Origin of the sequence: Streptomyces sp. NBC_00829 (genome assembly GCF_045161795.1) — a bacterium.
GTDB lineage: Bacteria > Actinomycetota > Actinomycetes > Streptomycetales > Streptomycetaceae > Streptomyces.
The window spans coordinates 8,593,809-8,824,494 of sequence record NZ_CP108867.1; the positions used below are offsets into that span (position 1 = coordinate 8,593,809).

Here is a 230,686-nt window from a genome sequence, read left to right on the forward strand (position 1 = left end):
GTGAGCTAGTGCCGCATCAACCAACGTTCGCCCTGTCGTGACGCGCCGTCCGGAGTACGAGCCCGGGCGGCGAGTGTCCGCCATGCTGTCCTCGTGGCTGAGCGTGTACGGGTGCGTGAGATCGATGGCGAGGAGGGGCAGCGGCTGCTGCGGATCGTGCGCCCGGCCCCGGTTCGGTGGTGACCTGGCGGCGGGCCCAGATGGTGCTGCTGTCCGCGCAAAGTATGGACGTGAACAAGATCGCTGAGGTGACGTTCACCAGCCCGGACCGGGTCCGTGATGTCATCCACAACTTCAACGCCGACGGCTTCGAGGCGCTCTACCCCAAGTACAAGGGCGGGCGCCCGAAGACCTTCACCCTGCCGGAACGGCGGGAGGTCAAGAAGATCGCAAAGTCGAAGCCGGCCGAGCACGGCCTGCCGTTCTCGACCTGGAGCCTGGTCAAGCTGGCCGACTTCCTGGTCGCTGAGGGGGTGGTCGACGACATCAGCCACGAGGGCCTGCGCATCCTGCTCCACGAGGAAGGCGTCACCTTTCAATGCCTGAAGACCTGGAAGACCTCGAAGGACCCGGACTACGAGGCGAAGAAGGCCCGGGTCGAGCACCTCTACGCCATCGCCGACGGCGAGGTCTTACCCGAGGACGGCGAGCCCGAAGTCATCTACTGCATGGACGAGTTCGGCCCGCTCAACCTCCAACCCCACCCCGGACGCCAGTGGGCCGAACGCGGAGGCAAAGGGAAGGATCCCGAGCGTGAGCCCAGGTCGCGCCGCCGGGCCACCTACACCCGCCCGCACGGCGTTCGGCACCTGTTCGCCGCCTACGACCTGGGCAAAGACCAGCTCTACGGCCACATCAAGAAGACCAAGACCCGGTCGAAGTTTCTGGAGTTCTGCCGCTACCTGCGCTCCCTGCACCCTGCTGAGAGGCGCATTGCGATCGTCTGTGACAACTACTCGCCTCACCTGACCACCAAGCGGTGCAGCCGGGTCGCGGACTGGGCCGACGCGAACAACGTCGAGATCGCCTACACCCCGACGAACAGCTCCTGGCTGAACCGGATCGAGGCCCAGTTCACGGCCCTGCGTTACTTCGCGCTCGATGGCACTGACCACCCCACGCACAAGGCCCAGGGCAGCATGATCCGCCGCTACATCATCTGGCGGAACAAGCACGCCGCCGACGAACGCCTCCGGAAGGTCGTCACCAGGGCGAACGTGGCCTGAAGGAGCTACTCGCCTTCGTCGCGGCGCAAGTAGGAACGGATGTCGTCAAGTCCGTCGAGGGCTCGTCCGTCAACGTCCGACGGGTCGAGCTCGGCCCGGGTCGCCAGTGCCTCGGCCAGCACAACCGCTCGATCACTGAGTTGTCCGAACCTGCGGGCCGTGTGTCCCAGGCACAGGCCGGCCAGCCCAAGCAGTTGGCTCCCAGCCGCCGCCCTGGTTCCCACCTCGATACAGCAGTGCTCGATGAACGCTCGATCGTCGTCGTTCAAAGCGATGCCGACCAGCGCGGCTGCTGCCGGGGCTTCCAGCGCGCTGTCGTGGAGTGCCCCTTCCACTGCCTCAGCGACGACATCATGGGGCAGCGCGGGGGGATTCTCGAACGTGCGGTGGGAGTGCGTCACGCAGGGAGGCTACGCGGTACACCTGGACCCGCAGCGCGAAGCCTAACCCCCGACGTCAGGGTGAATGGGGCGAAGGTTGTCTGATGCGGCACTAGGTACGACGACGCCCCCGCCTCCCGGAAAGTCCTCAGATCGTGCAATGGTGGCGCCAAGAAGGAGGCGAGGCCATCACCTTCGGCAGTGACGCGCACGATCCGGCTGCCCTCGCCAACGGTTTCACGGACGCCGCCGCGATGGCGGAAGCCAGTGGATTCCGACCCGGACGACACCCACACGACTTCTGGAGACGAGGCTGACGCGAGCCCACCTGACCGGCCAATCCCGACCTACTGGCGGGTGCTCTAAGCTTGAAATTAAAGGTTTCCCCTCGGTTCTTCGGGTCGAGGGGTGTCCTTTTTGTGCTGGTGTTTGCCGACGGGGTGTCGGGGGGCGGGGCTGGTGGTGGTGCCCCGTGGGCGGCCTGGGCCGGGGTGGGTGGCTTTCGGCGGTTTCGCGGGAGTGCCCAGGATCTTGCGGATGCGGGGATAGCCGCGGCGGACCCGGCCGGGAGTGAGCTGATCCGATGTGAGTGGCTTCTCCCAGGGCCGGCGCAGATCGCCGGTGAGGGTGCGGGCGAGTCGGAGCTGGGTGTAGGCGGCGAGGATCAGCCAGACCCAGCGGTCGGCCTGAGCGGGGTGACGCAGGCGGGGGCGGGTCATGCCCAGGGCCTGCTTCCAGAACCGGAATGTGTGTTCGATGTCGAATCTTCTCAGGAAGATCCGCCACAGGCGGTCGACGTCGTGAGTGTCGGCGTCGGGGGCCGAGTGCCATAGCCATAGCGGCTTGGGATCGCGGTTGCCGGGCAGGCGCTCGACCGCGAGGTGTACCAGCGTTCCCTCCACGTTGGGCAGGTCACCCGGGTGATCGGCCCAACCGCCCTGGCGGCGTTCGAGTTTGGGGTGCAGGCGTCCCCAGCAGCGGGCGGTCACGGCACCGAACCGGTCATGACGGGTGGTGGACTCCTGGACGGGTGCGGGGTGGGTGGCCGGGTCGGCCAGCCGGAAGGGTGCGCCATGACGCGGTTGGCGGCCTTTGGTGGGTCCCCTGCGGCGCCCTGGCGGGTGGTGCATGACGCGGTCGGCGCGGATCCGCCCGAGCAGCCGGACCGGCTCGTTGCGCAGCAACCACGTCAGCCGCACGATGTCGTAGCCGGCGTCCAGCACGAACAGCACCTCGGGGTCGCCCTCGCGACACTGACCAGCCTCGCGCAGGCGCGTGAGCAGGTTCCGGACCTGGGCGGCGGTGACCTCGGTCAGGTCATCGTCCGGGCCGAGGCGGACCGCGTCCAGCGGCCCGGTCCACGAGGTCCGTCCGCCGCCCAGCGCGGCGGCGACCTGGTAGGGCCAGCCCGGAATCGTCTGCCGCACCCCGTCGCAGCGGCACGGGCGGTGGCAGTGCAGCCGGTCCGGCGAGCACTCCGCGTCCGGGCGCGGCCACGGTGTCACGTCCAGCGCGATCGAGATCTGCCGGTCCGTCCCGCGCGGAAGCTCCAGCCCGGCCAGCGCCAACCGCAGCCGCGACACATCCAGGCGGCCTCGGGCGAGCGCGTCGTACATCGCCCCGTGCCCACGCCGGTGAACTGTCTCAAGCGACAACTCCGGCAGCGACACCACCGGGCCGCCCGCGCACAGCACCGCGTCCGTCAACTCGAACAACGCATCGGCACGGCGGGGCATTGCCGCGTACAACTCCATTCGAAAGGAGGACAGTTCGGCAAGTGCCTGCCGATGAGCGGCTCCAGGGACGACACTCGACACTGACGACCTCCCGGCCCGTTGTGCGACTCGACATCACACAGCGTGAAAGGGAGGTCGTCGCCATGTCCGGCAGATCCCCATGTGAGTGAACGATCCGAACCTCAAACGATCACTGAAGGTTAAATTTCAAGCTAAGCGATGTAGTAGGAGATCGCCGCGCATGCCGCCGACCGCTTCAGGTCGGCTGAGACCGTGTCAGGACGACACGTCTTTGAGCGTCCACCGGAAGACAGCGTCGTCACCCTGCGGCTCGGAGAGGTAACCGACGAACCCCGGGACGGCGGTGTTGCCCCGAACGACGGCGCCCTCCGCCGCATCCTCGCTGGTCAGCATCACGGTTCCGGAATCGGACGGCAGCGTCTTCCAGTGCTGCGACGAATCGTCGGCGGACGCGCATTTCATCAGCAGTACGTAGTTCCCTACGCCGTCGAGGCAGTACCCGCTCTCGGCATTGCGGATCTGAGACCAACCCCCGCCGGCGTCTGTGAGCACCCATTGCTGGCTTGCCGTACCCGCTGGCTTCGTCTGCCTCAGCTGGGATTGGCCCCCTGGGACCGGGGTCGCGTCGAGCACAGCGTCCGCTGCGGCACTGTGGATCGTCACCTTGCGCTCGGGATCCCCTGCGCTGGCGGACGGTATCAGTGTCACACTGAGCAGTACCGAAAGGCCGCTCACCGACACGGCAACGTGGACTTTCTTCATCAAGTTCTCCTCTTCGCCTTGTGTGTTGCGCTTCTCCCGGCATTCACTGCCCGGCGCGAAAGCGGCCCGGTGCGGCTGGTGTCGCACCGGACCAAACGCGCGGCGGTCCGGCCGGTCCTCTGTGCGGATCAGCCAACTCACCGCAGACCCGAGGTAGTCGCGGCGGGCCTCGCCGAAGGTGCCTTACTGCGCTGCGGCGGCACCCGCCCCGATTCCCCACACCGTTTATACAGCCCAGCAACGCCCCCAGGAACAGGCGGTGAGATACTAGAGAGGCTTTTACAGATCCCTTAAGAATTGGTTAAGAGGGTGTCTCATGTGGTGGCTGTGTGAGGTGCGGCATGATTGCTCTTCGTGAGTGCTGATCTGTCGCAGCGGCTGGTTCCTGACGGGTTGTGGGATCTGGTCGTTCCGTTGTTGCCGTCGTTCACGCCGAGTCCGCAGGGTGGCGGAACCGCGCCCGTGGACGAGCGTTCGGCCGTTCGGATTGCCCGTCCGGGCATCGAGTCCTCCGAACGGCTCGGGTGGCACCGCTGGAAGATCGAGAGGTCCATCGCCTGGTTGTTCGGCTACCGCCGCCTCGGCATCCGCTACGACGCAAGGGAAGTCATTTCCTCGCCATTCTCGGCCTCGCCGCCACGCTGAACTGCTACAAAAAAACCACCCAACTCACCACGTGAGACATCCTCTTAATCCTCACCGGATCCGGAGCAGGGTGACAAGCCAAAACCGTTGATCTCGTGAAATGTATCGGTGCCCACGCCAAAACGCTTCGGTCCAACGAAACGGATCCTTGGGTTGTGAACCATTCCGGGGTCGGATGGAGGCTCGATTCTCTGAGAGCGTGTCTGAGATCGGGCCTATTGGGCGGTTTTCCGTAGAGGTCGGGGTCCTTGGCGTGTGGCGGGGCGGCCCCGGGTGAGTCGGCGCAATATCACGTCGGTCATGGCCCAGCGGATCATGGTTTCGGAGTCTGCCGGGTCACGTTCGTAGTCGCAAGCCAGGCGGCGGCGCATGGTGATCCAGACGAGAGTGTGCTCTACCGCCCAACGCTTCGGCTGGACCTTGAAGCCCCGTAGGCCGGGGTCCTTGCGGACGATCTCCAAAGTGCGGTGCAGGACGGTGGCGGACCGGTCGACGAGTCGGCCGGCGAAGCCCTGGTCGGCCGTGCGGCCGGAGGAACAGGTCTTCACGGCGATGCTGACCGGGTTCGCCAATCAGCAGCTGTCGCGGAACTAGTCGGGTGGGTGGGGGTGGAAGCCGTTCTCGGTGTGGAAGGACAGCGGCACTGATCCGGCGTTGCCGTGGAAGCTCTCCTGCCCGGACACGGGCACGACGTCCTGCACGAGGGCACCGGATTTCTCAGCCTGGTAGGCGAGAGGCTCGCCGAGCCCGCAGGCCACCATGGTGAGCACCGCGGCCGAGACGGTGGCTCGGTGCTGGACCGAGCCGGGTACGGACGGTGTCGCGGGCAGGGCCACCTGATCGACGGGCAGGCTGCCGATCATCAATGTGCCGTGCGGGCCGGAGTGGCTTCGAAATCGGCGCACCCCACGGCGCAGCGGGAACGGAAGGTCCTCCCAGGCGTCCCGGGCTCGGGCCACCCACTCGGGGTTGTCGACCTGGTCGTGCCCGCCCGTGCACAGGGTGCGGGCCAGCCGCTCGCACGCGCCGGCATCGGCAGGGTCAAGTGCCCAGTCGGCGGCGACAGCAGGGCTTTTGGTGGTGCCGGCGTCGTCTCGGGCATCAGGGTCTCCTGCCGGAGGTGTGGGCGGCGGACACGCGGACTCACGAGTGGCGCAGGCCGGCCACGGCGTCGGCGAGACCCGGGCCTGCGGAACCGGGGCCTGCGCAGCCGTCGCCGCAGCTGTCCAGCGCCACGGCATCCCCTCGGCCGCCGCGTCCTACACCGTGGACGTTCCCGGCGGCCAGCTGCGCGTGGACCGGATCGCCGACGGCTCCATGGAACTCACCGGCCCCGCCCAGATCGTCGCTCAGGGCACGACCGTGCTTGCCTCTTCTGCTGCCTCGGCCGGTGCCGCAACGGTGCACTGAGCGGAGCGTGAGCTTCGCAGCGAGCACGCTGCCGAGATCCGGGAGCTGAAGGACACCGTGGCCGCCTACGCCACCCAGATCCAGGTTCTGGCCTTGCGCAACGCCGAACTGGAGACACAGAACGCCCGTCTCTTCGAACGGCTCCGGCAGTTCGGGGACGACGTCGCGGTCCTGCCGGCCCAAAGCTCTCCTATGTCCTGAGCGGACGAGTCACCTGCCCGGTCGCGTTGCCTTCACCGGTGTGACTAATGTGTCGCGCGACAGCGCATATGCGGCCCGACACGGGGACCTGATCCTCCCCTAAACGAGAGGGGCGGGCCCTTGCCCTGACAGAGCACACGGTTCAGGCGAATGGGTATGCGAGCAATCTAGTGCCGCATCAGACAACCTTCGCCCCATTCACCCTGACGTCGGGGGTTAGGCTTCGCGCTGCGGGTCCAGGTGTACCGCGTAGCCTCCCTGCGTGACGCACTCCCACCGCACGTTCGAGAATCCCCCCGCGCTGCCCCATGATGTCGTCGCTGAGGCAGTGGAAGGGGCACTCCACGACAGCGCGCTGGAAGCCCCGGCAGCAGCCGCGCTGGTCGGCATCGCTTTGAACGACGACGATCGAGCGTTCATCGAGCACTGCTGTATCGAGGTGGGAACCAGGGCGGCGGCTGGGAGCCAACTGCTTGGGCTGGCCGGCCTGTGCCTGGGACACACGGCCCGCAGGTTCGGACAACTCAGTGATCGAGCGGTTGTGCTGGCCGAGGCACTGGCGACCCGGGCCGAGCTCGACCCGTCGGACGTTGACGGACGAGCCCTCGACGGACTTGACGACATCCGTTCCTACTTGCGCCGCGACGAAGGCGAGTAGCTCCTTCAGGCCACGTTCGCCCTGGTGACGACCTTCCGGAGGCGTTCGTCGGCGGCGTGCTTGTTCCGCCAGATGATGTAGCGGCGGATCATGCTGCCCTGGGCCTTGTGCGTGGGGTGGTCAGTGCCATCGAGCGCGAAGTAACGCAGGGCCGTGAACTGGGCCTCGATCCGGTTCAGCCAGGAGCTGTTCGTCGGGGTGTAGGCGATCTCGACGTTGTTCGCGTCGGCCCAGTCCGCGACCCGGCTGCACCGCTTGGTGGTCAGGTGAGGCGAGTAGTTGTCACAGACGATCGCAATGCGCCTCTCAGCAGGGTGCAGGGAGCGCAGGTAGCGGCAGAACTCCAGAAACTTCGACCGGGTCTTGGTCTTCTTGATGTGGCCGTAGAGCTGGTCTTTGCCCAGGTCGTAGGCGGCGAACAGGTGCCGAACGCCGTGCGGGCGGGTGTAGGTGGCCCGGCGGCGCGACCTGGGCTCACGCTCGGGATCCTTCCCTTTGCCTCCGCGTTCGGCCCACTGGCGTCCGGGGTGGGGTTGGAGGTTGAGCGGGCCGAACTCGTCCATGCAGTAGATGACTTCGGGCTCGCCGTCCTCGGGTAAGACCTCGCCGTCGGCGATGGCGTAGAGGTGCTCGACCCGGGCCTTCTTCGCCTCGTAGTCCGGGTCCTTCGAGGTCTTCCAGGTCTTCAGGCATTGAAAGGTGACGCCTTCCTCGTGGAGCAGGATGCGCAGGCCCTCGTGGCTGATGTCGTCGACCACCCCCTCAGCGACCAGGAAGTCGGCCAGCTTGACCAGGCTCCAGGTCGAGAACGGCAGGCCGTGCTCGGCCGGCTTCGACTTTGCGATCTTCTTGACCTCCCGCCGTTCCGGCAGGGTGAAGGTCTTCGGGCGCCCGCCCTTGTACTTGGGGTAGAGCGCCTCGAAGCCGTCGGCGTTGAAGTTGTGGATGACATCACGGACCCGGTCCGGGCTGGTGAACGTCACCTCAGCGATCTTGTTCACGTCCATACTTTGCGCGGACAGCAGCACCATCTGGGCCCGCCGCCAGGTCACCACCGAACCGGTGCCCGGGCGCACGATCCGCAGCAGCCGCTGCCCCTCCTCGCCATCGATCTCACGCACCCGTACACGCTCAGCCACGAGGACAGCATGGCGGACACTCGCCGCCCGGGCTCGTACTCCGGACGGCGCGTCACGACAGGGCGAACGTTGGTTGATGCGGCACTAGTGATGCGCGAGCTGGACGAGACGTCCGCTGGCGGCCCGATTGGGGCCCGCCTGGCCGCCTGGCGCCGCCGCCGGGGACTGACCCGGGATGAGCTCTCCTCCAGCATCGGTCTGGAGTTCGGTTACCTCGCCGGGCTGGAGACGGGCGGGGAGTGGATGGATCGCCGCGGCCGGCTGGCAGCGCTGGCCACCGCCTTGCGGCTGGATGTCGCGGACCTGACCGGTCAGCCCTACCCGCCACGCGGGGAGGAGCATGCGGCGGTTCGGGCGGTCGCCTTCCACCTGCGGCGCCGCTTGGTCCGCCGACAAGCTGACACGGCCCCCGGCGTGCTGCTGGAAGACCTGGCGGAACGGACCCGGGCCGCTGCACGGGCCGATGCCGCAGGTGATGACCACCATCTCGCGATCGCGCTGCCTTGCCCCCGGACTACACCACGCTCCTCTGCGTTCGCCCCGACCCGCTCGGCGGCGGCCCCAGCATCCTCTCCGACGCCCACGCGGCGGTGGCGCGGCTGTCGGAGGACAGCCGCGCCCTCCTGGCCGAGACGGCCTACAACTACGGGACCTTCTTCGACCTGCACGGCGTCGGCGAGGAGTACAAGCCGTTCCCGATCCTGGACGGCTCCGACCCGGGCGGGCGTCCGCTTCACCGCCGAGATGCTGGAGAGGTCCCAGCTCGGCCAGGCGCACGCCGACTCCGCCCGGGAGCTCGCCGACGAGCTCGTCCGGGGGCAGGTCTCCTTCATGCTCCAGCCCGGGGACTACCTCATCGTGAACCAGCGCCGCTTCCTGCACGGTCGGGAGGCACTCTCCAGCGGTCAGGAGACCGTCCCGGTCGCCGACCGGCGGCTACTCCTCCAGTTGTTCCTCCGCGCGAGGGCCGGCGACGGCTCGGCTGCGTAGCCAGCCGACGGCACCATGACCCACCGAGTCCCACCTCCAGGTCCAGCCCCCGAGCACACGGCACGGCCACGGGGCGGGGCCCAGTCGGGCACCCCCGGAAACGGTTGCGCACCGGGCTCCTCGGGTCCGTGCACGGATCTAGATGCGCGAGTTGCGCAGCGACTGCCACACAGCGCCGGCCAGCGCCCGCGTCGCCCGCGGGACCGACAGATGCTCGTGCTCGCGGTACAGGGCCCAGTTGTATTGCACGAGCGAGAGCTTGTTGGAGGACAGCGATCCCGCCTGGTGGGCCCTGTACACCGCAAGCGGCTCAGCCAGGCCCCGGGCGTCAGCGCCGTCCCGCATGAGCGACAGCCAGAGAGCGTAGTCCTGGCGCTTGCGCATCTCCGGCATCAGCCTCGTGCCCAGGACATTGCGGTCGTACATGGCCGTGAGAGCACCGATGTGGTCCTGGACCAGGATCGCGCGGTAGTCCACGTGCTCCCGCGCACGGACCACCCGCCCGTTCGGAACCCAGTTGGTGCTCTCGCCGTCGTAGTCGGCGGCCATCTTGAAGTACGAGGTGAACGTCAAAGGCGCAGTGGCCTCCGCAGCGAAGGCGAGCTGCTTCTCGGTCTTCTCCGGAAGCCACATGTCGTCGCTGTCGAGAAAGGCGATGTAGTCCCCGCGGGCCCGCTCGATCGCGAGGTTGCGGGCCCGGCCCGCACCGCCCCGCTCGGGTGCCGACTTCGGCAGAACGCGCTCGTCCTGCTCGGCGAACTCGCGGAGCAGGTCCATGGAGCCATCGGAGGACTGGTCGTCGGTGACCAGCAGCTCCACGTCGCTGTGAGTCTGCGTGAGCACCGATCGGACGGCTGCGCCGACGGTGGCCGCCGAGTTGTACACGGGCATCACGACAGACACCAGGGGCACAGCGCTTCTCCTTGCCAGACCAGGAACGACGGTCCATTCAAGCACCGCAATCGAGTAGGAGCTGCCATGCAGATAGTTGTCGCTGGTCAGGGCTACGTAGGGCTTCCACTGGCCGTACGCGCCGCAGAGGTGGGTCACCGTGCCGTCGGCTACGACGTGGACCCGCACCGCGTCCAGCAGCTCGCCGCCGGCCAGTCCTACGTGGAGGACGTGGCCTCCTCTGCTGTACCCGACCCACTCCATCGGCGGGATCCTGGGAGCCTGGCAGACCCACGCCACGAGCGTCAGCGCGATCGGTGTCGTCGACGACCGCGAGGACGGAGTGTTCGACCGCGAGGTCAGCCAGTTCGACAACGACATTTCCAACGCCACCGCACTGTTCGAAGTAGCCGGCGGCGGCTCGTTCCGGATCAATGAGTTCCGCAGGGTCGGGTACCCCTCCCACATCAGGGAATCCAGGTTCCGCTTCTTCGGCACCGAAGGCAGCTTCGAACAGCTCGCGACCGTCAGCCTCTGGCAGGACAAGAAAGGCGTCGAAGACGTCAGCGACCACCTGCACCCGAGGCCCACACTCGCCCCGGACGACCCCTCACTGGCCGATCTCGCCCCCGCCTTGCGCAACGCCTTCACCTCCGGCACGGCACCGGTCCACGACCCCTCCCGGCTCCCCAGCCAGTTCGCCCACGCCCCCAACGGCCACGAGGGCAGCCACCACTTCCTTGCCGACGACTTCGTGACGGCCGTTACAACCGGGACACCGCCCCCGGTCAATGCCTGGACCGCGGCCCGCTACACCCTGCCCGGGATCATCGCTCACCAATCCGCCCTGCAAGGAGGCAACCGACTGGAGATACCCGACTTCGGTAACGCTCCGGGCGCAGGCCGGCTGGATGATTGATCTTGCAGGCACATGGCCGATCGGCCGATGCCGAGAGCCCGTCCTGGCAGGCACGCTGAGCTGAGATCAACGAGGCGGATGCCCAGGTCAGAAGACCTCCCGTGCGTGAGCGGACGTGCTGGCAGGCAAGGGATCCCCATCTGACCTACTACGGAGCGCCTCGACCGGTTTCAGCCGGTCGGGGTGCTCCATCGTTCCCGGCCTCGTGCGTGAGCGGACGGTACGGCGGCAGGCGCTAAGGAGGCCCCACGGGCACGTGGCACCAGGTGGGCGGCGGCTTCAGCTGCGGCTCTGTCGACCTCAGGCTGCAGGCTCGTGTACGTGTCCGACGTCAGCGTGATCGTGGAGTGCCGCAGCGTCTCCTTGATCGTGGGGAGGGCGCCACCGCCGCCGCGGGTGAGGGTCGCGGAGAAGTGCCGCAGGTCCCGCAGGGCGCATGCGCCTGAAATCGATGGGACCGAGGCGGTATTCCACTGGAGATGTGCAGTCGGCCGACCCGCGGTCGTGATTCGTGCTCGACGGGCAGCGCCTCGTAGACCGCGAAGGTGGTCGGATAGCCGGATCACAAGAGCTCTGTTCACCCATTCGCCCTATTCAGGGTTCGTTCTCGGTCGACGGAAATGGCTGTGCGGCTCCATGCCGTACCGGCAGCCGCTCCGACGTCGCGCCATACCGGCAACCCCGAGATCGGCGATCCACCGGCCCATTCTGTGGGTCGCCTTTCCGCCGATGTGCGCCATATTTCCGAGGTCGCCCGCATCGACGAGAATGTAAGCAAGTACCGCACGCTGGCCAAGGAGACACGCCTGCCGCTGATCGTGGCCGCGGGGGCACACAGGTTCACCGGGCTCGGTGTCGAGCAACTTGACCACTTGCTGAAGGGCGAACATACCTTCACGGTGCAGTTCAACCCCGCTGACACGTACATCCACGAGCCGTTGCTGTTCCAGCCCGGCAACCCGCCACGCTGGGCGATGCCCCCTCAGCTGGCCGGGGTGCTGTGGGTGGACAACACATTCCCTTTCACCACCAGGTGGCGGCCCAACCCCGACGCCCGGACGCTCGCGCCCACCCGGCTCATCGGGAACTGGTCCCCCTGACCGCCCGGCGGGGCAAAGCGCTCATAGCCGCTCAGCGACCCAACTCGTACGACCAGGCGCGGCCGGTCTGCCGGTACTCCTCGACCGGGATGGGGTCGATGCCGGTCCTCATCCGGGCCGTGTAGAGCTGGCCATCGAGGTGGTCGATGTCACCGGGCGGCGTCGTAGAGACTGGCGACGGCGGGGTGCGTGCGGTGGGGCGCGAGTTTACTGAGGGTGGAGTTGACGAGGTCGATGCAGCGGGTCGCCTGGGTGCCACGGGCAGTGTCGAGGGCATCGCGGGCGTCGGCAGCGGCTGCGGTGAGGTCGTGGCGGGCCAATGCGGCTTCGGCGCGGTAGGCGAGGACAACGGAGCAGGTCCGTTCGAGGGCCGGGTCGAGCAGGATGAGGCCATCGGCGAGTGCAACGTCGGCCTGCTGAAGGCGGTCGAGGTCGAGCCAGCAGCGGCCGGCGTCGACCGCGAGGTCCGCGGGGGACATCCACGACACCCATGCAGGGCTCGCCCCAGGGCGCGCCCGGTCGAGCTGGCGCTCAGCGGAGGCGAGGGCGCGGCTGGTGGCGTGGTGGTCGCCGAGGACGGCCAGCGCTCGGGCGCGGCGCAGGTCAAGGAGGGAGCGGGCAGAGGGGGAGTGGGTGCGACTGTTGGCGTGTTCGAGGATCTCGACGTCAGCGCCGGGAGACGGTACGGATGCAGGCGGCCGAGCTGTTCGAGCAGGGCATCAAGCGGTTGGAGTTGGCACGGCGCCTGCGGGTGAGCCGGAAGTCGGCCTACCAGTGGCATCAGTTGTGGCGGGAGGGAGGCGTTCGGGCTTTGGCCTCACGCGGCCCGGCCGGATCGCGGTGCCGTCTGTCCCCGCGCTGTCTGGAGAAGCTGGCGGCATGTCTGGAGCAGGGCCCGGCCGCGCATGGCTGGGTGGAGGACCAGGTGTGGACCGCGGCGAGGGTGGCCACGCTGATTGGCAGGAAGTTCCATATCTCCTACAGCGTCTCCGGGGCGACGAGGCTGATGCACCGGCTGGGCTTCAGCCCGCAGGTCCCTGCGCGGAGGGTCGCCGAGCACGACGAGCAGGCAGTCACCGTATGGAGGGAGGCGACCTGGGCGGAGGTAAAGGAGCCCGGGCGGCCTGCGGAGGCTACATCTGCTTCGAGGACGAGGCAGGCTTCACCCGCAGACCGCCCAAAGGACGCTCCTGGGGCCGGCGCGGTGTGACTCCGCGGGTGACGGTGAGCGGACGGCGCTCGGGACGTCTGTCCGTGGCCGGGCTGATCGCGATGCGGCCCGGCTTCCGCACCCGGCTGTGCCACCGCCTGCGTACCCACCCCTCGGGCAAAGGCGTGCGCCGCAGTATGGGCGAGCGCGACTTCATCGCGCTGATCGACCCACCCACCAGCTCGTCAAAGCGCCGATCGTGCTGGTGTGGGACCGTCTGAACACCCATGTCTCACACGCCATACGAGAACTGATCGCCGAGCGCGCATGGCTGACGGTGTTCCTGCTGCCCGCCTGCTCGCCCGGCCTCAACCCCGTTGAGTGGGTATGGGCACATGTCAAACGCAGCCTGGCCAACCTCGCCGTCGTCGCCCTCGACCGACTCGAGGCCCTCGTACGCAACCGGATCAAACGCCTCCAGTACCGGCCCGACACCCTCAACGGCTTCATAGCAGGCACCGGCCTGACCCTCGACAACCCAACGTCACCCTGACAAGCCGAAGTCAGTATTCATGACAGGCGACAGCGCCTACCTTGAGCAGACGCCTGGCATCACCAGCGCCATCGCGATGCCGGACCGTGCGCCTTCGTCCCAAGCGTCCATCCGACGTCACCTTGTGGCTCTGATGGGGAGTCGCGTGATCGCCGAAGCGCCGCGGGGCCGGGGGCGTAGACGCCGTCGGCGAGCGGTCGCGCCAACTCCTCCTCGCAGAGGTCCGCTCGAGCCTCCTCCATTTCACACCGGTTGGATATCACCGTGGTGAGGCTGCTGGCGTCGCGGCAGTCGCCCAGCGAGGCCGAGAGCCCGTGTGAATGTTGAGTGCGTGCAGGCTCGCTCGTACGCTGGCACAGGGGGTGTGGCAGGAGGAGAGAAGAGTGCCAGCTCTGCTGTCGACCGCGATCAGTTTCGGGCTGGTGACCATCCCTGTGGCGGTGGTGCCGGCGACCGAGTCCCACAGCATCAGCTTCCGCCAGATTCACCTGGAGGACGGCGGCCGGGTGCGGAACCGGAAGATCTGCGAGGAGTGCGGGAAGCAGCTTGTGCAGGACGAGATCGGGCGCGGGTGGGAGTTGCCCGACGGGTCGCTGATGGAGGTCACGGACGAGGAGCTGGACAGTCTGCCGCTGGAGCATGTGCGGGCGATCGAGGTCATCGGCTTCAACCAGGCCGAGTCTGTGAACCCGATCTCGCTCGGCCACTCGTACTACCTCGCAGCCAAGGGTGCCATCGCCGCGAAGTCGTACACGCTGATCACCAAGGCCCTGCAGCGCACGGACAAGATCGCCGTGGTCCGCTACTCGCTGCGTGACCCGACCCGGCTCGCCCTGCTGCGGGTCAAGGACGGCGTGCTGCTTCTTCAGCAGCTGCTCGCGCCGGACGAAGTCCGCTCGCCCACGCTGGTCAGCCCGCCCGAAGCGGACGTCGACGACAGCGAGGTGCACGGTGCGCTTCAGCTCGCGGAGGCTTTCGACGCGGAAGATCTGTCGGGCTTCCGCGACACGTACACGGACGCACTCACCGAGATCATCAATGCGAAGGTCGAAGGCCGCGAGGTGCCGGCGGCACCCGAGCAGGAGGCGCCCGGCGCTCCGGTCGTGGACCTGATGGCCGCGCTGAACGAGACCGTCGCCTAAGGCCCGGGCCTCACGCGGCGACACCGGCCAGGGCGCCACTGTCCACAAGATGGCCCCGAAGAAGCGGGCCGCCAACAAGACCACGGCCGCGTCTACGAAGAAGACCGCGGCGAAGAAGACAGCCGCCAAGAAGGCGAGCGGAAGCAAGCCGCGAAGCGCCTGAGGGCACGCAGACGCCGTCCCGCAGCAACCGTGGATTCGTGTCGTCACGTACACACCATTCTCACCCACCAGCCGGGATTCACAACACAATTGCGTGGATGCCAAACGGACAGGTGTTGGACCCTTCGAGGAGCCCCGACAACGCTGAACCCATGCCAGGACACTTCGCATCCCAGCCCCAACGGCCCCCGCATCGCATGCTGCTGACCGTCGTCGGCGAGACCTTCGTCGTCGCCACACCCCCAGAGTTCACAGAACCGCCCAGCGCTTCTCCGCGTCGGCGGCGGCTGACCAAGCTACGGCACGCATTGACGCGCCTCGCAGCGTCCGGATCAACCAGACGCTGGTGGAATCGCTGACGCTGAAAGCGCGGGTGCGGCATGATGCTGCACGAGGGCTGCCCCGGTGGCGGGCCAGCGCACTCAGCCGGCGCCGGGCAGGCGCGCTTGAAGGTTGCCGTCGCTGTCCGTGCGGGTGGCGAATCGCGGCTGCGGGGCGGTGGCGGGGCCGCCCACGTTCCAGCCGTCCGAGAGGCGGAAGACGCTGCCGTGCCAGGGGCACGTCACGCAGCCGTCGGTGACCTCGCCCTGCGAGAGGGGGCCGGAGAAGTGGCTGCACCGATCGGCCAGGACGTGGAACACGTCCTGGGCTTCCCGCACCACCAGCACCGGCACCTCGCCGACCATCCGGCGCGCCGCCTCACCGATCGTGAACTCGTCCAAGCGCCCGAGGGTGTGCCAGCCGGGCTCGATCAGGTGGAGGACAGGCTCCGTCTTGTTCGCGCCGGCCGCCTGCCGGTAGGCGAGGTGGCCGCCGATCGCGGCCCCGCTGCCGGCCGCGGTCAGTCCGGCGAAGCCGAGCGCGCGCCCCAGCCCGTTACGGCCGCGTGAGCGGGCCGCCCACGACGCACCGTACAGACCCACCGCAGCCGCGATCGACGCCGCGTGCAGCAGGCCGGTGCGCATCTGCTGCTCGTGCTGCTCGGCCCAATCGACCCATCCCGTCCACGCCGCCGGGGCGGCGGTGACCACGCCGACCGCGACAAGCAGGCGCGCGGCGCGCTCCGAGCCGGGCACCAGGTCGAGAACGCCCGCGGACAGCCAAGCGCCAACCGGAACCTGTACCAGGGCGGGGTGCAGCGGGTGCCCCAGGGGCCGGCCATGCAGCACCCCGCGCAGCCGCCCCAGCGGAAGGCCCTGGACGACGCGCTTCAGCGGCGCGGCGACCGCATCCAGTTCCTCGGCCCCGCCCACAGCGTCGAGCACTTTCAGAGCCCGGACGCCAACACCGTCGTCGCCGCCGTCCGCCCGCGCGGCGGCGGTGATACGCGCAATGAGGGTTCCCATGGGAACCACGCTGCCCGCTCTCCCGCAGCCGCGCGGGCGGGGCTGAGCCGGACGGCGTACCGGGCATCCGCCCGCTCCGCCTTCCGCCGCCCGGCCGCGCGAAGGGTGCTCGCCGAAGCCGGCGGACAGGACCGCGATGCACGGCACCTGGGGGCGGCCTGCACGTCCCACGGGGTGTCGCCGACGTACACCGCCTGGTCGGGCCCGACGCCCGCCTTCTCCAGGGCGGCGTGGACGAGGTCGGGGGCTGGCTTCCTGGCGTCCACGTCGTCCGCGCAGGTAGCGGCGTCGATCGCGGGAACCCGCCCTCTATGACACTTCATCAGCCGACCGGGCGGACCGTGGTGGTCATCGGGGCCAGCGGCGGCACTCGACGCGCCTGCGCAGTGGGGTTCGGTGCTCGCGGGGACCGGCTCGCGTTGATCGCCCGCGGCCCGGCTGCACGGGGCGGTACGCGAGGCGGATGGTGGTGAGCCAGTCGTGTTCGGCCTCATACCGTTTCAGGCAGGCCGCGAGATGGGTGTTGAGATTGTCCCAGACCACCACGATCGGGCCGCCGGGCTGGATGTGAGCCCGTACCAGCAGGTCTCGGTAGTCGTTCCAGGAGAAGCTCTTCCTGGCGCCCTTCAGCAGCAGGTGGTGGCGGGGCCGGTAGATGAGGCGGCTTTGCCCGTCGGGGTTGTAGCAGCACAGCGCGGCGACCGGGGTTCTGCGGCGGGACCTGCCCGGACCCGGATCACGGGCGTGTGTCCGCGCCGGCCCCAGGTGCGGGCGCGGGGCGGCGTCATGGAGAATCCGGCTTCGTCCTCGAAGACGATCCAGCCCCCGTGGACCGCCGCGAGGCTTTTACCCGCGGCCACACCTCCCTCTTCCACAGCCCGACGGCGTGTCCGTCGCGATCGAGGGCTCTGCGGGCGGGTGCCTGCCAGGACCAGCCGTGCCGTTTCAGCAGCCGCCACCGACAGACTCAGCCCGAACAGGCGGCGGATCACCGTCTGCACCCGCACCAGAGTCCACCGCTGATCCTCGAAGCCGTGCCCGGCCGGGCCCTTGCCCAGTTCCTCCTCGAGCACGGCGAACTGGGCACTGGTGACGGTCGGCTCGTTGGCCGGGCCTGCCGATCGGAGGCCCTCGAGCCCGCCCTCGCGCCAGGCGCGGCGCCAGCGTTCCACCGACCTCACGCTCACCCGCAGGTCCTTCGCGATCACCGCGGTCTTCTCGCCCGCCACGAACCGTTCTCCGGCCTGGAGCCGGATCTTCTCCGAAACGCCCGACGCTCAGCGGTCAGGCCCCCACCCTCCGGATAACGCATACAACCGGCATACCGCAGGGATCATCAACCGTCACTACCCGACGACAACCCGAAAAGCTCAGTAACGGGAGCCCTACTAGTCAGTCGTTCCCGCCAGCTAGTACGTATGGGGACTGGAACATGTCTTCCGTCAGGCCGAGTTGCTTGGTGACAACGAGTGCGGCGATGGCAGTGTTCTTCCGAAAGTCGCCTGCGGGAGTGGATGTCAGGCACTGGGGGTTGTTGCGGGGCCGCCAGGCGCCAGTGTCCTCGATCTCGGAGGGGACGCAGTCTTCCGGGGCTTTCTGGAGTCCTCCGCACGAAGGGCCCATGCTGGTGTTGCCCCGGAAGGAGTCGTGGATGCCCACGGCGATGATGGCTCCCACTCCTGTCTCACCCAAGGAGTGGGTCTCAAAGTAGCTGCCGGAGTGGACCCCGCAGCCGCCGAATACGCGAGAGGGCTCGCCGAGTACCTCACCGTACGGAGTGCGGTTGATGGTCAGCTTGCTCTCTGTTCCGAGCGGAAATGAGGGGCGGAAGTCTGTTCTGTCCGCAAAGATCCCCACGGACAGTACGCTGATGTTATCCGGGTCCACCAAGAGCTGGATGCGCTCCCATTTCCGGTTGTATTGGTAGAGCCTGTTGCCGGATGCCAGCCTCTGCGTGTAGTGCGGCTTGTTGTCCATGATCTCGGTCGCGCGGTCCAGGGTCTGCCCCGGTCTTAGCTGCTCGACCAGCTTCTGCTCCTTCTCCACCGGGGAGTCCCTGGTCACCCCGTGGACCACCCACACTGCGCCGCCGATCACGGCGATCAGTGCTGCCAGCGCCGCCAGCAACCGCTCAGCCGTCTTCCATTTCCGCCTATGCCGCGCGGTGTCTGGGGGATTCGCCCCCACGTCGTCGCCGGTGTCCATCGCTGTGCCGCGCCTCCTCGTCCCAGCCAGGGCCCCTATGCACATCGTCGCCACGAGGTAGAGGCCATCCCGGAGGACCGGGCCGGAAAGGGGAACCCTCCACCCGGTTTGCCCAGTCGGCCCCGAACAGCCGCACGCGCCTGGGGATGGCTAAGCCTCGGTGAAATTGCGGAATTTTCCGTGTGCCGACTGCTTGGCCCTGCCCACGGGGCGGGCGATTTCCTTCCAGGAGTAGTCGGCCTTGGCGGGCGCGGACAGCCGTCTTCTGCCAGCGCTCGGCGTGGTCCCGCAACAGGGTGGCGGCGTAGATGGCGGCGAGGGGGCGTGTGTCGTCGAGGTCGTCCGGCTTCGCGGCGGTGCAGCCAGGGCCGAGCACGGCTTCCTCCAGCTCGTCGAACAGCCTCTGGACATGAGGGGGGAGGGTCCTGGCCATGCTGACTTCGGCGTGGTGGTACCACTGCCGGCGCAGCACTTCCTCTGCAGTCTGGGATCGCGAAGTCGACCTTCTGGCGGGGTCCCTTCCAGCCGCACAGGCAGATGATCCTGATGCCCGTGGCCCGCGGCTGGCCGTCGGCGCCGTCGTACTTGATGCTCCATGCCCATTTCTGGTCCTGCGTGTTGGCCGCTTCGGTGTCCTGCCACGTGTCCCGGGGCGCATCTTCACCGTTCGGCAGGACGGGACGACGAACCCCTCGTGGTCTGATTCGTCGTCCTGATGGATCCAGCCCATGTACGCCCCCAGGCCTGATGACCGCCCCATGGCACGACCACTGCGGGGCACCGGCGGCGGCGCCGATCAGACGCCGGCCGACACGGAAGCCGACTGTGCGTCCGTCCCCGCTGCGCGCACGGAGTCACCGTCCACCACGGCGGTTGATGGGCGTGAACCGGCGTTGTCGCCGGAAATGACCGAACGGCTCAGGCAGGACTACGAGCGGTTTAAGCCGGTGATCGAAAGGTGGGTCCGGGGTGAGGGACTCGGTGACCATCAGGACGAGGTGGTGACCAAGGTCCTCCGGCGGGTCGCCCGGAAGCGCCGAGACCCTCAGCTTGTTCTTTATCTACCAAGATCTTCCGGGTCTGCCGATGGCTTTGAGGGTCTCGGGGCGTTTGACGGTCTTGCCCACGTCGTAGCGGGGTGCGGGACGGCGGTTCTTGGTTCCGGGCGGCCGTCCGGACCGGTGCCGCGCGGTTGGGGAACACGGGCGGGGCAGAGCAGGTGGGCTCGGATGTTCCTGAACCCTCGGCGGACCCGGGCAGGGGTGAGGCGTTCGGGCTTGACCGGCTTCTCCCAGGGGCGACGGAGGTCGGCGGCGAGCGGTCGGGCGAGGCGGAGCTGGGTGTGGGCGACGACCAGGAGCCAGGTCCAGCGGTCCGCCGCCTCAGGAGTACGGATCTTCGGAGTGGTCCAGCCGAGCGTCTGCTTTCCGAACCTGAAGGTGTGCTCAAGATCGAACCTCCTGAGGAACACCTGCCACCACAGGTCCACGTCGGCTGGGGCGGCGCCGGTCTTCGAGGACCACAGCCAGACCGGCGGGGCCTCCCGGTCCTTCGAGAGGTGCTCGACCTTCAACCGGATCAAGGTGCCCTCGACAATGGGAAGTTCACCGTCGTGCTCGAGCCAGGCCGAGCGGTGGGTCAGCCGCGGGTGGACCCGGTCCCACGCCTGAGCCTCGGCCTTGCCGTAGTTCACCGTGTCGGTGGCCGTGGTGATCGCTGCCTCGGGCCAGGTCTCCGGTTTGGCGAAGCGGAACTCCGGCCCGTGCTTGGGCGGGTGGCCGCCGCGGGGATGGGCGCGATGGAACTCCTCACGCGAGGGTGCAGGACAGCGCATCACCCGGTCCGAGCGGACCCGGCCGACCAGTTCGACGGGAAGGTCCCGCAGGACCCAGGCCAGGCGGGTGACGTCATAGCCGGCGTCCATGACGATTGTGATGTCCGGGTCCCCGGACTGCCATTGGCTGGCCGCGACGAGCCGCTCGACCACGGCCCTCAGCTGGGCGGCGGTAACCGCGGTCGCGTCGTCCTCAGGTCCGAGCCGGACCACGTCCAAGATCCCTGTCCATGACGTGGCCCCGGGCTCCAAGACGGCGACGAAGGAGTACGGCCAGCCCGGGATGAACTGCGAAGCCGTTTTCGCCCGCCCGTAGACGTGGCAGAACAGCCTGTCCGCAGAGCATGGCGCGTCCGACCGCAGCCACGGCGACACATCGACCGCCAGCACCAGACGTCGGTCTTCGAATCGGGGCAGCGGCAGCCCGGCGAGCAAAGTGCGCAGCCGCTCGATGTCGATCCGGCCGCGGTTGAGAGCGCCGTACAACGCGCCGTGACCACGCCGGTGCTCGGGCACCAGCGTCAACTCCACCGGCGAGAGGACCGGCCCGTCGACGCACAGCAGCGCGTCGGTGAGCTCGAACAGTTCGTCACGCCGGGCGGTCAGACACTCGTAGAACTCGCCCCGGAAGCGTGACGCTTCCGCGAACGCTTCGCGCCGGACATCACGGCACACCACACTCATGACAACGGCCTTCGGTTGATCCCGTACCTCTGTGACGGAGCACAGGATCAAGCGAAGGCCGCCCTCACGTCCGGCGAATGCCCAGGCGAGCGACATAGTTCGAGTCGCCATTCGAGACCGGAAGAAAAAGAACAAGCTCAGAAGCTGTGTCACATCCTCTGCTCGTCACCCCCGCCCGGGCAGCCGGAACGCCGGCCTTCGCCCAGCGGGCGAAATACCCGAACACGGTGCGCCAGGGGATGCCAAAGCCGGCGGGCAACGCCCTCCACTTCGCCCCGTTGTCGGTGATGTAGCGGATCGTGTCGACGACGCGTCGGCGGGGCCACTTCTCCGGGGCGCCGCCCTTGGGGGTCTGGCATGCGGGCACGGGGAGAAGGGGCTCCAGCAGGAACCATTCCACGTCACTGGTGTCGGAGGGGTAGCGGTAGTGCGGCAGCATCACGGGGGTGGGGCCGCGATCTGGGAATCAGGAGCCAACTGCGGTGCGGTCGCGGTCCGTTGCCTGCCTTTCTGCTCTGCTTCACTCCAGGTTGGCCAGCAGTTGAAGGGTGGACTCGACCGCGCCCATCTGGGCCATGACGGTGCGGATATAGGGGTCGTCGGGGATCTCGGTGTGGTGCGGGAGGAGGGTCCCGGCGATGAAGTTGGCGACGCGGTGGTGCACGGCATGGAAGAAGGCCCGCTCGTAGCCGATCCACACCTCCGGCGCGTCGTCCAGCAGCCGGTATCCCCACTTCCTGTCCCAGGTCACGGGCGGCAGACCACGCGCGGCGGCGACCTGGCGCAGGTGTGCGAGCCCGGTGTGGATCTGCGCGCGGGTGCGTTCGGTGGCGGCCATGAGCTGGGTGATGGTCAGTCCGGCGGGGCGGGCCTCCTGCAGGGCGCTGAGGATCGCTTCGGCGTGGACGTGAGCGGGGAGGACCCCCCGGCCCCATCGCCTACTCACCTGAGCCCTTCAGCAGCCTCATCAGCTGCTCGTCCAGGTCGACTTCGCCGCGGGTGACGGCGTTCTCGATCCAGTCGGCCGCGGCACGTACTCGAGAGAGGCCCCGGCCGATGGTGTCGCGCTCGGCGTCGTCGTAGTGTTCGCCGCGCAGGCTGGGAACGATCCTGCCAGCTGTAGTGACGAACTGAGCGCAGGCCGCGACCAGGTCCATGAACTGGGCGCTGTGCTCCATGCGCTGCAGTTGCGGGGCTGCCTCCTGGTGCACGAACTGGGCCTGCTGGCGGAACCGGTCGAACTGGGCTTCGTTGACCGCGTGCCGGGCGGTGTCGTCGGCCATGGCCTTGTCGGCGACCGCCGGACGGCGCAGGAAGTCGGTGGTCACCACGGCCGCGCCCGCATCGTCGGTGGCCAGGTCGTGGATCGCCTCGACCTTCTCCTGGACGCTCTCCGGGGAGTCGACCTTCCAGCCCACGACCCGCTTCGCGCTGTCGTGCGACCACCGGGCCTGTCCGCCGCGGGAGTTGGGAGGCAGGTTGTTGACCGCCTCGAAACGTTCCTGCTCATCGGGGATGCTGGCCAGGATCTTGTGGATCGTGTGCGAGACGTCCGCACGCCGGCGCTCCTTCGGCCAGCGTGTGGACACCCACCGGTAACTGCGGACCGTCGTGTAAGCCAGACCCACGTCTTCGGCGAACATCCGGATGGCCTCGCTGACCGTGAACAGGTCGTCCTTCCCGGACGGATTCGCACCCCCATACGAGCGCATCGGCTCGATTTCCACAGCCGCATCCCCGAGCCGCCACTGGGCACTGCTCATCATGGCGACCCAGTCCCGGCCCAGCTTGACCAACTCGTCGTAGCGTTCTCGGGTCACACTCCCGATCATCGCGGCCATCCGCACATCACCCCCGGCGGACCCGGGTGCGTCACCTTGTCCATGCCGTCAACTTGCCCCGGCAGGCCGTCACTTCGCACCATCCAGCCGACTCCAGGCACCTGCCAGGGGCGCACGGCACCGCAGTGAAGCACGATGACAGCCGCCGAACGCGCGGGCTCACAACCCTGTATCCGCCCTGCTGGCCATGGCGGGAACCCTCCCGATTCGGGTCGCCCTGTCCGCGTACCGGTGACGTCGGTGGCGATCCGGGCGACGCAGCGGCGGAGAAGGAGGAGACCTGGCCGTCCTGTCGTGCGAACTCGTTTGTGATGCCGCGTGGATCCGGAGCCGTGAGCACTCGGAGTGCGCCTGTGTACATCCGTGGCAGGTCTCCTCGTGGACGGGTTCGGACAGGACTGGACAGTCAACGCCCCCGCTGAGCATGGAAAGTGGACACCGCCCGACACGAGGCTGTGCGCCATGAACCTTGGACGCACGAAGGACCAGGCATCCCCCGCTCGACCGCCGGGGGCCGTACTCGCGGCGCTCGCCGCTGCGCAGTTCACCGTCATGCTCGCCACCTCGATCGTGAACGTGGCGCTGCCGCAGATCCGTGCCGGGGTTGGCCTGTCGGCCGACGGCACCACCTGGGTGATCAACGCCTACAGCCTGGCGTTCGGTGCGCTGCTGCTGGCCGGGGGGCGGGCCGCCGACCTCCTCGGCCGCCGCCCTGTGCTGATCGCCGGCCTCGCGCTGTTCGCGGGGGCCTCGCTGGCAGCAGGACTGGCCACCTCCACGGGCGTCCTGATCGCCGCCCGCGTCATTCAGGGACTCGGCGCCGCCGCGATCGCCCCAGCCGCACTCGCCCTGGCGATGGGCCTGTTCCCGTCCGGCCCTGGACGCGGCAAAGCTTTGGGCGTGTGGGGCGCAGTATCCGGCGCGGGAGGAGCGGGAGGCGTCCTTCTGGGCGGCCTGCTCACCCAGGCGTGGGGCTGGCCCTGGATCTTCTACTCCGTCGCGCTCGGGGCGGTGTTGGTCCTCATCGCCGTGGCTGCCCTCGTGCCGCAGGCTGCTGTTCGGAAGTCCGCACGATTCGATCTCCTGGGCACCGCCACCGTCACACTCGCCCTGACCTGCCTGGTCTGGGGCCTGACCACCGCGCGTGGCACCGGCTGGACGGACGTACAAGTGCTGGGCGCCCTCGCCGGTGCCGGCACGCTGCTCGCGGCCTTCGCCGTGATCGAGATCCGCCGGCCGAATGCGCTGATACCCCCGCGACTGTTCACCACTGGCCGCGTCGCCGCAGGAAACCTGCTGATGGCCCTTCAGGGGTCCGTGTGGATCGCGCTGTTCTTCTTCCTGCCGCTCTACCAGCAGCAGGTCCTCGGAATGGACCCCTTGGCCACCGGAGCGGGCCAACTCCCGCTCGCCGCAGCCAATATGTTCGGCGCCGTCGTCGCACCTCGCATCTCCCGGCGTATCGGCCGCACCGCAACGGTGACTGCGGCCCTGCTCACCGAAGCCGCCGGACTGCTGTGGCTGTCACGGCTCAGCGCCGACGGGAGCTACCTCGCCGATGTCCTCGGTCCGAGCATCCTGTTCGGACTCGGCCTGAGTATCGCCTTCGTCCAGCTCACCGCACTCGCCGTGGACGGTGTCCCGCCACAGGACGCGGGTCTGGCCGGCGGGCTGGTGAACACCACCCGCCAGGTCGGCGGCGTGATCGGTCTCGCCACACTGGCCACCCTGGCCGGCTCCGTCACTGCCCAGGCATCCACCCACCAGCCCCATGTGGAGGCGCTCAGCGCCGGTTACCGAGCCGCCTTCATGGTCTCGTCCGCGGTGCTGGCCGTCGCCGCACTCCTCGCCCTGCCGCTCACCCGCCGCAGCCGCACTACCCGCGGCATCCTCGCGCCCACCGCGACCGCTTCCACGACGCCGCCCCAGCAGGACCGGGCGGCCCAGTGCACCCCCATTGCCTGATCCAGCACCCGGTAGCCGACCACCCCATCCACCACCACCGATGCGGCCATCACATGCACACCATTGACTCCACCGCCCCCGTCGTCGTCAGTCTGACGACGACCATCCACGCCCCCCTCGCCACCGTCTGGTCGCTGCACACCGACATCGACAACTGGCCGGTCTGGAACGCCGACATCGACCAGGCCAGGCTCAGCGGACCGGCGGCGGTCGGCACCGACTTCACCTGGCGCACCCACGGGCTGAACATCACCTCCACCATCCACGAACTGATCCCCGAACAGCGGATCGTCTGGGGCGGGACCGTCGACGGCATAGTCGGCATCCACGCATGGACCTTCGAGCAGACCGGCGACCACGTCATCGTCCACACCGAAGAGTCCTGGAGCGGAGACGCCGTCGACGCCGCGGTCGACGAACTTGCCGCGGCCCTGAAGACCTCGCTGGAGAGCTGGCTCGACTGCCTCAAGGCCCGCGCCGAGCAGACGACCTGAGACCCCACACCACAACACGCCACGCACGACAACGACGACGAACTCCGAGGACCCGAACATGAGCAGCAAGCCTTACCTGACCGGCCACTACACCCCCGTCGCCGACGAGATCACCGCCACCGGCCTCACCGTCGAGGGCACCCTGCCCCCCGAACTGACCGGCCGCCTGATCCGCAACAGCCACAACCCCAAGCCCGGCGTCACCCCGACCCACTGGTTCAAGGGCAGCGGCATGGTCCATGGGATCCGGCTCCGCGAGGGCCGCGCCGAGTGGTACCGCAACCGCTGGGTGCACACCCCCGCCCTGGACGGCGCCCCCTACATGACCGAGCGTGGCCCGGACCTGACCGTGAGCACCGCCGGGACCCACGTCATCGAGCACGCCGGACGACTGCTCGCACTGTGCGAGGCGAACTTCCCCTTCGAGCTCACCCCGGACCTGGAGACGGTCGGCGCCCATGACTTCAACGGCCGGCTGCGCACGGCCATGACCGCACATCCCAAGGAGGACCCGGTGACGGGGGAGCTCCACTTCTTCGGCTCCTCGCCGTTCCCGCCCTACCTCGAGTACTACGTCTCCGACGCCAAGGGCGAGATCGTCCACAGCGCCGAGATCCCGGGCGCGACCGCCTCACTCAAGCACGACTTCGCCATCACCCGCCGCCACGTCGTCTTCATCGAAGGCAACGTCACCTTCGACCCCGCTGAGCACTCCGGCATCCCCTACGGCTGGAGCGACCAGCAGCCCTCCCGCATCGGCGTCATGCCGCGCACGGGCGATGGTGCCCGGCACGTCCGCTGGTTCTCCATCGAACCCGGCAACATGCTGCACGTCGCCAACGCCTACGAGGACGGCCAGGGCCGCATCGTCCTGGAAGGCCCCACCGTGGACCGCGAAGGATTCCACCTCTCCTGGAACTGGTGGGTCGGCGCGCCCGAGCGGGGAACCGAGCCCAACACCCGCTCCTACACCCGCCGCTGGGTGATCGACACTGCGGCCGGTACCGTCGACGAGCAGATCACCGACGACCTCGCCGTGGAGTTTCCGACCCTCAACGAGGACTATTTGGGCGCCGAGCACCGCTACCAGTACGCGGTGTCCTTCCCCGACCAGGCAGGTTTCGGGGGTTATGGCGTCGTCAAGTACGACCGCACCACCGGCGCCCGCCGCATCCACCAGGTCGGCGACGCCCGGATGCCCAGCGAAGCGGTGTTCGTCCCCGCGGCCGGCGCCACCAACGAGGACGACGGCTACTTGCTCACCGTCATCTCCGACCTCAAGCAGGACGCCTCGCAACTGCTGGTCCTGGACGCCACCGGCCTCGACCGGATTGCCACCGTCAGCCTGCCCCGCCGCGTGACCGCCGGAATCCACGGCTCCTGGATCCCCGACAGCGCCCTGGACAACAGCGAGGACTGACCCGCACCGTCCCGCGGAACAGCCGGGGACGACCGGCCGGTGGGCGGTTCCGGGCTGACGCTCCCGGAGCCGCCCACCACCCCTTCGGGGCGGTGACTGTCGGGTCAGGTCACCGCCCCCGCCGCGGCCCGGCTGCTGCACACAGTCCGGAGCCGCCCGCGCTCTTGCCGAACCCCTCACTCACATCCGTAAGCCACCCTGGAGGATTCCCCCATGTCCATCGCAGCCCCCGACTCTCCGGTCGCTGTCAGCGCCAGTGCCACCCCGAGTCGTCTCGTGAACGAGGTCGACAACCGCGCGGCCTACGTCAGCTTCGGACTCGCCTACCTGCTCGGACACGGCTCCGCCGCAGTCTCCCAGGGCGACAGCCCCTTGCTCGGCCTGCCCGGCTGGCTGCCCACCACACTCCTTGGAATCGGGCTGGCAACCGGGATCACCCAGGCCACCATCGCCTCCCTGCGAGCCCAACGCGGGGCCACCGGGCCGGACGTCCTTTCCGGCAAACTGCTCGGCGCCTCCTGGATCGCCGCGTTCACCGCCCTGTTCCTCGCCATCACCGGCCTGACGTCCGCCCTCGACATGCCAGAACTGCACCCCATCCTCTGGCCCGCCGGCTCTGGCCTCATCGTCGGCCTGCTCTACCTCGCCGAGGGCGCCGCACGCCGCAACCTGCTGCACTACAGCCTCGGCGTCTGGATGGCTCTGACCTCCACCGCGGCGCTCTTCCTCGGCACCCCCGGCCTCTACTGGGTCCTGGCCATTGCAGTCGGCGGCGCCTACGCCCTCGCCGCGGTCCTCGAACGCCGCCGCCTCGTACAGCACGCAGGGCATCCCCAGCCCTGACGGCCCCGACTTGCTCCGCGGCGCGGTGTACCTGGATGGCGATGGGGCCGAAGGACATCCCGTCCGGGTCGCCGCCGAGCCGGTCGGGCAATGCCTCCGAAGCCATGGGCAGCCATCCGTCCCTGGCGAGGCCCCGGACGGTGTCGACGCCGTCGTCCATCCATCCCCACTGTCCGCCGACCTCCTGCCAGGCGATTCCCGCGACCATGTCGCCCAGGAGCCCCGACCGCTCCGCCGCGGCCTTGATGATGTCCCTGCTCGGCTGCGAAGAGCCGATGCGCCGCCGCTCCGTCGGACGTGATTTGTCCGGCGCGTTCCTGGTCCGGCAACGGATTGTCCTGCTGGCTAATCCTCTCGTCGGCGAATTCATGGGTGACCCATGGCCAAAGCAACCCATGATGCGCAAGGATCACGCGCACCGAGCCACCCCCCAAGTCCGGCTCATCACATCGCATCGATGGAGGATGTATATGGCTCGCCGCACATCCCGCGGCCTGGCTGCAGCAGCGATCGCCACAGTGGCGCTGTTCACCCTGGCTGTCCCGGCAGGTTCGGCTTCGGCCTCCGGATCCGCCCCGACTGCGCCGCAGGCCCGCGTCTTCATGGTCAATCCCGTCCAGTCGTCCGGTGATCAGTTGCTCACCGACGCCAAGGATGCTGCTGGGGCCGTACCGACCTCTGCATATGCCGTCGCCTCGCTGCGAAACCTGGACGGCGGTGGCGGCCTGTCCGGCACGTGGGCCTCCGTGAGATCCGACACGGGAGCCTCGGCGAAGACAACTGACGTCGGCTCGTACACCCGGCATGACGAACAGTTCGAGCAGGTCATGGCCTACTTCTGGGTGAACGAGGCACAGGAGTACCTGCAGGGCCTCGGTTTCGGCAGCGAACTGCCCGGGGCCAACGACCGGGTCCAGCCGGTCCGTATCAATCAGTGGGGTGCGGACAATTCCTTCTTCACCGACAAGAAGGCGGAAATCCGTTTCGGTAAGGGCGGTGTGGACGATGCCGAGGACGCCGAGGTGATCGTCCACGAGTACGGCCATGCCGTGCACCACGCCCAAGTGCCTGGCTTCGGCACGTCGTTGGAGGCCGGCTCGATCGGCGAGGCCTTCGGTGACTACCTCGCCGTCGAGGTCGGCGCACACGCGGACGCCAAGTACGGCTGGCAGATGAAGGCCGACCTGGCATGCGTCGCCGACTGGGACTCGGTCACGTACAGCAGCGCCCCGCACTGCCTGCGCCGCATCGACGGAAGCAAGGTCTACGGGGACCGGGTGGGGGAGGTCCACGCGGACGGCGAGATCTGGTCCCGCGCGCTTTTCGACATCCGCAACGCGCTCGGCGCGAGGACCGCTGACCGCATCATCATCAACGCCCAGTTCGGTTTCGCGCCCGACACCAGTTTCAAGGACGCGGCGCTGACGACGATCGCGACCGCCGAGCGCATGTACGGCACGAGCGCGGCGGACACCGTCCGCAGTGTGTTCAAGGGCCGCGAGATCCCCGGCATTCAGTAACGCTTCGCCGATCGGTGGCCGTCGCCCGACGCGGCGGCCACCGGTGCGTCGCGGCGCTGATCTGGACGGCCCGGGGTGTGGGCAATGATGCCACCGCCTGCGGCGCTGTCTCCCGACGAGGGGCTGCGGCAGGCTGGCCCGACTCGAAGCCGAGTTCCTGTGGCAGGTGTTGCCAACCGATGCCGGTGTTCAGCACAAACCCCTGGAACACCAGTCGCTTCCAGGCCGCAGGGGCGGGAGGGGTCCTTCAAGGCCCAGTGTGTTGCTCTTTCGGGTGCCAGTCCGCTTCAGACCAGTCGTACTCCTCGAACTCGTCGGGAACCTGCCCGCAGGGGGCATAGACGCTGATGAACAGGGTCGTGGTCGAGTCGTTCCACTGCACGTCGACCTGGCCGCCTCCCTCTGGGTTTTCGAATCGGAAGCCCAGTTGGCGGAAGGTTGTGCCTGCACGGTCGCCTTCGTGGGTGAGTTTCCAACCCTGCTGCAGCAACCGTTGGCGCACGCGTCGCTGTGCGTCTCGGGCGGCGGCTTCGGGGACGTCGGGCACGCTAGCCATCGGCCACCGTTTCCGCCGCGTCGAGCTCCGCCGCCGCATGCGTGACTACGTGCGCGGGCTACTCGCCCCGGTAGCCCGCAAGAACAGCTGGCAACTGGCCGAGCAGGCAGGCCACTCCACTCCCGACGGGCTGCAACACCTGCTTGCCGGCGCGAAGTGGGAGCCCGACGATATCCGCGACGACCTGCAGGAATACGTCGCTGACAAACTCAGTGAGGGCGACGGAGTCCTCATCATCGACGACACCGGGTTCATCAAGAAGGGCACCACCTCGGCCGGGGTTCAGCGCCAGTATTCCGGGACCGCGGGCCGCACCGAGAACTGCCAGATCGGCGTCTTCGCCGCCTACGCCTCCGCCCGCGGCCGGGCCCTGGTTGACCGGGAACTGTATCTTCCCAAGTCCTGGACCGAGGACCGGGAACGCTGCCGCACCGCAAAGGTCCCCGACGAGCACGAGTTCGCCACCAAGGGCGAACTGGCCCGGCGCATGGTGCTGCGGGCCCTCGCCTCGCCGCTGCCCATCGCCTGGGTCACTGCGGATTCCGCCTACGGTCAGGACAACCGATTTCGCCGGCTGCTGGAGCAGTCGGGCATCGGTTACGTGCTGGCCGTGCCCAAGTCCCAGTTCAGCGTGGGCTGTTCACGGATCGAGGGTCTGTTCGCGCAGGCGCCGGACGAGGCGTGGGAGAAGATCTCGTGCGGAGACGGCGCGAAGGGACCGCGCGTCTACCACTGGGCGGCGGTGCGGCTGCCGGCCGTTGCCGAGTTCGACTACCAGGGCGAGATTCCCCACCGGATGCGGTGGGCGCTGGCCCGGCGCAGCATCAGCAGGCCCGACGAGATCGCCTACTACCTCGCCTACGCGCCTCTGGAGACCAGGGTCCAGGAGCTGGTGCGGATCGCCGGGTCGCGCTGGGCGATCGAGGAGTGCTTCGTGCGACACGAGGCTGCTTGAGCTGAGTGAACTCACCGAGAGGAGGTTCCGTTGAGGAAGGTGTAGTTCCAGGCCAGTGTTCAGGGCCTGTCCCCGTCCCGGCGTGCGTTCCTGGTAACGGGAGGGTGCGAAGCCCGGGGGAAAAGCCCAAGGACTCCTGTTCCATCCGGGGGTTACAGGCAAGGGGAAGAGTGGACGGGTGAATGCGAATGAACCCTTGGCTATGCCTCGTAACTTCGAACCCCGCCGATGGGATGTTCCAGCGGGGTACAGGACTGGCCGCTGAGAAGCGGCAGGCGCCGGCTGGAGAGAAGCAGTCAGCCGGGAGAACACCGCCGTCCCGGGGTAGAGAGGGCACCCACCCCACTCGCATCTCGCTCATGCAGAACGTGGAAACCCCGCAGGGGTCCTGTTGTCATCACGCAACGGGTAGGCCGACCGCAAGGAAAGCTCAAATCCCCGGCGGGAACAGGATGACCCAAGAAGCGAACGCCGGTGACCGAAAGGCAACAGGAAACCGGGACAACAGCTGGTCACTCCGCCAGCCATCCCGCATAACTGGCCGGACAGGGTCCAGGTGACCCGGCCCGAAAGGGTGCTGACGTGGGTCAGGTGAGCCTGCGAAGAGAACGATGACAAGGACGACGGAACTGAAGGACACGTTAGACGCCGTGCCGCCGAAGGGCGGCGGGGTGAACGGACCGGAAGACGAACTCCTCGACTGGCATGCGATCGACTGGGATGCCGCCGAGGAGAACGTACGTCGTCTGCGCCAGCGCATCTTCGCGGCGTCGCAGGCAGGGGACCTCAAGGGGGTCCGCAACTTGCAGAAACTGATGCTCCGCAGCCGCAGTAACACGCTGGTCAGCGTGCGACGGGTGACGGAGATCAACGCTGGCCGCCGGACGGCGGGCATCGACGGCAGAGTCGTGCTCACAAACCCGGGAAAGGCCGAGCTGGCCACCTGGGTCCAGCACAGCTCAGCTCCGTGGAAGCCCAAGCCCGCCCGGCGTGTTTACATTCCGAAGAGCAACGGAAAGCGGCGTCCCCTCGGGATTCCCGTCATCATTGACAGAGTCCTGCAAGCCAAGGCAGTCAATGCGCTGGAACCCGAATGGGAAGCCCGGTTCGAGCCGAAGTCCTATGGCTTCAGACCGGGCAGGGGATGTCAGGATGCGATCCAGGCGATATTCACGGTCGCGCACGGGAAGATCCCGAAGCGGAAGTGGGTGCTGGACGCGGACCTGGCAGCGGCATTCGACCGCATCGATCACGTTCACCTCATCGAGATGCTGGGAACCTTTCCCGCAACGGAAATGGTCACCCGATGGCTGAAAGCCGGAGTCATCGAGAAGGAGTGCTTCACCGCCACTGAGGAAGGAACACCTCAAGGCGGCGTGATCAGTCCCCTCCTGCTCAACATTGCTCTCCATGGAATGGAGGAGGCTGCCGGAGTCCGCTATTTCACCGGCGGATCACACGCCGGTGAAACAAGACCGGGCTCGCCGGTGCTGATCAGATACGCTGACGACCTGCTTGCCTTCGCTCACTCCAGAGTTGAGGCCGAGCAGATCCAGGCGCGACTGGCCACCTGGCTGAAACCCAGAGGTCTGGTCTTCAACGAGGACAAGACGAGCATCGTCCACCTCAACGAGGGCTGCGATTTCCTGGGCTTCAACATCCGCCGCTACCGCGGCGGAACGGTGCTCCTGATCAAACCCAGCACGGCAGCCGTGCGACGCATCCGGAAACGGCTGGCCGCCGAAGTCAAGGCCCAGCGAGGGGCCAACGCCGAAGCGGTGATCCACAAGCTCAACCCGATCATCCGGGGATGGGCCGCCTACTACCGGAGCGCGGTGTCCAGCCGCATCTTCCATGCCCTGGACGCCTACGTGTGGAAGCTCGTCTACAAGTGGGCAACTCACACACACCCGAACAAGCCGAAGCACTGGGTCACCTCCCGCTACTTCGGCATGTTCAACAAGGCCAGGCGGGACCGGTGGGTCTTCGGCGACCGCGACAGCGGCCGCTACCTCGCCAAGTTCTCCTCGACCAAGATCGTCCGGCATCAGATGGTCAAGGGCGCGTCGTCCGTCGACGACCCAGTCCTTGCCGACTACTGGGCCGAACGACGTCGCAAACACAAGCCAGCACCTGCATACGCCCGCGAGCCATCAGGGCTTGCTTGAGCCGTGTGCTCGGACAACGGGCCCGCACGGTTCTGAGGGGGGACCGCCACAGCAATGTGGCGGTCCTACCCGACCAGGCCGCGAAGAACGAGTGCGGCCTGGACCAGTACGAAGTCCGCCGTTACGTGGGCTGGTACCGGCACATCACCCTCGCCATGCTCGCACACGCCTTCCTGGCGGCCACCACGCACCAGGCCAGGGAAAAGGGGGCGGAACCGGTGCGACGGCCGGGGCCATCGAGCTCACAGTGGCGGAGGTTCGGCGACTCCTGGCAGCTTGTCGTCCCCGGCCCCCGCACCAGCGCGGACACCGAGCCCGACGGCACTCGATGAACTGGTCGAGCTGGCGTCGGCGACGCCAAGCAGTTGCCCGGCGCTGCCATTACCAGCGGTGACGGCACACGTTCGAGGGGCAGCCTCCATAAGGACACCCCTCACCACCCCGTGACCCGCTACACTCCGGCCGCCCAGCCAACCCGCAGGTCAGACAGCGAAATCCTGCTGGAGTACTAAGAGGGACGGCCGATGGGCACATGCGCGGGCGCGCGAAAGGACAGCAGCCGCGTCATCTCGTCGGGCCGGTGGTTCAGCAGTTGGACCTCGCCGAGCTCGCGGGAAGCCATCCGTAGCGCTGCTGTTGCCTCCGTACGTGCAAGGGCAGCACCAGGGCAGCGGTGTGGCCCCGCACCGAACGACAGGTGAAGGCGGGCTTTGGGGCGCCGTGGGCACCGTCGCTGAGGCTCGGTGAAAACGGCAGGGTCTGACCCTGTGCCCATAAGCATCAGCAGCAGCTCTGCCCCGGTCGGCACGGGCACATCCGACAGGAGGACATCCCGTCGGGCGACTCGTCTCCAGGTGGTGACCGGCGGCTCCCTGCGCAGGGTCTCGTCCACCCAGGCCTCCGCGAATCCCTCCTCGTCGCCGGCCTTGCTCCAAACCTGAGGATCGGCCGCCGCGCTGCTCAGAACGGTGCAGATCAGTTGACCAGTCGTGGCCTGAGCGGCGATGAAGACGAAGAAGCACACGGCCACCGCAGTGGCTGGACTCAGCGCGGCTCCGCGGGGGAGGAAGTGTGCCTGCAGGGCGGCGGGAAGGCCCTCGCTGTCCTGCGCCGCCGTCAGTTTCGTGAGCCACCGGAAGAACGCCGCGGTGTGTTCGGCAAGAAGATGCTGTCGCTTCGGGGCCGGCTTCCCGTAGAAGAGCTCCAGGGCGGCCTCGCTCCACGTCAGCAGCGTTTGGAGCGGTACGCCTGTCACGCCGAGCAGTCGCATCATGACAAGGCAGGGCAACGGGCGCGCGTAGGCGGTGGACAGGTCGCTCTTCGCGCGCAACCTGACTTCTTCAGCGACCGATTCCAGCAAGCGAGAGGCGGTCGACTCGATCACCGGCACGGCGGCGGACACTTGCATGGATGTGAAGAAATCTGCGACGAGTGACCGGAGGCCGGCGTGGGTCGGGCCGCCGTTGTTGGCCAGGGCCGGAGGACGGGCGAAGCCGCTGGCTGCCAGAATCCGCAACGCGGGCACGGACAGCCGGCATACGGCGTTTTGAGCGTTGTCCGGGAGATAGGTGTGCGGATCCATGAGGATCTCTCTCACATCCGCATACCGGCTCACCAGCCACAACCCCGTTGCAGCATCCCGGTGCACGGGCGCGTAACGTCGCAGCTGGTCCAGTACGGGGAAGGGGCCGGCGCCGAAGAGGTCCAGTGCCTCGAGCGCTGCTCGTGCGTCGCGGGCCTCCGTGCCCTGCCATGGTGTCTCCCTGACCGTCGCCCATGCAGACAGGTCGGCCGACTGGCAGGGCTGGACCAAGCGGGCGCAATCCCGGAACCGAACGCCGACCTGCCCGCAACGGAACTCAGGAGGGGCTAGCGGTCACCGACACCCTCAGGCCGGCTCCGGTCTTGTCCTGCACCTCTTGTGCGACGACACCTGGAGCGGTCTCGATCAGAACCAGTCCTTCTGGAGTTACGTCGACAACGCCCAAGTCCGTGATGATGCGTTGTACGCACCGCCGCCCCGTCAGTGGCAGGGAGCACTCGTCGACCACCTTCGGGCTGCCGTCCTTGGCGGTGTGCTCCATCAGTACCACCACCCGGCGGGCACCGTGCACGAGATCCATTGCTCCGCCCATCCCCTTGATCATCTTTCCAGGGATGGTCCAGTTCGCGAGGTCCCCGCAGGCTGAGACCTGCATGGCTCCGAGGACGGCCACATCGATGTGTCCGCCTCGGATCATGCCGAAGGACAGGGAGGAATCGAAGAAGGATGCGCCGGGCAGGACGCTTACTGTTTCCTTGCCGGCATTGATGAGGTCCGCGTCCACCTCTTCGCCGGTGGGGTAGGGGCCGAGCCCCAGGATGCCGTTCTCCGATTGCAGGACCACGTGCACGCCAGGCGGCAGATGGTTGGGGACCAGTGTCGGCAGGCCTATTCCCAGGTTCACATACGCTCCGTCGGACAGTTCCCGCGCTGCCCGGGCGGCCATGTCGTTCCTTGACCAAGCCATCAGTCCTGCCCTCCTGTTGTGGCGTCCTGGGTCTGGCGCAGTGTTGTCTTCTCGATGCGTTTGTCGGCAGCCTCGGCTGCGGTGAGTGGCAATACGGACTGCACGAATACGCCAGGCAGATGGATGGCGTCCGGGTCGAGCCTTCCCGGTTCGACGAGCTCTTCGACTTCGGCGATCGTGAACCGTCCCGCCATGGCCGCTAGCGGGTTGAAGTTTCGGGCGGACTTGTCGAAAACGAGGTTGCCGTGCCGGTCACCGCGAGCTGCCCGGACCAGAGCGAAGTCGGTGGTGATGGATTCCTCGAGCACGTACTCCGCCCCGCCGCAGGTGCGCACTTCTTTTGCCGGGGAGGCGACCACGACGTTTCCGTCTGCGTCGTACCGCCATGGCAATCCGCCCTCGGCCACCTGCGTCCCTACCCCGGCCGGGGTGAAGAAGGCGGGGATCCCGCAGCCGCCGGCCCTCAGTCGCTCGGCGAGCGTGCCCTGGGGCACCAGCTCCAACTCGAGCTCACCCTTGAGGTACTGGCGGGCGAACTCTTTGTTCTCGCCCACATAGGAGCAGGTTGCCCGGGCGATGCGGCGTGCAGCGAGCAGCAGGCCGAGGCCCCAGTTGTCGACGCCACAGTTGTTCGAGACAACGCTCAGGTTTGTGGCGCCCTGGTCCAGTAGGGCCTGGATGAGAGTGGAAGGAATGCCGCAGAGACCGAAGCCTCCGACAGCCAGTGAGGCGCCGGCCGGGATGTCCTTGACCGCTTCGGCCGCGGAAGCGACGACCTTGTCCATCAGTACCCTCCGGTAACGTTGAGTGTGCTGTCGGTGCGGCGCGGGGGCTTACCGACTCTGAGGCACTACGGCTGAGATGAAGGCGGGGAGCGGCGTTCCGTCTACTGGGGGTTACGCTCCGGGATTCCGTGGGACGGCAGTGTCACGGCGCTGTACTGGCCGTGCCCAGCCACAGCGCCGAAGCCGACCGAACGTGTTAACCATCGTTAACCAGGTGGGGACGTTAGCGACCGTTCCCGCCGCATGTCCACCCCCGGCAGGGCGTTAATTCGGCGCGAGAGGGTCGGCCCGGCGCTTCCCTGCCACGCCTCACAGCAGGTCAGTGCGGCGCGGCAGGGTTCTTCGGTCTTCGCTGAGCCCTGTATTGTGACTTGGATCACAAACTGGACGACTTCAGAGTCACTTGTCCGCGATCTGCTGCGGCCTGAAGGCGAAGGGTGTCGGCACCGGGTCGGCGCTCAAGTCGAGCCGGACCCGTGTTCCGGCAGCGATGCTCAAGGGATGTGCGGCGATGAGCCGTCCGCGGAGCTGGAAACCATCGTCCATGGCCACCCTGCAGGCAACGTACTTCTTGAGCTTCCTGCGTACGACGGTGGCATGAACGATCAGCCCCGTGCCCGTGCTGCACTCCCACTGCAGACGGGGGAGGCGCACGCGGGGCACGGCGCGCACCTGCAGGAGAGGGTCTTGCACCAGGTGCAGCGCTAGAAGTAGAGCTGATCAGTCGGCAGGTAGCCGGGCTGGACGCCCGGCGGCGGAGCAAGGCGACTGTGCGGAAGCGACTTCCGGTCGGTCGTGTCGTGGGTAGCCGGTCTGATGGCGTTGTTGGAGATGGCGATGTTCTCCCTCCGCGTTTTCGCAGTGAAGTGTCCGCCCGGCCCTGGAGGCCCCTGCTGTCGTCGGCTGGAACACGGCGTGCGCGGAGATGGGTCCGGCCGGCAGTAGAGGCAACAAGGCTGTCAGCGGGGCCGGGCTTCCAGGGGAGTAGGGCGCGCAGTGTCAAACGGGAAGACACTCCGTGCCATGTCGACGGTCAGGCGGTCGTCCGCTGCCCTGAGGCAGGCGGAGTCGCCGTGCTGCCCGCCTGCTTCACCAATGGCAGCACGCGGTAGCTGATGCGTTCACTGAGGATGACTTCGGTCTTGGTCCGCACGACCCCTGGCAGTTCGATGCACTGCTGGATCACGTCCTCCAGGTGTCCGTTCTCGCAGGCCGCCACTCGGCATACCAGATCACCTTCACCCGCAATGGTGTACGCCTCCAGGACCTCCGGCATGGCGCGCAGGGCGGCGGTGACATCGTTCAGCCTGCCTTGCGTCAGGTGGAGATGGACCAGAGCGAGAACGGGGTAGCCCATCATCGCCGGGCTCAGCTGCGGCGCATAGTCGGCGATCACCCCTCTGCGTTCAAGGCGAGTGAGCCGGGCCTGCACCGTGCCCCTCGCCACTCCCAAAATGCGTGAGTACTCGCGCATGCCGGCTCGCGGCTCCTCCAGAAGCAGTCGCAGCAATGATGTGTCGAGGTCGTCCATAGGTGTACCGATGGCCTTTCTCCTGGTCGGGCCGCCAGAGAAGCAGTAGTCCGATGGCTCAGTCAAGGATGCAACCCGTTGACCAATAGGTCACTTCTGCTTCTAACATTTGCGCCAATTGAACAGTCAGCCTGCCCCTGTCGTCAGTTAGGTGATCGCATGACTGCTGCGCAAGCCGCCCCGGACGGGCTGAAAGGCTTCGCACTCGAGGACCGGTACCTCCGAGGCGAGGGGACCGTCTACCTGACCGGGATTCAGGCCCTGGTACGTCTGCTGCTCGACCGGATCAGACACGACCGGCGTGCGGGAATGAACACCGCAGCCTTCGTCTCCGGCTACGAAGGCTCGCCGTTGGCAGGTTTCGACCTGGAACTCATGCGCCGCACCCACCTGCTCGCCCAGCATGACGTGGTACACCAGCCGGGCCTCAACGAGGAACTGGCAGCCACCTCCGTCATGGGAAGTCAATTGGCGGGCGAGGTGGGCAACCTGCGCTGTGATGGGGTGATGGGACTCTGGTACGGCAAGGCTCCCGGCCTTGATCGGGCCACAGACGCGCTGCGTCACGCCAATCTCGTGGGCACGCACGCTCGCGGAGGCGCACTCGTCCTCGTGGGCGACGACCCCGCGGCAAAGTCCTCCTCGGTTCCCTGCGCGTCCGACTTCGCCCTGGCGGACCTCGCCATGCCGGTCTTCTATCCGGCCGATTCCCAGGACGTACTTGACTACGGGATGCACGCCGTGGAGCTGTCCCGAGCCAGTGGCGTATGGGCCTCGATGAAGGTCGTCGCCAATGTCGCCGATGCTGCGGGCACCGCCATCGTGCACGGCGCCTGGACGCCTCCCGTCCTGCCCTCGGGCGCGTACACGCACCGCCCCGACGGCCACCTCCTCGGCAGCAGTCTCGCGGCACTGGAGCGCAGCCTCCACACCGTGCGGCTCCCGCTCGTCCACGACTACCTGCGCGCCGCCAAAGTCAACCGCATCCTGAACCGCACGCCCGCCGACCGGATCGGCATCATCACCGCCGGCAAGGCACACCTCGACGTCCAGCAGGCCCTACGAAGCCTCGGCCTGGACGAAGAAGCGTGCAGCCGGCTCGGGATCCGGTTGCTCAAGCTCGCGGTCATCCACCCCGTAGAGCCCGCCATCGTACGTGAGTTCGCTGCAGGTCTGAGCGAGATCGTCGTGGTGGAGGAGAAACGGTCCTTCGTCGAAGTCGCCGTCAAGGACATCCTCTACGGCAGCCCCCAGGCGCCTGCCGTCCACGGAAAGCGCGGACCAGACGGGACAACCCTGCTGAGTGAGCTCGGGGAGCTCGGCCCCGAAGCCGTCGCCATTGCTCTGAGCCGGCGCCTGAGCGACTACGGGGTGCGGCCCCCGGCAACAGCGCCGCGGACGCGCGAGCGCATCAACCTGCCGCTGCTGACGCGGACGCCCTACTTCTGCTCAGGCTGTCCGCACAACTCCTCGACGAAGGTTCCTGACGGATCCCTCGTCGGTGCCGGCATCGGCTGCCACACAATGGCGGTGTTCATGGAACCCGACCAGGTGGGCAACGTCGTCGGCATGACACAAATGGGTGGTGAAGGGGCCCAGTGGATCGGGATGGCTCCCTTCCTCCAAGACGACCACTTCGTGCAGAACATCGGCGACGGCACCTTCATGCACTCGGGAAGCCTCGCCATTCGCGCCGCTGTCGCCGCCAGCGTCAACATCACCTACAAGCTGCTGTACAACTCCGCCGTGGCCATGACAGGCGGACAACAAGCGGTCGGCGCCCTGCCGGTCGAGCGCATCGCCTCACTGCTGCTCCTCGAAGGCGTCTCCAAGGTGATCATCACCAGTGACGCGCCTGAACGTCTACGCAAGGCCGCCCTGCCCAAGCAGGTACAAGTGCGCCACCGAGACGAACTCCTCAGCAGCCAGGAAGAACTTGCTGCCACCCCCGGCGTCACCGTGCTTGTCCACGATCAGGAATGTGCCGCCGAGAAACGGCGCAAGCGCCGCCGCGGAAAGGCAGCGACCCCCGCCACGCGTGCTGTGATCAACGAAAGGATCTGCGAGGGCTGCGGGGACTGCGGCACCAAGTCCAACTGCCTCTCCGTGCAACCGGTCACGACCGAGTTCGGGCGAAAAACAGTGATCAACCAGTCCTCGTGCAATCTCGACTTCTCCTGCCTGGACGGAGACTGCCCCTCCTTCGTGACCGTGACGCCGACCGGCCGCACAGCCCGCCGGACACTGCCCGACCTTGCCCCGGCCGATCTGCCCGAACCCGCGCTCAATGCCGCACGCGACACCTTCACCATGCGCATCGCCGGCGTCGGAGGGACCGGCGTGGTCACCGTGGCCCAGATCCTTGCCACCGCCGCGGTCCTCGACGGGAAGTACGTGCGCACGCTCGACCAGACGGGCCTGGCACAAAAGGGCGGCGCGGTCGTCTCCGACATAAAGATCACATCGACTCCTCTCGAGCAGGCCGCGAAGCTGGCCACCGCCGAGTGCGACCTGTACCTCGTCTGCGATCTCCTGGTCGGGGCCGACCGGAAGTACCTCGCTGTCGCCGACCCGCGACGCACCACCTCGGTGGTCTCCACGACGGAAGTTCCCACCGGCCGGATGGTCGTCGACGCCACGGTCGCCTTCCCCGACCAGCAGCAGGTCAACGACGCCATCCGCAGCGCGAGCGAGCGCGCCTTCCACCTCGATGCCCGAGCCCAGTCCGAAACCCTCTTCAACGACGATCAGTACGCCAATGTGCTGCAACTCGGAGTCGCCTACCAAAGCGGAGCCATGCCCTTGTCCTCCCAGGCGATTGAGCAGGCCATCACACTCAACGGCACGGCGGTCGAAGCCAACCTGCAGGCCTTCCGTCGAGGCAGGCAGATGCTGGCCGACCCCCAAGCGCTGCGCGCAGCATCGACACCCAGGACACCTCACCTCACCCCGCGTCCGGCGCCGGCCTCCACCGCACAGATCATGTCCCTCGTAGCGGCCGGGCCCGGCACCGAACTTGCCGGATTGCTCGAGCTCCGCATCCCCGACCTCATCAGGTACCAGAACGAGCGTTACGCGCGCAGCTACGCCCTGTTCGTGGAACAGGTCCGTGACCTGGAGGAGGGCTCCACCGCCGTCGCCGAGGCCGTCGCCCGCAATCTGTACAAACTGATGGCTTACAAGGACGAGTACGAAGTCGCGCGGCTCGCTCTCGACGAAGGCCTCAAGCATCAGATCGAAGAGCAGTTCGGTACGGGCTCACGCTTCTCCTACCGCCTCCACCCGCCCGTTCTGCGAGCCCTGGGTATGAAACGCAAGATCAGCCTGGGTCCTTGGTCCCGCCCCGCGTTCCGGGTGCTGCACGCCCTGCGCGGACTTCGTGGCACCCGGCTGGACCCCTTCGGGCAGGCCCACATACGCCGCGTCGAGCGCTCACTCATCCACGACTACCGGGGCACCATTCTGGATGCCCTCTCCAGCGACGGCCACGACCCCCGGCTCGTCAAGGATCTCGCGGAACTGCCCGACATGGTGCGCGGCTACGAACAGATCAAACTGCGCAACGTCGCCCTCTATCGGAGCCGGCAGGCCGACCTCCTCGCCAGGCTGCACCTCTCGTCCTCCGACCCGGCCTCCGCCCCTTGACCAGTTCACCCAACCCCCGCTCACTTCCCCGGAGCAACCGGCGGAAAGGGCGCCTGCCATGTGGAGTTCCCCATGCCCGTGACCATCTCAGCCCCGTCCAGTGACACACCTGCCCTCGAGCATGAGCAGATCGTCCTGCGTCGCGGCGAGCGATCCGGACTGCCGCTCCTCATCGCCGTGCACTCCACGCGCCTGGGGCCTGCTTTGGGGGGTTGCAGGGTGTGGCAATACCCCTCCTGGCGGGAAGGCCTTGAGGATGTCCTGCGCCTCTCCAGCGCGATGACGCTCAAGTGCGCGGCGGCCGACCTTCCGACGGGAGGGGGAAAGTCTGTCATCGCCCTGCAGCCGGGGCAGCGGCTGGAAGGAGAGCAGCGCCGCGCGGCCTTCCGGGATCTGGGTGAGGCCGTCGATGCCCTTGGCGGGGCCTACCGCACCGCGGAGGACGTCGGGACCTCCACCGCCGACATGCACATCGTCAGGGAGCGCACGCGCCATGTGTTCGGCCTGCCCACGGAGCACGGAGGCATCGGCGAGCCCGCGGCCCCGACCGCACTCGGCGTCTACGCCGCCCTGCGTTCAGCGCTCAAGCGCATCAACGGTTCCCACCGGGTCGAAGGACTGCGCATCACCGTCTCGGGACTCGGCCAGGTGGGCACCCGGCTGACGCAGCGGCTGGCCGAGGAAGGCGCGGTGCTCACGGTCACCGATGTGGATGCCACCCGGGCGATCGTGGGCGCGGAACTGGGAGCACGGTGGGTTTCCCCGGAGCAGGCATGGACGATCCCGGCCGACGTCGTCATCCCTGCCGGAGTCGGCGGTGCCTTGACTACCGACGTCATTCGCGGTCTCGATTGCCGTGCCGTTGTGGGACCGGCAAACAACCAGCTTGCGCACGACAGCGGTGCGGACCTGATGGCGGAGCGGAACATCTTGTGGGCGCCGGACTTCGTGGCCAACGCCGGGGGCGCAATCTTCGCCATCCTGGCGGACGACCAGCGGCTTGACCCGGTACGTGTCCTGCAGCGCGTTGAGGGCATCGAGAGCACCCTCGATGCCGTCTTCGATCGGGCAGCGGCGACCGGAACCACCCCCTTGCAGGCAGCCCGGACGCTTGCCCACGAACGACTCGACCTCACGCCTCACGGAACCGACTGAGGATCTGGGATCCTAGCGGGTGGTACTAGGATCCCCGATCGTTACGATGGTCGAGTGAAGTATCTGCCTGCGATCCTCAGCACCGACCACTCCCACCCGAACGCTACTGAGCGCGCCTACCTCGCGATCAAGCGGCGCATCATCGAGCTAGATCTGGCCCCGGGTGCCCATGTCACCAAGACAGAGCTCTCCCGTCTGGCCGACGCTGGCACCATGCCTGTCCGGGAGGCTCTGACTCGGCTGCAGCGGGATGGGCTGGTCCAGGTGCTGCCTCGGTCGGGGTACCGCATCTTGCCCGTGACACTCAAGGGCACGCGAGACCTGTGCGCATTCCGGCAGCTTTTGGAGACGGAGGCCGCCGGGCTTGCTGCCGAACGCGGGTGCTCGGAGGCGAGCCTTGCCCGCATGGAGGAGCTTCTCGGCGCTACGTACGTGCTCGGTGACCCCGACAGCGTCAATGCTTTTCTGCGGGCCAACTTCGAGTTCGACGCGATCATCGCCAACAGTTGCGGCAACGACATGCTCGCCCAAGCGATCACTCGCGTCTTCGACGAGCTCGAACGTGTCCTGCGGATCACGCTGAAGTCGCTGCCCTTCTCGACCTCCGCGGCACATCAGCGCGCGGTGATCCTCAAGGCCATCCGAGAACGCAATCCTAATGTGGCTCGTGTGGCCATGCGTGAGCGTACGGGGGCCTCGCAGCAGCACATCCTCGACACGCTCATGTCGAGCGACTCGGTTACGGAGGCCAGCATCCAGGTCTCCTGAACCGGGAAAATTCTCCCGACGTTCCGGAACTGTTGACAGGGGGCTCATCTGGTGATGAACTGAGATCTCAGTTCATCAAATAGAGATCTCATGGGGACCTCCTGAGACGCTCGCTCACCCTGCAGTGAGACGACCATGAACACCACACTCCGCCCCACCCCTTGCATCTTCGCATTCCCTCCCCGCCCGTCTGCGGTGCCAAGACTCCGACGCTGCGTGATCGACGCGCTTGTCGAATGGGGATATGCGGAGGAAGACGAGCTCGTTTACACCTTCGGGCTGGTCGCCACCGAATTGATCACCAATGCCGTGATACACGCCGGCATGCTCACGCCGAGCATCAGCATGCTGCTCAGCGTCAGCGGCGGCACGCTTCGGCTCGGAATCCGCGACAACCACACCACCCAACCTCAGCGCCGTGCGGCCTCCATGGAGGCCACGTGCGGCCGCGGCACAACCATCGTGGACATCCTCCTCGGGGAACTGGGCGGGCGCCTCAGGTCGGAGCACCACCGCGTAGGCAAAACCGTCTGGGCCGAACTGCCGATAGGCCTCGGGTGATCCGAGTGCTGACGTACTCGCCGCCTGCGTCACTCCCGAAGGCCCACTCCGCATCATGCCGCGGCTGCTGTTCCCCGCACGGCAGCAGCAGCCCCGCTCCGGCCCTCGAAGGGAATCCCATGATTCTGCAACGACTGCCCGCCCTCGCCCTTGCCGAACGGGCGCTCGAGCAGTCAGGACCCAGCGCCGATCTGGTCCCCATGGCAGGCGTGCCGGTCATCCCCATGCCCAGCCATGTCATAGAAGCCGCCCGGACAGCGGCCGGCCAGGTGTTCCCCCGCCGCAGCCGCGGCTCCGCCGCTCTGCGGCGCGCCATCTCCGAGCACCTCGCCGTCTCGCTGCGGCTCACCGTGGACCCGGAGACAGAACTGGTGATCACCCACGGGGCCCAGCACGGCATGAGCGTGGCTCTCAGAGCCCTGCTCGAACCCGGCGACGAAGTCATCGTTCCTGCTCCCACCTACTTCTTCGACGGCATGTTGCGTCTTGCCGGAGTGCATCCGCGCTATGTGCCGTCTATTGAGAGCCGAGGATGGGAGCACGATCCCGAGGCGATCGAGGATGCGGTCACTCCCGCCACCAAAGCACTGCTGATCTGCAATCCCAACAACCCCACCGGGCATGTCCCCAGCCGGCAACGGCTCGAACAGCTGCTGGACGTAGCAGCCCGGTACGGGCTGATCGTTTTCGCCGACGAGTCCTACGAACGCTACGTTTGGGACGGACCCGGCTACGTGCCGCAGCTGCTGCTGCGGGAGCGCCATGCCGATCTTGTCACCGTCACCAGCCTCAGCAAGAACTACGCCTTCACCAGCTGGCGAGTTGGCTACATCAACGCTCCGGCCCACTTGCTCACAGCCATCCACCACGCCCTTGAGTGGGACGCCATCAACGTCGGCGATGTAGCGCAGGCTGCCGCCGAAGCCGTACTTGCCGGGCCTCAGGAATGGATTGAACCGGCCTTCGCGACCATGCGCTCTCGCCGCGACCTCCTCCTGGACGGCCTCAGGCGGGCAGGACTGACGGCCGTCCGCCCTGACGCAGGGATCTTCACCTTCGCCGACTGCACGAGCCTGGAGACTCAGGGCCGCCAGCTCGAGGACCTGCTGCTGGAACAGGGCATTACGGCGATCGCTGGCGACGCCTTCGCGGGCCCTGGCACCCACGCCCGCATCCTCTACGGCGGAAGCGCCGCCGACCTGGCTGAAGTCGGCAGACGGCTGCGAGTGCTTGCCTCCCAGATACGGCGCCGCTGAGCGGCTCGTCGGTCGTCAACTCCGCCTACTGCCAGGCGAGTCCCAGCATCTCCCAGTGAACAAAGGCGCCACGACCCTCCAAAAAGATCTCAGATCCTATTGATGAGATCTCAGTTTGCTTCTATGGTCCACCGTACCGGCCTGCGTGAGGTGTGTTCAGGCCACCCCAGGGCCCAGTCTCGAAGGAGCCGAACGTGTCAGCAGCAACCAGGACCGAACACGACGGTGGCTGGCGGATCGGCGCGGATATCGGAGGCACCTTCACCGATGTCATCGCCCTCGGCCCTGAAGGCCGCGTCGTGCCCGTCAAAGTCCTCTCAACGCCCCCCGACTTCGCCACCGGAGTACTCAACGGAACAACATCCGCTCTGTCCGACGCCGGTGCCGAGGCCCAACAGGTCCACGCCATGCTGCACGCCACCACCGTGGCGACCAACGCCATCCTTGAGAGACGCGGTGCCCGCACGGCCCTGGTCACCACCAAGGGTTTCAGGGATGTCCTCGAGCTCGGTCGGTTGCGCCGCCCCCTCCTGTACGACCTGTCCTGGGAAAAGCCCGTTCCCCTGGCTCCCCGGCGCTACCGTTACGAACTCCATCAGCGCATCACGGCCGACGGCCACCTCGAGCCCGCCGCCGACAGTGCCGAACTGGCCGACCTGGCCGACCAGATCCGCACCGCGGGCATCGAAGCCGTCGCCGTCTGCCTGATCAACTCCCACATCCGTCCCGACGAGGAACGCCGCGTCACGGCAGAGCTGCGATCCCTCCTGCCTGGCGTGTACGTCACAGCCTCCGTCGACGTCTCCCCCCAGATGCAGGAGTTCGAGCGCACCAGCACAGCCGTCGTGAACAGCTACGTCGGACCGCAGGTACACGACTACGTCACGGCACTCAGCGACGGACTGTACGACGAAGGCGTCACAGCACCTCTGATGATCATGCAGTCCAGCGGAGGCCTCCTCGACGCCCAGTCCGTGGTGGAGCGTCCCGTCCAGATCATCGAATCCGGACCCGCCGCCGGTGTCATCGCCGTCCAGAAGCTCGCCCAGCTCATGAACCTGGGCTCCGTCGTGGCCTTCGACATGGGAGGAACCACAGCCAAAGCCTCCCTCATCGAGAACGGAGAGTCCTTCGTCGCAGCCGACTACGAGGTCGGCGGGGGCATGAACCTCACCCGCAGCATGGGCAAGGGCGCCGGCTACACCGTACGAGTCCCATCCATCGACATTGCTGAGGTCGGCGCCGGCGGCGGCAGCATCATCTCCACCGATGCTGCCGGATCCCTGCGTGTCGGCCCAGGAAGTGCCGGTTCACGGCCGGGCCCCGCCTGCTACGGCAACGGAGGCGACAACCCCACTCTCACCGACGCCAACGTCGCTCTGGGCTACCTCAGCCCTCACGCCCTCGCCGGCGGTCGTGTCGCGATCCGGCCCGACCTCGCCGAGAAGGCACTCGAAACCGTGGCCCAGCAGCTCAATTCCGACATCCCCTCAGCGGCCCGCGGCGCCTTCGAAGTAGCCGTCTCCAACATGACCAAGGCGGTCAAGGCCGTCACGAGCGAGCGAGGCCGCGATCCCCGCGAGGCCATCATGGTGGCCTTCGGAGGAGCGGGCCCGCTCTACGGCGCTGCCCTGGCCAAGGAACTGGGCATCGACACCATCATCGTCCCTGTCCATACCGGCCTGTTCAGCAGCCTCGGACTTCTGGTCGCGGACACGGAACGACAGCTGGTCGTGCCCCACCGCACCGAACTCGACCAACTCGGACCGCTCTCATGTGAGTTCGAGCGCATGTCCAAGGAAATCGTCGCAGCGCTCCTCGAAGCCGCGCCTAACGCCGAAGCAGAAACACAGCGCATCCTCGACATGCGCTATCGCGGCCAACGGTTCGAACTGCCTGTCACCGTGCCCAACCGCGAGCTGACGCCCGCCCTCATGGCCGCGGCCCGCGAGCAGTTTCACGCCGAACACCGTCGCACCTACGGCCGCGCAGGCAGCGACGACCTGGTCGAGATCGTCAACATCCGCGTCCGAGGCCGCGTACGCAACCCGATCACCATCGATCAAGCGCTGCGGGCGCCCTCCCCCGCCCCCCGGCCGGCAACCACCCGGACCTGCAGGTTCGACCAGACCGAACCCACACGAATCATCGCCCGCACCGAGCTCGCCGCGCATCCCGAACCCGGACCCCTGGTCGTCGAGGACATGGACTCCACCACCCTGGTGCCCCCCGGAGCCACAGCTCACCTCGACAGCCTCAACAACATCGTCATCAGCTGGAACTCGGCAACGGAGGAAAGGTCATGAGCACGCGCCCCATCCGCGACGCCGCCACGTTCGAGGTGTTCCGCAACGCGGTATGCGGTCTCGCCGACGAAATGGCGATCACCATCCTGCGAACCGCGCATTCCCAGATCGTCGCCTCCAGCATGGACTTCTCCGCCGCCCTGTGTGACGCCTCAGGCCGCGTCATCGCCCAGGCCAACACCTGTCCCGTCCACCTCGGCTCGATCCCCGAAGCGATGAGCGCCGTTCTCAACGCCTTCGGCAACGAAGTGCGCGCCGGCGACGTCTACCTCCTCAACGACCCAGACCTCGGCGGCATGCACCTGCCCGACATTTTCGCGGTCGCCCCCATCTTCACCGACGAGGCGGAACTGATCGGCTACTCCGTCACGGTCGTCAACCACGCGGACGTGGGAGGATGGGCTGCCGGATCGATGGCCGTGCAGTCCACCAGCATCTTCGCCGAGGGCGTCCAGATCCCACCCTCCCGGCTCGTGGACGCCGGCACCCTCAACGAGACGTTCCTCGCCCTGATCCTTCGCAACGTGCGCGAACCCGCCCTCCTGCGAGGGGATCTCGAGGCCCAGCTCGCCGCCTGCCACGCCGGCGGCGAAGGACTCAAGCAGCTCGCCAAACGCCACGGTTCCGACGGACTGACAGCCCTGAACGACGAGCTCCTCAACTACTCGGAGACACTGCTGCGCGCCGAGTTGGCGGAAGCACCCGACGGCACACACACGTTCGAGGACCACATCGACGACGACGGACTGGGATCACCACCCATCCCCTTCCGGGTGGCCGTCACCATCAGCGGCGATTCACTTCACCTGGACTTCACCGGCTCCTCCCCCCAGGTGGCCTCTGCCCTGAACGCCACCGCCTCCTTCACCAAGTCGGCCTCCTACGCGGCCATCCAGGGCGCGCTCGGGTCCGACATCCCGGCCAACAGCGGCTTCTACCGCCCCTTCACCTTCGTCATCCCCGACGCATCCATCCTCAACGGTCGGCGCCCCTCCGCCCGCGGCGCACGAGGCCTGGTCGCCTACCGGATCATCGACACCGTCCTCGGCGCCCTGGCACCAGTCTTCCCGCACCGTGTCCCTGCGGCAGGCGACGGCGGCCCCGACTCCATCGCCATCGGCGTCACGGAAGAGGACGGATCCAGCGCCGTCCTGTGGGACATCCTGTGCGGCGCCTGGGGCGCAAGGCCTGACCGCGACGGAGTGGACGGCATCAGTCCGCTGGGCGCCAACCTGGCCAACACCCCCATCGAAGAACTCGAGCAGTCCGGCCACCTGCGCATCGACGGATACGGCTACCTTCCGGACACCGGCGGCCCGGGACGGTGGCGCGGCGGCCTCGCCACTTTCCGCGACATGACGATCCTGCACCCCGAGGCATCGGTCCAGATCCGATCCGACCGTCGCACGCACCTGCCCTATGGGCTTCAAGGAGGAGCCAAGGGCACTCCGTCGTCCAACATCCTCAACCGAGGATCCTCACAGGAACAGCTCCTGCCCTCCAAGGTCATCCAGACCTTCAGCGCCGGCGACCAGCACCGTCACATCACCGCTGGAGGAGGCGGCCACGGAGATCCCTTCACCCGTGAAGTCGACGGAGTCCTTCAGGACGTACTCGATGAGAAAGTGACCGTCGCACGGGCAGCCTGCGATTACGGCGTTGTCATCACCGCCGACGGAGCGGTCGACACGAGTGCCACGCGCGCACTCCGCTCCGCCTCGCGCCTCTAGCCGCTCTCGGCATCCCGCTCCCCCACGCCCCAGCCCCCCAACCCATGAGAGGTTACCAACATGGCTGAGGTCTCAGTCCCCACCGTCCCCGATCGCTCCATGCGACGGGTATGGCGCAAAGTAGGCGCGCGCATCATCCCCCTCGTCGGGGTCGCGTACGTCATGAGCTATATCGACCGCGCCAATCTTGGCTACATGGCCCAGCCCCTCAGCCAGGACCTCGGTTTCACCGCCGCACAGCTAGGCCTGGCCTCCGGACTGTTCTTCATCGGCTACGTCCTCGTAGAGGTGCCCAGCAACATGATGCTGCGCCGTTTCGGAGCCCGAAGGTGGATAACACGCATCCTTGTCACGTGGGGTGCGGTCACGATGTCAACAGCAGCTGTCCAAAACGTCGGACAGCTCTACGCCATGCGAATACTGCTCGGTTTCGCCGAAGCAGGCCTGGCTGCAGGAATCCTTCTCTACATGACCTTGTGGTTTCCCCGGAGCCAGCGGGCTTGGGCCATGTCCGCATTCTTCATGATGATCCCGCTCTCCGGAATCATCGGCTCGCCCATGGCCGCCGCGCTCTTGTCATGGGGGCAGATCCTCACGGGACTCACCGGATGGCGGTCGCTGTTCCTCGTCGAAGGCCTCCTCACCGTCCTGACCGGCATACTCATCTTCACTCTGCTACCCGACCGGCCCAAGGACGCCAAGTGGCTGACCGCGGCGGAGAAGGAAGCAATTGAAAACAGGCTTGCCCAGGAAGCCGCCCACCAAGAGGCCCACGGCGCCCTCACTGGAATGCGGCAGGCGCTCTCCAGCGGACGCGTCTGGGCCCTCGCCCTCGCCTTCTTCGCCGTCGTCTTCGGCCTCTATCCCATTGCGTTCTTCCTGCCCACCATGATCTCCACCCTCACCGGCAGCATCTCCGGGACCTCAAACATCAACAGCGTCCTCCTGGCGGGAATCCCGTCAGCTATGGCGATCATCGCCATGCTGGCCTGGCCGAAGATTGCCTCGCGCAAGTCCGCGGTGTTCTCCACCGCTGTGCCCATGGCCTTGGGCGTGCTGGGACTCCTCCTGGCCACGTTCACGCGCAACAACGTGCTGTTCATCATGGCCTTCTGCCTCAGTGTCTCCGGCATCTTTACGGCCATGCCACAGTTCTGGCGGCTGCCTCCCCTGTGTCTCACCGGAGCCGCGGCGGCATCAGGCATCGCCCTCATCAACTCCGTCAGCAATCTCAGCGGCTTCGTCGGACCCTATTTGACGGGGGCCATCGCCTCGGCGACCGGCAACTACACCTATGCACTGCTCACCATCGCCCTCATCATGACCGCCGGACTGGCGATCCTCCTCACCGTCGGCCGCAGGGCCGAGCAAGCTGGAGGCAAGCAGCCGGAAGAGGTCCTCCAGTCTCTGGCAGAGGAGAAGATCGCATGACCGGATCACTGAACACGGCTCTCATCGTCGGTGACATGCAAAGCGGCATCCTGGCCAACTACCCGTTCAGCCAGACGCCGCTCGGCCCACTTCGGTCCGTACTGTCCGCTGCCCGTGCCCACAGCCTGCTCACGGTCTTCGTGCGCACCGAGCTGCGCCCATCGGGCATCGACGTTTCTGACAACAACCTACTGTTCAAGCAGTTCCACGAGGTCGGCACCCTGTTTCACGAGGGCGCAGGTGAGACTGCGATCGCCTCGCAACTCGACGCCCAGTCGGACGATCCCATCGTCACCAAGCGGCGTACCAGCGTCTTCACCGGTACGGACTTCGACCTTCTCTTGCGGGCGCAGCGGATCGAAACCCTGGTGCTGACAGGCGTGGCGACCAGCGCGATGATCGCAGCCACACTCCTCGACGCCCTGGACCGCGACTACCGAGTCACCGTCCTCAGCGACGCCTGTGCGGACGGTGAACCGGACGTCCATGACTTTTTGATGGAACGGGTCTTCCCCGCACGTGGCGCCCAGGTCATGACATCGACCGCTTGGATCAACCAGCTGGAGCATTACTGACTTCGGCTTGTCAGGGTGATGTTGGGTTGTCGAGGGTCAGGCCGGTGCCTGCTATGAAGCCGTTGAGGGTGTCGGGCCGGTACTGGAGGCGTTTGATCCGGTTGCGTACGAGGGCCTCGAGTCGGTCGAGGGCGACGACGGCGAGGTTGGCCAGGCTGCGTTTGACATGTGCCCATACCCACTCAACGGGGTTGAGGCCGGGCGAGCAGGCGGGCAGCAGGAACACCGTCAGCCATGCGCGCTCGGCGATCAGTTCTCGTATGGCGTGTGAGACATGGGTGTTCAGACGGTCCCACACCAGCACGATCGGCGCTTTGACGAGCTGGTGGGTGCCGTCGATCATCGCGCTCGCCCATACTGCGGCGCACGCCTTTGCCCGAGGGGTGGGTGCGCAGGCGGTGGCACAGCCGGGTGCGGAAGCCGGGCCGCATCGCGATCAGCCCGGCCACGGACAGACGTCCCGAGCGCCACGGTCCACCGTTTGCCGGCCTGGATCGGGGCGGGTACGCCCTTGCGGGCGATCTCGCCGGTGAAGCCCCACTCCTGGAGCAGGGTGCGGGATTTGTTGTTGTCGTAGCCCCGGTCGAGGTTGGCGTTCACGTCGTCCGGCAGGGGCCGACCTGCCCCATGGCTGCCTGGAGGGTCGGTCCGAGCAGGGGCGAGTCGTGGCGGTTGGCCCCTGCCGCAGCCAGGCCGAGCGGGACGCCGTGGGTGTCGGTGGCGATCGAGCGTTTCAGCCCCTGCTTCCCGCGGTCTACCGGGGACCGGCCGGCGTGCTGGCCGCCGCACGGGGCATTGGTGATACAGCCGTCCACGGATATCTCGGAGAGTTCCAGGCCGATCATGCGGTCGTATGCCTGAAGGGCGAGGTCGTGCACGGCTGAGGAGATCCCTTGTTCCGCCCACTCTTTGACGCGTCGACGGATGGTCCGATCGGAGCATCCCGGGGGTGGAGATCCGCTCGTAGCCCGAGCCGTGGACCAAGGCGAGCACCACGTGCTCGAAGACGGTCCGGTCGGACACCCGGCGACGGTGGCAGCCAAGCGGATGGTTTGCGGCGAATTCTTCCCGGACGGGCAGGAGCGAGGCGAACTGTCCCAGAGAGGGTCGAGCAGGCAAGATGGAAGCGCGGGCACGGTTGTCCGTCGCGGTCACAGAGTGTGGAGAACTCCATGATCACGTAGATCCGTGCCCGTTCTGCTGCCCGCCGAGATCTCTGGCACCTATTACAGGTCGGTCTTAGCTTGAAATTTAACCTTCAGTGATCGTTTGAGGTTCGGATCGTTCACTCACATGGGGATCTGCCGGACATGGCGACGACCTCCCTTTCACGCTGTGTGATGTCGAGTCGCACAACGGGCCGGGAGGTCGTCAGTGTCGAGTGTCGTCCCTGGAGCCGCTCATCGGCAGGCACTTGCCGAACTGTCCTCCTTTCGAATGGAGTTGTACGCGGCAATGCCCCGCCGTGCCGATGCGTTGTTCGAGTTGACGGACGCGGTGCTGTGCGCGGGCGGCCCGGTGGTGTCGCTGCCGGAGTTGTCGCTTGAGACAGTTCACCGGCGTGGGCACGGGGCGATGTACGACGCGCTCGCCCGAGGCCGCCTGGATGTGTCGCGGCTGCGGTTGGCGCTGGCCGGGCTGGAGCTTCCGCGCGGGACGGACCGGCAGATCTCGATCGCGCTGGACGTGACACCGTGGCCGCGCCCGGACGCGGAGTGCTCGCCGGACCGGCTGCACTGCCACCGCCCGTGCCGCTGCGACGGGGTGCGGCAGACGATTCCGGGCTGGCCCTACCAGGTCGCCGCCGCGCTGGGCGGCGGACGGACCTCGTGGACCGGGCCGCTGGACGCGGTCCGCCTCGGCCCGGACGATGACCTGACCGAGGTCACCGCCGCCCAGGTCCGGAACCTGCTCACGCGCCTGCGCGAGGCTGGTCAGTGTCGCGAGGGCGACCCCGAGGTGCTGTTCGTGCTGGACGCCGGCTACGACATCGTGCGGCTGACGTGGTTGCTGCGCAACGAGCCGGTCCGGCTGCTCGGGCGGATCCGCGCCGACCGCGTCATGCACCACCCGCCAGGGCGCCGCAGGGGACCCACCAAAGGCCGCCAACCGCGTCATGGCGCACCCTTCCGGCTGGCCGACCCGGCCACCCACCCCGCACCCGTCCAGGAGTCCACCACCCGTCATGACCGGTTCGGTGCCGTGACCGCCCGCTGCTGGGGACGCCTGCACCCCAAACTCGAACGCCGCCAGGGCGGTTGGGCCGATCACCCGGGTGACCTGCCCAACGTGGAGGGAACGCTGGTACACCTCGCGGTCGAGCGCCTGCCCGGCAACCGCGATCCCAAGCCGCTATGGCTATGGCACTCGGCCCCCGACGCCGACACTCACGACGTCGACCGCCTGTGGCGGATCTTCCTGAGAAGATTCGACATCGAACACACATTCCGGTTCTGGAAGCAGGCCCTGGGCATGACCCGCCCCCGCCTGCGTCACCCCGCTCAGGCCGACCGCTGGGTCTGGCTGATCCTCGCCGCCTACACCCAGCTCCGACTCGCCCGCACCCTCACCGGCGATCTGCGCCGGCCCTGGGAGAAGCCACTCACATCGGATCAGCTCACTCCCGGCCGGGTCCGCCGCGGCTATCCCCGCATCCGCAAGATCCTGGGCACTCCCGCGAAACCGCCGAAAGCCACCCACCCCGGCCCAGGCCGCCCACGGGGCACCACCACCAGCCCCGCCCCCCGACACCCCGTCGGCAAACACCAGCACAAAAAGGACACCCCTCGACCCGAAGAACCGAGGGGAAACCTTTAATTTCAAGCTTAGACTGCGGTTTTCCGAAGCAGGCTGACCAGTATTGACGCCAGGACACCTCAGCAGCTGCTGCCACAGCTACAGCAGTTCTTGACCTGGACGTCGTCGATGACAGGGCCGTAGGCGGTGCCGGTGGTGCTGGCGAACGTCAGCCTGGTGGCAGGGTTGTTGGCTACGAAGGTGAACTGCCGTGTCACATAGCCCATGTTCGTGAATGTCTTGCCAGTTGTGTCGAAAGTGAAGTCCTGGAACTTCTGCCCGTCGATGGCGACTTCGCCCGTCTTGACGGTCGGCAGACCGCCGGGGTTCGCGTGAGTGCGCGCTGGGCCAGCGGGTGTGCCGGCTCGGTTCCGTCGAGCTCCAACTGGGTGATGGTCACCGCTTTCCTGCCGACCATGGCGGCAAGGTCTGCACGGACCGGGCGGGCGGGCAGGTCGGTCGCGGGGACGGCGAGCGCGCCCACCGCCGCGGTGACCGTCGCGCACAGGAATTCCTTGCCGCGGTCCACCCGGATCTGACCGGGCAGCCCGCCCACCGGACCGAACGGCTCGCTGCGGCGCGCTGCCATTCCACGGGCCAGGTGGGGCACCACGATGGGTCGATCTCTTCCAGCTGTTCGCGTCGATCTTCCGGCAGGGCGCCGGCCGACGACTCCACTGGCAGCCCCTCCGCACGCCGTTGCTCGAACTTCTGCACCTTGCGGGCGGCGGCCCGCTGGTTCTTCAGCCAGATCCCGACCCTGTAGCCCTGGTGCGTGGCGTCCAGCGGAGCAAGGAGGTGGCCCGCCTTCGCGGCCCATCCACAAAAAAAAAAAAAAAAAAAAAAAAAAAAAAAAAAAAGGCGGCAGTGAGGCCTTCTTCCCAGGCGACGTCGAAGTGGCTCCAGATCATGCCGAGCTTCTCCAACTGCATGGCGCGGTCTTGGTCCATGTCGCTGCGGGCGTAGAAGCGGCGGGCATCGGCGGTCCACTGCCCCAGCGGGAAGTTCGCGAGCGAGGCCGGCCATCCTTCCGCCGCCGCGTCCTGTCCGGCCGGGACGCGGTACGTGAACGGCACGCGCAGGTTGCCGTGTTCGCGGGCGTAGATGACGGCGGCCTCCACCCCGCGCCGCCAGTGCTCGTGCTCGGGGTTGAGAACGCGCAGGTTGATGAACGCGGCAAGGGCGGCCGGGTCGCGGGGCGTGGAGAACTTCAGCAGGGCCTTGGCGGGGGCACTGACGCCTCCGGAGCCGTCGCCGCTCCCGGTCGTGCTCTTCCCGCTCTCGTCCTTGGCTACGGGGCCTGGTGGTCGGTTCTGTGGCGGGGGCCGCCGTGCGGTGACGGCGGCCCCCGGTACTGTCGGGGTCAGGTGTTCCGGGTCCTCCGGCGGCGCACGGCGGTGTAGCCCACGGCGGCCAGGACTATCGCGCCGCCGCCGACGACTGCGGCAATGGTGCCGGTGCGGCTGAAGGAACCGGCCGCCTGCTCGCAGTACCGGTCGTTGTCGTCCTTGACCGTGATGGTCAGGTGACCCCGCTTGCCGATCGCTGCGGACTTCTCATGCTGCCCGGCGATGTCGACCGGGTAGCTTCCCGGCCGGATGTCGCAGCTGATGGTGCCGTAGCCCTCCCCGAAGCTGTTCTTCCGCATCTCCACGGTCACGTCCTTGGTGAACGCCGGAGACTTCACGGTGAAGCTGCCGTTGCCGTCCGCGGCCAGGGAGGTCAGGTCGACGTCGGACGTGACCACAACGGGTGCACCCTGCTGAAGGGGGCCGTCCGCGGTGCTGTCGCTGTCGTTTTCGCGGATGCTGATGCTCAGGCCCGGACCGTCCGCCGCCGAGGCTGTGTGAGGGCCCGTTAGGCCGATGATGGTCGCGGTGAGAGCGGTCGCTGCAGTGTGCAGGTACATCTCGCGTACCTCGCCTTCCTGAAAGGGGGGTTCAGCCGGCCTTGGGCGGCACGAGCAGGGTTTCACGGCCGAGGGTGGTGGAGGTGTCGGTGTAGAGGGTGGTCTCACCGTCCGACCAACGCACCAGCAGGTCGTCGGGCTCGCCCTGCGTGTAGGCGCCCGCGGTCATGACAGCGGCGTGGGTCCACAGTTGGTTAGAGGACACCATCCGGACTTCCGTTCCCACACCGGAGGGGCCCGCGTCGCGGTAGAGCGAGAGCTTGCCGTCCGACCAGCGCACTATCACGTCCCAGTTGGGGCCGCCGGTGAAATTGCCGGCGGTGAGGATCGTGGCGTCCTTCCAGGTGTCGTTGGGGTCCTTGAGCTTGTGCTCGTGGAGGAGGCCGCGGCCGTCGACGTCGGTGTAGAGGGAGAGTTCGCCGTCGACCCAGCGGACCATGAGGTCGTCGGTCCACTTGTTGTCGCTGTAGCGTCCGGCCGTGATCTGGATGGCGTTCCGCCAGGTGTCGTCGGGCTTCTGGAGCTGCGTCTCCTTGGCGAATCCGCCCTGGCCGTCGACGTCGGTGTAGAGGGTGACTTCGCCGTCCACCCAGACCACGACGAGGTCGGAGGAGTCGCTGCCGCTGAAGTCACCTCCGGCGATGACCTTGGCGTCCTTCCAGGTGTCGGACTTCGTGATCCTCTTCTCGCCGGAGAAGCCGCCCTTGCCGTCACCGGCGTAGAGGGTGACCTCGCCGTCCGTCCAGACCACGATCATGTCGGTCTTGCCGTCGCCGTTGTGGTCACCGGAAGCCATCTTCTTGGCGTTGGTCCACAGGCCGCCGCCGGTGGGGTACATGCTGTAGCCACGCGGGTATTTCTGCGGTTCGGTGTTGTTCTTCGCGGCGGCGTAGATCTCCAGGGCATGCTTGTCGTAGGTCACGGCGAAGGAGATGCGGTCGCTGTCGTTCTCCAGGCCGCCGCCGTAGTAGCCGCCGAGGTTGCCGATCACGGTTCCGCTGCCGGTCGTGGTGTTCAGGCCGGTGATCCAGGGGCTTCCGGAGGTGCCTCCGTAGAAGCCGCCGCACTCCATGCGCATCTGCCGGTAGCCGGGAAGCTGCCGGGTTGTGACGCCGGGGCAGATGATCGGCCGCTTCTTCGGGTTGTGGCTTCCCGGGTAGCCGACCACGGTCACGTTCTGGCTGTAGTCGCCGTTCACCTGGCCGAGCTTGAGAGCGGCGCCGACAGCCTTCTGCAGGCTGTGGTTGCTGCTGTTGGTGCCTACCCGGGCGAAGGCGTAGTCCAGGTCGGAGTAGGCGTCACGGGTGGGCTTGTCACCCACCTTGTACCAGCGGGAGTCGCGGATCCACTTCTGCACCGGGAAGCGGCCGTAGGGGGCGGGGTTCGTCGCCGGGCCGTCGTAGCGGGGCACGAACATGCCCTTGCTGCCGCCCGAGCAGTGTGCGGCGGTCAGGATGACGTTGCCCTGCGGGCTGTCGATGACACTGGCCGAGCAGAAACGCCCTTCCAGTTTGTCTCTGGCGGGGTCCCGTGTGTAGTGGAAGAAGGTGCCGACAGTGGGGACGCCTCCGAAGTAGTGGCCGTCATTGGCGGCTGCCGCAGCCGACAGGCGTGCGGCGGGCTTCCAGCCGGCGGGCGCCTCGGGGCGGGGAGAGTCCGGTGTGGCTGCGGCCATCCGCTCGGGTGTCCAGAACTCCTCGGCCGCTTCGCTCGTCCACTGGTCGTCTTCGACCGCATCGTCATCGTCGGCGGAGGGTGCGGGCGTAGACGGTGTAGTAGAGGGCGCCGAGGGTGCAGAGGGTGTGGGTGTTGCCGACGTGGAGGGTGCGGAGGGATCCGACGGCGTGGAGCGTGCGGGGCTGGTGGAGGGTGCAGTCGGGGGAGGGGTGTCTGCGATGGCGGGCGTGGCAGTTGCCAGGACGAGCGCACCGGCTGACATCAGTAGCTTATGTATTCGGGTTATGCGCATGTTTCCTCAACATGTATGGAGCTCTTGGCATGCTGGTGGTCCCTTACGGGCGGCCCAGTCGGCTTGACACACGCCGGACTCGACACTGGCAAGCCCGACTGCGGGCACGGTGGTAGTTGGGTCCGCGGCAGCGGCAGACGCTTCGTGCGGTCGCGACCGCGACGACTGCGCCGTTCCAGCCGTTACTTCAGGGAGAGCTTGTTTCCCCGGTCATCCGATCCGTTTTGATCGAAGCGCGGCGCCGACGGCAACCGCGCCCGCCGCAGCGGGCACGCACTGGTACCTGGTCATGAGCCCCCGTTCCGCTAGCCGTGGCCGGACGGGCGAGTTGGTCAGACTCCCCCGTGCTCCAGCCCGGCATGCATGTCCTCGGCAGATCACTGCCGACCTTGATCCAAACCTACCTCTTATGTGCGTATCTCAGCTTGTTCTTTATGGTCCGAGCCGTCTTGAGAGTGCGTAACGCGACCCGATCAGATGCTGAGTAGGGTTTGGCCATGGCCAAGAGGTTGGGGCGGCGGCCCAAGGTGGAGCAGGACAGCGGCGTTGAGGACGTGACACTGTCCATCCTGGAGTGGCTGGGCGAGCAGGGGGTCGGTGCCGTGATCCGAGTCGACGCGGAGCGCATGCGTGACGGTCAGCCGGTGTGAGTGGGCGTGTTGGTGGCATTGGGTGGGTGTCAGCAGAGCGGGGTGCTAAGAACCTGACGCTGTCGGGGATCTTGAGAAGTGGCAGCTTGAGGACACGGTCGGCCGACGGCTCCCGTTTCCCAGGCGTTGAGCCGTTTCCCCTGTTCAACGGCCGGTCCCTGGGTGTTTGCGGTCTCCGAAGAGTCCACGACCACGTCGCCTGTAACGGCTTCGCGAACGCCAGAACTGCGCCTTTTCGTGCCAAAGTGTCGGATGGGGCTTACGTCAGCTCTTAGCAAGAAGTAGTCCCTCCGGGTGCCAGTTCGAGAGATCTCCGCTCTGCCCTGTCTGTGCTGCTGCGACGGTGAAGGTCCGTCACAGCGGAGGAGACCGAGTTGTGCATTCAGCCGCGTACCGGTTCGGAGGTGCCGGAGCTGACCGTGAAGGTCGCCCGTGCCAGCAGCCCCCACGGCACCACCGCCATGGCCATCCGCGACCACCTCGACGGTCTTTGGCGGGACGAGGACTTCGTCGAGTGGTATCCGCGGGACGGCAAACCGGGGCTCTCCCCGGCCCAGCTGGCGACTGTGTCGGTCCTCCAGTTCCTCCTGGAACTCTCCGACCGGCAGACCACCGAGGCCGTCCGCTGCCGGATCGATTGCCGGATCGATTTCAAGTACGCCCTGGGCATGGAACTGGACGATCCCGGCTTCCACCACAGCGTCCTGACCGACTTCCGCGAGCGCCTGGCCGAAGACGGCAGAGCTGACAAGCTCCTCGACCTTGTCCTGGAACGCATCAAGGCCGCCGGACTGATCACGGAACGACTACGCCAACGGACCGACTCCACCCACATCCTGAGCGCCGTCCGGGACCTGACGTGCCTGGAGACGATCACCGAGGCCATGCGCGCTACCCTGGAGGAAATCGCACGTCAGGCACCCCAGGAACTGGTCGGGCTGGTCACGGACGAGTGGGGCGAACGCTACGGACGGGCTGCCCGGCTCGGAAAGAACCCGACCCGGCCCAAGACCCGTATCAAGAACACCGGCGACGACGCCCATCTCCTGCTGCGCTACGTTCGCACCTACCTTCGTACGCTCTGGCAGGGGCCACAGGTCCAGGCCCTGCGGCAGATCTTTCTCCAGAACTACTGGATCGATGAGCGAGCGCGCGTCCGATGGCGCGAGCCCGGTGAGGCGGAGGCCGGACTGCCGCCCTCGGCTACCGCGATCGTCTCGCCCTATGACCTGACCGTCCGCTACGCGCGCCGGAACGAAACGCGGTGGAAGGGGTTCCTCGCTCACATCACGGAGACATGCGACGACGACGCGGTGAACATCATCACGGATGTGACCACCACCCCGGCCACGCTCTACGACATCAGGGCCCTGCCCACCATCCACAACCGACTCGCCCAGCGGAACCTCCTGCCCGACGAGCACCTGGTCCACGGCGGTTACACCTCGGTCGTCCAGCAGGACCAGGCCGCCCGCGAGCATGGGATCGCTCTCGTGGGACCGGTCCGGAAGAAACGCACCCGCCAGTCACGCAAGGGCAACGTGTTCGACCGCGACGCCTTCACCATCGACTGGGAGCGCCAGCAGGCCGTTTGCCCGCAGGGCAAGCCGAGCCGGGAGTGGTCGACGCCGCTGTCGATCGCTCCCTCTGCAGGGATGGGGCGGCGCGTTCGAAGGGCGAGGTGAAGGCGCTGCCCTTGAGCTCGTGCCGGCCGCGTCCCGGCATTTCCTCGGTCGAGCACCACTCCCAGACGTTGCCGCACATGTCCTGGACGCCGTACGGGCTGACGCCGGACTGATAGCGGGAGGCGGGGGTCGTCATGTCGATGCCGGTCTCGGCGACATTGCATTTCGCGGCCGTCGGCTCGCTGCCCCACGGGTAGATACGGCCCTTCGGGCCGCGGGCGGCCTTCTCCCACTGCCTCGACGTGGGCAGCAGCCTTTTGCACCAGCGCGCGTAGGCGGTGGCGTCGTGCCATGTCACCCAGACCACCGGATGGTTGGTCAGCTCGATCGGGTATCGGCCGCCGGGCCAGTGTCGTGGGGGCGGTGCCCGGTGGCTTCAACGAACTTCCCGTAGTCCTCGTTGGTCGTCGGGTAGACGTCGATGAGGTACGCGTCCAGCCAGACCGAACGATTCTCAGCGCCGGACAGGTAGATGCCCTCCTCGATGAGGGTCATCAGCTTCCCATCGCCGGGGTGCCGACTGGTGCGCGAATCCCGGCGAAGCAGTTCCTCGGCGCGCTCGTCGTGTTCGAAGGCGGCTCTCTCCGTGAGGAGCGAGGCGAATCGCTGCTGCACCTCGCGGGTGGCCTGCGAGAGGACGGTGTCGAGGGCCGCTTGGTTGGCGAGGCTGAGTTCCAAGGTCTCGCCGCGACTCTCCCACCTGGGGATCTGGCGGGGGTTCACGCCGACCAGCCCGGCGAATGCCTTGCCGGTCAGGCGCATGGCCTTGCGCAGCAGACCGGCCTCGTGGCCGGTCCATCTGGTCACCCCCGTCATGGTCTCGCCCTACAGGGTCTCGCCGGGGATCGACAGGTACGTCTCTTGAAGCTGGCTCAGTACCGAGTGCTCGATGGGGAGTTCGGTGTCGTCGATCGCAGACAAGGGCCGGACGCCGATGCTGGTGTTCGTCGCGAAGGCGGCCGCCATGCCCTTGGCCTGGTCCAGGGTGACGGTGGCGACGCGGTGTTCGGCCTGCTGCTGGAGCAACGCCATCGTGACGCCAGACAGCACAGGAGCCTGCGGCCACACGACATTGCCGTCCTGATCGACGAACCCGACGTTCCAGGTGCCGCCCTCGGACACGAGACCATCGCGGCCGACGAACAGCGCGTCGCCGAAGCCCGCGAGCTGCGCCGCACGACGGGCGTGCAGGGCGCCGAAGAGGCCAACGTGCTTCACCTCGGGCAGGTCACGCTCGTACGTCACGCTCATGGCGCGCAGCGGCTCCGGGGGCAGCACGCCGGCGCTCCGTACGGACACCATGATGTGCGGCTCGTCGGCGTCCGCCGGGTGCCCCATCTGGACCTTCGGGTCGTAGATCGTGACACGGACGACGCACGGTCGGGTCTGCCCCTCCAGGCCGTGGCGGACGTACTCACGGACGCGTCCGGTGTCCAGGCTCGTACCCCACACGATCTTGCTGTCCCGCACGAGGCGTTCCATGTGCAGCGCCAGGCCGCGGATGCTGCCGTCGGCGTCGACGCGCATGGACGTGAAGTGGCCGAGGTTGGTCAGGGCCAGGGGGAGCAAGTCATCTGCGGACACGGGCTTTCCGTCAAGAGTAACCATGCGGCCCAGCATGTCAGGACCGTCCGCTCCGGTGGCACCCCAAGCAGGGTTACTGACGGGTCAACATCATCTGGAAGTCATTCCCAAGTCTTTACCGCACGGTGTTCGCTAGTCACCGACTAGACACGCTTGGCGATCGCCGCGATGGGGCGTGCCGGCGACACAACCACGCCACAAAGCGCACGCTCGCCCGCGTTGACGATCTGGGAGGCCCCCGATGACCCTCACCACGGCCGCGGCCCCGGCTGCCGCGGTGTCACCGAACGCCGCGGGCGGTGGGGCAGGGTTCGCGGTGGCCTTCGAGCCGGTCAAGGCCCGCGTCGCCGGCATGCGAAAGATCATGAAAGCCCACTTACGACTGTGGCACGTGCCCGAACCGCGGGCCGAGAACATCTTGCTCGCCCTGTCCGAACTCGTGACCAACGGCGTCGTACACGGTCACGGAGCCGTGGCGCTGATCGTGCGGTGTACCGCGGAACGGCTGCGCATCGAGGTCAAGGACGGCAACCAGACCCCGGCCCGGCTGAGGTACGCGGACGACAGCGATGTCTCCGGACGGGGTCTGTTCCTCGTCGCCAACTTCGCAACGGAATGGGGCGTCAGCAACGACGGCATGACGACCTGGTGCGAGTTCGACCTCGCCGAGGGGAGGCCGTGATGGTCGCCGTAGACACGGCCACCGCCACCGAACTGCTGAGCCGTCCGGTCTCCTCCGAGGACGAGACGATGCGCAGGCTGGCCCATGTGCTGTCCCGCTCGCTCGCAGCCGAGGGAATCAGCGACGCCCTGATCGACACCCTCGAAGACGTCCTTGGCGACCGGCCCGGCCCCGCCCCCGCGGACCCCAGCCGCAAGCTCGACGGCCTCTTAATCCGCCTCGGCCTTCCTCTCCCCCGGCGGCCTCAGCTCCTGAAGGCCGCGCCGCCGCTCAGCAAGGAAGAGGCCGCGCGGATCACCGACCGGTTCCGCCGGGCCACGACCCCGCTCATGCACGTCGTTCCGCACCGCGCCGCGATGTACCCCACCGACGAACTGCGTCGCCTGCTCGCCCTGCGCGACGAACGGCCGAGCCCGGACCAGGCGCTGTCGTACCTGCGCCGGTACGCCCTGGCGATCGTCGCCCTCCTTGACCTGATGGGAGACGACGAATGACGCCTTCTCCCCTCACAGACGTCGGGCCCACCCTGATGGCCCGACTCGATGCCCGGCGCTGGGAGAACACGACTCCGTACGTCCCCCACGGGGAGTCGAAGCGCCCCAGCGCCGGGCACCACCTCCGCCGCATCGCCCCCGCCCTGCTCACCGCGCTCGCCCTTGCCGCCCTGCGGCAATCATGGCCACGCCGACGGCCGGCACCCGCCATATATCGCTTGGCCGCTGTCGAGGAACTGCGGTTTGCCGCGCTGCGCCAGCAGACCACCCACGCTCGCCAAGGAGTTCCGAAGTGACCACGACGACCGTTGCGCGGATCATCCTCGCCCCGAGGGAGCGGCAGGTCCTTGAGGGCCTGGCCGACGGCAGCATGCTCGCCGCGGTCGCCCTGAACCTCCAGATCCGGGAAGGCACAGCAGCGGGGTACCTCAAGCTCGCCAAGCGAAAGTTGTACGGCGTGAGCGAGACCGCTGCCGCGCTCGCCGTTGGCTACGCCACCGAGGCCATCGACCGGCCGAAGCCACTGGACCCCGAGTCGCTGTACCCCGAGTCGCTGTACCTGCCCCGTGAACAGCGTGACCTCGTGCCGCTCATCGCACAGGGGATGGCCGCCGCGCAGATGGCCACCGAACTGAAACGCGGAGTCGAAATCATCCGCCGGGAGGGCCGCGAGCTGCTGGCGAATCTGCAAGCCCGGAATCGCGTTCACGCCATCACGCGGGCCTGGGAGTACCAGATCCTGACGCCGGACCAGGTGATCGCATGCTTGCGCTGATCCCTGTGTTAGGCCGCCATTTCCTGTCGCATCCGGTCGAGCGCTTGAACTGCCGTGCCGCGCACGACGGGAAGCCGGTCACCGGCGGTCCGTACGATCCGCTGCAACTGGTGTGGCAGACGCTGAACCACTGCCTCAGCCATCGCGGTGCTCAGGGCTTCGGCAGCCCCGCCCGGGTCGTCCGCGAGGAGCCGAACGTGGGCGACCGTGACCAGTTCAATCACTCGCCATTGCGGTGCGACCGTCGTCGTCGAGTCAGGCCCGTGATCGACAAGCCGTATGGCGAGGTCTGCGCGCCCCGTGCTGACGAGGCCGCGCAGGCGGATCTCGTGCAGGGCGTATGGATTGAACAGCGATGTGTGAGCGGCGCTTTCGATCAGGCCGTCTGCTTCCTGCATCACGCTGTCGAAGAGACCCGCATCGCCGAGTTCACCTGCGGCTCGCGCGTACAGGGGCAGTACCGCCGCACGGGCTTCTGGGTTCGGCGCCAGGGCCTCCGCATGGCGCAGCCGGTCCACCGCGGCTCCCGTGATGCGGGCCTTGCGCAGTTCGTTTCCGTGCATCCGCAGGGCGTAGCTGCTGAAGGCGGGATCGTCGAAGTGGGCGGCGATACTCAGGCTCTTGGCAGTCCAGTGGGCGGCGGTGGCCAGCCGCTCCTCGGGCAGGACGTTGCCGAGCGCGACCCCCAGTCCGACCCGGGCGTGAGCGAGCAGACGCAGGACGTCCCTTTCGGTGTGTCCGTCTTCCAGGCGCGCTTCGAGTCGGGCGACCAGCGGCCAAAGTTCGGCGACGGCTTCGGAAGCATGGCCGCTCTGCCGGGCGATCTCGGCGAGGCGGACCGTGGACTGTCCGAACTGAAGCATCGCCCGGTGGTCGGTGTCGGCCGGATCGGTGACACCCAGGACGTGCGGGGGCAGGCGCAGTTGTTCAGCGACGCGGCGCAGCGAGCCCACGTCACCCAGGGTCTTCTTCCGGAGTTCGAGGGCCGAGATGTAGGTCTTGTCGTAGCCGAGAAGGTTACCCAGTTCGGTCTGGTTGAGACCGTGGACGGTGCGGTGGAAGCGCAGGATCGCGCCGAGGTCGCCGCTGCCCAGGACGGTGCGCGCCTGCGGAGTGGCCCAGTGCCACACCACGTGCTGGGCCGAAGGACGGGATACCGGCAGGACCATGGCTGGCTACATCCGCCCGTACCAGGTGGCGATGGACTGCTTGTAGCCGTCGGGCATGGTGAGCCCGGGAACCTCCGAGGCGGTGAACAGCCCAATTTGCTGGTGCTCGTGGCTGACCACCGGGTCCGCTTCCGGCGTGAGGACAGTGCAGCCGTAGGTGATAATCACGACGCGACGTTCGGGGCGGGCCTGCGGAAGCGGCTGGTAGATCCAGACGTCCAGGAGCGGTCCCGCCTTGACACTCCAGCCGGACTCTTCGTGCAGTTCGCGCTCGACCGTGCGCTCGGGGCTGGCATCTGCTGCCTCCAGCCGACCGCCGGGCAACTCCCACTCCTCGCGTTCGTTCTTCAGCAGCAGCACCCGGCCGCGCACGTCCAGGGCGACACCTTTGACGGAAACGGGCCAGGTGGGGGGCGTGTACGTCATGAGTTTCCTCGCAGTGCGGGGCAGTGCCAGCGTTTTCGGACCGTAGCACGGGGCGCGCAACTCTCCCTGCTCTCGGGCGATCTGCCGGAGTCGACAATCTGTCGCTTTACCTGCCGGGCCCCCGATCTCGACAGTGGAACCACTGACCGCCGACGAAGGAGTCCGACGATGCGCCCCGGTGATCTGTTTGCAGCGCACTTCATCGATCACAAAGCCCCGGGCGCTCCGGCCCAGATCGCCGAGCAACTGCGCGAGGGCGGCCTGGTCACCCTCGACCAGCTCGCCACACGCCACGCCGTGGTGACCTTCGCCTCCCGCATCATGACCTTCTCCGCGCACCGCGACAGTGACTGCGATGGGCTGACCACGATCCGCTGCATCCCGCGTCACGCCGGTCGGCCCGGTTACGCCGGACTCGGAAACGGCGAACTCGCGACTACGCCGCGCTGGTCGCCTCCGACGTCGGGATGCCCGACCTGGCAGCCGACCTCTGCTGGAGACAGCACCACGTCTTCACCGACGGCGGACGCCTGACGGGCGACATCGCCGTGATGTCGTTGATGCCCCTCATCAATATTTCTCGGCTGCTGACCCGCGACGGCAACGGCGAAGCCGCCTACGACGTCCTCATCCGCCTCTACCGCGCCGCCCAGAAACGCGAAGCAGCCGATATCCACGGACGTACGGTCGACCTGTCGAAACTGACCGACACGGACGCGGATCACCCGCAAGGTCTGCCAGGAGCTGTGGATCACCGTGCTCGTCGACGGCGCCCGCGCCCTGGCAAGGGTGGGCCGCTGGACCGACGCCATGGCCAAGCACCGCGGCATCGGCAACCGCCTCCTCGACGGCCGCCAAATCAAGATCATGTCCCTCATGGAACGCGGCCTCGACCAGCAGGCCCGCGACATGATCGACACCACCGCCTTCACCGAGCCGTGGGAGAACACCATCGCGGCCGTCCTGCGCGCCCGCTGCCGGTCTGCCGCCTCGCCCGTGCCGCAGCCGATCCTGGACCTCGTGCTGCGCGAGGTGACCGCGGTCGCCGCCGAACCCGACCCCTCGATCGCTGCTTTCCAAACCCGCACCGGTCTCGCCGCACTCGATCTCGCCCACGACCGAACAAGCCCCCAGCTCGCCCCACTGCGCGATGCGGTCGCCAACGCAGCCGCACTCGACGCGTACGCGGCACGCGAAGTGCTGAACCACCCCGTGGCGGGCCTGTCCCTGACCAGCGGGCAGCAGCAGAAGCTCGCCGCTGCGGTCAGCACATCAGGACTCGGCGCGGGACGCCTGCCCGAGCACCACACGGACGCGCTCGCGGAAGCCGTGGACAAGGGAGAGGTCGCACTCCGCACCCTCCTGTGACCCCAACACCCAGGCTCTGAAAACCCATCCGTCACAGGCGTTTCAGACGCCTGCGATTCGGCCAACTCTGCGCGCTCGCGCTCGGCCCCAACACCGGGTCGCCCCGTACGACCCCTTGCGCTGCAAGGGCCGCAGCGCGTCCGGAATCGAGCGTGTTCGATTCCGGTGCCGCGTCGTTATGCCGTGCACCGCCGAGCCATCCAGGTGCGACACCCAACTCCTAGGAGGGACACACAGGTGACTGTGACTGACGCCTCGACTGAAAACGCTGAGACGCCGCCCCCCCGCCACCTGCGGAGATCCGCTACAGCGGCGAGTACTCCATCAACCCGCTCGGCGATGTGTCATTCACCCACATGTGCGCCCGCCTGCCGTCCGTGCTGCGCCTCATCTGCCGCATGGCCTGGCAACTCGACCGCACGGCCGTTCTCCTCCTCGCCACCTGCCAACTCGTCACAGGCGCTGCCGCCGCTGTGGGCCTGGCCGCGACCGCAAGCGCCATGCAGCCCGTCCTCGGCCCCGGAGCCGTGGCCGACCGTCTTCATCAGGCGCTACCCGCGCTGCTCGCCGTGGCCAGTGCGGCAGCACTCGGACGGCTCTCCAGTGCACTCGCCTCGTACGCGGATCGCAGGCTCACCCCGCCGCTCACGACCTACGCCGACACCTCACTGGTCGAGGCGGTGTGCCGAGTCGAAGCCGCGGCCTATGCCCAGGACGGCTTTGCCGACCGGCAAGAAGCCGCCGAGATGGGAGTGGTGCGCACGCATGTAATGGTGAACGACGCGCAGCGATTCGTGGCGGCCCTCATCAGGATGGTGGCAGCGAGCGGAGTCCTGTCTGTACTGCACTGGGCGATGCTGCCTCTGCTCCTCCTCGCTGTCCTGCCTTCCGGAGTCGGGGCGGGCGGTACTCACCGCGCGCGTCGACTACGAGATGCACTACGCGAACGTCTCGGACCGCAATGTGCCGCACATGATGCGCTGGTGGGCCACCACACCGAAACACGGTGAAGAAGTCCGCGCGAACGGCATGACCGACTATCTGGGCTTGATGCGCTTTGACGGACATCCGAGATCAGGGGTTCTGCCCCGGGAGGATGTCCATCATGGAGAGCATGGGGAAGAAGAAGCCGCGCCCTCGCCGCTCGTCCACGCCGGAGTTCAAGGCCGAGATCGTTGAACTGTGCCGACGCGGTGACCGCTCGGTCGGTCAGATCGCCAAGGACTTCGATCTGACCGAGACCGCAGTACGGCTGTGGGTCAGCCAGGCCGAAGTCGACGCGGGCGAGCGTGACGGCCTGACCAGCAGTGAACGTGAGGAACTGGCCGCGCTGCGGCGGGAGAACCGCCGGCTGCGCGAGGACGTCGACATCCTCTCTTCGCGAAGGAGACCCGGTGACGGTGCACCCGTTCATCGAGGCGGAGAAGCAGAGCGGCCACAACGTCAAACGGGCGTGTGAACTGCTGAAGGTCTCCAGAACCGCCTTCTACGCCCGTCGCAACGGCAAGCCCGGCCCGCGGGCGGTCCGCGATGCCGAGCTGACCGAACAGATCACCGCAGTCCATGAGCGCTCGCGCGGCACCTACGGCGCCCCACGTGTGCACGCCGTGCTCAGGCGGGAGGGCACCGGATGCGGCCGCCGCCGCATCGCCCGGCTGATGCGGGCCGCCGGACTGCAGGGCAGGCACCGCCGACGACGGCACCTGACCACGGTCCCCGATCCACGAGCTGCCATCAGGCCCGACCTCGTTCTGCGGGACTTCCGGCCCGACGCCGCGGCCGTCGACGCTCGCTGGTGCGGCGACATCACCTATATCGCGACCGCGGAGGGCTGGCTGTATCTGGCCACGGTCATCGACATCGCCTCGCGCCGGGTGGTGGGCTGGGCGACGGCCGATCACCTTCGCACTGAGCTGGTCGCCGATGCTCTGACGGCCGCCTGCCGACAGCGCCGCCCCTCTCGTCCGGTGATCTTCCACTCCGACCGCGGGTGCCAGTACACCAGTCACGAGGGCCTCGGCTTCGAGGGCCTCTTTCATGTCGGTGAACATGACCGGCCTTCCTACGCAGCGGCGGTGCGGGGCTTGCGCTGCGCGAGGTCCAGGAGCTCGCGGTTGCGCTTCTTCTGGGCGTCGGTGAGCGGCCGGGGCCCTCGCGCCGTGGCGGTGCCAGAGCGGGGACGCGGGCGGCTCGGGGTAGGCGAGGGCGTGGTCGACGTCGCGTTGGGTGTTACTCAAGGGAGCCTCCAGGTGGAGGAGTTCAGGCGTGGTCGTCGTCGCGCCGGCGCTTGGGCTGGACGTCGGAGGCGAACCGTCCGAGGCGGGCCTCGGTGGGGTTCGCGGCGATCCAGTCCTCAGCGCACGCCTTGTGCACGGGCTCCCCGTAGTGGGAGCGCATGGGCGTGGGCTGCTCGCACAGCGCGCAGGGGCGGTCCTGCCAGCGGTCGAAGTGCTGGCTGTCGCGCCAGTCCAGCAAGGTGCCGGGATCAGGCCCGGCTCGAACAGTGGCTTCTTGCCTCGGGGGCGGGTCACGGCCGGAAGTCGGGCAGCTGCTGGAACACGCGGTTCACCAGGTCCGGCGACGGCTTCCAGGGCACGACCTGCCCGCGTGCGGGGACGGGCAGGGGCAGCTCCTGGACGTCCTCGAGCACCAGGTGCCAGGCGCCCGGGTGTGCCCACTCCGAGCAGAGCGGCGCTCCTTCGGGGTCCTGGTGGCAGTCGGTGATCCGGGCGATGCCGACCACGGCGCCCGTAACGAGCTGGCAGCCGCGGATCGTGCGGCCGATCAGCGGGATACGCAGGGCGGGCTGATCGATGGTCTTGCTCGTGTGCAGCAGCACCCAGCCGGTCCGCCATTGGCCGGGCCGGTTCTCCACCGTCTTGGCACCGGCGAGGATGCAGGCCGCATACGGCTGCCGAATGCTGATGCCGCGGATCCAGTCGCCCTCGGGCAGAGTGGCGACGCTCATGCGGCTCGCCCCCACATCGCCGTGCCCGGGCGGCCCGCGCGCCGGCCGTTGATGGACGACATCGTGGCGTGCTCCTTGGTGGCGAGGACGGCGTGGCCGGAGTGCTTGCCGTCGTAGAGGGCGGCGTCGGCGGCGCGCTGCGCCACGGCCAGGTCGCGAGTGCCGATCACGTCCAGAGCCGCGGCGCCGACCGAGGCGGCGACGTCCACGGCCTGGCCGTCGTCCAGGACCACCGGGATGCGCAGCATCCGCACCAGCTGCGCGAGGCGGACCTCGCGACGGCCGCGGGGCAGGTGCAGCACGATGGCGAACTCGTCTCCACCGAGCCGGCCGACGGCCGCACCCGGGCCCGCCCAGGCGGCGAGCCGGTCGGCGGTCGCCCGCAGCACCGTCTCCCCGGCCGCATGGCTCAGCCGGTCATTGACGTCCTTGAAGTGGTCCTGGTCGACCAGGACCACGCACACGTCGTCGCCGTGGCGGCGCAGAACCTGCCGGGCCCGGGCGGTGTAGGCGTCGCGCCGAAGGAGCCCGGTGAGCGGGTCCTTCTTCGCGGCGGCAAGCCGCCGGTGCAGCGCGAGGACGTGCACGGTCCAGCCGGTCAACGGCACAGCGGCGGTCGTCAATAAGAGGGTGCGCTGGCCGATCCGGCCCTGAACGCGCAGGAGGGACGACATACTTGGGTCCTCCGTCTCGTCTCGTACGGGATGGGTGGGCCCGGGACAGTCGTCAAGCCGCCAAGCAGAGCGGCTGTCCCGGGGCAGAGCAGAAGCTCGTAGGGGCCGGAGTCGAGCCAGCTTTACGGGCTCTTCCAACGGCAGGCCTTCGCACTACGACCGCCCGGCCTGGTGGCCGGGGTCGGGGCAGCACGGAGCGTCCGTCAGCTCATCCGTTGGTCGGGCAGGGGCACGGCTCCGTCATCGGCACCATCGACGGCGGCTGCTGCTTGTGAGCTCGAGTCACTGGCGGCCCAGCCGGACGCCCGGCGGGCCGATGATCGTGCATGTCAGGACGACGTGGTCGCAGTCTCAGTGCGTCGAAGTACGCGGCCGTCGACATCCACGGGGTGCGCGTGGCGGGTGCCGGAGTACCGACAAGAGATCGCCACATCGTCAGCGCAGTTCTCGATAATCTGGCCGGCCTGCAGGGTGATGACGGCCCCCTGCTCGCTGAACTCCTTGGCGATCCACAGGCCGTCGAAGTCGGTTCCGGTGTGCAAGTCGACGGCGTCGCCGACATTGAGATCGCGCAGATTCTCACCGTTGTCGAGCTCGATCGCCCAGGTGTCGATGGTGATCTCGCGGGCCTCGGGGGCGGTCATGGTGGTTAGTCCCTTCGGTAATGAATCGGACGGGGATTGGTCGGTGCGCCCTGGTGCCCCGGGCAGTGAGCAGCGCCTGCATAAACAGGTTCGCCGACTCCAGGAGTTCCGCGCCGCCGACGCCGTGGAGAGGTCCCGGACTTGGTGGTGTCCGGCCAGCACGGAGCGTCCGTCAGCCGTGGATCGCCTCGAGGGCCTGCGCTTCGAGGTCTGCGCGGCCGTCGGGATCGTCGTCATGGTCGTCGTCGTTGTTCGGGCCGTGGACGGTGCAGACAATGTCCTCGTCGTCGTCCAGCTCGCCGTTCAGCGCCCGGAACAGGCAGGTGACGCTGTAGGCGGGCACCCAGGCGTAGCTGGCACATTCGTCGTCGTGCGGGCACGGCACCATCACGTCGAACCCGTAGTCCCCCTCGCCGTCCACGTCGGTGCGCAGGGCGAGGGTGAGGTACATCTGACCGAGGCGGATCTGCGCAACGCGGTCGCCGCCCGCAACGTCGGAGCGGTCCTTCCACTGCCACAGCGGCAGGATCTCGGGGCCGAACACCCGGCGTACGAGCAGCAGGTCGTCCAGGCCGTCGCCGCCGTCCAGCCCGAGGTCGGCGTTCCGCGTCTCGCTCAGGCGCTCCAGGAGCGGCAGCAGCCGGTAGAGGCTGTCGGCGAAGACGACGTCGTTGAACCCCTCCTTCGTGAGCTGCGGATGGGAGTGCACCATCGCCTTGTGCTGCCGGTGGACCGTGTCGTCCGGGACGGTCCGGTTGGCCGGCCGCGGTCCCTGCCGCTCCACGCACACGGAGGCCGGGGTGGACACCATGACCGCAATGGCGGGCATGCCGTGCCGCTTGGCGGCGGCAACCAGCGGCTCCCTGACCGACCTGGTGACGTTGGTGGCGTCGACGACCGTGAACCGGCGCCGCGCCATCCGGCGCTCCAGGATCAGGTGCAGGGCGTCGACCGCGTCGGCCGTCGCCTCCTGGTCGCCCGCATCCCCGCTCACCGCCTCCCGCATTGCGTCCAGGGACAGGACCTGCGAGGCGGGCCAGGTCCCGGCGATCGTGCTCTTCCCGGCGCCCGATGCGCCGATGAGGACCACCAAGCAGCTTTCCGGCAGGTCCGGGTAGGTCGGCGCGGTCATGCGGGATCCGTACCTTTCTTCGTGGGTTGCTTCGGGTCATTCGTAAGATCTGGACACCCAGGGGAGCTGGGTGTGGCTGTCATGCGTTCGCCGCTGATGTGGCTCAAGGAGATTGGCCGCCCGGCTCCCCGCGACGACTCGGCCGCTAATTGGGATACGCGAACCATCGCTCGTATGGACACGTCGGCGAGGTCGTCTGCTGGGATGGGAATGAACGCGCGGCGACGAAGGAGAGCCTGATGCCCGAACTGTGGGCCGGGACGGATGCGGGGAAGGCCGAGCATCACTGCACGGTGATCAACGCGGAAGCAGGAACGGTGCTCTCGCGCCGCGTACCGAACAGCGAGAGAGAGCTGCTGGAACTGCTCGGCGATGTCCTGGACCTCGCCGACGGCGATCCGGTCACCTGGGCCGTGGACCTGAACGCGGGCGGGGCTGCGCTGTGGATCGCGCTCCTGGTCAACCATGGGCAGAAGCTGCTCTACATCCCCGGCCGCACGGTGCATCATGCCTCGGCGGCCTACCGGGGCAGCGGGAAGACGGACGCGAAGGACGCCTTCGTCATCGCCGACACCGCCCGCATGCGCCGTCGACCTGCAACCGCTCCAGGAGACAGGTGAGATCGCGGTAGACCTCCGGATTCTCACCGCCCGCCGCATCGACCTGTCCGCCGACCGCACCCGGGCCATCAACCGACTCCGCGGCCAGATGCTGGAGTACTTCCCCGCTCTGGAGCGGGCCTTCGACTACAGCACGTCCAAGAGCGCTCTCGTTCTGCTGACGGGTTACCAGACGCCGGCCGCGCTGCGCCGCATCGGACGCACCCGGCTGGCGACCTGGCTGAAGAACCATGGCGTCCGCACGGCCCCTGCGGCGAAGAGCATTGCGGATGCCGCGGTCACCGCCGCCGAGGCCCAGTTCACTGTCGTCCCCGGGGAGAAGACCTGCGCCAAGATGGTCCACATCCTGGCCAGGGAGGTGATGTCCCTCGACCAGGAGATTGCCGAGCTCGAAGCCCTGATCGAGGGCCGGTTTCGCGAGCATCCCGACGCCCGAGTGATCGCCAGTATGCCCGGCATCGGCGACATGCTCGGCGCCGAGTTCATCGCCGCCACCGGGGGCGATATGGCCGCTTTCGGGAGCCCGGACCGCCTCGCTGGAGTCGCGGGCCTCGCTCCCGTCCCTCGTGATTCCGGCAAGGTCAGCGGAAACCTCCGCCGACCGCGCCGCTACAGCCGCAGGCTCCTGCGGATGTTCTACCTCTCCGCCCAGGTCGCGGCCATGCACTGTCCCGTCTCCAAGACGTTCTACCGCCGGAAACGTGGCGAGGGGAAGTCGCACAAGCAGGCGATCCTCGCCCTCGCCAGACGCCGTCTCAACGTGCTCTGGGCCCTGATACGCGACGGCCGGGCCTTCGAGGCGACCGCGCCCCAAGCTGCTGCCACAGCGCAGTGAACCCTTCACAGGACGTCACCGCCCCGGCTTGACAACATCATTGGGAATCTCCTTGCGGGTCGAGGGCGCGGGCAGCCCAGTTCATGCGCGGCCCGGCGTTGTCGGTGATCAGTGCGGCGGCCTCGTGCAGCGGGCACGAGGCGTCGCCGTCGCGTTCCGGCTCGATCTGCTCGGCTCGCTTCGCGGCCACGGTGAGCAGCTGCGCGACAGCCGGGATGAAGCCGCCGGGGACGTCGGTGTCCTCGATGAGCTCGCGCAGGATCGCGGCGAGCTCCTGGCGGTCGACGTCGTCGGGGGTGAGGTCGTCCTCGATCTGCTGGAGAGCCAGGGAGGCGATGCCGACCGCAGCGCGTACGCGCTCCAGACGGGTGCGGCTCACCGGCGGCCGCCGGGGCGGGTGGTGAGCCAGGTGGTGACGGCGACGGCGCCGATGCCGACGGCGCGGTGCAAGGCCGGGTCAGTCAAGTACATCCCGTTCATCCCGGCTGCCCTCAGCTCCACGTGCCGAGACTGTCGGAGCTCTCCAGCATGAAACTTCCGCGCGGGCCGCCCTCCGGATGATGAGGTGGCACCGTGACCAACCACGATGAAGCGACGGCCGTCCTACCGTTGACGCTGGCTTGGGTGAGCCGGCACCTGGAGGTCGGCGAACGGATCGTCGGGACGGAGGCGCTGCATGGCGGCATCACTGCCGAAATGCGGAGGCTGACCATCGGCAGGCATGACGGAAGCACCCGTGACCTTGTGCTGCGGAGCTTCGTCGACCCGTTCTATGTGGGACACGCCGAGGACTGGCTGAACAGGGAAGCCGGAGCCCTGTCCCTGCTCACGGGGACCGGCGTGCCGGCTCCTGGACTGGTCGCGGTTGATCCGACCGCCGCGCATTGCGAGTATCCGTCGCTCCTGATGACATATCTGGCAGGCCGGATGGTCCTCGACGATGAGGGATTGGAGACGCGTGTTCCTCTGCTGGCCCGTCAACTCGTGGCGATCCACGCGTTGCGACCCGCCGAGCGGCCCCAGGACTATGTCGCGTTGACGACCGCTGACACCGTCGTGACTCCGAAGGGCGCCGACGCGGCGGCATGGGCCGCGGCGATCGACGTGATCCGCAGGCCCGCGCCGCCCTATGAAGGGCGATTCCTGCACCGGGACTTCCAGCCCGGCAACGTGCTGTTCGACGTGCCGCCCCCAGCGCCGGCAGGTGCCCGGATCACCGGCGTCGTCGACTGGGCAGCGGCCTCCTGGGGCCCGGCGGACCTCGATGTGGCGCACTGCTCCACCAATCTCGCGCTGCTGCACGGCCCGGCGTGGGGTCTGCGGTTCGCTGAGGCGTATGAGGAGGCCGGCGGGGTGCTGGCCGCGGCCGCGAGCGAGCGGCTGTACTGGCAGGTGCGGGGCGGACTGGCGTCCTCAGAGGAAGTGCAGTTGGTGGCGCAACCATGGCGGGAGGCGGGGAGAACAGAGCTGACGACGCGAGCCTTGGAGGAGCGGCTGGATGCCTATGTCACCGCCCTGATGGACACGCTGGGCTGAGCCAAGGCGGTCCAGGGCGAGGCCCGGACCTCATCGTTCACCGCTCAACCAGGCGGAGAATCGTTCGGCAGCGGCGACGTCATGATCGTCAGGCCACCCCGGCGGGCCACTCGGCGGCTCACGCACCCCAGCCCCGCCGCGATCAAAATGTCGTCAAGCTGGCGACCTGCTCGATGCCCGCCACCGGGCACCTCAGCCGCGGCCAGGAAACCGTGGTCCAGAATCAGGGCATGGATGTCCCCAAGCTGCTGCAAGCCGCCTCCCTGCTGGTCCCCGAAGACATCGCCACCGAGAACGACATCACGATCAACGACGTCTGGGACTACCTCACCCACGATGAGTGGGAGGTGGCCCTCGGGCTGCTGGAGGAACTCGGCGACGTCCACCCGCTTCCGCTCAGTTTCTGGGAGACCCTCGCCAAGGCCGCCGAGCACATGCAGCTGACGAACAGCGCCGCCTGGTGCCACTGGCGCTGCTACGAAACCCGCAACGGGATTATCCGAGCTGACCTCACCCTCCGACCGGCCAGCGAGAGCCGACGGCGGACCCCCTTCTCCGGAGCTGGCGTTCTCCGGCCGATGTGGAACATCGGAAACCGAACCCCGACTGGCGAACCGACCCTCAACATCGCGGGCCTCTGGGTCGAATCCACACCCTTCCTCGGGCCCGGCGAGCGATCCTCGGTGCGACTCGCACCCCTCGACCCCTCGCAGTGGCGGCACCTTCAGCCCGGCCAAACGATCACCATGCACGAAGACCGGACCGTCGCTGGAACGGCTGTCGTCCTGGAAGTCCACGGTCCTACGGCCACGCCCACCACATAGAACCTGCCGGCCACCGCTCCTGCCGTTGGTGCAGAGAAGGTCGAGCGCGTAGGCCCCAGTCCCCAGATGTGCGGCTGGGGCGCCCCTGGAGGTGACGGGGTGGACCGGGGGGCACCGGTGCCCAGGTTGCAGAACTCGGTCTTGTTGGTGACCTTGGCGAGTATCGGCAAGTTCGGATATTCGAGGCTGCGGAATAGGGCTCATGCCCCCCACCACAGCCAGCAGACAGGGCAGCCGTGGAGAATCCGAACATGACGACGAACGCCCCGGGCACAGACATGGTGGAATCGGCATGGCAGGAGCTACTCGGTTCCGACCAAGTGAGCGCGGAACTGGTTGCGACGGCATACGCCGAGCCGCAACTGCGGCAGCCCTTCCCCTGGATCGGAATGTGGTAGCTGCATTTCAGTCGCTGTACGGAGCATCGTTGGACGTGGGATGTGCCGTACATCGGCCCAGCGGCGGCCGGCCCGGACCATACCGGGCCGTACTACGTCGAGGGACCCTCTCGGACTCAGAAGATCGGTAGCGCTGATACAGCACAGGAGGCAGTTGCGATGGTCGTTGAGCGGCTGCCGTCCAACTGCGGCCCCGCGTTCAACGGCACACCGAAGGAACTCGCCGAGCATGAGCGCAGGCAGTGGTAGGACCCCGGTGCAACCCGCCGCGGTGCGTAGCCACCCGAAGCGGCACTCAGTGCTGGACAGGGCAGTGACTCGGCAGACGTGGCAGCTCGATCTAGCATCAATACACTCGTCTCACCAGCACACACGTTCAGGTGCTGCGGTTCAGAGCGGGGGATACGGTGCCGGCGGTCGTTGAAGTGCACAAGGTGTGGAGCCCACCCGCTGCGGACCTCTGGGCTGGGCGACGCCCTCTCTGGTGGACCGTTGGTCCTACAGGAGAACTTGCTGTTCTGCTTGTCCATCGGCGGTGTCAATGGTCATTGAGATGCCCAGGTGGGTGGCCGTTGGAGGCTCAGGCTGGTGGCCATCAGAAAGCCAGGCGTGTGGCCAGTGGTGTTCCCGGGGTGGGGGTCAGTTCAAGGGGACCACTCCCTTCCCGGCGAGGGCTTCGGCGAGGCGATGCGAGTCACCGGTGGTGGTAACGAGGTGAGCGTGATGCATGAGGCGATCGGTGCTCGCGCCCGCGAGAGTCTTCGGCATGATCGTGTCGAAGCCCGAAGGGTGAATGTTGCTGGTCACGGCGATGGACCGGCGTTCGTAGGCTGCGTCGATGATCCGGTAGAACGCCTCGGCGGCGTCTTCCCCGACGGGCAGCAGGCCGATGTCGTCGATGACGATAAGGTCCGCGCGGCAGATCCGGGCGACGGTCCGTGCGGTGGACCCGTCGACCTTCGATTTGCCGATCGCGGCGCTCAGCGTCTCCAGGGTGAACCAGGACACCCGCAGGTCCTTCTCGATCGCGGCCTGGGCCAGGCCCTCGGTGAAGTGGCTCTTGCCCGTCCCCGACGGGCCGGCGATCACCAGATTCTCGGCGCGGCCGATCCACTCCAGGGTGATCAGGGAGTTCTGGGTGGGTTCGGGGATGGTGGAGTCCTCGGCTCGCCAGGAGCCCAGGGTCTTGCCGGTGGGGAAGTTCGCCGAGTGGCGGCGAAGACGCCGGGTGGCGGCGTCGCGGCCGGTGACCTCCTCGGATATCAGCAGCCGCAACACCTCGGCGGGGTCCCAGCGTTGGGCTCGGGCGGTGGCCAGGACGTCCGGGGCCGCTTTGCGCATATAGGGCAGGCGCATGCGGCGCATGAGCTTGTCGAGCTCCTCGGGCAGGGCCGGGGCCTGTGGAAACGTCATGGTCGTGAATTCCTTCGTCGGTCAGGGTTAGCGCCGATAGGCTCGACGGGTGATCGATATGCAGGTGCGCGGTGACAGCGGCGACGTCATAGCCCGGGCCGAGGGCGGGTTGCGGTGGACTTCCGCTTTCGGTGATCTGAATCCGGGGCTGTTCCCGATGCTCTGGGGCCTGATTCCCTATGGGGATGCAGTCTTCAACCATCGGCAGGTGTCGCTGCTGCTGGCGGAACTCGACCGGCTCCCGGCAGCTTGCGGCGGTGACTGGGTCGGGCAGGCTCGCGAGTTGTGTCAGGTAGTGGAGCAGGGGTCACACCGTTATCTGTGGTTTGTCGGCGACTGACCGCAGAGTCGTGCGTCAACTTCCTTGAAGTCGTTGCCTACTGGCCCAGGGCTTGCCAGCCGATGGTTCCGTTCTGGACGGAGTGGGCCTCGTCCGCGCGGACGACCTCGCCGACGGGCTTGCTGTCCGCGATGTGTCCCAGGATCGAGAGCAGGTCGTCGTCGGCGAAGCGCCCGGCCGTGGCCGCAAGCCCGAGGGCCTGGTCGACTTTGTCGTTGCCCAGGACGGTGGCGAGCTCGACCGCGCGGGCCATCTTGGCGCGAATGCGGGTGGCGCCGGCGGGTCCGGCTTCCTTGAGCCAGCGCCCAGCCCCGGGGCCGATGCCCATGAACGCGATCTCCGCTTCCGAGCGGGGCTGCAGCCTCGGCTGGTGGATGCTGCGGCCGTCGGGATGGTCGGGGTAGTGCGCGTCGATGATCTGCGGAACACCCGGGGTGGAGAGCTTGTGGCGCCAAATCTCCGACAGGTCACCGGAGTTGGTGCGGGCGGTGATGGATAGTTCCTCGCCGACCACCCGGCACCACACCTTGGCGCCGGTATAGCCCGGCGGGGTCGAGTAGCGCACCGAGTTGAAGCTGATGGTGCGGTCCGAGCCGACCAGTCTCTCCTCGCCCAGTGCGAGCGCGAGCGGCTCGATGGGCAGGACATGTAGCGTGGTGCGTTCGATGTCGAGGCGGTCGGCGGGTATCTGCCCGGTCGCCCGGTGACGGCGGGAGTTCACCGCATCGCACCAGGCCAGGCAGGCATCGGCGAGCTCGGCGAAGGTGTCGTAGGCAGCCAGCAGGTTCGCATCTGTGGGCACCAGGTCGGCCTTCGCGATGCGGACTGTGGCCTCCGCGCCGCCCTTCGATTCGGGATCGTAGGGCACGCAACTGACCACCTGGCAGCCGTAATGCCGACCCGCGGCGACCATCTGCGGATGACGTACCGGGATCCCGGCGATGTGCTCGACGGTGACCGTCTTCGCGTTGTCGGTCAGTACATACGTCGGTGCCCCGCCGATCCGCCTGAGCGTGGTGTCCAGACAGGCCACCAAAGTGCCCAGCGTGCAGTCCCAGACCGGGATCACCACCCGGAACCGCGACCAGGACAGCCACGCGCAGAACAGCCAGGTTCGACGCCCCGCGATGCGCGGACCCTCGCCCCAGTCGAACTGCAGCCACCGGCCCGGCTCGGGAATCCACGGGCGGTACGTTCGTCGCTTGCCGGCCTTCCACGCGGTCTTTGCCGTGTTCACCGCCCGTCTCGTCGAGCGTTCGCTGCCCCGGTAGCCCATCTTCACGAGCTTGTCGTGGACCACATCGGCGCGGATCGTCGCCTTCGACTGCTCGACCCACTCCTCGACCTTCTCCAGGAACGCGTCGATCATCTTCGGCCGCGGCTCTCGCTCATAGGGATTGCGCCCGCCGTTGCGGGCCTCGACATACCGCTTGACCGTCTTCGGGTCGTGCCCCGTCAAGGTCGCCGCGGACCAGACCGTCCCGGTCAGGTCGTACGCCTCAAGGATTTCCATAATCTCCGTGTCAGACTTCGTCACAGGACCTCTCCGGCCGGTAGCTGATGCGTGGAAACACCAGCAAACGGGCGGAGGGGTCTCCTCCAGTTAAGGAAGTGATCAGGAACACCACTGGTCAGACGGCCATCCACCTGGAATACCGGTGGCCATCAGCCTGGACTCGGCTGGCCGCACATCTGGACTTTGCCACGGCCGCCGTCAGGCGGCATCTACGCCGAAGCCGCTACATCAAGGGCTGGGTGGGATGGGGCCCGAAGATTCCATTCGATGGAGCTCTGGTGATCCGCCAGGCTGACGGTGCAGTTCAACGCCGAATGATCAAGGACGTACAGGTCTGGCCCAGTCACATCGCCCTTCTCCCTGACTCTCGGCTCCTCATAGTTGGCGGTCGCGCTCGCAGGGAGGACACGGGCTCGTGGAAGCCGAACGCTGTGGTGTGGTCTGTGGAGGGCGAGCAGGAGGGCACCTTCTGTATCGGCGACGACATCCCTGTTTTGGTGACCGACCGCGGCGGAGCGATCTGGACGGCCTACGGTGATGAAGGCATCTACGGAGGACATCCGGAGTCGGCAGCCGGGCTTGCCGGCTGGAGTACCGAAGGTCAGGCGATATGGGCCCCGGCTGGCCGTCTTCCTGACGCGCCCTTGGAGGGCTGCACCGCCGCCAGCGAGGGCGACCGGGTGTGGCTGGTCTGGTACTCCGGCAGCCGACGCGGAGGCACGTTCCTGACGCGGATCACCCCCTCCACGGGTGAGGTGACCAGCTGGCCCAGCCCCGTACGTGCCCCGGACGGATTCGCCGTACGCGGCAATCGAGCAGTCCTGACCAAGCGCGACCACAACCAGCGAGCAACCGAAGTGGTCCGCGCCGAGCTGGTCGGCGCTACATGGAGCGTGACCGACCAGCGCAAGATACGAGTTCCCGGGCGGGTGGTCATGCACTGTGGTCAGGGGCGTGACGGCTTTCTGTGGCTTCGCGCCGGCGACACCTGGCTTCGTATCGAAGCCTGATAGCCGTAGAGAAACGCGCAGGTCATGATCGGCGTGGCCGGGCGGGCACGCCTCGCGGCACCGCCCGGCAGGCCGTGGCATGCGCGTTGGCGGCCTGGGCGGCCTCCGTCTCCGTCATCACGTTGCCGGAGGCATTGCGGTCCTCGCGGTGCGTGCAGCTGAGGCAGGCGACGGCGTAGCGCGCGCTGACCCGGTCGGTGTCGCCGGTGTAGACGAGGACGGTCGCGCCCTCCGGCGTCCACGTCTCGGGGGCCGGGGCGGTACGGGTGAACAGAGCCACGGTGACTCTCCTTCGCAGGGATCGTTGATCAGGCGGCCAGCGAGTGCTTGGCCGGGGGAGCGAGGTAGCTGCTGGGGTCCACGGGCGTGCCGTCGAAGCACTCGAGGCAGCAACCGAGCTTTTTGTACTGGCGCAGAGCACTTGTTCCGCAGCTGTCGTATTCCTGAGCAGGAAGGTCCATCAGCCCCTCGTACGTGGCGCTGGGCCGTGCGAATTCGCTGGTCGGCAGAAGGGCCGGTACGGGATGCTGCACGCGTGATCGAGCGAGAAGCCGCCGTTCGGGCTGTCGAAGAACAGCTGGAGCGTGACTATCAGCAGTGGCGGGCTGTGAGTGTGGACGCGATGCGGATGGCTGTGGTCCGTGTCGAGGAGCACGAACTGGTGTGGATCGTCTCCTGGCAGTCCGAGGAGTTCGTACGCACTTGGAACTCGAGGTACATGCTGGTCGGCAATGGGCCGTACCTGGTCGACCGCGTCGACGGGGGACTGCACCAGATCGGCGTCGTCTCCGCGAAAACAGGGGAGTGGGAGACCGACTACCGGGCCCGGATACGTGGACTGCCGGTGCGCACCGCGGTAGACGACCTACACGATGCGCTCTGTGGAGTCGCCGCTACGCACGGACGCGTGCACGCTGTGCGGACACTGCGCCAGAGGCTGCCGATGTTCTCGCCTGCGGAGGCCATCGAGTACGTGAGCGCGCTGCTGGACGGTAATGCGCCCGCGCGCCTCGTGGCCGTTGCCACCAAGGAACTCGTCGAGCCTCTCAACCCGGTACTTGCGGTGAAGACCATTCTGAGTGGAGCGGTGATCCGAGCCGGTCAGAGACCCGAGGGGTGACTGGAAAGCCAGTCGGCATGCCGATCGCGCATCCGGTCCCGTTCCTCGGACGTGGCGAGGAAGACGTCGGCGCCACCGTCGTAGGGGTGGTGGATGCGCTGCATGCGGGTGTCGGTGATGAGGACTCCCGCCACCTTGTCGTCGGCGATGTCTCGGAGCAGCTCGTCGATGCAGCCACGCCGCCAGGGCCGGCGGGCGGCGAAGAGGTGGCAGTACGTGCGGAACTCAGGGTCAGGATCGTCCTCCACCAGCAGGCTCTGCCATTACCCGGTGACGGCTTGCGATGATGGAACCTCGGCTCCGGTCGTCCAGAGCGGTGTGATCACATACACGTCCGCACCAGCGAACAACTCATCGAGGACGGTGTTGTAACGCTCCAGGACGACGGTGTACTCGCTCTCGTCCTCCGCGTACTGCTTCGACTCCGGCAGGCTGTGAAAACGTACCCAGACGTTCCGATACGGGTCACGGAGCTTGTACCCAACCGGAGGGCAACTGGGCCAACGCTGCTGCCACAGCTCCGTCAGATCCGCCTGCCCGTCTCCAGACACCCGTCGCACTCGTCCTCTCGCGTATGAACCTACCGACGACCATGATGCCGCTGCTCACGAACGAGAGACACCGACTTCTTAGCTGTCGCTTCGCCGGCTGCTGATGTAGCCGGTCCACTCGCGCTTGACGAAGTTCGTCCAGTCCGTTGCGTTGTCGATGCTGGTCCCGGTGAGAGCGGCAAGGATTGAGGCAGGAACGTCGGCTGCCAGCGCAAGGCGGGCAGTGTTGCGGCCGGCAAGGCCGCCCAGCCCGAGGCGCCTGAGCTTCAGGTAGATGTACTGCGACTGGATCGGGCGATCGGGCGGGCTGGGTTCAGACCGGCGAACAGCCATGGGGTCGTGCTGGCGGCACGGTTGGATTCCCAGGCAGCCTCGGCGTGCTCAAGGTGCTCCAGGACCAGTTGAGACAGCCGCGGAGGCAGCTGCAGAAGGTTCCCATCGAGCTTCAGCTGGACCGTTGCCCCTTGAACGGCGACGTCATTGGTGGTCAGTTCGAGGATCCGCGTGATCTGCAATCCCATGAGAAGGACGAGGCTGCCAATGACGCGGACGCTCAGGGGGAGCGTGGCGTCGTTGATGCAGCGCCGAAGCTGCTGAACGCGGTCATCGTCCTCCAGGAAGGTGGTCGGGTCTTCAGGGAGCCTGACCGGGACAGTGAGGTTCGAGGTAAGGCCTCGTTGATGGGTCCACAGGACAAAGGCCCTGACGTCCCTCCGGTTTAACGGCCCGCTGTCCAGCCAGCGCTCGAGGTGCCCCTGCCTGAGCTTCGGCAGTTCGATGCCCTGCTCGTCGAGTCAGGTCAGCAGTTCCAGCGCGCGTCTGATCTGCGAGCGCCGGTGACCGTCTCTGACGGCCTGGCCGGCGCGTCGGCGGGCCAGACGTCGGTGGCGGTGGATGAGGTGCCAGTGAGCGAAGGGGCTCACTATCTGGCGGTGATGAGCGGGCGCCTCTTTGAGGACGGCGTCTGCCCAGCGGGGGAGGCGCTCGAGTGCCTCGTTCCTTTGTAGCAGTACCCCCGCTGTGGACAACAGATCCCTGACGTAAGAGGTGGTCGGAGTGTCGGGCAGCTCATCGAGGTCGTTATGCCGAAGCGTGGCTTCGGTTTGCGCGAGCCGAGCCAGGAGTTCGGGGACGCCCTCGTGGTTGAGCCAGTGCAAGATCCTGATGGGGCGGTCGGCGCCGCTGAGTGCGGCGTGAACGGCTTGAGTCTTTGGGGCGATCGTGTTCTGGGTCGTGCCAAGGAGCTTGCTCAACCGCTGATATAGCACGCAGCGGGTGCAGTAGCCCCTTTGGGAGGCAGGCCGCTGGTGCCGCAGCCGAGGCAGGTGTAGGAGCGTTCGGTGCCGGCGCATGGTCCGCAGTCGGAACACGCTTGGGCTTCGCCAGGTCGACGCGGAGAAGGAAGCCGCGGGTGGGGCGGGTGCACGACCACTGCGGCCGGTAGGAGCACCACTTGCAGCGCAGGATCGCGACCGGGCCGTCGTTGCCACCCGGGCTGAGATCCATGTCCCGTAACTGGCGCCGGGTGACCAAGCCTTCGGGGACAGCGCCACGGTCAAACTCGAAAACCAGCGGGTTCGCGGATTCTCAAGGCATTGGTGTGTGAATCCACTGGTGTTGGGGTGTCCTTCTGCTGAGGGGCCTGTGGGTTCGTGGCCCTCTTACTCGTGAGGTCGATTCCAAAGAGCTCTGGGTGGGCTGCGCGGACGAGCGGTCCAGGTGATGGCATTTCCGACGCTGTCCTGCCATCACCCTGGCGGGAGTCGTCCGTCACCCGCTCGAAGGGGGCGGGCGGGGGATTTCGCCGACTGGCAGGATGTCCGCTCAGCCGGGAACGGGCGGCCCGGTGAACCGCCCGCACCGGGCCTGCGTCTTCTCTCTCGACCGCCACCACACGCACAGGAGAGCAGATCGTGACCGTCAAGGACGTTGAGCAGACCGACGAGCGGGGCTACGACACAGGCCCCTGGTGGGCGGAGCTCGGGACGCTGGGCGCTGCCGCACTGATTATCTTCGGTGGTCTCGCGGCAGCGTGGGTCTTCCTCCGGTTGCCCGGCGCCCCAGAGAATCCGGCGACCGGCTACTACCAGGCCGCCAAGGTCGTCGCCATCGGCCTGGTGATCGCGGGAAGCGCCCTACTGGGCCGTCGTCGCGCCCGGGTCGCGGTCGCCGAGGAGACGAACGAGCCGGAACGCGCCTGACGCCACCGGCCGGTGAGCAACGTCAGACGGCGGCGTCTTCCTGATTCCCGCATAGCCTTGCAAGTTAATGGCCGAACTCGCAGAATCTGGGCCAGCAATTCGGAGAACTTGACAAGTATGGGTGACGGGCATCGAGAGGGCTCTCACCTCCTCACTTGCACTGTTGTCTGCACCACGACCGCCGAGGAACCCGCGTGAACTCCATTTGGCAGGGTCGCGGCGCTGCGCGGCACCCGGTTCACCTCGCGGCGGCGGCGCTTCTTCCGGGGGCGGGGCATCAGCTGCTCCAGGTACTGGGGAGCCGGGCGGGACGCTGCGGGTAGCGGGGGCCGGGGCGCTACGGGCGGGGCCGGCCGATCCGGCGGCGCGGGCGGGGGATGAGCACGGTGTGTCCTCCAACGGGTTGATGGCGGGCAGTGCTGCGCCCCGCCGACGGAAGGTCCGTCAGGCGGGGCGGAAGGGTGAGGCGGGTGACCGGTCGGCCTGTCCGGTCCTCGCCCGCGTACGGCGGGCGAGAGCCAGGCAAGGCGGCGGGTCAGCGCTTTTGGAGCGGGTGGGCGTTGTCGGGTTCGGCGTCCAGGCCGTCGTGGACGGGGGCGGGCTGCGGGGGGATGTGGGTCTCGGGGCGGATGTCGATGTGGGGCTGGAAGGCGGTGTGGATGACCGGGCGCAGGCTCAGGCCGCGCAGGGTGAAGACGGAGGCGATGGTCCAGGCGAGGACGGCGATGCCGGTGGCGACGGTGCGCCCGTCGGCGGGGGCGGCGGACCACACCATGCCGATGCTGGCCGCGCCCCAGAGGGTGTAGGTGATGCGGGCTCCGGTGCTGTAGAAGAAGCCGCCGACCAGGCCGAACAGACCCACCGCCTGCCAGAAGGCGTAGACGGCGGATCCGCTGACGGCGAGGCCGCCGGTGTGCTGGGCGAGGTAGGAGCGAACCGGGGTGTCGATCACTGCCCAGAAGCTGTTGGAGGTCTCCGACGCCAGCTGGGTCTCAGGGGTCGCGGTGGCGATCCGGTGGGCCACGGCGGAGACGATGTCGCCGGCGGCGTCCAGCAGGATGATGACGGCGCACACTCCGGCCAGGCTGAGCACCGCGTTGATCCAGTTGGTTCTCCAGACATCGAGGGGTGTCTCATCTGGGTGAGATCTTGTGCGCCCCGTAGCCGTCGGCAGTGATCTTCCGTTGGCGTGACTGCGAACGTGCTCAGGTCGGTTACGGGAGGGATCGGTGCGGCTGTACTTCGCCAACCACCGGGCGGTGTGGCGGGTCGGTGACGTCGCGGGGGTCGATCGGTCCCTGCTGACGGGTGCTCTTGATCGGTATCGCCTGCCGGCGGGTACGCCTGTCCTCCTGGACGAAGCGATGCGGCCGGTGGAGCCGGTCTCGTCGTGGTTTCGCAGCCTGGCGCTGGCCCGGCGGGACGCGAAGTCGATGCGGGCCTACGCCTCCACGGTGGTGATGCTGCTCGGATTTCTGCTGGCTCGCGGGGCGGACCTTCGCTCGGCCACCGAGATGGACATCCTGCAGTTTCGGCAGTGGCGGCGTGCGGACGCCGAGGACACGGTGGGGGGAACCACCTGGGACCGGGACGCGGCCGCGATCGTCAGCCTCTACAAGCACCTGGTCCGCGTCGGCTACGTGCGGGCCAGTCCGTGGCGGTCGTCGCAGGGGGAGTCGCTGGGCAGCGGCTTCAGTACGGACGTGCGGGTGCGGCATCTCGAGCTGGAGCAGTACCTGTTCTTCCGGGACGTCGGGTTCGGTGGGCTGACGCCCGAGTCCGAGCTCGACGAGACGTTCGGCGGATGGCGCCCGCATCGCAATCGGGCCGCGGTCGAACTCGCGCTGCTGACCGGGATGCGGGCCCAGGAGTGGTCCACGCTGCTGCTGCCCGAGCTCGGCTTGATGGCAGGACACCGCCCGCAAACCGCGGACGTCGATCTGGCGGCCTGCGCGAAGCAGAAGCGGCCTCGGTCGGTCTACGTCCCGGTCGGAGCGATGGAGTTGCTGGATCCCTACTTGCTGATCGAGCGGCCGGAGATCGTGGCGAAGGCCCAGCGCACGCTGCGGCGGCGGCACCGGGACCTGTTCGTGGTTCAGCGGCTGGAGGCCGATGACACGAAGGTGCGAGGCGTCCTCGAAGGCCGCACCGTCACCCGATCGATCAAGGACATGACCCCGGACCTGCGCCGCATCACGGTGCTGGAGACCGGCGGCGGGCTGGAGCCGCTGGGGCTGTTCATCGGTCAGGGCGGGAAGATGTTGACCGCCTCGGGCTGGGACTGGGTGCGTTGGCGGGCCTGGGACCGGCTCAAGGCCTGGTCAGCCCATCAGAATGCCCCGCAGGTGCCGCGTCGTTGCTGGGTCTATCACGATCTGCGGCACACCTTCGCCCTGCGTCTGCTGATCTTCCTGACCCGGGAGGCTCTCGGCGACGCCGAGAAGCAGCAGCTGCCGATGTCGACGCTGTTGGACCACATGACCAGCAACCCGCTACTGGTGGTCCAGCGCCGGCTCGGTCATGTCCTTCCATCGACGACCTACCGCTACATCCGCTATCTGAAGGACCCGATGCGCGAGGTCGACGACGCGTTCCGCGAGTGGACCGTCGCCGACGGCGCTTCGTACGTCACCATCGCCCGCCATCTGATGAACCTGGAAGAGAACGCCCATGCCGCGCCGCGGTGAGCACACCCGGGACTTCCCGCGTCCCGGTCCGCGGGCGGCGGAGCCCGTCCGGACGGTGACCGGCCAGACTGCTGATGGCCGCCAGCAAAGCCCCTCGCTCGATCCGTCTGATTTCGCCTGCTCACACCTCGCGGGCGAGCTGGCGGACGAGTGGGTGGAGAAAGCCGCCTCCGCGACGCTGTCGGCGACCGCTGCGGCTTTGTATCGCCAGGCCATCACGCTGTACTGCCGGCACGTCGATGCCCACGTTCCCCACGCGGTGAAGGCCTCGCTGGGTGAGCCGGAGCCCGACCTCGCCCACGCGCTGACCGACTGGACTCGCCTGCTGCCCGCTGCCTACGGCGCTGGCTCGCGGGTGCCTGCCGCGCTCGCCGGCAAGCTGCGCATTCTCATCGCGCGCCGAGCCGAGCATCCAGACCGCCCGGTCGCGGCCGGCCTGCGTCACTGGGCGAGCGGACACGTCGGTCTTCGCGGCGGACAGACCCAGGAGCTGGATGAGTTCACCCGCGCGGACAAGAAAGAGCTGGTGAAGGCTGCCTGGTCCGATCACCTTGCGATCACAGCGAGGATCCGGCGGGGCTGGGAGCTGGCGGCCACCGGGAAGGACCCGGCCGAGGACGGCTGGGACTGCCTCGCGAACTTGCTCTGGGCGATCGCGAATGACGCCTGGACCTGTGAGGAGATCGCCGGGCATCTGCCGGGGTGGCACGAGATGCCGCCGTCGCTGCGCGAGATGATTCCACACGGAACGCTGCCGCACTTCGGCAAGCGGATGGTGCTGCGTCACCTGGTTCGCCAGTTGTTCCCGCACAACCTCGATCTGCACAGCTATCGGATCTTGCTGATGGCGGCCACTGGCCGCTCGTCCGAAGAGGTCAGCGCACTGACCGAGGACGACATTGAGTTCGGCCCGCGCAGTGTGGTGATCGACTTCACCAAGGGCCGGGCCCACGCCCGCACCCGGCAGGCGTTCAGCACCTCCGTCGAGCAGACCGGCGGGCTGCTCCATCCCCGCCGGCCGAAGCTGGACGCCGCGGCTCTCACCCAGGCCCTCCTTGAGCTGGCCACGCCGTTGGCCCGCCGGGCGGACATCGAGCCTGTCCCGCTGTTCCTGCGCGCCGCCGTTAACCCCTACACGCTGCGGATCCGACGGTTCAGCGGAGACACGGTGGCCTCTCAGTTCTCCGACTGGCTCGAGTTCCACGGCGTCAGGGTGGAGGGGCCGGTCGACATCCGGCGTCTTCGCAAGTCCGGCAAGGTCGAGAAGGCCTTGGCCTTCAGGGGCCGGGTCAGCGACATCGCCGATGACCACTCGCAGCAGACCTTCCGTGGGCACTACGCCCACGGCACGACGCTGCGGGTGATCGCCGGGAACGTCATCGCCACAGCTCAGCGGCGGTGGCTGGACCACGCGTTGAACGGACCCGTGGTACTGAGCGAAGAAGCCGAGCAGTCGCTGGCCGAGCCGGGGGCAGCCGACGCTCTCGGACTGTCGCAGGAGGAAATCGACCAGCTGCGGGACGGCCAGCTCGACATGGGGGTGTCCAGCTGCAAGGACCCCTTCGACTCCCCGTTCGGCCGCACCGGCCAGCTCTGCCCGGTCGCCCCCGCCCGCTGCCTGGAGTGCCGCAACGCCTTCGTCCTGCCCTCCAACCTCCCGCAGCTTCTGCTGTTCGCCGACCACCTGGCCGCGCTGCAGCTGCGGCTGTCCCCTCAGGCGTTTCACGCCCTTTGGGGACAGAGCCGCATCAACATCAACGAGTCGATCAAAGCCCGCACGGACGCCGAGATCACCACGGCCCGCCGGCAGATCGCCGAGGACGGGCTGTCCCTGCAGCTTCCCCTCGCCGCCCACGTGGAGTTCGAGTCATGACCAGGCAACTTCCCCTCCCCACCAGGTCTTCGGTCTTCCGCGACGACGAGCCCGTGGTGCAGTCCCACCCGCTGCTGCCCGGCGCCAATCCGCCCGTCTTCTCGGAGCGGGAGTGCTGGGATCTCAACGGAGTGCTGCGCAAACCGGTCAACCAGCACCCCTCACACATGCGCGTGCCCTTTCCCGGCCTGACACCGGCGGTGAACCTGCTGGCCCGCGAGCTGGCCATGATCTGGTTCAACCCGCGCCACCCGGCGCTGCTGGCCCGCGGCATCCACCTCGCGGACGACCCTCGTGTCGCCAACACCGTCCGCCAGCGGACCACGTGTCTGCGAGAACTCGCCGCCTTCGGAGCCGACCAGCATCTGCCCGAGCTGGTCAGCCAGTGGGCGACGGAGGACTTCCACCGCTTCCTCGCTCATCACAGCAACCCGGACCCGGAGCCCCGCCTCGTCGATCACATCGTGGTCATCAAGGCCCTGCACCGTGTCGGCCGGGCCCTGGCCGACGGCGGCCTGGAAAAGGACCCCTGGCCGGGCACGTCCGCCGTCGCGGTCCTCAAGCTGCCGGTCAACGGTCCGCTCAAGACTCCCGTGGTCAAGCCGGAGACCTGGTTCCCGCTGGTCCGGGCCGCCTGGACCTACATCACTGTCTTCGCCCCGGACATCCTGCGGGCCCTCGATCGCTGGCAGGCGATCGAGGCACGCGCGGAAGACATCAAGCTGCCTGAAGCGGACCGCCGGCTCACCGCCTGGCTCGCCGACCCGGCAAGCCGTGTCCCGGCCCGACCGCCCAGCGCCCAGACCGGATGGGAAGGCCCGGTCCACTGGGACCTGCTGGCCCGGATGGTCGGACTCGACGCAGACCGCAGGGACCTGTTCTCCACCACCAGCAGCACCGGCCGCGCACGCCGGGCCGCCGTCGAACGGCTCGTCGTGGCTGGCCGCGTCCAGTACGGGCTGCTGCCCGACCTGTTGGAGGTCGACCGCCCCGACGGAAGCCGCGGGCCCTGGCACGATGCGCTGCTGCCCAGACAGCTCGGGCGCGAGGCCACGGCCCTGCGCAACGCCTGCTGCATCTTCGTGGCGGCCCTTTCGATGATGCGGGACTCTGAAAACGGGACGGAGTTGCATCTGATGCAGCACTCCGCAGAGTCCAAGTAACCACGAATCAGCAGGTGATGGGCCTCTGCTCCACCATCCTCTCGCACCGCGCAGGCGATCTACCAGCGGCTCTTGCGCTTCACCGATGCCATCCCAACAATGATGCGTCTAACGCAACGGAGGTTGGAGTGGCGAAAGCGGCCGATTTGGCGGGTGCGGCACACCTGATGCTCGTGGACGGGATCTCTTACATGGACCCCGCGCCTGCCGTGTTCGAGGCCATGCTGGAGGGGTGGACCAAGCAACAGCGAGCCCGCTTCCTGAAGTGGGAAGGGACCATCAAGCCGCGGCTGTCGCTGGTCCGCCGGTTCGCCGAGTACTCCAACCAGTACCCGTGGCAGTGGCAGCCGGCGGAGTTCGAGGCGTTCATCGACCACCTGCGCACGAAGACACCGACATTCACGGTGTCGAGCGGCCGCAACTACCAGAACCACCTGCGGCTGTTCTGCGAGTTCATCACTGACCCACGCTACGGCTGGATGTCCGTCTGCCAGGAGCGCTTCGGCGAGGTTCCGGTCCAGATCCTGCACGAGTGGAACACCGTCGCCCACGTCAGTGAGTACGAGGGCGACCCACGCCGCCGGCCGCTGACCTACGACGAGATCCAGGACCTGTTCGACGCCGCCGACGGACGGGTTGAAGAGATCCGAAAGCGCGGCCGCAAGGGTGCGTTGACGGCGATGCGCGACTCTGCCCTGCTCAAGACCTACTACGCCTACGGCATGCGGCGCCGGGAGAACGTCGGCCTCGACCTCGCCGACCTGCGGCGCAATCCGAAGGCCCCGCAGTACAAGCGCCACGGAGCGGTGTTCGTACGCTGGGGCAAGTCCTCCAAGGGCAGCCCGCCCAAGCGCCGCACCATCTTCACCGTCCCCGAGATGGACTGGATCGCCGACGACCTCGACCACTACCTGACCGAGGTCCGGCCCCGCTTCAACGTCGGCAAGCACCCCGCGATTTGGGTCACCGAACGCTCCGGGCGCCTGTCGCGCCGGTCGGCGAACGAAGCCTTCGAGGCCGCCAAGCAGGCCGCTGACCTGCCCGAAGAACTCGAATTGCACTGCCTGAGGCATTCCTATATCACACATTTGACCGAATTTGATTACCCGGAACGGTTCATCCAAGACCAGGCCGGTCACGGCTATGCCAGCACGACGGCCCTCTATACCGGCGTCTCGGACGAGTACCGCAACCGGCTGGTGCACAAGAAGTTGGGCCAGCGATACCCGGGCATCTGGGAGGACTCGAAGTGATCAAGAAGATGGGCTACCGCTGGAACCTGCGCAAGCTCATGGCCGAACGAGAGATGTTCCAGACCACCGACCTGGTGCCGCTGCTGGCCGAACGGGGCGTCAACCTCTCGCGAGAGCAGGTCTTCCGCCTGGTCACGCAGCCGCCGCAGCGGATGTCGATGGACACCCTCGCGGCTCTGTGCGACATCCTCGACTGCCAGCCCAACGACCTCATCGAGATCCAGGTTGTCAACGAAGAGGTACGCAAGACCGCCGACGGCGAGACGCCCGGCCCGCTTCCGGCCGTGCGCCGGACCTCCATCCGGCGACCGGAGGGCCCGTGAACGCATCCTCTCCGACGGCACCGTCAACCGTCGCCCGGCTCGCCGCGCAAGCCGCCCGCCTGGAGGCCGCAACGTCCGCCGCAGTCGGCCACCTCATCTCGGCTCTGCCATCGCTCGGCCGCCATGACGCCGAGGCCGCGCTGGTGACCGCGGTGCCGATTCCGACGCGCGGGGCGGCACGCTATCTGGAGGAACTGGCCGGACACCTCGCCGCCCACCCTGACGCGCTGACGTCGGGCAGTTCGCTCTGCCCGCCGGTTCTGCTGCGGCTCGCCGAAGTCCTGTACGACGCCGGGCACCCCGTGGTCCGTCCCGGTTGCGCACACTGCGGAAAGATACGAAGTGACCTGCGCCAACTCCGCCCTGAAGGACGGCTCTGCGGCACCTTCGACGCCCGGAGCCGGCAGGCGACATGCGCCCGCTGCAGACGCGAGAACGTACGTATCGCGGCCCGCCGCCCCGAAGGCCGCATCTGCCATACCTGCTACCACTCGGACCCGGAGATTTTCGAGGAGTGCGCCGAGTGCGGCCAGTCCCGCGCGCCGGCCGTCCGCCGCGAGGACGGACGAGCCCTCTGCGGGAGGTGCTGGAAACGCCCGATGCACACCTGCGTGAGCTGCGGAAAGACCGCAGCCGCCGCCCTCGTCGACGACGACGGGGCACTCTGCCACCCCTGCTACAACCGCCACCGCCGACCGCGGCGTCTCTGTGGACGGTGCGGACAACTCAAGCGCATCGCCTGCAACGCGCGCGATGGTCAACCCGACCTCTGCGACGGCTGCTACCGCGGCCCCGAGGTGACCTGCTCGATCTGCAGCCGGGTCCGCCCCTGCACCAGCCGCGATGCGCAGGCCAGCCGGTCTGCGGCAACTGCTACCGGCGCACTCGTTCAGGAGAGCCATGCGCTCGGTGCGGTCGGACCAAGCCGGTCAACACCCGGTGGCCCATCGGCCCGGTCTGCATGAGCTGCTACACCGCGGTGCTCCGGTCACCGACCGAGTGCTCCCACTGCGGCACGGTCCAGCCGCTGATCGCGCGGGACAACCACGGCGCCGGAGTCTGCGGACCCTGCGTCGGCTTCGCCGCCGACTACACCTGCAGCCAGTGCGGCCGAGCCGGCAACCCCCACAGCCGGGGCCGATGCGCACACTGCGTCCTCGCCGAGCGGGTCAACGCCCTTCTGACCGGACCCGACGGCACGGTCGCTCCGCAGATCAAACCGCTGGCCACCGCGCTGGCGAACGCTCCCTCACCGTTCCCCGCTATCCAGTGGCTCAAGGAGAGCCCGAACACCAAGCTCCTCTCCCAGCTCGCGGCCGAAGGCCACACGCTCAGCCACGAGTTGCTGGACGAGCTCCCCGCCCAGCCGAAACCAGCGCTACATCCGCCAACTCCTCGTCCACACCGGCGTCTTGGACAAGCGGAACGAGGACATCGAACGCATCCCGGGGTGGCTGGAGCACGAGCTCGCGGACAAGCCGGCCGCGCACGCCAACCTCGCACAGCGCTGCCAGCAGCGTGTACCGCACGTGCCCCGGCGCGGCCACCAGGTCGGACGGGTACTCCTTCGCCGCCCGAGCCCGCCACGCCGACACCAGCTTCTCCGAGAACTCCCCGAACAACTCGGGAGGCAGATCCAGCTGACGCACCCGCTGCAGCTTGTTCACCTCCGTCAGCAGGCTGTCCAGGCCCAACGCTCCGGGGTCCGCCTTCAGCTCGGTGAAGAACGTCCGGCCCCCGCCCACGCTGCCCTCATCCCCGTCGTCCTCGGCCACCAGGTCGTCCAGCCGGGAACGCGAGGCCGCAGACAACCGCTCCACCGTCGTCGCGCAGAACCCCTCCTCGAAGGTGTTCACCGCCGAGGCGACCAGCCGCGTCACCCTCGCGGGCGCCGGCGGCTCCAGACGATCCTTGCGGCACCGCGCGACCACCGCTTCAGCCAGCCGGTCCCGGTTCAGCTCCACCGGGCACAGCTCCACCGCCAACCACTGCGCGAGCTGGACCTGGTCCTCCTGCGTGCACTCGCGGAACCCGAACGCCGCCCGGACCTCCATCCGGTGCCGCTTGATCGCCCGCCCCGACCAGTCGTATGCACCCCACTCCTCGGCCAGCACCTTCACCTGCTGAGCCACATACGACACCGCGGCCGCCGGGACCTCCGCCGCTTCCTCCGGAAAGCGCGCCTCCACCTCGAAGAACTTCAGCAGCAGCGCGAAGCTTATCTTCAGCCGCAGAACCGGACGTGGCTCTGACCTGGGTCGTTGCCTGGTGGCCGGTGTCGACGACGGACCGGATCAGCAGGGTCCGATGGTCTTCACCGACTGCTGGCGAGGGCTGCGGGATTCACCCGAAGAGGTGACGGCGGCGGCCCGCTGCTGTCCGAGCACGCGGGCGAGCTGGTCCCTCAGTTCTCTCACCTCCGCCTCCAGCTGACGGTTTCGGGCCGTCGCGGCCTCCAGCCGCCGCAGCAGGGAAGCATCAGACGCGCGCTGCTGGTCGGGGACTTGGGGAGCCGAAGCCACCGGGCCGTGCCGCTCGCGCAGGCGGTGGATCTCGGCCCGCAGGTCGGTCTGGCTGTAGAGCCAGGATCGCGAGACACCGGCCTCTCGGGCGACCCCGTCGAAGGAGACCGGCTGGCCGGCGGCGTCCATGCGCCGCACAGCGGCGATGGCCCGTTCCCTCGTTGCCGCGGCCCGGGAACGGGCGGCAGCGACGATGTGTGGGGAGTTGTCAGCCCGCATCGGCGGCCTCCTGCGGCCCGTCGGCTTCGAGTTCGGTGATCATCTGGTCGAGGTTGGCCGCGACCTGCTCGTTCATCTCGGCCACCCGTTGATGTCCGGAGCCCTTCGCATTGTCGATCAGCGTCAGCGTCCGCCGGTGCTGGGCCTTCAGCTCGGGCAGGAACTCCGGGCCGGTGAGGAAGACCGGGCATGTCAGACAGGCGTTGGCATGCGGACAGCTCTTCTGAACAGGCAGTCCGCAGTAGCCGTTGGGGAGGGTCTGGGTGGAGAGGCCGTAGCGAGTCTTGGCCCACTCGGCCTGGGCCAGCGGCCCCTCGGGGTCGAGGGTGACGCGCTCGCCCCGGATGTTGACTTTGGTGGCGGCCTCCCAGCGGCGCCGGACGGTCTGGTCGGTGATCCGCGCGTAGTGGGCCGTCATTTGGTGGGAGTCGTGGTCGAGGAGGACGCGGACGACTTCCTGCGGGACGTCGCGGTTGATCAGCCTGGTGGCGAAGGTGTGCCGCCACTGGTGCGGGGTGAGGTGGACCGGCTGCCCGTTCTCGTCGCGGACGTCGCACTGGGCGAGCCAGCGCTTGAGCATCTGCCGGTAGGTGTCCGGGGAGAAGTGCCGGGTGCCGTCGGCGTTGCCCTTCAGCCCGGGGAAGACGTGCGGATTGCCGTCCGGCCAGCGTTGAAGGACGCGCTGCTGCTGGGCCCGGACTTCGGCCTCGATCCCCTCGTCGATGGGGACGGCGGCCTCCCGGCTCATCTTGTTGTTGAAGTAGCGCAGGTAAGGGGCGCCCTGGCCGTCATGAAGCAGGCAGTCGAACCGGATGGTGCAGGCGTCGGAGACCCGCAGGCCGCAGCGGATCAGGATGAGAGTGATCAGCCGGGCGGCGGGATCGGTCCACCGGTCGAGGTTCGCCGGCTGTTCGACCTGGGTCATGATGTGCTCGGCCAGGTGGCGGGCGAGCCGTGTGCGGCGCCGCGGGCAGTCGCCCGTGAAGAACGCGGCGCTGGTCGGCAGAGAGCTGTCCCAGCCGTGCTGGCGGATGGCCTGGAAGAACAGGTGCAGGCCGTTGACGCGGCTCTCGTTCGAGCTGAGCCCGCCGGGGAGGTCGGTCAGCCAGGCCAGGTAGCGCTCCAGCAGGGCCCTGTCGACGTCGCCCAGGCCGCGGACAACGGTGGGGCCGACGGCGTCGAGGAACTCGCTGAACCGGGTCAGGGCCTGCATGTCGCTGACAACTGTGCTGACGTTCAGGCCGGACGACAGCCGCAGCCTGATCCACCGCTTCGCCAGCACCCGCATCCAGGGCTGGGTGATGCGGTCGAACCGCAGCTCGCTGCGGGGACGGGGCCGACTGACGCTGCGGTTGAGCCCGGTCAGCTTGCCCAGCCGCCACACGTCCCGGGCGTACTCGACCTCCCAGCCGGTGCCGTCGCGCAGGGTCTCGACCGCGTCCCGGGCGTAGAGGAGGAACACTGCGACGCGCTTGTCGTAGCCGCCGGATCCGCGGCGTTGGTAGGGGTCGGCGACCCGCTGCCACCGTTCCGCGGAATAGTCCAGCAGGGAGCCCACGTGCTCTTCGCGGGCCCAGCGGATAGCGGCCGCGATCATGCGGGCCGGTGCGGTGACGGTCTGCTCGTCGCGGCGGGCCTGGACGGCGTACTGGAACTCCAGCCTGAGCTGCGCCGCCAGTCCACGGAAGTCTACTCGCGGCAGGCCGAAGGACTGGCACTCGATGATGAAGTCCGCGACCGGCGGGGCGCCGTCCTGACGCCACCGGACGTGATGGCTCTTGCAGAACGCGTTCGACGCGTTCTCCACCCACAAGGTGCAGTTGGGCAGGGCGCACTCGGTGCGGTCGGTGCCCGGCAGCGGCGGCGCGGAGGCCGCCCAGACGGCGGGATCAAGGCTGCCGGAGCGGGACCACTTGTCGCGGTGCCGCGAGCACAGTCCCTTGCCAGCGGCGCCGAAGCGGCAGCCCGGAACGGTGCAGTGCGTAAGCTCGCCCACTCCCCGGAGCGGAGGGCCGGGGTCGGCGAGGAACACCGCGAGGTCAGGGCGTCCGTCCCGCCGCCAGCGTTGGGCATGGCCAGTGCACATGCCCTGCTCGTGCGCGGCGCGGTTGCAACCCGCCACCGGGCAGCGCTTCCAGCCCAGCACTGGGTCGTCGGCGTCGGGGACCAGGACGTCGACGCGGAACTCCGAGCGGACGGCGGCCAGCAGTTTCTCCAGCAGCCCGGACCGGCCGAGCGGGCCCGTGGACAGGGGTGTGACGGTCACAGCCGCACCTCCCGGCCGGTGAACCAGCCTGCCGCTTCCAGCGTCCGGCGGGCGTCTTCGACGGTGAGGTGCCCGTACGTATCCATCGTGGTGGTGATCGAGGCGTGTCCGAGGAGTTCCTTCACGCTCTCCATGCCGGCGCCCTTGCGCAGCAGCCAGGTGGCGTAGGTGTGCCGGAACTGGTGCGGCTCGAAGTCGATGCCGGTGTGGCGGCGCAACCGTTCCACCAGGTCATAGACGGCGGAGTAGGTGAGCGGGCGGCCGTGCGGGCGGCCCCAGAGGTTGACGAACACGTAGTCCGAGTCGAGGGCGCCGTACTCGCGGTTGAGGTAGTCGGCATACAGCCGCATCAGCTCCACGCTGGCCGGGACCTCCCGTGAGCGGCCCGCCTTCGCCCGCACCCGATTGGCGTTCAGCCGTGGGATGACGCTCACCTGCCGCTCGGCCAGCGCGATGTCCTCGTGCCGCAGGCCCAATGCCTCGCCGATCCGCAGCCCGGTGTCCAGCAGCAGCGCGAACAGCAGCCGGTCCCGCAGATGCTCGCATCCGTCCAGCACCGCCTGGGCGTCCCCGGCGGACAGCACGACCGGCCGGCGCCGCGGTTGCCGCAGCCGGATCGTGCGGGCCTTCTGCGGTCGGCTCTTGGCGATGTGCTCCAGGAACGGCTTGTAGGAGCTGCCGCGGCCCCGGCGGCCAGCGGGCCGCATCGTCACCATCAGGTCGCCGAGCGGTACCCCGTGGCGGGCGTGGAACTCGCAGAACGACGACAGGGCGGCGAGCTTGCGGTTCACGCTGGACTCCGCGCAGTGGTGGTCCGCCGTGGGCAGCACCGCGACCTTTCCGTCCCGGGCCTGCGGCGGAAGCCGTAGCCAGCCCACGAACCCTGCGACGTCCTCCAGCGTCACCGACTGCCAGTCCAGCCCGCGGCCGGTGAGATAGACGAACCAGTCCTTCAGGTCGTGGGCGTACGCCTTGACCGTGTTCGGTGACTTCTCGCCCCAGGCCAGGTAGGCCAGGTAGCGCTCGATCGGCGCGACCGCCACGTGGTCGTCCCCGAGCACGGTCCACGACTCGGCCTCCGAGTCCGGCATCAGCACGCGCTGCACCCTCATGGAACCTCCCGCTCATCCGTTGTGGATGACGGAAGGTAATCCCATCCAGGACGTGGCCGAGGGGGCTTCACCCGTACGTGCTGCACGTCCTGGACAGTGCCTCAGTGACTCCAGATAACGAAGCCCAGCCGGTTCGCCCCCGACTTGTTCCGAAGCCGCTCCTGGTCCTCCTCCAGCAGCGTCCAGACCTCGATCAGGTCCTCCGGTTCCCACTCCCGACGCACGCCCTACTCCTCACCTCGATCACCGCAACGCGACCAAGGTGATGCGAGCACAACGGAGATAGAGCCAGAACGCAGGAAACCGGGACAACAGGCCGTCACATCGGCTACAGAGAGCTACTTGTCACTTCGCGGCAGCTTCGGGAGGCCAGGGCCGTGGTGCAGGGTCTCGATCTTCCAGTGGTCGCGGACGAGTTCGGCGAGCTGGGCCGCGGTGGCCTGTTCGGCGGTCAGACTGGTGACGGCGTAGACCGTCTTGACGGTGGTCTTGCCGGTCTTGTGGTCGGTGCGCCGGCGCTTGATCTGGACGGCCTGGCGGGCTCCGGGGAAGAGGAGGCTGTTGACGGTGGCGGCCTTGATCCGGCGGATCTCCGAGCGGCCGTGGCCGGTGCCCCGGGTGCGGCCCTGAAGCGGGATGTCCTTCCAGGGAAGGGACTTGAGCTGCTTGCGCAGCTTCTTCTGGTTGCCCTTGACGATCACGATGTAGTGGGCGCCCCGGCCGAGGAGGTAGTCGGCGTGCTCGCGCTGGGTGTGCATCGCGTCGCTGGTGACCACGGCTGAAGCCAGGTCGGCGACGGTGTCCAGCAGCGGCTGGAAGCAGGTGATCTCGTTGGTCTTCTCGCCGACGTCCAGCTGGGCCAGGACCAGGCCGGTGGCGTGCTCCAGCGCGGCGAGCAGGTGGATCTTGCGGCCGTTCGCTCTGGCCGCGCCGCGCAGGCTCTTTCCGTCCACGGCGAGGCCGCGCAGCCCGGTCGTCTTCGGGCGGCTGTCGGCGAGCCAGCGTCCGACCGCCCGGTCCAGCGCGTCGCCGTCGATGCGGGCCAGCAGCCGTCGGACTGTCGTTTCCTCAGGCAGGAACCGCTTCGGGCACAGTGGATCGGGCCGTATGCCGAGGCGTTCCATGACCGGCGGCGGGGCATCTGCGATCCACTCACCGACCGCCAGCAGAGAGGTCGCTCCGGCCAGAACCGCGCACGCGGTCAGCGCGAGTACGACGACCAGTGCGTGCCGTACGCCGCGCGGATCTCGCGGGTCGGGCACTTGGGCCAGTCGCGCCAGCAGGTCCGGGATCTCCTCGGGTACGGCCTCGGGATGCTCGCGGAGTTGGTCAAAGGCAGGCGGGATCGGCGATGATGCGTCGGCAGGCACGGTCTTCCAGTCGGATCACGGGGCGTCGAGAACTCCATGATCTTGGAAGCCGTGCCTGTCGCATTCCCCGGATCCGCCGAGCCGACGGATCGTCACGAACCGGACGTCAAGTGACTACGCCGAAGCCCTGGGCCACCATGGCCCTCGCCAAATGGGACGCCTGGTTCGGTACGCCAACGGCTCCTCAACCCGAGACGTCCCGAACAACAAAAAATCCCCGGACAGAGTCTCGGGGAAGAGTGTCTTGAGCTGTCTCATGAGACATATCGAAGTCTGGAGAACAGCGGCCGCTGCAGCACGAGCGTGTCCAGTAGGGCAGCGGCCCGCCAGTAGGCGTCAGGGTCGGACACATCCAGGTGCGGAGTGTTCACCCGATGCCGGGCGACGGCGGCCACCATTGCCGAGTAGTCGCGGATCTGCAGGTCTTTGCCGAGTACGCGCTCTTGCCGGTCGAGGAGCCACCGGACGTCGATGAGCAGTTCCAAGATCAGGCCGCCCGACTACCGGCGGGAGCCTCGGGGAGGCCGCCGAACGCCTTGTCGAAGGCGTCGACGAAGCCGGGACGGTCGAGAGCGGCGTCGAACGCCTCGGTCGCCCGTCCGAGCCGCGCCTGGTTCTCGGCCTGCTGCGGGTCAAGGACGACGTACTGCTGTTGCAGCAGTTGCTCGCGCCGGACGAGGTCCGCTCGCCCGCGCTGGTCGGCGCACCCGAGGCGGACGTCGACGACGACGAGGTACAGCGCGCGCTCCAGCTCGCGGAGGCCTTCGACGCGGATGATCTGTCCGGCTTCCGCGACACGTACACCGACGCCCTCACCGAGATCATCAACGCCAAGATCGAGGGCCGCGAGGCGCCGGCAGTCCCGGAACAGGAGGTGCCGGGCGCTCCGGTCGTGGACCTGACGGCCGCGCTGAACGAGTCCGTCGCCAAGGCCCGGGCCACACGCGGCGACACCGGCCAGGACGCCACCGTCCACAAGATGACCACCCCGAAGAAGCGGGCCGCCAAGAAGACCACGGCCGCCTCCACCAGGAAGACCGCGGCGAAGAAGACAGCCGCCAAGAAGTCGAGCGGACGCAAACCGCGAAGCGCCTGAAGGGGCCGGACTCCGCGCGAGCAGACGCGGGAAGCCCGCTCCCTGGCCGCCTTGCTGGACTGCGCGATCGAAGCCGCCGGAGGAACGAGGGTTGGGATCATGGGGTCATGACCCGAATCCTGACCCGCAGCGATCTGGAAGCCGTGCTTGAGCCCGCGGCCTGTCTGGCCGCCCTGAAAGAAGGCTTTTGCAGCGCCGACTCCTGGTCGGCAATGGGACAGCGAGTGCGGACAGACCTGCCGTTTCCCGGCACAGCCACAGCGTTGATCCCTGGGCTGCTGCCCGGCATCGATGCGTACACGGTGAAGGTGAACGCTAAGTTCCCCGCCACCAGACCAGCTTTGCGTGGTGTGATCTGCCTTCACAGTGGTCGTGACGGTGAGCTCCTCGCGCTGATGGACTCCGCCACCATCACCGCTTGGCGTACGGGACTCGCAGCAGCCCTGGGTACTCATGTCCTCGCGACCCCCGACTCAGGAGGGGACAAGGTACTCGGCGTGATCGGTGCGGGCGCACAAGCCGAACTCATGGTCCGCGGACTGCGTACCATGCGCAGCTTTCGCGATGTCGTGGTGCACGACGCCGATTCAGCCATCGCCGCCGCCTTTATCGCCCGACACGGCGGACGAGCCCTCGGTTCTCCCACGGCTGTCGCCTCAGCCGCTGATGTCATCCTGTTGGCAACGTGGTCACGGACACCGTTGCTGCACCTTGCCGACACTCGCCCGGGCACCACTTGACGTCTCTGGGAGCCGATGAGCCCGGCAAGCAAGAGCTCTCTGCTGACTTGCTCGCATCCGCGCTCGTCGTGGTCGACGACCGTGAACTGGCTGGCTCCATGGGAGCACTCGCAGCCGCCGGCCTTCCCGCCACAGCCACCCTCGGCGAGCTCCTCCGCAACGACCACCCGGGCCGCACCAGCGCCACAACACGAACCGTCTACGCCCCCGTCGGGCTTCCCTGGCAGGACCTCGCCCTTGCCTGGCTCGCCTACCACCATGCCGAACAACGCGGCGTCGGAACGCAGACCGACCTGCTCTCCTGAGCCCGGCCCGGCGGACGTCACTCCGGTGGTCCGGCCGATGTCGCCGTGGGCCCGGTGAGGACGAGGGAGAGCGTGCGAGGGCTACCGCCGCGCGCTCGCTGCGCACCAGGAGGTCGATGCGCCGCGCCGGGTCGACCCGGGCATCGCGGAGGCGGTGGAGCGGCAGAACCGTGCGATGCGGGAGCTGTCCCGCCGGGCGTTCCCCGAACCCGACGTCATCCCGGACGATGCGCCGGCCTCGATCGAGCAGACCCGATCCGACGAGCAGGTCGTCGGATGGTGTCGGTGCTAGCCAGCAACCTCGTCCAGTGGCGGGAGCCTGGGATCGGAGGTGAGAAGGTCTTTGGCTCTGCGTTCCATCAGGATGGGCAGGTAGGTGCGCACGCGGGCGTAGCGGAGTTCTTCATACGCAATGCGCACTGACTGGCGTATCCGGGTGGGGTCTGCGTCGGGGAGTGCCTTCGCCAGCCGCAAGGTGGCGTCGCGGATGATGGCTGCTTCGTCGGTGTCCACCGCCGTTACCTGACCCTTCAGCCCGCCGACCGTATCGTCAACACTCTCTCCTGACTTTCTCCTGGTCCGGGATCCCGCGAAAGTGGATCTTCCGCCAAAACCCCCGTCCCTGCTGGGGCGGTTGCTGCTGGACTGTGACCAGATGTCAGCACCGCAGGTGCCCAGTCATGCGGTCGGGCTTTGCTCCTGGGGGAACGCTGCTGACCAGGGTATGTCTGCATCGCTGTGAAGGCGCCGGCTGAGCCCCTGTTCTCCGGCGGGGGCTGGGTACGCGGCGATCCGTTTCATACGACGAGGCCCCCGCCGTGGGTCACCGTTCCCGGTTGAACGACTCCGCCCTGTTGGCTGCCGACGGTCACCCGCCGGGCGGAGCATCCGAGAGCTCGTTCGCGTTCCTTCGAAGAAGGCGCCCACCACGACGTGCTCGCTGTGGGTCTCCTCGCGGGGCGGCGGTCCGCCCGGGCCGCCGGAGGGGTACGACAGCAGCACCTCAGCTTGTTCTTTATCTACCAAGACCTTCCGGGTCTGCCGATGGCTTTGAGGGTCTCGGGGCGTTTGACGGTCTTGCCCACGTCGTAGCGGGGTGCGGGACGGCGGTTCTTGGTCCCGGGCGGCCGTCCGGGACCGGTGCCGCGCGGTTGGGGAACACGGGCGGGGCAGAGCAGGTGGGCTCGGATGTTCCTGAACCCTCGGCGGACCCGGGCAGGGGTGAGGCGTTCGGGCTTGACCGGCTTCTCCCAGGGGCGACGGAGGTCGGCGGCGAGCGGTCGGGCGAGGCGGAGCTGGGTGTGGGCGACGACCAGGAGCCAGGTCCAGCGGTCCGCCGCCTATCCGAATACCTGGCTGTGGGAGGGCATGGTCTGGGCCAGGGCACGTCAGCGATGCTCGGGTGGCAACCCTGTGTCTGCGAAGTCGGCGACGGCCTGCTGAAGCTGTTCGAGGAAGCCGACGAAGCTGGGGGCAATCGGTTCGAAGGCGTCGAACCAAGACGCGGTGGTGGACCGATGGACGGTCCCGCTCGGGTCGACGGCAAGGAGGTTGCCTCCGCCGTCGCTTCCGAACACGATGCCGACCGCGTCGTCTGCAACGTGCACGGCGTCGTACTCAGCGAGGTCGTTGAGCACGTGGTCGGGTGAGTGGATGAAGTGCCCGTTGTCGATGTCGGGCAGGGCTGCCTCGGAGATCGTGTCGTAGAACGCGATCAAGGTGGGTGCGGCTGCGGGGTGCCCCTTGAACCGTGAGGCTGCTGATCGGCTGGCGGCATTTGCCAGGATGATCTCGTTGTCGCCGGGCGGGTAGCCGTGGGTGTCCTCGAAAGAGCTGAGCACACGCTGAAGCGACTTGGTGATCTGGTGCTGCCAGACGACGAGCCAGTCCGCGTCGAGCGAGGGAGCGTGCATCTGGATCTCCTATTCGGTGGCTTCTGCCGGCCTTGAGGTTCGGTTGCTGGGGCGTCGGCTGACTTCGGCGGCGTAGGTTGCCCAGTCGCCGGCGGAGAGTCGTTGTCCTCATGGGTGCGGGCGAGTTTGCGGTGAGCCGCTGGTTGAGATCCCGCAGCCGGGCGATGCGGGCCGCGCGTGGGTCGGGCTTCTCGCCGCCTGCCCAGGCGGCTGCCCTCCGCTTCTCGAACCGTGCCGTGACCGGTGCGATCCTGGACCGTGCTGCCCGGCGCGCGCCCGACCTCGAAGCCGGCCCGCCGGGCAGCACTTGCCCGCCTGCTCCTCGCCCGCATGCTACCACCCTGCTACCTTGACGGTATGAGCAGCGACAGGAAGCAGACGCAGCTGCGGCTAGAGCCGGATGTGCTCGCCGCCGGAAAGGACGCCGCGGCCGCCCGCGGTCTGGACTTCAACCGCTACGTGGAGCGGCTGATCGCCGAGGACACCAGCGGCGCCCGGGCGGCCGGCATGGCTGCAGCACAGCGCCTCATCGACCACCACGGCGACTTCCTCGCAGACCTGGAAGCCGCCCTCGACACTCAGCACACCCCGGCCCCGAACGCCCGGGGCGCCGCTGCGTGAGCATGTCCCTGCACGTCGACCTGTCCTGGATTCTGGAAGTCGCCGAGCGCGCCGGTCACCGCGATCCCGCCCCCGACGACCTCGGTGTCCCGATCGCGGCCGTTGGCCGCCACCGCGCCGAACTGCTCGAACAGCCCGTGTATGGCGGGCCATACGCCCGAGCCGCCGCCCTGGTCCACAACCTCGGCCGCTGCCGCTGGCTGGAACGCTCCAACCTCACTGTCGCCTGCGCCGTCGCCACCATGTACCTGAACGCCAGCGGCATCCCCGTCGACCCCAGCCGCGAGCAGCTTGCCGCCCTGGCCCGCGAACTGTACGACCCGCGCTGTACCGCAGCCAGCATCGCCGAGCAGCTGCGCACCTGGCGGCCCTGAGCGCCTGCGAGACAAAGTCCCGGAGGCCCACGTGGCAGACAATGTGATCCCCTTTCGCCGAGGCCAACCGCCATCGCCGGAAGGCCGTAAGTGCATCTGTGGAGCCACGTGGGCGCCAGGCTTTTCGAGCGACCCCGCGTGGCTGCTCGCAGCAGACCCCGGGTGGGACAGCTATACCGGTGTGGCGCACTGCCAGGGCTGCGGCCGACGCAAGCTCGATGTGATCCTTGGGCGCGACACCCGGCCTGAGTAATAGAAGTGGCATGGCGCGAGCTGGGGCGTGTCGGCCTTCACCGCTATTCGAACAGGCGTATCATTTCAGCCGTGGCTGATTACGACTTTCCCCGAGACCTGCGCGACGCACAGCTCCGCCTGCATCACGTGCGCGCCGAGTATTCAGCGCTGTGCCGGACGCTGCCGTGGTCGGTCGAGCCGGCCGAGGGCTGGAGTGGAGACAAGCAGCTTTACAGCGATTACGTGGGCGCGATGCCGGACAGTCCCGGCTATACGGAGCAGCAGAAGGCCGAGGAGGCGCGGCTGCGCGGACTGGTCCTGGATCTGTCGATCGCCGTGTCGACGCACCCATATTGGGCGACGGCGGCGGCCGGGACTGTCGTGGAGCAGCGGATGGCGCTCAAGCGCACACCGGGAGCCCTCACGCAGTCCTTCGGGGAGGAGCTGGCCCCGGTCGCGGATCGTTCCGAAGTTGCGGTGCTGGTCGCGTAGGGCTGTCGAACGGTCATGTCCGATGAGCAGTCGCAGCTGCAGATGCTGTACTTCCTGCGGCGCGTGCAGCTCGAGCAACTGCGTCAGACCGAACACTGGATTGAGGGAGCCGAGCGGCGAGTGGCTCAGCACGTCGCGCGGCGGTCGTCACCACCAGCCCCGGACTGGGTCCTTGAGCGGGGCAATGGCCAGGGAGCGCTGCCCGTCTTGGTACACACCGGGGCCTGCTATATGCAGTTCACGCGCCGCAAGGCCCTCAGTCGCGACGAAGCCCGCCGGGCTCTCGTGGACGGCATTCCGGCTTGCACGCACTGCCATCCCGATACGGATCTGGGTTTTCTTGAGTAGGCCGAGTGTCACATTGGCGCTGGGCTCGGTGAGGTGAGGGGCTGGCGCCTGAGTTCTCGCGAGTCCGGCGCCACGGTGCGGGATCGTTGGGCACGCAAACGGCCGACGCCCAATCCGCCGAGGCGGGTGGCAAGGGCGCCGGCCAACCGAAAACACACACTCCGCGGGAGAACCCGAGAGGCGTATCTCGTCATCGAGTGTATCCGCACGGCACGGCGTCCGGTACGGGCCTGCTTGCCGATGGTGATGTAAAGGCGGTATTGTTTTCTCGTTGGTGTGCGGTGGCAGCACGCCAGCACCGAAGACACCACACGCAAGGAGCAGCCCCATGCCCCTCTACCTCACCCGGCGCGATGCCGGCGCCCACGTCCAGGAGCTCGAGGCCCCCGCCGTCAGCGACGCCGCCGGCCGGGCCGCCTTCGTCGGGGCGCACCTGGCCTGGCCCGCCACCGCTGCGGCCGCGGCTGCCGAACTCGCCGAGCTCGCACGCGACTTGGCCAATGCCGGCGTCACCGTGCAGTGCCACCCCGACGGTCTCGTCCTGCCGGGCCTCGCCTCGGGCCCGGGCGACACCGCCGGGATCCGCGTGCGCACCACGGCCCGCGCCCCGCACGCCCTGTATGTCGTCACCGCCGTTGCCCTGGTCCCGCTCACTCACGCCGCCGGCGTCCTCGCCTACCTCAAGCCGCTCATCGATGCCGCCGCCCGCGGCTGCGAGGGATGCGGAGCCGAGCCCGGCGAGCCGTGCCTGCCGAACTGCCTGCCGGCCCCCTCAACCACCTGAACCGCCCCGCTCCAGGCGGGGCGCTCACACCGGCGCCCCGCCCGCCCCGTGATGGAGAAACGAAGAAGATGATTCGCGCCGGACGCCTCAAGTACGCGCAGACCATGGCCGACCTGACCGCCCAGCTGGGCGTGCCGCTCGGCACCTTCCGCAACAAGAGGCTGCACACCCAGGAAGGGCACCCCGCCCCGATCAGCTCGCCCACCTCCCGGGCACTGCTGTGGGACAGCGAGCAGACCAAAGCGTTCCACGCCGGCAAGCCCGTCCCGGCCCTGCCGGAGGTCGACGACGACGAGGACCTGCTGGACCGCCACGAGGCCGCCGCCGAGCTCGGCGTCTCGCCGGCCAGCTGGAACAAGTACAAGAGCGACCCGAAGCTGTCCGAGCACGTGGTCCTGGTCCCGGCCGGCGAAGGCGGCACCGAGCACTGGCCACGGCACATCGTCCGCAAGTTCAAGGCATCCCGGCCCGGCCGCGGCGCCGGCGGCGGCCGCCGCGCCGGCAGCGGCGACATGATCCCACGCGACGAGATCCTGCCCCGGATCGCCGAACTGCTCGACGACAACCCGGCAATCACGCTCACCGAAGCCGCGGACACCCTGGGCATCGCCAAGTTCCCCACCGCCCAGGCCGGCCTCGCCCAGGTGCGCGGCCGACGGATCGCCGACCTCCTCGAGGCCCGGCCGCACTTCACCCCGCAACAGGCCGCCGAGCGGCTCGGCTACCCCACCGTCACCCACCGCGGCGCCGTGGTGATCGCCGAGGCCGAGCTGCGCACCCGCCAGGCCCGCCCGTACCTGCAGCAGGTGGCCGACGCCCTGGCCGAGGCCGGCGTCGCCCAGCCGGTCCAGGTCGAGGTGCGGCAGCTGGCCGACGAACACCTGGCGGCAGCGCTCCCGCTCACCGCGGGCCAGCCGTCGCCGGCACTGGTGTGGGACGAGCGGTACGGATGGCGCACCGCGACCAGCCGGCGCCACCCGATCGGCAAGGACACCGCCAGCCCCCCGGAAGGCGAGGGCATCCGCTACCTCGGCAGCAGCATCCACCCGGAGCCGGCCGAGCTGCTCGAAGCGCTCGCCGACGGCCGCAAGGGCTCCAAGCGTCCCAAGGCCTTCAGCAGCTGAGGGAGTCAGCCGGCCTGCAGATAGCTCGCCTCAGGACCCACGGTGCCGGAGCCGAAGCGGGCGTTGAGCGCATCGACGGCCCGCTCGGCACGCAGCCGATGCTCCCGGCCGGCATCGAAGGAGAGCTGCTCGGCGACCGCGGCCGCGTCCAGCAGCTGCTCGCAGCGCAGGGCGACCGCCCGCACCCGGGCACGCTGCAGCCCCAGGGCCCGGTACGTCGAAGCGCGCGGGTTCGTAGATTCTGGGGTGCGTTCGAGCCGGAACTTGACGCGCCGTGCCGAACGGGTCGAGATCGGCTGCAGGTTCGGTCTTGCTCGGCCAAGCTCAGGCCAGCAGGGATCGACGACCTCTGACGACACATGCCGCCGTACCTGGGCCAGGCCCCGGGCGATGGTCTCGTGTTCGGCGTCGTCGTAGCGCTCACCCTTGAGGTTCGGGACGATCCTTCCAGCGGTGCGGACGAACTGAGCGCAGGCGGCCACAAGGCCCATGAACTCGGCGCTGCGCCCCAGCGCTGAGGGGCGGGGGTCTGCTCGTGGGCCTGGTGGCCGAACGGCGCTTCGCTGACCAGGTGCCGGACTGTGTCGTCGGCCATTTCCTTGGAGGTGACCGCCGGACGGCGTAGGAAGTCCGTGGTCACCGCAGCCGCCACTGCGTGGCCAGGTCCTGGATCGCTTCGACCCCCTCCTGCACGCTCTTCGGGGAGTTGATCTTCCAGCCCACCACCCGCTTGGCGCTGTTGTATGTCCACCGGCCCGATCGCCCACCCCGACCCGCACTCCGGGCAGACGGCCGTCCGCGCGCTCGCCCGCCGCAGCCGGCGCCAGTGCGCGAGCGGCAGGCCGACGAGCAGAACACCGCCGACACCCGCGGGCCCCCGGCCACAGCGGACCGCCGCACGCGGATTGGGCGCCTGATTGTCGAGCATCGACGGAACCTCACCGTGGCCGGGCATGCCGAAGCGGGAGAGGCGGCAAGATCACCGCATGTCATGGAACCGACGGATTTTCTTTCCTGTTTTGGCAAAGGATCACAGTCAAGACCCGTCGGCGGAATCCAGTCCCTTAGAAGGGCATTTCAGGATACTCGAGGCCTCTCGCGGCCCATGAGATTCTCACAGCAAGGCTTAGGTCAGCATTTTTTAGGGATAGTTGATCATTTCATGGGTTTGACGTTAGTCACAATCCGGGGCTGCGGATCGGTCCCAGGAAGTCCGTGGATGATCACGTCACCCACAGGTTGCACGGCCACCCCCCATGCTCAATTCCTTTTGTAGCAAGGAGTGTTGGATGAGTCGTGCACGCTCGAAACCATGGTCGAGATCATGGAGATGGCTCAGACCCTCGCCAAACACGGCGCGTCCTGTGCGTCGGATAGCGGGGGCCCTCACGTTGGCGCTCCTGGCTGAAACGGCCCTGGTGGTTCAGTCAGCGGGTGCGGCCATGGCCATCGCACCCCGGACTGCTCCGGACACAGTCAGCGAGTCGGCTGCCGCTACCGGCCCTGCGGAGGCAGTGGATGAGGCCTCCGCCCGGCTGATGGCCCGCCTGCAGGTCGCAAGATCGAAGTCCTTTCGGCGCGGACTGCGGATTCATCGACGTGGGCGCTGCCTTCAGGGGCGCTGCAGACGACCAGCTACGCAGGGCCGATCCGGGTCCAGAAGGACGGCACCTGGAAGGACATCGACACGTCGCTGTCCGATGCCGGCCCCAGCCTGGAGCCCAGGGCCGCGGCGGCGGACATCGAGGTCTCGGACGGTGGGGACACCCAACTGGCCTCGGTGACCAAGGGCGATGCGTCGTTCGGTCTCGGCTGGAAGGACAATCTCCCCGCACCCACGGTGAAGGGCGACACCGCCTCCTACAATCTGGGCGGCGGGCCGACGCTCGAAGTCACCGCGCAGAAGCAGGGCTTTTCCCAGAACGTCATCCTGGACAAGGCACCGACCGGGCCAGTGTCCTTCCGCCTCCCGCTTAACCTGGACGGGCTGAAAATCTCCCAGGCCGCTTCGGGCCACCTACTGCTGCACGACAGCGACGGCAAGTTGGTCGCCGAGGCACCCGCGCCGATGATGTGGGACTCCTCCAAGAACCCCGCTTCCGGCGAGCCTGACCACCTGGCGAAGGTAGCCACCAAGATCGAAACGGCTGCCGACCGCTCGCAGACCCTGGTACTCACCCCGGACCCGGCCTTCCTCGCCGACCCGGCGCTGACCTGGCCGGTGACCGTGGACCCGACCACGACACTGGCGGTCACCACCGACACCTGGGTGCAGACCCCCGACTACCCGGACTCGCAGCAGAGCTCTCCGGAACTCAAGTCGGGTACCTACGACACGGGCGCCAACAAGGCCCGCTCGTACCTGAAGTTCGACGTGTCCCAGTTCCAGGGCAAGCACATCCAGGACACCAACCTGGCGCTGAACTCGTTCTACTCCTCCACCTGCGCCACCACCGGCGCCGGCACCGAGGTACGGCGCATCACCGCCACCTGGGACTCCGCCGCCCTCACCTGGGGCGCACAGCCTGCCACCACCACCACCGGCGCGGTGGTCAACACGGCCGCGCTCGGCTACAGCACCTCCTGCCCTGGCGGCACGATGAACTTCGACATCGACGCCATCGTGCAGGCCTGGGCCAGCGGCAGCGCCAACTACGGCCTGCGTATCGCGGGCGCGAGCGAGACCGACCCGTACACCTGGCGGCGCTTCCGGTCCGCCAACTACGTCTCGGGGGACCACTCGGCCGAGCCGCACCTCACGGTCACCTACAACTCCTACGCCACCACTTCCGGCCTGGCCATCTCGCCGTCGGTGGTCAACGCCTACAATGGCAAGCGGTATGTCACCTCGCTGACCCCGATGCTCTCGGCGAAGGTCACCGACGCCGACGGCGGTAACGCGCAGGGTCAGTTCGAGGTCACCGCCGACCCGGCCTATGCCGACACCACCTACAGCTACACGGCCTACGGCAACACCGTGGCCTCCGGGTCCACCTCCACCCTGGCCATCCCGTCGGCGAACGCCTTCCCAGCGGGCACGCACCTGCGGATGCGCGCCCGGGCCTACGACGGCACCGACTACGGGACCTGGACCGGCTACACCACCTTCGTCCTGAACACCGGGCTTCCCACCGCGCCGACCATTTCCTGCCCCGCCTACCCAGCGAACACGTGGAGCGTCAAGGCGACCGGCGCGGTTTCCTGCACCCTGGACACCACCTCGACCGACGGCCAGGGCTTCAAGTGGGGTCTGGACGACCCGGCGATGGCCAAGCGCATCGACGACACCGTCGACGGCAATGGCGGCGACCCGCTCACCATCTCCGTCACCCCGGGTGATGGCTGGCACACCCTCTACGCCAAGACCATCGACTCCGGCGGCAATCTCTCCACCGCCACTACCCAGTATTCCTTCGGCGTCGGCGCCGACGGCGCCGCACTCCTCGCCCCGGGCGACGGTGACCGGCCGGCCCGACGCGTCGCACTCGCCTCCAGCGGCAAGCCCACCTACACCAGCGTGACCTACCAGTACCGCCGCGGCGAGACCGACACCTGGCACACCGTGCCGCTCGCAGACGTCACCAAGAACACCGACGGCACGCCGGTCACCTCCTGGCCACTGGCCGCTCCGAATGGTGCCCCGCCCGCGCTCACCTGGAACATCACCACCACCTTCGCCGAAGACGGGCCTATCGACGTCCGGGCCGCGTTCAGCGACGGCACTACGACCGGGTACTCCCAGCCGGTCACGGTGAATGTCGACCGTGAGGCCGGCGATGCTCCCCTGCAGCAGGTGGGGCCGGGTGAGGTGAATACGCTCACCGGTGACTTCACCCTGACGGAGGCCGACGCCTCGGCCTTCGGGCTGAGCGCCTCTCGTACCACCTCGTCCCGCCGGGCCACCGCCGACGCGGGGGTGGAGGGACAGGCGGCCATCTTTGGCCCGGACTGGATCTCCGGTGTCACCGCGGACATGAGCGGCTCGGACTGGAACAGCATCCGCCAGACCTCGGCCACCTCCGTGGAACTGCTCGACTCCAAGGGGGCGGGGCTGGGCTTCACGGCCACCAGCGCAGGAGGCTGGAAGGCGGAGCCGGGCTCGGAGCAGCTGACTCTGACCGGCTCGTTGACCGGGTCCTTCACCGTGAAGGACACCGGTGGTATGACCACGACGTTTGCCAAGGTTGATCCGGCGGCGACCACATGGCAGGCCGCCACCTCGTACCTGGCGACGTCCAACTCCACCGTTACGATGGTCTCGGAGAAGGTCCTCTCCGGCGGCCAGACCCTGGCACGCCCGAAGTCGATGATCGCACCGACCTCCGCGGTGACCTCCGACACCTGTGCCACCAACCTGGCGGCCAAGGGCTGCCGCGCGCTTGAGTTCACTTACGCCACAGCCACCACAGCCACCGCCACCACCTTCGGCGATGTTGCCGGGCAGGTGAAGGAGATCCGGCTGTGGTCGACAGAGCCAGGCGCGGCGGCGGCAACTGCCAAAGCTGTGCAGACGTACCGCTACGACGACGGCGGGCGGTTGCGCCAGGTGTGGAATCCGCAGGTCAGTCCGGAGCTGAAGACCGAGTATGGCTATGACAGCTTGGGCCGAGTCTCCAGTCTTACCCTGCCCGGTGAGCTGCCGTGGACCTTCACCTACGGCACGGCCGGAAATGCCGCCACGGCTGGTAGCGGCATGCTCCTGTCCGCTTCGCGGCCGACTCTGGCACCGGGGTCACGTACCCAGACCGACGGTGGGGCCGCTGCCGTCAGCCTCGTCTACGACGTACCGCTCACCGGCAGCACAGCTCCCCACGTGATGGGCACCACGAATGTGGCGACCTGGGGCCAGACGGATGTGCCGACCGACGCCACGGCCATCTTCCCGCCCGACGCCGTCCCGGCCTCGCACGACGGTCACAACCTCACCGCCACGTCTTACCAACGCGCCACCGTCAGCTACGCCGATGCCTCCGGGCGCAACGTCAACACCGCGGCACCCGGCGGGCACATCACCACCACCGAGTACGACCACCTCGGCAACACAGTGCGCGAGCTGACCTCGGGCAACCGCGCGCTGGCCCTGTCCACGAGCGGCGCGGGCCTGGACAAGCTCACCCGCCTCGGCATCAGCGCCGCCACGACCGCACAACGCGCGCAGGCACTGTCCATCACCCACGTCCACAGCAGCGATGGCCTGCGCGAACTGGAGGCATTCGGCCCACTGCACCTGACCACCCTCACCAGCGCGCTCCAGGCCGGAACCGGTGGCACGGACCTGCCGGCAGGCACCGAGATCGCGAGTCGACAGCACGTCGTTACCAGCTACGACGAGGGCCGTCCCACCGACGGCACTGCGAAGATCAGCAACATGCCCACCACCGTCACCACGAGTGCGCGTGTGGACGGCTACCCGTCCGACGCCGACACTCGTACCAACAAGACCACCTACGACTGGGCGAAGGGGCTGCAGCTCAACACGATCGAGGATGCCAGCGGCCTGAACATCACCAAGACCACGTCGTACGACGCCCAGGGCCGGGCCGTCAAGACCACTCTGCCCAAGTCGAACGGCACGGACGCCGGCGCCACGGTGACCACGTACTGGTCGGCGACCGGCACCGGCGCCTGCAACGGGCGGCCGGAGTGGGCCGACCTCCTCTGTTCCACAGGTCCTGCCGGGGCCATCACCGGTGGAGGCTCCAACCCCGCTCAGCTGCCCGTCAAAACCTACGAGTACGACGGGTGGGGGCAGCCGGTCAAGGTTATCGAGACGGCCAACGGGGTCACCCGGACCACCACCAGCTCCACGGACGGAGCGGGCCGAGAGACCGGGCTCACGGTTACGGGCGGTACGGGCACGGCCGTGCCCGACACACGCCACCACGTATGACCCCGCCAACGGCCAGGTAGCCACGAAGACGTCCAACGGCAAGACGATCACCACCGTAGTCGACATGCTCGGCCGCCAGCTGAGCTACAACGACGGCGCAGGCAATACCCAAACCGCTCAATACGATCAGCTCGATCGGCCGGTGCAGTTCACCGACTCGGTGCCCTCCACCACCACCTTCGCCTACGACACCAGCGAGCCGCGCGGTCTGCCCACCTCGGTGACGGACTCGGTCGCGGGAACCTTCAGCGTCACCTACGGAGCCGACGGCGAACCTCTCACCGAGCACTTGCCCGGCGGCTACACCCTCACCAGCGAGTACGACGAGACAGGTGTCGACACTTCGCGGATCTACACCCGCGACAGCGACAGCGCCGTTCTGCTCGCCGATGCGGTGGACTACTCCATCCACGGACAGATCGTCCATCACACCGGCACCACCGGCGACACATCAGAACAGGGGTATACCTACGACAAGGTCGGCCGACTGGTCGGTACCGACGACACCGCCGCGGACGGCTCCTGCACCCGCCGGGCCTACACCTTCGACAACAACACCAACCGCACCGGCCTCGCCACCAGCACCAGCGCTCCCGGCGCGGCCTGCACCAACACCGGTGCCACCACGGTCACCAGTACCTACGACAGCGCCGACCGGCTGATGGCCACGGGCACCGCTTACGACGCCTTCGGCCGCACCACCACCCAGGCGAGCGGCACCGCCGTCGACTACTACGCCAACGACATGGTCCGTCGTCAGACAACCGGTGCCCAGCGTCAGACCTGGGACCTGGACGCCGCAGGTCGCCTCGCCTCCTGGACCACGGAAAGCCAGAACCCCGACACCACCTGGAGCCAGACGGGCAGCAAGACAAACCACTACGGCTCGGACAGCGACAGCCCGTCCTGGATGACTGACAACACCGCCGGTACCGTTGTTCGCAATGTCCGGGGCATGGGCGGTCAACTCCAGGCGCTTACCACGGCCACGGGCGACACCGTGCTCCAGCTCACCACCATCCATGGCGACGTCAACGTCCAGCTGCCGCTGGACACCACCAAGAGTCCGACGGTCCTGCGCCAGGACGAGTACGGCAACCCCGTAGCAGGCAGCCCCACCGCCCGGTACGGCTGGCTCGGCGGCGCGCAACGCTCGAGTGAGACGCCCAGTGGCGCGATCCTCATGGGTGTCCGGCTCTACGACCCGTCTCTCGGGCGCTTCCTCTCGGTCGACCCGATTGCCGGTGGAAACGCGAACGCCTACGACTATTCCGTCGCCGACCCCATGAACAGGGTCGACCTCGACGGAAAGTGGCACCGCTGGCGCACGTCCTACCGCTTTTACGGCAGAATCGTGGGACACAGCTGGAAGTACTTCGACTACTGGGGTTGGGACGCAGGGTGGCACATCGGGTCATCCGTGTATATCTACTTCAACTGGTGGGCCACCAAAAAGATCGCGAACGAAGGCCCGTACGTCCTCGGGCTATGGGGCTTCGTCGCAACCATCATCGCTGTCATCAATGAGTGGGTAGGTCTCGTTCTCTACATCATCGGCGCGTACGCAGCCTGGTTCACGTGGTGGGCCTACAGGGCCAAAGAACGAGGGCAATGCCTCAGGCTCTTCGCGACCTTCAAGTGGGTGGGCTACCACTGGGCCTCGAATGTGTATCCGTCGTACCTCCGCTGCTGAGTAGCTGAGCGGAGTTCGCACAGAAACAGCCCCCTGGTCGGCGGCCTCAAGAGGCCGCCGACCAGGGGCGCGGCCTCTTGTCAATCCACAGATACGGAGAAGCGTTCATGAAGAAGCACCCTCGTCTCATCGCCGCGTCCATACTCCTCTTCGCCTTCGGAGGCATTCAAGCCGCAATATACGTGGCGGAGTTGATCGCCAGTGGAGATCGGGCGACCGCATTCCTCGAGACCTCATGCGTTTTGCTCGTCGGCTCATGGGCCTGTGGGGCGCTGCATGTCTTCCGCACCAGAGAGGCGCAGCGGCCGCGGAAACCATAACGGAAGGGTACTCCGACACATCGCCCCACTTAGTCTAGGCAAAACGCGAATGGAGTTGATGATGGCAAGACGTGTGGCCTACTCGTTGCTCACGAGCGCGATCCTGCTGACGGGCTGTAGCGGCAACGAGGCCTCGACCGCCCCGAGCGGTGGCCATCGCCCGCTGCCGGCCCCTTCGGTCTCGGTGTCCCGCCAGCCGATTCCAGCAGTTGTACACACGGATGCCATGCTGCCGACGGTCACAGGAGCCGTGGGCCGCAAGGCCGACATCACGCTCCCGAAAGCGAATCCGAGCGGCAGGTTCGTCATCAACACCCTGACCAAGGGGCGCGGCCGCACAGCCGAAGAGAACGACGTCGTGGTCGTCCACTACACAGCCAAGAGCTGGAAGAGCGGCAAATCCTTGCCGGGTACGTACGACAACGCCGGTGCTCCGAAGGTCTTCTCTGTAGGCCGCGGGGCGGTGATACCGGCGTTGGACCGCGCCGTTCAAGGGCAGCGGGTCGGCAGCCTGGTACTGGTGGTGGCCCCGCCGGCAGCCGCCTATGGCACGACAGGCAATCCCGGGCTGGGCGTCTCAGCCACCGACACAGTCGTCTTTGTCGTCGACGTCGCGAAGGTCATCGCCGCTGATTCCGTCGTCACTGGGCGGCAGCGTGCAGTGCCCGAGAACCTGCCTCAGGTTCAGGTCGGCCGTCCAGCCGCCACGATCGCCGTGCCCGACACCGCCCCGCCCAAGGGCCTAGTCTCGAGAACTCTGATCGACGGCTCGGGGGCCACTGTCAAGGCGGGCCAGACGGTGGTACTTCAGTACTCTCTCGCGGTCTGGAAGGCCAACCGCGGCAAGGACAAGGCGGAGCTCTTCGACTCGACAGAGTCTCAACGCGGCCCTGCCAGCGTGGTGATCGGCAGCGGGAACGCCCTCGAGGGATGGGACAAAGGATTGGTCGGGACGACGGTAGGCAGCCGGGCACTGCTTGTCGTCCCGCCAGATCTGGGCTACGGAACCCAGGCTCTCAAAGGCATCCCGGCTGACTCCACCCTCGTCTTCGTCTTCGACGTCCTGGCGGCTGCGTAAGGTTCGTGTGCCCGGCCTGGTCAAACGTGTTGACGGCCCCGGCAGTGTGCATACTGTCGGGGCCTTCTCCTGCGGGTCGTCAACGAACTACGAGTCGGCCGTTGCCTCGGCCGGACCGGCAGTTCGGCCGACTGTCCTGTGCTCGCGCATACGCGCGATGAGGTTTCGCTGGGGGCCCACGACAGCCGTCACGCCCCACGTAACCCGCACCCTTAAAAATCTCTAGAGCGGGAGTCAGACAAAGGGCCCAGTCGTCCACGGCCGGCCGGACCAGACCTGGATCAAGCCCCTGATCGGGCGCCAGTTCCACAAGAGTTTCGTCCTCTCCGGGATCGCGCAGATGCTGCGGCGCAACGGGTGGAGTCCCCAGGCCATCCAGCCGGCGGTCGACGCCATCGCCGAGACCCTGACCTCCTGGCGGAACTCCACGCACCTGCTGCCCTGGCAAGTTCGCAACACGACCATCGACGTGCTGCTGAGCAACAACAGCCCTTACCTCCACGACCTCCGCGAACCGTTGCTGGAAGAGCTCCTGGAGCACTACCGCGCCACCAACGCGACAGGACGGCGACGGGGCTTGTTCAAAATCTCCCGGGTCCTGGCCGACAAGGGCATTATCTCCTCGCCCTTGCGCACCAACCAGGACAAGGCCGGACCCGAGTCGGCAGCCCTGGCCACGGTCCCGCCTCCTTGGCGGGATGCGGCTCTGCGGTGGATGCGGCTGGTCACCCACGAGCCCGGAACGAAGCGGTCGATGCTCTCCGCCATCCTGGTCGCCGGCCGCTGGGCAGCAGAAAGGCACCCCGAGGCCGTCGCTCCGGAGCACTGGACGCGCGACATCGCGGCGGAGTACATCGCCGACACGATGACCGCGAACGTCGGTCAGTGGGCCGGGCACAGCCGCAACCGCGCCCGCTTCGGCCAGCCGCTGAGCCCACGCGGGAAGGCGACCAGAATCGACAGCGTCCGCGGCTTTTTCAACGACCTGATCGAATGGGAGTGGATCAAGCCTCGGTTCGACCCGCGACAGGTGCTGAGCATGCCGCTGTCGCTACGGGCCCTGATGGGCCCGAATCCGCGGATCATCGACGACGCGACCTGGGCCAAGCTCATGGCCGCCGGGCTGACGCTGAACAGCGAGGACCTCAAGCCCTACGGCACCCCCAGGGCCCGCTCCGCGGGCTGGCAGGCGACCTACTACCCCGTCGAGATGGTCCGGGCCATGGTCGGCGTCTGGCTGTTCGCCGGATGCCGCATCGACGAACTGCGCCGCCTGGACCTGGAGTGCATCACCTGGGACGAGGGAACCCACGAGCGAACCGGGGAGACCTACCCGATCTGCCTGCTGCACATCCCCCAGAACAAAACCAGCGGGCCCTTCGCCAAACCCGTCGACCCGCTGGTCGGGGAACTGATCGACGCCTGGAAACTCGTCCGCTCACCTCAGCCGGACCTCGCGGACCGCAAGACCGGCCTACCCCGCCAACACCTGTTCTGCCACCGCGGCCAGCTGGTCGGGAGCGCCTACCTCAACGAGAACATCATCCCGGCCCTCTGCCAGAAGGCCGGCATCCCCACCGAAGACTCCCGCGGCGCCCTCACCAGCCACCGGGCCCGCAGCACCATCGCCACCCAGCTCTTGAACGCCCGCGACCCCCTCACCCTCGGCGACCTGCAGCAATGGCTCGGCCACAAGCATCCCGCCAGCACCCGCTACTACGCCAAGATCCTCCAGCGAACCCTGACCGCCGCCTACCGGAAAGCCGACTACTTCGCCCGCAACATTCGCACCATCGAGGTCCTCATCGACCGCGACAGCATCCTCACCGGCGCCGCCGCCGGCGGCGAACAGCCCTGGAAGTACTACGACCTCGGCGACGGCTACTGCAGCTACGACTTCTTCGCCAAGTGCCCCCACCGCATGGCCTGCGCTCGGTGTCCCTTCTACGTCCCCAAGGAATCGACCAAGGGCCAGCTCCTCGCGGTCAAGGACGGCATCAACAAGATGCTCGAACAGGTCAACCTCACCGACGACGAACGTGAAGCCCTCGAAGGCGACCGCGACGCCGTCACCGCCCTCGTCCAGAGACTCGCCGACATCCCGACTCCTGCCGGGCCCACGCCCAAAGAACACGGAGCAGGGTCTGCCTTCATCCCCCTCACCCAGCTCACGGACACCGTCGCGCGGCAAAAGGACGCCACGTGAGCGAGTGACTTGACCAACCACCAACGTCGCATCGCGACGCCATCGCCCGTCAGCTACCGCGTACTGCCGTCGTCAAGTCCAGCGATGACTCTTACGTCCCCTTCGGACATGCCCAGAACCTTGGCAATCTCCTGGGTGAGAAGCGGCTCCGGGTTATGCCTGCCTCTGCGGAGCATGTGGATGGTGGACATCGATTGTGCGGTTTCCATGGCCATCGCCTTGACCGGGATTCCGCGCAGGTCCATCAACCCGGTGAGCATCCTTGCGAACGGATGTGGCTCCAGCTGCCCAGCAGGGGCAACGGCAGGACCGAGGATCACGTCGCCGATCTTGGCCTGGAATCGGAGCAGTTGGTCACCCGCAAACCCGACCTTCGCAACGAAAGGCAGGACCTCGCCAGCGCTGGAACCGACCGTGCCCGGCACGGACACCTCCGTGAACCTTGAAGGGTGGCTGTGGTGATCGCTTTCGATCTCCAGGGGAAGACCCGGCTCGATATCGCGGACCTTCCAGTCGCGGTTCCACCAAGGAAGTTCCAGCAGCACCTCGTTGAAGAAGGGCGGCAGAACGGTGAGATCCACCGGGTTCGGAGGGTGTTTCTGACCTCCCCAGATGACATCAGGCCAGTACCTCAGTGCCGCGATCACATCCACCGTCAGGGTGCGGTTGGCAATCTCCATGGCCACACTCTCCCACCAGGCGACGGAGCCGTCTCCCCTGATCAGGCGAACGTTATCTACCGCGGCACGAGTCTCATCAGGGCTGGTCGTCCACTTCTGCGATGAGCTCCGCCACGGTGGCACCCGGGCTCACTCGAACATCGAAGTTGTAGCCCTGATCGCAGAACACCAAGTCGACGGAGTCCGGCATCCACTGGCGCAGCAAGCATGCGAGCTGCGCGGAGTCCGCCAGGGCCGAATCCAAGTAGAGGCCCGTTGCATCTTCCGGCATGAACACCTCACCCGGACCTTCATCCGTGCAGAAGCTCCAGCTGAAGGCACATGCCTCGCTGCGTCGCGTCGGGTCGCCTTCAGCCTCCGGCCAAAGGTCCGTGATCGCGGCAGTCACGACAGCTGAGCCGACCCTCCAAGTGGTGGTCAACCCATCGAAGAACGCCATGAACGCAGCCATGCCGCGTGTCTACCACGTCCGTCTCATCCACTCCACGCGGGCTTCGCCTGCCACAGACGAAAGGTCACAACCCTGTCTCGATTCTCAATAACTTGCCCGTTCTCCGGTGTCTGTGCCTCCCGCGACCGCCACGAAGAGCGGCTGCGCGCCCACCCGCACGTCGCCGCCGACGTGCTGCGCATGGAGTACGTCTCGATGGCGCTCAGCTTGTTCTTTATCTACCAAGACCTTCCGGGTCTGCCGATGGCTTTGAGGGTCTCGGGGCGTTTGACGGTCTTGCCCACGTCGTAGCGGGGTGCGGGACGGCGGTTCTTGGTTCCGGGCGGCCGTCCGGGACCGGTGCCGCGCGGTTGGGGAACACGGGCGGGGCAGAGCAGGTGGGCTCGGATGTTCCTGAACCCTCGGCGGACCCGGGCAGGGGTGAGGCGTTCGGGCTTGACCGGCTTCTCCCAGGGGCGACGGAGGTCGGCGGCGAGCGGTCGGGCGAGGCGGAGCTGGGTGTGGGCGACGACCAGGAGCCAGGTCCAGCGGTCCGCCGCCTCAGGAGTACGGATCTTCGGAGTGGTCCAGCCGAGCGTCTGCTTTCCGAACCTGAAGGTGTGCTCAAGATCGAACCTCCTGAGGAACACCTGCCACCACAGGTCCACGTCGGCTGGGGCGGCGCCGGTCTTCGAGGACCACAGCCAGACCGGCGGGGCCTCCCGGTCCTTCGAGAGGTGCTCGACCTTCAACCGGATCAAGGTGCCCTCGACAATGGGAAGTTCACCGTCGTGCTCGAGCCAGGCCGAGCGGTGGGTCAGCCGCGGGTGGACCCGGTCCCACGCCTGAGCCTCGGCCTTGCCGTAGTTCACCGTGTCGGTGGCCGTGGTGATCGCTGCCTCGGGCCAGGTCTCCGGTTTGGCGAAGCGGAACTCCGGCCCGTGCTTGGGCGGGTGGCCGCCGCGGGGATGGGCGCGATGGAACTCCTCACGCGAGGGTGCAGGACAGCGCATCACCCGGTCCGAGCGGACCCGGCCGACCAGTTCGACGGGAAGGTCCCGCAGGACCCAGGCCAGGCGGGTGACGTCATAGCCGGCGTCCATGACGATTGTGATGTCCGGGTCCCCGGACTGCCATTGGCTGGCCGCGACGAGCCGCTCGACCACGGCCCTCAGCTGGGCGGCGGTAACCGCGGTCGCGTCGTCCTCAGGTCCGAGCCGGACCACGTCCAAGATCCCTGTCCATGACGTGGCCCCAGGCTCCAAGACGGCGACGAAGGAGTACGGCCAGCCCGGGATGAACTGCGAAGCCGTTTTCGCCCGCCCGTAGACGTGGCAGAACAGCCTGTCCGCAGAGCATGGCGCGTCCGACCGCAGCCACGGCGACACATCGACCGCCAGCACCAGACGTCGGTCTTCGAATCGGGGCAGCGGCAGCCCGGCGAGCAAAGTGCGCAGCCGCTCGATGTCGATCCGGCCGCGGTTGAGAGCGCCGTACAACGCTCCGTGACCACGCCGGTGCTCGGGCACCAGCGTCAACTCCACCGGCGAGAGGACCGGCCCGTCGACGCACAGCAGCGCGTCGGTGAGCTCGAACAGTTCGTCACGCAGGGCGGTCAGACACTCGTAGAACTCGCCCCGGAAGCGTGACGCTTCCGCGAACGCTTCGCGCCGGACATCACGGCACACCACACTCATGACAACGGCCTTCGGTTGATCCCGTACCTCTGTGACGGAGCACAGGATCAAGCGAAGGCCGCCCTCACGTCCGGCGAATGCCCAGGTGAGCGACATAGTTCGAGTCGCCATTCGAGACCGGAAGAAAAAGAACAAGGTTAGAGGATGTTCCAGCGCATGGAGGTCTGCTCCTGGTGCAGTCCTTCGATGCGGCGCTCCACCTCGCTGCGTGTGTGAGGCGCTTGGGTGATCTTGCGGGCATTCGTTGCGATCATCCGCAGCTCGCGCAGGTCCCGGATCACGGGGAAGCCGGGCCACGTGGTGATGTCGAAGCCGTAGGAGTCGACGAACGGCTGGTACTGCCCGGCCCCGTGCCTGAATCGCCGACAGTGGATTTCGATGGTCGCGAGATCCCATTCGCGGCGCCCGCGGGTCACCGTGTCCCAGTCGCACAGAACGGCTGCGGCGCCAGCGTGGAGGGCGTTCCGATGCTGTGGGTCTCCCTGGATCACCGTTTCGGGGAAGAGGAAGTCGATCTCGTCAAGCTCTTTGGCCAGTCGCTCAAGGCGTTCGTTGAGGAAGGCACGGGTCTCTGCCGGCAGTACGTTGGCCGCCGCAATTGACCTGCCGATGGCCGCGATGGTGTCGTGCTCGGGGAGCTGCATGGGCGGAGCGGGCAGGTTATGCAGTGCCAGGAGCGGTTCAGCGAGCTGCTGTGCGGTCACCGGCTCCTCAGGCTGCGGCAGGTGTGTCCAGAAGGTGGCGGAGTGGCCATCTACGACGGTGGGCTGTGTCACGTCGTGGAGGGGGGAGGTAGGGAAGCCGAGGTCCATCAGCCACTGGACGAACCGCACCGTTCGTTCAACGTCCTCGTACCGGGAGCCGCGGCGGGCGATCTTGACGACCACGGGATCGTGGCGGAGGCGCACAACGGCGTTGGTGTGTCCGCGGAGTACCTCAGCTCCTTCGCTGTCCAGGCCGACGGCCTCGCAGGCCTGCTGGAGAACGTGACGCATTTCCGTCTCGCTGTAGCCGCCGTAGGTTGGCGCTGGTGCTGTCATGGGGCCAAGGCTGTCTGATGAGCGGTCGGACTGTCACAACTCCAAGAGTTCACGCAGTCCCATCGCGGCGCGGGTTCGGCTATTGGCTCCGGGAAGTTCTTCTATGACGCGACGTGCCCTAGAAGGCCGATGAAGATCTTGTTGAGAGGCTGTCCGGTCGTAGGCTGGGCGGTCCTTTGGTCTATGTGGTGGCCGGGTTGATCGTCCAGGTGTTGCCTGTGCGGGTGAGTCCGAGGTTGATCAGTCGGCGGAGGTTGAGGGCGGCTGCTCGGGTGTGGAGCCAGGCGTCGTTGGCGATGGTGCCGCGGTAGCGGAGTTTGCGGTTGCCGTGTTGGACGAGCCAGGCGACGGCGCGTTCGACCGGTGGTCTCCAGCGGCGGTAGTCGGCTTGCCAGTCGGGGTCGGAGGCGGCCTGGCGGCGGGCGGCTGCGAGCAGGTCGTGGTGCGGGCGGATGGTCAGGATGCGGCCGGCCTTGGCCTTGGTGCACCGCTCGCGCAGGGGACATCCAGTGCATAGGTTCCCGAAGGCCGCCTTGCGCTGGTTGTGCTGTCCGCCGGGGTGCGACAGGGCGACGGTGTGTCCAGCGGGGCAGGTCACCGTGGCGGCGGCGGTGTCGATGGCAAAGTCGTCCAGAGTGAAGCCGCCGGGGACGGCCGCCCGTAGCGGAGCGGGTTTGAGGAATAGCCGGTGCCCTGCCTCTGCAAGGGTCTGGCGGGCCTCGCCGGTGGAGTAGGCGGTGTCACCGAAGGCGTCCACCGGGGTGTCCTCGTCGGTGAGGAGCTCAAGACCCACAGCGGCCTCGTGGTGCTCGGGCCCGGCGCCGGGCCGCAGGGCGACGGCGGTGTATAACCCGGTCTCGGGCTCGATGGCCAGGTGGGCCTTGTATCCGTCCTGCTGGTGGGTGCGGGTCTTGTGGATGTGCCGGGCCTCGGGGTCGACGGTGGAGACCATCCGGCCTGGGGCAGTGCCCCGGGTGATGCGCCAGCGCCCGTCGCGGCCGTCGGAGTCCTCGGCAGGTTCGACGTCTTGCCCGGCGACCAGGGCCAGGATGCCCACCGCGTTCGCGGCTTTCTCGCCCAGCTCCTGCTCGGGCAGGTGCCCGAGCAGCCTGAGCGCGTCACCGACCAGGGCGTCGACGAGGGCGGCGCGGGCCTGCTCGTCATTCCAGGCGATCCTTGGTTTGCCCGGGTCGCTGTAGTCATGCGCGGTGCACTGCACGGCTGCCACCCGGTCAGCTCCCGGGACCTCCCGGATTACCGCGCGGACGGCGGCGATGATCTGGGTGACGGTGTCCTGTGTGGCGACCGCGTCGTCCAGAACGGTGGAGTCCAGCGCCCGCCGGTGCTTGCCCTTGAGGACCCCGGTGGCCTGCACTACCTCGCGCACGGCCTCAAAGACCCGGTTCGGGCGGGCGGAACGGCCCAGGCGGCGGCGGAAGTAGGCCAGCAGCGACGGGTCGAACGCCATATCGTGCAGGCCCACCGACGGTGATCGTCAGACCGCGGTCAAGGGGCGCTTCCGCACGGTGGCCCCGGCCCGTACGCCTCGCGCGTGCAGGCCGGACCTGTCACCGATCCGGCCGTGATGGCCGGAGAACCCCGAGGATCCGATGACCACCGCACCCATCCCGCAGACCCCGTCGGCTCCGGCGAACACCGCTGTGACGGTGAGCCCCGCTGGGCGCCCTGCGGCGAGCCCCACGCCCAGCCCCGCAACCCCGAGCCGCCGACTGAGCGTTGTAGCTGATCAGGCCCCTGATTCACCTGCCCTGGCCGGTTGCAACTCCTCTTCTCCTAGTACTGATGTACCTGGAGAAGCGTCCCGGCACCGGAGGAAGGCGGCGGCGAAGGCCGGCGCGGACATCCGCGGCGAGGTCCTGCTGACCCTCGCCCAGCTGCGCCTGGCCACACCCCGCCAGCTGAAGGCCCTGCTGCTGTCGCACCAGCAGGGCACCGACCACGTACGCCGGGCGCTGCGCAACCTGCTCGACGAATCCCCGGCCCTGGTCGGCCGGACCCACCGCGCCCAGCAGAGCTACTGGTACTGCACCCCGGCGGGCCTCGCCGAAGCCGCGGCCTCCGGTGAGCTCGCGCCGACGGTGGGCCGGACCACGGGCAGGCGCGCGGCCAGCAAGACGGGCCTGCGCGAGCACGGCCTCGCCCTGGTCGACACCGTCGTCGCCTTCGACCAGGCGGAGGTGGCCGACCACGCGGACTGGCGGGTGGAAGTCGCCCACCCCACTCCGGCCGGGAACCTGGTCCCCGACGGCGTGGTGCTCCTGGCCGACGGCTCCAGCGCGTTCCTGGAGATCGACCGCACCATGTCCTACGCCCGCCTGGTCGCCAAGCTGGAGCGCTACGACGCCTACCGCAACGCCCCGGCCGCCGGCCGCGGGAACGCCGCCCGCGCGCCGCGTAGCCACTGGCAGGAGACCTACGCCGGGCCGTCCCTGGAGCGGCCCTTCCCGGCGGTGCTGTTCGTCTTCGCCCCGGCCCCGCGCCGCGCGGCCCCGGCCACGAGGGAGGCTGCCTTCCACGAGCGGGCCCGCCGGGTGGGAAGCGTGAACTACCGGCTCACCGTGGCGACCACGACCCTGCCCCGGCTGACCCGCGACGGGGCCGGCGCTCCGGTGTGGCGGGTCGTCGGCAACGGCCACGGCGAGGAACGCTGCGCCCTGGTCGCGCTGCCGAAGGCGCGATGAGACCGTGGGCCCGGCCCGCCGCGCCGACATGGGTGCGCGGGTCAGGGCCGGGGATGCCCTCTTCGCAGGGTCCTGCTCACGCCGCCTGGCCAACCTCGGTTACGCGCCACACAGTGACTGGCGGCTAACGGACCAGGCGTGCCGGGTCGATGTCGAGGGGGAACGGTTCGGTCAGGGCCGTGGTCCGACAGCCTGCACGAGGCGGTCCCGGTAGGCGCCGTTCTCCAGGTGGCCGAGGTAGAGACGGGGCGCGGGTTCGAGTTCCAGGCGCCAGTAGTGCGGGATGCCCGCAGCCGCGTACAGGGCGGGCTTCATCTTCCGGTCCGTGAGGGCGAGGCGATCTCGACCACAATGAGGACACTCACCAAAATGTGATAGATGGTGCGAACTGCACGCGCATGCGATCTTTACATGTGCTCGCATCAAGAACTTGGCTTGAAATAACACACGCCACAGGGAACCCATCTGCACCACCAGCACCACACGAACAAGATCCCCCAACGAGTGTCCGAGAATTGGACGCCGATCGCCCGTGCGCTTGGTCGCTTCCCCGTGGCGCTCGGCCTCCAACCTGGGTGGCCGATCCAGTCTGCATCCCGTGACATCCAGCCCGCGTACACAGGCACGCCCCCGCACGCACCGGCTGAAGCGCGGCGACTCGAACCGTTCGCGCCAGCACGGAGCGGCGCCCGTGGCAGCCCCGGCGCCCGCAGTTGAAGGCGTTGACGGCCAAAGAGGCTAGCCTGCAGCAGCGCTGCCCGACTGTTGCGACGCCCCTGTCGGGATGCATAGGTGAAGTCACAAGCCCCTCGCAACGACTCCCTGGTGACTGGGAGTCGATAAACCACCTCACGTGATCCCGTGCCGCCGGGTTCATCGACGGTGGGGGATCTTGTTCGTGTGGTGCTGGTGGTGCAGATGGGTTCCCTGTGGCGTGTGTTATTTCAAGCCAAGTTCTTGATGCGAGCACACGTAAAGATCACATGCGTGTGCAGTTCGCATCATCTATCACATTTTGGTGGTGGGTTATTTTCCGTCCTGCTGCCCTAACTGTGGGTCAGCTTTGTGGGGGGTTTCAGAACTGATGAATCGAAGGTTGACGGCCTGGCACCGTGGTGCCCGGTCGGCTCCAGGCGTGTGGAGACGCAGGACCGCCGCGTCTCTCGCCTTGACCATGGCGATCACGTTGCTGCAGGACGGGGAAACGGCACTGGCCGGCCCGTCTGACATCAAAATGCCGCTGAAGCAGTCGCGGCAGTATGCGACTTCGGCGAGCGACATTCCGTCGGCTCGTGTCCTGGCCCGTTTGTCGGGCAAGCGTGTCGAGGCTCTGTCCGAGCGGACTGAGTCGTCGACTACGTGGGTGAACAAGGACGGGTCGCTCACGTCGGAGATCGCTGCCGGCCCCGTCCGTTTCAAGGATGACTCCGGACAGTGGCGCGATGTTGATGTGGACCTCGCGGCCCTGTCCGACGGGTCGGTCGAGCCAGCAGCGCATCCAGGCGGTCTTCGCCTGTCCGGGAAGTCCGGCAGGAAGGCGTCCTCGCTGAAGGATGCTCAGACAGCCGTGGCCACCGACCTGGTGACGCTGGGTGAGGGCGAAAAGCAGATCACTCTGCAGTGGAGGGGTGGACTGCCCGCTCCGAAGCTCGACGGCACCCGTGCCACGTACGCCAACGCCGTGCCGGGTGCAGACGTCGTCGTCGAGGCGACCCGTACCGGGTTCGAGCAGTTCGTGGAGGTGAAGAGCAGGCCCGCGGCCGGCTTCTCCTACACGCTCCCTCTCAGGTCAAAGGGCCTGAAGGTCGAGCAGCAGAACGACGGCAGCCTCCTCTTCACCGACAAGAAGTCGAAGAAGACCGCGGTCATGCCGGCACCCGTCATGTGGGACGCGAGCGTCGACAAGGTTTCGGGTGAGCACACCCGGCGTGCCCGTGTCGCGATGAAGGTCGTCAAGGCCAGGGGCGGCGTGGACCTGGTCCTCACGCCGGATGCGCAGTTCCTGGCGGACCCGAAGACGACGTACCCGGTCACGGTCGACCCCTCGACGTCGGCGCTGGGGAACCTGTTCGACACGTATGTGCAGCAGGGCGAGACCGTCGACTGGTCGTCCGACACCGAGCTCGACCTCGGCAACCCGGGCACGACGAACTCGAACGGCACACCGCGTACGGCGCGTTCGTTCATCACGTGGAACACCGCGCCGATCTCTGACGCGCTGGTGTCGGACGCGAAGCTGAGCCTGTGGAACTTCCACTCCGGCAACACCGCCTGCACCGCCGAGCCCTGGGAAGTGTGGTCGACAGGCAAGGCGTCCACCGCCTCACGCTGGACCTCGCAGCCGGCCTGGACAGCGAAGAAGGCCCACTCCACCGAGACCAAGGGCAACGCGGGCTGCACCGCGGCTCCTGACGGCTGGATCAACGCCGACGTCACCGCCCTCGTTCAGGAGTGGGCCTCGGCAAAGAACTCCACCTCCGGCATGGGCCTGCGCGCCACCAGCGAGACGCTGACCGCGCAGTGGAAGCGGGTCAACTCCGCCAACAACGCGTCCAACCCGCCGAAGCTGGTAGTCGACTACAACTACCGTCCTCGCACCGGCACCAAGCAGGAAGCCGGCCCGCCGTACTCCTCCTACGGCGGCGCCTACACGGTCAACACCGTGACGCCGACGCTGCGGGACACGTTCGTCGACTCCAACGGCGACAAGGTCAACGGCACCTTCCAGATCTTCGACAGCGCCACCGACAAGCAGGTCGGCGACGTCATCGTCTCCAAGTACGTGCCCTCCGGGCAGCCCGCCCCGGTCGTCGTACCGGCAGGCGTGCTGACGAACGGCAAAACGTACAAGTTCCGCAGCAGCCCGTACGACGGGACCCACTACAGCCTGGGCTGGTCGGAGTGGAAGACCTTCACGGTCGACACCACCTCGCCCATCGCACCGACGGGCGTCACCTCGACGGACTACCCGACCACGGCCTGGGTCAAAGGCGCGAGCCAGGCCGGCACCTTCACCGTCACACCGAACGGCACCGACCACAACTGGCTCGAGTGGTCCCTGGACGGCTTGACCTGGATCAAGGCCGCCACCGGCGGCTCCACCGCCGCCAAGGCCATCTCCGTCACCCCGCCGAAGAACGGCACGCACACCCTCCAGGTCCGGCAGGTCGACAAAGCGGACAACAAGTCCGAGTCCATCTCGTACACCTTCCACGCCGGACCGGGCGGCTTCGTCCAGCCGGCCGCAGGCGAGCGCACCGCGCGCCGACTGCCCCTGGCCGCCGAGGCCGACGGCACGAAGTACAACGCGGTGTCCTTCTCCTGGCGCCGCTCCGAAGCCGACCCCTGGCAGCCGATCCCGGCCGGGCAGGTGACCTCCGGCGGCACGGCCCTGACCGCTTGGCCGGTGCCGATGAGCGGAGGCAAGAACGCCGCGCTGGTGTGGAATGCCACCGACACCGTCAACCCTGACGGCAGCATCCAGATCAAAGCCGACTTCACCGGTCCGGACTCCGCGTCGGGCAGCACTCAGCCCCTGACAGTGGTCGTCGACCGCAACGCCTCCGGCGCCGCCTCGACCGATGTGGGTCCCGGTTCGGTGAACCTACTCACCGGCGACTTCACGTTGTCGGCCACGGACGCCTCCGCGTTCGGCCCCTCCCTGTCGCGTGCGGCTTCCTCCCGCACGCCCGACAAGGGGGCCAAGCAGCAGGGCCAGGCGCCGATCTTCGGTAAGGAGTGGGTCGCCGGCGCCGCCGCCGAGACAACGCAGTCCGACTACTCACACATCCGTCGTATCTCCGACACCGCAGTCGCCATCATCAGCTCCGAGGGAGACGAGACCCACTTCACCTCAAACGCGGCGAAGACCGCGTGGATCCCCGAGCCCGGCGCTGAGGACCTGACCCTCAAGGGCAGTGTGACGGGAACGTTCACGCTGTCCGACAGCGAGGGCACGCTCACCGTGTTCACCAAGCCTGACGCCTCCGCCACCACGTGGCAGGTCTCCAGCACTCTGGTGGAGGGCGTGTCCAACTCCACCATCACTGTGATCTCTGAGACGGTCACTTTCGACGGCAAGAAGCTGGCTCGCCCGAAGCGGGTCATCGCGCCGACCTCGGCCGTTGCCACCTCCGCTTGTGCGGCCGACGTGGCCACCAAGGGCTGCCGCGTCATGGAGTTCGTCTATGCGACGTCCACTACCGCCACCGCGGGCGCGTTCGGTGACGTGGCCGGTCAGGTGATGGAGGTCCGCCTGTGGACGACTGCCCCCGGCGCTGCCGCAGCGACCTCGAAGTCCGTGCAGACGTACGTGTACGACGACTCCGGCCGTCTGCGCCAGGCGTGGAACCCGCAGATCAGCCCGCCGCTGAAGACGGAATACGGCTACGACGGCGCGGGACGCGTCACCACGCTCACTCCGCCCGGTGAACTGCCCTGGACGTTCACGTACGGCAAGGCCGGAAACGCCGCCACAGCCGGTGACGGCATGCTCCTCAAGGTGTCCCGGTCTGGCCTGAAGCAGGGCACTACAGATGTCCAGGAGGGCACCGCCACCACCAGCGTCGTCTACGACGTGCCGCTGACCGGCACCGCCGCCCCGTACAAGATGAGCGCCGCGGATGTGAAGGGATGGGGCCAGCTGGACGCGCCGACTGACGCGACCGCTGTCTTCCCCGCCGACGCGATCCCGGCAGGGGCTTCCGGCAACGCTCTGACCGCGGCCGACTACAAGCGGGCCGAGGTGTACTACCTCGGTGCGTCCGGCCGTCAGGTCAACTCGGCCACTCCCGGCGCTCACATCGCCACAACGGAGTTCGACCGCTTCGGCAACACCGTCCGTGAACTCTCGGCAGCCAATCGGGCAGTGGCCCTCAGCATCAGTGCCGCAGACCGCGCCGTGCTGGACGACCTGGGTATCGCCTCGCTGCCCACGGCCGAGCGGGCGAACCACCTGGCTACCACCTCGGTGTACAGCGAGAGTGGTACACGTGAGCTAGAGAAGTTCGGGCCGCTGCGCCGGATCGACCTGACCGCCGACCTCAAGTCCGGTACGACCACCCTCGTCGCCGCCGGCACCTCGGTGACCGCACGCAGCTGGGTCGTCAACGAGTACGACATGGGCCGGCCCACAGACGGCACCGCCAACGTCAATGACCAGATCACCAAAAGCACCGCCGGTGCCCAGCTCCGCGAACACCCCGGCATCCAAGCGGAGACCCGCACGTCCCAGATCTCCTACGACTGGGCCAAGGGCCTGCCGACCAGGACCGTCCACGACCCCAGCGGTCTGGCCATCACCACCACGACCGAGTACGACACCCAAGGCCGCATCACCAAGCAGCTTCTACCCGGTGCCGCGGGTACGGACGCCGCTACCCGGGTGACCACCTATTGGTCCGCCACAGGCACCGGCACCTGCCAGGGCCGACCGGAGTGGGCCGACCTGGTCTGCTCCACCGGCCCGGCCGGTGCCATCACCAGCGGCGGCACGAACCCCTCTCAGCTGCTCACCACAACCACCGAGTACGACTGGTGGGGCAAGCCGTCCAAGGTGACGGAGACCGCCAACGGATTCACCCGAACGACGACGACGACGTACGACAACGCCGGCCGGCAGACGAAGGTCGCCATCACCGGTGGCGTCGGCCAAGCGGTGCCGGAGTCCTCGACCGAGTACGCCCCGGCCACAGGCCAGGCCGTCAAGACGACGTCGCCCACCGGCGGCACCATCACCAGGGCACACGACAAGCTTGGCCGCCTCGTCTCGTACACGGACGCCGACGGCGGCGTCACCGCGACCGAGTACGACCTGCTCGACCGCCCGGTCAAGACCACGGACAACACCCCGTCCACCGTCACCTACGCCTACGACCACTCGGCTGAGCCGCGCGGCATGGCGACGAAGACCACGGACTCCATCGCCGGTGTCTTCCAGGCCACCTATGGCGCGGACGGCTCCGTCAACACGCAGAAGCTGCCCGGCGGCTACACCCTGCGGCAGACAGAGGACACAACCGGCGCACTTGTCGAACGTACCTACACCCGCGACAGCGACGGTGTCAGTGCGCTGACCGACACGGTCACCCGCTCCGTGTTCGGGCAGGTGGCGACCCACGCGGGCTGGTCCGATCAGTCCTACGCGTACGACAAGGCCGGGCGACTCATCACCACTGAGGACACCGCTGACACCGTCTGCACCAAGCGGACATACAGCTTCGACGCCCGCAGCAACCGCAAGTCCCTCACCACCGCGGCCGGCGCCCCCGGTCTGGACTGCCCCACCACAGGAGGCACTACCACCACCCACACCTACGACAGTGCCGACCGCCTCGTCGACACGGGCTACACCTACGACGCCTTCGGCCGCACCACCACGGCGCCCGGCAACGGCACGGTCGGCTACTACGCCAACGACCTCGCCTACCAGCAGACCGCCAACGGAACGCGCCAGACCTGGCAGCTCGACGCCAGCCTGCGCTTCCGCTCCTGGAAGACCGAATCCGGCAGCGGCTCCGCCTGGACCCAGACCGGCTCCAAAGTCAACCACTACGACAGCGACGGCGACAGCCCCCGCTGGATCACTGAGGACACCGCCGCCACCGGCGCGCTGACGCGCATGGTCACCGGCCCCGACGGCCGACTGGCCGCCACCACGGCCAAGACCGGCAGCACGGTCCTGCAGCTCACCAACATCCGTGGTGACGTCGGCCTGCTTCTCCCGCTGGACGCCGGCGTCGCGCCCACGGTGCTCGACGCCGACGAGTACGGAAACCCCCGAGCCGGTCAGGCAGAAGCCCGCTACGACTGGCTCGGCGCTCACCAGCGGTCCGGTGAGACCGTGACCGGACTCACCCTCATGGGCATCCGGCTGTACAACTCGGGCACAGGGCGCTTCCTGTCGATTGACCCCGTCAACGGCGGCAGCTGCAACAGCTACGACTATGTATGCGCCGATCCCGTCAACATGCTCGACCTCGACGGACGCATGACCGCCCTGGCGCTCGTCGGTGCCGCGGGACTAGGAGTGAGCGCCGGCACGGTCCTCACCACCATCGGCGTTGCTGCCGTCCTGGCCATCATCGCCCTCATCTGGTGGAAGGGGAAGGCCTGGGCCATCCGCCAGGTCAAGATCCTCTGGGCGAAGGCATCCAAGAAGTCCGGCAAGGAACGCGCCACTGATGCCCCGAGTTTCGTCAGGGGTAAGAATAAGATCCCTGGAAAGTCGGCGGAGCAGTCGGCGATCGAATACTTCAAGAGAGCGTTCGGTCGGCCCCCTACAAAGCAGGAGAAGGGGCCAGGCGGGCCTATCAATAAGGCCAAGAAGTATCTCGAACGAAAGTAATCGACACCCATAGAATGTCCGGGGGCGTGCGCTGGTCACGCCCCCGGACGCATATGATTTTAAGGAGGCGTAAGCAATGGCGAATGACCCTGCACCTGGCAATGAAGTGTTTATTCTGTGGCATGCTCGGCATCTCATTCTGGAGGAGGACGGCCGAACGATCCACCGGGATCCGGACGGCGAGATCCATGTAGATGAGGAGGAATGGAGGATCATCGGCGTCTATGCCGACAGGGCGGCGGCCGAGGCGCAGAGAGAGACGTCTATGGTGCTTCCAGGATTTCGAGACGAGCCCGTTTGCTTTGACATTTCACCCTTGGTTATCGACCAAGACGAGTGGGTCGACGGGTACTTCACAGAGTACCCGGACGGACGGCAGCAGGACTGAATCAGCCTCCGGTCGAACGAAGAAGGGTTACAATGAACCAGACTTTCTACCTCTTGGTGCACAGGCATCACATTTCTCTTGATCCCGAGGACGTTGCATCCGATTTCATGGAAGACGGTGAACCGCTCTTCTGGGACGACAGTGAGGACAGCTTCAAAGTCCTCGGTCTGTATGCCAGTAGGAAGCTGGCCGAAGAGCGTATCGAGCGAGCACGGCCCCTGCCTGGGTTCAGGCGATCTCCGGAGGGATTCCGCGTGCATGAGTACACCCTGGGACAGGCCCATTGGCTCAATGGGTTTCGTACTGGCGAACGAAGCGAAGGCTGAAGCAGCCCCATGGAGGCATAGCCGATCTCCTGGCAGACATCACCTGCTCGGAGGCTGACTTCTGATGCGCTCAACGCCATGCGCCGGGAGTGGGCGAACCGCGGAGCTCGGCGAGGAGTGCGACCTGAGGGGACCATCCCCGCGGGTGCGGGGAGCAGCGATACAACACGCTGGAACCCAAGATCTTCAAGGGTTCATCCCTGCGGGTACCGGCACAACAGCCTGAACCGGTGTAAGACGTTTATCCTCGCAGGTCACCCGACCTGCTGATCTGCGGTTCTTCCCGGGACGGCGGAGGCGGCCGTTCTCCACGCTTCGAGATGTCGAGTAACGAAGCACAAGAGAACGGCCGCTGCCGTGAGTCTCCCAGTCGACGCGCCCGTAGGCGGCGCGTTGGGCATCTTGTCCCGCTTTCGGGTCGAGTTCCACGAATGCCTCTACGCCCGAGCGGACGCGCTCTTCGAGCTCACGGACGCGGTGCTGTGCACGGACGGACCGGTGAAGACCCTGGTCGAGCTGTCGCTGGCGCTCGAGTACCGGCGCGGACATGGCGCGCTGTACGCGGCTCTGGACTGCGGTTGGCTGGAGCCGACGCGGTTGCGCCGCGCGCTGGCCGGCCTGCCGCTGCCGAAGCGGCCGACGGGCGGATCGTGCTGGCCGTGGCCGTGAGCAACTGGCTCCGCCCCGATGCCTCGACCAGCGACGATCGGCTGTTCTGCCACGTCTGCGGACGAGGCGACCGCAACACGGACCAGTTCGTGCCGGGCTGGCCGTACTCCTTCGTTGCCGCGCTGGAGTCCGGCCGCACCTCCTGGGTCGCGATGCTGGACGCCGTGCGCCTGGGGCCCGCCGACGACGCGACGCTCGTCACCGCCGTCCAACTGCGCCCCTTCGCCGTCCCTGGGAGCGACCCGCCGAGCCCGCCGCCTCACTCCCGCCCGCGTCCGCAGGGGGTTTCGCAACATCCGCGCGACGGCAGCCGCACCAAAACCGTCCCGGCCAGGCCCCGGCAGAAAGACGACCCGAAGAAGTCTCCGGCCATCACCGCACTCGAGGAGGTCCTGTACGAGGGACGCGCGGCCCGCATTAACGTCCTCTACAACGGCCGGGCCGCCGTCGGCGGCCTTGCCCCCGCCGCCCGCGAGCAGTTCGCCACCGTGATCCCGGCGCGGGCACCTGGCAGCAGCTCGCCCTGATAGTCGGCCCCGCCCCGAAGAACGCCCCGAAGAACAGCGCGCACCCGGGCCGTGTCCACGACGTCCACGACGGCACCGCCCGTCCGACGCAGGCACTGTTCATGACCGACACCGAAGCCGCCGACTGGCTCACCGCCACGGCGGCCGGAAAGGTGTACGGACCGCAGGGTCATCAGCGAACGGGGTCGGCCACCTGGCTGGCAGCGAGACCCGGTCTGCGGAAACCCGTGGGACCGGGCCGGTGATCCCGGCGAGCGCCTCGGTCTTGCGGCGGGGGCGGGCCAGGCGGCGCGACATGAGCGTGATGAACGCCCACTGGATGTGAGCTTCGGCGTGGGACATCAGTCGCTCGTAGTCCCTCGCGTTGCGCCGGGCCCGCATTGTCCATGAGTTTGACCGTTCAATCACCCACCTCTTGGGCAGCAGAACGAAGCCCTTGGCGTCCTTGGGGCGGGGGACGATCTTGATCGTGATGCCCAGGGTGTCCTGGGCCCAGGTGCTGAACTCTTCGCCTCCGTAGCCGTTGTCCGCCCAGACCAGGACGATTTCGGGGTGTTCGGTGTGGAGGCGGGCGAGCGGGATGCGTGCCGCGTCGCGGTCCTGGACGTCGGCAGGGGTGACGAGCAGGTCGACGAGCAGGCCGTCCTGGTCAACGAGGAGATGTCGCTTCCTGCCATTGATGTGTTTGTTTGCGTCGTATCCGCGTGTCGCGTTCGACACTGTTTCTGCACCTTTGACGGACTGGGAGTCCACGATCACCCGGACCGGCCAGGCACAGCGCTGACGGCGCAGCCGCAACCGTCGGCGGAGCTGGTCAAGGATCCGCTTGAGCGCGCCGGCCTTTGCCCAGCGGGCGAAGTAGCCGAATACGGTGCGCCACGGGATGCCGAAGTCAGCGGGCAGCGCCCTCCACTTCGCCCCGTTATCGGTGATGTAGCGGATGGCGTCGACCACGCGGCGCCGGGGCCATTTCTCCGGGGCCCCGCCCTTGGGGGTCTGGCAAGCGGGAGTGGGGAGGAAGCCCTTGAGCAGGGCCCATTCGACGTCACTGGTGTCGGAGGGGTAACGGTAGCGGGGCAGCAGCATGACGATGCCGGGCCGCGACCGGTGGATGGGCCAACTGCGGGGCGGTCGCGGCCCGATGCCTCTCGTGCTTCGGTTCACTCCAGATTGGCCAGCAGCTGAAGGGTGGATTCGATCGCACCCATCTGCGCCATGACCGTGCGGATGTAGGGATCGTTCGGGGTCTTCTTCTGGTGCGGGAGGAGGGTCCCGGCGACGAAGTTCTCCACCCGGTGGTGGACGGCCTCGAAAAACGCCCGTTCGTAGCCGATCCACACCTCCGGCGCGTCGTCCAGCATGCGGTATCCCCACTTCCGGTCCCAGGTCACGGGCGGAAGGCCCGTCGCGGCCGAGACCTGGCGCAGATGTGCGAGCCCGGTGTGGACCTGGGCGCGGGTGCGTTCGGTGGCGGCCATCAACTGGACGATGGTCAGGCCGGCGGGACGGGCTTCCAGCAGGGCGCTGAGGATGGCTTCGGCGTGGACATGAGCGGGGACTCCCCGCCCCATCGCCTACTCACCCGAGCCCTTCAGCAGCTTCTGAAGCTGCTCGTCGAGGTCGACCTCGCCGCGGGTGACGGCGTTCTCGATCCAGTCGGCTGCGGCGCGTACCCGCGAAAGCCCTCGCCCGATCGTCTCGCGTTCACCGTCGTCGTAGTGCTCGCCGCGCAGGTTCGGCACGATCCTCCCGGCCGTGGCCACGAACTGCGCGCAGGCCGCGACCAGGTCCATGAACTGGGCGCTGTGCTCCATGCGGTGCAGCTGCGGGGCGGCCTCCTCGTGCACGAACTGGGCCTGCTGACGGAACCGATCGAACTGCGCCTCATTAACGGCATGCCGGGCCGTGTCATCGGCCATGGCCTTCGAAGCAACTGTCGGACGGCGCAGGAAGTCGGCGGTCACCACCGCCGCGACCGCGTCGTCGCTGGCCAGGTCATGGATCGCCTCCACCTTCTCCTGGACGCTCTCCGGGGAGTCGACCTTCCAGCCCACCACCCGTTTCGCGCTGTCGTGCGTCCACCTCGCAGGGCCTCCCCGGGGATGGGGCGGGGGGGGTGTTGACCGCCTCGAAACGCTCCTGCTCATCAGGGATGCTCGCCAGGACCTTGTGGATGGTGTGCGAGACATCTGCCCGCCGGCGCTCCTTCGGCCAGCGCGAGGACACCCACCGGTAGCCGCGGACCGTCGTGTAGGCCAGGCCGACGTCTTCCGCGAACATCCGGATGGCCTCACTGACGGTGAACAGGTCGTCCTTCCCGGACGGATTCACACCCCCATACGAACGCATCGGCTCGATCTCCAGGGCCGCATCCCCAAGCCGCCACTGGACGCCGCTCATCGTGGCTACCCAGTCCCGCCCCAGCTTGACCAGCTCGTCGTAACGGTCCCGGGTCACACTCCCGATCATCGCGGACATCCGCACCCACCCCCACGGGCCCGGCGCGGCACCCTTCGTGCCGTCAACTTGCCGCAAACACCCGCCACTTGGCACCATCCGGCGGTGCTGGACCAGTCGCCAGGGCGCACCGGCCCGGCGCACGGAGCAGTCCTGCCACAGCAGAGCGCGCGGTCTCACACCCCGCCTCGCCCCGTGCGCCGCCGGTGCCAGGACCGTTTGCGGCAACGGGGAGAGCAGCACCGTGCCGAGGCAGGATGGTCCACCCCGACCACCCAACTCACCCCACACTCCGGACAGTTCGCCGTCCGGGCCGCCTGGACCGCCTCGGTCCGCACCCGCGCCCGCCGCAGCCGACGCCAGTGTCGCGAACGGCACGCCGACGAACAGAACACCGCTGCCGCCTTCGCCGACGGCATCAGCGGACCACCGCACCCACGACACAACCGCGGCCCCGCATCGTCGCCCGTGACCACGATCAGCCGCAGCCGGGGAACACCGTCCCTGCCCATCCTGGTCAGGCGAGGTCAGTCAGGTCCTCCGCGAAGACCTGTGACAGAGGCTGCGGTCCCACGTACTGCTGGCAGTTGCACTGGCCAGCCTCGTAGCGCAGCGGCTTCTTGTTCTCATCCCAGGCCGTTGGCACTTCGACGCGTTCGTGGCACTGGCCCTGCTTGTCGTGCTTAGCGAGATGGTGCGTGCATCCGCACACTGGCTCCGGCGGCTTGTGAGCCGCTTCGACGGCCAACCGTTCCTGCTTCGCCGCCTCCAGCAACTGCATCTTGCGTTCATGCCGATTGCGTAGTGCGGTACGGACGTTTTCGGCTGCCCACCCGAAGCCGCCCGTCCAGAAGATGATGAGAACCCACCAGAACCAGTCCACCAGCTGCCCCTTCCCCCTGTCCTGCTGTGGGCCAGCATAGATGGCTCATCCGAGGCGCTTGGTCTTGTCATGTAGGCCTCAGACACAGCTTCTCAGCACGTCGGTCACCTGCCGGGCCGCCGCCGGGGAGAGACCAGCGGTGACTTGCCCGGAAGTAAGGACCCGGGCATACGTCCCCGGCCCGTAGGCGACCAGAGCCGCCGCGAGCGAGGCAGCGGCCGTCTCGGCTGGCCCCGCACCCCACCGGGGTTCGTCCTCGGCAGCCAGCGCCTGGCGGGGGAGCTCACGCCGGGCGGCGAGGAGTACGGCGAGGGCCTGGGCGTGGGCCGCGTCCAGCGTGATGGTCAGCAGAGCGGGGCCGAGCTGGTGAACCCGGTGCCCAGAGAGGCCGTGCGCGGCGAGAGCCCGCCGCAGGCCCGTGCTCAGCACCGCCGGGTCCTCGACACGGTCGGCCGGACCGGATGGCACGGCCACGGCCGGTGCCCGCTCCACTTGTTCACGCAACGCTGCGACGGCGGCCGGGACGACCTCCAGGAGCTCAGAAGCCTCCGGGCTGAGCTCGGACAGCGCCCCAGCGAGGACCTCCAGCGCGGTGGCCGCATCCTCGAAGGCTCCGCTGCTCCACCGCTCAGGTCCTGCGGCGTCGGCGAGAGCGCACACGGCGATCACCGCGCTCTCGGCCAGCGGGTCCAGGGGGGTGGTGGAGTGCTTCATGTCCCGCCCAACGAGTACGGCCAGTCCGCGTGATGCTGGCCATCCATGATCGCTGCTGGACCCTCGCCTTCGACGGCCACGCCCGGCCAGGGGCCGGTGAGGATGGAGTGGGTCCCGATCCGGCGCCACACGATGTGGCGTCCGTGGCGCAGCTCCCGTCCGTACGACCACGCGGCGCGCCGGTCCGGCGCCCAGGTGAGCTCGTAGGCGCCGGGGGCGACCCGCACCCCCTTTACGCGCAAGCCGGGCCGGAATGACCGGCCGGTGCGGAGGTCGGGGACGAAGGCTTCGAGGACGACGCGGCGGAAGCGTCGCCGCTGGGCGGGGGTGAGGTGATGGAGGTCGGTGGTGAAGCGGGGAGCGTCTCGAAGGTCGGCACGAAAACTCCTCCAGGAAGCACGAAGCCCCCCGGCGCGAGGGCGGGGTACGGATGGGCGCGTGCGGTGAACCTGGGTCACCAGGGGCTGGGTCGCGCTTGATTGCGTTCGGTGGTGAGTCACCGGTGCGTGGGGTTGGGACCGGAGAGCGATGACATTCGCTCGCGGTGCGGGGCAGGTTCCCGCCTGGCGGGCTCCTGAGAAGAAAGTTCGGCCGCTGCTCCCGCCTGGCGGGACGTGCCGCTGATCGGCCTTTCCTTGCAGGTCAGAGCCGTGTGGCGTGGTCTCCATGACAGTGGATATCAGGATCGTCCGAGCCGGTCAGATGTACCGCTACTTCTTGCGCCAGACCGTTGTCGGCGACGGCCGCCGCCCAGCCCGTACGCCGATGCGCGAGGCTCAGGAGCAAGCCGGCGTCCCGGCCGGACGATGGATAGGCCGGGGACTTGCCGTGCTCGGTTTGACGCCGGGGCAGGAGGTCGCCGAGGCGCAGCTGCGGAACCTCTTCGGCGAGCGGGGCCGGCACCCGTACGCGGACCGGATCGAGGCCGACCTTCTCGCCAAGGATGAGTCCCCGAAGACGGCGTTCAAGGCTGGCGCCCTCGGACGCCGGGTGACGGTCACCGGTGTCGACTTCGTCTTCCGGCCGCAGCCGACGATCTACCTGTTGTGGGCGCTGGGGGATGAGGAGACCCGCCGGGTGATCGAGGCCGCGCATGAGCGCGCGATCGAGCGGGTGCTGGAGTGGATCGAGGACGAGGTCGCGGTGATCCGCTACGGCAAGGACGGCATCTACCGGGTGCGGCCGCCCGGCGGTCTGGTCGCCGCGCGCTTCCGCCACTACGAGGCGCGCTCCGGGATGCCGCTGCTCCATGACCATCTGCTGCTGTCCGTGAAGGGGCAGCGTCTGGACGGGAAGTGGGGTTCGATCCACACCACGGCCCTGCACGAGAACACCGTCGCCGCCTCCGCGCTCTACAACGAACTCGTGGCCGCTGAGGTCTGCGAGGCGCTGGGGCTGGCGACCGAGCCGCGCACCGTCACCCCGGGGCGCCGGCCGGTGATGGAGATTGCCGGGGTGCCGCACGAACTGATCCGCTGGACCTCCCGGCGCAGCGACCAGATCGCCGCCTGCCTCTCCGAGCTGGAGCACGAGTACGTCACCGCCGTCGACGACGACGGCACCCCGCGGTTCCTGCCCGTGGTCTCGGAGAAGGCCCGCGCCAAGCTGAACCAGATCGCCGCCCGCAAGACCCGCCCGCCCAAGCAGAAGACCCGGCCACTCGCCCAGCTGCGCAAGGAGTGGAAGGAGAGTGCGATCCTCACCTCCGGGGTGGCCGTCGACATCATCAACTCCCTCCTCGAGTACGCCCGTGCCGCGGCTGCGGCGATCTGGGCCCGGGTCGCCCCCGTGGTCGACGTCGCCCTCGCGGCCGTCGACGTCACCGCGACGGTGTTCGTGATGAACGACGGCGGCCGCTTCCACCGACGGCACCTGCTCGCCGAAGCCCGCCGCCACCTCGCCCTGGTCCTGCGCGGCCGCCGCCGCGACCCCGGCCTGGACGACCAGATCGTGGCCGCCGCCATCTCCACCCACTGCCTGGACATCAGCGAGCCGAAGACCGCGCGCGGCCTGGAGGCCAACTACCGCCTCTACACCGCCCGATGGGCCCTGTCCGACCTCCCCGCCCGGCACCGCCCACCCACCCCCGCACCCGACCCGGACCGGCAACCTCCGGCCGATCCCGGCGAGCCGGCTGCGCCCCGGCCCCCGGGCCAGGACGCGGGGGAGTGGGAGATCCCCCGGATCCCGCTGCAGTACGACCGTGCGGTCCTCGTCGGCGCGGTGGTGCGGGAGAAGCTGCGCACCGCCACTGCCGTGCGGGGCCGGGCGTACGACGTCGTCGCGCACCAGCAGGCCGCGATGCCTGAGCAGCTGCTCGCGCCCCGGGACGCCGACCCCGAGCACGACCAGGAGCCGGAGGCCTGGCCACGACCGGGGATCGACCTGACGGCACTGCGAGCCCTGAAGGCATCGCGCACCGACGTGGAAGCCCTCGATCTCACCGATGAACGATTGCGCCGTCTCCAGGACGTCTTCACCAAGGCGGCCGACCAGGCCCGCGCCACCATGAACCGCTACGCCGACCGGGAGGACGCCGACGCACCGCACCCGGCGCGCGAGGACGACCAACGCACGCACCACCCCCAGCAGCCGGACCCGCACCAAGGGCGAGAGGCCGGCCCTGGCCGCTGAGTTCACCCACCGGGCGCATGGAGGAAAGCTGTCGGCACCGTCCCCCCAGACGGATGAATGAGCTGCCGCAGCGGCAAGCCAGCTGTACCGGCGGGCCCTCCTGACAGCACACTGCTGGGCGGCCCCCATCGGTGGGCCAGCATCCGCAGGGCGCTCTCCGGCCAGACGCCCCGATGTCTTACGACGGACGCGAAGGAGCCAGGCCCCGACCCTATGCCGCACAACCCAACCTGTTCGCACCTACCTGTGCGTACCGGGGCCGGACGGTCCGCAGTTCAGGAACGCTGATGAGTCACGGACACCTCCTCACGCAGAAGGCCCGCTACCGCTCCCGATGCACTGGCCTCGGGCACCAGGCCGGCCTCCAGCACCTCCAAGCCCTCCAGGGGCAAGACCCGGTACCGGCCGCCAGCCGGGACCAGGCCCGCCTGGAGGCCGCCGTGTTCGAGCGGCTGGGCGGCACGATCGACTACTGCGCTCACCCCGCCGGCGTCGCGCGCGTCCGTCCCAGCGCCGACCACTTGGTCGTGGAGGTCGATCCCAAGCTCGGCCCCGAGCACTCGCTGCCGGAGCACTCCCTTCAGGCTCTGCTGCCGACCCAGCACACCGGGCCTGACGAGGACGAAGGACGAGAGCCGGGAGGCATCGCCGGGGTCAGGCTCCTCGGGATCGACACGGCGGGCCTCCACCTCGGGCTCGTAGGCACAGACGCTCGCGTCACCATCACCGGACCGGACCCCAAGCAGTGGCGGACCATCGTCACAGAGCACAGGGCCTCATGTCACGACGGCGACCTGCTCCCACTGTGGGACGCACCCGCGTTGACCCCATTCGAATCTGCCTACCTGGCCGCATATCCAACCTGGTGGGAGGAGCAAGCAGACAGCGCGTGGGTCGCCAGCGGCCTGCTCCGCCGCATCGCTCTCTTCCACACAGTGACCAAGCCCTACTCCCTCAAGTACTGGCCGCACGGACTGGGCTGGAAGTTCGAGCTGCGCTACGAACACGATGTCCCGATGGACCATGAGGCGCTCCTCGCACACCTGACCCACCCGGTATGGGGAATGCCGCTTCGAGCCACTCGCGATCACTGCGTGTGCAAGCCGTGCGACTGCGACAAGGGAGCAGAGCGCAACTGCTGGTACACCCTCGATACGGGAGGACGCCGTCGCGGCGAGATCGGGATCCACTTCCGTCGCGTCCGCGCCGGCCGCGACACCGAGCATGAGTACGGGCGACTGGTCGCGGCAGGTGCTGACCCCAACTGGCTCGCGCAGGCCCTACCGGCCCACCACCAGCGTTCAGCCGCCTAGAACGCGCCCCCAGCATTCGGGCCCGCACCGCGTGCGAGAAGCCGGCCCCTGACGCACCCGCGTTTCCCCTTGACGTGTGTCCTGAACATGCAACTTCCTTTCATGTTCAGGACACACGTCAAGGGGAAACGCGTTGTTCGGGCACCCCACCCAGTGGCGCGCACCGGGTGGATGCACGACACCCCCACCCTCCGGCTATCCGGCGTGCGGCTATTGGTGCGCACCGTGGAAGGCCGCCGCCATCGCCAGGTGCTCGTCCCGCATCGTCTCCAAGGTGTCGGCGGTGTACCCATTGTCGGCGTCCGGGATGACGTTCGCGGTGAACCGGATGACGCTGCGGGCGATGCCCAGCGCCGCTGTGGCGGGGGAGTCCGTCGCCCAGTTGGCTGTGTCGGCTTCTTCGGGAGTCGTTTCGGCGTGACTTCGGGAGTCGTTTGGCGGCCGGCCTCGTGATCGAGCGGCTCGCCAGGCGCCCCGCAGCGGCGGACACACGGAGTCACGCGCACACGGTTCCATCTCCTTGCACGCCTGATCGTCGTTCCTCACGTGGCGTTGCGACGGCAGACTGTGGAGGTGAACTCTGATCTCTATCCCGACCTGGCTGCTGTCGGCAGCCTGGCTGCCGCGCTGGAACAGCTTGCCGCCGAACTCGGCATCGATCTCACGGTGGTGCCTCACGATGGAGGGTCCCCTGTTTCGGCGGGCATCGCTTCGTCAATCCCGGGGCGCAGGCCGCTGTCCGTCTACATCGGGGCGGATGACCGCTGGTTCGGCGTTTCCGGCTGGGGCCAGGGGGTCGAGCTCATCACCGGAGCCACGCCCGACCTGGCCGATGTCGTCAGGGCTGGTGCGGCATGGGATCAGGGCAGGAGCCTGCGGGAGTTGCGGGCTGGGCTGCCGTTTCTGCACGTCAGTGAGCGCGCCGAGGCCCACGAACGCGGGCCGGCAGCAGTCGTGGAGCTGCAATGGCGCACGATGCGGGAACAGGCTGCCGAGGCCCCGGATTTCCCTGCGTTCGGCGAGCTGGTGGAAGCGGCGCATGCCGAGCCGAGGCTACGACAGCTTTACGTGTTCTCCAGTCACTGGACGCTTGGTTTCAGCTCGTGCACCGGGTTCCCGTTCCATGTGGAGGTGGCCATCGCTCCGTCGCACAACGGCAGCCCGTACCTCGTGATGACGCATCCCCATTCCGTCGTGATCGGCGAGGCTGCCACAGCTGAGGAGGCAGTCGCTTCGGCGGTGTCCCACCTCCCCGCTGGGCTAGGTCCAGCTGTTGCGGGAACCGCCGAACGGGATGAGTGACGCATCCGAGAAGGAAGCGGCAGGCCGAATCTAGTCACGGACAGTCATCAACATCACGGTCAAATGACTCTCCGTCAGGTGGTCGGGGGCGGGGAAATTCAACTGGCCACCCACGTGGTCAACGGTCAGTCTCAAACTGCGGCCACAACCTTGACCAGGTCCGCTACCGGCCACGGTCAGACCGCGGACAAGGGGGTCCCCTGCACGCTGCTCCTTCGCAACGACCGCCCCGGCCGGGGCAGCGAAGGAGACGAGTCGATGACGACCACCCACCCGAGGGGCCGGGCAGCGGCACCGCTCGGGCCGATCACACCGGAAGGCTGGCCCGTGGTGGGCAAGCCCAAGGGGGCTCCCTGGGTGCCCACTTCGGAAGGCACTCAGGGACCCCCTTTGGTGCCCGGCACCCGAGGCCGGAGGAAAACCCCTTGTCAGGGCAGCAATCGGCGCGAAAACTGCGCCGTCACATCCCTCTTCTCTACTCCTGATGTCAGTAGTGGAGGAGATCATCGGGTTCCGGGAGGCCCGGACGCCCTCCCAGGCCGGGCGCGGCCAGCAGCAGCGGCGGCGGTCGGCCAGCGACCGGTCGCGAGCGAAGGAGCAGAGCTGATGGCGGGGAAGCGGAAGACCAACCCGGCGGGGTCGACGAACAGTTTCCGCGGTGATGTGCTGCGCGTGCTCGGAGCGTTGAAGGTGGCCACGGCTGATCAGATCCAGCGGATCGGCGCTCCGCACCTGAGCTTTAGGCACGCCGACAAGGAGACCCCGTCGAAACAGAAGCAGGCCCGCACCGCCTCGCACACCGGCGCGTTCTCCGACATGCGCAAGCACGGCCTGTCCGAGAACGGGGGCTCCACCGAGACCGGGGACTCCCTGCGGAACCTGACCCTCAAGGGCCTGGAGGCTGCCTCCTACGAGCTGCGGCGCCCGGTGACGGAGATGGGTTCCACTGCACGCGGTGCGGGCTCCAGCGGGGCTTCCCACCCGATGGCCGTCAACGAGACCGTGATCGCGATGCTGCGCCCGAAGCCGAACATGGCCAAGCTCGCCGACGATCTGGCCGAAGTCCGGGCGGCTGCCCAGGCCGCCGTCGACGCGCCAGCCGGGATCGGCACGATCGCCTCGTACTGGACCGAGATCCCGCTGCCCGCCACCGGCACCTGGAACGCGCCGGGGAAGGGCGGCGCCCAGGCCGACATGGTCCTCACCGCACCGCAGGACCAGGTGCCGCTGCTGTTCATCGAGGTCGACAACTGCCATGAGACCGCGGAGGAGCTTGCCGACAAGCTGGAGAAGTACGCCCGTTTCTTCCGGCGGGAGATGAAGGACACCGACGGCAAGGAGCGCCCGATGTGGCGTACTCGCTGGACGGCTCCGGCGACTTGGTCGGGCGATGCGACGCATCCGCCTGTGCTGCTGGTGTTCAACCGTGTTGGTGAGCGCAACCCCAACTGCACGGTCCCGCGCCTGATGGAGCTCACCCGGCACCTGTGGGAGGGGGAGCGGCAGCGTGGCGGGCACCATGTCTACGACGGGAGGATCCCGGTCATCGCGACGGGGCTGCAGAACCTGCGCGAGCACGGTCCGGCCGGCCCCGCGTTCCTCCGCTTCGGCCGCGACGGCATGCAACCCCTGCTGGAGGCGATCGGCAACCCCCGCCGCGAGGCGGCCGACGCCCGTGCCCGGGAAGAGGCCCGGGTTCGCCAGGAGGAGTACAAGGCACAGGTACGGCGGGCGGCAGAGGAGCAGGCGGCGAAGAAGGCAGCCGAGCGTGAGGCCCGCCGTCCGGTCTGCACCGGTTGCGGGGCGAAGTTCACCGACGAACGGTGGGAGGCGGCGCAGGCGACGGACTGGGGCACCCCGAAGGACTCCCACCCGCAGCTCTGTGACGACTGCAAGCATCGGGCCGAGGCCGCCGCACGGCAGGCCCAGGTCGACAACGAGCGCCAGGAGCAGGACCAGGCCGTGCCCGAGCAGAAGGCCACCCGCTGGTTCTCGCGCCGCGCCTGACTGGGCAAGCCCGCCTCGCCCGACGACAGCGGGGCCGGACAGGATCACCTGCCCGGCCCCGCTGCTCGTTCCCGGCTGCTCACCGGCTGAGGCGGATGCGCGGCCCCCACGCGAACTCGAGGTCGTCCAGCAGAACGGTCTCCAGCTCCTTCTCCCACTGGCCGCGCAGACCGAACGGGTTGGTCTCCATCCGCTCCAGGATGACCAGGGTCTCGGGCTGCCCGATCAGCGCGTACTGGCCGTGCGAGGCGGGCCGACTGCCCGGCCCGTACGCGCGCAGCAGCTCTTCCAGGCGGGCGCGGTGCTGCTCCACGAACGCTTCCAGGCGCTCGATGTACCCCTCGCGTTCCTCGGTGCGCACCGCGCTCAGCGCGACGTCCAGGAACTCCCCGTCCGGCCAGTGGCGGTCGTCCGGCGCGGCGACGGCCCACGCGAACCCTTCCGCCACAGCCAGAACGCGCCTTGCGTACAGCGGTGCCGGGGCCGGTTCCTCCACCGGGGCGGGGGAGCCGTGGGCGAGCGGCAGGGCGCTGGAGGCGGTGGTGGTTGCCAGCGGCGTGCCCAGCGCTTCCAGGTGGGCCATGAGCAGGTGTGCCAGGGCGCGGCCGTGGTCGCTGCCGTGTGGTTGCTGGGGGGTGCTGCCGTCGCCCCGATCGCCGGGGTAGGCGAGGTGCCAGGGGTGTACGACGGTGCGGTGGAAGAAGTCGGCGAGCACCTCGAACAGCTCGCTCGCTTCGCGGCCGGTTTCGTACGCGCCGACCACGGCGGCCGCGGCACGTCCGATCTCGGAGCCGGTCAGCGAGAGCGCGTCCAGCATGTGCCGAGCGGAGTTTGAGCTTGTTCTTTATCTACCAAGATCTTCCGGGCTTGCCGATGGCTTTGAGGGTCTCGGGGCGTTTGACGGTCTTGCCCACGTCGTAGCGGGGTGCGGGACGGCGGTTCTTGGTTCCGGGCGGCCGTCCGGACCGGTGCCGCGCGGTTGGGGAACACGGGCGGGGCAGAGCAGGTGGGCTCGGATGTTCCTGAACCCTCGGCGGACCCGGGCAGGGGTGAGGCGTTCGGGCTTGACCGGCTTCTCCCAGGGGCGACGGAGGTCGGCGGCGAGCGGTCGGGCGAGGCGGAGCTGGGTGTGGGCGACGACCAGGAGCCAGGTCCAGCGGTCCGCCGCCTCAGGAGTACGGATCTTCGGAGTGGTCCAGCCGAGCGTCTGCTTTCCGAACCTGAAGGTGTGCTCAAGATCGAACCTCCTGAGGAACACCTGCCACCACAGGTCCACGTCGGCTGGGGCGGCGCCGGTCTTCGAGGACCACAGCCAGACCGGCGGGGCCTCCCGGTCCTTCGAGAGGTGCTCGACCTTCAACCGGATCAAGGTGCCCTCGACAATGGGAAGTTCACCGTCGTGCTCGAGCCAGGCCGAGCGGTGGGTCAGCCGCGGGTGGACCCGGTCCCACGCCTGAGCCTCGGCCTTGCCGTAGTTCACCGTGTCGGTGGCCGTGGTGATCGCTGCCTCGGGCCAGGTCTCCGGTTTGGCGAAGCGGAACTCCGGCCCGTGCTTGGGCGGGTGGCCGCCGCGGGGATGGGCGCGATGGAACTCCTCACGCGAGGGTGCAGGACAGCGCATCACCCGGTCCGAGCGGACCCGGCCGACCAGTTCGACGGGAAGGTCCCGCAGGACCCAGGCCAGGCGGGTGACGTCATAGCCGGCGTCCATGACGATTGTGATGTCCGGGTCCCCGGACTGCCATTGGCTGGCCGCGACGAGCCGCTCGACCACGGCCCTCAGCTGGGCGGCGGTAACCGCGGTCGCGTCGTCCTCAGGTCCGAGCCGGACCACGTCCAAGATCCCTGTCCATGACGTGGCCCCAGGCTCCAAGACGGCGACGAAGGAGTACGGCCAGCCCGGGATGAACTGCGAAGCCGTTTTCGCCCGCCCGTAGACGTGGCAGAACAGCCTGTCCGCAGAGCATGGCGCGTCCGACCGCAGCCACGGCGACACATCGACCGCCAGCACCAGACGTCGGTCTTCGAATCGGGGCAGCGGCAGCCCGGCGAGCAAAGTGCGCAGCCGCTCGATGTCGATCCGGCCGCGGTTGAGAGCGCCGTACAACGCGCCGTGACCACGCCGGTGCTCGGGCACCAGCGTCAACTCCACCGGCGAGAGGACCGGCCCGTCGACGCACAGCAGCGCGTCGGTGAGCTCGAACAGTTCGTCACGCCGGGCGGTCAGACACTCGTAGAACTCGCCCCGGAAGCGTGACGCTTCCGCGAACGCTTCGCGCCGGACATCACGGCACACCACACTCATGACAACGGCCTTCGGTTGATCCCGTACCTCTGTGACGGAGCACAGGATCAAGCGAAGGCCGCCCTCACGTCCGGCGAATGCCCAGGCGAGCGACATAGTTCGAGTCGCCATTCGAGACCGGAAGAAAAAGAACAAGCTAGGAGGGACGCGCACTCGGTGAGGGAGGTCCTCGTGATGCTCAGGCCGCCGGTGGAGCCGATGCTGGCGCAGGCTGCGGAAGCCGTGCCGGGCCCGGCCGCTGTGCGGGCGGGGGTCGCGTACGAGCAGAAGCTGGACGGTTCTCCAGACATCCGGAGGCGTCTTACGACTTACGACCCGGATCTGCTGGTGTGGAGATTTGGCCTCGGGGGCCCGAGGTGGAGATCGCGTGGCGACAATGGGCGCTGTTGCCACGGTGATGAGGGGGATGACACATGGTCGAGACAGTGGTTCAGATCTTTGCTCAGATGGCTGGGGGAACCGTAGCCGCGGTGGGCACGGGGGTGGGGCAAGCGGTAGCGGACATCGTGCGTGAGCGGTTAGCGCACAGTGAAGTTGGTCGTTCGGCGATGCGGGCTGTCGAGGAGCGGCCGGCCGACCCTGTGGCGGGGTCGCAGCTTCGCGCGCTGCTTCAGTCAGAGTTAGACGCCGATCCGGACTTTGCCCGGAAGATCTCCGTGGCTCTGGCAGGTTCTCCGCCCGCCGAGTCTCCCCGCTCGGCATTGGGCAGCATCACGATTGACGGATCCACGTTGCGAGGCCGGAACACCATCTCCCTGGGGCCCGTCACCCTCCACAACACACGCAATGTCCGCTTCTCCCTGCTCGCCGGGGCCCTGGTGTTCGTCGCTCTGATTGCGGCGGGGATCTACGGCGGGACACAGCTCGTCACCGGCAGCGGCGGACAAGAGGCCAGGTCCGTGACCGCGCTGAGCGCCGGCGCCACACGACGGATCCTGCCGGAACTGTCTGCTCTGCCGGCGGGCTGGACTCAACCCGCCGGGCCCGAAGCCAAGGAGGCCAACGAGGGCAGTAAGGAGATGGGTCTGACTCACATGGAGTCCGTCGAATTCCTGATGCGATCCCCAAACGCCGAACTGCAGCTCGGCGTCGCCGCCTTCGCTAGCGCGGACAAGGCCGCCGCCTTCTATCGCGGGGCAAAGGAACAGGAGGTCGCAAGCCGGAAGGACGCTCAGGTCCCGGTGTCGCAGACCGGGGACGAAAGCTTCGCGTCCTCCATTCCGCCCGGGAACGGAAAGGAGGGACGCCTCGACCTGATCATGCGCGTCGGTACGGTCATCGTGCTCATGAGTGGTGACAGCGTCGAAGGACAGCCCTTTGAAGCCTCACGACTCGAAGTCCTCGCAAAGATGATGGCTGAGCGCGCTCAGCAGGCCCAGAACGGTCAGGAGCCGGTGGCCGCCGCCCGGAACGCGTGAGCAGGTCACCAGTAACGCAGGCTGGGGTGGGAAGCCCGCACGGCGTCTCGTGAGACACCCAGAGTCTGGAGAAGGACGGTCACCGGGCGATCGTCTTCACCGCGTCCGGGCCGGGTGGCACGGTGGTGGTGCAGACCCGTCGCGGGGCGCTGGTGCAGGACCGGTGGCCGGACCTGGTGGCGGCCGCCGAGGCGCAGTTGCCACAGGGCCTGGTCCTCGACGGCGAACTGGTCGTCTGGGACACCAAGGCCGGCCGGTTGTCGTTCGAGGCGTTGCAGCGCCGGGCCGCCACCCGCGCCCGCGGCGCCCTGGCCCTCGCCGTGAAGTGGCCGGCCTACTTCGTCGCCTTCGACCTTTTTGCTGTTGCGGCCCCCCTTGGAAGTGAGCGCTCTTAGAGGCTGACCTGCGCATTGCTCAGTTCGATGAGCGGGGCGCGTCAAAAGTTACTCATGGGTAGGCTGTTGGGTCGAGTCGGTTGAGTCGATGTGACCTGCGGGTTTCTGGGATTTTCTCACTATGAGTGTTGGCGGCTCGGCGTTACTGGGCGGCCGGTAGTGGCGGTCGAAGACAGGTGGGCTGGCCATGGCCGAATGGTCCTTCTCGTGGCTGGAAGTCGTCGGTTGCGCCGGTGGGTCAGGCCAGGTCGAGGGGCGAGGGGCTGGGGCCGGCGAGCGGGCCGGGGTCCCAGGGCGCGACGGGTGGCAGCGGAGGGGTACCGCCGTCGGCACGGAACGCGTTGCGCGGGCCGATGATGTGTTCCTGGTGCAGGCGGTGGGAGAATAGAGCGTCGTCGAGGAGGTTGACCAGCCCGTCGCGGCCACCGTGACGGCCCGACAGCCGTGTGCAGTACGCGGCTTGGACCACCCAATGAGTCAGTACGCGGCGCACCACGGACCGCATGGTATGCAGATCCGATTGCTTGTCCTTGGCTCCGTGGGCGTAGGCAGAGCGCGCTGCGTAGCCCGCCCCTGCCGTGTTGCGGACCTGCAGACGGTCATCGTCGTCCGCTCCGACGAGCATGGCGGCACGCTGCTGGACTTTGCGGCCAACCTCGACTCTGCTGCGCAATTCGGCGGGCGGTGACGCGCTGCGCATCCAGAGCCTCGACAAGGCCCGCCTTGTCGGTTTCTGTACCGGGCTCCGGACGCCATGCCGACGCAGCGCCGTCACGCCGGGCAATAGCGCAGCAGAGTCAACCTCGGCATGCCCGCCGTCCCCGCCGGTCAGCAGAGACTCCATCGCCGCTGTGAGTCGGAACGCGGCTTCGCTCAGGTGCAGGGGCGACACGGTGGTTGTGCCCCCGGAGTCGCCGAGTGCATGGCACTTGACGAAGAGGAAGTGATCGGCGGCTCGCGCGAGTTGGTCTTGGCGCCGTGCATCGAGCCCGGTGGCGTGGGTCAGGAAGGCGCGGCAGAACGTGGCAACGTCCGCGTCGTGCCCGTGGCTGATCATGTAGGCCGGTTGGCGATGGTTCGGTGCGAGGGTGTAGCCCCAGCAGGACACTTCCGAGGGAAGCGGCCAGCCCAGGTGCGGGCGGACGACGCGGCGCCCTGGTTCCACCAGGTAGCGAGGGCCGGCCACGACCGGGACCTCAAGGGCGAGATTGAGCGCGAGCAAAGGCCGCACGAGTTCCCGCGGCTGGTCGTCGTCCACGGGGACCGGGACGCTCCCCAGCGGGCGGCGGAGCAGGCCGAATTCGTGCATTTCGTGCAGAGCGCGCGGTGCGAGTAGATCCCCCGGAATGCCGGGTGCTCCTGCCAGGGGCAGTTGGGGATCGGTTGCGTAGGCGAACTAGGCGAACTAGGCGAGCTGCCACCCGCCGATGTCGACGGGTGGGGCGTCATCGAGGGTGAGGTTGACGCAGAGGTACTCCCATTCGGGGAGCGGCGGACCGTACAGGTAGCCGACCGCCCGTTCCACGGCCTCGGCGATGCTGAACCGGTCACTGCTCGTCAGGGTTTTCAGTGCGGTGCGTGTGGCCTGTGAGACCAGGCTTCTGCCCCCCGGGAAAGGCCGGTCACGAAGGCTCGGTTTCCGAGTGCGCGGCGGTGGCACAATAGGAGACGTTACGGCCAATGGGCGGGAAGCCGGGTGGGAAGTGGCGGCTCGGCTTGTCGGTGTTCGGCGGGGGTGAGCACGGATGAATTTGACCCAGCGTGTGGTGGGTGGTGCGACGGGGGCAGCGGTAGCGGTGCTGGCGGGGGCGTTCTGTTTCATGAGCTGGGATCGCGCGGATGAAGTGGCTGGTGTTGTCTCGGCGCTCATGAGCGTGGCAGGTTTGGGTGTTGCGGTGTGGGCCCTGCTTTCCGGCGGCGGTGGGTCCGTGCGGGTTGCGAATACGGGGCCAGCTACCTCCAGGGGGACAGGTTCCTTCGCCAACACCGGCCTTATCGTCTCGGGTGGTATGCGTGGCGATATGACAGTGGACGGGACTGGAAGCGCCGATGCCGAAGACGGGGGAAGGGCGAACACAGGCGTCAACTAGTCGCAGGAGCAACCCACGTTGCCGCAGGCCGACACAGCGGTCGACGAGCTCAGCAGGAAGGGCTGGGGTGTGAAGTTGGGGCGACGGCGAGAGCTGAACAAAGACACCGGAAGTTCGCACTCCAGCAACGGGTCACTGTCGAACAGCGGCCACATGACCGTTGGCGGGGATCTAGTTCTAGGGCCTGTGTGATGTCGTGATCAATTTTGCGGATCCGGATCCGCTTGGAAACGGGATCCGGTAGGAAGACGGTCGTGACGCGCAGACAACTGACTGACGAGCAGTGGAAGTTGATCGAGCCGTTCCTGCCGATAGGTGAGTACGGCCCCTACCCCGAGCGGCTGCGGGATCAGTTCGAGGGGGTGATCTGGCGGTTCAGGACAGGTGCGCAGTGGCGTGAGATGCCCGGCGTGTTCGGGCCCTGGCCGACCGTCTACGGGCGCTTTCGGGTCTGGAGGAACGCCGGGGTCTTCACCGCCCTGTTGGAGGGCCTGATTGCCGGAGCCGCCCGCCAGGGCAAGACAGACTTATCCCTGGTCAGCGTCGACTCCACGACCGTCCGTGCTCACCACGACGCCGCTGGGATGCTCGTCGGCAAGGACGTCATGGAGGCCCTTGAGGAAGCCGCCGCCGAGCAGGAACAGGCCCGGCAAAAGGGGGCGATGAGGCGGAACAGAACGGGCGGGGCGGAGGAAACGAGCCCGAGCGTGCCGAACGCCGACGCGTCCGCCGCCGATACCGGCTCCGCCTGAAAGAAGCCCTGCTCGGCAGGTCCCGCGGCGGACTGACCAGCAAGATCCACCTTGCCGCCGACCGCAAGCGCCGACCGCTGTCGTTCGTTCTGACCGCCGGGCAGGCCGCGGACAGCCCCCAGTTCGTCCCCGTGCTGAAGAAGATCCGCGTCCGTCTGCCAGTCGGTCGGCCCCGCACCCGGCCGGACGCGGTCGCCGCGGACAAGGCGTACTCGTCCCGCGCCAACCGCGCCCACCTGCGACGACGCCACATCAAGGCGGTCATCCCGGAGAAGAAGGACCAGGCCGCCAACCGCAAGAAGAAGGGCAGCCACGGCGGCCGACCCGTCCTTTTCGACGCCGATCTTTACCGTGATCGCAACACCGTCGAGCGACTGATCAACCGGCTGAAGGACTGGCGCGGCATCGCCACACGCTTCGACAAGACACCCGAGAGCTATCTCGCCGGCCTCGAACTGCGCGCCTCGATGATCTGGCTCGGAGAGCTCCTGCAAGCAGCCGATTGATCACGACATCACACAGGCCCTAGGGCAGCGGACTGGAGTGAGGTCCTCAGGCTACCTGTTGGAGGTCGCCGAACTAGCGGCCGAGCACTTCGACGGACGGGAAGCCGAGCTCGCGGAGATGACCGTGTTCTGCACCGCTCCCGATGCTCAGGGTTCTTCGACGGCGGGCACGGGATACTGGCGCTGGCTCGCTCCTGCATGGTCAGGCAAGACCGCGTTGATGGCACAATTCGCGCTCCATCCGCCGCAAGGCGTGGACGTGCTGGCGTTTTTCATCACTTCGCGCGCAGCCGGCCGCTCGGACCGTACAGCGTTCCTGTCTGCGTTACAGGGACAGCTGCGCGAGTACCTACATGAGGGAGACGTGGATTGTGTCTCGAAAGGGCAGTTCCTCAATGCATTGAAATGCGCGGCCACACAAGCTGCGGCAGCGGGACGACGGCTGGTGCTTCTGGTCGACGGGTTGGACGAGGACACCGGAGTGGAGTCGGCAAGCAGCGGCTACAGCATCGCCTCACTTCTGCCACGGGACCCCCCTGCAGGCATGCGCATCATGGTGGCGGGCCGTACGAACCCGCCCGTCCCCAGCGACGTGCACGAGAGCCACGCACTGTATAGCCGGCACATCGACCATGTTCTGGCAGTCTCAGAGGCCGCGCGAGTAGTCCGGCAGGCTGCCGAGCGTGACCTGCAGACCCTGCTGGCAGGCGGATGGGAGGGGCGAGAGGTGGCGCGGCTGGTCGCAGCAGCCGACGGCGGTCTGAGCATCCAGGATCTGGCCGACCTGCTCAACCAGGCCAACAGCGAGATGAGCCCCCGGGACGTGCGGGAGACGCTGGGTGGGCACATCGGCCGGTCATTCCAGCTCCGGTCTGCTCAATGGCCCGGCTCCGAAGAGTCTCCGACGCATTTGATTTTCTTCGCCCACGAAGAACTTCGGAAGGCCACGCTGAAGAGCATGTCGCCCCAGGTCTTGGACGCCTATCGGGAGCGGATTCATGCCTTCGTCGAGCATTGGCGCGCATCCGAGTGGCCCGTCAGCACACCGGAATACGTCCTGATCGGCTACCCGCACCTTCTGCGCGACCTGAAGGACACCGAGCGGTTGACCGGTTTGGCAACGGATGCTTTGCGGCACGAACGACTGTGGCTGATCACCGGCGCGGATACACAGGCGCTGGCTGAGATCACAGATGCCTTCCGCCTCCAGAGTGCCTCCGCCGCCCCCGACCTTACCGCATGCGTACGGCTGGCTTACGGTCGGCACTGCCTTCGCCGAAAAGCCGCCAATGTCCCCCACGAACTCATCATCACCTGGGCTCAGCTGGGCCAGGTGCGCCGAGCTTTCGCTCTGGCCCCCTGTCCAAACCCCTCCAGGGCAGACCGACATCTGACCATCTCTTCGGGCAGCTCGTCCACGTGGCCCGGGCCCACCCCGACATCGCCACTCTCGCAGGGGCCGCTGCCCGCACGATTGCCGATCCCTTCGAGCGGCATCAAGCCCTGACCTCCGTCGTGCAGGCCCTGGCAGCCACGGGTCAGCATCAGCAGGCAGCCGACATCGCCCGCACCATCACCGGCAACTACCAGCAGTCCGAAGCCCTGACATACGTCGCGAAAGCCCTGGCCGCCGCTGGTCAGCATCAGCAGGCAGCCGACATCGCCCGCACCATCACCGGCAACTACCAGCAGTCCGAAGCCCTGACCTGCCTCGTAGGGACGCTTGCCGAAGTCGGGCAGCACCAGCAGGCAGCCGACATGGCTAAGGAATCAGCTGATATCGCCTGCACTGGCACCAACGACTATGAGCAGGCTCGAGCCCTGACCAGCCTCGTAGGAGTACTTACCAGAATTGGGCAGCATCAGCAGGCGGCCGAGATCGCCTGCACCATCACTGACAGCAAACAGCGGGCCCAGGCCCTGACCGCGGTCGTAACGGCCCTGGTCACCGCTGGGCGGTACCAGGAGGCAGTCGGCCTTGCCCGCACCATCACCGACACGTTCTCGCAGACTTACGCCCTGAGGCACGTTGTAGAGGCCCTGGCCGCCGCCGCGCGGTATCAGGACGCCGCCGACCTCGCCCGCCGTATCACTGACAAGTACCAGCATGCCCAGGCCCTGACCTCTGTCGTGGAGGCCCTGGCCGCCGCCGGGCGGTACCAGCAGGCGGTTGACCTCGCCCACACCATCACCCGTGCCTACTCGCGGGCCTCCGCCCTGACGCACGTTGTGGAGGCCCTGGCCGCCGCCGGGCGGTACCAGCAGGCAGTTGACCTCGCCCACACCATCACCCGTGCCTACTCGCGGGCCTCCGCCCTGATCCACGTCGCAAAGGCCGTGACCCCCACCGGCCACCACCAACAGGTCGCCGACCTGGCCCTGGAGGCAACCGACCTCGCCCGCCGTATTACTGACAAGTACCAGCAGGCCGAAGTCCTGACCTCGATCGCGGAGGCCCTGGTCACCGCTGGGCGGTACCAGGAGGCAGTCGACCTCGCCCACACCATCACCGACACCAAGCTGGCGGGCGACGCCCTGACCCGCGTCGCCCAGGTGCAGGTCTCTGCCGTGGAGGCCCTGGCGACCGCCGGGCAGCACCAGCAAGCAGTCGACCTTGCCTGCACCATCACGGTTGCGATCGAGCAGACCCATGCCCTGCTTTCCGTCGTGGAGGCCATGGTCACCGCCGGGCAGCATCAGCAAGCAGCCGGCCTCTTCCGCGCCATCACTACGGACTACTACTGGCAGACCCATGCTCTGACTTCTGTCGTGGAGGCCCTGGTCACCGCTGGCCACCACCAGCAGGCCACCGACCTCGCCCGAGAGGCAACCGACCGAGCCCGGACTCTCACCGAGTCCTACATGAGGACTCTCATCCTGCCCGGCGGCGTCGAGGCCCTGGCTGCTGCCGGGCAGTGGCGGCAGGCAGTCGACCTCGCCCGCACCATCACGGACACCGAGCCGCGGGCCTGCGCCCTGACACACGTCGCCAAAGCCCTAGCCACCGCCGGGCAGCACCAGCAGGCCACCGACCTCGCCCGGGAAGCAGCCGAGCTCACCCGCACCCTCACAGACTCTGGCCAGCAGGACCGCGCCCTGACTTTCCTCGTGAAGGTCCTGGCGGCCGTTGGGCAGTGTCGGCAGGCAGTCGATCTTGCGCGCAGCATCATCGACGCGGGGGAGCAGGGCTACGCCCTGACGCATGTTGTAGAGGCGCTGGCGACCGTCGGGCGGTATCAGGAGGCAGTCGACCTTGCCCGCACCATCACCCCCACTCACTGGCACACTCATGCCCTGGCTTCTGTCGTGAAGGTCTTGGCGGCCGTTGGGCAGTATCGGCAAGCAGTCGACCTTGCCGGCACCATCACCGACGCGGGCGGGCAGGGCCGCGCCCTGACGCACGTTGTAGAGGCTTTGGCTGCTGCCGGGCAGTGTCGGCGGGCAGCCGAGCTTGCCCGCACCATCACCGACACCGGCGAGCAGGACCGTGCCCTGGCTTCTGTCGTGCAAGCTGCTGCCACCACAGGGCAGTATCAGGAGGCAGTCGACCTTGCCCGCACCATCACCGACAGCGGACAGCCCTCCGCATTGGCCTCTGTCGTGGAGGCCATGGTCGCCGCCGGGCAGCATCAGCAAGCGGCCGACCTCGCCAGAGAAGCAGCCGACCTCGCCCGCACCTTGACCGGTTACTACCAGAACGACTCGGCCCTGACCTGCGTCGTAAGGGCCCTTGCCGCGACCGGGCAGGATCAGAAGGCCGCCGATCTCGCCGGAGAAGCAGCCGACCTTGCCCGCGTCTGTAAGGAGCCCCCCGAGTTGGAGGGCTTCGCCCTGATCACCGTCGTGCAGGCCGTGGCCGCCGCTGGGCGGCACCAGCTGGCCGCCCACCTCGCTGGCACCGGCACCGGCCCGGAGGCCACCGCCCTGATCTCCGTCGTCAAGGCCATGGCCGCCGCCGGGCAGCACAAACAAGCAGCCGACCTCGCCCGCACCATCACTGAACCCGACCGACAGACTCAGGCCTTGCTGACTGTGGTGAATCAGTGCAAGAGGCCAGCCGAGAAGACTCTTCTACTGGCCGAGGCGTTGGCCCTGGGCGACTGGATGCAAGTGCTGGCGCAGCTCCCGGACTTGGCGCCCGAGGCCCTGGAACCGTTGGCACGGTCGTTGCTGTCCCAGCGGTGAACCGCGGTGGCCGACTGTCCCAAGGGCACCTCGATCTGCGAGAGAAGCGGGAGCGGGAACAGGCGGGGCAGACGGAAGATGTCGACGATCATGTGCATTACGTGATGTTGGGGAGAATCGTGATCGTCGACAACGACCCGATCCGCCACGGCCGGGCCGTACGCGTCGCGGTCGAGATCACAGCTCAGGCGGATCGGACCGGGCTGCGCGTAACTCGGCGCAAGGGCGCCGACACCCGCGCCCGCTACGCCCCCGTGCTCGACAGCACCAGCACCAGCACCAGCACCAGCACCAGTGTGAGGTCTCACTGATGTTGAGGTAGTTCCGCCTTCCCGACCTGCGGACTCGTAGATGTACTGAGATGGATTGAAGGGGCCTTGTCGGGGACGGTGGAAGCGTGACCTGCGGTACTGCATGTTCGATGAGATTGCCGCAGATGCTGTGAGAGTGCCTATGCAGCCTGTCTGTTGGTGGGTGTGACGGCCCCTCGAGTCGCGGTGGGTGGTCTCGATGGGGGCGGGGGGTGCCCCTATGGGTTTCGTCAAGCTGATGGGGCGGGCTGTGGGTCGTAGAAGGTGCCGTCGCGGAGCATCGCGAAGAGCACGTCGGCTCGTCGTCTCGCGAGGCAGAGGAGGGCTTGGGTGTGATGCTTTCCCTGGCTGATCTTTTTGTCGTAGTAGGTCCGGGAGGCCGGGTCGGCCAGAGCCGCGAACGCGGACAGGAAGAAGGCTCGTTTGAGCTGCTTGTTTCCGCGCCGGGACGGTTGTTCGCCGCGGATCGAGGAGCCAGAACTGCGGGTCGTGGGGGCGAGGCCGGCGTAGGCGGCGAGGTGGGCGGCGGTCGGGAACGAACTGCCGTCACCGACGTCGATGAGGATGCGGGCTCCGGTCCTGACGCCGATCCCCGGCATGGACGTCAGGACCTTCGAAAGAGGGTGGTTCTCCAGCAGTTCTTCGATCCGAGTGGCCAGGAGTTTCCGCTGGTCAAGCACTGCTCGGAGCGAGTTGGCGAGGCTGGGGACGATCAGGGCGGCCGCGTCGGTGCCCGGGACGACGACGGTCTGTTCGTCCAGTGCGGTGAAGATGTCCTCGACGAGCCGCTCGGCCATCCGCGGTGCCTTCGGACGTATCAACGCAACGAGCCGCCGGCGTCCGGCTTTGCGGATCTGGGCCGGGAGCCGAACTGGTCGAGGAGCTTGAGCACGGCCGGGTGTTGGACGCGCGGGCCCAGGACCCGTTCCAGCGACGGGTGGATCTGGGTGAGCAGGCCCCGCAGGCGGTTGCTGATGCGGGTTGCTTCGCCGGCCAGGTCGTCGTCGAAGCCGACGATCCAGCTCGGCGACGGTCTCGTCCTTAAGGTCGACCGAGCGGAGCGTGTGAGGCATCACGCGGGCCGTGTCCGCGATGATGAACGCGTCGCGGGCATCTGTCTTGGCCTCGCCGGGATAGAGGTCGGCGATCCGCCTCATCGTCAGGCCGGGCAGATAGGCGACCGGGCAGCCCATGTCCCGGGCCACCGCCAGCGGCAGAGCGCCGATCGAGGCCGGCTGGTCGACCACCACGAGCACGGTCCCGTGCTTGGCCTGCAGTTTGCCGAACACTTCGCGGAGCTTCGGCTCGCTGTTGGGCAGCCGTTTGTCGAAGGCTTTCTTCCCGGCCGGGGTGACGGCGGTGGCGTGGTGTTCGCCCTTGCCGACGTCCAGGCCGAGGAAGGTGCCGATGTCACTGACGTCGATCACGTGCGTCCTTCGGTCGTCCTTGCCCGGCCGTCCAACGGCACCGATCGCCACATCCACATTACGAAGAGCCTCCCGACCTGCGAAGACCGGTGGCCATGCCCCTGACTTGTTGAATCGACCCCAGACGCTCGGTCTGCAGCCGTAGCGTCCAGGGCGCCGGTCGGCACTGGCTCGCATAGCTCCTTGCCGCCCTGCGGGGCTGGCTCATGATTAGCGTGCCGCCGCCGACCGGCACCCGCGCGGTGTGGCTCGACAGAGGCATGAATGCGTGTGACCGCTACTTCAAGTCAGGGTGCCCACCGCACACTTCTGCCGCTTCGAGCACCAGGTCAGGACGCGCGTGATCACGATCGGGATCGACCCCCACAAGTCCTCACACACAGCCGTCGCCATCGACGCCGCAGGCCACAAGACTGGCCAGCGGCGCTTTGTCGTGAACGCAGGCACCTTCCAGAAGCTCATGCGCTGGAGCGAGCAGTGGCCCGAACGACGCTTCGCGGTCGAAGGCGCCGGCGGCCTCGGCCGCACGCTCGCCCAGCAGCTGGCCGCCGCAGGCGAGGACGTCGTCGACGTGCCCTCAACCTTGTCGGCCAGGGCCAGGCTCCTGGCCACCGGTGGTGACCGCAAGACCGACCCCGCCGACGCCCTCCACGTCGCTCAGGTCGGGCTCTTCCGCACCGACCTGCGCAAGGTCACTGCCGAGGACCAGTCCACGATCCTTCGGCTGCTGACCGAGCGCCACAACGACCTCGTCAACGAACGCACCCGCATCACCAACCGCCTGCACGCCGTTCTGCGCGACCTGCTTCCCGGAGGCGCCCCCACCCGGCTGTCGGCGGACAAAGCTGCCGCCCTGATGAAGGGCATCCGACCGCTCACCGCGACCGACAACTGCCGCCGCGACATCGCCCCGGACTTGCTGGCCGACCTGCGCCGACTGGATCACCAAGTCAAGGACAACGAAGCCTAGATGCGCGACGCTCTCGCCGCCTCACGGTCGACGCTGACGTCCCTGCCCGGACTGGGTACGGTGCTCGCGGCCAAGATCCTCGGTCACATCGGTGACGTCAGCCGCTTCCCGACGGAGCACCACTTCGCCAGCTACACGGGAAGTGCGCCGCTGGACGCCTCCAGCGGGAAGAACGTCCGCCACCGGCTCAACACTGGGGGGAACCGGGCCCTGAACTCGGCCTTGCACATCATCGCCATCTGCCAGATCCGCGATGGCGGCCGCGGCCAGGACTACTACCGGCGCAAGATCGCCGAGGGAAAGACACCTGCCGAAGCCCGCCGGGCCCTCAAACGACGCCTCTCGAACGTCGTCTACCGAACCATGAAACGAGACCGGCAACGGCAACTTGCAGCAGCCGCTTGACACACAGAGGCGCTAATCAGTGGTCTGTCGATGCCTCCGGAGCCGGTGACACCGCGCCCCAAGACATGCGATCGACAGGGGGAGAAAGTCATGCCAACTCCGAAGGCCGGGCGCCCCATTGCGGGGCTACCGAGAAGGTAATGGGGGGTGGATGATGCCTCGTTTCAGGCGCGTCGGTCGCACGATTTCGACGCTCAGTACACCCGCCGGCTTCCGTGGTGTCGGCCTGTCGGCGTCCGCCGACGTGACCGCCGTCGAGCGGGCGATGTAGATCCTGAAGGGGGCTTGTCTGCCGCGCGCAGTCCCGTGTCCGGGTGGAGCGTACGCCTCTGACCTCAAGGGTTGCCGAAAGCAAGGCTTGACGGATAGGGTCTCTGGGTCCTTAAAGCTTGACATCAGCTAGGTTTGAGGGGAGGGTGGGATGACGCGTCCTATGGATCTGCTTCTCGCGGAGCTGGATCGCCGGGGAGTCGGCAGTCGGCAGACGGCAAAGGGCTCCTGGGTCTTGTCCCGTGACGGCACCATCATCGCGATCGGCGGCGAACCCGAGACGGAGAGCGGGTGGATCGACTTGATCAATCAACTGCGACGAGCAGGCTGGGTCTCCCCTGAGGAGGACTAGGCGGGCACGGCGGGGGCCGGAAGGCCAGGTCCCCGCTCCCCGTTCCACGGGACGAAGCAGAAAAGGCCGAGAAGAGGACACGGGAGAAGGGGTCATGGAAAAGGAATGGCAGGCATCTGTGATCGTTGACGACCTCGATCCGCCTACTGACGAGGTGATCGACGAATTGTGGCGCTTCCCGGGGGGCACCCTCCGGTACGAGGAACGATGGCGGCGCCTCTACCTGGTGTGGCGGCTGATGGCGCCTACGCTGGCGGTGGCTGCGCCGCAGGCCTTCGAGACTGCTCACGAGGGTCTGAAGGCCGTGCTGGGGCGCGAGCCTGAACTGACGGGTCTGCGTGTGATCACGGCAGAGCAGGCCAACGCCGAGCGTGACTATCCTCAAGAGCAAGAACTCATGGGATACAGGGAAGCAGCGGCAGTGTTGGGTGTCAGCCGCCAGCGAGTCGCTCAACTGGACGGCAGCCATCCTGACTTCCCCCGTCCCATTGGGCGCATTGGTGCTGGACCCGTCTTCACCGCTGCTTCTGTGCAGTCCTTCGCCGAGCGGTGGGACCGCAGCCCAGGGCGGCGAAGGGTGGCTTAGACGGGTGAGACCGGGAAGCTCCGCTGGCCTCTGGCCTTCATTGGCCAGCGGAGCCTTTCCCGCCCCCACAGTCATGGCAGCAGCCATTGCCACCGCGGAGGCGCGGGCTGGTCGCCGTTGCGGCACCGACTTGGCCGTGCCGTTCCCTCTGGCTCCTGGCATTGGCCGGAGACCACCCTGCCGATTGGCCACGCGCGGCCGTGGTCGGGGCAGCCGGCGACTTGCGGGCAACGCCGAGGAACTGCTGGGTAAATGCGGTCCCAGACGGTGCCGTCCACTGCCGTGAGAGTCCCAGCGCCGCACCACCCTCTCCGAACTGGCGGCGTGCGCCTGTAACTGCTGCGCCACACCGGTTTCGTCTGCACGGTGGTGTGCCGGCCCAAGTGCTGCATGGCATCCTGCAGCACCGCGAGGGCAGCCAACGCGACACCCTTCATTCGTGGGCTTGGTCAACGTGCGCGGGTCCTGCGCTAAGGCATGAGGTGGGGGATCTGGTCCAGTAGTTTGTAGGACGCTACGGCGACGCCGGCCCCTGCGACCACCAGGGCACAGGAATCAGCGGTTGGCGCAGGTGCAATGGCAGTAACAGAGCTGATTGTTGGGAGAGTTGGGCCGTATGGCTCTCGGGTGGTCAGGTCCCACATGTGCACTGTGTGATCACTGCTGCCAGTGATGGCCACAGCGCGTCCGTCGGGCAGAGTGGTGGTTGCCAATGACGTGATCATTCCCGCATGTCCGACGAGCGGTTGGCCCAGCGGCTGGCGCTTGGTGAGATCGTATAGGCGCAGGGTATGGTCTCGGCTTCCGGTGATAGCGACCGGGTGGCCGTTTGGCAGGGTAGTGGTCGCCACTGCGGTTACCCAATCGCTGTGCCCGGTGAGCGGGTTCCCGAGTGGCTTGCCGGTTTCGAGGTTCCATACGCGTGCTGTTTTGTCGTAGCTGCCGGTGATGGCGACGGTGCGGCCGTCGGGCAGAGTAGCGGCTGCTACGGCTACCAGCCAGTTGCTGTGGCCGGTCTTGATGGGGGCTCGAAGCAGCTCGCCAGTGGTCAGGTCCCACAGGCGCAAGGTTCGGTCCCGGCTACCGGTCACGGCTACGCTGAGGCCATCAGCCGTAACTGCTGTAGCCACCGATGTGACCCATCCGGTGTGCCCGGTGAGCGGGTTCCCGAGTGGCTTGCCGGTTTCGAGGTTCCATACGCGTGCTGTTTTGTCGTGGCTGCCGGTGATGGCGACGGTGCGGCCGTCGGGCAGAGTAGCGGCTGCTACGGCTACCAGCCAGTTGCTGTGGCCGGTCTTGATGGGGGCTCGAAGCAGCTCGCCAGTGGTCAGGTCCCACAGGCGCAAGGTTCGGTCCCGGCTACCGGTCACGGCTACGCTGCGATCGCCAGGCAGTGCAGTGGTTGCTACCGCGGTCACCCAGTCCTCCGGCGCAACGGCCAGCCTGCTCGTGGTGTGTGAGGCAGCTAAATCCCATAGCTGCACGGTGTGATCATGGCTTCCGGTAATGGCCAACGTACGGCCGTCCGGCAAGGCGGCGGTCGCCGCAGAGGTAACCGAGCCTGTATGACCCGTCAATGGCTCACCGACAGGCTGACCAGTGGTCATGTCCCACGCCCGTGCGGTGCGATCCCAACTCCCGCTGAGGGCTACCGCCCGCCCGGGAAGGAAGGTGGCGGTCGCCACAGAGGTGACCCATCCGGTGTGTCCGGTGAGGGGCTCGTTGATGGGCTGGTGGGTGGCGAGGTCCCACATGCGCAGTGTTCGATCCCGGCTGCCGGTGATGGCGACGGTGCGGCCGTCGGGCAGAACAGCGGTCGCCACACAGGTGACCCATCCGGTGTGTCCGGTGAGGGGCTCGTTGATGGGCTGGTGGGTGGCGAGGTCCCACATGCGCAGTGTTCGATCCCGGCTGCCGGTGATGGCGACGGTGCGGCCGTCGGGCAGAACAGCGGTCGCCACGGAAGTGACCCATTCTGTGTGACCGGTGAGGGGTACACCGGCCAGTTCACCTGTTTCGAGGTTCCATACGCGTGCTGTTTTGTCGTGGCTGCCGGTGATGGCGACGGTGCGGCCGTCGGGCAGAACAGCGGTCGTCACAGAGGTGACAGTGCCTGTGTGACCTGTGAGGGGTTCACCGGCCAGTTCACCTGTTTCGAGGTTCCATACGCGTGCTGTTTTGTCGTGGCTGCCGGTGATGGCGACGGTGCGGCCGTCGGGCAGAACAGCGGTCGTCACAGAGGTAACCGCACCTCCGTGTCCGATCAGCGGCTTGCCGATGGGTTGATTGGTGGCGAGGTCCCACACTCGCACCAAACGGTCCCAGCCGCCGCCGCACACCACCATGCGCCCGTCTAGCAGAACGCCAGTGCCCACCGCTTCCACTGCGCCGGTACGGGCGAGGACTTCACCTGGGCCAGTGGGCCACATGGCCCAGCGCACCCGCCAGAACTGATGGGTGCCCTCAGCAGCCAGCGGTGCGCCTCTGGCGGCAGCCCACATTTCCAAAGCAGCGGCGTTGAACCCCGGCCGCCCAAAGTCCCATAGGTGCGTTGCATGCTGAAAAGCTCGCCACAGCACCCACTCGCTGCCTGCAGGTTCCCCTGTTTTGGCCGTCGACGGTGGTGTCAACCGTCGAAGGCGGTCGGCGTCGAGATACGGCAGGAGCGGTGGGGTGAGAACATCACCCAGTATGGCGCCGGCTTCAGCGTGTTCGGCGAGATGACGGCGCACATAGAGCGGCGGCGCTGCTCGGCTGCCGGAGATTTCTTCGCATGCCAAGGCGGCAAGGCGGCGAGTGATGCGCTGCTCCACCCGTCGCACTTCGCGCGAGGCGTCCGTTCGGCTCTCGTCCCCACTGGTCAAAGCTGTTCCTCACTGAGCAGATCGTCCCAGTGCTCACGCAAAGTAGTGCGTAGCGCATCGTGAAAGAGCCGGTAAACAGTCGTCCCGTCCTCGCGGTCGACTAGCAGGTACGCAGAAAGGCGAGTGCTGAGAAGCCAAGCGATGTCTTCATCGCCGTAGTAGTCCTGCGAGCCGTCGGCGATGGCATTGGCCACAGCTGGCCAGACCTGCAACCAGGGAAGTCCGCGCCCGAAGGAGAAGGCCAGAGCCCGAAGGAGATGGATGGCCCGCAGCCTGTCGGCAGGAGCGGACAGCGTTGCGTGCAAGTCACTGCGAAATACGCCCAGCACGCCTTCACTAATCGCGGCCACCCAGCCCGGGTCCGCAAGGTCGACGCAATCCGAGCGATGCGCCAGGGACGTGGCAGCGATACGGGCGACGAGGAACGACGTCCCGGCGCTCGAAGCCAGAACATCCGCGACTGATGCGGCTGCGCTTTCATTGGCCGCGTAGGGAGAGCCCGGCATCCGCCGAAGGACCTCGGCAGCGTAAGCGGCCACGTCCCGCTGCTGCCACCAGGGTTGCTCGTCAACCCGAACACGTTCTGCGGCCAGCAATCGTTCGGCATAATCAGCTAGGGAGAAATCGTCGGTGTGTATAAATCCGGTGCTGCGACCGGACCCGCCGGTTGAGCGGACCCCTAGCAGCAGCCTGACGCGGCGGTGTTCGCCGTCGACATCGAGCTCCGCGAGCACGTCAGAGAGCACCGCCAACGGGTCGCTGGCTTCATCAAGGGCGTCGACAACGATGGTGATGGGCTTCTCTTGCTGACTCAGCCAGGATTGCCATGCAGTCAACAACTCTTCCAGAGGAGGAGCGACCGCTGTTGCGGACTGCGGAACGTCGAGCGCCTGACACAGCTGTCTGATGATCTCGTCCGCGGTCTTCCCTGTGGCCAGAACGGCTGCGTCAACCGAGCCCGAAGCGGGCCTGAGATCGCTCGGAATGTCTGCGATCTGCTCCCTGTAGCGGGCGACGAAGGCCGGATCGCTCAGGGTGACCAAGCGCGCCAGGGCGGCTGACTTTCCGCTTCCAGCCGGCCCGCTCACCACGAGAGTGCCCGCGATCGAGGTCGAGGCGACGATCAGGCGCCTCATGAGATCGGTGCGGCCAGTGAACAGCCAGCCGGACTCGTCGGCATGCATAACACCGCGCGAGCGTGGCTCCCAATGTGACGAGAGGTCTTGCTGGAACAGTGCTAGATCGCTTCGCTGTGGGGCGAGGGGTGCTTTAGCGTCGGCGCGGTAGTGAGGATTGGGCAGGCACTGGTGGGCGCCCGATCGCTGACTTCCTGCGAGGGGAATCAACCGCTGACCTGGTCCAAGTCTGCTTTCCACAGCCTGAAGGAACACGGCGACGTCCAGAAACGGGTCCAGTCCGTACTTCTCGCCCAAGGGAGACCCCAACTCCTGCAGGAAGTCGGAGATCGCCGACGTCAGGGCACCGGTGACCGCCTCCTGATTCTTGGTAGCGCTCGGCAGTACCAGCCATGTCTCCGGGATCTCCCGGTCGAAGGACGCGACTTCGGCGGCAGCCCGGCCCGCGTAGCACAGGTCCAGAATGAGCAGAAGGTGCTGGATATCGGTGTTGGCAAGCCATGCAACAAGATCAGCCGTGCGCAGGGCCGTGGATTGGAGCCGCTCAGTCTCAGTCTCGCGCAGAATCATCCAATGACGGCCGTCAGCGACGAACCCATGTCCGGTAACAAAAACGACGGAGGCATCCGACCAACTCCAGCGCTCACCAGGAGGGGGATTTTTGAGCGCTGCCCGGATGGCATCCTCACTGGGACTGCCCGCTAGATGCGGGTAGCTTTGGCCGAAGCGCCGATCATCAAGCCTCTCGGCGCACAGCCAGTCGTGCAGTGCGCGCACTTCGTCCTCAACGTCAAGCCGTTCCAGGCTCAAGTCTTCGTAGTCGGAAGTAGCGATGGCCACGAAGTGACGTCGAATGATTCTCGGACTGCCGGGCTTGGAGGTCATGCCACAAGGCCGGGAAGAGCTGCCAGGACAGCTCGACCGGTCTCTTCCTTACTCAAGTAGCGCGTCACCGAATGTGCGTCGCCCTCATTGTCCACTCGCGACCGGTCCGTGACACCCGGCCATGCAACGTGCAGGTCACCGGCACAGGCCACGGGGTCCCGTGGGTCGCGCACATTAACCCATGTGGCGACGTTCGAGGGCAGCCCCTGCGCAGTGCCGTAATGGGCATCAGGCATCAGTCGACGCACCATGCGCAAGCCAAGAGGGGACCCCAGAGTCAGGAACAAGGCCAACTGGTGCTCGGCATGCTGGCGGATGTACTCAAAGGCGACGACAGATCCCAAGGAATGCCCGATCAGCACCTGGCAGTCGGAGGTGATGGCGCCTCGTACCTCCGCGTCTACCGACTCCTTGAGCTGAGTATCATGCAGATAACGGCGCACCTGGCGCAGTTCGCCAAGATAGAGCACGCCAGCGCTCGGCCCGAAGCGGCGGTCCAGTGACCGCAGCACTGCCTGAAGCGGAAGCGGCACCCGGGTGTACTTTTTCGCTGGTTGCCCCCGAGCGGCCTCAATCTCCTCCACGGTGACAGCCTCGGTGGCCGCTGCGAGAAGGTCGTCCAGCTCCTCGCCTTGCAGATGTTGCAGCCAGTCTTCCGATCCCTTGGTGACGGCGCCTTTGTCCGTGATCTTCATGAACAACTGACCGTAAAACGCCATACGCAAGGGGGGAGCACTCATGCTGTGGCCGCTGGCGAATGTCAGACCGTCTTGAAGGGCTGGCTTCCAGGTCGCTTCAAGCTGACTAGGTCCCAGCTGCTGTTGACTGATGCCATGCACCCCTACGATGGCCGACAAATCACACTCCACATGTTGCAAGCACCACTAAGGACAGCCTCTGGGAACCAGCACGAGGGCTCGACTCGCAGCAAAGAATCCGTGCCTCGCAAGAAACGTAACGTGGCATTTCGGGCGCAGGGCTGAATGACACGGTTGTCGGGGTCTAGAGGGGTCTAAGAGCTGTCCCGTAACCGCAGTGGTGTGAGGACCTGCTCCTGTCTACTGGACGTCACAGGAAGAGAAGGTCGACGTCCCTTTCGACGCAGAGCCGTAGGACGACCGCCAGTTGTCGGGCGTCATCGAGGTGCTGTTGGAGGAGCGAGTCGCCAGTCTCGTCCTCCCATTGTTCGGTGATCGCCTCCAGCCGGGGCAAGATCGAGGCGCACTCGGTAGGCGAGAGCTCGCCGCCGCCGTCATCTGGGCGATTGAGGAGTGGCGCGAGTGTGGTGGAGACGTCGCGCCACGCCCGCTCGCCACCGAACCCCCACATCTCGAAGAGAGTGAACCCTTCGGCCTGCGCCAGCCCTCGCCGGAATGCGGCGAAGCTGCTGTAGGACCAGGCGACGTCTGGACTGCTCGTATCTCCGTCTCCCGGGAACAGAATCAGCCCCACGTCGCCCTCCCCTTGTTCGTCGAGTGGGCCAAGGATCAGTCGGAACTCGTGACGTCTGCAACTGAGATGATCCCGCGGTGGCTGGTGTGATCACGGCGTCGGAGTCGTCCTGGATAGCTCCATTCAGCGGACTGAGCCCGCGCCTGTTCGGAAAGCTGGTGACTGCGCTGCGGCGAGACGGCGCGGACGCCGCCAGCAAGGGCCGACCGTGGGGGCTACCGCTGGAAGATCGGGTGCTGCTGGTGTTGCCCTACTGGCGAACGAACCTGACGATGCGCCAGCTCGCGCCGCTGTTCGGCGTCTCGAAGTCCGCCGCGGGCCGCATCATCGACCAGCTCGGGCCGATGCTCGCGCTCCGGCCCCGCAAGCGGTTCCGGAAGGACACCGTTCTCATCGTGGACGGCACCCTCGTGCCCATTCGTGACCACAGCATCGCCGAGCGGTCGAAGAACTACCGGTACTCCACCAACCACCAGGTCGTCATCGATGCCGACACCCGGCTCGTCGTCCTGGTCGGCCGGCCGCTGGCAGGCAACCGCAACGACTGCAAGGCATGGGCGGAATCCGGCGCGAGGGACGCCGTAGGTACGGCTACGACGATCGCGGACGGCGGCTATCCGGGGACCGGCCTGGTGATGCCGCACCGCCGCCGCAAGGGCGAGGAACTCCCCGCCTGGAAAGAGGCGCACAACAAGTCCCACAAGCAGGTCCGGGCTCGCGTCGAGCACGCCTTCGCCCGCCTGAAGTGCTGGAAGATCCTGCGGGATTGCCGCCTCAGGGGCGACGGCGTCCACCACGCCATGCTCGGGATAGCTCGCCTACACAACCTCAACCTCGGCGGATAGGACAACGGCCCACTGGCTAAGCGGTCACACCGCGACCACACCAAAGATCATTACGGGACAGCCCTTAGGCCCTCGTTCCCGCGCCCGTCGGAGGCGCTTTCCAGGTGAGGTATCGGGTTGTACCCGCGTGTCCGCGTCGAGGGTGGTGGCCGCGGGGCGGTCTCACAGGCCGGGGCGGTGCTGCTGGTCGAGACGGTCCGTACGTCCGGCCTGGACACCACGATATCGGCGGCAACGGCGCCGTGGCGCAAGCCGCGAACGGTGCACGATCCGGGCAGGATCCTTCTGGATGTGGCCCTGGCTGTCGCGCTGGGCGGAGACTGCCTGGCCGACATCGGCATGCTGCGGGCCGAGCCCGAGGTGTTCGGCCCGGTGGCCTCCGATCCGACGGTCTCCCGTCTCGTCGACGCTCTCGCCGCAGCCGGGCCGAAGGCACTCACCGCGATCCGGTCGGCGCGGGCAGAAGTACGGTCGCGGGTCTGGGAGTTGGCCGGTGCGGACGGTCCGGCCGCCGACGGCACCGTGATCGTGGACATCGACGGCGTGCTGGTCCTGGCGTACTCTGAGAAGCAGGATGCCACCGCGCTGGAAGAAGACCTTCGGCCATCACCCGCTGGTGGCGTTCGTCGACCACGGCCAGGCCGGGTCCGGAGAGCCGGTGGCTGCCCTGCTGCGGCCCGGCAACGCAGGCTCCAACACCGCCACCGATCACATCGAAACCACCCGGCTTGCCCTAGCTCAACTGCCCCGACACGAGGGTACGGGGGTTGATGGCGCCGGCCGATCGGCCGGTGACGCCCAGCTGGTTGGTCGGCTGGTGGGGCTGTTCCGCGAAGCTAGGGGACCTTGGGCGTGTCGCGCGCCTGGGGGTGTGGATGTTGGTGTATGCAGACTTGAAGGTCGGCGGCTGCAGGCGCCGAGCGGGGAGCAGGGGATTCGGGGTGGCTCGTGGCAAGCGGGGCTTTCGAGGAGCTGCAGACCGGCGAGTTCGGGCCGGCCACGTTTGATCTGTTGCGGCGGCTGGTCCACCAGGTGCGCCGTGCCTCCGGCTTTCCGCCCCCGGAAGGGCACACTGTCTGGAGCGATGACGCGGCTTACGACGTGATCAGTGCGATGTTGTCCCAGGAAGGAGCGGGACAACGGTTCGTGACCGTCTGCTTCGCCCAGGCCGCCGACGAGGCCTCCCTGGAGCGACTGTTCCTCACTTCGATCAAGAACTTCCTCATCGATGAGGCGAAGAAGACGCCGCGGGGCAAGCTCCGGCGCCGCATCGCCCGCTTGATGGACGAGGACACGGCCTACCGGAAGAGCAAGGGCTCACCGCCGCGCTGGGCGTTGGCCGACCATGCCGAGGAGGCCGTGTGGCAGGGAGATCTCGACGATCTCATCGCACAGGCGGCACGGGTGACAGGTGTCGGCATCACCCGCTGGAACCATTCCGGCCCCACCCCCAAGCAGACGGTCCATGCCCTCAAGACCATCCTCCTGTGCGTGCTCCAGTACGCCCAGGGAGCGGTGCGGGAGGAAGACCTCGCCAAGGTCCTCGAGGCCCGGTTCGAGCTCCTGGCGCCAGCCCGCTTCACCGCGCTGTACGCCGATGAAGGGACCGTCGCCGAACTCGTCGACCAGCACGCGGCCACCGCCGCACCGGACCCCACGGGAGTCGACGGAGTGGCCGAGGACATCTGGCAGCGCCTCTCACCCAACGAACGCCTGCTGCTTCCCTACCTCGACGAGGACGCCCATCACGCGGCGCAGCTGCTGGAGATCCGGCAAACGCATGCGGCTGCCGTCCTATCGAACCTCAAGACAACGCTCCGTGCCGCCCTATCCGCGGACAGTGACCCCCGCACGGTCATAGCCGCCCTGCTGCGGCGCTGCGGCGAGGCTCCTTCGTGAACAGCCCCAGTTACGTCGTCTGGATCCAGTGAGAAGAGAATGCGCTGATGGACCACAGCCGAGGAGACGGGGGAGACGGCATGAACTCTGTCCACACTACTGCCTACCAACGGCTGGTGGCCGCCGCGGCGGGACTGAAGGTGCCCGACGCCGTCCGCCAGGTGGCCACCGCACCACCCCAGGACCCGCTGCCGGGCCAGATCTGGCGCGCAGTATGGGAGGACACCATCCAGCTGCTGCTGATCACAGCCGCCGGCGACGATGACACCCTGCGCGCCGTGCCAGCCTCCTTCGAACAGTACGCCGACACCGACACCGTGCTCCTGCCCGCTCAGGCGACCACCCTGGAACAGCCACTGGCACTGTGGTGGGGCCTGGAAGCCACCCTTCCGTGGTGTGTGCTGGACCGGCAGGTCAGCGAGCTGACCAGCCGCCCTTCCGCCTTCACGTCCCGCACGCTCGCCGCCGCCGTGCCCGGCACACAGTGGGGGAGCGGCACAGCCCCGTCCTCGCCAACCATCGAGTACCGCGCAGTCCTGGCCGACCAGCTCGCACTCCTTGCCTCGGCACAGTGGGCCCCCCAAGGATCGGGAGGCCTCAACAAGCTGTTTCGTGACCACGGCATCACCGCCCCGCAACTGGGGGCCGAACTGAAACTGCCGCCGCCCCAAGCGCTCGCCGTATGGAGAGGGCAACTCGCCCTGACCGCCGACCAGGCCGCCACACTCGCTGAACGCCTCGAGCAGTCGGCCAGCCAGCTGCTCGAGGCCAACCCCGCCTTGCCGCCCGCCGTCGTGCACGAACTGAACCGCCCCCTGCGCCGCAAGCAGGTGAAGGCGCTCGCCGCCCAGCACGACGAGACCGAACGCGACGCCCGGCTGCGCGCCGCCTACGGTATCTACACGCTCGCGGCACGCGACGACGACCGCACGCAGCCGAACTGGACGGCACGCACGAACCGCTACTTCGAACTGCGTCTGGGCCAATAGGGGGCATACCGCGTGGTCAACTACGTGCTCGCCGGCGCCGCCCGGACCCAGGCCGCTGCGATGATCCAGGAACTCGAAGCGGCTCGTCCCGGCGCGGTCGAGCGCCTAGCACAAGGCGCCCTCGCGGAGCTGAGAACCTGGCCCGAGCTGACCGTCCTGGAGGTCGACGAGAATCTGACGGAACAAGGGTGCAGCGTCGCCGGAGCGTACGACTTCGGCCCGCCACCCCACCTGTCCGTCGCCACGTCCGCCAGCCGTGCACGGCGGGACTTCACCGCCCTGCACGAATTGGGCCACCACCTGCAGAAGAACAGCTTCGCCCTCATGGAGCCCTTTGGCAGGGAACCCGACGGTGGCCTCCTCCTGGAGGATGCAGCCTGCGACGCGTTCGCAGCCGAGATCCTGCTCCCTGCGCCCCTCGTCAACCAGCACCTGGACACCAAGGGACCCACCGCGTCGACGGTCACCCAGTTGTGGCAGGCGAGCAACGCCTCCCGCATGGCGGTCTGCGTTCGAGCCGTCCAGCATCTCCCTGCCCCCGGCCACATCCTCCTCCTCGACACCACAGGACACCTCGCCTTCGCCGCATCCCACGGCCTTCCGCCCCTGCGACGCGGTAGCTTCCAGGGCGACATAGCCGTCATCGACCGCGCGCTCACCGGCTCCGGCCACGCACGAGGGCTGACTCAGGTCCGCTACCGCGACGGCATCCTCGGACGACAACTCCACATCGACACCGCCCCCATGGACGGCTACCTCATCGCCGTCCTCGTCACTGACTCCGCCCCCTGGCGCACCTTCACCCCACCCACTCCCGACACCGGCCCCCAGGCACGCGACTACATCTGCGCGAACTGCGACGAGGAGTACCGCTCCTTCGACCCCGCCTGCCGGCGCTGCCACATCCCCCCGTGCCCCGACTGCGGCCGCTGCGCCTGCCCGCGCCGCGTCACCGAACGCCTCTGCCCAGGCTGCTTCACCCTGCACCCGCCCTCGATGTTCCCCTCGGGCAGCGACCGCTGTCTCAACTGCGACTGACGCCTCGCCACCCCCATCTGCAACACGCTCACCCCTACCCGCGAGTTACGTCGTCCGTCCCAGGCGAAGCACCCCACCCAGGGGTGATCACGGAACCCGGGCGCCGGCCGCGGGCGCCGTCGGAACATCGCCGGCAGGAACAGAACGATGGCTATTCAGATCACCTCGGTGCGCCTGTCGACCGGCGGCACCACGCACGAACACATCACCCACCTGTGGTGGACCGAGCAGGCGTCCGGCAAGACCGGCGACAACACGCGGGCGCAGATCGTCGACTGGATCGAGAAGCAGGCCGGCAAGGCCTACACCAGCGACCGAGCCGGGCACCGCACGGAAGTCGCCGTGGTGACGCCCGCCCGAGGCGAGAAGTACCTGAGGACCCACGCCGAAGGCGTGTGGACCAACAACCTCCTCGCCCTTCCCCGGCGCTGACCCGCCACTACAACATGGCTGTCCGGCGCGCCGCCCCTGCCGTGGCCCGCCGGACGCTCGCCCCGCCCGGGGCACCTCCGGGCGAACACACGACCCCCTCACCTAGGAGGACCCATGTCTCAGGACAGCCACGGGCCCGCGCCCGTCACGATCATCGTCAACGCCCGACCGCACACCTGGGAGGCGAAGGAGATCACCTTCGAGCAGGTCGTCGACCTGGCTTACCCCGGCCAGCCGCCGAACGACCAGGACACCTACACCGTCCGTTACAGCCGCGGCCACGACGGCCACGGAACGGGCAGCCTCACCGCCGGCCACAGCGTCAGAGTGAAGAAGGGGATGGTCTTCGATGCCTACCGCACTTCTCGCTCGTGACCCGGACCTGGCCCGCCTCCTCGACGACGGCTACGACGTCGTCGTCCACGCAGGCCACATCATCGTCCGGCACATCCCGTACGTCACCGAGAACCGCACCGTCGAACACGGCTTCCTCGCCTACCCCGTGACCGTCAGCGGGGACCGCCTGGTCTCCGGAACCGACCACCGCATCTGGTTCAGCGGCTCCGCCCCCTGCGACGAGCACGGCCGCCCCCTGGCTCTCGCCAATCCCGAGAACCGGGTGATCGCCGAGGGCATGCAGGCGAACTTCATGCTCTCCAGCAAGCCCAGCCCCGACGGCTACCCCGACGAGTACACGAAGATCACCGCGTACTCGAGGATCATCGCCGACCAGGCACACGCACTCGACTCCACGGCCACCCCCACCCCCGGCGCCGCATGGCAGGAGCTCGAGGACGACAGCCCCTTCGCCTACCGCGACACCGCCACCTCCCGCGTCGGCATCGCGGCGGTCAACCGCCGCTTCCGAGGCCACCGCATCGTGATCGTCGGCCTCGGGGGCAGCGGAAGCTACATCCTCGACCAGGTCGCCAAGACCGAGGTCGACTCGATCCTCCTCATCGACGGCGACACCTTCGACAACCACAATGCCTTTCGAGCCCCCGGCGCCCCCACCCTCGACACCCTGCGTGACCGCCCGCCCAAGACCACCTACCTTGCCTCGATCTACGCGAACATGCACCAAGGTCTGTCCGCCTGCGAGCAATACCTCGACGAGGACAACCTCGACCTGCTCACCGGGGCCACGTTCGTGTTCCTCGCCTCCGACGACACGGCGAGCAAGCCGGCGATCATCGACTGGCTCGAAGCACACGACGTACCGTTCATCGACGTCGGCATGGGCATCGAAGAGATCGACGGCCGCCTCAGCGGACTCCTGCGCGTCACCACCAGCCTCCCGGGCCGCCGAGACGCAGCCCGCCGCCGCATCCCCCAGCCAGCGCCCGAACGCGACGCCTACGCACGCAACATCCAGACCGCGGATCTCAACGCGCTCAATGCAGTCCTGGCCGTCATCCGTTGGAAACGCTCCATCGGTATCTACGCCGACGCCACCGACGAGAGCCACACCACGTACTCACTGATCACTAACGAGATCGCCAACGAGGACCTGCCGTGACCGCACAAGACACCCTGCGCCCGGTCTTCACCGAGACCTTCCCCCCAACGATGGACGCAGGGGTTCTGTACGTCTCGATTCCTTACCGCACCTGCGGTCACCTCTGCTGCTGCGGTTGCGGCCACGAGGTCATCACACCACTCTCCCCAGCCCAATGGTCCATCATCTACGACGGCGAGAACGTGTCTCTCACCCCCTCGATCGGCAACTGGGTACTCCCGTGCCAGTCGCACTACTGGATCCGCAACGGCCGCGTCCGCTTCAGCCGCCGTTACTCGGCTGTGGAGATTGCTCAGAACCGTGAGCGTGATCGTCGCGAGCTAGTCCAGGGCACCCAAGAAGCCCGGCCGAGGCCGCTGGCCAGGCTGCGTCGCTACCTGCCGCTCCGGCGCCGGTAGCCAACGAGCCGGCGCAGAGGCCGGTGGGGAGGACTCCCTGCCCCGCAGAGCGCCGGAGGACGTGATGTGGCCGCCGTCCCGTGCGACGGGATCAGTCCAGCCAGTGCACCAGACGGGCCCTGTCGTGGACCGCCAGGGCCCGTTCTTCGAGGCCGAGCGCGTACTGTCGGGCCTCGTTGCTGCCCTGCGTGAGGAGCAGGGCGGACATGCCCAGCAGGCGGGCGCTGCCCAGGCAGGCCGCGTCGAGGGCCAGGGCGAGCATCTCGGGGGAGATGTCATGGGCGGACAGGGTGCCGCCGCGGTAGCGGGCCATGTGAACGAGGCCGATGGGTGTGCTGTGCGTGACCTGGCTCAGCAGCGAGTACGCCACCGGTAGCCAGCCAGGCTCGGGGTAAGGCGCCCCCATGAGCAAGAGCATCTCGTCTATCGACGGCAGCGGCTGGCGGCCCTTGGATAGCGTCTCCGGCCCCTCGACGACACTGTCGGGCAGCCGGAACAGCCTCGTGGCGGCGGCGAGGGTCACCCCGTTGCCGGCGAACAGCGCGATCGTCTTCTTCTTCCGCGCCCGGAACTCGTCGAAGTAGCGAGTGGACCGCTGGACGAACGCGTCCTCGTCCTCCAGATCTTGGGCCAGCCAAGTGAACCGGGCAGCTTCCTCCAGAAGCATCCGCGCGGCGAACACCGTGGTAACGGCGGCATGATCCTCGAAGGTGCTCACGACGGTCGCGAACGTGGAATGTGCCCCTGCGTAGGCCAGAACGCTCGCCAGTTTGGGATCGCCGTGGGCCCGGGGGTCCGTGGCCCAACTGCTGACGAAATCGTTGTACTCACGGACTGCCGCGACGATCGGACCGACATGGGCGATGTCTGGCAGCAGGTCACGACGGGCCACGAGGGCCTCAGGCCGAAGACGCCGCTTGCGTGCCTGGACTCTGACCTTCGGTCGGACACCGACAGGCGGCTTCGGGTCGCCCAGACCATGCACGGCGCTCGCCGCGGCAACGACGTCCTCGGTCAGCCGCATCAGCGTCCCAAGGAAGCCAGCCTGCTCGACCTCCGGCGGCCAGCACTCCGGAACGGCCGCGCACACGCCCAGCAGCGTGACCGTCACACCCACGGCCGCGACATGCATGAACAGCGCTTCGTGATCAGCACGCAGATCATGGCCCGGGACACCGCCGACAGTCATGCTGCTCTGCAGGCCCAGCAGGTTGCCGTGGCCGGCATCCAGATGAAACCGTAGCGCTCGAGTCGCTGCCCGCATAAAAACCACCGAAGGGTCTGTCTCCCGCCCGTCAGGCCACGTTCCGTCAGTCCTGTACGACTCCCTGCCCATCCCCGCCCCCCGTCTTCCGCTTCTTCTCACCATTCTCACCTTGCCGCCGCAGGCCCGAACGGACTCCGACAGCCCCACGTGTCAGCGGTCATGCATTACGTGATCGTCGACACCACGCCATCAGTCTGTGGGCACCGTCCCTGCGGCAAGGCCCCGGTGGTGCCGACGTGGCACGGTGTCTTTCGCGAACTGCATCCGGCCGCACGCCGGTTCTCCGACGGTAGGTATGTCACCAGGTCGAGTGAGTGCGATCTGGGTGAGGTCCGCCGCCGCGGCGAAGAGGCTCTAACTGTAGAGCTCTCCTACTGAGGTGGACGGTGGCCGGGCTCTTGGCTGCGTCTTCGGTAGATCCCGGCCAGCAGCGCTTCCGGACTGCTCGGGGTATGCGCGACGGGCCCGGCGACGAGGCTGGTGCGATGATTGAGACGTAAGAACGGGCTGACCAAAGGGGTTGCTGTGGCCGCGTACGAACTGGCGAACCGGCTTGTCATCGGTATCGCCTCCAGCGCGCTGTTCGACCTCGCAGAGTCGGACGCCGTCTTCCGGGAACAGGGCGAGGAGAGCTACCGCGCCTACCAGGAAGAGCATCTCGCCGACACGCTCCGCCCCGGGGTTGCCTTCCCGTTCATCCGCCGACTGCTGTCACTGAACGACCTGAGCGAGGAAGGCGACCCCCTGGTTGAGGTCATCGTTCTGTCTCGGAACGACCCCGATACCGGGCTTCGCGTCATGCGGTCGATAGAGGCCCATGAGCTGCCGATAAGCCGGGCCATCTTCATGCAGGGCCGCTCGCCCTACAAATTCATGCCAGCCCTCAACATGTCGCTGTTCTTGTCAGCGAACGACAGCGACGTACGCGAGGCCGTCTCACAGGGACTGCCGGCAGGACACGTTCTGGGTGAGCCGTACGAGGATGACAGTAGCGATCGCGACCTGCGTATCTCCTTCGACTTCGACGGCGTCCTTGCCACCGACGCGTCGGAGCAGGTGTACCAGACGGGAGGCATCGAGGGGTTCCGCGCCCACGAGGTGCTGAACGCCGCGGTTCCGCACGATGCGGGACCACTGAAGGATTTTCTTGCCAGCATCAACCGTATCCAGCAAAGGGAGGAGGAGGAACGGCAGAAGGGCGTCGAATATCGGATCCGTCTCCACGTGTCACTCGTCACCGCACGCAATGCCCCCGCGCACGAGCGGGCAGTGATGAGCCTGAAGCGATGGGGAGTGACGGTCAACGACGCCTTCTTCCTCGGAGGCATCGACAAGGGCGAGATCATGAAGGTCCTCAAGCCACACATCTTCTTCGACGACCAGGAAAGCCATCTGGCCAGCACGTCGCGGACCACCCCTAGCGTTCACGTCCCCTTCGGGAAGATCAACGAGCCGAACGTTCTCGAGGACCTGCCGAAGTCCTGACATCGCCCACCAGCGCCGCAACGTCGGGCAGTTCCGCATCCGGGAAGCGGCAATGGTGTGAGCGGCGGTCATCCAGACAGCTGGTGAGGCTCATGCCGTCACCCCCGGACGGATTCCGGCAGGAGCGGGGAGTGTGTGTGTAGGCCATGACGTGTCTCGTTTCGTTGATGCCGGGGAGAGGCGGCGTCTGTGCTGCGTTCTGCCGGGCGCCCGGGCCCGCAGGCGGGCTCGGGGGAGAAGTTCAGGAACCGAGGCGATGAGGGGGACGGGCCGTCAGGCGGTGTCCTGGCCGGGGGCGTCGGCATCGGCGTCCAGGGCCTTGTCGACGAACTCCCGTACCAGCTGCCTGACCTGGGTGGCGGGCACGACCTGCTCCCACTGGGGTGCAAACGCGCACTGCCAGCAGCGCATCCGGAAACGGACCGATCCGTCCTCCTGAACCGAACCCCACGCGGAGTGGGGCTGCTTCGCGCACGGGCCGTGAGGGTCGGGCACGAACGTCTGCAGCACGATGTCGGGCTGGTGGCGCGGCGGCACGGTCCTGTCGCGGCGGCAGCCCTCGCACTGCAGGAGGTGGCGGACCGCGCCCGGCTGGTGGATGAACCGGTGGCCGCCGCCTTCGTAGGTGTTGCAGCTGGCACACACCGGCCCGCGCACGAATCCGTGCGTGTGACAGTGGTCCCAGTACACCGCCTGCCGCGGACCGGGACACATCCGGCACAGGAACGCCTCCGGCTGCGAGTTCTTCAGCAGCGACGCATACAGCCGACCGCGCAGGTGGTCCTTGTAAGGGCGGGCGACGGAGGCAGCACACGCGGGGCACAGAGTGGTGTAGCCGCTGTTGCTGGACGTGCGCCACTTCCCGACGTCTCCGGTGGCGTTGCAGCGACTGCATCGGGCGGCCTGTTCGACGCACTCGGCGGCGATCCGGTCCGCCCGGTCGAGGAGGGCAGCGTAAGCGCGCGGGACCATCCAGGTGGTGCCGGACCACGACAGCAGCGGCAGGGGACTGGTGCACGCGATGGGCGACCGGCCGTAGCGTTCCTTGACCTGCTCGAAGGTCGCTCCGCACCCTAGCCCGTAGCAGTTGGGCCGGGTTCTGTTGCACGGCTGCTGTCCTTCGCAGCGGCAGCCGTTGGCGCTCTGGTCCTGGTAGGGGATGTGCTCGAACCAGCGGTGGATCTGTGAGCGCCACGTCCGGTTGTGCTCGGCGGACGAGAGACGGGCGTCGACCAGGTCGTCGGGGTCGAAAGGGAGCGAGGCGAGCCGGTTGCCGGCCGCGCGGATGTCCCGATCGTCCAGCCGCCACCGGCCCTTGTACTTGTAGCCGCGAACGGCGGTGTCTCCGATGAGGACGTGGTTGCTGGTCTGGAAGGTGTAGCGGGACAGCGAGGCGGGTGCCGCGGGGACGGGGCAGCCCTCGGTGAGTTCCGCCAGTATCTGGTTGGCGTACTCCGGACTGATTGATGCCATGGGTGTGTCTCTCCTTCGTGCGTGAGGGATGAGCGGGCGGGGTGTGTGGCGGCCTGCGGACGCTGGCGAGATATGGCTGGGGGCGGAGCTGGCTGGCGGGGAGCCGGGGACGGGGCCGGGAGAGGTCACGGGCACGGCGCCGGCCCGGACCGCGGCGAGGGCACCGGTTCCCAGCCACCGGTCAGGAAGGCCGCCCCGGCCTCTGCGCAGATGCTGCGGGGACGGCGGTCGGTGAGGAAGCCGACGCGGTCGCTGTACTCGGTGGGCCGTACAGCCGGCCGGTGCACCGTCCACAAGCCGTCGCTTTCGGTGCCGTCCGCAGCGGTGAGCCGGCGCAGCCACCGATCGAGGGGATCGGTTTGTGCGGCTGTCCTGGGCCTGGTGCGGGTGTAGGCGATCAGCCAGTCCGCGAGCCACGGCCTGCCGGCCCGGCGGCTGATTTCCCGGAGCAGCAATTCCATTGCGGCGCCTGCCCCTTGGGCTGCGGCGGTCTCGCGCAGCCGCTGCTGCCAGCGCGGAGCGCCGAGCAGCCGGGCCACGGCGATCGTCTCCGGGTAGGACACCAGCGCATGCGGCACCACGGCCGCCGGCACGGATCCCGTGACCGCGGCCAGCCGGCGTACACGGTCCTGCCAGACTGTCTCGGATCTCCACCCCTGTACCTGCCACGACCACACCACCGCCGCGGCGAGGGCCACCACGTCCGCCGCATCCGGACGGGCTCGTGCGAGAGCGGAGTGGTGTCGGTGAGCGGTGAGGACCTCGGGCAGGGTCTCCAGCGGAATGCTCGCCGGCCTCCCGGGATGCGCGAGGAGCCAGCGCCGGTGACGTCGGCAGACGTGCCCGGCCGTTCCCGGGTACACCAGAACCGGCTGTCCGGGTCGCCAGGCCCGCCCGGTACACGCAGGACAGGTCCCCACCCATGCCTCGCCCGGCATGTACCAGGCCGCCCGCGGGTTGTCGTCGTCCGCGAGCCGCCCGTGCGGGGCGGCAAGAGCGGGCAGCAGGCGGATGAGCCGGGTCAGGGGAAGACCGGTGGAGCGGGCCAGGGCTGTTCGCGCGGGTGTGTTGAGGAACAGTTCCAGGCCGCTGCCCGGGGTGCCCGTCACCTGCACCCGGTGCGCGCCGCTCAGGATGCCCCGCAGCAAGTCCTGCGCGGGCAGACCGTAAGGGGCGGCCATCCTGCGGAACCAGGAGCCGGTCAGCTCCCCCGCCACGGGCGGGATACGAACAAGCGTGGAGGCGGAGGCTTGCACCGGCATCGTCCTTTGCGCGTGGGGGTGTTGAGGGCAGGGCAGGGGGCGCGGCCATAGATCAGCGCCCCGTCGGCACGGGGAGGGGGGACTGCAGGGCGGGCCCGCGGCGGGAGGCCCGGGTGGGGCCTTCCGCCGCGCCGGTCAGCTGCCGGGGCGTCGCCGCAGGGTGGCGCGCGCCGCATTCGTGGCCTGGACGTCGAGGAGCACCTGCGACAGCTGTTTCTTCGTGATCGCGAGGCTTCCGTCCAGGATGGAGCGGATCGCGGCCTCCCTGACGAGGAGGGAGAGACTGGCCATCACGCCGCCGGTGCGGAGATGGATATAGGCGGCGTGGCGTACCAGCGTTCCGGGCCGGTGGCGGGCCAGCCGCAGCGCCCCCTCCATGTCGCCCAGGAGCGAGTGCCACATCTTCTTCTGCTCCGGGGTGCCGTTGAGTAGCGGGGGAGTGCGCAGGAGTTTGCAGCGGGCGGCGAGCTGGGCACCGCGGGGCCCGGTCAGCAGCGGTGAGTCCTCCACGTTGACACCGGCCAGCACGAACGTCGCGGGTACTCGTTCCATCAGGGTCTTGACCTGGTCGGAGGTGTCGGCGCCGGGCCGGGTACGGGTGTTGAGCAGGTGCACGTCGTCGATGAACACCAGCCGGGTGCCCCGCTCTAACATGACGTGGCACACGGCGTTGGTGATGGTGTGTTCGGTCATCCGGTCATGGACGGGAATACCGGCGAACCGGGCGAGGACCTTGGCCAAGTTCCTGGGCGTGTAGGTGGGCGGGACGGAAGCGAACAGCACGGGCATGGAACCCTCCAGGCCCGGCCGGCGGCGCCGTTCGCTCAGTTCGAAGGACCGGCCGAGTTCCATGAGCGTGGTCGATTTTCCCGCCCCCGGCGGCCCGGACACGATCAGCCCGCGCCGGGCGGTACCCGGCTGCTTGTTGTTCACCAGCAGAGTGACCCTCAGCTCCGCCATCGACCGCTCCATGGAAGGCGTCTTGAGGGTGACGAACTCCGAGTGGTAGTTCAGCCGCTTCGCCTGATCCCAGGATGGGTCGTCCACCGGAGGGGCGATCACCCGCAGACGGCAGACGTACTCCTGCCACCGGACGCAGTCCGTGACCGCACCGGGAGTGACATCGCCGTCGGAGAAGTCGCCGCCCACGGCAGCAGTTACGGCAGCCACTGGTCCTCCTCAAGGTCCTGGTCGCTGAGAATGAGAGACCCTCCCGAGACATGGCCGGCCTCCGGCCCGTCACCGACGACGTCCCCGTCCCCGTCTCCGTCTTCGTCCTCGTCCTCGTCCGGCAGGGTCTCGTCGTCGGGATCCGGCGCCGCGTACACACCAGCCAGCCCGAACGACGGGGCGAGCACGTCCAGCACGTTGATCTCGCCCGCGGGCACCGGCACGGTCTGCGAGGCGCGGGACTTCGCCATCACCCGCCGCTCCACGGTGGACAGCTTCTCTTTGCCCGCGGCCCGCCTGAGGAAGGCGTCCAGGGCCAGGGCCAGTTCGGCCTCGTGTTCCTCACGCGAGCCGGTGCGCTCGACCACCTTGCAGATGTGTTCCCAGACGTGGTGCGTAAACGGGAGGGCGACCGAGGTGGTGTGGATCCACGCCACCTCACGGAAACCCTCCGGCAGCCGGACCCAGATCCGGACCGGGTCGTAAGGGTTGTAGTGCACCTCCCACAGGCCCTTTTGCGCCCGTACTCCGGAGTGCTGCCCGCGGTGTCCGTTGAGGCAGCTGCCGTCGTAGGTGCGGTAGTCGAACCGGATACCGGCATCGGTGATCGGCTGCCAGCGCACCGGCAGCAGCTCCACGAAGTCGTCCGCCGACAAAGGCACCGGCACGTATCCGGCGACGGGCAGCAGCGCCGCCCACATCTGGTTCGGGGTGAGAGCCTTCTTCGGCATCAGTGGATGCCGCAGCCCCGCGTGCGGGCGGTGGTGCCAGTGCACGAGGAACTCCTCCCACAGTGCTCGGAGTTCAGCCGCGGTCCACAGTGGCTCCTGCTCGACCTTGGAACCGCGCTCGCTCACGTTCGAACCGGTGTGGCCGGGCAACCACTGGCAGAACAGCGAATTGATCGAACCGAATGGCCTCTCCACATGGCCCTTGGCCGGTCCGTTCGCCGGAGGCACCGGCTGCAGCGAGATCCCCAGGCTCTCGCACGCGGCCCGGGTGGCCGGGGAGACGAACACCTTGCCCTGGTCGACCACGACCGTCTCGGGCACGATCACCGGACGGGCCGCCGCATCGTTCAGCCGCTCATCGATGCCGGTCAGCCGCTCGTGCGGCACGACCGAGGAGGCCATCGACAGCGCCGCGGACCAGCCGGGCCGCATCACCATCGGCGTCATCATCTGCGCGAGCAGCACCGCCACGTCCGTCAGCTTGCTTCCCGCCGGCCGCAGCACCCCCCCACAGACCGCGCATGGCCACATCCACGGCGATGGTCAGCTCCAGCCGCCCCACCACCCCGTCGTCCAGGACCACCAGCACGTCCAGCGGCGAACTGTCCAGCATCACGATCTCACCCGGACGCAGCGCCAGCGTCGGTGTGAACGGCGGGGCCGGACGGGCGGCGCGGGCACGCCGCTGCGCCACCGTCCCCTGCAACCCGAGGGATGCCTCCACCGTGTCGAGGAGTCTGTTGAACGTGGACTGCGGCGGCACCTCGACCGTCCGCCGGCCCTGCTCGCCGTGGTGGTCGTCCAGCCACCACTGCACCTCACCGCGCATCCGCTTCTTCCACCCTCGCGACCGGGAGCGGGAAGCCTCGACAGGCAGCAGGGCGCGCAGCGCCTCGACCACCCGGGGATCGGCGCGGACCAGCCGCGCCGGGCTGCGACGCTTCTTGACCAGCCCCCACACCCCGTCCGCGTGGTAGCGCGCACGCCACCTGCGCACCGTCGCCCGGCTCACGTCCGCCCAGCCCTGCGCGGCCAGTTCATCGGCCTTCGCCTGCTCACGCTGGGCCAGCGTGGTGGACGCGGGATCGTACTCAGGTCTCACCGACGCCGTGCCGTCCGGGGCGGGATGCCCCGTCTCCACCTCACGGACGTGCCGCTCCAGTTCGAACGCACGCCACTGCTCGACCTCGGACACCGTCGACAGCAGGCCCATCTGCGGTACCCGCAGACGCGGCGGACCCCCGACCGGCTCGAACGACGCATCGCCGAGCAGCTCCGCCAGCCCGAACACCGCCAGCGTGTCCTGCCCGTCCTTCTTCTCTATCCCGGACAGCCAGATCCGCGCACCGGACGCCGAGGATGCCTCGATACCTGCTACGGTCCATTCCCGGCCGCCGTAGCGCACACGGGAACCGGGCCTGAGCAGAGGCCGGCTCACCTCCCAGCCTCCGCCGCGCACGCCACCGCGACGGCCCGCTCGTGCAGCGGGCGCTCCAGCGGCACGCTCAGCACACCCACCCACATTGCGTGGAACACCGACGGCCACACCGCGATCGGATCACCCAGCAGCCGCACCCCCTCGGCCAGCGCCATCGGCGCCCGAAAACACTCGGCCACCTCCGGCAACCGGTCCTGCGCATACCGCGGATGCCGGTAGCCAGCAAGCCAGCGCAGGTTGGCCTCCACCACTGGCTGTGGCGGTGCCATCAGACGGTAGTGCCAGCCTGCCGCGGCTGCAGCACCCTCCAGGTGGGCGGCCCGCCAAACCAGTCGCCGCCCCGCCCCGAACCGGCTCACACAGTCCACCAGCAATCCGCCGCCGTCCGCCAGACGTGCCATCAGGTGCGGCGCGTGCGACACGGTCCTGCCGCCCCGGCCGTGCCACGACAGCTCCACCGGCCGGCAGGCCAGAGCCGTCACCACCGGATCGTGGTCCAGCATCATGAGCTGCGTGCGCATGGCTTTGAACCCGTGGTGCACCAGGCACCTGTCGGTCGCGGACCAGTACCAGCCCGGCGCCGAGCGCCGCCCCTTGCAGACGGGGAACCGCCGCACCGGCAGACACTCCTCCAGCCGCTGTTCTCCAGCCGCCTCCAGCCAGGGCAGTTCGTGCTCGGTGCCGTCAGGGCGGATAAACCGTGCGGTCATGTGTGCCGGATCAGCGAAGCGACGGCCGATGCTCAGTGGCGGCGGGGGATCAGCCTGCTGGTGTGCTTCGAAAGACAGAGGGATCACGAACAACTCTCATGTATGCAGGAAAAAATCGGGACGGAAGACACTGCTTGGAAAGCAGGGCGGGCGTCTGGACACACGCCGTGGAGACGCCGGTCGAACCCACAACGGCGAGCCGTTGCCGCATGCCGCGCTCACCCCAACAAGGCGCGCGGCTACAAGAAGCGGAAGCAGAGCGGCTCTAGCGCCATCACCGATGGGAGCGCCGTCGTTGCCCGGAACGCGGGCAGGATTCTCATCTGATCGCCTGCGGGGTCGCGCCCGGTGGCTTTTACTTGCAGCGGTGCCTTTCCTTCAGCCGCATACCGGCCGCGGACTTTGGGGCAGGATCAGGCATGGTGAGCTCTGAGCACGGTGTAGCAGCGTTCGTGAGGGAGCTTGCGCGTCACCCGATTGGGCATGCCCGCCAAGGCATTCAGCTCTCGTGTAGTTCCTCGCCCTGGACCTGGTGCCCAGCAGATCCTGTCGGGCAGCGGTCGTCGGTATGAGCGTTCACGGGAGGCAGGCAAGAGCCATTCCACTGGCTGCCCGTTGCGCTTACCGGCTGCCATAGGGCCAGCTGGAGTAGCCGCAGTGGATCAAGGCAGGTCGCCAAAGAGCGTGTCCTGGACTGGGGGTGCGTTGCGCGGGCGGGGGAGTGGGCGGCGTTGGTCCTCCGGCGGTGGGGGTGTGCCGGCTGCGCCGTCGGTCAGCGCGTACCGGCAGGCGGCGCGCAGGTTGGGCAGCTCGAGCTGTGCGCCCATGAAGCCAAGGAAGTCCGCGACGTTCCAGTCGATGAGGGCGCCTTGGCGGGACAGATACAGCCCCACGGAGTCGATGGAGTAGCTGTCGCTGTAGTCCAGCAGAAGGTAGCCGGCGAGCTGGTAGAGCTCAGCGCGGCCCATCCGCTCGGGGCGGATGGTGGCTTTACAGTCGATCAGCTGGCCGCGGAGGATGAAGTCGGCGTCGGCTCCTCCTACATGGAGGCTGCCGTCGAAGACGGGCCCGCAGACGCGCTGCGCGGCGGGCAACTGCCGTAGGCTGTCGAAGGGCCCGGGATGCGCCGCCAACGCCATCTGCTGGCGAATGTCGTCGACGGCGTAGGCCGGCACGGCATCGACGATTTCGTCCAGCGTCGCTCCGGGCCGACTGGAGCCCAGGCTGTTGCCGCGTACCCATCCCACATGGCGGAAGATCGCCTCAAAGCTCGAGGCGACGTGACACAGCCGCACCAGACGCTCCTCCGTCTCGGAGTCGAGCGCCAACGGCTGGCCGTCGCTGCTTTCGTACTGTTCCAGTTCCTTCAGTAGTACCGCCCCCGCTGCCTGCACCGTGCTGATGATGGCGGGGTCCGGCCAGCCGTCGTCGTCGATGACCGCCCGCACGATGCCTTCTTTGATCGGCTGACTGGTGGGCGCTCCGAGACTGATCCGCAGCCGGTGGTCGATCGTGTGGCCCAGCATGCGGTACTCCGGTCGCCGCTCCGCTGTGGCAGCGGGGTTCACCGGCGCGGGATAGCGGGCCAGACGCCTGCGGTAGTCGGATAACAGGCCATCGGCATCTGGCAGATGCTCGGTGAGGAACCGCGACATCGGCGACGTCGCGTCCTTGAGGGACGAGGTGAGACTCATGGGCGCATCCTGGCGCACCCGTCCGGCAGCGCATGCGGTGTCCGGCACGGTACCGGGCGGTAGCCGAAACTTCGCGCCATTTCCGCCGCGCTGGTTGCGGACGCATTGTCAGACCCTGCCTCTACAGTGCCCCGACTCCTGGACGAGGACGCTGTCCCGAGCACGCCCCCAGCCAGACGAGACAGCTGCCTAACCTGCACCAATGGCACTGTTGACGCCAATACGAGGCGGATATCCAGCCAGCGACTGGCAGCAAGGACGGATGGCTGGCGACAGTGAGCTACACGCGTTGCATCTTGAGCAACACACGGGAACAAATGACCGAAAGGATCATGTCACGCCTGAGCTCGCTCTAGATTCGAGATGTGTTCGACACGCCAGCTGCGCCAGGCGCAGCCAGCCGCATCCCCTGGTAACAGATGGTGAGCGCAACGACGTTCAGCGTAAAGACCGCGTATCAGCCGCTGGGGAGCAGGCCGTCCAGCCGGCTGAAGTGGTGTCAGTGCTGCGCCGCAGCATGGTGTCCATGAAGTTCAGGCACATTCCGGCGGATCTGATCCGCCGGTGCAGCGCGTTGGTGCGGCATGCGGCCGGGTACACGCTGTGTGTCGCCCCGGGCAGCGATGCCCTGGCCAGACTTTCGTAGGGCTCCGGTAGGTCGCTATCTGGCCTGCTCAGGCGGATCCTCTGCCGCGCTGGACTCCGGAGGCATGAGCGCGGACTGCTTGTCACCTTCGGTCGCGGCCGCGCGCAGCGGGGGGAACGCCTCCTCCCACACCTCCCGTACAGTGCGCCCGATCAGGGAACGCAGCACAGGCCACAGCTGCAGCAGCAGGCGGTGGTTGAGGTAGAGGCGCAGGTCCTCGCGCTGGCCCTCGGCCAGCACTGTCCGGTAAAGGCTCATGCGCTGGCGTGGCCGGTCCAGATCGAAGCTGCGTAGCCCCGACCAGACCACGTGCAGGGGCAGGTCGACGACGCCGTGCACAGGCCCGGTCAGCTCCGTCAGTTCGCCCGGCAGTCGCCGGGTGAACCTCAGGCGATACAACGCCGCATAGGAGTCGGGATCTGAGCCGGGCATAGCGGCAATCTATCCCGCGCCCTCGCGGGGTGCCTGACGCTGCTCAGTCGTGACGCAGCGCCGATAGCGTCCTGGGTCATCGCCGGCCGCGTCTGTCCAGTCGCGCGGGCCGGAGACGGCCTTCGAGCCTGCGGTGGTGCTTTGACGGCCTCTCAGTAGATCCAGTAACATACATACCGAATCAGATATCAGATCTTGCATAGGAGTGAGCGGGGTGCTGCTGACGACCGGACAGGCCGCTGAGGAGCTCGGCTGCGCCGTCACCACCTTCCGCCGTCTGGTACGTGCCGGGCTGCTGCCGGGCCTGTCCCGCCGTGGCGTGCGCGTCATGGTTCCGCTCAACGTGGTCCAGGCGCTCGGTCAGCGCCGGCACGCCCCGCTGGACCGGCTGGATGTTCAAGAGATCGCCGTCCTGCGGGTCGACGCGGCCAAGCAGGTACAGGAACCGGACCGGAACTGGATCGGCTTCGGGGCCTCCCTCGCCCCCGAGGACCTCCTCAAGGCGTTGCGCGGCTGGTGGCGTTGCGATGCGCCGAGCGTGGCGGCCGCCGGAGTCCTGCCGGTGACCCTGTCGGGCTACGTGGTGGCTGTGCTGACCGGCCTGGAAGTCTGGGAGAAGAACGCCCAGGGCCGCTATGCCTTCCCTCACGCGCGGCTGGCGGGCTACGTCACAGACCTGGCCACGCCCGTCCAGCACGTGACTGCCTCCTCGCAGGCCGACCGGATGCTCGCTGATCTGCTGCTGGGCAGTCGGCTTGTCTCACACTCGGGCGGGGCGATCGCCTACGTCCCCGCACCCGCCGCCCGTCGTCCGGACAAGGAAGCCTGATGGACGCACAGCGCTACACCGCAGCCCTCGCCGAACTGCGCACCGTACGGGACGAGATCAAAAAGACCCGGGCCGCCCTGGCGAAGCTGGAGGCCGAGCGGGACCGGCAGATCACACAGCTGGCCGGGTACGAGAAGGCGAAGGCGGAACGGATCGCCCCGGCGGCCGGACTGAGCCTGGCCCACGTCGTCAGTCTGGCCCCCGCGCTGGCCCCCGACCGCCTCACCACAGCCGAGACCACCCCGCCCCACCCCGAGCCGGACGCCCCAGCCACCACCGACGGCACCGAGATTCCGCCCCGCCTCGCCGCCCAGACGGGAGCGGTGGCGCCCGCGATTGCCGCCGCCACATCAGCGCAGCCCGTCGCCGCCTCCCCGTCGGCCGCTCCTGCCGAGGACCGTGCCTCCGCGAAGCCCGCAGCCCCGGAGGCGCCGCGTGCCCTCCCGTCGATCCCTGAGGGGGCAGCGGGCAACAGCTGGTTCACGCACACCCCGAACCTGCTCTCCACGCCACCGAACTTCACCCAGCAGGCCCGTTCCACGGTCTTCCTGGACACGGACACGGGCGTGCTGGTGCACCGCAGCCAGACCCACCGCCTCGACCTGGCCGACACCTCGGTCGCCGCCATCCTGACCGCCGTCTTCCAGACCCTGCCCGAAGGCACGGAGCGCATCTACATCACCGCGGGTGACCCCTGGCACCGCGACGCCGACCGCTACCCGTACCTGCGCGACGCGGTCGCGGCCTGGCTGAACGCCCCCACGCCGGGCTGGCGCACCGACACGGGCCGCGGCCGCGACCGGATGGCCGGACACTTCGTCCACGCCCGTAACCCCGTCGGCCGCTACCAGCGCGAGAACGGCGACAGTCACGTCGAAATCCGCTCGGTGGGGGAGTGGTTCGACGTCGACGACGCCGACCCGGCCACTGTCCGGGACGCGTTCGTCCTGCTGTGGCAGGCCTTGCGCCGCCACTGGAACGACGCGGTCATCATGGGTTCCCCGTCCCAGACTGGCCGCGACCTGTGGACCCGCACCATCCCCCAACGCGGCCAGCACGCCGAGGGCTTTCCCGTCCTGTCCGAGGAACTACGCGGCCTGCTCCATGCCACCGCAGGCCAGGGCCGCAACGAACTGCTCACCCCGCCCCGAGTCCCCGACCAGCTGCCCCAACTCGTCGAGTACGACCGCACCTTCGCCTACGCCAAGCACACCTGGAAATCCCCGGTCGGCACTCCCCGCCGCATCACCGCCCAGACCTTCGCCTCCTGGACGCAGAAGGAGCAGATGCGCGCCCTGTACGGATGCGGACACTGGCAGGTACGCGTGACCGTCCCCGACACCTGGGACCACGTCGGCATCCTGCCTGCCCCCGCCCCCGGCGACCGCGCCTGGCACTACCCGGCCGCCCCCGGCTACACGTTCACCACCTGGGCCGGCGGCCCCGAAATCCACACCGCCCTGGCCAACCCCATCCAGCCGTGGAAGATCGAAATCCTCGACGGCATCCTCTGGGACGACGGCAAACCCCTTGACGACTGGGCCAAGAAACTCAAAGAGACCTGGAGCAACCTCTCCGCCCAGGCCCACTTCCAGGGCGATCCCCAGCAGGCCCGCGCCGCCCACCTCGCCTCCCGCGCCGTGCGCTCCATCCTCCTGTACGGCATCGGCTCCTTCGCCCAGCGCCCCCGCATGGTCACCGGCACCACCCCCCGCACCATGGAGCGCGACGTCCCGCCGGACGCCGAAATCATCAGCTTCGACAATGAACAGATCACCTGGCAGAAACCCACCGGCTTCAGCCGCGACCCCAACGCCCACCCCGAATGGGCCGCCGCGATCTGGTCAGGCGCCCGCGCCGCCCTCCTCACCCAGCGCCACCGCGACGACGACACCTACGCCGGCGCCCTCCACACCCAGCCCGGCACCGTGATCGCCTTCCGCACCGACGCCCTCTACCTCACAGCACCCCAACACTGGCCACACCACCATCAGCCCGGCGACTACCTCCTCAAAGGCCACCTCACCGGCCCGGTCACAGCCCCCACCACAGAGGAAGAACTCCTTGCCCTGCGCGACGCCGGGCGCACCGCCCTGACCCAGAACGGGGGACAGGCCTGATGCCACCACGCTCCCGCCGCAACCGCACCACCGAACAAGCCCAGTTGAACGAGGCCGCCCAACTCGCCGACCAGCTCCAGGCAGCTGGCTACACCAAACGCGACATCGCCCGCATCATCAACCGCGACCCCTCCCTGGTCTCCCAGTTCTACACAAAGAACAAAGGCGCAGCCTTCGTCCCCGCCCTCCAACAAGTCCTGACCGCCGTCCAGATGGGCGGCATCACCGACCTGCCCGAACTCACCACCATCGCCGCCCGCCACACCCACCGCCGCACCACCGCCAGCGGCAAACGCGCTCGCGTCCGCAGCAAAGCCGTCCTGATCACCCCCACCGGCTCCGGCACCGGACGCGTCGGCACCCAAGCCATCGCCTCCGGCTCCTCCCGCCTACGCCCCCTCATCGCCGAAGCCGCCCGCCAAGGACTCCGCCTCGCCTTCACCGTCCGCCTCGCCAAAACCGGCTACCTGCACCCCTCCGGCAGTCGCACCGACTCACCCGGCATCCGCCGCGACGTCACCCAGCGCGCCGACCACACCGAGGAACGCTCCTACGGCTCCTCGCAGACCGGCGGTCATGACGCAGCCGACTTCGCCCGCCGCGTCGACGCGGCGGGCGGAGACGTCACCGCCGCCGTCCACCAGTGGCTCGTGGAGACCGGACGCATCCAGCCCGACGCCCACATCCTTCACCTGGAAGTGCGCACCTGGCGCCCACGCTGAGGCTGCCACCCATTCGTGCAGCCGCGAAAGATGCTGAAGCAGATGACGGCCGGCCGCAGACCGCTAAGACGATGTCCTATGTGGTGAGGCGGAGGAGTCGTTTGTAGCAGCAGATGGTTGCGGCGAGGCCGAGGAAGGCCAGGTCGTTGCGGGGATGGCGTTCGTAGCGGGGGGCTGATTCTGCGGTAGCTGAGGTCGCATGATCCACAACTTCTGTTAGGGCCTCTGCTACCCGCCTCACGCTCGGTTCGTGTCTTCCAATCCATACCGCATGACCAGCAGCACGTCAGCGGCGTCTCGTTTGAGCACTGTCTCGTCCTGGGAAAAGGTCAACTGTGCTTCGTTCGACAGTGCGTCGGGCGCGACAGAGAGCACCGAAGAGGTTGGAATTGTTCGCATCACAAGCTTTGTAGCGCCTGCGTAGAGTTCCAGCTTGTCGGCGATCTTGAGCTTCTTGCCCTGAACCATGTACGGGAAGAAGTTTTTCCGGAGCGTGATCTTCAGGTCGCCAGTACCGGCTGCGAAGGCCGACCACTCGGTGGGGAAGTCGTGGCGCAGGGAGACCAGCAGGGCGAGACCGGAGCTCTGCACCTGACTCAATGCCGCCTTGAGCTCCTCAAGCGCCTTGTCGCCGAAGGGATCTTTGCCGCCTTGGCGGGCGGTGTAGCGCACGTGCAAGATCACATCGGAGATCATTGAGTAGTCGAAACTACGCAGCTCCGGGGGCAGATCCACCTTCCACATGCTTTCCGCGCCCGCGCCCTCGAACGGCAGGAAGCGGTCGTCGTGCGGGGAAGGTTCGAATAGCCCGGAGTCGTTCGTGCCCGAGCTCGTGACGATCGACTCCACGGGGCCGAAGACGTCGACGAAGCGGTCGTCGTCGCCGTCACTGCGCCGCCGGTAGGTTCCGCCGTCGAGAAGGGGCTTGACGCGGATGCTGCTGCGCTGCAGTGACAGTGTGCACGGAACCGGTGTGTAGGGGCCGACGACACTGGGCACCGACACCGCCACGGATTTGATGCGCCGCATGTAGTGGCCGGGGTAGTCGCGGTCGTAGAGCGACTCGGGGATGGTGAAGGTCGCCGTGCCGGTTGTCTTGAGCTGCAGCAGGGCCAGAGGGTCCAGTTGGCGCAGCGAGACATGGCGTGTGAGTTCGAGCTCGCGTCGGTTGTTGTCGTGGTAGGCCATCTCCATGCGCTTGACATCGAGGTGCAGCGCTTCGCCGCAGAGCAGGCCCTTGCGGCCGCCGTCCCAGTAGTTGAACTGAACGAAGTCCGTTGCGTCGAGCTCCGGGCGGCGCAGCTCGAGCTTCATGGTGCGTTCTGCTCTGCGCGCGGTGTCGAACGCGAACCGGTACCACTGGTAGTAGAGGCGGGAGATCTCGCCCTGCATCCAGTTGTGCAGCTCCTCGTTGGTGAACTTGGAGTGGAGGAGGTTGTCGACTTCCTGGCTGTTGGCGATCTGGGTCTGCACGTTGAGGTATTCGTGGTGGGCGATCTGCTCGGTCAGCAGCGAGGTGATGATCTGGCGTCCGGAGTGGGCGAGTTCGCGGGCGGCGAGGTTGGTCTGGAGGATCCAGTCGTCCGCGCGCCGCTCGTGTGAAGCCGTGCGGCTGACGATTCCGGCCTGGTCGGTGTGCTCGGCTGCGTTGGTCCTGAGGATTCCCGCGGCGATCTTGGCGGCGTCCGACATCTTGCTGCCACCGAAGATCCCCGCGGAGGGGCCCATGCCCCAGAAGTCCAGGTTGAGATTGAAGTCGGGGATGAACGTCAGGACGGACGCGACAGTGTCGACAACCGAGGCGGCCACGCGGGAGTCCCGTGCGGCGGGCAGGTGCGCGTTCAGCTCGGCGTCCTCGGTAGGCGTAAGGTGCAGTGCACCGGCTCCCGTCGCACCGGACTGACTGGACGGTGAGCTTTCACCCGCGAGGTTAAGCTGCGGATACTTCTGCGGGACGATCGTGGTGTCATAGGCGGTGACGAGCGCTGCGAACAGCATGTCGAAGTTCGCCTCGGTCAGCGGGTCCCGAAGCAGCGCCAGCGTCTCCGGCGCGGTGGCGGCGTCGGGCGTACGGCCCTGCATGCGCAGGTAGTAGCGGTAGCGCTCCCATGTACTCGCACGTGCCCTCAGCAGCGCCTCGGTGCTCTGCTCGGCATCCTTCCACTGCAAGAAGCGCACGTCCTTGGCGAGCTGGTGAATCTTGGTCTCGTGACTCTGGCGCAGGAGCGCCAAGTGTTCGGCGTCCCCTTTCTCCAAGGCCGCGAGCAGCGAGCCTCCGAGGGAGCGGACCTCACTCGCCAGCTCCAGCGCCTTATGGATCAGCGGCATCGCGCGCAGCGGCCCCACGGGCTGGTTCGTGCCAGCCACGATGCTGCCGACGGCGATGCCCGCGGCGGCGGCCTTGACGAGCATGCCGGGGTCCAGGGGCGGTTCGAACAGCGAGAGTTGGCGGACCGTCCCTTGAATGTTCGTGCAGTGCCGGATCTTGTAGAGGCGATCCGCGACGGTGTCCCAATAGGCGAGCAGGCGGTCATTGCCCGGCACACTGAAATAGAGGCTGCGACCGATCCCGAACAGGGCGCTGGTCCACGCACCATCGCCGGCCGCGTGCGGGGCTGCGAGATTGAACGGGAACTGTGCCTCAAGATCCACCAACGCGTTGCCAGTGGCGTCCAGCCCGCCCCCCTTAAGCGCCTTGAGCTGCGCAAACGTCTTCGCCGTGGCCGTCCCGGGGGAAGGAACCCTTTGTGGTCGCGGACCAAGCAGGTTGGCCGCCAGTACATAGCGCTGCGTCGCCTCGTTGATCGACTCGACCGTGTCCTGCAGAAACAGGCTGTCACCCCATGCGATCAGGTTGTCGAGGTACTTCATGACGACCTGATACTGATAGGCCAGCGGTCGAGTGCGGGCCACCGCGTGCGGACGGAACGGGTGGTCCTTCATCGCCTTGTAGCCCTGGAGGACCTGCGTCTTGAGCGCGGCCTCCTCTTCGTCTAGCTGATCATCGCGGGTGCTCAGGAGGGTCAGCAGATCGGCGATGCTGTTGTAGACGCTGTCTCTGCGGCGGAAGCGCAGGAACTTCCAGTAGCGCTCGGGCGCATCGACACCGACCTGCGGATTCGCCGAACCGTCCAGCGTGCTCGTGGACGACGTGCCGACACTCACCGGCGTGCCGGGGGAGGCGTCCGCGGCTGGGTGCGGACGGACGCTGAACGGGGCGCTGGTGGCAAGGATGTTGTAGCCGTCCTTGGCCAGCAAATAGGCCGTGTAAGGGCCGCCGGCCAGGGGAGGTTTAGGGAACAGGAAGAAACCGCCGTAGGCGAAGCGGGCATAGTCCCATACCAACGCTTTAGGCCCTGTGCCCGGCCGGATGGAGCTGGGGTAGATGCCGACCCAGTTCAGAGGGTGAGGTGCGTCGGTCGCGTAATCGAACATGAGAGGATCGCCTTCACGCGGGTCGTCCGGGGAACTCAAAGCGACGCTGTTGTCAGGGCTGCGCTCGTTCGACGTCGGGTCGAAGATGTAGTGGAACCAGCGCTGTGCCTCGGCGAAACGTTGGGCCTTGCTGAGGTGGACCGCGATGGTCAGCGGGATGTGGAAGAACAACTCCCAGTTGTAGTTCGCATAAGGGCCCCCCTCGTCGACATCGATCTCCTTTCGATGTCTGGTCACCGTGACGAGCCCACTCTCGTTCAGGGTGTACGCGGGAGAAGCGAGGGGGAAATCCCCCTCCAGCCTCGCCTGGACGGCGGGTTCGAACATGTCTTTGAGTGAGCCCTGATTGAGCACCTGAATTAGGTCTCCCACGTACGGGTGGAAGAAGTTGCGGAAGTCGTAGGTGAACGGCGTCTTGTCGCCCAGCGGGTAACGTGACCCAATGATCGCGGAGTCCCCGATACCGTGGAAACCGAACTGCTTGATGGTGTTGTTCATGGCTCAGCTGCTCCTCGGATGGCTAGCGATGTTCGCGGGGCAGCGCGCCCGCCGGGCCGATGGCGCTCGGGCCGAAACGGACCGCGCCAGCGTTCCCAAGGATTTTGGTGATGAAGGCGTCCTCGCTCACGCCACGCTCGATCGTGCCCGGGCCGACGAGCCCGGTCGCTGGCCAATTGAGAAGCGGACTCCCGGCGGACGACTCGCCGTTCAGGCGCGGAACTTCGTTCCAGCGGACCAGCGGGATGTTCGGTACGACCGCTCCACCGCCGGAGCCGACCCCAAAGCCGGCAATGTGCTCGAGGGGGACGGCCCGCGGTGTCACCTCGATATAGAAGGCATGGCGCGCGTCGAATACCATGAACGGCGTGCCCCATGGGTCGTTCTTCGGCCAATGGCTGGAATCCAAGGCCGTGAGCGGAGACGAACACCTGAGGATAGGGTGCGCGAAATGTACGCGATAGTCGGGCCAATCTCCAACGAAGGGGTCCTGCTGGTATTCTGTGCCGAGGGTGGTGGCATCTGCAAGAATGGAGCGAATTGCATACGGTGCAGGTCTGCCGCCTAGAGCTTCCAAGTCCGCTTTTTGCAACGGCGTCGCACTGTGGGTGTTGTGCAGTTGCCACACTCTTTCCGATGCTTCCGATACTTCCAAAGCTCCTCGCTCTGCGACCGCACCCACCAATAGATAGTCCGTGTTCTCAGATTCCCTCTTATACAGGTACAGTCTTCGGCGGTCGAATGTATCGCCTGGTTTGACGCTGCCCAAAAAGACCGGCTGGTCCGGGTCAGCGGTTTTGACGGACTGCCACTTGCCGTCGAGGTACTCGCTGTAGGAGAGCACAGCCTTGACATGGATTGCCGCCGTCGTGGCTGCGTTGGCGACGGCATCGGCCTTGACCTCCCCAAGGGAGAGCCCTGTAGCCGGGCTGTTTGTGCCGGACGAGATCAGCGCGGGGTTCAGCGGTGTCTCCTTGATGATCCGCAGCCAGAACAAGAACAGCCGGCCCTTCCAGACGACAGGCAGGATCGGGTTGTCCTCGATGTCGAGTTTGATGTGCTCCCAGGGTGTCCAGGATCCGTTCTCGCGGCGGCGGTAGAAGTACTTTCGGTGCGCGCCAGCGGTGCGCGCGACCACGTGCACGACGTCGTCGCCGTGGCCTGGGTCGTGTTCGTCGATGTAGATGCCGCAGGGTTCGAGCTGGGCCACTTCTTCGAGTTTCATGAGGTAGTTCGTCAGGGCGGTACCGGCACGGTCTTCGGTGACGTCACCCTGGAGCAGTTCGCTCATGGTCTCCTTGAAGAATGGCGACTGGTCGTCGCGTAGCTCGGGTTCGAGCCAGTTCTCGGGCCAGAGGAACACTTTGCGGTTGGCTTCCCATACGCGGTAGCGCTTCATCCACTCCCATTGCGCGGCATCGATGGAGGACGGTGCGACGCTTGGCTCGAGGTTCATCAGGCAGCGTTCGAAAAAGAGTTGGACCGAGGAGAGGGCGTGCCGGATGCGCGAGGTCAGCTGGCACGGCTGCATGCCGACGTCCATGAGGAACCACTCGGAGAGCTTGTCGGGCGTGTCGATTCCGCGGGTGGCCCCGTGCTCGGACAGCCGACGCAGTACGTAGGCCACGAGGGCGTCCCGTTGGAGGCTGCGCAGCTCGTCGTTGATGGGGCGCAGGATGGCCGGCCAGTCGGCTTCGTCGTAGCGGGCGCGGACGGCAGTCTGGAAGGCGGCAGCACCCTCGGGTGTCGGATCGTTCGTCGTCGCGGTGATCGCCGTTGCCGCTGACGTCCCCAGCTTGGTAAGGACCGTGTAGGCGTCGTGGACGCGGACGAAGGTCTCGACGTGCGCCAGGTCGGCACGCGTCTTGCCGAACCGGGCCAACAGCGAGTCCAGAGAGGCGCTCTGCCAGCCGGTCAGTTGGAGCAGCGGGCTCGTGCCATCGGCGTCGGTCGCGGTCGGGTGCTTCAGCACCGTGAGGAATCGCTCGTCGGTGGGTGACAGTTCGGCTTTGAGCGTCGCGAAGGCCAGCAGTGCGCGCAGGGCCACTGTCAGCTTGAGGTAGGTGTCGCGATCTTCTGGGTCGGATGCCCGCAGTGCGTTTGGGCCAGATGCCTGCAGTGCGTTCAGCCAACCCTCCTCCCCGACCCGGTAGGCCACGGCGACGTGCGCGAATTCGGACGCTGTGAGCTTCGTCGCCGTTGCCAGTGACGCGGCCTTGAGGATCCGTACGTACGTTGCGCGCAGGCGGTCCATAGCGGTGGCGGGGTAGAGGTGGCGGCCGGGCACGATCTCCCAGCCGCGGCCAGTGTTCTGCCAGCGCAGCGTCAGCCGCTTCGTCACCTTCTCGACGGTGAGCCTCAGTGCTGACAGCCGACCCGCCGTGAGCGGGATCGGCTCAGGCGTATGCCAGCGCGTCCCGTCCCGGTTCAGTTCGATCGGTGTTCCGTCCAATGTCAGCGTGACGCTTTTGGCGTCGGTGTCGACGGCGAACGTGAACTCTGCGGTTTCGGGGGCTTCGAGGAATCCACTCCACACGCCAGAGATTGGTGCTCCCGCTGTGGGGCCGGACGGCAGGGGCGTTGCGGGGGCCTGCGAGCCGTAGTCGACCGTCGGCGTGGGCTGGGGCTCGGGCTGTGGCGTCCCGACGATTGTGGGGCCCCAGAACAGTTGCGCGCTGAGGCCCTGGACTTCGACCTCTGTCAGGTCATCGAGTGGAGGCCTGCTCGTGTCGCCTTGAGCGTGCAGGACGGCGGGGTCGCTGGTGATCGCTTCGGCGAGTGCGGGGTCGACGCGCAGGACGGCGCTCAGTGTGGCGAACGCCAGCTGCCGCTTGCGCTGGTGCCCCAGCTGGGGAAGGAAAGCATCGAGGACGGTGGCCCGCGGGTTGGAGTCCGGCTCGGCCAGCACCTTGGCGGAGGCGGAGGCGGTATACAGCTCCAGCAACTCTGGGTACCGGGCGAAGAACGGACCGGCCTTCTTCTGAACCTCCTCGTCGAGTAGGGCGACCGCGTCTTTGAAGCCCTGGCTGGTGTCGGACACGTCCTGCAGTCTCAGTTGCGGCGTGGTGGGCAGCAGACCCGCGAAGGAGAGCTGCTTGCGCTGCGGGTCGTAGGAGAGCCGGTGGCCGCTGGCGGAAAGGGTTGATGCGTCCAGCTCATCGGTGGGATGGGTGTAAGAGACCGAGACGGTGAACGTCTTGTCCAGCAGAGCGAACAGGAAGTCCGCCGCCTCGGTTCCGTAGACGAGCGCCATGCGCGCGCGGGCGAGGTCGCCGCTTGGGTCGTCGACGATCGCGAACTGCGCGTCGATGTCGGCGAAGCCGGTGCGCAGTGTTCGAGCGAACACTGAGATCTGTTCTGCCTCGGGCGCCGATGTCCCGGCAAGGTCGTCGTCGAACATCAGGTACAGCGCCTGCGAGGGTGTGAGGCTAGCCCCGCGCAGCGTGTCGAGCAGGTCCAGTAGCGCGACGATCGGCGCTCTCGGCGGGTCGGGCGCCGCGAACGGGTCCAGGCCCGTGTAACGAATGAGGGCCAGCAACTCGCGGATGTTGAGACCTAGTTGGCGTGCGAGCCAGCTGTGACGGTACAGGGCGCTGACGTTCTCATGCGTCAGTGGCGCGTTCGCGTCGCCGGTGAGTGTGCCCTGCAAGAGAGTCAGCTCGTCGGCGGTCAACCCCGTGGCCGCTCGCAGCGCCTCGGCATGTTGCCCGACTGTGGGTCGAGGACGGGCGGTTGCTGTGCCCCTCTGGGCGGCGTCCTGGAGGACGGCGCCGTTCTCGTCGGGCGCGAAGGCCGAGTCCTGGGCGAGGAACGCCGCGCCCAGGAACAGACGCCCGTAGAGGGCGTCCCGACCATGGACCCCGATCGGAGCCCAGCAAGCCAGCAGGCTCGCGAGGTCTGTGCCAGGCGCGACCTTCAAGCGCTCCATCGTCGCCAGCATGACACCCAGACGCGGCAGCAGCGTCAGGAAGCCTGCATCCAGTGCAGCCAGGTCGGTGGCGGCGTCGGTTCCGGCAGGCTGCGCGTCAATGGGGTAGAGGGCAGTGATTGCCTCATCGGTCTGCTCGATCGTCCAGCCGAGCTTGCGCCACAAACGGATGAAGCGAGCGAGGCGCACATAGTCGATAGGCTTGAGCGCGTTCTTGGCGGGGTCTGGGTGGGCGTAGCGCAATCGGAAGCCGTCCAGCGAGCTGGGCGCGGCGCCCAAGTCCTCGTGAGTGATCACGATCAGTCGCGACGCCCGGTCATAGTGCTCCTTGACGAACGCCTTCACCTGGGCCACTGTCACGCCCGTCGGTAGCCGCAGGGACAGGTCGTGGTCGGTGAGCGTGCCGTCCTTGACCTTCTTGAGGGTCTCGAAGGAGACACCGAGCCGCCGCATTCGGGGGATCAGATCTGCGTCGGGGTTGATGAAAGCCGTCTCCATCAGCGCAACCAGGTCGTTGTAGTCGACACCGACGCGTTGCGTGAACTCCGTGACATCGGCAAGCGCTTCCAGCGCTTGCGCCTCGGTCGTGTCCGCATAGCCGTACAGGTCAGCGAGGTCGATCTTCCGGTCTGTCAGCAGCGCATGCTCGCGGCGCGACAGCTTCAGGCGCTCGATGAGGGTGTCGCGCCACGCGTAGTTGGCTGGCTGCGCACGTTCGACCGCCTCGTCCGCGCGCAGCGCCTCCATCGCGGTCTCCAGCGGCACGGCCAGCGCGGTGAAGTGCCGACGCAGGAGTTCTAGCGGACGGTGGAAGGGCAACGGCGGCGGGAACAACTCTTCCTTCAGCGTCGTGTAGGCCTGGTCTTGCACGAACTGCGGACTGGCAAGCAGGTCCTCGGGACTTGTATCTGCGCCGGTGTCGTGGCCCTTGTAATCACTGAGGCCCAAATTGTTGGCGACATAGTACTCAAGGGTTTCGTTCACGATGTCGATGTACGGAAGCGGCTTGTTGGTGTTCTCGCAGGTCAGCGGAAGGTGCTGGAGGTCGGGGCGGTGCGTGAGCAGAACCGTCTGCGGGTTCTCCTTCTCGTTGTGCTGGCGGTCGGCGAACAACAACAGGTCGACGAGATAGGCAGCAGGGCTAAGCACTGAGCGGCAGTGCTCGCAAGCGCAGTAGTCCATCGACCAGAACAACGCCTCCAGCGTTGGCGCGGCTTCTGACCGCGGGCTGGCGGCGCGCAGCGCGTCAAACTGTCGGTCGGGGTCGATCACACGGGCAGCCGGGTCGGCGCCCAGCACCGGCGCGGCGCGTGTGGTCAGGTAGGTAGTAGCCACGTTGAGTACCGCGAGGTGGACCTGCTTGGCCTTGGCCGCGACCGCGCGTGCGACTTCTTCGCCGCCGAGCTCTTCACCCAGCCGTGCCACGAGCGCGTCCGTGCCGTGGTGCACGATGCTGTGGGCGGAGTCGAGGCCATGTTCCAGCAGTACGCTCATCGCCCGGTCGTCGGGTGTGATCTGGTAGACCCGTTGCAGGCGCCGGATGTGATCACGTACCGGCGCCTCGACGTCCACGTCGGCGCTTGCGATGAAGTGGTCGATCGGCTGCATGCCGATCTCGAAGGTGCCCGCGTGTTCGGCGAGAAATCGGTGCACGTCGGCCTGGACGGCTGGGTCGTCGCTCAGCTTCACCGAGCCGCGGCCGACCAGATCGGCGACCACGGCGGTCGGAAAGCTCAGCCTGACCTGCGCGGCCAACAGCTCCGCGTAGTTGCGGGCGCGGGACTGCTCGTCGTCGCCGGGGATCTGCGGCGGCACCAGACCCTCGATCGGCCGATGCCACTTGTCAGGCTGGTGATAGCCCCGGCGCGCGAGGTCTGCTGGCGAGTAGAGCGGATCCTCTCGGGCAGCGTCGTGCAGGCGGCCGATCAGCGGCGCGTTGTCGAGCGTGAGCAGGGCGAGCTGGCCGTCAAGGCGCAGCCGGTCCGCCACGACCGGCCCAAACGCTTGCTGTACCTCGTCCCACATCTTCGCCGGGTTGTCACGGTGGGCCACGAGCATGGCCGCGAAACGCCCGCGGTCGACGTCGTCACCGAGCGAGAGGCTCAGCAGTTCGCCCAGGTTTGAGGCTCCGGGCAACGACGCCGCCCCCAGGGCGTGCTCAGCGCTCAGGCGTTGGAAACTTCCGACAGCCTCGTCGAGAGTCTCACCGACCGAAGCAGGCACGACGCCCCTCGCGATGGCCTGTTCCCACACTGCGCGGGCGGCTTGGGGGGTGACGCCGTAGAGTGCGTTGGGATCCGCCGCAACACCGGCGCGCAACAGGGCGTAGTAGTGCGCGGGCTGCAACACTTCGTGGCCGCTTTCGTCGGCCTGCCGGGAGAATCCTTGCGAGAGGGCAATGAACGCCACGGCTCGCGCGTCCCAGCCGCTTTTGCTCGCCAGGTACGTCACATCCTGGTACTCGTCGTCCTCCCGCAGATCGCTAAAGTCGCCGTCAAAGTGCACAGCCATTGCGGAGGCGAGAGCGTCGAACTCGCTCGGCAGCCCTGCCGCGCCTTCCGGTAGCAGGACGTCGAGCCTCTCCTGCGGCGTCGCGTCGTAGCGCACCTCGGAGTTTCCAAGCGTCTCGCCGTCCGCGAGAACCCGAGCCTGCAGGTCGGGGCGATCCTTGGCGCGCCGGCGCACAGAGCCTACGGAGAACGTCGCGGTGTAATAGCCGTGTTCGTCTGTCGTCGTCTCCGCGAGCGTGAAGTCCGTGCCGACGTTGCGGTCGACAATCCGAACATCGAGCCCCGCGACCCCACCGAGCTCCGGACTGGCGACCAGACCAGTCACGCAGTAAGTAGCCGAGGCTGCTTCCTTGACCCCGTCCACCATCGCGCCGGCCGCAAGGCCGATGCGCAGCGCGGTCTCGGCGTCGACGATGCCGGTGACCTCAACGCCGTGTTCCCCCTGGAACTGCCGGACGGCGCCCTCCGTGCTTTGCCCGAACCTCGCGGCATCGACCTCGTCCCGCGAAATGGCGAGCCCGACACTTCCAAGCTCCGCCTGCAGACGGCGGACGTCGTCCCCCTCGAGCTCCAGCTCAAGAATGCGCCCCGACAGTTTCATGGTCTCCCACTTCGTTCATGGCGGCTGCGGGTGGTCGGTCATGCTTCGCTGGTCAGAACCGGGTGGTTGGCTTATCACCAGGAGAAGCCTTGCGCGCCCGTTTCCATCCACTGCTGTTGCGCACTGTCGAAGTAATAGCCATGCACATGCGGATCTGCGTGGACGTCGGGACGTCCATGCGTCGTCCAGTGCGAGGACTGTGACGGTGCGTCGACACCATTGACCTTCGGCCATGAGGGTCCGGGGAACTCAGCTGCTTGGCGATACAACTCGCCGGTCTCACTGCTGATCTTGCCCCCGAGTACGGTGTGCGGGCGGCCTTCTGCTTCCGGCAGTGGTTTTGGCATGTCGGCTCCTTGGGGTCCATTCAAGGGATGCCGATCGAGCGGGATGTGATTTCCCGCATCATCGCGAGGAATATAGAGCTGTCTTCGAGGTGCGGGTGGTGGCTCGCCACTTGAGGGCGGTCCGCCGCCGGGTGGTCCACCGCCGCTGGGGGGCCGGCCCACAGGTGGTCGCGGCACGGAGCCACCAGGAGCCCTCAGCGCCAGAGCGCTCTCACCGATCATGGGCGCAATGAAGGACAGGGCAATTGCGGCGACCGTTAGAGTCGTCTGCATTGCTTGGTAGTTCTCCTGCATCTCCAACTCGCGGAGATTAGTCGGATACTGGGAAGGTTCCGGAGCTCGCAGCGGCGTGAGGGCGACCTGAAGGATGGCCTCGCCCCCTGGTAGGGCGCCACCGATGTGGCTGGTTGCTGTGTCCAACAGCCAGTTCCGGGCACCGGCTTTGGCGGCCTCGTACTTTTCTTCCTTTGTCACGATGCCGCTTCGAGCCGCCTCACCCTTCGCTTGGTGACGCTTCGCCTCTCCTTGGGAATATTGCCGTTGCTGTTGCAGGGCGGTAATGGCTGAAACCTGTTGTGGCTTGTCAAAGTTTTTCGGAACATCATCGACGCCCCTATACACGTCTCCAATCTGGTCCGGCGTAAGAGCCGAGGAGGCGTGTCGATTTCTCTCATACTCCGCCTGCGCGGCTGTGGACATCGTGCCGGTCACGTCCCTCAAGTTGACAGCATTCCCGCGACCGTACGAGTACAGGTTCGGCCCGTCGACGATGCCGCCCGGGTCGCAACTCGTCCACCGGCCTAGCCACGGGGCGCAATACCGGGCGCCGTGATATTCCAGCCCTGTTTCCTCGTCCCGTTCCTTGCCGGTGTAGCGATACCGCTTGGGGGCTTCCAGAGACGACCGGGCAGCCTGGTAGGAGGTGGATCCGTACGGGTAGTACTCCTCGTAGGAGATGATCCGGGCCTGGTCGTCCACTTCGACCGATGCCGAGCCGAGGTGGTTGCCGAGCTGATAGCGGTTGAGTTGGGCAGGGGCGGAATCGGTACCGAGAGAGCGGGTTTCGACGAGAGCGACGCGGGTGTGGTCATCCATGACGTGGAAGGTTTCACGTTCAAGGGTGACCGTCGTGCCGTCGGGGCCGTATTCGCGGTAGATCTCGACGTTGCCGAGGTAGATACGTTCTTTACTTCGCACGGGTGTGGCGCCAGCTACGGAAAAACCCTCGGTAACTTTGCGGACGCGTTGTCCGGCGGAGTCATAGACGTAGTAGGTGGTTTCGGGGGTTCCGGAGCTGACGTGCTGGGTGGCGCTGGCGGCTAGTTGGTCGTGGTGGTTGTGCCGCATGACGGCCAGGTGCCGCATTTCGGTCATGTTGCCGTGTGCGTCGTGCGTGAAGTTTTCGGCGTCTGTTCCTGTGCGGCTGGAGGACAGGCGGTTGCTGTAGTCCTGGGGGTTCAACTGGCTGGGTTCGGTGTAGCTGTAGGTCCGGGTCCAGCCGGTGTTGGTGGGGGCGTGGCCTGCCGGGTTGGTGGCTAAGTGCTGCATCTCTTGGATGTTGCTGGCCGCGTCGTAGGTGTAGCGCTGCCGGTATGTGCCCATGGCGTTGCTGTCGCCGGGGTGGGCGAGGCCGGTTCTCGGGGCGTCGGTCCAGCTCGTCGGTGTGGGCGCCGGTCGTGAACCGGCCGTCAGGCCAACGTGTTCGCGCCCTGTCGCTTCGATGAGCCGGAACACCGCGTCGTACACGTAGTGCGTGCTCGGTTCGACCCGCTGATTGCGGAAGAAGATGGTCTGTTGGGCGTCGTCACGGACGTGTGTGATGTTGCCGGCCGCGTCGTATACGTACGACAGGTACTGGACGCCGCACGGCACCTGGCCGGGTGACGGGCAGTCATCGGGGAAGCGTTCGCCTCGTCTGGTGTGCAGGCTCGTGAGCCGGAAGGTGTGCGGGTCGTACCGGTACTTGGTGCGTACGCCGTTGCCGTAGTCGATGCAGGTGCGGCGGCCCTTGGCGTCGTAGCCGATGCCGGTGACGAACGTCGTGGAGGTGGGGGCGCCGCCCACATTTGCGGTAACGGTCTCCAGGAGTCCGGCGTCGTTGTACGTGGGTGCCAGGACGGTGCGGTCCGCCGTGGTGACCGTGATCGGGCGGTTCAGTGCGTCGAAGCGGGTCGCGGTGGCGTAGGCGGGCCCGTCCCAGCGGGGTGGCAGTGCCCAGTCCAACGCCTGGCGGTACTCCGCGGCCAGGCGGCGCTCGCTACTTGTGAGGTTGCCGGCGAAATCATACTGTAGGTGGGTGAGGACGCCGGCTCCGTCGAAAAGCTGGTAGGCACGGCCCAAGAGGTTGCTCGCTTCGGCAGCGGGCCGGCCACCCGGATGGTCGGGATCGTCGCCGTAGGTGGTGCGGGACACCAGTAGTTCGGTGGCGGCGCCGGTCTGGCGCAGCCACTCGCCGATGGGCCGGCGCAGTGCGTCGTAGGTGATGCGAAGGTCGTTGCCGAGACTATTCCAGGTGCGTACCGAATGGCCGACGACGTCAATGAGGGTCCAGCGTTCGCCGGCTTCCATGCTGGCTTGGTGGATGCGGTGGCCGAGCAGGTCGTAGTCGTAGCGCATGACGACGCGGCCGAGCGCGTCGTTGATCTCGCGCTGATTGCCCTCGACATCGTGGGCGACCCGGCTGGCGTGCTGCTCGGTGACGGCAGCGCCGTCGCGGGCGAACCGGTTGACGGCGATGGTGAGGAATACGCGTCCAAGGCTGTCGGTGAATGCGGTGGTCGGCGTGTCGGCGAAGACCTCGGACTGTTCGGCCGCCTCGCGCTCAGGCCCGGGCGGTCCCTGGAGCCGGGTGGTGCGCCACGACGGCAGGTACTCGTCCGGGCGGAGCCGCCGGAAGAAGCCGCCGACATCTGCGTCGGTTGATGGATCGTCGACCGCGATGGTGTCACTGACGTCGTGGGTGACCTGCCGCCACGGGTCGAAGACCGCCTTCTCCCAGGTGTGGTCGGGGTGCAGCGTTGCTACAACGCGGCCGAGCGGGTCACGGCAGAGCACCGGGCTCACGCCCTTGGTGCGGGCGAATTCGAAGGCCGGAGTGGCGCTGAAGAAAGGCTCGTACTGCCGAACCGGCTGGCCCTTGTTGTCGAACACTGTCCAGCCGCTGGTCACCCACCGCTCACTGACGTCCGGGCCGCCGTCGTCGAGCGGGCCGTCTTCGGCACGTGCCTTGTGCTGGATCTCGCGGCCGAAGCCGTCGGAGTAGGACGAGCGGGCCTGTACCCGCGGGTTCGGGTCGGAGTCCGGACCTGTGGCGTGACGCTCGCGCGCGAGCGTGAGCACGACCGCGGGCGGAGCGCCGGTGGGTGCAGCGCCCGCCTCAACAGGGGCGGTACGCCAGCGATGAAAGGCGTCGAGGTCGTACAGCAGCCGGGTGCCCGCGCTGCCGAGCACAGCGAGCGAGTCGTGCAGCGGCCGGGTCAGATGTGCTCGCGCAACATCCTCGGGTAGGTCGGGCTCGAATCCGGCCAGGCTGTCGCCCACCTCCTCGTCGGCACCGCCGGAACGCACTTTGCCCATGGTGGCGGTTCCGGTGACCAGGCCGAGCACGTCGAAGGCGGCTGCGGCACGGTTTCCGTTGGGGTCGGTGACCAGCGCGGGTGCGAGGATCCGGTAGTCGTTGCGCCATACGGTGCCCTCTGGCCGTCGCTCACCGACGGTGACCTGGTTGCCGCGTGCGTCGGTGGTTTCGCGGGCCAGCAGGTCGTACGGGTCGTAGCCGACGGTCGTGACCGCACCGTACGGGTCGTGGAATCGGCGGGGTGTGAAGAAGTGCTCGAGTGCCTCCGGCAGTTCGGCAGCCGGGTCCCCCGATGTGGGCGCGAACCCGATGGTGCCTGAGCGCTGCCACCAGTACCCGTCACGGTCGTCGGCGGGGAAGCCTCCGGCGCCGCGCAGTGTGCCGCCGTCGATATAGGCGGCGCCTGGGAGGACCGCGCCGGGGTCGGGGATCAGTGGCTCCTTGACGCCGCCGTTGTCCCGCTCGTACACGGTGGCGAGTAGGCCTGGGGTGAACGCCAGTCGGTAGCGTTCATAGGGCAGCGCCCGCACCCCCGCCGAGCCGAGGGGTTGCGGCCCGGTGAGGTCGTCCCTGAGGAAGAGCGTGCGGGTGTGCTCGATGAGCCGCCGGCGCGGACCCTGCCCTGTCGCGGTCGCTGCGGTGAGGTCCTCGTACGGTACGTCGGCGTGGCCGTTGTCGAGCGCGGCCAGCTCATGGGCGAGGGTGTCCAGGTCGAGCAGCGGCGTGATCGCGACACCGGATGCCAGGGGCGCGGCATCGGGAATTGGGTAGTGGTGGATCTCGTAGCTGCGGCTCTCACACGGCTGCGGTGTCCGCCATGCGTCTGGCGTGTCGATCGGGGCGGTGTAGGTGGTGTCGGTGACCTGGAGGGCCCAGCGTTGCTGGGCGCCGTGGTCGTTGTCGGTCAGTCGCTTGTCAGGGTCGCGGTGCCGGCGTCCGTAAGCGACGCTCGCGGAGCGCAGCACGTTGCCGAAGGTATCGACGGCCAGCACTAGTTCATGGCCTACCCGCGGGTCGGCGACCGTCATTGCTTCGCCGCCGCCAGGACCATCGACGTCGTAGAGCGAGCGTTCGTAGTGGAACTGGACGGACTCGCGAGGATGGCAGAAGAATACCGCGTGCAGGTTCGGCCCTGCCGGCTGCACGACCTCCACCGCGTAGCTGCGTTCACCTACCGAGTACGGGCGGTCGGACGACTCAACGCCGTCCTCGGCGTAGACCTCTTGACGCAGTACCGAGCCCCGCAACGCCCGGTACGCCTGCCGCATCTCTTCCGGGGACAGGGGCCATGGGGTGAGGGTACCGTCCGGCAGGCGGCGCAGCGGGGGCGGTGGCGGGTCGGGCCGCAGCATCGCGGCGAAGTCCTTGTCGCCTAGCCCGGGCAGGCCCTGGCTGATATCGCCTTCGCGGTAATACTCTGCGGCCAATACCTGGGACACCTCACGCCCGTCGGTGAATGCTCCTGTGTGGTACCAGGTCGTGGTGCGCACCGGGGGTAGGTGGGAGGCGGCGTCGACGTTCACCAGGTCGGGCAAGTACGCCGGGAGATCATCCGAGGCACTCAGCACGGCGAGGTGAGCGGTGTCCCACTGGTCGACGCATGCGAAGCCGCGGAACTCGCGTTCCTCTCCGTCGAAGTAGCCGTGGTGGTAGGCGTAGCGGGTGACGAACCGGTTCCGGCTGACGTGGTCGACTGTCTCCACCCGGTCGACGACGTGAACGGGGAATGGCAGACGGGTGGCCCAAGGACGTCCCGCTGCCTGGTCTGCAAGGTAGAACGAGGTGGAGGACGCGTAGAAGATCCGCGTCTCGGCGCCGAGGTTGTTCTGGACGCCACTCAGCAGGTGCGGCTTTCCGTCGGGCATCAGTTCGAGGTACCGCAAAGGGGCGTGTGCGGTACCCGGCAGTGCCGACGACCATACGAGGCACGGCGTACCGTCGCCCAGGAGGTCCACGGTGGCCAGGGTGTCCGGCGTCGGGAAGGTTGCTAGCTCCACCGGCTTCGAACTCCACCGGTTGCCCGCCATGTTCAGGTAGGCCCTGACTCCGCGGGTTCCCGCATAGAGGAGATCCTGCGGGCCGGCGCCATCCAGGTCTGTCAGAAGGACACGGCGGGGATCAAACACGTCCGGATGGTCCAGCAGCGGCGGGTCATCCATCTCCACCCGTTCGCCGAATCGGCCGTAGCCGAGATTCGGCCAGTAACAGACCTCGTCGTGACATACCCTCACCAGGTCGGCCAGGCCGTCACCGGACATGTCTGCGACAAAAACTGCGTACTGCCCGTCGGCGAACACCAGCCGGGCGCCCCGTTCGTCTGTCAGGGCGGTCGGCACCTGCACGGCCGGGCCGAACCCCGCTTCGCCTGCCGACGGGTACCAGGTCAGCGCATCACCTTCGGTGACCAGGACATCGGCATGCCCGTCCCCGTTGAGGTCGACGAAGCGTAGGTTGTCGTCGTCCCAGCGGACGGCGGGGAGTTGAGCGAAGGCCCTGAACGGGGCCCAGCCTCGGTCGGTCGTGCGCTCGAAGAAGCCGGGGACCGGACCGGTGAAGGACACCAGATCGAGCTGTCCGTCGCCGCTTAGGTCAAGCAGTTGGCCACCGTGCCCCGGTGACGCCAGTGCCGGTGCGGCGGCGACCTGCTGGACTGCGTCGAGGCTCCCGCCGCCCCGGTTGTGCGCGTAGTACCAGGCGCCCGGCTCGGTCGCGAGCACGCCCGAGATTCCCTCGCCGTCCAGGTCGGCCCACCGGATGGTTGTGCCAGAAGCGCCCACGGGGAGCCGTGCCGACTCACCGGCTGGTGCACGGACGCCCGTTGCGGCACCGAGAGACAGAGGAGAGTAGGCGAACTCCAGTGGGGGCAGGGCTCGGCGGAGTACGCCGTTGTCGGTCCGGCGGTGTCCGCACTGTGTTGCCGAGACGAGCAGCGACACCGCGTGGTCTGCGCGCACGGCGCCGGGAGCCGCCGTCGGCTCGTCGCTGTAGGACAGCTCCAGTGACCGCACAAGGCAGTCTCGGCCGGCGGTGGGTTCCTCCGGGAAGTGATGGAAGACGAGGATCCGCCGGCACAACCGGTAGGTGCGCACCTCGAAACCGGCACGATGCGTGGAGAACGGATCCCGCCTGCACAGCCACGTTCCCGTACTCTGCGGTGCGGGAGCGTCCTTGTCGTGCTCGCCATAGTCAAGGACTACCTCGAACATCCACTCGTCCGGACCGGGACGGCGGTCGGACAGCGTTGAGGTCCGATTGCCGTAGCGAATGCGCTTGAGGTAGCGCTGAGTGGCTCGAGAAGTCTCGGTGCGGTGCCGTTCGTGGGCGGCCGTCACCTCCACTCTGTCGGAATTCTCCGGTCGGTACTCGTACTGGACGACGTTGCCCTTGTCGTCCCACGTCTCGCTGATCAGCCAGCTGAACACCCGCCGTGGCGATCCGGCCAGATCCGGCAGACCTTGCACACGCGATTCGTCGTCGGTGCCGTACAGGGTGGTGATGTTGTCCCGGCTGATCGAACGCCAGTGCACGGCGCCGTTGGCGGTGTCGGTCCAGCACTCGATGCGGGCGAACAGGCCCTCGGTGCGCGGCCGGTAGTGGCGCACCCGGTACGTGCGACCGTCCACAGTCTCGTCCGGCAGTACCGGGGCCGTCCACTGCCCTGCGGCATCCTCGACGAGCACTGGCACCAGATCCTCGGCGCCGGACAGCACAAAGACGTCTGAGTCCTCGGCATCGAGGTACCGCGGCAGCCCCTTGTCGGTCTTCCTCGTGACGGAAGGCAGGTTCAGACTCCACCCCAGCCCGAACGGGCCGTTCCCGGCACCGGAGTCATAATTCAAGGTCAGCTGCGGGCCGAAGCCCGCCCGGCCCGGCGGCGCCGGTACCGGAATCTGAACGCCCGCCGTTCCCGTCACCGCGTTAACGGTGAACTTCTCACCGATACCACGCAACGCTCCTCCCCCCTTCGGCAGGGTGACGGAAGGCGCGGCGATGGCGAACTCGTCGTGGGCGCCCGACACGCTGCTTGAGGGGGCATCACCGCCGGGAGCGCTCACACCTGGCCCCGGACACCAGCGGCCGACCGGACACGCTTACTGGACCTGAGCAACTGCCACCTCCAGCTCAACTGTCACAGCACCCATCAACTTGCAGGGCCGGGGGCTCGACCATGCGATCGAGGGGTCACCAAGCGTGCGAGGTGCCCGAGATGGAATCTCCCGCCTCTCACTCCTGAATCGGTGCATATGCCTATTGGATAGAACCCTGGCGATTTCTGCTCGCGCCTCTCTCATCCTCCGGGCCACGTGGGCTAACACTGACGCTCCGATGGGTGGGCCTTTGGCGGCCGGCCTCGGTCGACTGCGGCAGCCACCAGAAGACCTCGTCGGTTTCCCGGTTGTGCCGCCAGGCGGTCAGAGCGTGCGATGCCACGAGCCGGTCGAGGAGTTCCGCGGTTTGCTGGTGCGCGTACCCGCACAGGCGGGCGAGGGCATCGAGGTCCGTCCTGCCGGCGTCGCCCGAGGTGTGCGAGGCCAGAGCCAGCGCGGCCAGCCGCACGGCCGGCGGCCGCCCGGCCAGTACTGCAACCAGAGCGGGGCGCATCGCCCATTGCGCGGCACGGGCCCGCGCCCGGCCGTCCTGTTGGGAGAGGAGCGCTGCGTCCAGCAGCCATGCCTCCACGTGCGGGTGCCTGCCTGCTGTACGGCGCAGCCAGTCGGCGTGCTCCAACTCCTCCCAAAGCTCGCTACGGCCGCCCAGACGCATGCCGCGCAGCAGGCCAGCAGGCAGCCGGACGTAGCCGCCGGTGCCGGCACGCAGGGCGCACTGCAGCGCGAGGAGCCGTGCGGCGGGGGAGGTGAACTGGGGGAGTGCTGCTGACAGGTAGGTGAGCATCTCCCGCACGCGGGTGCGCTCAGCCGGGTCGCCCAGCGGCCTGGGATGGCGGCCGGGGCATCTCATCGGGCGGGAAGCGAGCAGCGTGGCGGGGACCACGGCGGTGTGGTTGGTGGCCGCCGCGCAGGCCGCGCAGGAATCGGAGAGACGCCAGGCGCGGCCGCTGCGGTCCCGGGTCAGGGTGAGCAGCACCGGCCCGGCGCAGCCGCGATGACGCAGATGCCAGGAGCAGCCCTGCGCCCGGCACTGGCAGGTGCGCAGATACGCCGGCAGTGCGTCGGCGTGCGCATGGCGGGCCAGATGCGCCAGGACGGCAGACCGGGCGGATGCGGCCTGCAGGGGAGGGGAGTGCACGGGGCAGTGCGGGCAGACGAGCCTGGGGCCGCCTGCCCGTGAACGCAGTTCCACCGTCCAGATACGCCGCACCGTGAGATGCGCGCCGGCAAGCCTCATCGGCCCGTCGTCCTCCTGTCTGTCCACGCCGCCATGGCGGGTGCTCCAGAGGGGCACCCGGGACGCACGCACGGTAGTGCAGATCTCTGCACTGTGAACGTCACTCCCGTCTCAGCAGATAGTGCAGAAGTCTGCACTGACAGGGCAGGGTCCTGCACCGTCGGATGGTGGAGTGACGATCTTGCCGCCCGACCCCGACTTCACCGCGCTGCGCGTCGAACTCGCGCGCCTGCGGGGCGAGCGCGGCTGGACCTTCGATGAACTCGCCGACCGCAGCGGCCTCGCCCGCCGCACCCTCATCGACCTCGAACACGGCCGCACCACCGGCAGCCTCACCACCTGGCACACCCTCGCCCACACCTTCGACGTGCCAATCGAGCAACTGCTGAACACCCTCTGCGACGACCACACCCCGCCCGGCACCCCGGATTCCTGACCGCACTGCACCCGCTTGCGTCTGGGTTGCGAATCACCCGAACCGGCGAGCACGCATCGAACCCTTCAGCGTCAATCGGATCGGATGTTCGGTGTTGCTCGGCTGCACGGGGGACTCCGGCCCGGCCTTCCCCACCGTTGCGGGGTGTCGCCTGACACGGTCCCCGCCATGCACCCCAACACCGCCTCCGCCAGTTGCCACTGGGACGGCAGCCCACGCACCGCACGCCCCCGGCGCCCACTGCGGGTGAGTGCCACCAGCCCGAGCCGCCTGCTGCGCACCGGCCAGAGCGGCCGCTGCCGCCAGTGCGGCCACCGGATCGACCGGTACCAGCGCGCCGACCAGCGGCCCGTCGCCCTGCACCCGACGGAATTGGACGCCTCCCAGATCCCCGCCTTCTACCGCTGGCATCTGAGCGGCGGCATCGCCTATCCCCACGGCGACGGCAGCGCATGGTGCCGCATCCCGCACCTCGCACTCTGCCCGGGACGTACCCCCACCGCGCAGACCGGCCCGTACATCGAAGCCCTGCGCCGCCAACTCGGCGTCCGCACCCGCCGCCTGATCGAAACAGGCCAGTTCACCCCCGCCCCTCCCACTGCCTGCGAGCCGCCCGCCGACAGCGGCCGCCCCACCCGGCCTGTCGTGCAACTGCTGCTGGGCCGCTACCTCGCCGACGCACCCCTCGAAACCATCCGATGCGTGGCCCAGACCCGCCAACGCCATCGCTGCCCCCAGCCCGTGCTCGACCCCAGTCGTCCCCGAGGTGCGTGGACCCTGCTGCCCGCCAGCCCGCAGCGCGGCCAACTCGCTCTGCCCGCCACGCTCATGGCCGTCTACGACCTCAGCCGCCTGCCCTACGCCGAGCAGCTGCGCTGGCGTATTCAGCGCTGCCCCGCCCATGCCGCAACCCTGGGCGCCGCGGATCTCGCGCCGGCCGGATGGCAGGTCTTCGACCCCCTCCTGCACACGGCGCACCTCCACACCCGCCTGCCCCACACCCCATCCGGCCACCGCGAAGAGGCATGACCATGCCGCACCACGCCCTGGACATCACCCTGACCAGAGCCCTCACACCGGCCCAACTCCACCAAGCCGCCAAAACGATGCCGATCGCAGCCAACCACGACGCCACCCGCCTCATGGCCGTCGTACGCGCCAAAACCCCAGACAAGGCCTGCAACCGGCTCCGCCACCAAATGGGCGGACGGCTCCCCATCGACGTGATCACCACGCACTACCCCGACCCACAAGGGCAGATCCTGCTCAACGTCGCCTTCCCGCCCACCGCACACGCCCACCTCGACGCCGCCGCCGAACACGCGGGTCAGCCGCTGCATCTGTTCGTACAAGGGGCTGTCCACCGGGCCTTGGTCCGGCACGCCGACGAGGAGAGCGACCGCCTCGACCGCGCACTCCAGCACCTGCTCGTCGGCACCATCCCTTCCCAACTCCTGGCAGCCCTCGGGCGGGCCCTCACCCACACCACTGGAGCCGCGCTGTGCTGAACCCCACCGACGAACAGCAAGCAGCGGCCGACGCCTTCCACGCCGGCGAGCACCTGGCCCTGCAGGCCGGGGCAGGCACCGGCAAAACCACAACACTCGCCCAACTCGCCCGCGCCACCCGGCGCCGCGGCCGCTACCTCGCCTACAACCGAGCCATCGCCCAGGACGCCAGCGCCCGCTTCCCGCCCACCGTCAGCTGCAAGACCGCCCACGCCCTCGCCTACGCCGCCATCGGCCACCGCTACACCCACCGACTGAACTCCCCCCGCCGCCCCGCCTGGCAGACCGGCCACGCCCTCGGCATCACCAAAGCCATCCGCATCGGCGAACGCGACCTCACGCAGAAGACCCTCTCCAACGCTGCCCTGCGCACCGTCGCCCGCTTCTGTCACACCGCCGATGCCGTCGTCACCCGTCACCACGTCCCGCGCCTGCGCGGCCTCGAGGACACAGAACAGCACACCGAACTCGCCGCCCACATCGTGCCGTTCGCCCGTAAAGCCTGGGCCGACCTGCAGCACCCCGATGACGGTGTAGTCCGCTTCGAACACGACCACTACCTGAAAATGCGGGCCCTCACCCAGCCCAGGATCGACGCCGACTTCCTGCTCCTGGACGAAGCCCAGGACACCAACCCCGTCGTCGAACAGATCTTCCTTGCTCAGCGCGGTCACGCCCAGCTCGTCATGGTCGGCGACTCCGCCCAGGCCATCTACGACTGGCGCGGTGCCAAGGACGTCATGACCGGCTTCGACGGCACCCAGCTCGCCCTCTCACAGTCCTTCCGCTTCGGCCCCCAGCTCGCCGAGGAAGCCAACCGATGGCTCACCATCGCCGACGCCCCGATCCGCCTCACGGGCACCGACAGCGTGGCCACCGACCTGGGTCCCGTCGTCCTGCCCGACGCAGTGCTGTGCCGCACCAACGTCGGCGCCATGGCCCAGGCGATGAACCTCCTCGCCGCCGGCCAACGAGTTGGAGTGGTCGGGGGAGGCGACAGCCTGCGCGCCCTGGCACTGGCCGCCCAGGACCTCAAAGACGGCCGCCGCACCACCCACCCGGAACTCGTCCTCTTCGCCACCTGGGGAGAACTGCAGGACTACGCTTCCCACGACCCTGCGGGGCGCGACCTGCAACCGTTGGTTGACCTGGTCGACACCCACGGCGCCGAAGCCATCCTCGAAGCGGTCGCCCAGTTCGTCCCCGAACAGTCAGCTGAAGTGATCGTCTCGACCGCTCACAAGGCCAAAGGACGCGAATGGGCCTGTGTGAGAATCGCGGACGACTTCACCCCGCCTAAGGACAGCGACCAAAAAGACGGCATCGGGCGGGCGATCCCAGGCCCGATCGAGAACGGCGAGGCCCGCCTCGCCTATGTGGCCGTCACCCGCACGCGCCACCGTCTGGACATGAGCGGCCTGTCCTGGATCGACGACCATCCGGAGGGCAGACCGGCCAGGTGATGCCCGATCGCAGACCGCGCCTCGATGTCCAACGGCCCCTGAAACTGCCCTGATGGTCGCTGCTGCTGTACTGCCCTGCTCCAACAGTTCCGGACAGCCGAAAATGGCCCCCGTCCCACAGCCAGACGGGGGCTGCCGTCGACTACCTGGCGTGGGATTGTGGTCGGGCCTGACCACACAACCCCACCACGGTTCACGGCTCGGCTGTCCGGGGGCTAGGCGCTGCGCCGCGGTTTCCGTGCCGCCGTCTTCTTGGCTGCTTTCTTGGCGGGCTGCTTCTTTGCCGTCTTCTTGGTCGTCGTCCTTTTGGCTGTGGTCTTCTTCTTGGGCATGTCGTGGACGGTGGCGTCCTCGCCCCGGGAAGCCTTGGCCTTGGCCACGGACTCCTTGAGCGCGGCCATCAGGTCGACGATCTGCCCGGGCGCTTCCTCGGGTTCCTCGGCCGTGGGCGGTTCGCGGTTCTCCCGTTTCGCGTCGATGGGCTGCTCCGCCTGAGCGATCTCGCCCTCGGTGAGCTCGACCTCTTCCGGTTTCAGCTGGGACTGGTCGCGGATCTCGTCGGCCCAGCGCATCGCGTGCAGGACGATGACGTTGTCGCGGACCCTCAGCAGGCCGAGGCGTTCACGGCCGCTCCAGGCGTACTTTGCGATGGCCACCTTTGACGACCGCTGCAGGGCCTGTCTCAGTACTGGCGATCCCGTTATCTGTAGCTGCGGAATGGGCCGCTGGGCGGTCGATCTGGGGATGCCGTCGTTCACTTATAGCGGGCCAGCAGCAGGAGACGCCGACTGAGAGAGAGGTATGCGTGGCCTGCCAATAGGGTGTGGCGCGGGTGTGGTTGAGGAGCTGGCGCTGGAGGAGTGGCGGCGGCGCCTCCCGCTCTTCCCTCGCGTCCTGTTCGTCCTGGACGGCACCGGACCCGCCGGTGTCGAGAACCGGATCCGCCCCGCGCGGGGCCGCCGCCCGGCAGTTGGCGCCGTCCCGCTTCCTGCACGACTCCCGCCTTGAAGGGATCGTGCAATCGCCCATGCTGCCCGTCGTGCTCGCCGGGCTTCCATGGCCAGATTCTGCAGTTGGTCGTGCTCACGGATACACGTCCGCCACTGGTCGACATGCTGCGGGGAGCCTCTCTGGGGAGCAGCGAACCCAGCCAGCTCTCGGATCCCGGTCCGCAAACCAAACAGAACCAGCTCACACGGTCCTACCCTGGGCCGCCCGTACCAGCAGTCAGCACAGCTGCCTCGCGCAGATGCGTGACGGCTACGGGGCGCGCAAAATTGAAACAGGTCACCGCGAGGACCGATTGCCTCGCTATGCGGCGTCGAGTCGCCACTTCTGCCCATCGGCGCCCCCAGTGCTTATAGCCTGCGTCTGCCCTGGGAGACGAAATGGTCGACGTATTGATCATCACGGCGCTACCGCTGGAGTTCGAGGCGGCACATTATGCCGGGTTGGCGTCGACCGCAGGCGAGGTTGGAATTAGCTGGTGGGAAGAGATAGCCCCGGACACTAACGCACCATACGAGCTGGGTAATTACGTGTGCCCTGACGGCGTAAGCCTTACTGTGGCCCTTGCTCAGTCAGACCGGATGGGAGGCCTGGCGACTGGGCCGCTCGCATCCGAGCTGGCAGCGCAGCTGAAGCCACGCTGCCTGGCCATGAGTGGCGTCTGCGCCGGAGAGCCAAGGAAAACAGCGCCCGGCGACGTGGTCGTCGCAAACATGGCGTACGCCTGGGACGAGGGCAAGCAGACGGTCCAGGAATTCCTGGGAGACCACCATCACCAACCCCAGCAGATCAAGCTAATACGCGCGGCGCGTCGTCTAGACGCCGGACAATTGCCAAGCTTTGCCGACGCGACCGACGAGGGGGCAAAGCTCTGGTTCTTGGAACTGCTCCTCATCGGCCAGAATCCAAGAAAACATGCTGCCCGCGAACGCTATTTTCCCCCGGGTACGTGGAAGCCTCGGCTAGCTGCGTTCCAGCGCGAGAATCTGATCACGCTGGAGGACACCGGATACACATTGACTGACCACGGGCGCTCCTACATCAGGCGCACCATCGAGGAGGATGCCGAGGGGCCGGATCGGCTTCCGTTGGGCATCGTGGTGGGCCCGATGGCGAGCGGCAGAGCGGTCATCGAAGACCCCGGAATCTGGCGACAGCTCAGCCAAATGGGCGTCCGTAAGATCACTGGCCTGGAGATGGAGGCTGCAGACATCGTCAGGGTCGCAGAGCAGCAGGAAATCCCCTTCTGGCTTGTCGCCAAGGGCGTCATGGATCACGCCGATCCAAGCAGGGACGATCGGTACAAGGATTTCGCTGCGAAGGCGTCGGCCGAGGCCCTCTACGCGCTGCTCGGTAATCTCGCTGGCACGATCACCGACCGACGCACGGAGGGCGGCGCCGCCCCAACCGTTCTGGACTGGCGAACCCGCCTCCGCAAGCAGGGACTGCTTGCCTGGCCTGCCGAGTTGTTCGCCGCCGGAACAGCAGAGACCGACGCTGCCGACAACGCGAGCCCGGACGCGGAACCCGACGGCAATCTCCACCCCCATGACGCGCCTCTGCAGCAGGGCGAGGCCGTCGACGCCGGCGCGCTGGGCGCTGGCCGACTACCGAATCTGCAACTGCAGTTCGAGAGTCTCGGTCGAAAGTTCGACAACTGGAAGAAACCCGTTCACCGAGAGCCCGACGAGAATTGGGTCCAGATCTTCTGGATTGTCGGCGAGCCCGGACCACACCGGAGTAAGGCGCTACTCGCCATGGTGTCAAGAGCGCGGAATCTTCCTGATCCGCGTGCCGTCTATGACCCTGGTCGTAATCTCGATCTAGCAGCGGAAGCCATCGCAGAGTTGGGCCACGCCAAACTCCCGGAATGGCCAGCACTCATCCCCGTAGATCTCCCGTCCCACCAGGAAAGATCCAGCTGGAGCAAGCTGCGTGCGGTGCTAGACGGCATCCACCGGGACGAGCACCCGCAGAAGACTCCCCATCCAGTCCTAGTCATCGGCGGCACCGCGGCGCAGGCACAGGACGCGTACGACATCCTGCAGACGTCGATCAGAACTGCCCCTTTCACAGCAAACGGCCTACCCCAGGCTCGCCCGGACAGCCACACCGGCACAGAGAACATGGCGACACGGTCTCTTCCGGCAGAGCACATCTACAACCGAGGGCTGCCGAAGACCGCGCCGCAACTGTTCGGTCGTGAGGAGCAGTTGGCCCTGCTGTTGGACGCCTGGCAGTCCGACAAAACCCGGATCCTGTCCGTCGTCGCCCCAGGTGGGGTTGGAAAGTCCGCACTCGTCAATGAATGGCTGCGGAAGATGCGCGGCCTCGACTACCTGGACGCGCGGAGGGTTCTCGCCTGGTCGTTCTACAGCCAGGGAACGCAGGAGCACCTGGTCTCTGCCGACGAGTTCGTCAGGTCCGCATTGAAGTGGCTCGGCGACGACCAGCCACTCGCGCAAAGTCCGTCGCTACAAGGTGCCCGGCTGGCCAAGCTGATTCGTGAGCACCACTTCCTTCTCGTCCTGGATGGGTTGGAACCGCTCCAGTATCCGGAGACGGCGCCGGACGTTGGCGGCCAGCTAACCGATGCATCAATGGCGGCTCTCCTCCACGAGCTGGCCAAGCCCGAGTGGGAGGGGTTGTGCCTGATTACCACGCGGGTGCCGCTGACCGGCCTCACACCCCCTGGGAGCAGCGCAGCAGCAACCGTCGCCGAGCTAAGACTGAACAACCTCGACGACCAGGCCGGCGCCGATCTCCTGCAATCGCTGACCGGTCCGCAGAAGGATGCCTTGGAGGCCAAGCAAGCGGTCCAGGAGGTCCACGGTCACGCGCTGGCAGTCAACCTGCTGGGGCGCTACCTACGGGACGTACACGGCGGACAGCTCAGCGGCCGCTTTGAACTACGGAACCTCACCAGCTCGGTCCCCAACGGCGGGCACGCGCGGCGGATCATGGAAAAGTACGCCGAGTGGCTGGAGAGGGACGGTCGATCCGGCGAGCTTGCCATTCTCGACATCGTCGGCCTCTTCGACCGCCCCGCCCCGTACGCGGCAATCGCAGCCGTCCTGACTGACACCGAACAGGTTTGGTCAGCGCCGGGTCTGGACGAAGTCGGCGGCGCCGAGTGGGACCGGTGCGTTGCGAAGCTCCGGCATATGGGGCTGATCGGCAGTGAAACGGCGGGCCTGCCAGAAACCCTCGACGCTCATCCACTGGTCCGGGAGCATTTCCGCGACCGGCTTCGGAGCAGGGATAAGGACCTGTGGAAGGCAGGAAATCGTGCGCTCTACGACTACTACGCGCGCCGCGCCCCCACGCTGCCGGAGAACGCGTCGGAGATGAGCCTGCTGTATGCAGCCGTGAACCATGGCTGCGCGATCGGGCTGCACCAGGAGGTCTACGACAAGGTGCTCATTCCCCGGGTGTGGCGCGGTCCGCGCGAAGCCTATTCCACTCGGATCCTGGGCATGACCGGCTCCGAGGTGGTCGCCTTGTCCAACTACTTCCAGATGCCGTCCTGGACCAAACTGCGAAAAGAAGTTTCGCTGCCGAAGCAGGCCAGGCTCCTAGTGATGGGCAATGCCGCTCTCCGGCTGCGGCAGTTGGGCCGGCTTGACGACGCCCAGGCCAGTTGCAGCACGGTGCTCACCGCCGTCAAACCGTCGGCGGGCGAGCCGGCGTTGATGGCTGACGCAGCCTTCGCAGCGTCGCTCCACTGCGAGCTGCTGGTGATCGCCGGGCAGCTCCAAACGGATCGCGGCGCTCTGCACACCGCTACTCGCGCTATCGAATTCGCGGACCGCTGCAACGATGCCTACTTCAAGATGTACTCCAGGTCCTGTCTCGCCGAGGTTCACTTCATGGTGGGCGACCTCGACACAGCGCGAGACCGGTTCGATGAGGCCAAGGTGATCGCGGCGGATCAGAAGGTGAATCTGCCGTTCCTGTACTCACAGAACCTCTACCGCTACGGCTACTTCGTCATCGAGACTGGCGGTGCCGCTACGCTGTTGACCGACGCGGAGCAAGACCCTGGGTGGGGTCTTAGCGGTGAGAACTCCTCCCAGCTCTCGCGGGCCATCAAGCAGCTCATCCTCGGCGCGGCCTGCCGCTCGCTAGTCGAGCAGGGCGCGGTGGGCCGGGAGCACCTGTCAAGAGCCAGCACACAGGTGGACGACGCGATCGTGATGTTCCGCGGCGTCGGCTACACCGACTACATCGTGCGGGGACTCCTCGAACGGGCACACCTTCTGCGGATCCGGCGGCGGTTTGAGGACTACGCGAGCGCCCTCGACGATCTCGATGAGGCGCTGGCCGAGACCACGCGCGGCAACATGAAACTCCTGGCCGCCGACGTGTACTTGCAACAGGCGGCGTGCCACCTCACTCCTTGGCCGTCGATGCCCCCCGAGCACCAGACGGAGGCGAGGGCAGGCGTCGCGGCTACTCTGGCCGAGGCAGACCAGCAGGTCTCATCCCTCGGATACGGGCGCCGCTACACGATGCGGCGTGAGCTGAAGCGGCAGGCCCGGGACTACGGCATCGCCTGACCATCAGCCTACCGCAGGATGTCCACGACCCCGCAGGTCTCCCAAAGCGGCGACACAAAGTCGACCACTGCTTTGGCTTTCGGAATGGCGTTCACCAGGTAGGCCGACAGCCGGACGGCCCGAGCTTCCCTTTCGTATCGACGAGCACCCTTCGTTGTCACAGCACACGAGCACGAACGCTCTCACCGGGTCTGCGCGGCAGCAACCACCACTCGTGGATGGGCATCAGGGTCGTCGGCGTCATAGGGGCCATCAGTCAATCCGATCATCTGCACCGCGACTGCCCCGTCATTGCGGATGGCGTGCGACATACCGGTCGGGACAGTCACCAGGACAGTACCCGGCCCATCGAAACTGCGCTGCTGGACCGGCGTACCTGCGCCCTCATCCCAGTGCAGCGACCAGCAGTCTGCAGCCATGACGACCAGCAGTTCACGCCGCACGGCGTGGAAGTGATTCCCTCGGACGGCGCCGGGCTCGATCGTGGCGATGTGTATGTCCGCCACCGGGAACCGCCCGGCGAACAATTCCTCCGGGACGCTGAAGCTGCTTCCTCGGGCATCACCAGAGTCGTGCAATTCAACGACCGAGAATCGCTGATCGTTCACTCAGCGACCATCTCATCAAACCCCGGCCGACTCAACCGCAACCTGGCCTGCCGGGTTATGCCTATCCCGACCCGTCGTCCTCGGCCCCGGGTTCCTGTGACCTGGGCGAACTCCAGAGCGCAGGGAAGGCTCGCGCAACAGTAGCGAGGGCACGGCGTGCTGTTCCTCGGCGAGGTCGTCGTGGTCGGCGTCCAGGTTGGCGGCGGCGAGGACCAAGCGCTGCGCCTTCGGTACGTCGCCGTAAGGCACCTTCCCGCCGGCTCGGCGGCTGACGCTGTCTGACGGGTGTGCGCCAGAGCGGAGAGAACGGGGTGTGCAGCCGTCTCGCTGCGCGCGCTGGTGCAGGTCTGCGTATCACTGGAGCGGTGGCGTGCCCGCTCGGCGGAGGAACAGGGCGAGCCGAAGCCGCCGGAGAATCAGGAACTGAAGCTCGCCCGCGATGCTCTGGAGCACCTTGACGAGGCTCGACCGGAGGAAGGGGGCGCCCCTTCCCGAGTGGGAAGGGGGTAAGGGGAGGGCGCTTCGCCAGCTGCCCGAGCAGATGCTGGCCTTCGCGTTCGGGGAGGCGAGCTCTTTGAGGTGCTGGCCCCGGACCGGTTTGAACGAGGAAGCCCTGACGGTTGTGCAATCGATCGGGGATGAGCTCGACGCCTGGGCCCAGGCCACGTACGAGGACTTGATGAGAAACCGCCCTGAAGGCGGTTGGCTAGGCTCTGGATCATGTGGAGACAGGCAGCGACAGAGAACCGCCCTGGACGGTTGATGCCGCTGAACACTGTTGGTGATCAGCACCCCAACGCGGAAGCTTCGCAAACAGTGGCGAGCAGTTGGAAACGTGCGTCTTTAGCCCGCCTGCGACAGTAGTTGCCAGGCACCAGCGCATTGACCAGGACATCACCCCGTAGGCCCGGCATCATGAGACCTTAGGGGAGTTCGAATGAGCGAGCGCGTCTTTCGGCTCTTTAGGGAGAGCGCGAGCAGAGCGGGGAGACGCGTGGAAGACACCAGGGCTTCGGCTGTTGCGAGCGGAGCAGCGGTCCAGGTAGGCAGCAGCTTCATCGGCCAGACATTCGTCATGCACCGCCCCACGACCCCCTTCGAAGTGCCGTATCAACTGCCGCGCCCAGCCGATGTGTTCACCGGCCGGACCCAGGAAGTGCGGCAGCTTCTAGAGCAGTTTGCTCCGGCTGATGACCGAGAGGATGAGCCTCCGGCCATTTTGGTGACCGGCATGGGCGGAGTCGGTAAGAGCTCCGTGGTCTTGCAAGCGGCTCATGAAGCCGTGCGGCGGCACTGGTTTCCTGGAGGCGCCCTCTACCTGGACTTGCACGGACACGCCGCCGGAGCTGTGCCGGTCGATCCCTCCCAGGCGCTGGAGTCGGTGCTGAGGTCCATGGGAACTCACCCGGAGCAGATTCCGATCGACTTGGACAGCCGGGCGGCGATGTACCACACGGTACTCGCTGGTGCACAGGGTGCTGTCCTGTTGATGGTGGACAACGTCGCCACAGTGGAGCAGGTGAGTCCCCTGCTGCCGGCCGACCGGCGGCACCGGGTCGTGATCACGTCGCGGCACCGTCTGCCGTCCCTCATGGCCCTCAACATCAGCCTAGGACCGCTTCCGGCCGCCGAAGGTCTCCAACTGCTCGATGCCGCAGTCCACCGGCGCAACCCTGAGGACTCCCGAGTCGCCGACGACCCCGAAGCCGCCGAGCTCATCGTGCAGAGGACAGGCGGCCTGCCACTTGCACTGGCCATCGTCGCTGGCCAGCTAGCCAGTTACCCCAGACGCCAGCTCTCGGAATTGGCACGAGAGCTAGTCGGCGCCGAAGAGCGGCTGGAGCACCTCGGCCACGGCGAAGTGAGTGTGGGGGCAGCCATCGAGCTCTCCTATCGCAGCCTTCCTGAGGAGCAAAGACGGCTTCTGTCCCTGCTCGCCCTCACCGTCGGCCAGAGGTTTTCCACCGCAGTGGTCGCGGCGGGTCTCGACACCACCGCACGCGACGCGCAGCACCTGCTTGGCGAACTTGCCGCAGCACACCTGATCGAGGAAACCTCGAACTCCGAACACTGGGCGATACACGATCTGATCCGCGCCTATGCCACGACCGTGGCGCGCGATGTGATCGGCGAGATGGAACAGGACAAGGTCCGGGAGCGGATCCTTGACTTCACTCTCGATCACCCGGACGTTGTCGAGGGCGGCCCAAGTCTCTTCACCACACGGATCGGAGCCCGGCCCCTGGCAGGGGTCCACAGCGATGGCCCCAGTCCCGAAGACCGCTTGGGAGTGGTCCGGGACGTGGAAGTGCTCGCTGAACTGATCGCTGCTGTGGATACCCTGCCGCCACTGTCGATCGCCCTCATCGGGAACTGGGGTGCCGGCAAGTCCAGCTTGATGCTGCAGATCGAACGGCATATCGACCTGCTGGCACGCCTCTCCCGCACGCGGCCCGGCCGCAGTGCGTTCGTTTCCTCCGTCCGTCAAGTCCGGTTCAACGCCTGGCACTACAGCGACACCAACGTGTGGACGGGTCTGATCACGCATCTGTTCACCGCCCTGGCCAGTGAGGCCGAGGACGCGCTGGGCTCCGCTCCGGATCCCCAGCAGACGAGGCGGGACCGCGAGACCTTGCGCGCAGAGCTGGAGCAGCGCAAGGAGGCCGAGCAGCAACTGTCCGAACAGTTGACCGCAGCGGACAGAGCAGCGCCCGCACCTGGACGCTTCGCAACGCTGGGGTCGCCGGTCAGGTCCTACCTCGTCGGACGCGCCGCCGTGCGCCAGATCGCCAAGGACCTGCGCTTCAGTCTGCCCGTGTTGGCAATGTGGCTGTCTCTGGCGGGCGTGGCAACAGGCGTCTGGCTCCTGCGTGGCACGCTCACCGCAGTCATCACCAGCCTGCTCGCCATCGCCGCCGCCACCACTCCGATCCGTCCACTGCTACGGAGACTACGCACGGCTCACCGAGACATGCTCGCCTTCACTGAGCGCCGGTACAGCGAACTGGTCACGCAGCAGCGCGCTCTCAAAACCGAGATCGGTGCATTGCGGGAACGACTGGCCCTCGTCGATGCAGCAGCACGCCTTGGCGACTTCCTTCAGGAACACGCCGACGGAACCTCCTATCGACCGCACCAGGGAGTACTGGGTCAGGCCCACGCCGACCTCCTGCGACTCAGCCATGACCTCAAAGCCGCCCGACTCCAGTGGAGAACAGAAGGCACACCGTCCCCGCCACCGCTGGAACGCATCGTCCTGTATGTCGACGACCTCGACCGCTGCCCGCCTGACCGTGTCGTAGAAGTGCTACAAGCCGTGCACCTGATGCTCGGTCTCGATCTGTTCGTCGTGGTCGTGGCTGTCGACGCACGCTGGCTGATCCACTCGCTACGCCACCACCACAACGCACTCTTCCAACACGAGAACACGCCCACGGCCGACGACACGGCCTCGGACGCCAACGGGCTCGCCACCCCCGTGGATTACCTCGACAAAATCTTCCAGATTCCCTACGCCCTGAATGCACCAGCGGCCCAGACAATGGGGCGCTATCTGCGCTCCCTGCTGCCGACCTCTGACACCGATGGCACTCCGCAGGCCCCCATGGCGTCCTCAGCTCTCGATCCGTCACTCACTGCCGACGGAATTGAAGCAGAGAGGGATAACTCGCTTCCCCTGCACCACGAGGCAGCTGACCCCACAGCCACCGTGTCTGAGCCCCCGCCCGGGCCTGAACCGCTCACCAGGGCTATGGAAGACGCGGACCTGATGCCTCAAGGCCTGCGGATCGGAGCTGCGGAGATTGCGTTCATGGCCCAGCTCGGAGGGCTCCTGCCGACACCACGGGCCGCCAAGCGTTTGGTGAACCTCTACCGGCTTGTCCGTATCGGAATGCCGGCCACCGACCTACCTGCCTTTGCCAGCAGCACCGGCCCTGCCCCCTACCAGGCTGTACAGATCCTCCTGGGCGTTCTGGCGGGCAACCCGAGAGCAGCCGAAGAGCTCTTCCGACGACTGCTGGCCTGCCCCAACGACGACACACTCATCACGGCATTGCTCGACGAGCCGCCCCAAAACCAGTCGGCTTACGGGCGCCTGGCACGGGTACTCCCCGCCGTCCTACGCGACCTTCAGGCTGCATTTGACGTCCCGCTCACGGTCGGGCACTACCGGCGCTGGTGCACCGACCTGGCGCGCTACAGCTTTCACACCCGAGACTTCTCTCCACCGGACATGCCCATCGGCCAGCAGTGACCCCGATGCACGCCACGCGCTGGAGTCTCAGCGGCGGTTGCACCAGAGCAATGGGAACACAACCGGGAATCTGTGTAGACCTGACGGCATGAAACTATGGCGGTGCGGGGTGACGGCTCGTCGCCGTTGGCCAAGCGCCTCCGCGACAACTACACGCCCGAGGAGCGCGCTGCCAAGACCCGACCTTCTCGACCGCCCGGCCGACGGCAAACGTCGAGGCCGACCCAGGTCGAACGCGCCGGTGGAGGACACAGGGAATTACAGATGGCTGGCGATGATTCCGCTCACCGCTCCGCACGCGAGGTAACTGGTTGCTTTGTGGTAGCTGAAGACCCCGACAACGTCCTGCAGGTTTGCGGTGAGATCGGCGAAGCGTGCTGCGACCCCGCCTTGTGGCACCGCGACGAAGTCGCCGGGATCGGCGATGTTGATCCAGCGGGCGACACCTGGAGGCCGGGCGCGCGGACCGGGATGTGGCGCGAGCCGTTCGTACACGACATCAGGCATGGCCAGTGGAGAGCCGAGAGTGACTAGCAGGTCGACGGCGGATGGCCCCATCGTCCACAGTGCCTCGTAAGCTATGACGGATCCGAGCGAATGAGCGATGATCACGTCAGGGCGATGACGGATGACGGCATCAACCACTTCGGAACGGGCTGCTTCCCGGGAGACGGGATCGCTGAAATAGAGGTCCAGTTCACGGAAGAATTTCGTCACGAAGATCCGGACCAGTCGGTGATCCAGGCCGTAGCGGTCGGCCACCCAGTCGACCGCGGAGCGGACCGGCACGGTCAATCGACCTTGTGCTGTCACCTGGGGGGCGCCCAACAGAGTGGCCCATTCGACGATGTGCCGCTGCACGACCGGGTCGAGGTGTGCCGGATCGTCGTCGCCCTGGGCGATGCCCCGGTGGAGGTGGTGCGCGTAATAGGCGACGTCGACGCCCAGGCGCCCTTCCTCACTTTCGGCTTCGAGGCCGTTCAGGATGGCGTCTCGCCACCACGTGGCGAGACGGTGTGAAGCCTGCCGGGCGTGCAACCCCGCCTGATAGTTGTGCACTCCGTGCACGCCCAGAATTTTCACGGACGCCGTGTCCATTGTTTTCCCCCGTCTGGATCGTGGTGCAGGCCGGCGACCTGCCAGCCGAAGCCGAGAACGAGTCCGCCTTCCGGAGCGAAGCCGAGGGCACAGACGGCCGCGGGAAGATTGAACCGATCCTGTTCCTGTCCGGTAGTCAGATCCCAGGTCCGCAATGTTTTGTCGTCGCCTCCGCTGACAGCTATCGGCCGCCCGTCGAGGGTGGCGCAGGTAACCGCTCTGAGGCGCCCTTCGTGGCCGATCATCGGTGCACCGACGGGAGTTCCGGAGGTGATGTCCCAGATACGGATTGCGTCGTTCCCTGCCGTCACAGCGACAGGCCGATCCTTCAATGTCGTGCAGGCCACCGACCAGACCGGAGAATCGTGCTGGCCGAGAGGACGCTTGCGGGGCCGACCGCTACGCAGATTCCACAGTTGCACCGTGGCGTCATCGCCTCCGGTCACAGCTAGGGGTCGGCCGTTCACCATCGTGCAGGCCACCGACCAGACGGTGCCGCGATGCCCTGTCAGTGGTTGCCCGAGGGGCTTTTGGGTATGGAGGTCCCATCGACGCACTGTTGCATCACTGCTGCAAGTGACGGCGACGACGCGTTGGTGCAGGGTGATGCAGTCAATCGACCAGACGTAGTCACCGTGGCCGATGAGCGGCTTGCCGACGGGCTTACTGGTGCGCAGATCCCACAGCCTCACGGTTTTATCGAGACCCGCGGTGACGGCCGTCGGCCTGCCGTCGAGCGTCACGCATCGCACGGCTCGCACCGCCCTGTCGTGGCCCTGCATCGCCAGATCCGTGAGCCTTCTGTTCGAGAGGTCCCACATTCGCACCGTCTTGTCGTATCCCCCCGTCACAGCCACGACTCGGTTGTCGATCCGGGCACAGGACACGGCCTGTACCCAATCGGTGTGAGTGATCGGCGCTGACCGGTTCCCCGTGATGTCGGTCAAGTCCCAGACTCGGACCGTCCCGTCGCTGCTTCCTGTGACGGCGACGGATCTGCCCGCGACCGTTGTGCAGGCGACCGATGAAATTCGCTGCCGGTGGCCGATGAGCGGCGGGCCGATCGGCCGTCCGTCAGCTAGGTCCCAGACACGTACGTCTATGCCGCCTGTGACGGCTATACGTCTCCCGTCCCGTTCCAGACACGCCACCTCCGCATAGGGGCTCAGGCTTCCCATGAGTGCGTGCCCGAGCGGAGCGCGGGCGACAGGGTCCCACACGTAGACGCCATCGGCCTTTGCGTCACTGGGGGACGAATCTGAGGTCAGGGCGTCGTCGGTCCTGCTCGCATTCACGATCGTTGGAGCACTGGTGACCAGGTTCTTGAGCTTTCTCATTCGTCGGGAGCCCAGGTCGAGCGGAGTTTTGTCGGCGAGGTCCCACACGCTCACCTGGTTGTGCGCGTCTGCGGTGACGGCGATCGGCCGGCCCTCCAAAGTGGTACATACCAGCTTGCGGGCGACGTGGTTCCTGCGTCTCGTCGGCGAACCGATCTGGATGCCCCTAACAAGGTCCCATACGCGGATATCACCATTGTTCTCGGCGGAGACTGCCACGGGCGAGCCGTTCAGTGTCGTGCATGCCACTGCCGTCACGCCATTTTCCGCGGTGAGTACGGCCCGCTGTTCCGGACTGTCCAACTGTCCGTTGGTCGACCACAGCGGACGCCACAGCGGGGGGCGCAGACCCGGGACTGATGTGAGGCGGGCGGCCACCTCGTCTGCGCCGAACCGGATTGCGTCGAGGCTCAGCAGATCGCGTCGGACTTCAACTGGCGAAACTTGCGAGACGGAGCCCGACGCATGTGGGTCCGTGTCCGACTGGCGCCAGATTGCCGCCGCAATACGGCCAGGACCGGTCTGCACGGCGTTGAACAGCGTTCGCAGCGCTTCGGAGTCCACATGCACGAGCTCGTCCAAGCGGCCGGCGTCCACGGCGTGCTCCACGGCATGGCGGGCGACGTAGGGCTCCGCTGCAGCAACGTACCGTTGGCCGTCAGGCCCCATTGCCGTCCGTTCCATGAGCCGGTCGTACAGACCGCCGAGAGCGCTGTCCGGAACACGCAGATGATCGACAAGACCCTGGTGGAAAATGCGGTAGAGCGTAGTGCCATCCACCTCTGGGCTGGACCGAAGGTAGAACCGCACACGCTCCAGGACCTTGCGCAGCAGGGCAGGGCTGATTTCCCCGGAGACGTCATCACCGGGCAGGATCAGAGGTGCCAGCCGACGGATGACCGTCGCGGGCATGCCTAGGCCGCGGCTGTAGGCGACCGCCCTCAGGACCGCTTTGGACCAGCGTCCGACCTCGTCGCTGGAAGCCGTTCCGGCACGGTGCGGACTGATCGCCAGGTCCAGGTCGAGCAACTCAGGCACACTCTGCGGTACCTGGCTGGTCAGAGCCACGGCCTTCTCTTCGGTGACGCCGGTGGGGTGCGTGTGCAGGAGCCAGTTACTGAACAGCGAGGCCGCGAGGAACTCCCCTCCGCGGTGCCGTGCACCAGTCAGCGCTTTGGCTACCCCCCTGGCCAGTTGCCTCCTGACGGGCAGCTCGTACGGCGCAAGACTCAGCAGATCGGTCACGTAGGCGGCGAGTTCGGATTGGAGCCGGCCCTTCGGCACCCGGTCGAGATCGACCAGCCCTCCTTGCTCGTCTGCCAGTTCCCGCAAGGGTCGAAACTGACGCCAGGGCCTGGTCCCGACCAGGAGCCTGCACGCGGGAAGACCGTCCGCCCGTAGGGTCTGCGCCAATGGAAGAAGCAGCAACTCCATGATCATCTTCTGGTCGATGGCCTCGTCCAGGGCATCCATGATGATCAACGGCGGATCCGGGAGGCGAGCCACTTCGCCGACGATCCACTGATCAATGTTCTCGCCGTTGCCATCGGGGAGCGGAATCCCCAACTGAGCAGCGAGCCCCTTCACGGTTCCACCGATATCCCGCTCACGGAGATGGACCGCTGCAAGGTTCTGGGTCACAGGCGGCACCGCATGGGAGGGCACCGTGTTCCACAACCGTCGAGTGGCCTCACGCAGTCGCGGATGAGCTGAGCACACCAGAATGCCCAGCACCGCCGACTTCCCCGATCCTGCTCCGCCAGTGACCAAGCGGAGGGAACCGGGCCCGTCGGTGATCCAGCGCGTCGCCTGGGCGAGTTCTTCCGTGCGACCGGTGAAACATCCCTGCACCTTTGCCGCCATCGACCCCATGCCCAGCAGACGTCCTCCCGCTCGGTCGGCGAAGTGCCCGGCATCCAACGACTGGTCCAGGTCGAGGAACGGTCGGGCCACCGGGTCCAGGCCCTGCTTGGCTTGAGCCAGCGCCGAGTCCGTGGACCGTCTGGGGTTGACGATGAACGGCGGCTCCGGCGCACCGTCGACCGGTGTGCTCGTGACGTACTGACGGCGGTCGCCGAGCAGGGCCACCCGTCCGCGGATGAGCTCGACGAGATCTCCGAAGCGCACATATTCACTGGGGTACAGATCAAGCTGATCGCGAGCGATTTCGGAGAGCACCTCGGCGGCCGCCCGGCTGAACACGCCGTCATATGCCTCCTGGTCACCCGGAGTTGCAGCGATCACCCAGGCGCGAGTGTCGCTTCCCGCCGCCGGCAGCCACGACAACCGGGCCGCGGCCCCCGCGTGGCACGCGTCGACGAGGAACAGGGTGACGGGCCGGCATTCATCCCTGAAGTCCTCGTGGTACTTGATCCAGTCCGCAACATCGCTGCCACGAGCGTGCTTGCCATCCGCTCCGACGAGATACATGCCGCTGGGCGCGAGCAATCCATGGCTGACCACGTGGACTACTTGTACATCGTCCGCCGCGCGCTTCCCGATTTCAGCCAGAACCCGTTCTCCGAGAGCCTCTCCGCTGGACAGCGACGTCTCGTCGTCCGTCACGCAGGTATATCCGAGCTCCGACAGGACCTCACCGATTCTCGCGGCGCGAGCCCGTGCGAAATCCAGGTCGCTCAGTGCGTCGATCTCCGGTTCACGCTGCGGATCTCGAAACGTACCGATACCGATGCACAGCCCATGCCGGGCCCCCCGCTGACGCACCGCCGCGCCTCCTCGCGCTGATCACCCTGTGACGCGAACCCGCCCTCACGGATTGTCACGTGGCGCTTATTATTCGTCACCTAACGGCATGGGGTGAGCTTTTCGCCGATGAAGGCAAGGGTGACTAGAACGGTGCGCCTGTGATCTAAAAGGCCGCCGTCATTTGACCCCCACCCCGTAGATGCCCAGCTCAGACACGGCATCAGCGAAGAAGCGCCCTCGCCGCCTGACCGTGGCAACGTGGCTTCTCTGGCCTGTCGACCAGGTCCACTGCCGCCCGAGGAGAGCTGCGAAATGTCCTGACACGGCTCGTACAGGACACAAGGGCGCGATTCCGCCCTCGGTAATCGCACCAGCGAACCACTCACCGGCACGCGGGTTCCCGAAGGTAGCGCCCTGCGTTCGAGCAGGCGCGACGGTGCGAATCCGTAGGTCTCCGCTGTCTCAGCCGTCACACGGGCG

At 67.5% G+C, this 230,686-nt stretch carries 185 protein-coding genes and 26 pseudogenes (1 of these 211 running past the window's edge); 107 read left to right on the plus strand and 104 right to left on the minus strand.

The window, feature by feature from the left end; genetic code table 11:
* A protein-coding gene (locus OG293_RS38405; protein WP_406003353.1) for a hypothetical protein crosses the window boundary here: on the plus strand, window positions 1-4 show its end. The gene continues 455 nt to the left of window position 1, outside the view; the window shows 4 of its 459 coding nt (coding positions 456-459); its start codon lies beyond the left edge, outside the window; it ends in the stop codon at window positions 2-4.
* 89 nt (window positions 5-93) lie between these two features.
* Window positions 94-1,226, plus strand: a pseudogene (locus OG293_RS38410) (IS630 family transposase).
* A 5-nt stretch (window positions 1,227-1,231) separates the two neighbouring features.
* On the opposite strand, the gene OG293_RS38415 reads toward OG293_RS38410, so the two are convergent.
* The 3 genes from OG293_RS38415 to OG293_RS38425 form a co-directional block, all read right to left on the minus strand.
* Entirely contained in the window at window positions 1,232-1,627 is a 396-nt protein-coding gene (locus OG293_RS38415; RefSeq protein WP_406003354.1) for a hypothetical protein, read from the minus strand.
* A 353-nt stretch (window positions 1,628-1,980) separates the two neighbouring features.
* The gene (locus OG293_RS38420; RefSeq protein ID WP_405997214.1) at window positions 1,981-3,423 is read right to left on the minus strand and encodes an NF041680 family putative transposase; all 1,443 of its coding nucleotides are present in this window, start codon (window positions 3,421-3,423) and stop codon (window positions 1,981-1,983) included.
* Window positions 3,424-3,618: 195 nt separating this feature from the next.
* Complete coding sequence (locus OG293_RS38425) at window positions 3,619-4,266, minus strand: RICIN domain-containing protein (RefSeq protein WP_406003355.1); 648 nt, start codon at window positions 4,264-4,266, stop codon at window positions 3,619-3,621.
* 342 nt (window positions 4,267-4,608) lie between these two features.
* Between OG293_RS38425 and OG293_RS38430 the strand changes: the two are divergent.
* A pseudogene (locus OG293_RS38430) lies at window positions 4,609-4,728 on the plus strand (IS5/IS1182 family transposase); the annotation flags it as partial.
* A gap of 257 nt (window positions 4,729-4,985) precedes the next feature.
* Here the strand turns inward: OG293_RS38430 and OG293_RS38435 are convergent.
* Together OG293_RS38435 and OG293_RS38440 are read right to left on the minus strand one after the other, a co-directional pair.
* Window positions 4,986-5,342: a hypothetical protein gene (locus tag OG293_RS38435; RefSeq protein WP_406003356.1), complete on the minus strand. Its 357-nt coding sequence runs from the start codon at window positions 5,340-5,342 to the stop codon at window positions 4,986-4,988.
* An 18-nt stretch (window positions 5,343-5,360) separates the two neighbouring features.
* Window positions 5,361-5,633, minus strand: a complete 273-nt coding sequence (locus tag OG293_RS38440) for a hypothetical protein (protein ID WP_406003357.1) — start codon at window positions 5,631-5,633, stop codon at window positions 5,361-5,363.
* A gap of 286 nt (window positions 5,634-5,919) precedes the next feature.
* Between OG293_RS38440 and OG293_RS38445 the strand changes: the two genes are divergently transcribed.
* From OG293_RS38445 to OG293_RS38455, 3 genes are all read left to right on the plus strand, one after another.
* Window positions 5,920-6,180, plus strand: coding sequence for a hypothetical protein (locus OG293_RS38445; RefSeq protein ID WP_406003358.1), 261 nt, complete (start codon window positions 5,920-5,922; stop codon window positions 6,178-6,180).
* 57 nt (window positions 6,181-6,237) lie between these two features.
* The gene (locus tag OG293_RS38450) at window positions 6,238-6,381 is read left to right on the plus strand and encodes a hypothetical protein (RefSeq protein ID WP_406003359.1); all 144 of its coding nucleotides are present in this window, start codon (window positions 6,238-6,240) and stop codon (window positions 6,379-6,381) included.
* 262 nt (window positions 6,382-6,643) lie between these two features.
* Complete coding sequence (locus OG293_RS38455; protein WP_406003354.1) at window positions 6,644-7,039, plus strand: hypothetical protein; 396 nt, start codon at window positions 6,644-6,646, stop codon at window positions 7,037-7,039.
* Window positions 7,040-7,044: 5 nt separating this feature from the next.
* Here OG293_RS38455 and OG293_RS38460 read toward each other — a convergent pair whose 3' ends face one another.
* On the minus strand, window positions 7,045-8,178 hold the full coding sequence (locus tag OG293_RS38460; RefSeq protein WP_406003360.1) for an IS630 family transposase: 1,134 nt from the start codon (window positions 8,176-8,178) through the stop codon (window positions 7,045-7,047).
* An 84-nt stretch (window positions 8,179-8,262) separates the two neighbouring features.
* Window positions 8,263-8,664 carry a hypothetical protein gene (locus tag OG293_RS38465; RefSeq protein ID WP_406003361.1) on the minus strand — a complete coding sequence of 134 codons (402 nt, stop codon included), beginning with the start codon at window positions 8,662-8,664 and terminating at the stop codon, window positions 8,263-8,265.
* Between the two features lie 258 nt (window positions 8,665-8,922).
* On the opposite strand from OG293_RS38465, the gene OG293_RS38470 reads away from it, so the two are divergent.
* Window positions 8,923-9,168 (plus strand): TauD/TfdA family dioxygenase, encoded by a 246-nt coding sequence (locus OG293_RS38470; RefSeq protein ID WP_406003362.1) that lies wholly within the window; start codon window positions 8,923-8,925, stop codon window positions 9,166-9,168.
* 138 nt (window positions 9,169-9,306) lie between these two features.
* On the opposite strand, the gene OG293_RS38475 is transcribed toward OG293_RS38470, so the two are convergent.
* Entirely contained in the window at window positions 9,307-10,080 is a 774-nt protein-coding gene (locus OG293_RS38475) for a glycosyltransferase family 2 protein (protein ID WP_406003363.1), read from the minus strand.
* 66 nt (window positions 10,081-10,146) lie between these two features.
* Here OG293_RS38475 and OG293_RS38480 point away from each other — a divergent pair.
* The 3 genes and pseudogenes from OG293_RS38480 to OG293_RS38490 form a co-directional block, all read left to right on the plus strand.
* Window positions 10,147-10,230, plus strand: a pseudogene (locus tag OG293_RS38480) (hypothetical protein); the annotation flags it as partial.
* Between the two features lie 58 nt (window positions 10,231-10,288).
* Window positions 10,289-10,978: pseudogene (locus tag OG293_RS38485) on the plus strand (gfo/Idh/MocA family oxidoreductase); the annotation flags it as partial.
* A gap of 626 nt (window positions 10,979-11,604) precedes the next feature.
* Window positions 11,605-12,078 (plus strand): hypothetical protein, encoded by a 474-nt coding sequence (locus OG293_RS38490; protein WP_406003364.1) that lies wholly within the window; start codon window positions 11,605-11,607, stop codon window positions 12,076-12,078.
* Window positions 12,079-12,227: 149 nt separating this feature from the next.
* Here the strand turns inward: OG293_RS38490 and OG293_RS38495 are convergent, their stop codons facing one another.
* Window positions 12,228-12,557, minus strand: coding sequence for a hypothetical protein (locus OG293_RS38495; RefSeq protein WP_406003365.1), 330 nt, complete (start codon window positions 12,555-12,557; stop codon window positions 12,228-12,230).
* A gap of 209 nt (window positions 12,558-12,766) precedes the next feature.
* Here OG293_RS38495 and OG293_RS38500 point away from each other — a divergent pair, with 209 nt between their 5' ends.
* The 3 genes and pseudogenes from OG293_RS38500 (at window position 12,767) to OG293_RS38510 (ending at window position 14,923) form a co-directional block, all read left to right on the plus strand.
* Window positions 12,767-13,288, plus strand: a complete 522-nt coding sequence (locus OG293_RS38500; RefSeq protein ID WP_406003366.1) for a winged helix-turn-helix domain-containing protein — start codon at window positions 12,767-12,769, stop codon at window positions 13,286-13,288.
* A gap of 8 nt (window positions 13,289-13,296) precedes the next feature.
* Window positions 13,297-13,781, plus strand: a pseudogene (locus OG293_RS38505) (transposase).
* Between the two features lie 383 nt (window positions 13,782-14,164).
* On the plus strand, window positions 14,165-14,923 hold the full coding sequence (locus tag OG293_RS38510) for a Ku protein (protein ID WP_406003367.1): 759 nt from the start codon (window positions 14,165-14,167) through the stop codon (window positions 14,921-14,923).
* 584 nt (window positions 14,924-15,507) lie between these two features.
* Here OG293_RS38510 and OG293_RS38515 read toward each other — a convergent pair.
* From OG293_RS38515 to OG293_RS38560, 10 genes and pseudogenes are all read right to left on the minus strand, one after another.
* A complete protein-coding gene (locus OG293_RS38515) occupies window positions 15,508-16,440 on the minus strand; it encodes a Rieske 2Fe-2S domain-containing protein (protein WP_406003368.1) in 933 nt (310 codons plus the stop codon).
* Window positions 16,353-16,925 (minus strand): HAD family hydrolase, encoded by a 573-nt coding sequence (locus OG293_RS38520; RefSeq protein ID WP_406003369.1) that lies wholly within the window; start codon window positions 16,923-16,925, stop codon window positions 16,353-16,355. The genes OG293_RS38515 and OG293_RS38520 overlap by 88 nt, the downstream gene beginning before the upstream one ends.
* Window positions 16,888-17,219, minus strand: a pseudogene (locus OG293_RS38525) (DDE endonuclease); the annotation flags it as partial. The gene OG293_RS38520 and the pseudogene OG293_RS38525, both read right to left, overlap by 38 nt.
* Window positions 17,216-17,383 (minus strand): winged helix-turn-helix domain-containing protein, encoded by a 168-nt coding sequence (locus OG293_RS38530; RefSeq protein ID WP_406003838.1) that lies wholly within the window; start codon window positions 17,381-17,383, stop codon window positions 17,216-17,218. The gene OG293_RS38530 and the pseudogene OG293_RS38525, both read right to left, overlap by 4 nt.
* Window positions 17,373-17,660, minus strand: a pseudogene (locus OG293_RS38535) (helix-turn-helix domain-containing protein); the annotation flags it as partial. The pseudogene OG293_RS38535 and the gene OG293_RS38530, both read right to left, overlap by 11 nt.
* Before the next feature lie 163 nt (window positions 17,661-17,823).
* A complete protein-coding gene (locus tag OG293_RS38540; RefSeq protein ID WP_406003370.1) occupies window positions 17,824-18,636 on the minus strand; it encodes a hypothetical protein in 813 nt (270 codons plus the stop codon).
* Between the two features lie 1,061 nt (window positions 18,637-19,697).
* Window positions 19,698-21,154 (minus strand): annotated as a pseudogene (locus OG293_RS38545) (NF041680 family putative transposase).
* Window positions 21,155-21,218: 64 nt separating this feature from the next.
* Complete coding sequence (locus OG293_RS38550; RefSeq protein WP_406003839.1) at window positions 21,219-21,593, minus strand: transposase; 375 nt, start codon at window positions 21,591-21,593, stop codon at window positions 21,219-21,221.
* Window positions 21,594-21,674: 81 nt separating this feature from the next.
* Window positions 21,675-22,100 (minus strand): hypothetical protein, encoded by a 426-nt coding sequence (locus OG293_RS38555; protein WP_406003371.1) that lies wholly within the window; start codon window positions 22,098-22,100, stop codon window positions 21,675-21,677.
* Window positions 22,093-22,974 carry a DUF6192 family protein gene (locus tag OG293_RS38560; RefSeq protein ID WP_406003372.1) on the minus strand — a complete coding sequence of 294 codons (882 nt, stop codon included), beginning with the start codon at window positions 22,972-22,974 and terminating at the stop codon, window positions 22,093-22,095. The genes OG293_RS38555 and OG293_RS38560 overlap by 8 nt, the downstream gene beginning before the upstream one ends.
* A gap of 483 nt (window positions 22,975-23,457) precedes the next feature.
* On the opposite strand from OG293_RS38560, the gene OG293_RS38565 reads away from it, so the two are divergent.
* The 5 genes from OG293_RS38565 to OG293_RS38585 all read left to right on the plus strand — a co-directional run bounded on the left by OG293_RS38565 (window position 23,458) and on the right by OG293_RS38585 (window position 29,237).
* Entirely contained in the window at window positions 23,458-24,960 is a 1,503-nt protein-coding gene (locus OG293_RS38565) for an MFS transporter (RefSeq protein ID WP_406003373.1), read from the plus strand.
* A 53-nt stretch (window positions 24,961-25,013) separates the two neighbouring features.
* Window positions 25,014-25,454, plus strand: coding sequence for an SRPBCC family protein (locus OG293_RS38570; protein ID WP_406003374.1), 441 nt, complete (start codon window positions 25,014-25,016; stop codon window positions 25,452-25,454).
* A gap of 58 nt (window positions 25,455-25,512) precedes the next feature.
* Window positions 25,513-26,874 carry a carotenoid oxygenase family protein gene (locus OG293_RS38575; RefSeq protein WP_406003375.1) on the plus strand — a complete coding sequence of 454 codons (1,362 nt, stop codon included), beginning with the start codon at window positions 25,513-25,515 and terminating at the stop codon, window positions 26,872-26,874.
* A 213-nt stretch (window positions 26,875-27,087) separates the two neighbouring features.
* On the plus strand, window positions 27,088-27,717 hold the full coding sequence (locus OG293_RS38580) for an ABC transporter permease (RefSeq protein ID WP_406003376.1): 630 nt from the start codon (window positions 27,088-27,090) through the stop codon (window positions 27,715-27,717).
* A gap of 470 nt (window positions 27,718-28,187) precedes the next feature.
* Entirely contained in the window at window positions 28,188-29,237 is a 1,050-nt protein-coding gene (locus tag OG293_RS38585) for a M36 family metallopeptidase (protein ID WP_406003377.1), read from the plus strand.
* Between the two features lie 247 nt (window positions 29,238-29,484).
* Here OG293_RS38585 and OG293_RS38590 read toward each other — a convergent pair whose 3' ends face one another.
* Window positions 29,485-29,784, minus strand: a complete 300-nt coding sequence (locus OG293_RS38590; protein ID WP_406003876.1) for a hypothetical protein — start codon at window positions 29,782-29,784, stop codon at window positions 29,485-29,487.
* Between OG293_RS38590 and OG293_RS38595 the strand changes: the two genes are divergently transcribed.
* From OG293_RS38595 to OG293_RS38605, 3 genes and pseudogenes are all read left to right on the plus strand, one after another.
* Window positions 29,702-30,748: an IS701 family transposase gene (locus OG293_RS38595; protein ID WP_406003378.1), complete on the plus strand. Its 1,047-nt coding sequence runs from the start codon at window positions 29,702-29,704 to the stop codon at window positions 30,746-30,748. The two genes, OG293_RS38590 and OG293_RS38595, sit on opposite strands and share 83 nt — an antisense overlap.
* A 611-nt stretch (window positions 30,749-31,359) precedes the next feature.
* A complete protein-coding gene (gene ltrA, locus OG293_RS38600) occupies window positions 31,360-32,916 on the plus strand; it encodes a group II intron reverse transcriptase/maturase (RefSeq protein ID WP_406003379.1) in 1,557 nt (518 codons plus the stop codon).
* A gap of 74 nt (window positions 32,917-32,990) precedes the next feature.
* Window positions 32,991-33,248: pseudogene (locus OG293_RS38605) on the plus strand (IS701 family transposase); the annotation flags it as partial.
* A 176-nt stretch (window positions 33,249-33,424) separates the two neighbouring features.
* Here the strand turns inward: OG293_RS38605 and OG293_RS38610 are convergent.
* The 5 genes from OG293_RS38610 to OG293_RS38630 all read right to left on the minus strand — a co-directional run bounded on the left by OG293_RS38610 (window position 33,425) and on the right by OG293_RS38630 (window position 37,742).
* A complete protein-coding gene (locus OG293_RS38610; RefSeq protein ID WP_406003380.1) occupies window positions 33,425-34,729 on the minus strand; it encodes a cytochrome P450 in 1,305 nt (434 codons plus the stop codon).
* 46 nt (window positions 34,730-34,775) lie between these two features.
* Window positions 34,776-35,426 carry a CoA transferase subunit B gene (locus tag OG293_RS38615; protein ID WP_406003381.1) on the minus strand — a complete coding sequence of 217 codons (651 nt, stop codon included), beginning with the start codon at window positions 35,424-35,426 and terminating at the stop codon, window positions 34,776-34,778.
* Entirely contained in the window at window positions 35,426-36,211 is a 786-nt protein-coding gene (locus OG293_RS38620) for a CoA transferase subunit A (RefSeq protein WP_406003382.1), read from the minus strand. Before OG293_RS38620 ends, OG293_RS38615 begins: the two co-directional genes overlap by 1 nt.
* A gap of 399 nt (window positions 36,212-36,610) precedes the next feature.
* Entirely contained in the window at window positions 36,611-36,874 is a 264-nt protein-coding gene (locus OG293_RS38625; RefSeq protein WP_406003383.1) for a hypothetical protein, read from the minus strand.
* A gap of 370 nt (window positions 36,875-37,244) precedes the next feature.
* The gene (locus tag OG293_RS38630) at window positions 37,245-37,742 is read right to left on the minus strand and encodes an Lrp/AsnC family transcriptional regulator (protein ID WP_406003384.1); all 498 of its coding nucleotides are present in this window, start codon (window positions 37,740-37,742) and stop codon (window positions 37,245-37,247) included.
* 159 nt (window positions 37,743-37,901) lie between these two features.
* Here OG293_RS38630 and OG293_RS38635 point away from each other — a divergent pair, with 159 nt between their 5' ends.
* The 9 genes from OG293_RS38635 (at window position 37,902) to OG293_RS38675 (ending at window position 51,169) form a co-directional block, all read left to right on the plus strand.
* Complete coding sequence (locus OG293_RS38635) at window positions 37,902-41,387, plus strand: indolepyruvate ferredoxin oxidoreductase family protein (protein WP_406003385.1); 3,486 nt, start codon at window positions 37,902-37,904, stop codon at window positions 41,385-41,387.
* 72 nt (window positions 41,388-41,459) lie between these two features.
* The gene (locus OG293_RS38640; protein WP_406003386.1) at window positions 41,460-42,542 is read left to right on the plus strand and encodes a Glu/Leu/Phe/Val dehydrogenase; all 1,083 of its coding nucleotides are present in this window, start codon (window positions 41,460-41,462) and stop codon (window positions 42,540-42,542) included.
* Between the two features lie 54 nt (window positions 42,543-42,596).
* Window positions 42,597-43,310: a GntR family transcriptional regulator gene (locus OG293_RS38645; RefSeq protein WP_406003387.1), complete on the plus strand. Its 714-nt coding sequence runs from the start codon at window positions 42,597-42,599 to the stop codon at window positions 43,308-43,310.
* 216 nt (window positions 43,311-43,526) lie between these two features.
* Complete coding sequence (locus OG293_RS38650; protein ID WP_406003388.1) at window positions 43,527-43,871, plus strand: ATP-binding protein; 345 nt, start codon at window positions 43,527-43,529, stop codon at window positions 43,869-43,871.
* Window positions 43,872-43,990: 119 nt separating this feature from the next.
* Window positions 43,991-45,127 carry a pyridoxal phosphate-dependent aminotransferase gene (locus tag OG293_RS38655; RefSeq protein WP_406003389.1) on the plus strand — a complete coding sequence of 379 codons (1,137 nt, stop codon included), beginning with the start codon at window positions 43,991-43,993 and terminating at the stop codon, window positions 45,125-45,127.
* Between the two features lie 194 nt (window positions 45,128-45,321).
* Complete coding sequence (locus OG293_RS38660) at window positions 45,322-47,433, plus strand: hydantoinase/oxoprolinase family protein (RefSeq protein ID WP_406003390.1); 2,112 nt, start codon at window positions 45,322-45,324, stop codon at window positions 47,431-47,433.
* Window positions 47,430-49,163, plus strand: coding sequence for a hydantoinase B/oxoprolinase family protein (locus OG293_RS38665; protein ID WP_406003391.1), 1,734 nt, complete (start codon window positions 47,430-47,432; stop codon window positions 49,161-49,163). The genes OG293_RS38660 and OG293_RS38665 overlap by 4 nt, the downstream gene beginning before the upstream one ends.
* Window positions 49,164-49,325: 162 nt before the next feature.
* The gene (locus tag OG293_RS38670) at window positions 49,326-50,594 is read left to right on the plus strand and encodes an MFS transporter (protein ID WP_406003392.1); all 1,269 of its coding nucleotides are present in this window, start codon (window positions 49,326-49,328) and stop codon (window positions 50,592-50,594) included.
* Complete coding sequence (locus OG293_RS38675; RefSeq protein WP_406003393.1) at window positions 50,591-51,169, plus strand: cysteine hydrolase family protein; 579 nt, start codon at window positions 50,591-50,593, stop codon at window positions 51,167-51,169. The genes OG293_RS38670 and OG293_RS38675 overlap by 4 nt, the downstream gene beginning before the upstream one ends.
* A gap of 10 nt (window positions 51,170-51,179) precedes the next feature.
* Here the strand turns inward: OG293_RS38675 and OG293_RS38680 are convergent.
* Window positions 51,180-51,600 (minus strand): annotated as a pseudogene (locus OG293_RS38680) (transposase).
* Window positions 51,601-51,637: 37 nt separating this feature from the next.
* Window positions 51,638-52,305: pseudogene (locus OG293_RS38685) on the minus strand (transposase); the annotation flags it as partial.
* Window positions 52,306-52,543: 238 nt separating this feature from the next.
* Here OG293_RS38685 and OG293_RS38690 point away from each other — a divergent pair.
* Window positions 52,544-53,986, plus strand: a complete 1,443-nt coding sequence (locus OG293_RS38690) for an NF041680 family putative transposase (protein ID WP_405997214.1) — start codon at window positions 52,544-52,546, stop codon at window positions 53,984-53,986.
* 59 nt (window positions 53,987-54,045) lie between these two features.
* On the opposite strand, the pseudogene OG293_RS38695 reads toward OG293_RS38690, so the two are convergent.
* From OG293_RS38695 to OG293_RS38715, 5 genes and pseudogenes are all read right to left on the minus strand, one after another.
* A pseudogene (locus OG293_RS38695) lies at window positions 54,046-54,297 on the minus strand (DUF642 domain-containing protein); the annotation flags it as partial.
* A gap of 64 nt (window positions 54,298-54,361) precedes the next feature.
* Entirely contained in the window at window positions 54,362-54,751 is a 390-nt protein-coding gene (locus OG293_RS38700; RefSeq protein ID WP_406003840.1) for a helicase associated domain-containing protein, read from the minus strand.
* Window positions 54,709-55,086, minus strand: a complete 378-nt coding sequence (locus OG293_RS38705; protein WP_406003394.1) for a helicase associated domain-containing protein — start codon at window positions 55,084-55,086, stop codon at window positions 54,709-54,711. The genes OG293_RS38700 and OG293_RS38705 overlap by 43 nt, the downstream gene beginning before the upstream one ends.
* A gap of 242 nt (window positions 55,087-55,328) precedes the next feature.
* Window positions 55,329-55,874 (minus strand): hypothetical protein, encoded by a 546-nt coding sequence (locus OG293_RS38710; protein WP_331752076.1) that lies wholly within the window; start codon window positions 55,872-55,874, stop codon window positions 55,329-55,331.
* 31 nt (window positions 55,875-55,905) lie between these two features.
* Window positions 55,906-57,549 carry a trypsin-like serine peptidase gene (locus OG293_RS38715; protein WP_406003395.1) on the minus strand — a complete coding sequence of 548 codons (1,644 nt, stop codon included), beginning with the start codon at window positions 57,547-57,549 and terminating at the stop codon, window positions 55,906-55,908.
* Window positions 57,550-58,340: 791 nt separating this feature from the next.
* Between OG293_RS38715 and OG293_RS38720 the strand changes: the two genes are divergently transcribed.
* Complete coding sequence (locus OG293_RS38720; protein WP_406003396.1) at window positions 58,341-58,493, plus strand: hypothetical protein; 153 nt, start codon at window positions 58,341-58,343, stop codon at window positions 58,491-58,493.
* A gap of 374 nt (window positions 58,494-58,867) precedes the next feature.
* Window positions 58,868-60,178 (plus strand): transposase, encoded by a 1,311-nt coding sequence (locus OG293_RS38725; protein WP_406003397.1) that lies wholly within the window; start codon window positions 58,868-58,870, stop codon window positions 60,176-60,178.
* A 103-nt stretch (window positions 60,179-60,281) separates the two neighbouring features.
* Here OG293_RS38725 and OG293_RS38730 read toward each other — a convergent pair.
* From OG293_RS38730 to OG293_RS38740, 3 genes and pseudogenes are all read right to left on the minus strand, one after another.
* A pseudogene (locus tag OG293_RS38730) lies at window positions 60,282-60,485 on the minus strand (formylglycine-generating enzyme family protein); the annotation flags it as partial.
* An 11-nt stretch (window positions 60,486-60,496) separates the two neighbouring features.
* Entirely contained in the window at window positions 60,497-60,985 is a 489-nt protein-coding gene (locus OG293_RS38735; protein WP_406003398.1) for a hypothetical protein, read from the minus strand.
* Between the two features lie 18 nt (window positions 60,986-61,003).
* On the minus strand, window positions 61,004-61,786 hold the full coding sequence (locus tag OG293_RS38740; protein WP_406003399.1) for an aminotransferase class IV family protein: 783 nt from the start codon (window positions 61,784-61,786) through the stop codon (window positions 61,004-61,006).
* A 217-nt stretch (window positions 61,787-62,003) separates the two neighbouring features.
* On the opposite strand from OG293_RS38740, the gene OG293_RS38745 reads away from it, so the two are divergent.
* Genes OG293_RS38745 through OG293_RS38760 form a run of 4 tightly spaced genes read left to right on the plus strand, consistent with a single transcriptional unit; the run spans window position 62,004 to window position 63,713 of the window.
* On the plus strand, window positions 62,004-62,444 hold the full coding sequence (locus OG293_RS38745; protein ID WP_406003400.1) for an ATP-binding protein: 441 nt from the start codon (window positions 62,004-62,006) through the stop codon (window positions 62,442-62,444).
* Window positions 62,444-62,938: a DUF6415 family natural product biosynthesis protein gene (locus OG293_RS38750; RefSeq protein ID WP_406003401.1), complete on the plus strand. Its 495-nt coding sequence runs from the start codon at window positions 62,444-62,446 to the stop codon at window positions 62,936-62,938. Before OG293_RS38745 ends, OG293_RS38750 begins: the two co-directional genes overlap by 1 nt.
* Window positions 62,935-63,234 carry a hypothetical protein gene (locus OG293_RS38755; RefSeq protein ID WP_406003402.1) on the plus strand — a complete coding sequence of 100 codons (300 nt, stop codon included), beginning with the start codon at window positions 62,935-62,937 and terminating at the stop codon, window positions 63,232-63,234. Before OG293_RS38750 ends, OG293_RS38755 begins: the two co-directional genes overlap by 4 nt.
* Window positions 63,231-63,713 (plus strand): LuxR C-terminal-related transcriptional regulator, encoded by a 483-nt coding sequence (locus OG293_RS38760; RefSeq protein ID WP_406003403.1) that lies wholly within the window; start codon window positions 63,231-63,233, stop codon window positions 63,711-63,713. Before OG293_RS38755 ends, OG293_RS38760 begins: the two co-directional genes overlap by 4 nt.
* An 8-nt stretch (window positions 63,714-63,721) precedes the next feature.
* Here the strand turns inward: OG293_RS38760 and OG293_RS38765 are convergent, their stop codons facing one another.
* Window positions 63,722-64,882, minus strand: coding sequence for a helix-turn-helix domain-containing protein (locus OG293_RS38765; protein WP_406003404.1), 1,161 nt, complete (start codon window positions 64,880-64,882; stop codon window positions 63,722-63,724).
* A gap of 6 nt (window positions 64,883-64,888) precedes the next feature.
* A complete protein-coding gene (locus tag OG293_RS38770) occupies window positions 64,889-65,308 on the minus strand; it encodes an NUDIX domain-containing protein (protein WP_406003405.1) in 420 nt (139 codons plus the stop codon).
* A gap of 168 nt (window positions 65,309-65,476) precedes the next feature.
* Here OG293_RS38770 and OG293_RS38775 point away from each other — a divergent pair, with 168 nt between their 5' ends.
* The 5 genes and pseudogenes from OG293_RS38775 to OG293_RS38795 form a co-directional block, all read left to right on the plus strand.
* A complete protein-coding gene (locus OG293_RS38775; protein WP_406003406.1) occupies window positions 65,477-65,842 on the plus strand; it encodes a hypothetical protein in 366 nt (121 codons plus the stop codon).
* A 222-nt stretch (window positions 65,843-66,064) separates the two neighbouring features.
* On the plus strand, window positions 66,065-66,676 hold the full coding sequence (locus tag OG293_RS38780; protein WP_406003407.1) for a hypothetical protein: 612 nt from the start codon (window positions 66,065-66,067) through the stop codon (window positions 66,674-66,676).
* Window positions 66,677-67,032: 356 nt separating this feature from the next.
* Window positions 67,033-67,720, plus strand: a pseudogene (locus OG293_RS38785) (ABC transporter ATP-binding protein); the annotation flags it as partial.
* A gap of 61 nt (window positions 67,721-67,781) precedes the next feature.
* Window positions 67,782-68,135, plus strand: a complete 354-nt coding sequence (locus tag OG293_RS38790) for a transposase (protein WP_406003408.1) — start codon at window positions 67,782-67,784, stop codon at window positions 68,133-68,135.
* Window positions 68,077-68,676, plus strand: a pseudogene (locus OG293_RS38795) (IS3 family transposase); the annotation flags it as partial. The gene OG293_RS38790 and the pseudogene OG293_RS38795, both read left to right, overlap by 59 nt.
* A 259-nt stretch (window positions 68,677-68,935) precedes the next feature.
* Here OG293_RS38795 and OG293_RS38800 read toward each other — a convergent pair.
* The 5 genes from OG293_RS38800 to OG293_RS38820 all read right to left on the minus strand — a co-directional run bounded on the left by OG293_RS38800 (window position 68,936) and on the right by OG293_RS38820 (window position 72,094).
* A complete protein-coding gene (locus OG293_RS38800) occupies window positions 68,936-69,151 on the minus strand; it encodes a hypothetical protein (protein ID WP_406003409.1) in 216 nt (71 codons plus the stop codon).
* 52 nt (window positions 69,152-69,203) lie between these two features.
* Window positions 69,204-69,644, minus strand: coding sequence for a hypothetical protein (locus OG293_RS38805; RefSeq protein ID WP_406003410.1), 441 nt, complete (start codon window positions 69,642-69,644; stop codon window positions 69,204-69,206).
* The gene (locus OG293_RS38810) at window positions 69,641-70,318 is read right to left on the minus strand and encodes a GGDEF domain-containing protein (RefSeq protein WP_406003411.1); all 678 of its coding nucleotides are present in this window, start codon (window positions 70,316-70,318) and stop codon (window positions 69,641-69,643) included. Before OG293_RS38810 ends, OG293_RS38805 begins: the two co-directional genes overlap by 4 nt.
* Window positions 70,319-70,647: 329 nt before the next feature.
* Window positions 70,648-70,962, minus strand: coding sequence for a hypothetical protein (locus OG293_RS38815; RefSeq protein ID WP_406003412.1), 315 nt, complete (start codon window positions 70,960-70,962; stop codon window positions 70,648-70,650).
* A 172-nt stretch (window positions 70,963-71,134) separates the two neighbouring features.
* Entirely contained in the window at window positions 71,135-72,094 is a 960-nt protein-coding gene (locus OG293_RS38820) for an AAA family ATPase (RefSeq protein ID WP_406003413.1), read from the minus strand.
* 239 nt (window positions 72,095-72,333) lie between these two features.
* On the opposite strand from OG293_RS38820, the pseudogene OG293_RS38825 reads away from it, so the two are divergent.
* A pseudogene (locus OG293_RS38825) lies at window positions 72,334-73,549 on the plus strand (IS110 family transposase).
* A 37-nt stretch (window positions 73,550-73,586) separates the two neighbouring features.
* Here OG293_RS38825 and OG293_RS38830 read toward each other — a convergent pair.
* On the minus strand, window positions 73,587-73,928 hold the full coding sequence (locus OG293_RS38830) for a hypothetical protein (protein ID WP_406003414.1): 342 nt from the start codon (window positions 73,926-73,928) through the stop codon (window positions 73,587-73,589).
* A gap of 194 nt (window positions 73,929-74,122) precedes the next feature.
* On the opposite strand from OG293_RS38830, the gene OG293_RS38835 reads away from it, so the two are divergent.
* From OG293_RS38835 to OG293_RS38845, 3 genes and pseudogenes are all read left to right on the plus strand, one after another.
* Window positions 74,123-75,085, plus strand: coding sequence for a phosphotransferase family protein (locus tag OG293_RS38835; protein ID WP_406003415.1), 963 nt, complete (start codon window positions 74,123-74,125; stop codon window positions 75,083-75,085).
* A gap of 230 nt (window positions 75,086-75,315) precedes the next feature.
* The gene (locus tag OG293_RS38840) at window positions 75,316-75,909 is read left to right on the plus strand and encodes a hypothetical protein (protein WP_406003416.1); all 594 of its coding nucleotides are present in this window, start codon (window positions 75,316-75,318) and stop codon (window positions 75,907-75,909) included.
* Between the two features lie 278 nt (window positions 75,910-76,187).
* Window positions 76,188-76,556: pseudogene (locus OG293_RS38845) on the plus strand (DUF6193 family natural product biosynthesis protein).
* Between the two features lie 390 nt (window positions 76,557-76,946).
* On the opposite strand, the gene istB reads toward OG293_RS38845, so the two are convergent.
* Window positions 76,947-77,720, minus strand: coding sequence for an IS21-like element helper ATPase IstB (gene istB / locus OG293_RS38850; RefSeq protein WP_334662233.1), 774 nt, complete (start codon window positions 77,718-77,720; stop codon window positions 76,947-76,949).
* Window positions 77,721-77,778: 58 nt separating this feature from the next.
* Here istB and OG293_RS38855 point away from each other — a divergent pair, with 58 nt between their 5' ends.
* Window positions 77,779-78,060, plus strand: a complete 282-nt coding sequence (locus tag OG293_RS38855) for a hypothetical protein (protein WP_334458136.1) — start codon at window positions 77,779-77,781, stop codon at window positions 78,058-78,060.
* A gap of 37 nt (window positions 78,061-78,097) precedes the next feature.
* Here OG293_RS38855 and istA read toward each other — a convergent pair whose 3' ends face one another.
* Window positions 78,098-79,573, minus strand: coding sequence for an IS21 family transposase (gene istA / locus OG293_RS38860; protein WP_406003791.1), 1,476 nt, complete (start codon window positions 79,571-79,573; stop codon window positions 78,098-78,100).
* 446 nt (window positions 79,574-80,019) lie between these two features.
* Here istA and OG293_RS38865 point away from each other — a divergent pair, with 446 nt between their 5' ends.
* Window positions 80,020-80,586: a hypothetical protein gene (locus OG293_RS38865; RefSeq protein WP_406003417.1), complete on the plus strand. Its 567-nt coding sequence runs from the start codon at window positions 80,020-80,022 to the stop codon at window positions 80,584-80,586.
* 22 nt (window positions 80,587-80,608) lie between these two features.
* On the opposite strand, the gene OG293_RS38870 is transcribed toward OG293_RS38865, so the two are convergent.
* Together OG293_RS38870 and OG293_RS38875 are read right to left on the minus strand one after the other, a co-directional pair.
* Window positions 80,609-80,866 carry a hypothetical protein gene (locus tag OG293_RS38870; RefSeq protein WP_406003418.1) on the minus strand — a complete coding sequence of 86 codons (258 nt, stop codon included), beginning with the start codon at window positions 80,864-80,866 and terminating at the stop codon, window positions 80,609-80,611.
* 28 nt (window positions 80,867-80,894) lie between these two features.
* Complete coding sequence (locus OG293_RS38875; protein ID WP_406003419.1) at window positions 80,895-81,047, minus strand: hypothetical protein; 153 nt, start codon at window positions 81,045-81,047, stop codon at window positions 80,895-80,897.
* 74 nt (window positions 81,048-81,121) lie between these two features.
* Between OG293_RS38875 and OG293_RS38880 the strand changes: the two genes are divergently transcribed.
* A complete protein-coding gene (locus tag OG293_RS38880) occupies window positions 81,122-81,706 on the plus strand; it encodes a YrhB domain-containing protein (RefSeq protein ID WP_406003420.1) in 585 nt (194 codons plus the stop codon).
* On the opposite strand, the gene OG293_RS38885 is transcribed toward OG293_RS38880, so the two are convergent.
* The 3 genes from OG293_RS38885 to OG293_RS38895 form a co-directional block, all read right to left on the minus strand.
* A complete protein-coding gene (locus OG293_RS38885; RefSeq protein WP_406003421.1) occupies window positions 81,688-81,954 on the minus strand; it encodes a hypothetical protein in 267 nt (88 codons plus the stop codon). The two genes, OG293_RS38880 and OG293_RS38885, sit on opposite strands and share 19 nt — an antisense overlap.
* Window positions 81,955-81,969: 15 nt before the next feature.
* On the minus strand, window positions 81,970-82,257 hold the full coding sequence (locus tag OG293_RS38890; RefSeq protein WP_406003422.1) for a hypothetical protein: 288 nt from the start codon (window positions 82,255-82,257) through the stop codon (window positions 81,970-81,972).
* Between the two features lie 78 nt (window positions 82,258-82,335).
* Entirely contained in the window at window positions 82,336-82,590 is a 255-nt protein-coding gene (locus OG293_RS38895) for a hypothetical protein (protein WP_406003423.1), read from the minus strand.
* 131 nt (window positions 82,591-82,721) lie between these two features.
* On the opposite strand from OG293_RS38895, the gene OG293_RS38900 reads away from it, so the two are divergent.
* A complete protein-coding gene (locus OG293_RS38900; protein WP_406003424.1) occupies window positions 82,722-82,979 on the plus strand; it encodes a hypothetical protein in 258 nt (85 codons plus the stop codon).
* Between the two features lie 72 nt (window positions 82,980-83,051).
* On the opposite strand, the gene OG293_RS38905 is transcribed toward OG293_RS38900, so the two are convergent.
* Complete coding sequence (locus tag OG293_RS38905; protein WP_406003425.1) at window positions 83,052-83,510, minus strand: hypothetical protein; 459 nt, start codon at window positions 83,508-83,510, stop codon at window positions 83,052-83,054.
* 660 nt (window positions 83,511-84,170) lie between these two features.
* On the opposite strand from OG293_RS38905, the gene OG293_RS38910 reads away from it, so the two are divergent.
* Window positions 84,171-84,458 carry a hypothetical protein gene (locus OG293_RS38910; protein ID WP_406003426.1) on the plus strand — a complete coding sequence of 96 codons (288 nt, stop codon included), beginning with the start codon at window positions 84,171-84,173 and terminating at the stop codon, window positions 84,456-84,458.
* A 535-nt stretch (window positions 84,459-84,993) separates the two neighbouring features.
* Here the strand turns inward: OG293_RS38910 and OG293_RS38915 are convergent.
* Entirely contained in the window at window positions 84,994-85,551 is a 558-nt protein-coding gene (locus OG293_RS38915; RefSeq protein WP_406003427.1) for a hypothetical protein, read from the minus strand.
* Between the two features lie 136 nt (window positions 85,552-85,687).
* On the opposite strand from OG293_RS38915, the gene OG293_RS38920 reads away from it, so the two are divergent.
* The 6 genes from OG293_RS38920 (at window position 85,688) to OG293_RS38945 (ending at window position 92,722) form a co-directional block, all read left to right on the plus strand.
* Entirely contained in the window at window positions 85,688-87,145 is a 1,458-nt protein-coding gene (locus OG293_RS38920; RefSeq protein ID WP_406003428.1) for a site-specific integrase, read from the plus strand.
* Entirely contained in the window at window positions 87,129-89,018 is a 1,890-nt protein-coding gene (locus OG293_RS38925) for a hypothetical protein (RefSeq protein WP_406003429.1), read from the plus strand. Before OG293_RS38920 ends, OG293_RS38925 begins: the two co-directional genes overlap by 17 nt.
* Window positions 89,015-90,181 (plus strand): hypothetical protein, encoded by a 1,167-nt coding sequence (locus tag OG293_RS38930; RefSeq protein ID WP_406003430.1) that lies wholly within the window; start codon window positions 89,015-89,017, stop codon window positions 90,179-90,181. The genes OG293_RS38925 and OG293_RS38930 overlap by 4 nt, the downstream gene beginning before the upstream one ends.
* Window positions 90,182-90,372: 191 nt before the next feature.
* Window positions 90,373-91,434 (plus strand): tyrosine-type recombinase/integrase, encoded by a 1,062-nt coding sequence (locus OG293_RS38935; RefSeq protein WP_406003431.1) that lies wholly within the window; start codon window positions 90,373-90,375, stop codon window positions 91,432-91,434.
* Entirely contained in the window at window positions 91,431-91,757 is a 327-nt protein-coding gene (locus OG293_RS38940; RefSeq protein ID WP_406003432.1) for a helix-turn-helix domain-containing protein, read from the plus strand. Before OG293_RS38935 ends, OG293_RS38940 begins: the two co-directional genes overlap by 4 nt.
* Window positions 91,754-92,722, plus strand: coding sequence for a hypothetical protein (locus OG293_RS38945; protein WP_406003433.1), 969 nt, complete (start codon window positions 91,754-91,756; stop codon window positions 92,720-92,722). Before OG293_RS38940 ends, OG293_RS38945 begins: the two co-directional genes overlap by 4 nt.
* A 366-nt stretch (window positions 92,723-93,088) precedes the next feature.
* On the opposite strand, the gene OG293_RS38950 is transcribed toward OG293_RS38945, so the two are convergent.
* The 7 genes from OG293_RS38950 to OG293_RS38980 form a co-directional block, all read right to left on the minus strand.
* Entirely contained in the window at window positions 93,089-93,991 is a 903-nt protein-coding gene (locus OG293_RS38950) for a DUF4158 domain-containing protein (protein ID WP_406003841.1), read from the minus strand.
* Between the two features lie 60 nt (window positions 93,992-94,051).
* The gene (locus OG293_RS38955; protein ID WP_331752127.1) at window positions 94,052-94,498 is read right to left on the minus strand and encodes a DUF6262 family protein; all 447 of its coding nucleotides are present in this window, start codon (window positions 94,496-94,498) and stop codon (window positions 94,052-94,054) included.
* A complete protein-coding gene (locus tag OG293_RS38960) occupies window positions 94,488-96,764 on the minus strand; it encodes a site-specific integrase (RefSeq protein WP_331752126.1) in 2,277 nt (758 codons plus the stop codon). The genes OG293_RS38955 and OG293_RS38960 overlap by 11 nt, the downstream gene beginning before the upstream one ends.
* The gene (locus OG293_RS38965) at window positions 96,761-97,876 is read right to left on the minus strand and encodes a tyrosine-type recombinase/integrase (RefSeq protein WP_331752125.1); all 1,116 of its coding nucleotides are present in this window, start codon (window positions 97,874-97,876) and stop codon (window positions 96,761-96,763) included. Before OG293_RS38965 ends, OG293_RS38960 begins: the two co-directional genes overlap by 4 nt.
* A gap of 101 nt (window positions 97,877-97,977) precedes the next feature.
* The gene (locus OG293_RS38970; RefSeq protein WP_331752124.1) at window positions 97,978-98,100 is read right to left on the minus strand and encodes a hypothetical protein; all 123 of its coding nucleotides are present in this window, start codon (window positions 98,098-98,100) and stop codon (window positions 97,978-97,980) included.
* Between the two features lie 114 nt (window positions 98,101-98,214).
* On the minus strand, window positions 98,215-99,246 hold the full coding sequence (locus tag OG293_RS38975) for an ISAs1 family transposase (RefSeq protein ID WP_406003434.1): 1,032 nt from the start codon (window positions 99,244-99,246) through the stop codon (window positions 98,215-98,217).
* A 254-nt stretch (window positions 99,247-99,500) separates the two neighbouring features.
* A complete protein-coding gene (locus OG293_RS38980; RefSeq protein WP_406003435.1) occupies window positions 99,501-99,731 on the minus strand; it encodes a hypothetical protein in 231 nt (76 codons plus the stop codon).
* 167 nt (window positions 99,732-99,898) lie between these two features.
* Here OG293_RS38980 and OG293_RS38985 point away from each other — a divergent pair, with 167 nt between their 5' ends.
* Together OG293_RS38985 and OG293_RS38990 are read left to right on the plus strand one after the other, a co-directional pair.
* A complete protein-coding gene (locus tag OG293_RS38985; RefSeq protein ID WP_406003436.1) occupies window positions 99,899-100,342 on the plus strand; it encodes a hypothetical protein in 444 nt (147 codons plus the stop codon).
* A gap of 107 nt (window positions 100,343-100,449) precedes the next feature.
* A pseudogene (locus tag OG293_RS38990) lies at window positions 100,450-101,387 on the plus strand (ornithine cyclodeaminase family protein).
* 288 nt (window positions 101,388-101,675) lie between these two features.
* Here OG293_RS38990 and OG293_RS38995 read toward each other — a convergent pair.
* From OG293_RS38995 to OG293_RS39005, 3 genes and pseudogenes are all read right to left on the minus strand, one after another.
* Window positions 101,676-101,900: a three-helix bundle dimerization domain-containing protein gene (locus OG293_RS38995; RefSeq protein ID WP_406003437.1), complete on the minus strand. Its 225-nt coding sequence runs from the start codon at window positions 101,898-101,900 to the stop codon at window positions 101,676-101,678.
* Between the two features lie 506 nt (window positions 101,901-102,406).
* Window positions 102,407-102,727, minus strand: a pseudogene (locus OG293_RS39000) (transposase); the annotation flags it as partial.
* A 48-nt stretch (window positions 102,728-102,775) separates the two neighbouring features.
* Entirely contained in the window at window positions 102,776-103,300 is a 525-nt protein-coding gene (locus OG293_RS39005; protein WP_406002387.1) for a hypothetical protein, read from the minus strand.
* A 357-nt stretch (window positions 103,301-103,657) separates the two neighbouring features.
* Between OG293_RS39005 and OG293_RS39010 the strand changes: the two genes are divergently transcribed.
* From OG293_RS39010 to OG293_RS39035, 6 genes are all read left to right on the plus strand, one after another.
* Entirely contained in the window at window positions 103,658-103,921 is a 264-nt protein-coding gene (locus OG293_RS39010; RefSeq protein ID WP_406003438.1) for a hypothetical protein, read from the plus strand.
* A gap of 2 nt (window positions 103,922-103,923) precedes the next feature.
* A complete protein-coding gene (locus OG293_RS39015) occupies window positions 103,924-104,295 on the plus strand; it encodes a fic family toxin-antitoxin system, toxin component (protein ID WP_406003842.1) in 372 nt (123 codons plus the stop codon).
* A gap of 324 nt (window positions 104,296-104,619) precedes the next feature.
* On the plus strand, window positions 104,620-105,021 hold the full coding sequence (locus OG293_RS39020) for a hypothetical protein (protein ID WP_406003439.1): 402 nt from the start codon (window positions 104,620-104,622) through the stop codon (window positions 105,019-105,021).
* A 15-nt stretch (window positions 105,022-105,036) separates the two neighbouring features.
* On the plus strand, window positions 105,037-105,369 hold the full coding sequence (locus tag OG293_RS39025; RefSeq protein WP_406003440.1) for a DUF6233 domain-containing protein: 333 nt from the start codon (window positions 105,037-105,039) through the stop codon (window positions 105,367-105,369).
* Between the two features lie 328 nt (window positions 105,370-105,697).
* Window positions 105,698-106,153 (plus strand): hypothetical protein, encoded by a 456-nt coding sequence (locus OG293_RS39030; protein WP_406003441.1) that lies wholly within the window; start codon window positions 105,698-105,700, stop codon window positions 106,151-106,153.
* Between the two features lie 68 nt (window positions 106,154-106,221).
* Window positions 106,222-107,277, plus strand: a complete 1,056-nt coding sequence (locus tag OG293_RS39035) for a DUF6292 family protein (protein WP_406003442.1) — start codon at window positions 106,222-106,224, stop codon at window positions 107,275-107,277.
* A gap of 5 nt (window positions 107,278-107,282) precedes the next feature.
* On the opposite strand, the gene OG293_RS39040 is transcribed toward OG293_RS39035, so the two are convergent.
* Entirely contained in the window at window positions 107,283-107,789 is a 507-nt protein-coding gene (locus tag OG293_RS39040; RefSeq protein ID WP_406003843.1) for a DUF6192 family protein, read from the minus strand.
* 77 nt (window positions 107,790-107,866) lie between these two features.
* Window positions 107,867-108,270 (minus strand): annotated as a pseudogene (locus OG293_RS39045) (DUF6192 family protein); the annotation flags it as partial.
* Window positions 108,271-109,057: 787 nt separating this feature from the next.
* Between OG293_RS39045 and OG293_RS39050 the strand changes: the two are divergent.
* The 4 genes from OG293_RS39050 to OG293_RS39065 all read left to right on the plus strand — a co-directional run bounded on the left by OG293_RS39050 (window position 109,058) and on the right by OG293_RS39065 (window position 118,464).
* Entirely contained in the window at window positions 109,058-113,167 is a 4,110-nt protein-coding gene (locus OG293_RS39050) for a DNRLRE domain-containing protein (RefSeq protein ID WP_406003443.1), read from the plus strand.
* A gap of 64 nt (window positions 113,168-113,231) precedes the next feature.
* Complete coding sequence (locus OG293_RS39055; RefSeq protein ID WP_406003444.1) at window positions 113,232-114,860, plus strand: RHS repeat-associated core domain-containing protein; 1,629 nt, start codon at window positions 113,232-113,234, stop codon at window positions 114,858-114,860.
* 570 nt (window positions 114,861-115,430) lie between these two features.
* Complete coding sequence (locus OG293_RS39060) at window positions 115,431-116,258, plus strand: FKBP-type peptidyl-prolyl cis-trans isomerase (protein ID WP_406003445.1); 828 nt, start codon at window positions 115,431-115,433, stop codon at window positions 116,256-116,258.
* A gap of 340 nt (window positions 116,259-116,598) precedes the next feature.
* Entirely contained in the window at window positions 116,599-118,464 is a 1,866-nt protein-coding gene (locus tag OG293_RS39065; RefSeq protein WP_406003446.1) for a tyrosine-type recombinase/integrase, read from the plus strand.
* A 53-nt stretch (window positions 118,465-118,517) separates the two neighbouring features.
* On the opposite strand, the gene OG293_RS39070 is transcribed toward OG293_RS39065, so the two are convergent.
* The 5 genes and pseudogenes from OG293_RS39070 to OG293_RS39090 all read right to left on the minus strand — a co-directional run.
* A complete protein-coding gene (locus OG293_RS39070; RefSeq protein WP_406003447.1) occupies window positions 118,518-119,144 on the minus strand; it encodes an XRE family transcriptional regulator in 627 nt (208 codons plus the stop codon).
* Between the two features lie 76 nt (window positions 119,145-119,220).
* Window positions 119,221-119,595 (minus strand): hypothetical protein, encoded by a 375-nt coding sequence (locus tag OG293_RS39075; RefSeq protein ID WP_406003448.1) that lies wholly within the window; start codon window positions 119,593-119,595, stop codon window positions 119,221-119,223.
* A 218-nt stretch (window positions 119,596-119,813) separates the two neighbouring features.
* Window positions 119,814-121,271 carry an NF041680 family putative transposase gene (locus OG293_RS39080; protein ID WP_406003449.1) on the minus strand — a complete coding sequence of 486 codons (1,458 nt, stop codon included), beginning with the start codon at window positions 121,269-121,271 and terminating at the stop codon, window positions 119,814-119,816.
* Window positions 121,272-121,408: 137 nt separating this feature from the next.
* The gene (locus OG293_RS39085; protein ID WP_406003450.1) at window positions 121,409-122,311 is read right to left on the minus strand and encodes a phosphotransferase family protein; all 903 of its coding nucleotides are present in this window, start codon (window positions 122,309-122,311) and stop codon (window positions 121,409-121,411) included.
* 181 nt (window positions 122,312-122,492) lie between these two features.
* Window positions 122,493-123,776 (minus strand): annotated as a pseudogene (locus OG293_RS39090) (transposase); the annotation flags it as partial.
* A 145-nt stretch (window positions 123,777-123,921) separates the two neighbouring features.
* On the opposite strand from OG293_RS39090, the gene OG293_RS39095 reads away from it, so the two are divergent.
* Window positions 123,922-125,013, plus strand: coding sequence for a replication-relaxation family protein (locus OG293_RS39095; protein WP_406003451.1), 1,092 nt, complete (start codon window positions 123,922-123,924; stop codon window positions 125,011-125,013).
* A gap of 171 nt (window positions 125,014-125,184) precedes the next feature.
* Here the strand turns inward: OG293_RS39095 and OG293_RS39100 are convergent, their stop codons facing one another.
* Window positions 125,185-125,328, minus strand: coding sequence for a hypothetical protein (locus OG293_RS39100; protein WP_406003452.1), 144 nt, complete (start codon window positions 125,326-125,328; stop codon window positions 125,185-125,187).
* Window positions 125,329-126,187: 859 nt separating this feature from the next.
* Here OG293_RS39100 and OG293_RS39105 point away from each other — a divergent pair.
* The 4 genes and pseudogenes from OG293_RS39105 to OG293_RS39120 all read left to right on the plus strand — a co-directional run.
* Entirely contained in the window at window positions 126,188-132,358 is a 6,171-nt protein-coding gene (locus OG293_RS39105; protein ID WP_406003453.1) for a DNRLRE domain-containing protein, read from the plus strand.
* A 76-nt stretch (window positions 132,359-132,434) separates the two neighbouring features.
* On the plus strand, window positions 132,435-132,746 hold the full coding sequence (locus OG293_RS39110; protein ID WP_406003454.1) for a hypothetical protein: 312 nt from the start codon (window positions 132,435-132,437) through the stop codon (window positions 132,744-132,746).
* A gap of 32 nt (window positions 132,747-132,778) precedes the next feature.
* Complete coding sequence (locus OG293_RS39115; RefSeq protein WP_406003455.1) at window positions 132,779-133,072, plus strand: hypothetical protein; 294 nt, start codon at window positions 132,779-132,781, stop codon at window positions 133,070-133,072.
* 393 nt (window positions 133,073-133,465) lie between these two features.
* Window positions 133,466-133,959 (plus strand): annotated as a pseudogene (locus OG293_RS39120) (transposase); the annotation flags it as partial.
* A 438-nt stretch (window positions 133,960-134,397) separates the two neighbouring features.
* Here the strand turns inward: OG293_RS39120 and OG293_RS39125 are convergent.
* The 7 genes from OG293_RS39125 to OG293_RS39155 form a co-directional block, all read right to left on the minus strand.
* The gene (locus OG293_RS39125) at window positions 134,398-135,354 is read right to left on the minus strand and encodes an IS5 family transposase (protein WP_406003456.1); all 957 of its coding nucleotides are present in this window, start codon (window positions 135,352-135,354) and stop codon (window positions 134,398-134,400) included.
* Window positions 135,355-135,428: 74 nt separating this feature from the next.
* On the minus strand, window positions 135,429-135,839 hold the full coding sequence (locus OG293_RS39130) for a RacP protein (RefSeq protein ID WP_405996728.1): 411 nt from the start codon (window positions 135,837-135,839) through the stop codon (window positions 135,429-135,431).
* A 3-nt stretch (window positions 135,840-135,842) separates the two neighbouring features.
* Window positions 135,843-136,325: a DUF6192 family protein gene (locus tag OG293_RS39135; protein WP_405996727.1), complete on the minus strand. Its 483-nt coding sequence runs from the start codon at window positions 136,323-136,325 to the stop codon at window positions 135,843-135,845.
* Window positions 136,264-136,725: a DUF6192 family protein gene (locus OG293_RS39140; protein WP_405996726.1), complete on the minus strand. Its 462-nt coding sequence runs from the start codon at window positions 136,723-136,725 to the stop codon at window positions 136,264-136,266. The genes OG293_RS39135 and OG293_RS39140 overlap by 62 nt, the downstream gene beginning before the upstream one ends.
* A 517-nt stretch (window positions 136,726-137,242) precedes the next feature.
* Complete coding sequence (locus OG293_RS39145; protein WP_405996725.1) at window positions 137,243-137,608, minus strand: hypothetical protein; 366 nt, start codon at window positions 137,606-137,608, stop codon at window positions 137,243-137,245.
* Window positions 137,609-137,686: 78 nt separating this feature from the next.
* Window positions 137,687-138,322, minus strand: coding sequence for a hypothetical protein (locus tag OG293_RS39150; RefSeq protein WP_405996724.1), 636 nt, complete (start codon window positions 138,320-138,322; stop codon window positions 137,687-137,689).
* Entirely contained in the window at window positions 138,319-138,549 is a 231-nt protein-coding gene (locus OG293_RS39155; RefSeq protein WP_405996723.1) for a hypothetical protein, read from the minus strand. Before OG293_RS39155 ends, OG293_RS39150 begins: the two co-directional genes overlap by 4 nt.
* 439 nt (window positions 138,550-138,988) lie before the next feature.
* On the opposite strand from OG293_RS39155, the gene mobF reads away from it, so the two are divergent.
* Together mobF and OG293_RS39165 are read left to right on the plus strand one after the other, a co-directional pair.
* Window positions 138,989-140,956: a MobF family relaxase gene (gene mobF / locus OG293_RS39160; RefSeq protein WP_405996722.1), complete on the plus strand. Its 1,968-nt coding sequence runs from the start codon at window positions 138,989-138,991 to the stop codon at window positions 140,954-140,956.
* Window positions 140,957-141,243: 287 nt separating this feature from the next.
* On the plus strand, window positions 141,244-142,269 hold the full coding sequence (locus OG293_RS39165; RefSeq protein WP_405996721.1) for a hypothetical protein: 1,026 nt from the start codon (window positions 141,244-141,246) through the stop codon (window positions 142,267-142,269).
* Window positions 142,270-142,479: 210 nt separating this feature from the next.
* Here OG293_RS39165 and OG293_RS39170 read toward each other — a convergent pair whose 3' ends face one another.
* Window positions 142,480-142,785 (minus strand): hypothetical protein, encoded by a 306-nt coding sequence (locus OG293_RS39170; RefSeq protein WP_405996720.1) that lies wholly within the window; start codon window positions 142,783-142,785, stop codon window positions 142,480-142,482.
* Window positions 142,786-142,842: 57 nt separating this feature from the next.
* Here OG293_RS39170 and OG293_RS39175 point away from each other — a divergent pair, with 57 nt between their 5' ends.
* Together OG293_RS39175 and OG293_RS39180 are read left to right on the plus strand one after the other, a co-directional pair.
* Window positions 142,843-143,571 carry a DUF6193 family natural product biosynthesis protein gene (locus OG293_RS39175; RefSeq protein ID WP_405996719.1) on the plus strand — a complete coding sequence of 243 codons (729 nt, stop codon included), beginning with the start codon at window positions 142,843-142,845 and terminating at the stop codon, window positions 143,569-143,571.
* 606 nt (window positions 143,572-144,177) lie between these two features.
* The gene (locus tag OG293_RS39180) at window positions 144,178-145,578 is read left to right on the plus strand and encodes a replication-relaxation family protein (protein WP_405996718.1); all 1,401 of its coding nucleotides are present in this window, start codon (window positions 144,178-144,180) and stop codon (window positions 145,576-145,578) included.
* Window positions 145,579-145,657: 79 nt separating this feature from the next.
* On the opposite strand, the gene OG293_RS39185 is transcribed toward OG293_RS39180, so the two are convergent.
* Window positions 145,658-146,395 carry a hypothetical protein gene (locus OG293_RS39185; protein WP_405996717.1) on the minus strand — a complete coding sequence of 246 codons (738 nt, stop codon included), beginning with the start codon at window positions 146,393-146,395 and terminating at the stop codon, window positions 145,658-145,660.
* A 31-nt stretch (window positions 146,396-146,426) separates the two neighbouring features.
* Window positions 146,427-147,883 (minus strand): annotated as a pseudogene (locus OG293_RS39190) (NF041680 family putative transposase).
* Between the two features lie 413 nt (window positions 147,884-148,296).
* On the opposite strand from OG293_RS39190, the gene OG293_RS39195 reads away from it, so the two are divergent.
* Both OG293_RS39195 and OG293_RS39200 read left to right on the plus strand, forming a co-directional pair.
* Window positions 148,297-149,301 carry a hypothetical protein gene (locus OG293_RS39195; protein ID WP_405996716.1) on the plus strand — a complete coding sequence of 335 codons (1,005 nt, stop codon included), beginning with the start codon at window positions 148,297-148,299 and terminating at the stop codon, window positions 149,299-149,301.
* Between the two features lie 65 nt (window positions 149,302-149,366).
* The gene (locus tag OG293_RS39200; protein ID WP_406003459.1) at window positions 149,367-149,696 is read left to right on the plus strand and encodes a hypothetical protein; all 330 of its coding nucleotides are present in this window, start codon (window positions 149,367-149,369) and stop codon (window positions 149,694-149,696) included.
* Between the two features lie 238 nt (window positions 149,697-149,934).
* Here the strand turns inward: OG293_RS39200 and OG293_RS39205 are convergent, their stop codons facing one another.
* Window positions 149,935-151,005 carry a hypothetical protein gene (locus OG293_RS39205; RefSeq protein WP_405996715.1) on the minus strand — a complete coding sequence of 357 codons (1,071 nt, stop codon included), beginning with the start codon at window positions 151,003-151,005 and terminating at the stop codon, window positions 149,935-149,937.
* A 1,035-nt stretch (window positions 151,006-152,040) separates the two neighbouring features.
* On the opposite strand from OG293_RS39205, the pseudogene OG293_RS39210 reads away from it, so the two are divergent.
* The 4 genes and pseudogenes from OG293_RS39210 to OG293_RS39225 all read left to right on the plus strand — a co-directional run bounded on the left by OG293_RS39210 (window position 152,041) and on the right by OG293_RS39225 (window position 157,540).
* Window positions 152,041-153,044, plus strand: a pseudogene (locus OG293_RS39210) (IS5 family transposase).
* 58 nt (window positions 153,045-153,102) lie between these two features.
* Window positions 153,103-154,551 (plus strand): hypothetical protein, encoded by a 1,449-nt coding sequence (locus tag OG293_RS39215; protein WP_405996714.1) that lies wholly within the window; start codon window positions 153,103-153,105, stop codon window positions 154,549-154,551.
* Window positions 154,464-157,229: a hypothetical protein gene (locus OG293_RS39220; RefSeq protein WP_405996713.1), complete on the plus strand. Its 2,766-nt coding sequence runs from the start codon at window positions 154,464-154,466 to the stop codon at window positions 157,227-157,229. The genes OG293_RS39215 and OG293_RS39220 overlap by 88 nt, the downstream gene beginning before the upstream one ends.
* Entirely contained in the window at window positions 157,226-157,540 is a 315-nt protein-coding gene (locus OG293_RS39225) for a hypothetical protein (RefSeq protein WP_405996712.1), read from the plus strand. Before OG293_RS39220 ends, OG293_RS39225 begins: the two co-directional genes overlap by 4 nt.
* Before the next feature lie 230 nt (window positions 157,541-157,770).
* On the opposite strand, the gene OG293_RS39230 is transcribed toward OG293_RS39225, so the two are convergent.
* Window positions 157,771-158,967 carry an IS110 family transposase gene (locus OG293_RS39230; RefSeq protein WP_405996711.1) on the minus strand — a complete coding sequence of 399 codons (1,197 nt, stop codon included), beginning with the start codon at window positions 158,965-158,967 and terminating at the stop codon, window positions 157,771-157,773.
* A 292-nt stretch (window positions 158,968-159,259) separates the two neighbouring features.
* Between OG293_RS39230 and OG293_RS39235 the strand changes: the two genes are divergently transcribed.
* The 4 genes from OG293_RS39235 (at window position 159,260) to OG293_RS39250 (ending at window position 161,550) form a co-directional block, all read left to right on the plus strand.
* Window positions 159,260-159,937, plus strand: coding sequence for a transposase (locus tag OG293_RS39235; protein WP_405996710.1), 678 nt, complete (start codon window positions 159,260-159,262; stop codon window positions 159,935-159,937).
* Window positions 159,938-160,342 (plus strand): transposase, encoded by a 405-nt coding sequence (locus OG293_RS39240; RefSeq protein WP_405996709.1) that lies wholly within the window; start codon window positions 159,938-159,940, stop codon window positions 160,340-160,342.
* A gap of 421 nt (window positions 160,343-160,763) precedes the next feature.
* Window positions 160,764-160,964 (plus strand): hypothetical protein, encoded by a 201-nt coding sequence (locus OG293_RS39245; RefSeq protein ID WP_405996708.1) that lies wholly within the window; start codon window positions 160,764-160,766, stop codon window positions 160,962-160,964.
* Window positions 160,965-161,058: 94 nt separating this feature from the next.
* On the plus strand, window positions 161,059-161,550 hold the full coding sequence (locus OG293_RS39250; RefSeq protein ID WP_405996707.1) for a hypothetical protein: 492 nt from the start codon (window positions 161,059-161,061) through the stop codon (window positions 161,548-161,550).
* 470 nt (window positions 161,551-162,020) lie between these two features.
* Here the strand turns inward: OG293_RS39250 and OG293_RS39255 are convergent, their stop codons facing one another.
* The 4 genes from OG293_RS39255 to OG293_RS39270 all read right to left on the minus strand — a co-directional run bounded on the left by OG293_RS39255 (window position 162,021) and on the right by OG293_RS39270 (window position 167,887).
* Entirely contained in the window at window positions 162,021-164,363 is a 2,343-nt protein-coding gene (locus OG293_RS39255; protein WP_405996706.1) for a WD40 repeat domain-containing protein, read from the minus strand.
* A gap of 47 nt (window positions 164,364-164,410) precedes the next feature.
* Complete coding sequence (locus tag OG293_RS39260; RefSeq protein ID WP_405996705.1) at window positions 164,411-166,435, minus strand: AAA family ATPase; 2,025 nt, start codon at window positions 166,433-166,435, stop codon at window positions 164,411-164,413.
* Entirely contained in the window at window positions 166,432-167,292 is an 861-nt protein-coding gene (locus tag OG293_RS39265) for a hypothetical protein (protein WP_405996704.1), read from the minus strand. The genes OG293_RS39260 and OG293_RS39265 overlap by 4 nt, the downstream gene beginning before the upstream one ends.
* A 211-nt stretch (window positions 167,293-167,503) precedes the next feature.
* Window positions 167,504-167,887: a hypothetical protein gene (locus OG293_RS39270; RefSeq protein ID WP_405996703.1), complete on the minus strand. Its 384-nt coding sequence runs from the start codon at window positions 167,885-167,887 to the stop codon at window positions 167,504-167,506.
* A 77-nt stretch (window positions 167,888-167,964) separates the two neighbouring features.
* On the opposite strand from OG293_RS39270, the gene OG293_RS39275 reads away from it, so the two are divergent.
* The 9 genes and pseudogenes from OG293_RS39275 (at window position 167,965) to OG293_RS39315 (ending at window position 175,007) form a co-directional block, all read left to right on the plus strand.
* Window positions 167,965-168,732 (plus strand): transposase, encoded by a 768-nt coding sequence (locus OG293_RS39275; protein ID WP_405996702.1) that lies wholly within the window; start codon window positions 167,965-167,967, stop codon window positions 168,730-168,732.
* A 111-nt stretch (window positions 168,733-168,843) separates the two neighbouring features.
* A pseudogene (locus tag OG293_RS39280) lies at window positions 168,844-169,498 on the plus strand (transposase); the annotation flags it as partial.
* 182 nt (window positions 169,499-169,680) lie between these two features.
* Entirely contained in the window at window positions 169,681-170,631 is a 951-nt protein-coding gene (locus OG293_RS39285; protein WP_405996701.1) for a hypothetical protein, read from the plus strand.
* An 80-nt stretch (window positions 170,632-170,711) separates the two neighbouring features.
* On the plus strand, window positions 170,712-171,620 hold the full coding sequence (locus OG293_RS39290; protein WP_405996700.1) for a hypothetical protein: 909 nt from the start codon (window positions 170,712-170,714) through the stop codon (window positions 171,618-171,620).
* Window positions 171,621-171,632: 12 nt separating this feature from the next.
* Complete coding sequence (locus OG293_RS39295; RefSeq protein WP_405996699.1) at window positions 171,633-172,658, plus strand: ImmA/IrrE family metallo-endopeptidase; 1,026 nt, start codon at window positions 171,633-171,635, stop codon at window positions 172,656-172,658.
* A gap of 147 nt (window positions 172,659-172,805) precedes the next feature.
* Entirely contained in the window at window positions 172,806-173,090 is a 285-nt protein-coding gene (locus OG293_RS39300) for a DUF3892 domain-containing protein (RefSeq protein WP_405996698.1), read from the plus strand.
* 114 nt (window positions 173,091-173,204) lie between these two features.
* Complete coding sequence (locus OG293_RS39305; protein WP_145887661.1) at window positions 173,205-173,465, plus strand: multiubiquitin domain-containing protein; 261 nt, start codon at window positions 173,205-173,207, stop codon at window positions 173,463-173,465.
* Window positions 173,440-174,609: a ThiF family adenylyltransferase gene (locus tag OG293_RS39310; RefSeq protein WP_405996697.1), complete on the plus strand. Its 1,170-nt coding sequence runs from the start codon at window positions 173,440-173,442 to the stop codon at window positions 174,607-174,609. The genes OG293_RS39305 and OG293_RS39310 overlap by 26 nt, the downstream gene beginning before the upstream one ends.
* A complete protein-coding gene (locus OG293_RS39315) occupies window positions 174,606-175,007 on the plus strand; it encodes a DUF6527 family protein (RefSeq protein ID WP_405996696.1) in 402 nt (133 codons plus the stop codon). Before OG293_RS39310 ends, OG293_RS39315 begins: the two co-directional genes overlap by 4 nt.
* 91 nt (window positions 175,008-175,098) lie before the next feature.
* Here the strand turns inward: OG293_RS39315 and OG293_RS39320 are convergent, their stop codons facing one another.
* Window positions 175,099-176,139: a hypothetical protein gene (locus OG293_RS39320; RefSeq protein WP_405996695.1), complete on the minus strand. Its 1,041-nt coding sequence runs from the start codon at window positions 176,137-176,139 to the stop codon at window positions 175,099-175,101.
* 660 nt (window positions 176,140-176,799) lie between these two features.
* On the opposite strand from OG293_RS39320, the gene OG293_RS39325 reads away from it, so the two are divergent.
* Window positions 176,800-177,759: a 5'-nucleotidase gene (locus OG293_RS39325; RefSeq protein WP_405996694.1), complete on the plus strand. Its 960-nt coding sequence runs from the start codon at window positions 176,800-176,802 to the stop codon at window positions 177,757-177,759.
* Window positions 177,760-178,032: 273 nt separating this feature from the next.
* Here OG293_RS39325 and OG293_RS39330 read toward each other — a convergent pair whose 3' ends face one another.
* From OG293_RS39330 to OG293_RS39365, 8 genes are all read right to left on the minus strand, one after another.
* Window positions 178,033-179,232 (minus strand): endonuclease domain-containing protein, encoded by a 1,200-nt coding sequence (locus tag OG293_RS39330; protein WP_405996693.1) that lies wholly within the window; start codon window positions 179,230-179,232, stop codon window positions 178,033-178,035.
* Between the two features lie 125 nt (window positions 179,233-179,357).
* On the minus strand, window positions 179,358-180,488 hold the full coding sequence (locus OG293_RS39335; protein ID WP_405996692.1) for a TniQ family protein: 1,131 nt from the start codon (window positions 180,486-180,488) through the stop codon (window positions 179,358-179,360).
* A 141-nt stretch (window positions 180,489-180,629) separates the two neighbouring features.
* A complete protein-coding gene (locus OG293_RS39340) occupies window positions 180,630-181,664 on the minus strand; it encodes an ATP-binding protein (RefSeq protein WP_405996691.1) in 1,035 nt (344 codons plus the stop codon).
* Complete coding sequence (locus OG293_RS39345) at window positions 181,652-182,866, minus strand: hypothetical protein (protein ID WP_405996690.1); 1,215 nt, start codon at window positions 182,864-182,866, stop codon at window positions 181,652-181,654. The genes OG293_RS39340 and OG293_RS39345 overlap by 13 nt, the downstream gene beginning before the upstream one ends.
* The gene (locus OG293_RS39350) at window positions 182,751-183,833 is read right to left on the minus strand and encodes a hypothetical protein (protein WP_405996689.1); all 1,083 of its coding nucleotides are present in this window, start codon (window positions 183,831-183,833) and stop codon (window positions 182,751-182,753) included. Before OG293_RS39350 ends, OG293_RS39345 begins: the two co-directional genes overlap by 116 nt.
* A complete protein-coding gene (locus OG293_RS39355) occupies window positions 183,830-184,543 on the minus strand; it encodes a TnsA-like heteromeric transposase endonuclease subunit (RefSeq protein WP_405996688.1) in 714 nt (237 codons plus the stop codon). The genes OG293_RS39350 and OG293_RS39355 overlap by 4 nt, the downstream gene beginning before the upstream one ends.
* Window positions 184,544-185,205: 662 nt before the next feature.
* On the minus strand, window positions 185,206-186,285 hold the full coding sequence (locus tag OG293_RS39360) for a hypothetical protein (protein WP_405996687.1): 1,080 nt from the start codon (window positions 186,283-186,285) through the stop codon (window positions 185,206-185,208).
* Between the two features lie 613 nt (window positions 186,286-186,898).
* Window positions 186,899-187,315 (minus strand): hypothetical protein, encoded by a 417-nt coding sequence (locus tag OG293_RS39365; protein WP_405996686.1) that lies wholly within the window; start codon window positions 187,313-187,315, stop codon window positions 186,899-186,901.
* A gap of 214 nt (window positions 187,316-187,529) precedes the next feature.
* On the opposite strand from OG293_RS39365, the gene OG293_RS39370 reads away from it, so the two are divergent.
* The 3 genes from OG293_RS39370 to OG293_RS39380 are packed head-to-tail and all read left to right on the plus strand — an operon-like array spanning window position 187,530 to window position 190,986.
* The gene (locus OG293_RS39370; RefSeq protein ID WP_405996685.1) at window positions 187,530-188,144 is read left to right on the plus strand and encodes a helix-turn-helix domain-containing protein; all 615 of its coding nucleotides are present in this window, start codon (window positions 187,530-187,532) and stop codon (window positions 188,142-188,144) included.
* A complete protein-coding gene (locus OG293_RS39375; protein WP_405996684.1) occupies window positions 188,144-190,264 on the plus strand; it encodes a hypothetical protein in 2,121 nt (706 codons plus the stop codon). Before OG293_RS39370 ends, OG293_RS39375 begins: the two co-directional genes overlap by 1 nt.
* Window positions 190,264-190,986 carry a helix-turn-helix domain containing protein gene (locus OG293_RS39380; protein WP_405996683.1) on the plus strand — a complete coding sequence of 241 codons (723 nt, stop codon included), beginning with the start codon at window positions 190,264-190,266 and terminating at the stop codon, window positions 190,984-190,986. The genes OG293_RS39375 and OG293_RS39380 overlap by 1 nt, the downstream gene beginning before the upstream one ends.
* A gap of 76 nt (window positions 190,987-191,062) precedes the next feature.
* On the opposite strand, the pseudogene OG293_RS39385 reads toward OG293_RS39380, so the two are convergent.
* The 5 genes and pseudogenes from OG293_RS39385 to OG293_RS39405 all read right to left on the minus strand — a co-directional run.
* Window positions 191,063-191,161 (minus strand): annotated as a pseudogene (locus tag OG293_RS39385) (IS5/IS1182 family transposase); the annotation flags it as partial.
* Between the two features lie 62 nt (window positions 191,162-191,223).
* Window positions 191,224-194,919 carry a hypothetical protein gene (locus OG293_RS39390; protein ID WP_405996682.1) on the minus strand — a complete coding sequence of 1,232 codons (3,696 nt, stop codon included), beginning with the start codon at window positions 194,917-194,919 and terminating at the stop codon, window positions 191,224-191,226.
* Window positions 194,920-194,941: 22 nt separating this feature from the next.
* Complete coding sequence (locus OG293_RS39395; protein ID WP_405996681.1) at window positions 194,942-201,958, minus strand: neuraminidase-like domain-containing protein; 7,017 nt, start codon at window positions 201,956-201,958, stop codon at window positions 194,942-194,944.
* 74 nt (window positions 201,959-202,032) lie between these two features.
* Entirely contained in the window at window positions 202,033-209,901 is a 7,869-nt protein-coding gene (locus tag OG293_RS39400; protein WP_405996680.1) for a SpvB/TcaC N-terminal domain-containing protein, read from the minus strand.
* Between the two features lie 229 nt (window positions 209,902-210,130).
* Window positions 210,131-211,255, minus strand: coding sequence for a hypothetical protein (locus OG293_RS39405; RefSeq protein ID WP_405996679.1), 1,125 nt, complete (start codon window positions 211,253-211,255; stop codon window positions 210,131-210,133).
* Window positions 211,256-211,400: 145 nt separating this feature from the next.
* Here OG293_RS39405 and OG293_RS39410 point away from each other — a divergent pair, with 145 nt between their 5' ends.
* The 4 genes from OG293_RS39410 (at window position 211,401) to OG293_RS39425 (ending at window position 214,635) form a co-directional block, all read left to right on the plus strand.
* On the plus strand, window positions 211,401-211,664 hold the full coding sequence (locus OG293_RS39410) for a helix-turn-helix transcriptional regulator (RefSeq protein ID WP_405996678.1): 264 nt from the start codon (window positions 211,401-211,403) through the stop codon (window positions 211,662-211,664).
* A 168-nt stretch (window positions 211,665-211,832) separates the two neighbouring features.
* On the plus strand, window positions 211,833-212,693 hold the full coding sequence (locus tag OG293_RS39415; protein ID WP_405996677.1) for a DUF6083 domain-containing protein: 861 nt from the start codon (window positions 211,833-211,835) through the stop codon (window positions 212,691-212,693).
* Complete coding sequence (locus tag OG293_RS39420) at window positions 212,690-213,172, plus strand: hypothetical protein (RefSeq protein WP_405996676.1); 483 nt, start codon at window positions 212,690-212,692, stop codon at window positions 213,170-213,172. The genes OG293_RS39415 and OG293_RS39420 overlap by 4 nt, the downstream gene beginning before the upstream one ends.
* Window positions 213,169-214,635: a UvrD-helicase domain-containing protein gene (locus OG293_RS39425; protein ID WP_406003458.1), complete on the plus strand. Its 1,467-nt coding sequence runs from the start codon at window positions 213,169-213,171 to the stop codon at window positions 214,633-214,635. The genes OG293_RS39420 and OG293_RS39425 overlap by 4 nt, the downstream gene beginning before the upstream one ends.
* 215 nt (window positions 214,636-214,850) lie before the next feature.
* On the opposite strand, the gene OG293_RS39430 is transcribed toward OG293_RS39425, so the two are convergent.
* Complete coding sequence (locus OG293_RS39430; protein ID WP_405996675.1) at window positions 214,851-215,291, minus strand: Ku protein; 441 nt, start codon at window positions 215,289-215,291, stop codon at window positions 214,851-214,853.
* 732 nt (window positions 215,292-216,023) lie between these two features.
* On the opposite strand from OG293_RS39430, the gene OG293_RS39435 reads away from it, so the two are divergent.
* Window positions 216,024-220,202, plus strand: coding sequence for an AAA family ATPase (locus OG293_RS39435; RefSeq protein WP_405996674.1), 4,179 nt, complete (start codon window positions 216,024-216,026; stop codon window positions 220,200-220,202).
* 182 nt (window positions 220,203-220,384) lie between these two features.
* On the opposite strand, the gene OG293_RS39440 is transcribed toward OG293_RS39435, so the two are convergent.
* Window positions 220,385-220,810 carry a hypothetical protein gene (locus OG293_RS39440; protein WP_405996673.1) on the minus strand — a complete coding sequence of 142 codons (426 nt, stop codon included), beginning with the start codon at window positions 220,808-220,810 and terminating at the stop codon, window positions 220,385-220,387.
* A gap of 994 nt (window positions 220,811-221,804) precedes the next feature.
* Here OG293_RS39440 and OG293_RS39445 point away from each other — a divergent pair.
* Entirely contained in the window at window positions 221,805-225,065 is a 3,261-nt protein-coding gene (locus tag OG293_RS39445; RefSeq protein ID WP_405996672.1) for a P-loop NTPase fold protein, read from the plus strand.
* A gap of 258 nt (window positions 225,066-225,323) precedes the next feature.
* Here OG293_RS39445 and OG293_RS39450 read toward each other — a convergent pair whose 3' ends face one another.
* Window positions 225,324-226,148 carry a serine peptidase gene (locus OG293_RS39450; RefSeq protein ID WP_405996671.1) on the minus strand — a complete coding sequence of 275 codons (825 nt, stop codon included), beginning with the start codon at window positions 226,146-226,148 and terminating at the stop codon, window positions 225,324-225,326.
* Window positions 226,145-230,224 (minus strand): hypothetical protein, encoded by a 4,080-nt coding sequence (locus OG293_RS39455; RefSeq protein WP_405996670.1) that lies wholly within the window; start codon window positions 230,222-230,224, stop codon window positions 226,145-226,147. Before OG293_RS39455 ends, OG293_RS39450 begins: the two co-directional genes overlap by 4 nt.
* Window positions 230,225-230,686 lie beyond the last annotated feature (462 nt).

Coding starts and splice junctions, on each gene's coding strand:
- OG293_RS39080 (WP_406003449.1), bottom strand. CDS start 121,271: ATGAGTGTGGTGTGCCGTGATGTCCGGCGCGAAGCGTTCGCGGAAGCG.
- OG293_RS39170 (WP_405996720.1), bottom strand. CDS start 142,785: ATGGAACCGTGTGCGCGTGACTCCGTGTGTCCGCCGCTGCGGGGCGCC.
- OG293_RS38875 (WP_406003419.1), bottom strand. CDS start 81,047: ATGGACCTTCCTGCTCAGGAATACGACAGCTGCGGAACAAGTGCTCTG.
- OG293_RS38935 (WP_406003431.1), top strand. CDS start 90,373: ATGGACCCCGCGCCTGCCGTGTTCGAGGCCATGCTGGAGGGGTGGACC.
- OG293_RS38930 (WP_406003430.1), top strand. CDS start 89,015: ATGACCAGGCAACTTCCCCTCCCCACCAGGTCTTCGGTCTTCCGCGAC.
- OG293_RS39290 (WP_405996700.1), top strand. CDS start 170,712: ATGAACTCTGTCCACACTACTGCCTACCAACGGCTGGTGGCCGCCGCG.
- OG293_RS39130 (WP_405996728.1), bottom strand. CDS start 135,839: ATGGGGCGGGGAGTCCCCGCTCATGTCCACGCCGAAGCCATCCTCAGC.
- OG293_RS38540 (WP_406003370.1), bottom strand. CDS start 18,636: ATGGACACCGGCGACGACGTGGGGGCGAATCCCCCAGACACCGCGCGG.
- OG293_RS39355 (WP_405996688.1), bottom strand. CDS start 184,543: ATGACCGCACGGTTTATCCGCCCTGACGGCACCGAGCACGAACTGCCC.
- OG293_RS39300 (WP_405996698.1), top strand. CDS start 172,806: ATGGCTATTCAGATCACCTCGGTGCGCCTGTCGACCGGCGGCACCACG.
- OG293_RS38815 (WP_406003412.1), bottom strand. CDS start 70,962: ATGACCGCCCCCGAGGCCCGCGAGATCACCATCGACACCTGGGCGATC.
- istB (WP_334662233.1), bottom strand. CDS start 77,720: ATGACGTTTCCACAGGCCCCGGCCCTGCCCGAGGAGCTCGACAAGCTC.
- OG293_RS39390 (WP_405996682.1), bottom strand. CDS start 194,919: ATGAACAACACCATCAAGCAGTTCGGTTTCCACGGTATCGGGGACTCC.
- OG293_RS38570 (WP_406003374.1), top strand. CDS start 25,014: ATGCACACCATTGACTCCACCGCCCCCGTCGTCGTCAGTCTGACGACG.
- OG293_RS38565 (WP_406003373.1), top strand. CDS start 23,458: ATGAACCTTGGACGCACGAAGGACCAGGCATCCCCCGCTCGACCGCCG.
- istA (WP_406003791.1), bottom strand. CDS start 79,573: ATGGAAATCCTTGAGGCGTACGACCTGACCGGGACGGTCTGGTCCGCG.
- OG293_RS39055 (WP_406003444.1), top strand. CDS start 113,232: ATGCTCGGCCGCCAGCTGAGCTACAACGACGGCGCAGGCAATACCCAA.
- OG293_RS38630 (WP_406003384.1), bottom strand. CDS start 37,742: ATGGACGACCTCGACACATCATTGCTGCGACTGCTTCTGGAGGAGCCG.
- OG293_RS39105 (WP_406003453.1), top strand. CDS start 126,188: ATGGCGATCACGTTGCTGCAGGACGGGGAAACGGCACTGGCCGGCCCG.
- OG293_RS39195 (WP_405996716.1), top strand. CDS start 148,297: ATGGTCGAGACAGTGGTTCAGATCTTTGCTCAGATGGCTGGGGGAACC.
- OG293_RS38745 (WP_406003400.1), top strand. CDS start 62,004: ATGACCCTCACCACGGCCGCGGCCCCGGCTGCCGCGGTGTCACCGAAC.
- OG293_RS38810 (WP_406003411.1), bottom strand. CDS start 70,318: ATGTCGTCCCTCCTGCGCGTTCAGGGCCGGATCGGCCAGCGCACCCTC.
- OG293_RS38580 (WP_406003376.1), top strand. CDS start 27,088: ATGTCCATCGCAGCCCCCGACTCTCCGGTCGCTGTCAGCGCCAGTGCC.
- OG293_RS38965 (WP_331752125.1), bottom strand. CDS start 97,876: ATGAGGGTGCAGCGCGTGCTGATGCCGGACTCGGAGGCCGAGTCGTGG.
- ltrA (WP_406003379.1), top strand. CDS start 31,360: ATGACAAGGACGACGGAACTGAAGGACACGTTAGACGCCGTGCCGCCG.
- OG293_RS39065 (WP_406003446.1), top strand. CDS start 116,599: ATGCTGCGGCGCAACGGGTGGAGTCCCCAGGCCATCCAGCCGGCGGTC.
- OG293_RS38640 (WP_406003386.1), top strand. CDS start 41,460: ATGCCCGTGACCATCTCAGCCCCGTCCAGTGACACACCTGCCCTCGAG.
- OG293_RS39420 (WP_405996676.1), top strand. CDS start 212,690: ATGACCATGCCGCACCACGCCCTGGACATCACCCTGACCAGAGCCCTC.
- OG293_RS39330 (WP_405996693.1), bottom strand. CDS start 179,232: ATGGCATCAATCAGTCCGGAGTACGCCAACCAGATACTGGCGGAACTC.
- OG293_RS38495 (WP_406003365.1), bottom strand. CDS start 12,557: ATGTCCCCCGCGGACCTCGCGGTCGACGCCGGCCGCTGCTGGCTCGAC.
- OG293_RS38470 (WP_406003362.1), top strand. CDS start 8,923: ATGCTGGAGAGGTCCCAGCTCGGCCAGGCGCACGCCGACTCCGCCCGG.
- OG293_RS39115 (WP_406003455.1), top strand. CDS start 132,779: ATGAACCAGACTTTCTACCTCTTGGTGCACAGGCATCACATTTCTCTT.
- OG293_RS39415 (WP_405996677.1), top strand. CDS start 211,833: ATGCACCCCAACACCGCCTCCGCCAGTTGCCACTGGGACGGCAGCCCA.
- OG293_RS38635 (WP_406003385.1), top strand. CDS start 37,902: ATGACTGCTGCGCAAGCCGCCCCGGACGGGCTGAAAGGCTTCGCACTC.
- OG293_RS38755 (WP_406003402.1), top strand. CDS start 62,935: ATGACGCCTTCTCCCCTCACAGACGTCGGGCCCACCCTGATGGCCCGA.
- OG293_RS39035 (WP_406003442.1), top strand. CDS start 106,222: ATGATTCGCGCCGGACGCCTCAAGTACGCGCAGACCATGGCCGACCTG.
- OG293_RS38585 (WP_406003377.1), top strand. CDS start 28,188: ATGGCTCGCCGCACATCCCGCGGCCTGGCTGCAGCAGCGATCGCCACA.
- OG293_RS39240 (WP_405996709.1), top strand. CDS start 159,938: ATGCGCGACGCTCTCGCCGCCTCACGGTCGACGCTGACGTCCCTGCCC.
- OG293_RS39435 (WP_405996674.1), top strand. CDS start 216,024: ATGGTCGACGTATTGATCATCACGGCGCTACCGCTGGAGTTCGAGGCG.
- OG293_RS38615 (WP_406003381.1), bottom strand. CDS start 35,426: ATGGCTTGGTCAAGGAACGACATGGCCGCCCGGGCAGCGCGGGAACTG.
- OG293_RS39245 (WP_405996708.1), top strand. CDS start 160,764: ATGACGCGTCCTATGGATCTGCTTCTCGCGGAGCTGGATCGCCGGGGA.
- OG293_RS38500 (WP_406003366.1), top strand. CDS start 12,767: ATGCAGGCGGCCGAGCTGTTCGAGCAGGGCATCAAGCGGTTGGAGTTG.
- OG293_RS38955 (WP_331752127.1), bottom strand. CDS start 94,498: ATGCGGGCTGACAACTCCCCACACATCGTCGCTGCCGCCCGTTCCCGG.
- OG293_RS38440 (WP_406003357.1), bottom strand. CDS start 5,633: ATGATCGGCAGCCTGCCCGTCGATCAGGTGGCCCTGCCCGCGACACCG.
- OG293_RS39375 (WP_405996684.1), top strand. CDS start 188,144: ATGGACGCACAGCGCTACACCGCAGCCCTCGCCGAACTGCGCACCGTA.
- OG293_RS39380 (WP_405996683.1), top strand. CDS start 190,264: ATGCCACCACGCTCCCGCCGCAACCGCACCACCGAACAAGCCCAGTTG.
- OG293_RS38620 (WP_406003382.1), bottom strand. CDS start 36,211: ATGGACAAGGTCGTCGCTTCCGCGGCCGAAGCGGTCAAGGACATCCCG.
- OG293_RS38715 (WP_406003395.1), bottom strand. CDS start 57,549: ATGGCCGCAGCCACACCGGACTCTCCCCGCCCCGAGGCGCCCGCCGGC.
- OG293_RS38770 (WP_406003405.1), bottom strand. CDS start 65,308: ATGACGTACACGCCCCCCACCTGGCCCGTTTCCGTCAAAGGTGTCGCC.
- OG293_RS39180 (WP_405996718.1), top strand. CDS start 144,178: ATGGCGGGGAAGCGGAAGACCAACCCGGCGGGGTCGACGAACAGTTTC.
- OG293_RS38820 (WP_406003413.1), bottom strand. CDS start 72,094: ATGACCGCGCCGACCTACCCGGACCTGCCGGAAAGCTGCTTGGTGGTC.
- OG293_RS39305 (WP_145887661.1), top strand. CDS start 173,205: ATGTCTCAGGACAGCCACGGGCCCGCGCCCGTCACGATCATCGTCAAC.
- OG293_RS38790 (WP_406003408.1), top strand. CDS start 67,782: ATGGAGAGCATGGGGAAGAAGAAGCCGCGCCCTCGCCGCTCGTCCACG.
- OG293_RS38765 (WP_406003404.1), bottom strand. CDS start 64,882: ATGGTCCTGCCGGTATCCCGTCCTTCGGCCCAGCACGTGGTGTGGCAC.
- OG293_RS38925 (WP_406003429.1), top strand. CDS start 87,129: ATGCCGCGCCGCGGTGAGCACACCCGGGACTTCCCGCGTCCCGGTCCG.
- OG293_RS39075 (WP_406003448.1), bottom strand. CDS start 119,595: ATGGCTGCGTTCATGGCGTTCTTCGATGGGTTGACCACCACTTGGAGG.
- OG293_RS39185 (WP_405996717.1), bottom strand. CDS start 146,395: ATGCTGGACGCGCTCTCGCTGACCGGCTCCGAGATCGGACGTGCCGCG.
- OG293_RS38855 (WP_334458136.1), top strand. CDS start 77,779: ATGCAGGTGCGCGGTGACAGCGGCGACGTCATAGCCCGGGCCGAGGGC.
- OG293_RS38720 (WP_406003396.1), top strand. CDS start 58,341: ATGGCCAAGAGGTTGGGGCGGCGGCCCAAGGTGGAGCAGGACAGCGGC.
- OG293_RS39030 (WP_406003441.1), top strand. CDS start 105,698: ATGCCCCTCTACCTCACCCGGCGCGATGCCGGCGCCCACGTCCAGGAG.
- OG293_RS39100 (WP_406003452.1), bottom strand. CDS start 125,328: ATGAAGCCCGCCCTGTACGCGGCTGCGGGCATCCCGCACTACTGGCGC.
- OG293_RS39010 (WP_406003438.1), top strand. CDS start 103,658: ATGAGCAGCGACAGGAAGCAGACGCAGCTGCGGCTAGAGCCGGATGTG.
- OG293_RS39005 (WP_406002387.1), bottom strand. CDS start 103,300: ATGCACGCTCCCTCGCTCGACGCGGACTGGCTCGTCGTCTGGCAGCAC.
- OG293_RS38675 (WP_406003393.1), top strand. CDS start 50,591: ATGACCGGATCACTGAACACGGCTCTCATCGTCGGTGACATGCAAAGC.
- OG293_RS38575 (WP_406003375.1), top strand. CDS start 25,513: ATGAGCAGCAAGCCTTACCTGACCGGCCACTACACCCCCGTCGCCGAC.
- mobF (WP_405996722.1), top strand. CDS start 138,989: ATGACAGTGGATATCAGGATCGTCCGAGCCGGTCAGATGTACCGCTAC.
- OG293_RS39165 (WP_405996721.1), top strand. CDS start 141,244: ATGAGTCACGGACACCTCCTCACGCAGAAGGCCCGCTACCGCTCCCGA.
- OG293_RS39085 (WP_406003450.1), bottom strand. CDS start 122,311: ATGACAGCACCAGCGCCAACCTACGGCGGCTACAGCGAGACGGAAATG.
- OG293_RS39125 (WP_406003456.1), bottom strand. CDS start 135,354: ATGCTGCTGCCCCGCTACCGTTACCCCTCCGACACCAGTGACGTCGAA.
- OG293_RS38655 (WP_406003389.1), top strand. CDS start 43,991: ATGATTCTGCAACGACTGCCCGCCCTCGCCCTTGCCGAACGGGCGCTC.
- OG293_RS38520 (WP_406003369.1), bottom strand. CDS start 16,925: ATGAGGCCGAACACGACTGGCTCACCACCATCCGCCTCGCGTACCGCC.
- OG293_RS39110 (WP_406003454.1), top strand. CDS start 132,435: ATGGCGAATGACCCTGCACCTGGCAATGAAGTGTTTATTCTGTGGCAT.
- OG293_RS39320 (WP_405996695.1), bottom strand. CDS start 176,139: ATGCATGTCGCGGCCGTGGGTGTGACGGTCACGCTGCTGGGCGTGTGC.
- OG293_RS38665 (WP_406003391.1), top strand. CDS start 47,430: ATGAGCACGCGCCCCATCCGCGACGCCGCCACGTTCGAGGTGTTCCGC.
- OG293_RS39205 (WP_405996715.1), bottom strand. CDS start 151,005: ATGCACGAATTCGGCCTGCTCCGCCGCCCGCTGGGGAGCGTCCCGGTC.
- OG293_RS38670 (WP_406003392.1), top strand. CDS start 49,326: ATGAGCTATATCGACCGCGCCAATCTTGGCTACATGGCCCAGCCCCTC.
- OG293_RS38805 (WP_406003410.1), bottom strand. CDS start 69,644: ATGAGCGTCGCCACTCTGCCCGAGGGCGACTGGATCCGCGGCATCAGC.
- OG293_RS38750 (WP_406003401.1), top strand. CDS start 62,444: ATGGTCGCCGTAGACACGGCCACCGCCACCGAACTGCTGAGCCGTCCG.
- OG293_RS39095 (WP_406003451.1), top strand. CDS start 123,922: ATGACCACCGCACCCATCCCGCAGACCCCGTCGGCTCCGGCGAACACC.
- OG293_RS38550 (WP_406003839.1), bottom strand. CDS start 21,593: ATGCTGCCGCACTACCGCTACCCCTCCGACACCAGTGACGTGGAATGG.
- OG293_RS39310 (WP_405996697.1), top strand. CDS start 173,440: ATGCCTACCGCACTTCTCGCTCGTGACCCGGACCTGGCCCGCCTCCTC.
- OG293_RS39260 (WP_405996705.1), bottom strand. CDS start 166,435: ATGACCTCCAAGCCCGGCAGTCCGAGAATCATTCGACGTCACTTCGTG.
- OG293_RS38775 (WP_406003406.1), top strand. CDS start 65,477: ATGCGCCCCGGTGATCTGTTTGCAGCGCACTTCATCGATCACAAAGCC.
- OG293_RS39150 (WP_405996724.1), bottom strand. CDS start 138,322: ATGAAGCACTCCACCACCCCCCTGGACCCGCTGGCCGAGAGCGCGGTG.
- OG293_RS38840 (WP_406003416.1), top strand. CDS start 75,316: ATGGATGTCCCCAAGCTGCTGCAAGCCGCCTCCCTGCTGGTCCCCGAA.
- OG293_RS39395 (WP_405996681.1), bottom strand. CDS start 201,958: ATGAAACTGTCGGGGCGCATTCTTGAGCTGGAGCTCGAGGGGGACGAC.
- OG293_RS38465 (WP_406003361.1), bottom strand. CDS start 8,664: ATGGTGGTCATCACCTGCGGCATCGGCCCGTGCAGCGGCCCGGGTCCG.
- OG293_RS39250 (WP_405996707.1), top strand. CDS start 161,059: ATGGAAAAGGAATGGCAGGCATCTGTGATCGTTGACGACCTCGATCCG.
- OG293_RS39070 (WP_406003447.1), bottom strand. CDS start 119,144: ATGGAGATTGCCAACCGCACCCTGACGGTGGATGTGATCGCGGCACTG.
- OG293_RS38895 (WP_406003423.1), bottom strand. CDS start 82,590: ATGGCTGTTCGCCGGTCTGAACCCAGCCCGCCCGATCGCCCGATCCAG.
- OG293_RS39025 (WP_406003440.1), top strand. CDS start 105,037: ATGTCCGATGAGCAGTCGCAGCTGCAGATGCTGTACTTCCTGCGGCGC.
- OG293_RS38710 (WP_331752076.1), bottom strand. CDS start 55,874: ATGTACCTGCACACTGCAGCGACCGCTCTCACCGCGACCATCATCGGC.
- OG293_RS38740 (WP_406003399.1), bottom strand. CDS start 61,786: ATGGTTACTCTTGACGGAAAGCCCGTGTCCGCAGATGACTTGCTCCCC.
- OG293_RS39015 (WP_406003842.1), top strand. CDS start 103,924: ATGTCCCTGCACGTCGACCTGTCCTGGATTCTGGAAGTCGCCGAGCGC.
- OG293_RS39365 (WP_405996686.1), bottom strand. CDS start 187,315: ATGCCCGGCTCAGATCCCGACTCCTATGCGGCGTTGTATCGCCTGAGG.